212 protein-coding genes, 2 rRNA genes and 3 pseudogenes (2 of these 217 running past the window's edge) are annotated in these 229,994 nt (G+C 59.1%); 71 read left to right on the top strand and 146 right to left on the bottom strand.

All coding sequences use genetic code 11. The features are described 5' to 3' along the window. A protein-coding gene (locus ACX3YF_RS15515) for an EscU/YscU/HrcU family type III secretion system export apparatus switch protein (protein WP_130203770.1) crosses the window boundary here: on the top strand, positions 1-136 show its 3' end. The gene continues 194 nt to the left of window position 1, outside the view; the window shows 136 of its 330 coding nt (coding positions 195-330); its start codon lies beyond the left edge, outside the window; the stop codon is at positions 134-136. Between the two features lie 179 nt (positions 137-315). Here ACX3YF_RS15515 and ACX3YF_RS15510 read toward each other — a convergent pair whose 3' ends face one another. From ACX3YF_RS15510 to flhA, 15 genes are all read right to left on the bottom strand, one after another. After that, positions 316-816 carry a hypothetical protein gene (locus ACX3YF_RS15510; RefSeq protein ID WP_448647305.1) on the bottom strand — a complete coding sequence of 167 codons (501 nt, stop codon included), beginning with the start codon at positions 814-816 and terminating at the stop codon, positions 316-318. 570 nt (positions 817-1,386) lie between these two features. Next, the gene (locus ACX3YF_RS15505; protein WP_103402497.1) at positions 1,387-1,782 is read right to left on the bottom strand and encodes a DUF2802 domain-containing protein; all 396 of its coding nucleotides are present in this window, start codon (positions 1,780-1,782) and stop codon (positions 1,387-1,389) included. Beyond that, positions 1,783-2,268, bottom strand: coding sequence for a chemotaxis protein CheW (locus tag ACX3YF_RS15500; RefSeq protein ID WP_007980742.1), 486 nt, complete (start codon positions 2,266-2,268; stop codon positions 1,783-1,785). Positions 2,269-2,309: 41 nt separating this feature from the next. Continuing rightward, positions 2,310-3,230 carry a chemotaxis protein CheW gene (locus ACX3YF_RS15495; RefSeq protein WP_448647306.1) on the bottom strand — a complete coding sequence of 307 codons (921 nt, stop codon included), beginning with the start codon at positions 3,228-3,230 and terminating at the stop codon, positions 2,310-2,312. A 126-nt stretch (positions 3,231-3,356) separates the two neighbouring features. Then, a complete protein-coding gene (locus tag ACX3YF_RS15490; protein WP_130203773.1) occupies positions 3,357-4,145 on the bottom strand; it encodes a ParA family protein in 789 nt (262 codons plus the stop codon). A 43-nt stretch (positions 4,146-4,188) separates the two neighbouring features. Then, positions 4,189-5,079, bottom strand: a complete 891-nt coding sequence (gene motD / locus ACX3YF_RS15485) for a flagellar motor protein MotD (protein WP_130203774.1) — start codon at positions 5,077-5,079, stop codon at positions 4,189-4,191. A 15-nt stretch (positions 5,080-5,094) separates the two neighbouring features. Further along, the gene (locus tag ACX3YF_RS15480; RefSeq protein WP_130203775.1) at positions 5,095-5,835 is read right to left on the bottom strand and encodes a flagellar motor protein; all 741 of its coding nucleotides are present in this window, start codon (positions 5,833-5,835) and stop codon (positions 5,095-5,097) included. Beyond that, positions 5,835-6,959 (bottom strand): protein-glutamate methylesterase/protein-glutamine glutaminase, encoded by a 1,125-nt coding sequence (locus ACX3YF_RS15475; RefSeq protein ID WP_448647307.1) that lies wholly within the window; start codon positions 6,957-6,959, stop codon positions 5,835-5,837. The genes ACX3YF_RS15480 and ACX3YF_RS15475 overlap by 1 nt, the downstream gene beginning before the upstream one ends. Before the next feature lie 49 nt (positions 6,960-7,008). Then, complete coding sequence (locus ACX3YF_RS15470) at positions 7,009-9,273, bottom strand: chemotaxis protein CheA (RefSeq protein ID WP_448647308.1); 2,265 nt, start codon at positions 9,271-9,273, stop codon at positions 7,009-7,011. A 54-nt stretch (positions 9,274-9,327) separates the two neighbouring features. After that, positions 9,328-10,116 (bottom strand): protein phosphatase CheZ, encoded by a 789-nt coding sequence (locus ACX3YF_RS15465; protein ID WP_047531959.1) that lies wholly within the window; start codon positions 10,114-10,116, stop codon positions 9,328-9,330. A gap of 19 nt (positions 10,117-10,135) precedes the next feature. Then, positions 10,136-10,507, bottom strand: a complete 372-nt coding sequence (locus tag ACX3YF_RS15460) for a chemotaxis response regulator CheY (protein ID WP_003183998.1) — start codon at positions 10,505-10,507, stop codon at positions 10,136-10,138. 165 nt (positions 10,508-10,672) lie between these two features. After that, positions 10,673-11,413 carry an RNA polymerase sigma factor FliA gene (fliA, locus tag ACX3YF_RS15455; RefSeq protein ID WP_047531963.1) on the bottom strand — a complete coding sequence of 247 codons (741 nt, stop codon included), beginning with the start codon at positions 11,411-11,413 and terminating at the stop codon, positions 10,673-10,675. Then, positions 11,410-12,240, bottom strand: a complete 831-nt coding sequence (gene fleN / locus ACX3YF_RS15450; RefSeq protein WP_008001746.1) for a flagellar synthesis regulator FleN — start codon at positions 12,238-12,240, stop codon at positions 11,410-11,412. Before fleN ends, fliA begins: the two co-directional genes overlap by 4 nt. 116 nt (positions 12,241-12,356) lie before the next feature. Then, positions 12,357-13,685: a flagellar biosynthesis protein FlhF gene (gene flhF / locus ACX3YF_RS15445; RefSeq protein WP_130203778.1), complete on the bottom strand. Its 1,329-nt coding sequence runs from the start codon at positions 13,683-13,685 to the stop codon at positions 12,357-12,359. An 11-nt stretch (positions 13,686-13,696) separates the two neighbouring features. Beyond that, positions 13,697-15,826, bottom strand: a complete 2,130-nt coding sequence (gene flhA / locus ACX3YF_RS15440; RefSeq protein WP_198132644.1) for a flagellar biosynthesis protein FlhA — start codon at positions 15,824-15,826, stop codon at positions 13,697-13,699. A gap of 241 nt (positions 15,827-16,067) precedes the next feature. On the opposite strand from flhA, the gene ACX3YF_RS15435 reads away from it, so the two are divergent. Beyond that, a complete protein-coding gene (locus ACX3YF_RS15435; RefSeq protein WP_448647309.1) occupies positions 16,068-17,102 on the top strand; it encodes an RHS repeat-associated core domain-containing protein in 1,035 nt (344 codons plus the stop codon). A 165-nt stretch (positions 17,103-17,267) separates the two neighbouring features. Here ACX3YF_RS15435 and flhB read toward each other — a convergent pair whose 3' ends face one another. The 52 genes from flhB to ACX3YF_RS15175 form a co-directional block, all read right to left on the bottom strand. Continuing rightward, the gene (gene flhB, locus ACX3YF_RS15430; RefSeq protein WP_130203781.1) at positions 17,268-18,407 is read right to left on the bottom strand and encodes a flagellar biosynthesis protein FlhB; all 1,140 of its coding nucleotides are present in this window, start codon (positions 18,405-18,407) and stop codon (positions 17,268-17,270) included. 3 nt (positions 18,408-18,410) lie between these two features. Further along, positions 18,411-19,193, bottom strand: coding sequence for a flagellar biosynthetic protein FliR (gene fliR / locus ACX3YF_RS15425; RefSeq protein WP_458973900.1), 783 nt, complete (start codon positions 19,191-19,193; stop codon positions 18,411-18,413). 3 nt (positions 19,194-19,196) lie between these two features. Continuing rightward, complete coding sequence (fliQ, locus tag ACX3YF_RS15420) at positions 19,197-19,466, bottom strand: flagellar biosynthesis protein FliQ (RefSeq protein ID WP_103402486.1); 270 nt, start codon at positions 19,464-19,466, stop codon at positions 19,197-19,199. Next, positions 19,463-20,221 carry a flagellar type III secretion system pore protein FliP gene (gene fliP / locus ACX3YF_RS15415; RefSeq protein ID WP_090324267.1) on the bottom strand — a complete coding sequence of 253 codons (759 nt, stop codon included), beginning with the start codon at positions 20,219-20,221 and terminating at the stop codon, positions 19,463-19,465. The genes fliQ and fliP overlap by 4 nt, the downstream gene beginning before the upstream one ends. Next, complete coding sequence (gene fliO / locus ACX3YF_RS15410; RefSeq protein WP_448647310.1) at positions 20,221-20,667, bottom strand: flagellar biosynthetic protein FliO; 447 nt, start codon at positions 20,665-20,667, stop codon at positions 20,221-20,223. Before fliO ends, fliP begins: the two co-directional genes overlap by 1 nt. After that, on the bottom strand, positions 20,668-21,126 hold the full coding sequence (gene fliN / locus ACX3YF_RS15405) for a flagellar motor switch protein FliN (RefSeq protein ID WP_103402483.1): 459 nt from the start codon (positions 21,124-21,126) through the stop codon (positions 20,668-20,670). It abuts the gene before it with no gap. 69 nt (positions 21,127-21,195) lie between these two features. After that, positions 21,196-22,164 (bottom strand): flagellar motor switch protein FliM, encoded by a 969-nt coding sequence (fliM, locus tag ACX3YF_RS15400; protein WP_047531984.1) that lies wholly within the window; start codon positions 22,162-22,164, stop codon positions 21,196-21,198. Positions 22,165-22,173: 9 nt separating this feature from the next. Beyond that, on the bottom strand, positions 22,174-22,674 hold the full coding sequence (fliL, locus tag ACX3YF_RS15395; protein WP_103402482.1) for a flagellar basal body-associated protein FliL: 501 nt from the start codon (positions 22,672-22,674) through the stop codon (positions 22,174-22,176). Positions 22,675-22,909: 235 nt separating this feature from the next. Then, positions 22,910-24,277, bottom strand: a complete 1,368-nt coding sequence (locus ACX3YF_RS15390) for a flagellar hook-length control protein FliK (protein ID WP_448647311.1) — start codon at positions 24,275-24,277, stop codon at positions 22,910-22,912. A gap of 89 nt (positions 24,278-24,366) precedes the next feature. After that, positions 24,367-24,732, bottom strand: coding sequence for an Hpt domain-containing protein (locus tag ACX3YF_RS15385; RefSeq protein WP_130203785.1), 366 nt, complete (start codon positions 24,730-24,732; stop codon positions 24,367-24,369). Positions 24,733-24,762: 30 nt separating this feature from the next. After that, a complete protein-coding gene (locus tag ACX3YF_RS15380; RefSeq protein ID WP_448647312.1) occupies positions 24,763-26,469 on the bottom strand; it encodes an ATP-binding SpoIIE family protein phosphatase in 1,707 nt (568 codons plus the stop codon). Between the two features lie 5 nt (positions 26,470-26,474). Continuing rightward, a complete protein-coding gene (locus ACX3YF_RS15375; protein ID WP_448647313.1) occupies positions 26,475-26,783 on the bottom strand; it encodes an STAS domain-containing protein in 309 nt (102 codons plus the stop codon). A gap of 116 nt (positions 26,784-26,899) precedes the next feature. After that, on the bottom strand, positions 26,900-27,349 hold the full coding sequence (gene fliJ / locus ACX3YF_RS15370; RefSeq protein WP_103402478.1) for a flagellar export protein FliJ: 450 nt from the start codon (positions 27,347-27,349) through the stop codon (positions 26,900-26,902). Positions 27,350-27,355: 6 nt separating this feature from the next. Beyond that, positions 27,356-28,714, bottom strand: coding sequence for a flagellar protein export ATPase FliI (gene fliI, locus ACX3YF_RS15365; RefSeq protein WP_448647314.1), 1,359 nt, complete (start codon positions 28,712-28,714; stop codon positions 27,356-27,358). Beyond that, complete coding sequence (fliH, locus tag ACX3YF_RS15360) at positions 28,704-29,501, bottom strand: flagellar assembly protein FliH (RefSeq protein WP_448647315.1); 798 nt, start codon at positions 29,499-29,501, stop codon at positions 28,704-28,706. The genes fliI and fliH overlap by 11 nt, the downstream gene beginning before the upstream one ends. 4 nt (positions 29,502-29,505) lie before the next feature. Continuing rightward, positions 29,506-30,525, bottom strand: coding sequence for a flagellar motor switch protein FliG (fliG, locus tag ACX3YF_RS15355; protein WP_103402475.1), 1,020 nt, complete (start codon positions 30,523-30,525; stop codon positions 29,506-29,508). Beyond that, the gene (gene fliF, locus ACX3YF_RS15350) at positions 30,518-32,305 is read right to left on the bottom strand and encodes a flagellar basal-body MS-ring/collar protein FliF (RefSeq protein WP_047532002.1); all 1,788 of its coding nucleotides are present in this window, start codon (positions 32,303-32,305) and stop codon (positions 30,518-30,520) included. Before fliF ends, fliG begins: the two co-directional genes overlap by 8 nt. A gap of 15 nt (positions 32,306-32,320) precedes the next feature. Next, positions 32,321-32,650: a flagellar hook-basal body complex protein FliE gene (gene fliE / locus ACX3YF_RS15345; RefSeq protein ID WP_130203792.1), complete on the bottom strand. Its 330-nt coding sequence runs from the start codon at positions 32,648-32,650 to the stop codon at positions 32,321-32,323. Between the two features lie 260 nt (positions 32,651-32,910). Further along, the gene (gene fleR / locus ACX3YF_RS15340) at positions 32,911-34,302 is read right to left on the bottom strand and encodes a sigma-54-dependent response regulator transcription factor FleR (protein WP_448647316.1); all 1,392 of its coding nucleotides are present in this window, start codon (positions 34,300-34,302) and stop codon (positions 32,911-32,913) included. A 5-nt stretch (positions 34,303-34,307) separates the two neighbouring features. Then, entirely contained in the window at positions 34,308-35,525 is a 1,218-nt protein-coding gene (locus ACX3YF_RS15335; protein ID WP_448647317.1) for a sensor histidine kinase, read from the bottom strand. Between the two features lie 128 nt (positions 35,526-35,653). Further along, positions 35,654-37,129, bottom strand: a complete 1,476-nt coding sequence (locus ACX3YF_RS15330) for a sigma-54 dependent transcriptional regulator (RefSeq protein WP_103402470.1) — start codon at positions 37,127-37,129, stop codon at positions 35,654-35,656. A 172-nt stretch (positions 37,130-37,301) separates the two neighbouring features. Then, on the bottom strand, positions 37,302-37,598 hold the full coding sequence (locus ACX3YF_RS15325) for a flagellar protein FliT (protein WP_103402469.1): 297 nt from the start codon (positions 37,596-37,598) through the stop codon (positions 37,302-37,304). Positions 37,599-37,608: 10 nt separating this feature from the next. Beyond that, entirely contained in the window at positions 37,609-38,004 is a 396-nt protein-coding gene (gene fliS / locus ACX3YF_RS15320; RefSeq protein ID WP_103402468.1) for a flagellar export chaperone FliS, read from the bottom strand. 133 nt (positions 38,005-38,137) lie between these two features. After that, a complete protein-coding gene (gene fliD / locus ACX3YF_RS15315; RefSeq protein ID WP_103402467.1) occupies positions 38,138-39,580 on the bottom strand; it encodes a flagellar filament capping protein FliD in 1,443 nt (480 codons plus the stop codon). Between the two features lie 83 nt (positions 39,581-39,663). Beyond that, entirely contained in the window at positions 39,664-40,014 is a 351-nt protein-coding gene (locus ACX3YF_RS15310; protein WP_103402466.1) for a flagellar protein FlaG, read from the bottom strand. A gap of 73 nt (positions 40,015-40,087) precedes the next feature. Then, entirely contained in the window at positions 40,088-40,939 is an 852-nt protein-coding gene (locus ACX3YF_RS15305; protein WP_130203795.1) for a flagellin domain-containing protein, read from the bottom strand. Between the two features lie 258 nt (positions 40,940-41,197). Beyond that, entirely contained in the window at positions 41,198-41,470 is a 273-nt protein-coding gene (locus ACX3YF_RS15300; RefSeq protein WP_103402464.1) for a hypothetical protein, read from the bottom strand. Further along, complete coding sequence (locus tag ACX3YF_RS15295) at positions 41,467-42,759, bottom strand: motility associated factor glycosyltransferase family protein (RefSeq protein ID WP_103402463.1); 1,293 nt, start codon at positions 42,757-42,759, stop codon at positions 41,467-41,469. The genes ACX3YF_RS15300 and ACX3YF_RS15295 overlap by 4 nt, the downstream gene beginning before the upstream one ends. Before the next feature lie 78 nt (positions 42,760-42,837). Continuing rightward, positions 42,838-43,764 (bottom strand): ketoacyl-ACP synthase III, encoded by a 927-nt coding sequence (locus ACX3YF_RS15290; protein WP_103402462.1) that lies wholly within the window; start codon positions 43,762-43,764, stop codon positions 42,838-42,840. A gap of 229 nt (positions 43,765-43,993) precedes the next feature. Next, positions 43,994-45,046, bottom strand: coding sequence for a pseudaminic acid synthase (gene pseI, locus ACX3YF_RS15285; RefSeq protein ID WP_103402461.1), 1,053 nt, complete (start codon positions 45,044-45,046; stop codon positions 43,994-43,996). Continuing rightward, entirely contained in the window at positions 45,039-46,544 is a 1,506-nt protein-coding gene (gene pseG, locus ACX3YF_RS15280) for a UDP-2,4-diacetamido-2,4,6-trideoxy-beta-L-altropyranose hydrolase (RefSeq protein WP_130203797.1), read from the bottom strand. Before pseG ends, pseI begins: the two co-directional genes overlap by 8 nt. After that, on the bottom strand, positions 46,541-47,248 hold the full coding sequence (gene pseF, locus ACX3YF_RS15275) for a pseudaminic acid cytidylyltransferase (RefSeq protein ID WP_130203798.1): 708 nt from the start codon (positions 47,246-47,248) through the stop codon (positions 46,541-46,543). Before pseF ends, pseG begins: the two co-directional genes overlap by 4 nt. After that, positions 47,245-47,868 (bottom strand): pseudaminic acid biosynthesis-associated methylase, encoded by a 624-nt coding sequence (locus tag ACX3YF_RS15270; RefSeq protein WP_130203799.1) that lies wholly within the window; start codon positions 47,866-47,868, stop codon positions 47,245-47,247. The genes pseF and ACX3YF_RS15270 overlap by 4 nt, the downstream gene beginning before the upstream one ends. A gap of 32 nt (positions 47,869-47,900) precedes the next feature. Beyond that, a complete protein-coding gene (pseC, locus tag ACX3YF_RS15265) occupies positions 47,901-49,058 on the bottom strand; it encodes a UDP-4-amino-4,6-dideoxy-N-acetyl-beta-L-altrosamine transaminase (RefSeq protein ID WP_103402457.1) in 1,158 nt (385 codons plus the stop codon). Beyond that, a complete protein-coding gene (pseB, locus tag ACX3YF_RS15260) occupies positions 49,055-50,056 on the bottom strand; it encodes a UDP-N-acetylglucosamine 4,6-dehydratase (inverting) (protein ID WP_103402456.1) in 1,002 nt (333 codons plus the stop codon). Before pseB ends, pseC begins: the two co-directional genes overlap by 4 nt. A gap of 30 nt (positions 50,057-50,086) precedes the next feature. Then, positions 50,087-53,017 (bottom strand): TIGR00180 family glycosyltransferase, encoded by a 2,931-nt coding sequence (locus ACX3YF_RS15255; RefSeq protein ID WP_103402455.1) that lies wholly within the window; start codon positions 53,015-53,017, stop codon positions 50,087-50,089. Positions 53,018-53,072: 55 nt separating this feature from the next. Beyond that, positions 53,073-53,801 (bottom strand): cephalosporin hydroxylase family protein, encoded by a 729-nt coding sequence (locus ACX3YF_RS15250; protein WP_103402454.1) that lies wholly within the window; start codon positions 53,799-53,801, stop codon positions 53,073-53,075. 25 nt (positions 53,802-53,826) lie between these two features. Continuing rightward, positions 53,827-54,492: an acetyltransferase gene (locus tag ACX3YF_RS15245; RefSeq protein ID WP_103402453.1), complete on the bottom strand. Its 666-nt coding sequence runs from the start codon at positions 54,490-54,492 to the stop codon at positions 53,827-53,829. Beyond that, positions 54,489-55,610, bottom strand: a complete 1,122-nt coding sequence (locus ACX3YF_RS15240; protein ID WP_103402452.1) for a DegT/DnrJ/EryC1/StrS family aminotransferase — start codon at positions 55,608-55,610, stop codon at positions 54,489-54,491. The genes ACX3YF_RS15245 and ACX3YF_RS15240 overlap by 4 nt, the downstream gene beginning before the upstream one ends. Further along, positions 55,607-56,833 carry a class I SAM-dependent methyltransferase gene (locus tag ACX3YF_RS15235; RefSeq protein WP_130203803.1) on the bottom strand — a complete coding sequence of 409 codons (1,227 nt, stop codon included), beginning with the start codon at positions 56,831-56,833 and terminating at the stop codon, positions 55,607-55,609. The genes ACX3YF_RS15240 and ACX3YF_RS15235 overlap by 4 nt, the downstream gene beginning before the upstream one ends. Beyond that, a complete protein-coding gene (locus ACX3YF_RS15230) occupies positions 56,830-57,390 on the bottom strand; it encodes a dTDP-4-dehydrorhamnose 3,5-epimerase family protein (protein WP_130203804.1) in 561 nt (186 codons plus the stop codon). The genes ACX3YF_RS15235 and ACX3YF_RS15230 overlap by 4 nt, the downstream gene beginning before the upstream one ends. Continuing rightward, positions 57,387-58,469 carry a CDP-glucose 4,6-dehydratase gene (gene rfbG / locus ACX3YF_RS15225; RefSeq protein WP_103402449.1) on the bottom strand — a complete coding sequence of 361 codons (1,083 nt, stop codon included), beginning with the start codon at positions 58,467-58,469 and terminating at the stop codon, positions 57,387-57,389. The genes ACX3YF_RS15230 and rfbG overlap by 4 nt, the downstream gene beginning before the upstream one ends. After that, the gene (gene rfbF, locus ACX3YF_RS15220; protein WP_103402448.1) at positions 58,451-59,224 is read right to left on the bottom strand and encodes a glucose-1-phosphate cytidylyltransferase; all 774 of its coding nucleotides are present in this window, start codon (positions 59,222-59,224) and stop codon (positions 58,451-58,453) included. The genes rfbG and rfbF overlap by 19 nt, the downstream gene beginning before the upstream one ends. A gap of 215 nt (positions 59,225-59,439) precedes the next feature. After that, positions 59,440-63,036 carry a glycosyltransferase gene (locus ACX3YF_RS15215; protein WP_130203805.1) on the bottom strand — a complete coding sequence of 1,199 codons (3,597 nt, stop codon included), beginning with the start codon at positions 63,034-63,036 and terminating at the stop codon, positions 59,440-59,442. Between the two features lie 113 nt (positions 63,037-63,149). Then, the gene (locus ACX3YF_RS15210; protein ID WP_130203806.1) at positions 63,150-64,730 is read right to left on the bottom strand and encodes a flagellar hook-associated protein 3; all 1,581 of its coding nucleotides are present in this window, start codon (positions 64,728-64,730) and stop codon (positions 63,150-63,152) included. Between the two features lie 13 nt (positions 64,731-64,743). Further along, positions 64,744-66,801, bottom strand: coding sequence for a flagellar hook-associated protein FlgK (gene flgK, locus ACX3YF_RS15205; RefSeq protein WP_448647319.1), 2,058 nt, complete (start codon positions 66,799-66,801; stop codon positions 64,744-64,746). Positions 66,802-66,811: 10 nt separating this feature from the next. Next, positions 66,812-68,101: a flagellar assembly peptidoglycan hydrolase FlgJ gene (gene flgJ / locus ACX3YF_RS15200; protein ID WP_103402444.1), complete on the bottom strand. Its 1,290-nt coding sequence runs from the start codon at positions 68,099-68,101 to the stop codon at positions 66,812-66,814. A 10-nt stretch (positions 68,102-68,111) separates the two neighbouring features. Next, positions 68,112-69,182 (bottom strand): flagellar basal body P-ring protein FlgI, encoded by a 1,071-nt coding sequence (locus tag ACX3YF_RS15195; protein WP_239142529.1) that lies wholly within the window; start codon positions 69,180-69,182, stop codon positions 68,112-68,114. 57 nt (positions 69,183-69,239) lie between these two features. Further along, on the bottom strand, positions 69,240-69,935 hold the full coding sequence (flgH, locus tag ACX3YF_RS15190; RefSeq protein ID WP_130203808.1) for a flagellar basal body L-ring protein FlgH: 696 nt from the start codon (positions 69,933-69,935) through the stop codon (positions 69,240-69,242). A gap of 52 nt (positions 69,936-69,987) precedes the next feature. Then, positions 69,988-70,773, bottom strand: a complete 786-nt coding sequence (gene flgG, locus ACX3YF_RS15185; protein ID WP_047532060.1) for a flagellar basal-body rod protein FlgG — start codon at positions 70,771-70,773, stop codon at positions 69,988-69,990. A gap of 45 nt (positions 70,774-70,818) precedes the next feature. Then, entirely contained in the window at positions 70,819-71,559 is a 741-nt protein-coding gene (locus ACX3YF_RS15180) for a flagellar basal body rod protein FlgF (protein WP_448647320.1), read from the bottom strand. Between the two features lie 228 nt (positions 71,560-71,787). Then, a complete protein-coding gene (locus tag ACX3YF_RS15175) occupies positions 71,788-73,347 on the bottom strand; it encodes a sigma-54-dependent transcriptional regulator (RefSeq protein WP_103406390.1) in 1,560 nt (519 codons plus the stop codon). Between the two features lie 384 nt (positions 73,348-73,731). On the opposite strand from ACX3YF_RS15175, the gene phhA reads away from it, so the two are divergent. The 6 genes from phhA (at position 73,732) to ACX3YF_RS15145 (ending at position 78,148) form a co-directional block, all read left to right on the top strand. Beyond that, a complete protein-coding gene (gene phhA / locus ACX3YF_RS15170; RefSeq protein ID WP_448647321.1) occupies positions 73,732-74,523 on the top strand; it encodes a phenylalanine 4-monooxygenase in 792 nt (263 codons plus the stop codon). A gap of 103 nt (positions 74,524-74,626) precedes the next feature. Beyond that, positions 74,627-74,983: a 4a-hydroxytetrahydrobiopterin dehydratase gene (locus tag ACX3YF_RS15165; protein WP_017337151.1), complete on the top strand. Its 357-nt coding sequence runs from the start codon at positions 74,627-74,629 to the stop codon at positions 74,981-74,983. Continuing rightward, positions 74,983-76,176: an amino acid aminotransferase gene (locus tag ACX3YF_RS15160; protein ID WP_130203812.1), complete on the top strand. Its 1,194-nt coding sequence runs from the start codon at positions 74,983-74,985 to the stop codon at positions 76,174-76,176. The genes ACX3YF_RS15165 and ACX3YF_RS15160 overlap by 1 nt, the downstream gene beginning before the upstream one ends. A 264-nt stretch (positions 76,177-76,440) precedes the next feature. After that, positions 76,441-76,572: a hypothetical protein gene (locus ACX3YF_RS15155; RefSeq protein WP_256590390.1), complete on the top strand. Its 132-nt coding sequence runs from the start codon at positions 76,441-76,443 to the stop codon at positions 76,570-76,572. A 36-nt stretch (positions 76,573-76,608) separates the two neighbouring features. Further along, complete coding sequence (locus ACX3YF_RS15150) at positions 76,609-76,845, top strand: hypothetical protein (RefSeq protein ID WP_189340168.1); 237 nt, start codon at positions 76,609-76,611, stop codon at positions 76,843-76,845. 103 nt (positions 76,846-76,948) lie between these two features. Next, positions 76,949-78,148, top strand: a complete 1,200-nt coding sequence (locus ACX3YF_RS15145) for an MFS transporter (RefSeq protein WP_448647322.1) — start codon at positions 76,949-76,951, stop codon at positions 78,146-78,148. On the opposite strand, the gene arfB is transcribed toward ACX3YF_RS15145, so the two are convergent. The 9 genes from arfB to ACX3YF_RS15100 form a co-directional block, all read right to left on the bottom strand. Further along, complete coding sequence (gene arfB, locus ACX3YF_RS15140; RefSeq protein ID WP_090464219.1) at positions 78,145-78,558, bottom strand: alternative ribosome rescue aminoacyl-tRNA hydrolase ArfB; 414 nt, start codon at positions 78,556-78,558, stop codon at positions 78,145-78,147. The two genes, ACX3YF_RS15145 and arfB, sit on opposite strands and share 4 nt — an antisense overlap. Before the next feature lie 734 nt (positions 78,559-79,292). Beyond that, on the bottom strand, positions 79,293-79,961 hold the full coding sequence (locus ACX3YF_RS15135; protein WP_448647323.1) for a DUF4225 domain-containing protein: 669 nt from the start codon (positions 79,959-79,961) through the stop codon (positions 79,293-79,295). After that, positions 79,954-80,454, bottom strand: coding sequence for an Hcp family type VI secretion system effector (locus ACX3YF_RS15130; protein WP_448647324.1), 501 nt, complete (start codon positions 80,452-80,454; stop codon positions 79,954-79,956). Before ACX3YF_RS15130 ends, ACX3YF_RS15135 begins: the two co-directional genes overlap by 8 nt. Before the next feature lie 224 nt (positions 80,455-80,678). Next, positions 80,679-82,094, bottom strand: coding sequence for an amino acid permease (locus ACX3YF_RS15125; RefSeq protein WP_448647325.1), 1,416 nt, complete (start codon positions 82,092-82,094; stop codon positions 80,679-80,681). Between the two features lie 863 nt (positions 82,095-82,957). Continuing rightward, entirely contained in the window at positions 82,958-84,187 is a 1,230-nt protein-coding gene (gene rluB / locus ACX3YF_RS15120; protein ID WP_047532076.1) for a 23S rRNA pseudouridine(2605) synthase RluB, read from the bottom strand. A 313-nt stretch (positions 84,188-84,500) separates the two neighbouring features. Then, a complete protein-coding gene (scpB, locus tag ACX3YF_RS15115; RefSeq protein ID WP_448647326.1) occupies positions 84,501-85,490 on the bottom strand; it encodes an SMC-Scp complex subunit ScpB in 990 nt (329 codons plus the stop codon). A gap of 11 nt (positions 85,491-85,501) precedes the next feature. After that, complete coding sequence (locus ACX3YF_RS15110) at positions 85,502-86,260, bottom strand: segregation and condensation protein A (protein WP_174552501.1); 759 nt, start codon at positions 86,258-86,260, stop codon at positions 85,502-85,504. 60 nt (positions 86,261-86,320) lie between these two features. Then, positions 86,321-86,950, bottom strand: a complete 630-nt coding sequence (locus tag ACX3YF_RS15105) for an L-threonylcarbamoyladenylate synthase (protein ID WP_130203818.1) — start codon at positions 86,948-86,950, stop codon at positions 86,321-86,323. 13 nt (positions 86,951-86,963) lie between these two features. Further along, a complete protein-coding gene (locus ACX3YF_RS15100; protein WP_103406381.1) occupies positions 86,964-87,827 on the bottom strand; it encodes a PHP domain-containing protein in 864 nt (287 codons plus the stop codon). Positions 87,828-87,914: 87 nt separating this feature from the next. Here ACX3YF_RS15100 and ACX3YF_RS15095 point away from each other — a divergent pair, with 87 nt between their 5' ends. The 6 genes from ACX3YF_RS15095 (at position 87,915) to ACX3YF_RS15070 (ending at position 92,199) form a co-directional block, all read left to right on the top strand. Beyond that, positions 87,915-88,511 carry a septation protein A gene (locus ACX3YF_RS15095; RefSeq protein ID WP_103406380.1) on the top strand — a complete coding sequence of 199 codons (597 nt, stop codon included), beginning with the start codon at positions 87,915-87,917 and terminating at the stop codon, positions 88,509-88,511. A 1-nt stretch (position 88,512) separates the two neighbouring features. Then, positions 88,513-88,812 (top strand): YciI family protein, encoded by a 300-nt coding sequence (locus tag ACX3YF_RS15090; RefSeq protein WP_008156126.1) that lies wholly within the window; start codon positions 88,513-88,515, stop codon positions 88,810-88,812. Between the two features lie 110 nt (positions 88,813-88,922). Continuing rightward, positions 88,923-89,336 (top strand): translation initiation factor 2, encoded by a 414-nt coding sequence (locus ACX3YF_RS15085; protein ID WP_130203821.1) that lies wholly within the window; start codon positions 88,923-88,925, stop codon positions 89,334-89,336. 7 nt (positions 89,337-89,343) lie between these two features. Continuing rightward, positions 89,344-90,021, top strand: a complete 678-nt coding sequence (locus ACX3YF_RS15080; RefSeq protein ID WP_027922300.1) for a response regulator transcription factor — start codon at positions 89,344-89,346, stop codon at positions 90,019-90,021. 202 nt (positions 90,022-90,223) lie between these two features. Then, the gene (locus tag ACX3YF_RS15075) at positions 90,224-90,673 is read left to right on the top strand and encodes a Spy/CpxP family protein refolding chaperone (RefSeq protein WP_130203823.1); all 450 of its coding nucleotides are present in this window, start codon (positions 90,224-90,226) and stop codon (positions 90,671-90,673) included. A 182-nt stretch (positions 90,674-90,855) separates the two neighbouring features. Further along, positions 90,856-92,199, top strand: coding sequence for a sensor histidine kinase (locus ACX3YF_RS15070; RefSeq protein ID WP_130203824.1), 1,344 nt, complete (start codon positions 90,856-90,858; stop codon positions 92,197-92,199). Between the two features lie 108 nt (positions 92,200-92,307). On the opposite strand, the gene ACX3YF_RS15065 is transcribed toward ACX3YF_RS15070, so the two are convergent. Continuing rightward, the gene (locus tag ACX3YF_RS15065; RefSeq protein ID WP_448647328.1) at positions 92,308-92,874 is read right to left on the bottom strand and encodes an NAD(P)H nitroreductase; all 567 of its coding nucleotides are present in this window, start codon (positions 92,872-92,874) and stop codon (positions 92,308-92,310) included. Positions 92,875-92,995: 121 nt separating this feature from the next. Between ACX3YF_RS15065 and ACX3YF_RS15060 the strand changes: the two genes are divergently transcribed. Beyond that, on the top strand, positions 92,996-94,450 hold the full coding sequence (locus tag ACX3YF_RS15060; protein ID WP_130203825.1) for a TrkH family potassium uptake protein: 1,455 nt from the start codon (positions 92,996-92,998) through the stop codon (positions 94,448-94,450). Here ACX3YF_RS15060 and ACX3YF_RS15055 read toward each other — a convergent pair. After that, positions 94,407-95,468 carry an AraC family transcriptional regulator gene (locus ACX3YF_RS15055; RefSeq protein ID WP_458973899.1) on the bottom strand — a complete coding sequence of 354 codons (1,062 nt, stop codon included), beginning with the start codon at positions 95,466-95,468 and terminating at the stop codon, positions 94,407-94,409. The two genes, ACX3YF_RS15060 and ACX3YF_RS15055, sit on opposite strands and share 44 nt — an antisense overlap. 161 nt (positions 95,469-95,629) lie before the next feature. Here ACX3YF_RS15055 and ACX3YF_RS15050 point away from each other — a divergent pair, with 161 nt between their 5' ends. Beyond that, positions 95,630-95,941 carry an Mpo1-like protein gene (locus tag ACX3YF_RS15050; protein ID WP_198132676.1) on the top strand — a complete coding sequence of 104 codons (312 nt, stop codon included), beginning with the start codon at positions 95,630-95,632 and terminating at the stop codon, positions 95,939-95,941. Between the two features lie 18 nt (positions 95,942-95,959). Then, positions 95,960-96,550, top strand: coding sequence for an HD domain-containing protein (locus tag ACX3YF_RS15045; protein ID WP_198132677.1), 591 nt, complete (start codon positions 95,960-95,962; stop codon positions 96,548-96,550). A gap of 92 nt (positions 96,551-96,642) precedes the next feature. On the opposite strand, the gene ACX3YF_RS15040 is transcribed toward ACX3YF_RS15045, so the two are convergent. Then, positions 96,643-97,458 carry a UDP-2,3-diacylglucosamine diphosphatase gene (locus ACX3YF_RS15040; RefSeq protein WP_458973898.1) on the bottom strand — a complete coding sequence of 272 codons (816 nt, stop codon included), beginning with the start codon at positions 97,456-97,458 and terminating at the stop codon, positions 96,643-96,645. A 135-nt stretch (positions 97,459-97,593) separates the two neighbouring features. Between ACX3YF_RS15040 and ACX3YF_RS15035 the strand changes: the two genes are divergently transcribed. Together ACX3YF_RS15035 and ACX3YF_RS15030 are read left to right on the top strand one after the other, a co-directional pair. Continuing rightward, positions 97,594-98,355 carry a helix-turn-helix transcriptional regulator gene (locus ACX3YF_RS15035; RefSeq protein ID WP_090464246.1) on the top strand — a complete coding sequence of 254 codons (762 nt, stop codon included), beginning with the start codon at positions 97,594-97,596 and terminating at the stop codon, positions 98,353-98,355. Between the two features lie 73 nt (positions 98,356-98,428). Next, the gene (locus ACX3YF_RS15030; RefSeq protein WP_458973897.1) at positions 98,429-99,322 is read left to right on the top strand and encodes a DMT family transporter; all 894 of its coding nucleotides are present in this window, start codon (positions 98,429-98,431) and stop codon (positions 99,320-99,322) included. Here the strand turns inward: ACX3YF_RS15030 and ACX3YF_RS15025 are convergent. From ACX3YF_RS15025 to recQ, 4 genes are all read right to left on the bottom strand, one after another. Then, on the bottom strand, positions 99,316-99,603 hold the full coding sequence (locus ACX3YF_RS15025; protein ID WP_130203830.1) for an Rdx family protein: 288 nt from the start codon (positions 99,601-99,603) through the stop codon (positions 99,316-99,318). The two genes, ACX3YF_RS15030 and ACX3YF_RS15025, sit on opposite strands and share 7 nt — an antisense overlap. Before the next feature lie 136 nt (positions 99,604-99,739). Then, positions 99,740-101,053: a type IV pilus assembly protein FimV gene (locus tag ACX3YF_RS15020; protein WP_458973896.1), complete on the bottom strand. Its 1,314-nt coding sequence runs from the start codon at positions 101,051-101,053 to the stop codon at positions 99,740-99,742. A 126-nt stretch (positions 101,054-101,179) separates the two neighbouring features. Continuing rightward, complete coding sequence (locus ACX3YF_RS15015; RefSeq protein ID WP_198132679.1) at positions 101,180-101,614, bottom strand: MarR family transcriptional regulator; 435 nt, start codon at positions 101,612-101,614, stop codon at positions 101,180-101,182. Positions 101,615-101,733: 119 nt separating this feature from the next. Continuing rightward, entirely contained in the window at positions 101,734-103,860 is a 2,127-nt protein-coding gene (gene recQ / locus ACX3YF_RS15010) for a DNA helicase RecQ (RefSeq protein WP_458973895.1), read from the bottom strand. Between the two features lie 389 nt (positions 103,861-104,249). Here recQ and ACX3YF_RS15005 point away from each other — a divergent pair, with 389 nt between their 5' ends. The 4 genes from ACX3YF_RS15005 to lapD all read left to right on the top strand — a co-directional run bounded on the left by ACX3YF_RS15005 (position 104,250) and on the right by lapD (position 108,032). Beyond that, positions 104,250-104,837: a UPF0149 family protein gene (locus ACX3YF_RS15005; protein ID WP_034146211.1), complete on the top strand. Its 588-nt coding sequence runs from the start codon at positions 104,250-104,252 to the stop codon at positions 104,835-104,837. A gap of 10 nt (positions 104,838-104,847) precedes the next feature. Further along, positions 104,848-105,243, top strand: coding sequence for a YbaN family protein (locus ACX3YF_RS15000; protein ID WP_047532112.1), 396 nt, complete (start codon positions 104,848-104,850; stop codon positions 105,241-105,243). A 118-nt stretch (positions 105,244-105,361) separates the two neighbouring features. Beyond that, positions 105,362-106,069, top strand: a complete 708-nt coding sequence (lapG, locus tag ACX3YF_RS14995; RefSeq protein ID WP_196587097.1) for a cysteine protease LapG — start codon at positions 105,362-105,364, stop codon at positions 106,067-106,069. A gap of 22 nt (positions 106,070-106,091) precedes the next feature. Further along, complete coding sequence (lapD, locus tag ACX3YF_RS14990) at positions 106,092-108,032, top strand: cyclic di-GMP receptor LapD (RefSeq protein ID WP_448647329.1); 1,941 nt, start codon at positions 106,092-106,094, stop codon at positions 108,030-108,032. 95 nt (positions 108,033-108,127) lie between these two features. Here the strand turns inward: lapD and ACX3YF_RS14985 are convergent, their stop codons facing one another. Next, the gene (locus ACX3YF_RS14985) at positions 108,128-115,288 is read right to left on the bottom strand and encodes a retention module-containing protein (RefSeq protein WP_458973894.1); all 7,161 of its coding nucleotides are present in this window, start codon (positions 115,286-115,288) and stop codon (positions 108,128-108,130) included. A 597-nt stretch (positions 115,289-115,885) separates the two neighbouring features. On the opposite strand from ACX3YF_RS14985, the gene ACX3YF_RS14980 reads away from it, so the two are divergent. From ACX3YF_RS14980 to ACX3YF_RS14970, 3 genes are read left to right on the top strand one after another with little or no spacing between them, the layout of a single operon-like run. Beyond that, complete coding sequence (locus tag ACX3YF_RS14980; protein WP_130211285.1) at positions 115,886-117,244, top strand: TolC family outer membrane protein; 1,359 nt, start codon at positions 115,886-115,888, stop codon at positions 117,242-117,244. A 17-nt stretch (positions 117,245-117,261) separates the two neighbouring features. Next, positions 117,262-119,421 carry a type I secretion system permease/ATPase gene (locus ACX3YF_RS14975; RefSeq protein WP_130211286.1) on the top strand — a complete coding sequence of 720 codons (2,160 nt, stop codon included), beginning with the start codon at positions 117,262-117,264 and terminating at the stop codon, positions 119,419-119,421. A gap of 9 nt (positions 119,422-119,430) precedes the next feature. Continuing rightward, a complete protein-coding gene (locus tag ACX3YF_RS14970; RefSeq protein WP_130211287.1) occupies positions 119,431-120,810 on the top strand; it encodes an HlyD family type I secretion periplasmic adaptor subunit in 1,380 nt (459 codons plus the stop codon). A gap of 131 nt (positions 120,811-120,941) precedes the next feature. Here the strand turns inward: ACX3YF_RS14970 and ACX3YF_RS14965 are convergent, their stop codons facing one another. After that, the gene (locus tag ACX3YF_RS14965) at positions 120,942-121,538 is read right to left on the bottom strand and encodes a tRNA-uridine aminocarboxypropyltransferase (RefSeq protein WP_458973893.1); all 597 of its coding nucleotides are present in this window, start codon (positions 121,536-121,538) and stop codon (positions 120,942-120,944) included. A 12-nt stretch (positions 121,539-121,550) separates the two neighbouring features. Then, the gene (locus tag ACX3YF_RS14960; protein WP_047532131.1) at positions 121,551-122,447 is read right to left on the bottom strand and encodes a LysR family transcriptional regulator; all 897 of its coding nucleotides are present in this window, start codon (positions 122,445-122,447) and stop codon (positions 121,551-121,553) included. 343 nt (positions 122,448-122,790) lie between these two features. Between ACX3YF_RS14960 and speB the strand changes: the two genes are divergently transcribed. From speB to ACX3YF_RS14930, 6 genes are all read left to right on the top strand, one after another. Then, on the top strand, positions 122,791-123,741 hold the full coding sequence (speB, locus tag ACX3YF_RS14955; RefSeq protein WP_047532133.1) for an agmatinase: 951 nt from the start codon (positions 122,791-122,793) through the stop codon (positions 123,739-123,741). Positions 123,742-123,750: 9 nt separating this feature from the next. Then, positions 123,751-124,173, top strand: a complete 423-nt coding sequence (locus ACX3YF_RS14950) for a YybH family protein (RefSeq protein ID WP_196586800.1) — start codon at positions 123,751-123,753, stop codon at positions 124,171-124,173. Between the two features lie 52 nt (positions 124,174-124,225). Continuing rightward, positions 124,226-125,737, top strand: coding sequence for a purine-cytosine permease family protein (locus ACX3YF_RS14945; RefSeq protein WP_458973892.1), 1,512 nt, complete (start codon positions 124,226-124,228; stop codon positions 125,735-125,737). A gap of 103 nt (positions 125,738-125,840) precedes the next feature. Continuing rightward, positions 125,841-127,220, top strand: coding sequence for a sodium:solute symporter family protein (locus ACX3YF_RS14940; protein WP_458973891.1), 1,380 nt, complete (start codon positions 125,841-125,843; stop codon positions 127,218-127,220). A gap of 84 nt (positions 127,221-127,304) precedes the next feature. After that, entirely contained in the window at positions 127,305-128,030 is a 726-nt protein-coding gene (locus ACX3YF_RS14935; protein ID WP_458973890.1) for an MBL fold metallo-hydrolase, read from the top strand. Positions 128,031-128,099: 69 nt separating this feature from the next. Continuing rightward, a complete protein-coding gene (locus ACX3YF_RS14930) occupies positions 128,100-128,351 on the top strand; it encodes a phosphopantetheine-binding protein (RefSeq protein WP_130211295.1) in 252 nt (83 codons plus the stop codon). Positions 128,352-128,492: 141 nt separating this feature from the next. On the opposite strand, the gene ACX3YF_RS14925 is transcribed toward ACX3YF_RS14930, so the two are convergent. Together ACX3YF_RS14925 and ptrR are read right to left on the bottom strand one after the other, a co-directional pair. Next, positions 128,493-128,621 carry a PA1414 family protein gene (locus ACX3YF_RS14925; protein ID WP_003184145.1) on the bottom strand — a complete coding sequence of 43 codons (129 nt, stop codon included), beginning with the start codon at positions 128,619-128,621 and terminating at the stop codon, positions 128,493-128,495. 139 nt (positions 128,622-128,760) lie between these two features. Continuing rightward, positions 128,761-129,654, bottom strand: coding sequence for a putrescine utilization regulator PtrR (ptrR, locus tag ACX3YF_RS14920; RefSeq protein WP_047532146.1), 894 nt, complete (start codon positions 129,652-129,654; stop codon positions 128,761-128,763). 103 nt (positions 129,655-129,757) lie between these two features. On the opposite strand from ptrR, the gene ACX3YF_RS14915 reads away from it, so the two are divergent. Next, a complete protein-coding gene (locus ACX3YF_RS14915; RefSeq protein ID WP_458973889.1) occupies positions 129,758-130,939 on the top strand; it encodes an MFS transporter in 1,182 nt (393 codons plus the stop codon). Here ACX3YF_RS14915 and ACX3YF_RS14910 read toward each other — a convergent pair. The 4 genes from ACX3YF_RS14910 to ACX3YF_RS14895 form a co-directional block, all read right to left on the bottom strand. Next, complete coding sequence (locus ACX3YF_RS14910; protein WP_130211298.1) at positions 130,884-131,816, bottom strand: DMT family transporter; 933 nt, start codon at positions 131,814-131,816, stop codon at positions 130,884-130,886. The genes ACX3YF_RS14915 and ACX3YF_RS14910 overlap by 56 nt on opposite strands. 168 nt (positions 131,817-131,984) lie before the next feature. After that, positions 131,985-133,430, bottom strand: a complete 1,446-nt coding sequence (locus ACX3YF_RS14905) for an NCS1 family nucleobase:cation symporter-1 (protein ID WP_130211299.1) — start codon at positions 133,428-133,430, stop codon at positions 131,985-131,987. Positions 133,431-133,786: 356 nt separating this feature from the next. Next, positions 133,787-134,191: a DUF2177 family protein gene (locus ACX3YF_RS14900; RefSeq protein ID WP_458973888.1), complete on the bottom strand. Its 405-nt coding sequence runs from the start codon at positions 134,189-134,191 to the stop codon at positions 133,787-133,789. A gap of 62 nt (positions 134,192-134,253) precedes the next feature. Then, positions 134,254-135,090: a CvfB family protein gene (locus tag ACX3YF_RS14895; RefSeq protein WP_130211301.1), complete on the bottom strand. Its 837-nt coding sequence runs from the start codon at positions 135,088-135,090 to the stop codon at positions 134,254-134,256. 350 nt (positions 135,091-135,440) lie between these two features. On the opposite strand from ACX3YF_RS14895, the gene ACX3YF_RS14890 reads away from it, so the two are divergent. The 3 genes from ACX3YF_RS14890 (at position 135,441) to ACX3YF_RS14880 (ending at position 137,489) form a co-directional block, all read left to right on the top strand. After that, the gene (locus ACX3YF_RS14890) at positions 135,441-135,629 is read left to right on the top strand and encodes a hypothetical protein (protein ID WP_017337097.1); all 189 of its coding nucleotides are present in this window, start codon (positions 135,441-135,443) and stop codon (positions 135,627-135,629) included. A gap of 203 nt (positions 135,630-135,832) precedes the next feature. Further along, positions 135,833-136,549, top strand: coding sequence for a TorF family putative porin (locus tag ACX3YF_RS14885; protein ID WP_130211302.1), 717 nt, complete (start codon positions 135,833-135,835; stop codon positions 136,547-136,549). Between the two features lie 70 nt (positions 136,550-136,619). Further along, positions 136,620-137,489 (top strand): DUF6279 family lipoprotein, encoded by an 870-nt coding sequence (locus ACX3YF_RS14880; RefSeq protein ID WP_458973887.1) that lies wholly within the window; start codon positions 136,620-136,622, stop codon positions 137,487-137,489. Positions 137,490-137,538: 49 nt separating this feature from the next. Here ACX3YF_RS14880 and ACX3YF_RS14875 read toward each other — a convergent pair whose 3' ends face one another. Beyond that, positions 137,539-137,928 carry a transcriptional regulator gene (locus tag ACX3YF_RS14875; RefSeq protein WP_103404943.1) on the bottom strand — a complete coding sequence of 130 codons (390 nt, stop codon included), beginning with the start codon at positions 137,926-137,928 and terminating at the stop codon, positions 137,539-137,541. A gap of 178 nt (positions 137,929-138,106) precedes the next feature. Between ACX3YF_RS14875 and ACX3YF_RS14870 the strand changes: the two genes are divergently transcribed. Beyond that, positions 138,107-138,841, top strand: a complete 735-nt coding sequence (locus ACX3YF_RS14870) for a DUF899 domain-containing protein (RefSeq protein WP_458973886.1) — start codon at positions 138,107-138,109, stop codon at positions 138,839-138,841. A 102-nt stretch (positions 138,842-138,943) separates the two neighbouring features. Further along, the gene (locus ACX3YF_RS14865; RefSeq protein ID WP_130211305.1) at positions 138,944-139,219 is read left to right on the top strand and encodes a hypothetical protein; all 276 of its coding nucleotides are present in this window, start codon (positions 138,944-138,946) and stop codon (positions 139,217-139,219) included. Positions 139,220-139,332: 113 nt separating this feature from the next. On the opposite strand, the gene ACX3YF_RS14860 is transcribed toward ACX3YF_RS14865, so the two are convergent. Then, positions 139,333-140,673, bottom strand: a complete 1,341-nt coding sequence (locus tag ACX3YF_RS14860; protein WP_103404941.1) for a DEAD/DEAH box helicase — start codon at positions 140,671-140,673, stop codon at positions 139,333-139,335. Positions 140,674-141,042: 369 nt separating this feature from the next. On the opposite strand from ACX3YF_RS14860, the gene ACX3YF_RS14855 reads away from it, so the two are divergent. From ACX3YF_RS14855 to tcuC, 5 genes are all read left to right on the top strand, one after another. Next, positions 141,043-143,166 carry a TonB-dependent siderophore receptor gene (locus tag ACX3YF_RS14855; RefSeq protein ID WP_458973885.1) on the top strand — a complete coding sequence of 708 codons (2,124 nt, stop codon included), beginning with the start codon at positions 141,043-141,045 and terminating at the stop codon, positions 143,164-143,166. 220 nt (positions 143,167-143,386) lie between these two features. Further along, positions 143,387-144,322, top strand: coding sequence for a LysR family transcriptional regulator (locus ACX3YF_RS14850; RefSeq protein WP_196586234.1), 936 nt, complete (start codon positions 143,387-143,389; stop codon positions 144,320-144,322). Positions 144,323-144,492: 170 nt separating this feature from the next. Further along, positions 144,493-145,944: an FAD-dependent tricarballylate dehydrogenase TcuA gene (tcuA, locus tag ACX3YF_RS14845; RefSeq protein WP_458973884.1), complete on the top strand. Its 1,452-nt coding sequence runs from the start codon at positions 144,493-144,495 to the stop codon at positions 145,942-145,944. Then, positions 145,931-147,088, top strand: a complete 1,158-nt coding sequence (gene tcuB / locus ACX3YF_RS14840) for a tricarballylate utilization 4Fe-4S protein TcuB (protein WP_458973883.1) — start codon at positions 145,931-145,933, stop codon at positions 147,086-147,088. Before tcuA ends, tcuB begins: the two co-directional genes overlap by 14 nt. 50 nt (positions 147,089-147,138) lie before the next feature. Then, entirely contained in the window at positions 147,139-148,434 is a 1,296-nt protein-coding gene (gene tcuC / locus ACX3YF_RS14835; RefSeq protein ID WP_196586235.1) for an MFS transporter, read from the top strand. Positions 148,435-148,733: 299 nt separating this feature from the next. On the opposite strand, the gene ACX3YF_RS14830 is transcribed toward tcuC, so the two are convergent. The 3 genes from ACX3YF_RS14830 to ACX3YF_RS14820 all read right to left on the bottom strand — a co-directional run bounded on the left by ACX3YF_RS14830 (position 148,734) and on the right by ACX3YF_RS14820 (position 150,958). After that, positions 148,734-149,600 (bottom strand): carboxylate/amino acid/amine transporter, encoded by an 867-nt coding sequence (locus ACX3YF_RS14830; RefSeq protein WP_449106092.1) that lies wholly within the window; start codon positions 149,598-149,600, stop codon positions 148,734-148,736. A 228-nt stretch (positions 149,601-149,828) separates the two neighbouring features. Next, positions 149,829-150,428, bottom strand: coding sequence for an FMN-dependent NADH-azoreductase (locus tag ACX3YF_RS14825; protein ID WP_047532183.1), 600 nt, complete (start codon positions 150,426-150,428; stop codon positions 149,829-149,831). Between the two features lie 215 nt (positions 150,429-150,643). After that, positions 150,644-150,958, bottom strand: coding sequence for a 3-phosphoglycerate kinase (locus ACX3YF_RS14820; RefSeq protein WP_130209528.1), 315 nt, complete (start codon positions 150,956-150,958; stop codon positions 150,644-150,646). Between the two features lie 49 nt (positions 150,959-151,007). On the opposite strand from ACX3YF_RS14820, the gene ACX3YF_RS14815 reads away from it, so the two are divergent. The 4 genes and pseudogenes from ACX3YF_RS14815 (at position 151,008) to ACX3YF_RS14800 (ending at position 155,238) form a co-directional block, all read left to right on the top strand. Further along, positions 151,008-151,931, top strand: coding sequence for a LysR family transcriptional regulator (locus tag ACX3YF_RS14815; RefSeq protein WP_130209526.1), 924 nt, complete (start codon positions 151,008-151,010; stop codon positions 151,929-151,931). 14 nt (positions 151,932-151,945) lie between these two features. After that, positions 151,946-152,751 (top strand): annotated as a pseudogene (locus tag ACX3YF_RS14810) (alpha/beta fold hydrolase). 3 nt (positions 152,752-152,754) lie between these two features. Then, positions 152,755-153,312, top strand: coding sequence for a peptidylprolyl isomerase (locus ACX3YF_RS14805; protein WP_090464300.1), 558 nt, complete (start codon positions 152,755-152,757; stop codon positions 153,310-153,312). 93 nt (positions 153,313-153,405) lie between these two features. Then, positions 153,406-155,238 carry an ABC transporter ATP-binding protein gene (locus ACX3YF_RS14800; protein ID WP_130209524.1) on the top strand — a complete coding sequence of 611 codons (1,833 nt, stop codon included), beginning with the start codon at positions 153,406-153,408 and terminating at the stop codon, positions 155,236-155,238. A 56-nt stretch (positions 155,239-155,294) separates the two neighbouring features. Here the strand turns inward: ACX3YF_RS14800 and ACX3YF_RS14795 are convergent, their stop codons facing one another. After that, positions 155,295-156,419 (bottom strand): GNAT family N-acetyltransferase, encoded by a 1,125-nt coding sequence (locus ACX3YF_RS14795; RefSeq protein WP_458973882.1) that lies wholly within the window; start codon positions 156,417-156,419, stop codon positions 155,295-155,297. Positions 156,420-156,702: 283 nt separating this feature from the next. Here ACX3YF_RS14795 and ACX3YF_RS14790 point away from each other — a divergent pair, with 283 nt between their 5' ends. Further along, positions 156,703-158,034, top strand: coding sequence for a putative porin (locus tag ACX3YF_RS14790; protein ID WP_130209520.1), 1,332 nt, complete (start codon positions 156,703-156,705; stop codon positions 158,032-158,034). A 131-nt stretch (positions 158,035-158,165) separates the two neighbouring features. On the opposite strand, the gene ACX3YF_RS14785 is transcribed toward ACX3YF_RS14790, so the two are convergent. The 10 genes and pseudogenes from ACX3YF_RS14785 to ACX3YF_RS14740 form a co-directional block, all read right to left on the bottom strand. Beyond that, on the bottom strand, positions 158,166-159,218 hold the full coding sequence (locus tag ACX3YF_RS14785) for an AI-2E family transporter (RefSeq protein ID WP_130209518.1): 1,053 nt from the start codon (positions 159,216-159,218) through the stop codon (positions 158,166-158,168). 68 nt (positions 159,219-159,286) lie between these two features. Then, on the bottom strand, positions 159,287-160,093 hold the full coding sequence (locus ACX3YF_RS14780; RefSeq protein ID WP_130209516.1) for a DUF4892 domain-containing protein: 807 nt from the start codon (positions 160,091-160,093) through the stop codon (positions 159,287-159,289). 53 nt (positions 160,094-160,146) lie between these two features. Further along, positions 160,147-160,299: pseudogene (locus tag ACX3YF_RS14775) on the bottom strand (thioredoxin domain-containing protein); the annotation flags it as partial. Between the two features lie 50 nt (positions 160,300-160,349). Further along, complete coding sequence (locus ACX3YF_RS14770) at positions 160,350-161,204, bottom strand: alpha/beta hydrolase (protein ID WP_130209514.1); 855 nt, start codon at positions 161,202-161,204, stop codon at positions 160,350-160,352. Then, complete coding sequence (locus ACX3YF_RS14765) at positions 161,201-162,007, bottom strand: alpha/beta fold hydrolase (RefSeq protein ID WP_458973881.1); 807 nt, start codon at positions 162,005-162,007, stop codon at positions 161,201-161,203. Before ACX3YF_RS14765 ends, ACX3YF_RS14770 begins: the two co-directional genes overlap by 4 nt. A gap of 225 nt (positions 162,008-162,232) precedes the next feature. Beyond that, positions 162,233-162,676 carry a hotdog fold thioesterase gene (locus ACX3YF_RS14760; RefSeq protein WP_047532207.1) on the bottom strand — a complete coding sequence of 148 codons (444 nt, stop codon included), beginning with the start codon at positions 162,674-162,676 and terminating at the stop codon, positions 162,233-162,235. A 32-nt stretch (positions 162,677-162,708) separates the two neighbouring features. Then, complete coding sequence (locus ACX3YF_RS14755) at positions 162,709-164,376, bottom strand: AMP-binding protein (protein WP_458973880.1); 1,668 nt, start codon at positions 164,374-164,376, stop codon at positions 162,709-162,711. 126 nt (positions 164,377-164,502) lie between these two features. Continuing rightward, positions 164,503-164,958: a phosphohistidine phosphatase SixA gene (gene sixA, locus ACX3YF_RS14750; protein ID WP_130209506.1), complete on the bottom strand. Its 456-nt coding sequence runs from the start codon at positions 164,956-164,958 to the stop codon at positions 164,503-164,505. After that, a complete protein-coding gene (locus tag ACX3YF_RS14745; RefSeq protein WP_458973879.1) occupies positions 164,955-165,302 on the bottom strand; it encodes a DUF4389 domain-containing protein in 348 nt (115 codons plus the stop codon). Before ACX3YF_RS14745 ends, sixA begins: the two co-directional genes overlap by 4 nt. A 30-nt stretch (positions 165,303-165,332) precedes the next feature. After that, on the bottom strand, positions 165,333-166,358 hold the full coding sequence (locus ACX3YF_RS14740; protein WP_458973878.1) for an NAD(P)H-dependent glycerol-3-phosphate dehydrogenase: 1,026 nt from the start codon (positions 166,356-166,358) through the stop codon (positions 165,333-165,335). A gap of 243 nt (positions 166,359-166,601) precedes the next feature. Between ACX3YF_RS14740 and ACX3YF_RS14735 the strand changes: the two are divergent. The 6 genes and pseudogenes from ACX3YF_RS14735 to ACX3YF_RS14710 all read left to right on the top strand — a co-directional run. After that, positions 166,602-166,822, top strand: a pseudogene (locus ACX3YF_RS14735) (TonB-dependent receptor); the annotation flags it as partial. A 42-nt stretch (positions 166,823-166,864) separates the two neighbouring features. Beyond that, positions 166,865-167,797, top strand: coding sequence for an ABC transporter substrate-binding protein (locus ACX3YF_RS14730; protein WP_130209502.1), 933 nt, complete (start codon positions 166,865-166,867; stop codon positions 167,795-167,797). Beyond that, positions 167,794-169,695 carry an ATP-binding protein gene (locus ACX3YF_RS14725; protein WP_458973877.1) on the top strand — a complete coding sequence of 634 codons (1,902 nt, stop codon included), beginning with the start codon at positions 167,794-167,796 and terminating at the stop codon, positions 169,693-169,695. The genes ACX3YF_RS14730 and ACX3YF_RS14725 overlap by 4 nt, the downstream gene beginning before the upstream one ends. Before the next feature lie 247 nt (positions 169,696-169,942). Further along, positions 169,943-170,458, top strand: a complete 516-nt coding sequence (fabA, locus tag ACX3YF_RS14720) for a 3-hydroxyacyl-[acyl-carrier-protein] dehydratase FabA (RefSeq protein ID WP_047532222.1) — start codon at positions 169,943-169,945, stop codon at positions 170,456-170,458. Positions 170,459-170,469: 11 nt separating this feature from the next. Continuing rightward, complete coding sequence (gene fabB, locus ACX3YF_RS14715) at positions 170,470-171,690, top strand: beta-ketoacyl-ACP synthase I (protein WP_047532224.1); 1,221 nt, start codon at positions 170,470-170,472, stop codon at positions 171,688-171,690. Between the two features lie 398 nt (positions 171,691-172,088). After that, complete coding sequence (locus ACX3YF_RS14710) at positions 172,089-172,277, top strand: hypothetical protein (protein ID WP_130209498.1); 189 nt, start codon at positions 172,089-172,091, stop codon at positions 172,275-172,277. Positions 172,278-172,339: 62 nt separating this feature from the next. Here the strand turns inward: ACX3YF_RS14710 and ACX3YF_RS14705 are convergent, their stop codons facing one another. The 9 genes from ACX3YF_RS14705 to ACX3YF_RS14665 all read right to left on the bottom strand — a co-directional run bounded on the left by ACX3YF_RS14705 (position 172,340) and on the right by ACX3YF_RS14665 (position 183,217). Continuing rightward, positions 172,340-173,287 (bottom strand): hypothetical protein, encoded by a 948-nt coding sequence (locus ACX3YF_RS14705; RefSeq protein WP_448647331.1) that lies wholly within the window; start codon positions 173,285-173,287, stop codon positions 172,340-172,342. Positions 173,288-173,523: 236 nt separating this feature from the next. Continuing rightward, the gene (locus ACX3YF_RS14700; protein WP_007988773.1) at positions 173,524-174,066 is read right to left on the bottom strand and encodes a DUF2058 domain-containing protein; all 543 of its coding nucleotides are present in this window, start codon (positions 174,064-174,066) and stop codon (positions 173,524-173,526) included. A gap of 28 nt (positions 174,067-174,094) precedes the next feature. Further along, positions 174,095-174,928 carry a nucleoside triphosphate pyrophosphohydrolase gene (gene mazG, locus ACX3YF_RS14695; protein WP_448647332.1) on the bottom strand — a complete coding sequence of 278 codons (834 nt, stop codon included), beginning with the start codon at positions 174,926-174,928 and terminating at the stop codon, positions 174,095-174,097. 138 nt (positions 174,929-175,066) lie between these two features. Beyond that, a complete protein-coding gene (gene relA / locus ACX3YF_RS14690; protein WP_130209495.1) occupies positions 175,067-177,310 on the bottom strand; it encodes a GTP diphosphokinase in 2,244 nt (747 codons plus the stop codon). Between the two features lie 122 nt (positions 177,311-177,432). Next, a complete protein-coding gene (gene rlmD / locus ACX3YF_RS14685; protein WP_130209493.1) occupies positions 177,433-178,785 on the bottom strand; it encodes a 23S rRNA (uracil(1939)-C(5))-methyltransferase RlmD in 1,353 nt (450 codons plus the stop codon). Continuing rightward, positions 178,785-179,687, bottom strand: a complete 903-nt coding sequence (cysM, locus tag ACX3YF_RS14680; protein ID WP_448647333.1) for a cysteine synthase CysM — start codon at positions 179,685-179,687, stop codon at positions 178,785-178,787. The genes rlmD and cysM overlap by 1 nt, the downstream gene beginning before the upstream one ends. 773 nt (positions 179,688-180,460) lie before the next feature. Continuing rightward, on the bottom strand, positions 180,461-180,982 hold the full coding sequence (locus ACX3YF_RS14675; RefSeq protein WP_196586378.1) for a hypothetical protein: 522 nt from the start codon (positions 180,980-180,982) through the stop codon (positions 180,461-180,463). A 167-nt stretch (positions 180,983-181,149) separates the two neighbouring features. Next, positions 181,150-182,508: a histidine kinase sensor domain-containing protein gene (locus tag ACX3YF_RS14670; protein ID WP_448647334.1), complete on the bottom strand. Its 1,359-nt coding sequence runs from the start codon at positions 182,506-182,508 to the stop codon at positions 181,150-181,152. After that, on the bottom strand, positions 182,498-183,217 hold the full coding sequence (locus tag ACX3YF_RS14665) for a response regulator transcription factor (protein ID WP_130209487.1): 720 nt from the start codon (positions 183,215-183,217) through the stop codon (positions 182,498-182,500). Before ACX3YF_RS14665 ends, ACX3YF_RS14670 begins: the two co-directional genes overlap by 11 nt. Before the next feature lie 215 nt (positions 183,218-183,432). Between ACX3YF_RS14665 and ACX3YF_RS14660 the strand changes: the two genes are divergently transcribed. The 4 genes from ACX3YF_RS14660 (at position 183,433) to ACX3YF_RS14645 (ending at position 188,116) form a co-directional block, all read left to right on the top strand. Next, entirely contained in the window at positions 183,433-186,186 is a 2,754-nt protein-coding gene (locus ACX3YF_RS14660; RefSeq protein ID WP_288099435.1) for a response regulator, read from the top strand. A gap of 21 nt (positions 186,187-186,207) precedes the next feature. Next, on the top strand, positions 186,208-187,200 hold the full coding sequence (locus tag ACX3YF_RS14655) for a 2-hydroxyacid dehydrogenase (protein WP_130209483.1): 993 nt from the start codon (positions 186,208-186,210) through the stop codon (positions 187,198-187,200). A 77-nt stretch (positions 187,201-187,277) separates the two neighbouring features. Then, positions 187,278-187,712 carry a hypothetical protein gene (locus ACX3YF_RS14650; protein ID WP_047532249.1) on the top strand — a complete coding sequence of 145 codons (435 nt, stop codon included), beginning with the start codon at positions 187,278-187,280 and terminating at the stop codon, positions 187,710-187,712. Beyond that, positions 187,712-188,116, top strand: a complete 405-nt coding sequence (locus tag ACX3YF_RS14645) for an META domain-containing protein (RefSeq protein WP_047532250.1) — start codon at positions 187,712-187,714, stop codon at positions 188,114-188,116. The genes ACX3YF_RS14650 and ACX3YF_RS14645 overlap by 1 nt, the downstream gene beginning before the upstream one ends. Positions 188,117-188,180: 64 nt before the next feature. Here the strand turns inward: ACX3YF_RS14645 and ACX3YF_RS14640 are convergent, their stop codons facing one another. Then, the gene (locus ACX3YF_RS14640; RefSeq protein ID WP_130209481.1) at positions 188,181-188,648 is read right to left on the bottom strand and encodes a TlpA family protein disulfide reductase; all 468 of its coding nucleotides are present in this window, start codon (positions 188,646-188,648) and stop codon (positions 188,181-188,183) included. A gap of 114 nt (positions 188,649-188,762) precedes the next feature. Here ACX3YF_RS14640 and arsC point away from each other — a divergent pair, with 114 nt between their 5' ends. From arsC to ACX3YF_RS14625, 3 genes are read left to right on the top strand one after another with little or no spacing between them, the layout of a single operon-like run. After that, entirely contained in the window at positions 188,763-189,116 is a 354-nt protein-coding gene (arsC, locus tag ACX3YF_RS14635) for an arsenate reductase (glutaredoxin) (protein WP_130209479.1), read from the top strand. Beyond that, entirely contained in the window at positions 189,113-189,709 is a 597-nt protein-coding gene (gene wrbA / locus ACX3YF_RS14630) for an NAD(P)H:quinone oxidoreductase (protein WP_130209477.1), read from the top strand. The genes arsC and wrbA overlap by 4 nt, the downstream gene beginning before the upstream one ends. A gap of 1 nt (position 189,710) precedes the next feature. Beyond that, positions 189,711-190,115, top strand: a complete 405-nt coding sequence (locus tag ACX3YF_RS14625; protein WP_458973876.1) for a DUF2069 domain-containing protein — start codon at positions 189,711-189,713, stop codon at positions 190,113-190,115. Between the two features lie 553 nt (positions 190,116-190,668). Here the strand turns inward: ACX3YF_RS14625 and ACX3YF_RS14620 are convergent. From ACX3YF_RS14620 to ttcA, 9 genes are all read right to left on the bottom strand, one after another. Beyond that, positions 190,669-191,109, bottom strand: a complete 441-nt coding sequence (locus ACX3YF_RS14620) for a hypothetical protein (RefSeq protein WP_458973875.1) — start codon at positions 191,107-191,109, stop codon at positions 190,669-190,671. A 296-nt stretch (positions 191,110-191,405) separates the two neighbouring features. Continuing rightward, positions 191,406-192,170 (bottom strand): TIGR04255 family protein, encoded by a 765-nt coding sequence (locus tag ACX3YF_RS14615; RefSeq protein ID WP_458973874.1) that lies wholly within the window; start codon positions 192,168-192,170, stop codon positions 191,406-191,408. A 146-nt stretch (positions 192,171-192,316) separates the two neighbouring features. Further along, the gene (locus ACX3YF_RS14610; RefSeq protein WP_458973873.1) at positions 192,317-192,625 is read right to left on the bottom strand and encodes a hypothetical protein; all 309 of its coding nucleotides are present in this window, start codon (positions 192,623-192,625) and stop codon (positions 192,317-192,319) included. Next, positions 192,622-193,371, bottom strand: coding sequence for a hypothetical protein (locus tag ACX3YF_RS14605; protein ID WP_458973872.1), 750 nt, complete (start codon positions 193,369-193,371; stop codon positions 192,622-192,624). The genes ACX3YF_RS14610 and ACX3YF_RS14605 overlap by 4 nt, the downstream gene beginning before the upstream one ends. Positions 193,372-194,050: 679 nt before the next feature. Beyond that, positions 194,051-194,581 carry a hypothetical protein gene (locus ACX3YF_RS14600; RefSeq protein ID WP_458973871.1) on the bottom strand — a complete coding sequence of 177 codons (531 nt, stop codon included), beginning with the start codon at positions 194,579-194,581 and terminating at the stop codon, positions 194,051-194,053. Positions 194,582-194,752: 171 nt separating this feature from the next. Further along, complete coding sequence (locus tag ACX3YF_RS14595) at positions 194,753-194,977, bottom strand: hypothetical protein (protein ID WP_458973870.1); 225 nt, start codon at positions 194,975-194,977, stop codon at positions 194,753-194,755. Positions 194,978-195,048: 71 nt separating this feature from the next. Further along, a complete protein-coding gene (locus ACX3YF_RS14590; RefSeq protein WP_458973869.1) occupies positions 195,049-196,320 on the bottom strand; it encodes a tyrosine-type recombinase/integrase in 1,272 nt (423 codons plus the stop codon). A 300-nt stretch (positions 196,321-196,620) separates the two neighbouring features. Beyond that, a complete protein-coding gene (locus tag ACX3YF_RS14585) occupies positions 196,621-197,295 on the bottom strand; it encodes a DNA-3-methyladenine glycosylase I (RefSeq protein ID WP_130209473.1) in 675 nt (224 codons plus the stop codon). A 132-nt stretch (positions 197,296-197,427) separates the two neighbouring features. Continuing rightward, positions 197,428-198,252: a tRNA 2-thiocytidine(32) synthetase TtcA gene (ttcA, locus tag ACX3YF_RS14580; protein WP_103404903.1), complete on the bottom strand. Its 825-nt coding sequence runs from the start codon at positions 198,250-198,252 to the stop codon at positions 197,428-197,430. 314 nt (positions 198,253-198,566) lie between these two features. Between ttcA and ACX3YF_RS14575 the strand changes: the two genes are divergently transcribed. Together ACX3YF_RS14575 and ACX3YF_RS14570 are read left to right on the top strand one after the other, a co-directional pair. Further along, positions 198,567-199,169: a Yip1 family protein gene (locus ACX3YF_RS14575; RefSeq protein WP_130209471.1), complete on the top strand. Its 603-nt coding sequence runs from the start codon at positions 198,567-198,569 to the stop codon at positions 199,167-199,169. 161 nt (positions 199,170-199,330) lie between these two features. Then, positions 199,331-199,825, top strand: a complete 495-nt coding sequence (locus ACX3YF_RS14570; RefSeq protein WP_130209469.1) for a SprT family zinc-dependent metalloprotease — start codon at positions 199,331-199,333, stop codon at positions 199,823-199,825. Positions 199,826-199,831: 6 nt separating this feature from the next. On the opposite strand, the gene ACX3YF_RS14565 is transcribed toward ACX3YF_RS14570, so the two are convergent. Continuing rightward, positions 199,832-201,013: a CaiB/BaiF CoA transferase family protein gene (locus tag ACX3YF_RS14565; protein ID WP_458973868.1), complete on the bottom strand. Its 1,182-nt coding sequence runs from the start codon at positions 201,011-201,013 to the stop codon at positions 199,832-199,834. Between the two features lie 144 nt (positions 201,014-201,157). Continuing rightward, the gene (locus ACX3YF_RS14560; protein WP_047532270.1) at positions 201,158-202,492 is read right to left on the bottom strand and encodes a dicarboxylate/amino acid:cation symporter; all 1,335 of its coding nucleotides are present in this window, start codon (positions 202,490-202,492) and stop codon (positions 201,158-201,160) included. 339 nt (positions 202,493-202,831) lie between these two features. Between ACX3YF_RS14560 and ACX3YF_RS14555 the strand changes: the two genes are divergently transcribed. Continuing rightward, positions 202,832-203,833 carry an AraC family transcriptional regulator gene (locus ACX3YF_RS14555; RefSeq protein WP_458973867.1) on the top strand — a complete coding sequence of 334 codons (1,002 nt, stop codon included), beginning with the start codon at positions 202,832-202,834 and terminating at the stop codon, positions 203,831-203,833. A gap of 25 nt (positions 203,834-203,858) precedes the next feature. On the opposite strand, the gene ACX3YF_RS14550 is transcribed toward ACX3YF_RS14555, so the two are convergent. From ACX3YF_RS14550 to ACX3YF_RS14540, 3 genes are all read right to left on the bottom strand, one after another. Beyond that, a complete protein-coding gene (locus tag ACX3YF_RS14550) occupies positions 203,859-205,205 on the bottom strand; it encodes an ATP-binding protein (RefSeq protein WP_288099421.1) in 1,347 nt (448 codons plus the stop codon). After that, positions 205,202-205,879, bottom strand: a complete 678-nt coding sequence (locus tag ACX3YF_RS14545; protein WP_034146140.1) for a response regulator — start codon at positions 205,877-205,879, stop codon at positions 205,202-205,204. Before ACX3YF_RS14545 ends, ACX3YF_RS14550 begins: the two co-directional genes overlap by 4 nt. Positions 205,880-205,998: 119 nt before the next feature. Beyond that, entirely contained in the window at positions 205,999-206,601 is a 603-nt protein-coding gene (locus tag ACX3YF_RS14540; protein WP_458973866.1) for a hypothetical protein, read from the bottom strand. A gap of 145 nt (positions 206,602-206,746) precedes the next feature. Here ACX3YF_RS14540 and ACX3YF_RS14535 point away from each other — a divergent pair, with 145 nt between their 5' ends. Together ACX3YF_RS14535 and ACX3YF_RS14530 are read left to right on the top strand one after the other, a co-directional pair. Next, on the top strand, positions 206,747-207,538 hold the full coding sequence (locus ACX3YF_RS14535; RefSeq protein WP_458973865.1) for a dienelactone hydrolase family protein: 792 nt from the start codon (positions 206,747-206,749) through the stop codon (positions 207,536-207,538). A 109-nt stretch (positions 207,539-207,647) separates the two neighbouring features. Beyond that, complete coding sequence (locus ACX3YF_RS14530) at positions 207,648-208,373, top strand: 4'-phosphopantetheinyl transferase family protein (protein WP_196587105.1); 726 nt, start codon at positions 207,648-207,650, stop codon at positions 208,371-208,373. A 58-nt stretch (positions 208,374-208,431) separates the two neighbouring features. Here the strand turns inward: ACX3YF_RS14530 and ACX3YF_RS14525 are convergent, their stop codons facing one another. Continuing rightward, entirely contained in the window at positions 208,432-210,042 is a 1,611-nt protein-coding gene (locus tag ACX3YF_RS14525; protein ID WP_458944448.1) for an ATP-binding protein, read from the bottom strand. Then, the gene (locus ACX3YF_RS14520; protein ID WP_196587107.1) at positions 210,039-210,761 is read right to left on the bottom strand and encodes a response regulator; all 723 of its coding nucleotides are present in this window, start codon (positions 210,759-210,761) and stop codon (positions 210,039-210,041) included. The genes ACX3YF_RS14525 and ACX3YF_RS14520 overlap by 4 nt, the downstream gene beginning before the upstream one ends. Before the next feature lie 733 nt (positions 210,762-211,494). Between ACX3YF_RS14520 and ACX3YF_RS14515 the strand changes: the two genes are divergently transcribed. Next, on the top strand, positions 211,495-214,389 hold the full coding sequence (locus tag ACX3YF_RS14515; RefSeq protein WP_090324544.1) for a ribonucleoside-diphosphate reductase subunit alpha: 2,895 nt from the start codon (positions 211,495-211,497) through the stop codon (positions 214,387-214,389). A 250-nt stretch (positions 214,390-214,639) separates the two neighbouring features. On the opposite strand, the gene flgE is transcribed toward ACX3YF_RS14515, so the two are convergent. From flgE to ACX3YF_RS14485, 6 genes are all read right to left on the bottom strand, one after another. After that, on the bottom strand, positions 214,640-215,953 hold the full coding sequence (flgE, locus tag ACX3YF_RS14510; protein WP_130209451.1) for a flagellar hook protein FlgE: 1,314 nt from the start codon (positions 215,951-215,953) through the stop codon (positions 214,640-214,642). Positions 215,954-215,984: 31 nt separating this feature from the next. Continuing rightward, the gene (gene flgD, locus ACX3YF_RS14505) at positions 215,985-216,707 is read right to left on the bottom strand and encodes a flagellar hook assembly protein FlgD (RefSeq protein WP_130209449.1); all 723 of its coding nucleotides are present in this window, start codon (positions 216,705-216,707) and stop codon (positions 215,985-215,987) included. Between the two features lie 15 nt (positions 216,708-216,722). Continuing rightward, positions 216,723-217,166: a flagellar basal body rod protein FlgC gene (gene flgC / locus ACX3YF_RS14500; RefSeq protein WP_034146132.1), complete on the bottom strand. Its 444-nt coding sequence runs from the start codon at positions 217,164-217,166 to the stop codon at positions 216,723-216,725. A gap of 3 nt (positions 217,167-217,169) precedes the next feature. Continuing rightward, positions 217,170-217,577 carry a flagellar basal body rod protein FlgB gene (gene flgB, locus ACX3YF_RS14495; RefSeq protein ID WP_047532287.1) on the bottom strand — a complete coding sequence of 136 codons (408 nt, stop codon included), beginning with the start codon at positions 217,575-217,577 and terminating at the stop codon, positions 217,170-217,172. A gap of 277 nt (positions 217,578-217,854) precedes the next feature. Continuing rightward, positions 217,855-218,682 carry a protein-glutamate O-methyltransferase CheR gene (cheR, locus tag ACX3YF_RS14490; RefSeq protein ID WP_130209447.1) on the bottom strand — a complete coding sequence of 276 codons (828 nt, stop codon included), beginning with the start codon at positions 218,680-218,682 and terminating at the stop codon, positions 217,855-217,857. A gap of 46 nt (positions 218,683-218,728) precedes the next feature. After that, positions 218,729-219,661: a chemotaxis protein CheV gene (locus ACX3YF_RS14485; protein ID WP_090324552.1), complete on the bottom strand. Its 933-nt coding sequence runs from the start codon at positions 219,659-219,661 to the stop codon at positions 218,729-218,731. A gap of 83 nt (positions 219,662-219,744) precedes the next feature. Here ACX3YF_RS14485 and flgA point away from each other — a divergent pair, with 83 nt between their 5' ends. The 4 genes from flgA (at position 219,745) to ACX3YF_RS14465 (ending at position 222,369) form a co-directional block, all read left to right on the top strand. Then, complete coding sequence (flgA, locus tag ACX3YF_RS14480; protein ID WP_288099400.1) at positions 219,745-220,506, top strand: flagellar basal body P-ring formation chaperone FlgA; 762 nt, start codon at positions 219,745-219,747, stop codon at positions 220,504-220,506. Positions 220,507-220,686: 180 nt separating this feature from the next. Beyond that, positions 220,687-221,013 (top strand): flagellar biosynthesis anti-sigma factor FlgM, encoded by a 327-nt coding sequence (flgM, locus tag ACX3YF_RS14475; protein WP_130209441.1) that lies wholly within the window; start codon positions 220,687-220,689, stop codon positions 221,011-221,013. A 49-nt stretch (positions 221,014-221,062) separates the two neighbouring features. Beyond that, positions 221,063-221,530: a flagella synthesis protein FlgN gene (locus tag ACX3YF_RS14470; RefSeq protein WP_458973864.1), complete on the top strand. Its 468-nt coding sequence runs from the start codon at positions 221,063-221,065 to the stop codon at positions 221,528-221,530. Positions 221,531-221,622: 92 nt separating this feature from the next. After that, a complete protein-coding gene (locus tag ACX3YF_RS14465) occupies positions 221,623-222,369 on the top strand; it encodes a flagellar brake protein (RefSeq protein ID WP_103406856.1) in 747 nt (248 codons plus the stop codon). Between the two features lie 63 nt (positions 222,370-222,432). On the opposite strand, the gene ACX3YF_RS14460 is transcribed toward ACX3YF_RS14465, so the two are convergent. From ACX3YF_RS14460 to ACX3YF_RS14435, 6 genes are all read right to left on the bottom strand, one after another. Beyond that, positions 222,433-223,797, bottom strand: coding sequence for an MFS transporter (locus tag ACX3YF_RS14460; protein ID WP_130209439.1), 1,365 nt, complete (start codon positions 223,795-223,797; stop codon positions 222,433-222,435). A 69-nt stretch (positions 223,798-223,866) separates the two neighbouring features. Then, on the bottom strand, positions 223,867-225,108 hold the full coding sequence (locus tag ACX3YF_RS14455; RefSeq protein WP_458974840.1) for a glutamine synthetase family protein: 1,242 nt from the start codon (positions 225,106-225,108) through the stop codon (positions 223,867-223,869). A gap of 215 nt (positions 225,109-225,323) precedes the next feature. Next, positions 225,324-226,016, bottom strand: coding sequence for a sensor histidine kinase (locus ACX3YF_RS14450; RefSeq protein WP_130209435.1), 693 nt, complete (start codon positions 226,014-226,016; stop codon positions 225,324-225,326). Continuing rightward, on the bottom strand, positions 226,013-227,617 hold the full coding sequence (locus ACX3YF_RS14445) for a response regulator (protein ID WP_458944447.1): 1,605 nt from the start codon (positions 227,615-227,617) through the stop codon (positions 226,013-226,015). Before ACX3YF_RS14445 ends, ACX3YF_RS14450 begins: the two co-directional genes overlap by 4 nt. A 377-nt stretch (positions 227,618-227,994) precedes the next feature. Continuing rightward, a 5S ribosomal RNA gene (gene rrf, locus ACX3YF_RS14440) occupies positions 227,995-228,110 on the bottom strand. A gap of 151 nt (positions 228,111-228,261) precedes the next feature. Further along, positions 228,262-229,994, bottom strand: a 23S ribosomal RNA gene (locus tag ACX3YF_RS14435) (it continues 1,159 nt past the right edge of the window).

Genomic DNA, 229,994 nt, shown 5'->3' with positions numbered 1-229,994 from the left:
TCCGCAGGAGCTCTATCTGACGATTGCCGAGATCATTGCGTTTGCGTGGAATCTGAAGGGCAAGTTCCCGGCCGGACACATTCCGGACGCGCCCATGGTCGAGAAGGATGTCACTGAACGCGGGGATGATTATTGAGGCTTCGAGGACGCCATCGCGAGCAGGCTCGCTCCTACATTTGATTTTCGGTGAACACCGATTTTGTGACCGGCCTGAAACCACTGCGGGAGCGAGCCTGCTCGCGATGGACTCAAGTGCAACGCGTTGATTCAGAAAGCACGCGTCATCGTTAACGTCCTTCGCGAGCAGGCTCGCTCCTACAACGGCACCCTTGCATCGGTATCGGCCTTGAAAAAACGCAAAAGCCTGAGACTGCGACCAACGATCAGACCGTTGATGATGCCTGACGCCAGTGCGGACGTTGCTACCGCCGACACGCCATCAACGAGTTCCGGGTACATGGCCTCTTGATATCCGCTGTAGTAACGCCAGGCAAAGAACCCCCAATACACAAGTAGCACCTTGGCGGTGCCATTCAGCACTAGACGTTCTCCATCGCGTACTACGCCTTTGTACGAATAAAAGCGCAGTGCCAGAACGAAGCCTGCCAGCATCCCCAGCACATATATCGAGAGCGGGATTGCAGCGTCTTGGGAGAAATTCAACGAAACCAGGGAAATGGCGACAAATACCGCCGGAGTGAACTGCAACGACCTCTTCGATTCATGACTTTTGAAACAGGCGCGAACTCCGTAATAAGTCAGGATAAAAAAGACCGCGTAAACCCACAGCGGTGTACCACGCAAAATGTCGTACATATGCCTCCCTGGCATTGCAATTCACTCAACCAAGCGTCGTTGAAAAACGGCGATGGACTCAAGTGCAACGCGTTGATTCAGAAAGCTCGAGTCATCGTTAACGTCCATCGCGAGCAGGCTCGCTCCTACATTTGATTTTCGGTGAACACCGATTTTTTGCCCAACCTGAAACCACTGTGGGAGCGAGCCTGCTCGCGATGGACTCAAGTGCAACGCGTTGATTCAGAAAGCACGCGTCATCGTTAACGTCCTTCGCGAGCAGGCTCGCTCCTACATTTGATGTTCGGTGAACACCGATTTTTTGTCCGGCCTGAAACCACTGTAGGAGCGAGCCTGCTCGCGATGGACTCAAGTGCAACGCGTTGATTCAGACAGCCCGCGTCACCGTTAACGCCCATCGCGAGCAGGCTCGCTCCTACATTTGATTTTCGGTGAACACCGATTTTGTGACCGGCCTGAAACCACTGTGGGAGCGAGCCTGCTCGCGATGGACTCAGGCACGACGCGTTGATTCAGACAGCCCGCGTCATCGTTAACGTCCATCGCGAGCGGGCTCGCTCCTACAGGTTACTAGCTGCTCTTGTGCAACTTGCTCATCAACTCCGCCTCAGCCTGGGTCAAGCCGCAGGACTGGGTCAGTTCGTCGACACTGGCGCCCATTCCAACCAGTCGTGCCGCCTGGGCGAACGACAGGCTGGAAGGGTCGCGCTGTTCCAGCTGGGCCAGTTTGTCCGGCAAAGGCGCGACGATCGCGCGCAGTTCGTGCAGGTCTTCGCCCATGCGCACGCTGCCGTTCTGGTAATTATCGACGCGCTTGGCCAGCTCCTTGATGCGCTGATCGCGCAGCGCATCACTCTGGGCCTGTTGCGCGGCAATCAGCCGCTGACCGCGAATGTACGCCAGAAACATTGCCAGCGTGCCTGCCCAAAACAGGAACAGGACAATGACCGCCACCTCAAGAATCAATCAGATACTCTCCAGTTCCGACCATTCTTCTTCGCTCATCATCTTGTCGAGTTCGACCAGGATCAGCAGTTCGTTGTTCTTGTTGCACACGCCTTGAATGAACTTGGCGGACTCTTCGTTACCCACGTTCGGCGCGGTTTCGATTTCCGACTGACGCAGGTAAACCACTTCGGCCACGCTGTCGACCATGATCCCGACCACTTGCTTGTCGGCTTCGATGATGACGATACGGGTGTTGTCGCTGATTTCGGCGTTCATCAGGCCGAAGCGCTGACGGGTGTCGATCACGGTGACCACGTTACCGCGCAGGTTGATGATGCCCAGCACGTAGCTCGGTGCACCCGGAACCGGAGCGATTTCGGTGTAGCGCAGGACTTCCTGAACGCGCATCACGTTGATGCCGTAGGTTTCGTTGTCCAGTTTGAAGGTTACCCATTGCAGGATCGGATCTTCGGAACCCTTTGCCGCCGTCGCCTTATCATTCATACCCTGACCCCTCAAGAAACCGCCCTAGCGGTGTTGTTCTGTTATGTAGGTTTGTGAGCCGGCTTGCTGCCGCCCATGTGCCTGGCCCCACCGCTGGCGATCAACTCGGCCAGCGCGGAAACGTCGAGCAATGCACACATGTGTTCAATCACGGTGCCCGCCAGCCATGGCCGTTGACCACGATGACTGCGCCATTTGATTTCGTTCGGGTCCAGGCGCAACGAGTGGCTGACCTGATGCACCGCCAACCCCCACTCGTAGCCCTGGACCGAAATGACGTATTGCAGGCCCTGGCGGAAGTCATCGCGATAACGGTCGGGCATGACCCAACGCGCGGTGTCCAATACCTTCAGATTGCCCGCCTGGCTCGGCAGGATGCCGAGGAACCATTCCGGCTGGCCGAACAACGGCGTCAGTTCATGCCCCGCCAGCGGGTAGATCGACCCCAGGCACACCAGCGGCACCGCCAGGGTCAAACCGGCGACATCGAACAGCAGGCATTCGAACGGTTCGGCGGCCCAGGACGGACGACCATCGGTTTCCACCGGTGGCGGCGTGTTGGCCGGCGGCAGATGCACTTCGACGACCGGCGGCACCAAGGCTTGGTGCATTTCATCGGGTGGCGGGACCAGTGCCTGCAGCAACGGCGCGATGGTCGATACCGGCGCCAGAACGGGGGCCGGTGCTTCGAGCACGGCGACTGCAGGCTTCAGCACTGAAGGTGTCAGTTCCGGGGCAGCAGCGACGGCGGCTTTTTGTGCATCACGGGCCTGTTCTTCGAGCACGGCCGCCTGGAACTCATCCAGCGCAGCTTCGACTTCAATCGCTTCGACAACTTCGACGACTTCAGCAAGCGCTTGAACTTCAACCGGCAGTTCTTCGGTCGCCTCCATCAGCAAGCTGTCCAGATAAGACTGGAGCGCCAGTTGCGGACGCGAGGTGGTCTTCACTGGCCGATTCATGGCTGCCCCCTTGCAGGAGCGAGCTTGCTCGCGATGAAGGTATGAGCGCCGCGCATCCCCAGGAAGCCCGCGTTATCGTTGTCGTCCATCGCGAGCAAGCTCGCTCCTGCCGGGACTGGATTCATCTCACGCCACCTGCGGAACGAGTTGCGCCGCCAGCAAATGCTTGAGCAACGAACGGTAGGCCAGAACGCCCCGGCTTTTCCCGTCGAATTGCGAAGGCGTCAGCCCTGCCCGGCTGGCATCGCGCAATCGCGTGTCCACCGGAATGTAGCCTTGCCAGATGTCGTCAGGGAATTTGTCGCGCAGGACACGCAGCGTGCCCATAGACGCTTGCGTGCGGCGATCGAACAAGGTCGGCACGATGGTGAACGGCAGCGCCTGTTTGCGTGACCGGTTGATCATCGCCAGGGTGTTGACCATACGCTCCAGGCCTTTGACCGCCAGGTGTTCGGTCTGCACCGGGATCACCAACTGCTGGCTCGCCGCCAAGGCATTGACCATCAGCACGCCCAGCAATGGCGGGCTGTCGATCACCGCGTAGTCGAAGTCTTGCCACAACTGCGCCAGGCTCTTGGCAATCACCAGGCCCAGGCCACTCTGGCCCGGTGACTGACGCTCAAGGGTCGCCAGCGCCGTACTCGATGGCAGCAGGGAAATGCGTTCGTCGCTGGTGGACAGCAACAACTGGCCGGGCAAGCCCTCAGGCACGCTGCCCTTGTGCAGGAACAGGTCGTAGTTGCTGTGTTCCAGAGTGTCGGGGTCGTAACCGAAATAGCTGGTCATGGAGCCGTGGGGGTCGAGATCGACCACGACCACGCGCTTGCCCGCCTCGGCCAGTAATCCGGCTAAAGCGATAGAGGAAGTGGTTTTACCGACACCACCCTTTTGATTGGCGACTGCCCAGACTCTCATTCGGATTGTTCCTCCCGGCCGATTGGATCGACCGAGAAATAGCTCAACGTGTTAATGCGGGTGACGGAGAATTGACGGCTCCCTCTCGTCCCGGCGACTTGACCGGGGTCGGTGCAGTTTGTGTGCCAGCACGCTTCAACGCCGCATCCGGTTGTGCATGAGCGGTCCCCGTGCCGGTCAGGCTGCGTCGCACATCGAGATTGCGCGACACCACCAGCACCACCCGACGATTGCGCGCCCGGCCTTCTGCCGTGGCGTTATTGGCCACTGGCTGGAATTCGCCGTACCCCACCGACGCCAGGCGACCCGGGTTTACCCCCTGCATCGCGAGCATGCGCACGATACTGGCCGAACGGGCCGAAGACAGTTCCCAGTTGGTCGGGTACTGCGCCGTGCGAATCGGTTGATCGTCGGTGAAACCCTCGACATGAATCGGGTTGTCGAACGGCTTCAGAATCGCGGCGACCTTGTCGATGATGTTGAACGCGATGTCGCTGGGCATGGCGTCGCCACTGCCGAACAACAGGCTGGAATTGAGTTCGATCTCGACCCACAACTCGTTGCCGCGCACAGTCATCTGATTGGAGCTGATCAAGTCGCCGAACGCCGCACTGATGTCGTCGGCGATGCTTTTGAGTGGATCGCTGGTGCCAGCGACACCGGCATCGACCTGATCACTGTCCTGGACCAGTGGCTTGGCCGGAGTCACGGTCTTCGGTCGTTCTTCGCCGATCGGGATCGGTTTCAAGGAGCGATCGGCGTCGGTGAAGACACCGATCAGCGCTTGGGAAATAACCTTGTACTTGCCTTCGTTGATCGAAGAGATCGAGTACATCACCACGAAGAAGGCAAAGAGCAAGGTGATGAAGTCGGCGTAGGAAACCAGCCAACGTTCATGGTTTACATGCTCTTCATGCTGGCGACGGCGTGCCATCGTTCATTACCCCCATCAATCCATGAAGCCCTGAAGCTTCAACTCAATGGAGCGAGGGTTTTCACCTTCGGCGATCGACAGGATGCCTTCCAGCAGCATTTCGCGATAACGCGATTGACGCAGCGCGATGGACTTAAGTTTCGCGGCAATCGGCAACAGCACCAGGTTGGCACTGGCCACGCCATAGATGGTGGCGACGAAGGCCACGGCGATGCCGCTGCCCAGTTGCGACGGATCACCCAGGTTGCCCATGACGTGAATCAGGCCCATCACCGCACCGATGATGCCGATGGTGGGTGCGTAACCGCCCATGCTTTCGAAGACCTTGGCGGCTTCGATGTCACGGCTTTCCTGGGTATAGAAATCGACTTCCAGAATGCTGCGGATCGCTTCGGGTTCGGCACCGTCGACCAACAGTTGCAGGCCTTTGCGCGAGTAGTTGTCGGGTTCGGTGTCAGCCATGCCTTCCAGCCCGAGCAAGCCTTCCTTGCGCGCGGTGAGGCTCCAGTTAACGACACGGTCGACGCCACCGGCCAGATCGATGCGCGGCGGAAACAGAATCCACGCCAGAATCTGTATGGCGCGCTTGAAGGCACTCATCGGGGATTGCAGCAACGCCGCGCCGAGGGTCCCGCCGAGTACGATCAACGCCGCCGGGCCGTTGGCCAATGCACCGAGGTGACCGCCTTCGAGGAAGTTGCCACCAATGATGGCAACGAACGCCAGAATGATCCCGATCAGGCTGAGAACGTCCATCAGACACACGCCTCGACCAGGTGCCGGCCAATGTCGTCGAGGCTATACACAGCGTCAGCGAGCTCGGCCTTGACGATGGCCATCGGCATGCCGTAGATCACGCAGCTGGCTTCGTCCTGGGCCCAGATCGAACTGCCGCCCTGCTTGAGCAGGCGCGCACCTTCACGGCCGTCGGCCCCCATCCCGGTCAACACGACCGCCAGAACTTTGTCACCGTAGGACTTGGCTGCGGAACCGAAGGTGATGTCGACACAGGGTTTGTAGTTCAGACGCTCGTCGCCCGGCAGGATTTTCACCGCGCCACGGCCGTCGATCATCATTTGCTTGCCACCCGGCGCCAGCAGCGCCAGGCCCGGACGCAAGATGTCGCCGTCCTCGGCTTCCTTGACACTGATGCGGCAGAGCTTGTCCAGACGCTCGGCGAATGCCTTGGTGAAGGCGGCGGGCATGTGCTGGATCAGCACGATCGGTGCAGGGAAATTGGCCGGCAACTGGGTCAACACCCGTTGCAGGGCAACCGGACCGCCGGTGGAGGTGCCGATGGCGACCAGTTTGTAGGCCTTGCGTTTTGGCGCAGGCGACGAAGGCGCGTGCGCAGGTGCACGAGCCGGAATCGGAGCCGGACGCGCAGGCACGTTGCCGCTGTAACTGCCAACGCTCGAAGGCGCGGGTGTCGGGGCGGGGGCCGCTACCGGTGGCGGTGCGGCGTAAGTGCTGATGCGTCGGTTACTGCGCGAGATGCTGAGAATCTTCTCGCACAGCAGTTGCTTGACCTTCTCGGGGTTGCGCGAGATGTCTTCGAAATTCTTCGGCAGGAAATCCACCGCGCCGGCGTCCAGCGCATCCAGGGTGACCCGGGCGCCTTCGTGGGTCAGCGAAGAAAACATCAAGACCGGAGTCGGGCAGCGCTGCATGATGTGCCGCACTGCCGTGATGCCATCCATCATCGGCATCTCGTAGTCCATGGTGATCACGTCCGGCTTGAGGGCCAGCGCCTGATCGATCGCCTCTTTTCCGTTGGTCGCCGTACCGACGACCTGGATATTCGAATCCGCTGCAAGAATTTCCGAGACGCGGCGGCGGAAAAACCCCGAATCATCCACCACCAGGACTTTGACTGCCATAAACACTCCGTTAGACAGAGCGAGGCTCAGTCGCCCCGCTCCATCAGAATCAAATACGCCGCGTGGCGTAACGCTTGAGCATGCTCGGAACATCGAGAATCAGCGCGATGCGACCGTCACCGGTAATGGTGGCGCCCGACATGCCTGGGGTTCCCTGGAGCATTTTGCCCAATGGCTTGATGACCACTTCTTCCTGGCCCACCAGTTGATCGACGACGAAGCCGATCCGCTGAGTGCCCACCGAAAGGATCACCACATGGCCCTCGCGCTGCTCTTCGTGAGCGGCGGAGCTGACCAGCCAGCGTTTGAGATAGAACAACGGCAGCGCCTTGTCCCGCACGATCACTACTTCCTGGCCGTCCACGACATTGGTGGTCGACAGGTCGAGGTGGAAAATCTCGTTGACGTTCACCAGCGGGAACGCGAACGCCTGGTTGCCGAGCATGACCATCAGCGTCGGCATGATCGCCAGGGTCAATGGCACCTTGATGACGATCTTCGAACCCTGGCCCTTGGCCGAGTAGATGTTGATCGAGCCGTTGAGCTGGGAAATCTTGGTTTTCACCACGTCCATGCCCACGCCACGACCCGACACGTCGGAGATCTCGGTCTTGGTCGAGAAGCCCGGGGCGAAGATCAGGTTGTAGCACTCGGTGTCGCTCAGGCGATCGGCCGCGTCCTTGTCCATCACGCCGCGTTTGACCGCGATGGAACGCAGGACGTTCGGGTCCATGCCCTTGCCGTCATCGGAGATCGACAGCAGGATGTGGTCGCCTTCCTGTTCCGCGGCCAGGATCACCTTGCCACCGCGGGCCTTGCCCGAGGCTTCGCGTTCTTCCGGCGACTCGATACCGTGGTCGACTGCGTTGCGTACCAAGTGGACCAACGGGTCCGCCAGGGCCTCGACGAGGTTCTTGTCGAGGTCGGTTTCTTCGCCGACCAGCTCCAGGTTGATCTCTTTCTTGAGCTGGCGAGCCAGGTCGCGAACCAGACGCGGGAAGCGCCCGAAGACTTTCTTGATCGGTTGCATCCGGGTCTTCATGACCGCGGTCTGCAGATCGGCGGTGACCACATCGAGGTTCGACACAGCCTTGGACATGGCCTCATCGGCGCTGTTGGCACCCAGGCGAACCAGGCGGTTACGCACCAACACCAATTCGCCGACCATGTTCATGATTTCGTCGAGACGTGCGGTGTCGACCCGCACGGTTGTCTCTGCTTCACTGGCCGGCTTTTCGTGCGCCGGGGCCGGGGTCGCGGCACGGGCCGGAGCCGGTGCAGCAGCGGGTGCCGGTGCTTCGGCCTTGGGCTCGCTAGCCTTCGCCACCGGTTTCGGCGCCGCGGCCTTGGCCACCGGCGTCGCCACCGAAGCACTGGTGCCGGCAGCACTGGCACCGGTAGCAGTACCGACTTCAGTGAACTTGCCTTTGCCGTGCAATTCGTCGAGCAGCGATTCGAACTCGTGATCGGTGATCAGATCGCTGCCCGCTGCGGCGGCGTTTGGCGCTGCTGGCGTCGGTACCGAAGCGATGGCCGACTCCAGCGCATCGACAGCAAAGTTGCCCTTGCCGTGCAACTGATCGAGCAAGGCTTCGAATTCGTCGTCGGTGATATCGGAGCTGTCGCCCGCCTCTTTCGGGGCTTGCGGTTCCGCAGGCGCCGCCACCGCATCAACGGCGAACTGACCTTTACCGTGCAGTTGATCGAGCAACGACTCGAACTCGGCATCGGTGATTTCGTCACTGGCGGCGGCAGCGCCGTCCGGTGCTGGAGCAGCTGCTGGCGCTTCCGCCTGGGCCTTGACGGCATTCAGCGAGTCCAGCAGTTGTTCGAATTCATTGTCGGTGATGTCGCCCGCGCCGCTTTCGGCAACGGGCTCTTCCATCACTTCGGCGACAGGCGCGGGAGCAGCCTCGTCAGCCGATTGCGGCTCGGCCAGACGGGCCAGCGCCGCAAGCAATTCGGGTGTGGCCGCCGTGATCGGGCTGCGTTCACGGACTTCGCCGAACATGCCGTTCACCGCGTCCAGTGCTTCGAGAACCACGTCCATCAATTCCGAGTCAACGCGACGCTCGCCCTTGCGCAGGATGTCGAACACGTTCTCGGCGATGTGACAGCACTCCACCAGCTCATTGAGCTGAAGGAAGCCGGCGCCCCCTTTTACAGTGTGAAAACCGCGAAAAATTGCATTGAGCAAGTCCGCATCATCCGGCCGGCTTTCCAGCTCGACCAGTTGCTCGGACAGTTGCTCTAGAATCTCGCCGGCCTCAACCAGGAAATCCTGAAGGATCTCTTCATCGGCGCCGAAGCTCATTAAGGGGGTGCTCCTACAGGTCTAAAAACCCAAAAAACCTAAAATTCTAAAACGCTAAAATCCCAGGCTGGATAACAAATCGTCCACATCGTCCTGACCGGACACAACGTCTTCTCTTTTATCGGCATGAATCTGCGGACCTTCACCCTGAGAGAGATGTTTTTGTGGATCTTTTTCTGCAAGCATCGCTTCACGGTCATGTTCGATGCCCGCGAAGCGGTCCACCTGACTGGCCATGAGCACGAGCTTGAGCAGGTTGCTTTCGACTTCGGTGACCAGAAGGGTCACACGCTTGATCACCTGACCGGTGAGGTCCTGGTAATCCTGGGCAAGCAGGATGTCGTTCAGGTTGCTCGACACCGCGCGGTTGTCTGCGCTGCTGCGCGACAGGAAACCATCGACTCGCCGGGCCAGTTCGCGGAACTCTTCAGCCCCGACTTCGCGACGCATGAACCGCCCCCAGTCCGTGCTCAAGGCCTGGGCTTCATCAGCCAGGCTGTTGACCAGCGGCGTGGCGGTTTCCACCAGGTCCATGGTGCGGTTGGCCGCGGCCTCGGTCAGCTTGACCACATAACCCAGACGCTCGGTGGCATCAGTGATCTGTGACACCTCCTCGGCTTGCGGCATGTGCGGGTCAATCTGGAAATTGACAATCGCACTATGCAGCTCGCGGGTGAGCTTGCCCACTTCCTGGTACAGGCCGCGGTCACGGGTCTGGTTGAGCTCATGGATCAATTGCACAGCATCGCCGAACCTGCCTTTTTCAAGGCTCGCGACCAGTTCGACGGCGTGTTTTTTCAGGGTCGATTCAAAATCGCCCTGCGATGATTCGTTATGTCCCATAGCTCCCCCGTGGCGCAGTTCAACCGATGCGTTCGAAAATCTTCTCGATTTTTTCTTTCAACGCCTGGGCCGTGAAGGGTTTGACCACATAGCCGTTAACGCCCGCCTGGGCCGCTTCGATGATCTGCTCGCGCTTGGCTTCAGCGGTCACCATCAACACGGGCAGATGCTTGAGCTTTTCATCGGCACGCACGTGGCGCAGCAGATCGATACCGGTCATGCCAGGCATGTTCCAGTCCGTCACCAGAAAGTCGATGCTCCCGCTGTTGAGAACCGGAATGGCAGTAGTGCCATCGTCGGCCTCGACCGTGTTGGTGAACCCAAGGTCACGCAACAGGTTTTTTATGATCCGCCGCATCGTTGAGAAGTCATCAACGATGAGGATTTTCATGTTCTTGTCCAATTCGACCTCCAAGCAGACTAAAACGCGCCCAGCACCTGGACGCGCCATTTCAATCAATCTGGCAAAGCACTCAATGACAGTCTGGAGTACAACGGATCGAGACCGGCGCGGCTAATACCCCACCAGTCACGTCGCAGTGCCCCCACACTGCCTTCAGCGCGCTCGCCACTCTCCCAAACGCCCCCGCAAGCGGGCCGCGCACTGGCTGTGTAACTGGCTGACCCGAGATTCGCTAACCCCCAGGACCTCACCGATTTCCTTGAGATTCAACTCTTCGTCGTAGTACAGCGCCAACACCAGTCGCTCGCGCTCCGGCAAATTGGCAATCGCATCCGCCAGCGCCGCCTGGAAGCGTTCATCTTCCAGATCGCGTGACGGCTCGAGATGAGCACTCGCGCCATCCTCGTGCAGCCCTTCGTGTTCGCCGTCCTGCAACAGATCGTCGAAGCTGAACAACCGGCTGCCCAGGGTGTCGTTCAAAATCCCGTAATAATCGTCGAGACTCAATTGGAGTTCGGCCGCAACTTCGTGATCTTTAGCGTCACGGCCGGTTTTAGCTTCAATCGAGCGAATTGCGTCGCTGACCATGCGCGTGTTGCGGTGAACCGAACGAGGCGCCCAGTCCCCCTTGCGCACTTCATCGAGCATGGCGCCGCGGATTCGTATGCCCGCGTACGTTTCGAAACTCGCGCCTTTGCTGGCGTCGTATTTGGCCGACACTTCCAGCAGGCCGATCATCCCGGCCTGGATCAGGTCTTCGACCTGGACACTGGCCGGCAGGCGCGCCAACAAATGGTAGGCAATGCGTTTAACCAGTGGCGCGTAACGCTCGATCAACTCGTACTGCGCGTCACGTGCCGACTTCTTGTACAGGTTGTAACCGCTGGCGGTCATAGCACGGGTCCTGCCGTTTGTTGCACGAGGCGCTCAACGAAAAACTCCAGGTGTCCGCGCGGGTTGGCAGGCAGCGGCCAGGTGTCGACTTTCTGGGCGATGGCCTTGAACGCCAGCGAGCACTTGGAGCGCGGGAACGCTTCGTAGACGGCACGTTGCTTCTGCACGGCCTTGCGTACGCTTTCGTCGTAAGGCACGGCACCGACATATTGCAGGGCGACGTCGAGAAAGCGATCCGTGACCTTGGTCAGTTTGGCGAACAGATTGCGGCCTTCCTGCGGGCTCTGCGCCATGTTGGCCAGGACCCGGAAACGGTTCATGCCGTAATCGCGGTTGAGCAATTTGATCAAGGCGTAGGCGTCGGTGATCGAAGTCGGCTCGTCGCAGACCACCAGCAAGACTTCCTGCGCCGCGCGGACAAAACTGACTACCGAGTCACCAATGCCCGCAGCGGTGTCGATCACCAGTACGTCGAGGTTGTCGCCGATGTCGCTGAAAGCCTGGATCAGGCCGGCGTGTTGCGCCGGACTCAGATGAACCATGCTCTGGGTGCCGGACGCGGCCGGAACGATGCGGATGCCGCCCGGCCCCTGCAGCAGGACGTCGCGCAATTCGCACCGGCCTTCGATCACGTCGGCCAGGGTACGTTTGGGTGTCAGGCCCAGGAGAACGTCGACGTTCGCCAGCCCCAGGTCGGCGTCCAGCAGCATGACGCGACGGCCAAGCTCAGCTAAAGCCAGGGACAAGTTCACTGACACGTTAGTCTTCCCGACGCCACCTTTGCCGCCGGTCACCGCGATCACCTGTACGGGATGCATGCTGCCCATGTTATTTCTTTACCTTGTCTTGCATAGACGGAGGCCACATTACTGGCTGCGCGTTCTCAACCGGAACAATGCATGGCAGACCATCGATGTAGGTACAAAAACTATTCATTTTTACCTCAGCCAACCTGCTTGGTCGGACTGTGGTAGATGTCAGCGAACATGTCAGCCATGGCTTCTTCGCTGGGTTCTTCCTGCATTTGCACGCTAACGGCGCGACTGACCAACTGATGACGACGCGGCAGATGCAAATCATCCGGAATCCGCGGGCCATCGGTCAGGTACGCCACCGGCAGTTCATGACTGATGGCCAGGCTCAACACCTCGCCCAGGCTGGCCGTTTCATCCAGTTTAGTCAGGATGCAGCCCGCGAGCCCGCAGCGCTTGTAACTGTGATAAGCGGCGGTTAGAACCTGTTTCTGGCTGGTGGTTGCCAGAACCAGATAATTTTTCGATTTGATGCCCCGACCGGCCAGGCTTTCGAGCTGCATGCGCAGGGCCGGATCACTGGCCTGCAGGCCGGCGGTATCGATCAGCACCACGCGCTTGCGCAGCAATGGATCCAGCGCCTGCACCAGGGATTGCCCCGGATCGACATGGGTCACCGACACATTGAGAATCCGACCAAGGGTTTTGAGCTGCTCCTGGGCACCGATGCGGAAGCTGTCCATGCTCACCAGCGCGATGTTCTGCGGGCCGTACTTGAGCACGTAACGAGCGGCCAGCTTGGCCAGGGTGGTGGTCTTGCCCATGCCGGCGGGGCCGACCATGGCAATCACACCGCCCTCTTCCAGCGGCTCCATTTCCGGCGTAGCGATCATCCGCGCCAGGTGCGCCAGCAGCATGCGCCAGGCCTGACGGGGTTCGTCGATATCGGTGATCAGCGCCAGCAGATCCCGCGACAACGGGCCGGACAGGCCGATGCGCTGCAAACGGCGCCACAGGTTCGCCTGATCCGGACGGCTGCCTTGCAGCTGATTCCAGGCCAGGGAGCCGAGCTGTACTTCCATCAGTTCACGCAGGCTGTTGAGTTCGAAACGCATGGAGTCCAACGCCCGCGGGTCCACACCACTCGACGCTGGCGCAGCGGCGGGTGCAGGACGACGGGGTTCGGCATACGTCGGTTCGATCAACGGCTCGGCGGCGGTCAACGGCAGGCCGGCGAACAATTGACGATTGATGCCAATGTCGCTCTCGCCATCGCCTCGCAGGCTCAATTCAGCCTGGGCGGTGACGATCCGCGATTGCGTCTTGCGCAGCTCGTCCTCGAGTTCCATGTTCGGCACACGCGGGGCCAGCGCCGACAGCTTGTAATCCAGGGCAGCCGTGAGTTCGACACCACCGGCGATACGGCGGTTGCCAATGATGGCGGCGTCGGCGCCCAGCTCATCACGAACCAGCTTCATGGCCTGACGCATATCGGCGGCGAAAAAACGCTTAACTTGCATAAACCACTACCTCAGCCGTTGGGCCCTACTGTCGCAACGATGGTCACTTGCTTGTTGTCAGGGATTTCCTGGTAAGCCAACACGTGCAAACCCGGGACTGCCAGCCGGCCAAATCGCGAAAGCATCGCGCGAACCGGTCCAGCGACCAGCAGAATCACCGGTTGACCTTGCATCTCTTGACGCTGCGCCGCATCGATCAACGAGCGCTGCAGCTTCTCAGCCATGCTTGGCTCCAGCAGAACGCCCTCTTCAGAGCCTTGTCCTGCCTTCTGCAGACTATTGAGCAATATTTGTTCCAACCTTGGCTCCAGAGTGATAACCGGTAGCTCCGACTCAGTGCCTACAATGCTTTGGACGATTGCGCGGGATACGCCGACGCGCACGGCGGCCACCAAGGCGGCAGTATCTTGACTCTTGGCGGCATTGTTCGCGATGGCTTCGGCGATGCTGCGGATGTCCCGCACCGGCACCTGCTCGGCCAACAGCGCCTGCAGCACCTTGAGCAACTGCGACAGCGAAACCACGCCCGGCACCAGCTCTTCCGCCAGCTTTGGCGAGCTTTTGGCCAGCAACTGCATGAGTTGCTGCACTTCCTCGTGGCCGATCAGCTCGCTCGAATGCTTGTACAAAATCTGGTTCAAGTGGGTTGCCACTACTGTACTGGCATCGACCACGGTATAGCCGAGGGATTGCGCCTGTGCACGCTGGCTGATTTCGATCCAGACCGCCTCCAGGCCAAAAGCCGGATCTTTGGCGGTGATGCCATTGAGCGTCCCGTAGACCTGCCCCGGGTTAATCGCCAACTCGCGCTCCGGGTAAATTTCCGCCTCGGCCAGGATCACCCCCATGAGGGTCAAGCGATAGGCACTGGGTGCCAGGTCGAGGTTGTCACGTATATGCACGGTGGGCATCAGGAACCCGAGGTCCTGAGAAAGCTTCTTGCGCACGCCCTTGATTCGCGCGAGCAACTGGCCACCCTGGTTTCGGTCCACCAGCGGGATCAGGCGGTAGCCCACTTCCAGGCCGATCATGTCGATAGGCGTCACATCGTCCCAACCCAGCTCCTTGGTTTCCTGGGCGCGAGCCGGCGAAGGCAACAGTTCTTGCTGACGCTTGACCTCTTGCAGCGCCTGGACCTTGGCCACGCTCTGCTTCTTCCAGAACAGGTAGGCGCCGCCTGCCGCCAGGGCCGCCATGCTCAGGAACGAGAAATGCGGCATGCCGGGCACCAGGCCCATGACCGCCATCAAGCCAGCGGCCACCGCCAGTGCCTTGGGCGAAGCGAACATCTGGCGATTGATCTGCTTGCCCATGTCTTCCGAACCGGAAGCACGGGTCACCATGATCGCGGCAGCGGTCGACAACAACAGTGATGGCAATTGCGCCACCAAACCGTCACCGATGGTCAACAGCGCGTACACCTTGCCGGCATCGGCAAAGTTCATGTTGTGCTGGAAGATCCCGACCGCCATGCCGCCGATCAGGTTGATGAACAGAATCAGCAGGCCGGCAATGGCGTCACCGCGAACAAACTTGCTGGCACCGTCCATGGAACCGTAGAACTCGGCTTCCTGGGCCACTTCCATCCGGCGCAGCTTGGCTTGGTTCTGATCGATCAGGCCGGCGTTGAGGTCGGCGTCGATGGCCATTTGTTTACCGGGCATCGCATCCAGGGTGAAACGCGCGCTGACCTCGGAGATGCGTCCGGCACCCTTGGTCACCACGACGAAGTTGATGATCATCAGAATCGCGAACACCACGATACCGACCACGTAGTTACCGCCGATCACCACCTCACCGAAAGCCTGGATCACCTTGCCGGCAGCGGCGTGGCCGTCCTGGCCATGGAGCATCACCACCCGCGTGGAGGCCACGTTCAACGCCAACCGCAACAACGTCGCCACCAGCAGAATGGTCGGGAACACCGCGAAATCCAGCGGCCGCAAGGCGTACACGCACACCAGCAGCACCACGATCGACAGGGCAATGTTGAAAGTGAAGAACACGTCGAGCAGGAACGGCGGCACCGGCAACATCATCATCGCCAGCATGACCAGCAGCAACAGCGGCACACCCAGGTTGCCTCGACTGAGGTCAGCGATATTGCTGCGGGCACTGTTGATTAACTGAGAGCGATCCACCGGTTTTCCCCGTTCCTTTAAAGCAAACTTTTGACGCCTGAAGCGGGCGCAGGGCGGCTACTGCAAGAAGCCTTCCAACTTTTGCGAAGGGAGAAACAGATGGTTTTTTTCACGGGGCTATGGGTGGCCTGGACGGACGTGAACAGGGGCGACGCTCACGGACTATCAGTTCTGCTAGTACCCGACCTCGGCACCTGCGCAGATACTCAAGCTCTCCATTTTTTATCTGCGGAGTAAGCCAATGACCACCCCATCCACAACCCCGCTTTGCCAATATCGCTACGACCCACTGGATCGACTCATCCACCAGACACAGCCTGATACGCCGGTACATCTGCGTTTTTACTGCAAGAGCCGCCTGGCGACCGAAATTCAAGGTGCGACGAAGCATTCGATCATTCAGCACGACGACCTTCTGCTGGCTCAGCAGCAACGCGAGGGCGATGAACTCGATACCACGCTGCTGGCCACTGACCTGCAACGTTCGGTGCTGCACACCCTCAAGAAAGGCTCTCAGCCGCGCCCCATCGCCTATTCCCCCTACGGCCATCGCCCGGCATCCAGCGGCTTGCTCAGCCTGCTGGGCTTCAACGGCGAACGGCCGGACCCGGTGACCGGGTGTTATTTATTGGGGAATGGGTATCGGGCGTTTAATCCGGTGTTGATGCGGTTCAATAGTCCGGATAGTTGGAGTCCGTTCGAACGGGGCGGTTTTAATTCGTATACGTATTGTGGCGGAGATCCCTTGAATCGGACAGATACAACAGGGCATAGCTGGTTTAATGTTTTTTTGAAAAAAGTCATACAAACAATGCCTTACACCGCTGACGACCATGACATCCACCACATCATAAATAAGTTAACCACCACCGCAACAAAAAAAAACATCAACATACTAGAAACATTGCCCCCGGAGCTTGCCCATGTCGCCGAAGAAAGGTTAATTGGATTTGCAACTCTCCACGAGAGCAATAAAATCAATAGAGCGCACAGTAAAATCAATCATTTATTGGAAGCGCCAGAGTTCGTTGGAAAATCTGAGCGCCTGGAAAAGCTGACAGCGAAGGTTGACAAAAGAATCAAGATACTTGAGTACCTCAAAAAACACACAGACATGACGAGAAGCGACGACCTAACGAGAATCAGCATTGAAAACCGAGCTTTGGAACACTCAAACTTGAAAAAACGTCTATACGAATCGCGTCCCCCTTCATACGGCAGCCTTTTTCCAAACACTCAGCATCCGACCTCATCCATACGAGACATTCGCAGCTGACGAATAATAAATATGAAGCTTTATTCTAAATAACTGTCGCGATTACCGCAGGCACTTCATGAAGACAGCAAAACGAAAAAATCATTGAATGAATGGCATAACGACGCGAGACTAAGCGGGCCGCTATTGACGCATCAACTGCGAATCACGACGAAGGTGAAGCACTCATACATCCCGCCGCAAATCCGGCGGAATCGGCAAATCATCCTTAAGCGGCTCCGGCCGCTTTCCTTTGCCTGCGCGGTATTGGCGAATCTGATAAACGTAAGCCAGCACCTGCGCCACCGCCAGATACAACCCTCCCGGAATTTCCTGCTCAAGCTCCGTCGAGTAGTAGATCGATCGCGCCAACGCCGGCGACTCCAGCAACAGGATCTCGTTGGCCGCCGCGATTTCGCGGATTTTCAGGGCCAGGAAGTCGCTGCCCTTGGCGATCAGCATCGGCGCTCCGCCCTTGTCCGGATCGTATTTGAGCGCCACGGCGTAGTGGGTCGGGTTGGTGATGACCACGTCTGCCTGGGGAATTGCCGCCATCATCCGCCGCTGGGACATATCGCGCTGCAGCTGGCGAATCCGCTGCTTGACCTCTGGCCGGCCTTCCTGATCCTTGTGTTCGTCGCGGATTTCCTGCTTGGTCATCAGCAGTTTCTTGTGGCTTTCCCAAAGCTGCACCGGGACATCCACGGCGGCGATGATGATCAGCCCGCAAGCCATCCACAAGGTGCTCCAGCCCACCACTTGCAGACTGTGGATGATCGCCATTTCCAGCGGTTCATGGGCGATGCGCAACAAGTCGTCGATGTCGGAGGACAACACCGCCAGGGCCACGAACAGGACGATGATGAACTTGGCCAGGGCCTTGAGCAGTTCCACCAGCGCCTTGGCGGAAAACATGCGCTTGAGGCCCGGACCGGGGTTCAGGCGACTGAATTTGGGCGCCATGGACCCTGCGGCAAACAACCAGCCACCGAGGGAAATCGGTCCGATAATCGCCGCCAGCACCATCGCAATCATGAATGGCTGAATCGACCACAGCGCGATTTTCCCTGAATGCATGAGGTAGGTGGCCATGGATCGTTGATCCAGAATCACCTCCCGCGGCAGCGAGAAATTCAGGCGCATCAGCTCCATCATGTCTTGCGCCATGACCCCGCCGAAAATCAGCAGCGCACTGGCACCAACAAGCATGATGGCCAGGGTGTTCAGCTCCTTGGAGCGGGCAATCTCGCCCTTCTCCCGGGCGTCCCTTTTCTTTTTCTCCGTGGGGTCTTCTGTTTTGTCCTGACCGCTTTCGCTCTCTGCCATGACTCAGCGCGCCTGTGCCAGTTCGCGTAAAAACTGCAAGGCCTCGGAGGCCATCGGTTGATACTGGTTGAGAATGTCCGCCAGCCCGACCCAGACGATAAACAGCCCGAGCACCAGCGTCAGCGGAAAACCAATGGAGAAAATGTTCAATTGCGGCGCCGCCCGGGTCATCACGCCAAAGGCGATGTTGATCATCAGCAACGCCGTGATCGCCGGCAACACCAGCAGTAGCGCCGCACCAAGCACCCAGCCGAGCTTGCCGGCCAGCTCCCAGTAATGATTGACGGTCAAGCCGCTACCGACCGGCAGCGTGGTGAAGCTTTCGGTCAACACTTCGAACACCACCAGATGGCCGTTCATCGCCAGGAACATCAGGGTCACCAGCATGGTGAAGAATTGCCCGATCACCGCCACCGACACACCATTGGTGGGGTCGACCATGGAGGCGAAGCCCATGCCCATCTGAATGGCGACGATTTGCCCCGCCACGACGAAGGCCTGGAAGAACAACTGCAACGAGAAGCCCATTACGGCGCCGATGAGGATCTGCTCGGCGATCAGCAGCAACCCGCTCAAGTCCAGCGCATGCACCGGCGGCATGGGGGGCAGGCCCGGCGCGATGACCACGGTGATCGCCACGGCGAAATACAGGCGTATCCGCCGGGGCACCAGGGTCGTGCCGAAAACCGGCATGACCATCAGCAGCGACCCCACGCGAAACAGTGGCAACATGAATGCCGCCACCCAGGTGCTGATCTGGGTGTCGGTCAATGCGAGCAGCGACATGGTTTAACCAATGACCTGCGGAATACTGCCGTACAACTGCTGGATGTACTCCATGAAGGTCTGCACCAACCACGGACCGGCGACGATCAGCGTCACCAGCATCACCAACAGTCGCGGCAAAAAGCTCAGGGTCTGTTCGTTGATCTGGGTGGCGGCCTGGAACATCGCCACCAACAGACCCACCAGCAAACTCGGGATGACCAGCACGGCCACCATCATGGTGGTCAACCATAGCGCTTCGCGGAAGATATCGACGGCGACTTCAGGCGTCATGGCGACACACCGCCAAAACTGCTGGCCAGGGTGCCGATGATCAACGCCCAGCCATCCACCAGTACAAACAGCATGATTTTGAACGGCAGGGAAATGATCAGGGGCGACAGCATCATCATACCCATGGCCATCAGCACACTGGCCACGACCAGGTCGATGATCAGGAACGGAATGAAGATCATGAAGCCGATCTGAAACGCGGTTTTGAGCTCCGACGTCACGAATGCCGGCACCAGGATGGTCAGTGGCGCCTGATCAGGCGTGGCAATGTCGGTGCGCTTGGACAGGCGCATGAACAGCTCCAGATCGCTGGTGCGGGTCTGGGCGAGCATGAAGTCCTTGATCGGCACCTGGGCCTTGGCCACGGCATCCTGGGCGGTGAGTTTTTCCGCCAGGTATGGCTGCAAGGCATCCTGGTTAACGCGATCGAACACCGGCGCCATGATGAACAGCGTCAGGAACAGCGCCATGCCCGTGAGAATCTGGTTCGACGGCGTCTGCTGCAGGCCAAGGGCCTGACGCAGGATCGAAAAGACGATGATGATCCGGGTGAAACTGGTCATCAGCATGACGAACGCCGGGATGAAACTCAGCGCAGTCATGATCAGCAGGATCTGCAGGCTGACCGAGTACTCCTGCGCGCCCTGGGCATTGGTGCCCAGGGTAATCGCCGGGATCGATAACGGATCGGCGGCGAACGCCAGCGGCGCGGCCAGCATCAGCGCCAGCGTCAAGACGATGCGTAACGCACCCATTACTTCTTATCCTTCTGATCCTTGCCCAACAGCTCCATCAGGCGCTGGGCAAACTCGGGGGTCGTCGACTCGGTACTGGGCACTTGCACCGGCTCCTTGAGCACATGCAACGCCGTGATGGTGCCAGGGCTCAGACCCAGGAGAATCTGCTCGTTGCCGACTTGCACCAGCATCAAACGGTCACGCGGGCCCAGGGCACGGGAACCGATCAGTTCGATCACCTGCCCCTTGCCGGCCGGTCCGGCCTGCTGGACCCGACGCAACAGCCAGGCGAGGAAAAAAATCAGCCCCAGCACCAGCAGCAAGCCGAATACCAGTTGCGTCAATTGCCCGGCCACGCCGCTGCCGACCGCAGGTACGGCAGCAGCGTTCGCAACCGTCGCCACCGGTTCGGCCGCCAGCACGCTGAGCGGCAACGCCAGCACAAACCCCAGAAGCCCTTTCACTCAGCGCAGCTTCTTGATGCGTTCACTTGGGCTGATCACGTCGGTCAGGCGGATGCCGAACTTCTCGTTGACCACCACCACTTCGCCGTGGGCAATCAGTGTGCCGTTGACCAACACGTCCAGAGGCTCACCGGCCAGACGATCGAGCTCGATCACCGAACCCTGGTTGAGCTGCAACAGGTTGCGGATGTTGATGTCGGTGCTGCCGACTTCCATGGAGATCGACACCGGAATGTCGAGGATCACGTCCAGGTTCGGCCCCTCGAGGCTGACCGGCTCGTTGCTTTTCGGCGAGCTGCCGAACTCTTCCATGGGCAAGCGATTGGATGACGAACTGGCCGCATCGGCGGCCAGCAAGGCATCGATGTCGTCCTGCCCGGCATCACCGGTTTCTTCCAGGGCCGCAGCCCATTCGTCCGCCAGCGCCTGGTCGTCCTGGGTATTCATGTCGTTTGCCATCTCGTGTTCCTCGGCAGGCAACCATTCGATTGGAAGCCGTCAGTTAAAAGCGAATGTTTAGGGCGCCTGTCAGCGGCGTTCGATCGGCTCGATCACCTGCAACGCGAGGTTGCCTTTGTGCGAGCCCATCTTGACCTTGAAGGCCGGCACACCGTTGGCGCGCATGATCATCTCTTCCGGCATTTCCACCGGGATCACGTCCCCCGGCTGCATGTGCAGGATGTCGCGCAGGCGCAGCTGGCGACGGGCAACCGTGGCGCCGATTGGCACGTCGACATCCATTACGTCCTGGCGCAATGCATTGACCCAACGCTCGTCCTGATCGTCGAGGTCCGACTGGAAACCGGCGTCGAGCATTTCGCGCACCGGCTCGATCATCGAGTACGGCATGGTCACGTGCAGGTCACCGCCACCGCCATCGAGTTCGATGTGGAAGGTCGAGACCACAATGGCTTCGCTCGGACCGACGATGTTGGCCATGGCCGGGTTCACTTCCGAGTTGATGTACTCGAAGTTCACTTCCATGATCGCCTGCCAGGCCTCCTTCAGATCGACGAAGGCCTGTTCCAGCACCATGCGCACGACACGCAGCTCGGTCGGGGTGAATTCACGACCTTCGATCTTCGCGTGACGGCCGTCCCCACCAAAGAAGTTGTCCACCAGCTTGAACACCAGTTTGGCGTCGAGGATGAACAGCGCAGTACCGCGCAGCGGCTTGATCTTGACCAGGTTGAGACTGGTCGGCACGTACAGCGAGTGCACGTATTCGCCGAATTTCATCACCTGCACGCCACCGACCGCCACGTCTGCCGAGCGGCGCAGCATGTTGAACATGCTGATGCGTGTGTAGCGGGCGAAACGCTCGTTGATCATTTCCAGGGTCGGCATGCGTCCACGGACGATGCGATCCTGGCTGGTCAGGTCATAGCTTTTGACGCTGCCGGGCTCGGCAACGGTATCGGTCTGTACCAGACCATCGTCGACGCCATGCAACAGCGCGTCGATCTCATCCTGGGACAGCAGGTCCTGCACGGCCATGTCGTGTTCCTACTGCAGTACGAAATTAGTGAAAAGCAACTGTTCGACGACCACTTTGCCAAGTTCTTTCTGCGCCACTTCCTGGACGCTGGCCGTGGCCTTCTGGCGCAACATTTCCTGGCCGACCGGCGACGCGAGCGTGGCGAAGTCTTGCCCGGAGAACAGCATGACCAGGTTATTGCGGATCACTGGCATGTGCACCTTGAGTGCATCCAGATCAGCCTGGTTGCGGGCGAGCATGGTGATGCTCACTTGCATGTAGCGTTGACGACCGTTCTGGTTGAAGTTGGCCACGAACGCCGGCGCCATGGATTCGAAAATCGCGGGCTGCTTGCCGACCGGGGCGGTTTCAGCCACGGCAACAGGCTTGCTCTGGTTACTGTGCATGAAGTACCAGGTCGCCCCCACGGACAAGCCGATCGCCAGCAGCAGGGCCACCACGATCAAGATAATCAGCTTGAGTTTGCCTTTGGTTGCGGGGTCTTTTACTGCTGCGTCGCTCTTCGCCATGCCAATAATCCGTCACTATTCGGGTTTTCACAGTCGCACGGCAAGGCAAGAGCAAGTGTTATGCCAGAAGTATCGGAATGGAGATGGGTAGGGATGCATACGATCTGAAGCACGCCGCAACACCCTGTGGGAGCGGGCTTGCCCGCGATGGCGGTGTAACAATCAACGAACATGCTGAATGTTATGACCTCATCGCGGGCAAGCCCGCTCCCACAGGGTTATGTATATGGCGGGATCAGGCGTAGTAGTCGACGGCACTGGAGCCGATCACGCTGGTCGTTGTCGCAGCCACTTCAGCCACGCTCGAGGCGATATCGTCATCCACGGAGTCGAGGCGGCCACCACTGGCACTGGTACGCCCACTCTGCCCTTGATGGGCCTGATCCTGTCCTTGCTGCGATCCACGGGACTGATCGGACACGTTGACATCGACCTGCCCCATGCCCTGCTGCGCGAACATGTCGCGTAACCGATGCATCTGCCCGTCGAGCGCTTCGCGAACAGCCGGATGAGCGCTCATGAACGTCACCTGGGTCTGTTGATCCGGCACCATGTTGACCCGAATGTCGAGGCGCCCCAGTTCCGCCGGCTGCAGCTGAATGTCAGCCGCCTTCAGATTGGCACTCGACAGGTACATGACACGATTGACCACTTCGTCGGTCCAGCCACTCTGATGCATCGCGATCGGCTGGTTCACGGGCAATGCGTTGGCCGTTTTCGGCGTGGCGGCCTGAGTCAACGCCGCCAGACGGTTGGCGAAATCATCAACCCGAGTGTCGCTGCTGGCGGATTTGAGATCCTTCAGACCGTCATCGATCAGACCACTGAACGCCTTGTCCCCACCCTGGCTGGTGCTGTCCTTGTCGGCTTGCACTTCAAGCATGCTCGCCATACCGGCGGCAAAACTCTGTGCCGAGGTCGGCTCTCCATCAGCCTGCGCCTGTGCGGAGGTCGATGCCGCTTTCGGCTGCGCCTGACTGGATGCGGAAACGTGGCCGCTCTGCTCCATCGCCATGCGAACAGCCGGTAACGCGTCAAGGGGATCGGCTTCGGGATCGAAATCAGGGGTCGTGGTCGCGGCGGCCGCCGTTGTTGTCGCAGGCGCTGCCACCGTTGCGGCGACTGGCGCTTCAGCCGATGGCTGTACAGTTTCAGCCACTGGCGGCGTTGTCGGCACAGGTGCGGTCACCTCCGGCTGCACGGCCTGCATCATGGCCGGATCGAGCGCCGGGTCAACTGGCACTGTATCGGCAGCCAGGGTCTGCGTGGCATCCGAAGCATTATCGCTGGCGACCTTGTCATCGCCCTGCGCCGGTTTATCGGCGGGCAAGGTTTTGCCGCTATCGGCAACCGTCGGTTCCGGGGCGGCAGATTTATCGCCGGCGATGTCTTTTTTTCCGGCTTTGTCGGGCGTTGTTTCGCGTGCCGGCTTGGCCGGTCCGCCTGCCGCGGCAGCCGGTTTGTTCTCGGCTTGCCTGGCGTAGACCTGCGCGAAGCTGGAGGCCTTGTCCCCGGGCTCAGCGGTTGGCGCCGTGGAATTGGCGGCAGCTTGAGTCTTGGCCTGCGCGGCGGCCTGAAGAAGTGAATTGGGGGTAACGGGCATGAAACGGTCTCCGCTGCACTGGGATCGTAGGTACAGTTGGGGGAGATTACTGCAAGGGTCGCGCCAGTTTTGTTCAAGCGGCGCCTTTATTAGCGCCGAATGATCAAACTGGCGGAGAGCGAACGCCGTCGCTCCTCCTCATAGAGCGGTCGAACGAACGCGAATTCGCGATCGATTTCCGCGACAAGCGCCTCGGCGCCTGAAAGATTTTGCCCTTGGGCCTTCAGCTCCAGCTCATGACACAGGTCAGCCAGGCGAATCGCGCCCATGTTGCTGCTGCTGCCCTTGAAGCTGTGAGCGGTTTCAAGGAACTGTGTAGCGTTGGCGGCCTGTTTCAGCAGTTGCAAGCGCTGTTCGGAATCAGCGAGAAAGGTATCCACCAGGATCGGATACTCGCCCTCCATGACCTCTTGCAACGCGCTAAGCACGTCCGGGTCGAGATGTTTATCTGCCACTTGCTCACTCCTTGATCAAGAATGCGCGGATTATGCCAGAGCCTCCCAGTAAAACTCCACGCGGGCACTACGACCCTCGTCGGACCAGCTGGCATTGCGCCCCAACTGGCGGATCAGACTGATTCCGCGTCCCGACAGACGGACAGGATCCAGAGGGCGTTCCAGCACCCGCTCGATATCGAATCCCTTGCCGCTGTCTTCGACGCAAATCGCCAGGCAACCACCCTCGCCCTCTGGCGTGACCTGCAAATGCACCCGGACAAAACCGTCCTGCAACTCATCCAGGCGCACATTCCGCTGTTGGTAGTAGCGGGTAAAACCCGAAGCATCGCGCTTGAGGCCTGAATCCAGGCCCAGCACACCATGCTCCAGCGCATTGGAATACAACTCGGCCAGCACGCTGTAGAGCGCCCCGCTTTGCGCACGCAGACCGTGAACCTCCAGCAGCAATTGCAGCAAATAGGGCAACGGATTGAAGCGCTTGAGGGTGGCGGCACGAAATTCGAAACTCACCGACCAGTCCAGCGGGCAGGATTGACCGCTGTCGGAGTAGACCACGGCGGGCGGATTCAGCCGTGCGGGCTCCAACAGGCTGATTTCGACCATGCTCACGTCGTCGCGCGCTTCGCCGCCAAAGTCCCGCAGCGCCCGCTCGATCTCTTCGAACAGTGCATCCGGCTGACGATTGAGCGCAAACACCTCTTGCAGTCGCTGCACGCCAAACAGCTGTTCGTTAGCATCGCAGGTGTCGATCACTCCGTCGGAGAGCAGGAATACCCGATCCCCGAGCGCCATCGGAAACACTTCAGTGCGATCATCAAAGGCTTGCGGACTCAGCACGCCGAGGGGCAAATGGCGGGCAGTCAGGGGCGTTCGTTCGCCAGTGGCCATGCTGTGCAGGTAGCCGTCCGGCATGCCGCCATTCCAGACCTCCACCGAACGTCGCTGAACACTCAGGCACAGCAGCGTTGCGCAGCAGAACATGTCCACCGGCAGGATGCGTTTGAGCTTGGCATTCATCTCGCGCAAGGTTTCCGCCAGGCCATAGCCCTTGGCGGTCATGCCGTAAAAGACTTCAGCCAGGGGCATCGCACCGACGGCAGCCGGCAAACCGTGGCCGGTGAAATCACCGAGCAACACATGCATGTCACCCGCCGGGGTGAATGCGGCCAATAACAGATCGCCGTTGAACAGTGCGTAGGGCGATTGCAGGTAACGGATATTAGGGGCGTTGAGGCAGCCAGAATGGGCCACCTTGTCGAACACGGCCTTCGCCACCCGCTGCTCGTTGAGCAAATACTCGTGGTGCCGGGCGATCTGATCGCGCTGCTGCAGCACGGTGGCCTGTAATCGCCGCAATCGGTCCATCGCCTTGATCTTGGCCGAGAGAATCACCTGGTTGTAAGGCTTTGCCAGAAAGTCGTCGCCGCCCACTTCCAGGCAACGGGCCAGGGCTTCGCTTTCGGACAATGACGTGAGAAAGATGATCGGCACCAGGGTTTCCCCGGCCAGCGCCTTGATCTGCCGGGCGGCTTCGAAGCCATCCATCACCGGCATCATCGCGTCCATCAACACCAGTTGCGGACATTGCAGGCGAAAGACTTCGACCGCTTCGGCACCGTTGGCCGCGGTCAGCACCTGATGCCCCTGGCGACGAACGATGCTCGACAACAGCATGCGATCTGCCGCGCTGTCTTCGGCAATCAGAATTGTCAGCGATTCGAGTGCAGGCTGCACGGCGATCAACTGATGTCGAACAGTTTGTCGAAATTGGAAATCGCGAGGATTTTCTTCACATCGGAACTGCTGTTGACAACGCGAATATTGGAGTTTTCGCCACCGGCATGATCCCTAAGCAGCAACAACATCCCCAACGCCGAACTATCGAGATAAGTCGCCTCTTTCAGGTCGACTACAACGGAACTCGGCATGGCGCCATCGGGCAGTTCATAGGAATTGCGAAATTCTCGGTGCTTGGCGAAATCGAATCGTCCCTTGACCGATATCGTCAGCTTTTGTCCATCCGCAGAGATTTCTGTAACAACTGACATGTCATGGCTTCCTTGTCATTGGGGAACCGGCTTGTACAAGGTTTAGCATTTGGTAACAGTTGGGGCAAGGCCGGAAAAAGGTGCCGTCCATCAGATCGCCATCGCGGCTCATCTTTTCAATACGCATCCTGGCGCGGCAAGCGCTGGGACAACTCATCCAGCAGCTTTTGTTCGCGCTTGTCTTCGAGCACCCGCGCTTCATCCGCGTAGCGTTGCACCAGTTTGCGCAAACCTTCGACCCGGGCAAATGCCTGCTGCCAGGTTTCCCGTGCCTTGTTCAGGTTGTTCTGGTGCCAGGCCAGGCTTTGTCGCTGCTGATCGATGGCCGTGCCCAGTTGCGCCAGAAAGCCCTGATAGCCCAGCAGCCATTGGCCCGACACGCCGCCACTGCCGCGCACGATCCATTGTTCTTGATAATCGAGACGAAAGGCTTCGAGGTCGGCGAGTTTGCTTTCCGCCAGACGCACCTGCCCCTGAAAGTGCCCCAGACGCTGGGCTGCGGTTTTCTCGGCCTTTTCGGCCATTCCCACCACGGGGGCCAGGCGCCCTGCCCGGGTCTGGGCCATGACCGGTTAACCGCCCGCCGCAGGCGCGAAGATCGAGGCCAGATAGGCCTCGCTTTCGCCCAGGCTGACGTTGTCGTTGAGGCCCTGGCGCAGGTATGTGACCAACCGTGGCTGCAGGGAAATCGCCAGATCGGTCTCGCGATCACCACCGGCAACATAGGCACCGACGCTGATCAAATCGCGACTCTGTTGATAGCGCGACCACAACTGTTTGAAATACTGCGCACGGGCCATGTGCTCCGGCGACACCACCGCCGGCATGACCCGACTGATGGACGCCTCGATGTCGATCGCCGGGTAATGCCCCTCTTCGGCCAGGCGCCGGGAAAGCACAATGTGACCATCGAGCACGCCTCGCGCCGAGTCGGCAATCGGGTCCTGCTGATCGTCGCCTTCGGACAGTACGGTGTAGAACGCGGTGATCGAACCGCCGCCCTTCTCGGCGTTACCGGCCCGTTCCACCAGTTTCGGCAACTTGGCGAACACCGAGGGCGGATAACCCTTGGTCGCCGGCGGTTCGCCGATGGCCAGGGCAATTTCCCGCTGGGCCTGGGCGAAACGGGTCAGCGAATCCATCAGCAACAGGACGTTCTTGCCCTTGTCACGGAAATATTCGGCAATTCGAGTGCAATACATGGCTGCGCGCAGACGCATCAGTGGCGCATCGTCCGCTGGCGACGCCACCACCACCGAACGCTTGAGCCCTTCCTCACCGAGGATGTGCTCGATGAACTCCTTGACTTCACGACCCCGCTCACCGATCAGCCCGACGACGATAATGTCGGCCTCGGTGAAGCGGGTCATCATGCCCAGCAAAACGGATTTACCGACGCCGGTACCGGCGAACAGCCCGAGCCGCTGACCGCGACCGACCGTCAACATACCGTTGATGCAGCGAATGCCGACATCCAGCGGCTCGCTGATCGGTTCGCGCTTGAGCGGGTTGATGGTCGGGCCGTCCATCGGCACCCAGTCCTCGGCTTTCATCCCGCCCTTGCCGTCCAGCGCACGCCCGGCACCATCGAGTACTCGCCCGAGCATGCTCATGCCCATCGGCAGGCGACCGGCATCCGCCAGGGGAACGACCCGGGCGCCGGGTGCAATGCCGGCGACGCTGCCGACCGGCATCAGAAAGACTTTGCTGCCGGAGAAGCCCATGACTTCGGCTTCGACCTGCACCGGGTGATAGCTGTCGTCGTTGATGACCATGCAACGGCTGCCCATGGCCGCGCGCAAGCCTTCGGCCTCAAGGGTCAAACCGACCATGCGCAGCAAGCGCCCTTCGAGGATCGGCGCGCCGGCCAGTTCCGTGGCCTCGGCATAACTGCCCAGGCGCTTGGCGAAACTGGTGCGTTCAAGGCGCATCGGGAACGTCCGGCGCTGGCGCAATGGCCGGTTTGGCTTCAACCGGCAGTTCCAGGCTCAGGTCGGGGGCGGCAGGGTGCAGGGCCTGTTCGTGCAGTTGGTCGAACAGCTTGTCCATCACCCGCGTAACGCGGGTTTCGATCGTGGCATCGATACGGCTGTGTTCCGTCTCGACCCGGCAACCGCCCGGCAGCAACGCTTCGTCTTCAACGATGCGCCAGGTTTCCTCATGACGCTCGCGCAGGGCTTTGACCTGCTCGAAATCCTGCGGATTGATGTACAACCGCACATTGCCGACGCCCAGCGGCAGGAGTTTGAGGGCCTCGCGCATGACGTGTTCAATCTGCGTCGAATCGATGGCCAGTTCGCGCTGAATCACTTGTTTGGTGATGTGCTGGACGAGGTCGACCAAAGACTTTTCGATCTGTGTGTCCTGCTCGGCAATAGGCTCGAACAGATGCGCCATCAGTTGTTCCAGACCGGCAATCTTCGCCGCCAGCGCCACTTCGGCTTCCTGACGAACCCGGAGCGTGGTGCTGTGGAATCCCTCTCGCTCACCGGTGGCGAAGCCTTCGTTGTAGGCTTCCTGGCGAATGCTTTCGAGCTCTTCGAGGGTCAGTGGCTGGACTTCTTCCAGCGGCACTTCTTCCATTTCCGGCGGTTCGGGTTCGGGTTCCGGCTCAGGCTCGGGTGCAGGCGGGTCGAAGCTGGGCAGCGCCCAGGTATCGAAACCACTGACATCCCTGGCCCGGATCAGGTCAGTGGGCGACTCATCATGCTTGGCCATGGTGTTAGATCATTTCCTCGCCGCCCTTGCCGCCGAGAACGATTTCCCCGGCTTCGGCCATACGGCGGGCGATGGTGAGGATTTCTTTCTGCGCGGTTTCCACGTCGCTGACGCGCACCGGGCCCTTGGCCTCTAGGTCGTCGCGCAACAGTTCGGCCGCACGCTTGGACATGTTCTTGAAGATCTTTTCCTTGACCCCTTCGTCCGAGCCCTTGAGGGCCAGCACCAGGACGTCGGAGGACACTTCGCGCAGCAACGCCTGGATACCACGGTCGTCGACATCGGTCAGGTTGTTGAACACGAACATCAAGTCTTCGATCTGACCGGACAGGTCTTCGTCGACTTCACGGATCGAATCCATCAACTGACCTTCGATCGAGCTGTCGAGGAAGTTCATGATGTCGGCGGCGCGCTTGATACCGCCCAGGGTGGTACGCGAAGCATTCGAGTTGCCGGAGAACTGCTTCTCGAGAATCTGGTTGAGTTCTTTCAGGGCTGCCGGTTGCACGGTGTTCAGCGAGGAAACCCGCAGAATGATGTCCAGTCGCACCTTGTGGTCGAAGTTGCCAAGCACTTCACCAGCCTGGTCCGGATCGAGATAGGCCACCACGATTGCCTGGATCTGCGGGTGTTCGTAGCGGATCACGTCGGCGACGGCGCGCGGCTCCATCCACTTCAGGCTGTCGAGGCCACTGGTGTTGCCGCCCAGCAGGATCCGGTCGATCAGGCCGTTGGCCTTGTCTTCGCCCAGGGCCTGGGTGAGCATTTTGCGCACGTAATCGTCGGAGCCAACGCCCAGGCTGGTCTGGTCGCCGACGATGTCGACGAACTCGCTCATCACCTGCTCGACCTGCTCGCGGTGCACGTTACCCATCTGCGCCATGGCCACACCTACACGCTGGACCTCCTTGGGCCCCATGTGGCGCAGTACCTGAGCGGCATCGGTCGAGCCCAGAGACAGCAGCAGGATCGCGGCTTTGTCGACTTTGGACAGTTTGGCGGCAACGGCTCGGTTATCACTCATCTGCGTTAATCCACTCTTTCACGACCTGGGCCACACGACCCGGATCTTCTGCCACCAGACTCTTGATTGCGTTCAACTGTGCGTCATAGCCTTCGCTCGGGCTCGGCAGCAGGATGCTGGTCGGGCCACCGAGGCTGACGCGGTCGTTGGCCAGTTCGCCGTCCAGGCCGCCCATGCCGCCCAACTCGACGTCGCTGCCGATGCCGGCCAGCTGCTTGCCTTTGCCGCCACCGGTGATGTTGTTGAGCACCGGACGCAGTACACCGAACACCAGCACCAGGATGAACAAGACACCCAGCACTTGCTTGACGATGTCCCAGAACCACGGCTGGGAGTAGAATGGAATATCGGCAATCACTTCACCGCGCTCGGCAGAGAACGGCATGTTGATCACGCTGACACTGTCGCCACGGCTGGCATCGAAACCGACAGCGTCCTGCACCAGACGAGTGAAGCGCGCCAATTCATCGGCGCTCCACGGCGCACGGGTGGTTTCACCGTTGGCCGGGTTGATCTTGACCTGATCATCCACCACCACCGACACCGACAGGCGATTCAAACGACCCTGCTGCTGCTTGGTGTGGCTGATGGAACGGTCGAGTTCGAAGTTCTTGGTGGATTGTTGACGCTTGTCCGCCGGGTACGGAGCCAGCATCGGCTGACCGGTGGCCGGGTCCATGATTTGCTGGCCGTTGGCATCAAGCAATGGCTGGCCTGGCTGTACCATGCCGGCCGACGCCGTGGCGCCACCGGTGGTTTGCGGTGCCGAGGCCGGCGACGGCGGCTGGTTGCTCAGGGCACCCGGTACGCCTTGCGGGCCATTGCTTGCGGTACGCTGTTCGTTGACCGACTGCTCACTGCGCAACGCCGGCTGGTCGGGATTGAACTGCTCGGAAGTCGATTCGACGGCACTGAAATCCACATCGGCCGAGACTTCGGCTTTGTAGCGGTCATTGCCCAACACCGGCTGCAGGATGTTATGCACGCGCTGGGTGAGCATGCTTTCCATGCGACGGCTGTAATCGAACTGCTTGCCGGCCATGGTCAGTTCGGAGTTTTCCGCCTGATCAGACAGCAGGTTGCCTTTCTGGTCGACGACGGTGATCTGCGACTTGCTCAGTTCGGGAACGCTGGTCGCCACCAGGTTGATGATGGCCACGACTTGGCCAGGCTCCAAAGAGCGGCCGGAATAGAGTTCAACCAGGACCGAAGCGCTTGGCTTGCGCTCGTCACGCACGAACACGGAGCTCTTCGGAATCGCCAGGTGCACGCGGGCACCCTTGACGTTGTTCAGGCTGGAGATGGTGCGCGCCAGTTCACCTTCAAGACCGCGACGGTAGCGGGTCGCCTCCATGAACTGGCTGGTGCCCAGACCCTGCTCTTTGTCGAGGATTTCAAACCCGATGTTACCGTCGCTGGGAGTGACACCAGCAGCCGCGAGTTTGAGCCGCGCGCGGGACAGGTCATCAGCCTTGACCAGCAAGGCACCGGAATTGGGTTCAACGGTGTAGGGAATATCGGCGGAGGCCAGGGTATCCATGACCTGCTTGGCGTCCATACCGGCAAGGCTGCCGTACAGCGGCCGATAGTCCGGTTGCTGGGACCACAACACCACGGCAAAACCAATCGCCACGCTCGCGGCCAGGCCGACCAACAGGCCTACCTGACGCAGCATGGTCATCTCGGAAAGATTTTCCAGGAAGGACAGGCCGAACAGCGGCGGTTTGCCGTCTATCGGTGTGGCCTTGGCCGGAACATTATCGGCGACTGCTTCTGCCATGACTCAATCTCGTCCTTAAACCGGCATCTGCATGATGTCTTGGTAAGCCTGAACCAGCTTGTTACGCACTTGGGTCAACGCTTGAAAAGACACGCTGGCCTTTTGCGAGGAAATCATCACGTCGGTAAGGTCGACGCCGCTCTTGCCAATCTCGAAGGCGTTGGCCAATTGAGTGGAAGCCTGCTGGGTGTCGTTCACTTTATTGACAGCCTGACCGAGCATGTCGGAAAAGCTGGTGCCACTCAGTTCAGGGACTGCGGCAGACGACTTCGGCGCAGACATGGCATCCATTTGCATGGCGCGCATATCCAGCATCAATCGGTTGAACTCAATACCTTGGCTCATGACTTCTCTCTTTGACGAACTACGTCGTTGGCGTCCCGCAATTTTTTTGACACTCACTCGGCGGGTAATGAGGTGTTAGCAACAAGGGTGCCAGCTCCGTGGCTGCGCCCAACAAAAGCCAACCCCGGCCCTAAGCCGAACCTCGTCCTGCAGGAGCGAGCCTGCTCGCGATGATCTCAAGAGCACCGCGCTTATCCTGAAACCCCGAGTAATCGTTAACGACCATCGCGAGCAGGCTCGCCCCCTACAAAAGCAAGCGTTCAGGTGGCGAACAAACAGGCTTCCACGTCCATTCCCGCATCGCGCATTTGCGCCAATTTGTAGCGCAAGGTACGCGGGCTGATGCCCAGCCGCTCAGCAGCCTCCTTGCGCCTGCCACGCTCGGTACGCAGCGTGTCGATAATCATCTGGAACTCACGGCGACGCAGGTCATCCCCCAGCGCTCCGCCCGTTTCGGCTTCGACCTCCACCGCCCGCGCGGGCACGGGCACCGACGCCAGGGCCGGCAGGGGCGCACAGGCGACCGGGCCGCTCAGACAGAAATCCTGAGGCTGAATCAAGCCTCCTTGCTGCAGGATCAGCGCACGCTGGATCGCGTTGTCCAGCTCACGCACGTTACCCGGCCACGGATAACCGACCAGGCAAGCCTGCGCCTCGGGGGAGAGTCGCGCCACGGCATGCTTCATTTTATTGACGTGCTTGGCCAGAAGACGCTCGGCCAGCGGCAGGATGTCGGCGGGGCGCTCGCGTAACGGACGCCAGGCCAGCGGAAACACCGACAGGCGATAATAAAGGTCTTCACGGAAACGCCCCGCCGCCACTTCCCCGGCCAGATCACGGTTAGTGGTGGCGACGACACGAATGTCCAGGGTGATCGGCTTGCGTGCACCGACTCGCTCAACCTCGCGCTCTTGCAGCACACGCAGCAATTTCGCCTGAAGCCCCAGGGGAATCTCGGAAATTTCGTCGAGCAGGATAGTCCCGCCATCGGCCTGCTCGAACTTGCCGGCCTGCGCCGCTATGGCACCGGTGAACGAACCTTTTTCGTGACCGAAAAGCGTGGCCTCCAGCATGTTGTCGGGGATCGCCGCACAGTTGATCGCAATGAACGGCTGGCTGGCGCGATGAGAATGTTGATGAATGTAGCGCGCCAGCACTTCTTTGCCCGTCCCCGATTCGCCGGAAATCAGCACCGTGGAGTCGCTGCGCGCGACCCGCGCAGCCAGTTCGAGCAACTGCGCACTGGCCGGTTCGAACGCGACAGGCCCTTCGCTCTCCGGCGCGCCCAGACTGCCCAAGGCATGACGGGCCACCAGATCGAGCAAGGCCTTGGGCTCGAACGGCTTGACCAGATAATCCGCAGCGCCCTGGCGCATCGCGTCGACTGCCCGCTCCACGGCACCGTGCGCGGTCATCAGCAACACCGGCAGTTGCGGCTGACGCGCGCGCAGCAAGCCGAGCAACTGATGGCCATCCATTCCCGGCATATTGACGTCGCTGATCACCAGACTGAACGCCTCGCCCCCCACGGCCGCCAATGCTTCTTCCGCCGAACCGACGGCTTTGTAATCGTGCCCGGCGAGCAACAGCGTGTCAGCCAGTGCTTCGCGTAGCGCGCGGTCATCCTCGACCAGTAGAACCTTGATACCCATGACCTTTACTCGGCTCTCTGAGCGCTGGTTTTTTCACCGAAAAACAGCGGCAGGCTCACCTGCGCGCAAGTGCCGCGCCCCAGCCGCGAGCGCAACTGCAACTCGCCCTGATGGGCACGCGCAACCGCCTTGACCACCGTCAGGCCCAGGCCGGTCCCGGTGGATTTCGTGGTGAAAAACGGCTCGCCCAAACGCGCCAGCACGGCGTCGTCGATACCGCTGCCGCTATCGCTGACACACAGGCGCAGGGTGTTTTCGCGGGTGTACAGATGAACCTTCAGACGGACATGACCGCCGCTGGCCTGAATGGCGTTTTCGATGAGGTTGAGAATGGCCCCGACCAGGGTGTCGCGACTGCACAGCAACTCGCCGACATGGCTGTCACACTGCCAGCGGATTGGCAGGTCCTGCACATGGGTCAATGCTGCCGCTTGCAGCGACTGCATCAGTTGCCTGGGGGTTACACGATCGGTCAAGGGCAGCTCGCCGCGAGCAAACACCAGCATATCGCGCACCTGGTGCTCCAGCTCATGCAGGCGCTCCTTGAGTCGCCCGGCGAAACGCTGTTGGGTCTCGACCGGCAACGCCTGCTCGGTCAAATGGCTGGCATACAGCAACGCGGCAGACAATGGCGTACGAATCTGATGAGCCAGCGACGCGACCATTCGCCCCAGGGACGACAGGCGTTCGTGGCGGGCCAGTTGATCTTGCAAATGACGGGTTTCAGTCAGGTCGTTGAGCAACACCAACTGACCGGGTTCTGCATCCAGCGAGCGCGTGGCAATCGACAATCGCCGACCGTCCTTGAGGGACACTTCATGGCCGTCGTCTTCACGGGGCGCAAAGCAACGGGCAATGACATGCCGCCACAGCTCACCCTCAAGAGGCAGCCCAAGCAGTTCGCAAGCCGCCGGATTGGCCTCGCGCACGATGCCCAGGGCATCAATGACGATGACGCCGCCGGGTAACAGATCGAGGAGGTTTTGCAGACGGTTGGCCAGGCGTTCTTTTTCCGCCAGCTCCTGCATGCGCTGGGCGCTGACCACCGCCAGCTCGCCCTTGAGCTCGGTGACCCGGGCCTCGAGCATGCTGTAGGAGTCGGTCAACTGGCTCGACATCTGGCTGAACAGGGCAAAAGCCTGTTCAAGACCCTGCCGGCTTGCCTGCTCTACCGACGACGGTTGCCCCAGGGCATTCCCAAAAGCATCTGAGACAGGAGACATCTGGGCGGCTTGGGGCATCGTGCTCTCTCGCTTGGCTGACCGTCAGTGAAACGGAACGTTGCGAGGGATGTAGCAATACCCGTGCCGAAAAAAAACCGCCTATAAATGAAGGAGTTGAAAAACAGGCGTCAATCATCCGCCTGTTCATCACCGTCACGACGACTCATACCGTACTTGCGCATCTTCTCCACCAGGGTGGTCCGACGGATTCGCAGGCGTTCGGCAGCTCGCGCGACAATGCCGTTGGCATCGTCCAGAGCCTGCTGAATCAAGCCTTGCTCCAGACCACCGAGGTAATCCTTCAGGTCCAGGCCTTCCGGCGGCAGCATGGCATTGGCACTGAAGTCGGGAGTGTGACCGTTGATGGCCACCCGCTCTTCCAGGTCGGTGCGCAGGCTGTCGACCAACTGCTCGTCTTCGTCGTCGACGTAGCGGAATTTTTTCGGCAATTCGACCACGCCGATCACGCCGTACGGATGCATGATCGCCATGCGCTCCACCAGGTTCGCCAGCTCGCGGACGTTACCCGGCCAGCCATGACGGCACAGCGACATGATTGCCGCCGAGTTGAAACGGATCGAACCCCGCTTTTCGTGCTCCATGCGCGAGATCAACTCGTTCATCAGCAGCGGAATGTCCTCGACGCGCTCGCGCAACGGCGCCATCTCGATCGGGAACACATTCAGGCGGTAGTACAGGTCTTCGCGGAAGGTGCCGATCTCGATCATGCTTTCGAGATTCTTGTGAGTCGCCGCGATGATGCGCACATCGACGCTCTGGGTCTTGTTGCTGCCCACGCGCTCGAAGGTGCGCTCCTGCAACACACGCAGCAATTTGACCTGCATCGGCAACGGCATGTCGCCGATTTCGTCGAGGAACAGGGTGCCGCCGTTGGCCAGTTCGAAACGCCCGGCACGGCTGGTTATCGCACCGGTAAAGGCGCCCTTCTCATGGCCGAACAATTCGCTTTCCAGCAGCTCCGCGGGGATCGCCCCGCAGTTGACCGGCACGAACGGCGCCTCACGGCGCTTGGAGTGGTAATGCAGGTTACGCGCAACCACTTCCTTGCCAGTCCCCGACTCACCGAGGATCAGCACGCTGGCATCGGTATCGGCGACTTGCTGCATCATCTGGCGGACGTGTTGAATCGCCCGGCTGGTGCCGACAAGGCTACGGAAAAGATTGGGTTCGCGGTGACGACCGCGCTCACGGGCCTGGTCGTACATCTCGCGATAGACCTGGGCACGGTGCAGGGAGTCGAGCAACTTGCTGTAGCTGGGAGGCATTTCCAGGGTCGAAAGCACTCGGCGACGCTGGTCTTCCGGCAGGTCAATTGAAGAATTATCGCCCATCAACAAAACCGGAAGGAACTCATCCCAGGTGGAGAGTGTCTTTAACAGACTCAGAAGCGCACCTGGAGCATTGACCGTCCCGATGAGGACACAGATTACTTCACGACTGGATGCCAACGAACCGACAGCCTGCTGCCAGTCATGGCTACCGCAGGGTAAATTTTCTTCACCGAGAAAATTCAGAATCACCGCCAAATCGCGGCGGCGGACGCTATCGTCATCAATCAGCAGAATTTTGGTTTCACGCCACATGCAATAGCAACTTCCCTAGTCAACTCAATGCCCGAAATAAGGGGCAAGCGAGACGCTTGCAGGACACCATGTGCCTGTAGACGCCTGAAATCTGAAAACAGCCACTAGTTAAGTCAAAAAAACGTGCACAGTCAAATTTATGGCGCACATGCCTGGATTAACCGAGGATTAATTATCCAAACAGATGGTAAACCTTTGCCGCGTTCTGTGCTTGATGGATCTGCGTCATCTCATCGACTATCGCCTGCCTTTCTCCCGTTGCCGCCTCAAGAAGCTGCTTGTACACCCCCAGCAACTCCTCAAGGTTATCGCGCAACGCGGCCTCGTCCAGGATCGCCTCACTCATAACGTCTTCCATGCAGGAACGGCAATCCAGGTCCAATGCACCAATGACTTCCCAGTTGCGCTCAGCCAATGCCCCGACCAACGCTTCGCGGGTCTGTTCGATTCGCTGCAATACAAGACTCATGGTGATCTCCTTAAAACTGCGGGCTTGGCTCGGCGATGGCGTCCCACCCTTCTTTGACGGTGCGAAGCAAACCCGCGACTTCGTCGAGAATCTTTGGGTCGGTCTTGATGTTGGCTTCAGCCAGACGCTTCATCATGTAGACATAGAGGTTATCAAGCTGCCCCACTTCTTCAGCCCTGCTCTCAAGATCCAGGCCCTCACGCAAGCCGCCAATGATACCGATGGCCTTGCTGATCAATACACCTTTACCCGGAATATCCTTGCGCTCCATGGCACCTTTTGCCTGGGCAATACGATCCAGCCCACCCTCCATCAGCATCTGCACCAAACGGTGCGGACTGGCTTCGGAGACCTGGGCTTGCGCTCCAACTTTTTGATATTGCCGAAGGGCTAACATCGGATTCATGTTTCTACCTCATCACAATTCATGGGCTCGCTTGACCAATATATCGGCTACGAGCCAAAAAACTTTAAATCAAAAAACAAAAACCCGGCGCGTTAAAACACAGCCGGGTTTTTTTCTGTCACATCATCGCTACTTAGCCGCGTTGTTGCGCATCCAGGCTATTGAAGAACGAGGTGATGTTGCTTCCCGTCGCCTTCATCTGCCCAACCAACAGGTCCATGGCGTTGTACTTGGCGGTCAGCGTCGCCGTCAGCGTGGTGACACGCAGATCCAACGCCACTTGCTGAGAACTCAAGTCGTTTTTCTGCTTGTTCAGGCTGGTGGTGCGCTGATCCAACATGCCACCGGTCTGCGAGTAAGGGCTGATCGCCTTGCTCATTCTGGCCAGTAGGCCGTTGCTGCTGTTGGTACCGGTAAACAGGGTTTGAATCTGACTGCCCAACGCCTTGGTGGTCATTGCAGTATTGAACTTTGCGGTATCAAAATTCAGCGTACCGGCCTTCTGGTCCGTCGTGATACCCAATTGCGCCAGCACCGACAGCTGCCCACCCGGACCCGGCGTGACCAGCTCCTTGCGAACATCAGCCAGCAGCGAACGAGGCAAGGAGTCACCGGTCATTGGAGCAGAGACCGTCAGCTTGCCACTGCTATCGGCGGTGGCCTGGGTCAGTGAGGTGACCGTTTTCACCAAGGTGTTATAGGAGTCGACGAAGGACTGCAACGCAGTCTGCAACCCGGTCGTGTTGGTCGACACAGTTACTGTCGAGGTACCCAGTGCCACCAGCGTCATGCTCAATCCGCTCACCGCACCATTGATGGTGTTGGTTTTGCTGGTCACTGCCAGACCATCAATCGTCAGACTCGCATCAGTAGCCAGCGCACCAATCGTTCCTGCACCGTTTGGATCAGGAATGGTCTGGCCCGGGTTACTCGGATCAGGGATGGTGCCCAGGACTTGAGTGCCGTCGATTGCCAGACCGGGAATACCGCTGACCTTCAGGTCTGACCCCTTGCCGGTCGTAGTCGACCCGATAACAAGGCGTGAGCCCGAGCTGTCAGTCACGATGTTGGCCGATATGCCTTGACCACTCAGAGTGGAGTTGATCGCGTCACGAGCGGATTGCAAAGTTGCACTCGTCGGGATAGTAACGTTGTAGTCAGTGCCATTTTGACTGATGGTCAAATTACCACTCGGAATGGTACTGGTAGCACCGCCTGCAAAAGAAGCGCTAGCCACTTTCGAACCGGTAGCCAGGTTGTTGACCTTGATGTTGTACGTACCGTTGACGGCCGTGTTGTCAGAGGTCGCCGTCAAGGTCGTCGCAGTCGACGAAGTTGCCGCAAAACCCGCAAACGCAGGGGCTGTGCTGCTATTGAGCTTATCCATGGCGGCCTGATAGGCGGCCAGCGCACTTTTGAGCGAGCCCACACCCGATATCTTCGACGTATTGAGCGTCGTCTGGGTGGTGATCTGGTTCTGCTTGGCCGACTTGTCACTGTTGACCAGCGCTGTAACGATCGAATTGATATCCAGACCGGAACCGAGGCCTGTACCCGGCGTGATTGGACTTGCCATGTGCATCTCCCTTTCTGTCTGTCGCCGGTCTTTTGACCGGATGCGCCGTCAACTCAACGTACAGACACGATTCATGCCATTTCTCAGGCTTTCGCGTCGAACAGCACGTTGCTGGCCGTATTCAAACTTTCCGCCAGTTTCAGGACTTCTTCGGAAGGGATCTGCCGCACCACCAAACCCGATTCACTGGCAATCACTTTCACAACCACTTTGCCGGAAGCCTCGTCGATGGAGAACTCCAGATTGCGTTTGACCGACTGTACGAATTTTTCGATCTCTTGCACGGCCTGCTTCAACTTGCCCGGATCCGAGCTTTTGCTTTCAGCCACAGGTTGAACGGTATCGTTGTCGCTGCGAGACACAGTAGCCGGTTTATCGGCAGCGGTACCAGGGGCGGCCGGGTAAGACAAATTCAGCTTAACGCTCATGTCCATATCCATCACCTTCTAAAGCAAAAAAGCGAGAGAGCACGACAAGCGCACCCCCCCGCCAAAACTCATTCCGAAATTACTGAAGCAGTTTCAGTACAGCGGAAGGCAGCTGGTTGGCTTGAGCCAGAACAGCGGTGGAAGCTTGTTGCAGGGTTTGTTGCTTGGTCAGCTCCGAAGTCTCTGCTGCGAAGTCGGTGTCTTGTACGCGACCCATTGCAGCGGTGGCGTTCTCGTTGACGTTTTGCAGGTTGGCGATGGTGCTAGTCAGGCGGTTTTGCGAAGCACCGAGGTTTGCACGGTTGGCAGTTACGATGGCGATAGCGGCGTCGATTGCGGTGATTGCACCGTCGATAGCCGAACCGGCGGCAGCACTGGTTGCACCGGTCAGAACAACAGTACCGGAACCTACGGACAGGCTGGCGGCGTCGAACTTGCTGCTCAGGGTCAAGGTGATCTGGTTGGAAGTACCGGTGTTGGCACCTACTTGAATAGTCATGGCGCCAGCAGTACCGTCCAGCAGGTATTTGCCGTTCAGGTTGGTGCTGCTCGCGATACGAGTCAGTTCGTCCGACATCTGGGTGAATTCAGAGTTGGTCGCGGTGCGGTCAGCAGTACCGTTGGTGCCGTTACGTGCTTGTACAGCCAGTTCACGCATACGCTGCAGAATGTTGGTGGTTTCTTGCAGAGCGCCTTCAGCGGTCTGAGCCATCGAGATACCGTCGTTGGCGTTTTTGATCGCTACGGTCTGACCGCGAATCTGGCTGCTCATGCGGGTAGCAATCTGCAGGCCGGCAGCGTCGTCTTTTGCGCTGTTGATTTTCAGGCCGGAAGACAGGCGAGTCATGGAAGTAGACAGGGCGTCCGATGCACGGCCCAGGTTCTTCTGGACGTTCAGGGAAGTAACGTTAGTGTTTACGCCTAAAGACATGATGAGTTCCTCGTTGGTTGGGTGCTGCGGCTTCCGGCCCTGGCAACCGCCGGGTATGGCCTAGAGAACCTTCGTAGTAGTTATCGTCGCGATTGCAGGTTGCTTGAGGGCTTTTTTGAAAAAAATTGCCATCACACTGCCACCCCTCCGAAAACAAAGGCCTGCACGAGACCCACGAGAGAAACTTGACGTCAAAAAACGCCTATAAAAGCGAAGCGAAAAAACGACAGGATTACGCTGACCCAGTAAAAATATCGATTAGAGATAAACGTGGCCTGCTTCCAGCAAGTCGATCAATTCATATTCCATTGAGTCAGCCAACCCCAGCCAGTCCTGCGCTTCCTGTGCAGCGAACATCGACATCAGCAATTGCGCCCACTGCTGCTGGATCGCTGGAGGTGTTCGGCTAAACAGAGTTTGCGACTTCTCAAAGACGTCGACCATGGTCAGCGCCGCCTCGACATCACGCCCGAGACGAAACAGCCCGGCGCACTGACGGCAATCACTGATGCATTGTGCAAAACCACTCACTGCACGAACTCCTGATTGAACGTCGTACCGACAATCATCGCGCCTGCCCGACTGCTGTTAAAAAAGCGCACCTGCGGATGCCCGGCGATGTAGCGCTCCAACTCACACAGGTAACTGCGAAAATTCAACTGCGTGCGCACGCGCTGCCCATGCCCGTCGAGCACCCAGTGCTTGGCCTGACTCACCGCAGGACCCAGCTCGCCATCATTCCAGCCGGCATGGGTTTTGTTCATGGGGAACGCGAAATCGGCGCCGAACAGCGTAATGCGGTCCGCGCCCATCTTCACGGCCAGATCCACCGCTGGATGGATCACACTGCCGCCGACATACAACTCAGCCTTGCTGATCTGCTGGCGGATAGCGGCATAGACCGGACTGGCGGAATACCCGACGTAACGAGCCCCTTGCCACGCCGTCAAGACCTGAGGGTCGCTCAGCGGCAGATAGACCAGAGGGATGTCGCCCGTGTCTTCGGGCGGCAAATGCCTGAAGCTGATGCGTTGGTCGATAGTGACCACCAGGTCCGGCTTGATGCCGTGTTCGCGCAGGGGGCGGTAGGCGGTATCGACGCTGATGAACAAGGGCCGCTGTGCCTGCGCGCGTACCGCTCGAAGCTGCTCGAAATGCTGTTCCAGGCTCGGCCCCGTGGCAATCACATACACTTCCCGACCCTGGCATGTCGCAAACAACTCGGCGACATCGGCATCCTGGCTGACGAGCTCAACACTCTCTTCCAGTCGCTGGACAATCTCCGGGGACTGCGGGTCGAACTCGCGATTATTGAAGGCAAGGTGCACTTCGCTGATCAGCCGATCACGAATCTTGGCGTTAAAATCGTCTGCCAGCAGCATCTCGGAGGGCAACGCAAAAAACGGCAGGTGGATGTCCGGCGAATCACCGGCATACCGCAACTCGATCCGTGGATCGCTGAGCCACTGCCGCTGATCGAGCAACTGCAGCGTCAACAGGAAAATCGCACCGTTGAGGATATGCACGTACAAACGCTGAAGATCGGTGCTCTCAAGCAAGACGGACGGCAAGTCACCCAACCCCGTGCCGTAGACATGCACCACCGGGCTGGCCGGGGGTAGGCTGGCGGCCTGCAGTCGTGCTTCACGCGTACGGTCATGGCGACTGGTGAGCTGAATGCCGGCAATGCTCAGGGTCGAGCCTAAACCTTCTACCAGCGCAGCCTGATCTTCCATACTCGCTTCGGTGATCAACCGTGCAAACAGCGCCGGCCAGCGTCGCTCTATCACCGGAGCATTGTGGTCAAAGCTGTCGCTCATATCGCCTCGCTCGCCATCCAAAAAAAATAGCGTTCAAGGTTACACCCTGAACGCTATTTTTTATGCCCCAAAGTCAGCTCAAGGACGATAAATGATCGCCGAACCCCAGGACAATCCAACACCAAAACCGCTCAACGCGACGCGCTTCCAGCTGGAACCCAGAACGTGTTTTTCCAGCAGCAACGGAATGCTCGACGACACGGTATTACCGGTCTCGACCATGTCCTTGATGAACTTTTCCGGCTCACCTTCGAAGCGTCGCGCCACTGCATCGACAATCGCCGCACTGCCCTGGTGAATGCAGAAGGCATCGACATCGTCAGCCGTCAGTTGCGCTTCAGCCAACAGCTCATGCAAATGCGCCGGAACCTTGAGCAGCGCGAAGTTGAAGACCTGACGGCCGTTCATGAAGAACACGCCATCGGTTACCTTCAGGTGCGGTGCGCCGGAACCGTCGGTGCCGAACTTGGCCTTGCCCAGCTGCCATGGCGCGTCTTCGCCCATCCAGGTAGCGGTGGCAGCGTCGCCGAAGAGCATGGTGGTGTTGCGATCTTCCGGGTCGACGATCTTCGAGTACGGGTCAGCCGTCACCAGCAGACCATTTTTCAGCCCCGTGGCTTCCATGAAACCTTTGATCGCATAGATGCCGTAAACGTAGCCAGAACAGCCCAGGGAGATATCGAACGCAGCGACGGTGGTCGGCAGGCCCAGTTTGTCCTGAACGATCGCTGCAGTATGGGGCAGGCCTTCTTCGTCGCCGTTCTGCGTGACGACGATCAGCACGTCGATAGCTTCACGTTTCAAACCGGGATTGTTGGCAAACAGCGCGTTGACTGCTTCGACACACAGGTCCGATGTTTCCTGCCCGGCGTCTTTGCGCGGCAGGAAAGCCGAACCGATCTTGCCCAGGATGAACTCTTCATCCTTTTCGAATTTTGCACCTTGTGCGTAATTGTCCACGCCGGCTACAGGAACGTAGCTCGCAATGCTTTTTATGCCAATCATTACGACTTCCCAATAATAAACAGCCCAAAACCACCGCTCGCAAGGAATTGAGGGGCGCCGACTAACGGAGAAAAACGTCACCTCGAAGAGGCGACAGCAAGAAGAATAAAAGGCTATCACTGGCCAAAAACAGAGACCAGGCGCCACCTTCCCTATTTATACAATACAGTGAAGATGCGCGTTCTGACTCGCAGGTCACTCTATTTTGCCGAATCAGGGCGATAAGGCGTTATTCGACCAATGACCAGTCCAGTGGCGTCCCACGCTTGATAGCGTGGCGCGCACGGCGCCCCAGAAGGATTTGCGCGTGTTTCGGTGCCAGCCCGAGGCCTGGACGAATGGCACGCAAATTGTCGACGGTGAAGGGTTCACCGGCCGTCATATCCTCGGTGACGTAGAGCGAACGGCGGTACACCAGCGACTTTCGCTCGGCCTCGGACACACCGTAATGCACTTGCCCCATGGCTTGCCAGGCACGTTCGGTTTCGATCACCAGGCTGGCGAGCTCAGCCGGTTCGAGCGAAAAACTGGCGTCCACGCCCCCGGCAGCACGGTCGAGGGTGAAGTGTTTTTCCACCACCGTCGCCCCCAGCGCGACGGCTGCCACCGACACGCCGACGCCCATGGAGTGATCGGACAGGCCCACTTCACAACCAAACAATTCGCGCAGATGAGGAATCGTCCGCACATTGCTATTGGCTGGCGTCGCCGGATAGGTGCTGGTGCACTTGAGTAATACCAGGTCCTGGCAACCGGCCTCGCGGGCAGCACGTACGGTTTCGTCGAGTTCCGCGATACTGGCCATGCCCGTGGAAATGATCAATGGCTTGCCGGTAGCAGCGACCCGCCGAATCAGCGGCAGATCGGTGTTCTCGAAACTGGCGATCTTGTACGCCGGCACGTCGAGGCTTTCCAGGAAGTCCACCGCGCTGTTATCAAACGGCGTGGAGAACGCCAGCATGCCCAGCTCCCTGGCACGGGCGAAAATCGGTGCATGCCACTCCCAGGGTGTATGGGCCTTCTCATACAGCGCGTACAGCGAAGTACCTGCCCACAGGCTGTTCGGGTCCTTGATGAAGAACTCGTCTTCGGACAGGTCCAGGGTCATGGTGTCGGCGGTGTAGGTTTGCAGCTTCAAGGCATGAGCGCCGGCCCTGGAGGCGGCTTCGACGATCTGCAGCGCCACTTCCAGGGACTGGTTATGGTTGCCACTCATCTCGGCAATGATGAACGGCGGCGCATCAGCACCGATGCTACGGTGGCCAATCTTGAAACTAGTCATTGTGGTGATCCTTCAATAGGCGCGTGAAGGCGCAAGCACTCTGGGTGAAACCGGCTTCGCGAAACACCTTCAGCGACGGCTTATTCGCCGGCAAAACCTGCGCGGTAATGGTTTGCAGTTGCGGCCAATGCTGCGTCACGAAAGCTTCGCCTCGCGCCAGCAACGCCCTGCCCCAACCCAGGCCAAATCGCCCTTCGAACAGGTAAATCGAGACTTCGGCTGCGAAGCCGCGCAAGTCATAACGCAGCACCCCGACCGGGCCGTCATCCGCTTCGGCGATCAACAGCAAGCGTTGATCGTTGCTCAGACTGGCAGTCAGCCAGTTTTGATGCGGCTGCCATTCAATCACCCCGGTTTCCAGCGACCAGCGACGCACCGCCTCGGCATTGCGTCCTTCGAACAACAACTGTGCATCGCCTGCTGTCGCCGGGCGCACCTGCAACACCGCACCGGCCAGCGCCGCCGCGACACGCTGCGCACCCCGACCATCGACCAGTTGCCGTGAACGTCCAGCCAGGCTTTGCCGTAATCCCTGATTGCCGACGACAAAACCGATGGCCTGACGCAACTGCTCGACACTGACCTGCTCGCGGGTGCCCAGATACACATGAGCCCCCGACGTCGCCATCACTTCGCCGTTGGCTTGCTGATTATTCGAGACCGCAATACAGATCGTCGGCAGCCCCATGGCCGCCCTCTCCCAACTGGTCCCGCCGCCGGCACCGACAAACAGGTCGGCTTCGGTCATCAATCGGTAAAAGTCGTCGACAAAACGGTGCAAGCGCCAGTTCGGATGATGTGCCGCCAGAACCCGCATTTCCTCCCACGCCGGGTTATCGCCACCGGCAACAAAATCGACTTCAAGCTGATGAAAATCCGCCAGCGCCAGCATCGCGTGGTGAGTCTGCATCGCGGCATCGAAGCCGCCGAAGTTCACCAGTACGCGCTTCGCCTGGCGCTTGATCTTGATCGCCGGGCAGCAGAACTCATCCCGCAGCATGGCGAAGCGTGGTCCGATCAAAGTCCGACAATCGGGTGCAAGCAGTCCGGCATAAGCCTCAGGGGTACCCGACAGATTCTGGTTCAGCAGCAAATCGACGCTGTAGGTGCGCGTCGCCAGATCATCCACCGCCGCAATCCGGGGTGCCCAGCGACGAGCCGCCGTCTGCCAGTGATGATCGAGGCTGTAGTGGTCGACGATGATCCAGTCGAAGGCCTGATGGTGTTCCAGCGCTTGCCCCAGCGCGGCAATGTCCGCCTGCCACGGCAACATGGCTTCGATGGCTTGCTGCGGGTCTTCGTCGGGATAGCGATCCGGCAACGCAAAGGTTTCAAAACCTTCGGCGGCAACGCTGTCGAGTCGATGGCCCTGCAATTGACGACAGGCAAATGCCACGTGCCCGCCCTGCTGGCGCAACACCCTGGCCAGGGTCAGGCAGCGGGCAATGTGACCGCTGCCAATGGTCGGCGAAGCGTCGGCACGGATCAGTACTCTCATTGCAGCTCCCCACCGGCCTTCAGCGCCGCGTAAAGGTATTCGGCGCGCTTCCAGTCCTCGAGGGTATCGATGTCCTGCACCAGATAGCGCGGCAGGATCACCGGCAGGCTTTGCGGTGAATACAACACCTCGCCCTGCAGCCAGGCACTGCTGCGGCCCCAGTAAAACTGCCCGGCGTCTTGATAGGCCGGCGGCAGGTCCTGGGAGCGAGTCTCGCGAAACTGCGGGTACAACGCCATCAAGGCACCCTGCTCATCGAGGGTCAGGGCACGCTGCACCGGAAAGCCGAAATCGCAGACCGAGAAGGCGAAGGACTTGTCCGGATGCTGCTCCAGCAGCTTTAAACCCTGCTGCAAAAATCGCGCTTGCAGCCATGGCGCCGTGGCATAGATGCAACAGGCGCAATCAAAATCCTGGCCTTGTCGAGACAACTCCGCCAAGGCATGCACAATCACCGCCGCCGTGCCGGTGAAATCATCAGCCAATGCCGCGGGCCGCATAAACGGCACTTGCGCACCGCAGGCCCGAGCCAGCGCGGCGATTTCTTCATCGTCGGTGCTGACCACCACCTGGGCGAACAGTCCCGAATCGAGGGCGGTTTGAATCGAACGGGCAATCATCGGCACGTCGTCGAACGGCTTGAGGTTCTTGCGCGGTATGCGTTTACTGCCACCGCGAGCCGGGATGATTGCGACGTTGTTCAAGAGCGTTTTTCCAGCAGGAACCACGTGATGTCGTCTACCGGGAACTGCGGGTCGCGGTGATAACCAAAACCGTAATCCAGCAGTTGCAGGTCAGCGTAACGATCAAGCATTTCACCGGCAAAATCGCGTTTGAACAACTTGCCGCTGTTCCCGCGATAGGACACTTCGACCGGCACCGGGTTGTAGTACTCGGCGATCAGGATATAACGCTGGCTCAACGCATACAGATGGTCATAGGCTGCGGCCAGCAGTTCCGGCGCCAGATGAATCAGCACGCCTTTGCTCAGGGTCAAGTCAAAGCTGCGCTCGCGGGGAAAATCGAACAGCGAGCCGTGCCATATTTGCGCGATGTCCAGCGCCTGGGCCTGGGCACAGGCGCTGGCATTGATCTCCACGCCGAACAGTTCACACCGGGGCAACAGCTGGCGCAGCGCCTGCAAGTTATTGCCGGCATTGGTGCCCACCAGCTCAACCAGGCTGTCAATCCGCCCGGCACGTGTCAGTGCCTTGGCAAACAACGCCAGGTTGGCCGCCACCAGGGGCTGGCCGACGTTGCGGTCGACGTACTGGTTACCGAAGTCGCCTTGCCAGAATCTTTCCTGCTCGCTCAATTCGCGCATCGCACATTCCCATCCGCCGCCTGTGGCGGTATTTATTCGGTCAGCCGGCGCAGTTGCTCGACCACGAAATCCTGTTGCTCATCACTGAGCAACGGAAACAGCGGCAGGCTGATGGCCTCGGCGTAGTAACGTTCGGCTTGCGGAAAGTCGCCCTCGGCGAAACCCAGGTCGCGATAGTACGGCTGCAAGTGCACCGGAATGTAGTGCAGATTCACACCGACGCCGGCAGCTCGCAACCCTTCGAACACCTGTCGATGGCTGAGTTTGATGCGATCAAGTTGCAAGCGCACCACATACAGATGCCACGCCGACTCGGCTTCAGGCTGAGGGCTGGGCAAGGTCAACGGCAAAGACGCCAGCAACCGGTCATAACGCGCCGCCAGTTCACGCCGGCGCTCGATGAAGCCATCCAGTTTGTTCAGTTGCGACAGCCCGAGGGCGGCTTGCAGGTCGGTGATTCGGTAATTGAAGCCCAGTTCCACTTGCTGGTAATACCAGGGGCCATGGCTGGCCTCGGTCATGTGCTGCGGATCGCGAGTCATGCCGTGGCTGCGTAGACGTTGCAAGCGCTCGGCCAGTTCCGGGCGATTAGTCAGCACCATGCCACCTTCGGCGCTGGTGATGATTTTCACCGGATGAAAACTGAACACCGTCATTGCCGCGAAATCACCACAGCCCACCGGTCGCCCGGCATAGGACGCGCCGACCGCATGGGAGGCGTCCTCAATGACCGTGAAAGCATAACGCTCGGCCAGCTCGGCGATCAGCCGCATGTCGCAACTCTGGCCGGAGAACGCCACCGCCACCAGCACCTTAGGCAACGTACCGTTGTCCTCCGCCGCTTCCAGCCTGGCTTTCAGGGCATCAGCATCGAGGTTCCAGGTCAGCGGATCGATGTCGACGAAGTCCACCTCGGCACCGCAATAACGACCGCAATTGGCCGACGCCAGAAAGGTGTTGGGCGTGGTCCACAAACGATCACCCGGCCCGAGCCCGGCCGCCAGGCAAGCGATGTGCAACGCCGCCGTGGCGTTACACACTGCCACCGCAAAATCGGCCTGGCAACGGTCGGCCATGGCCTGTTCGAATCGCTCGATGGTCGGCCCTTGAGTCAGCCAGTCGGACTGCAACACGGCGACCACCGCGTCGATGTCCGCCTGATCGAGACTCTGCCGACCGTAAGGAATCATGCCGACAGCTCCGCGTGCAGATCAGCAATCTGCCCCACCGTCAGGAATTGCGGGTTGGTGTCGGAGCGATACTCGAAGTCTTCGCTCACCGGCTGGCCCTGCTCGCCCAGTTTGTCCACGGAAAAATCCACGTCGACGCTGGTGAAGCGGATCGACGGCTGGATCGTGTAGTGATCGTCGAACTCCAGGGTCATGCGCGCATCGTCCAGCGGCACCATCAGCTCATGGAGTTTTTCGCCCGGACGAATGCCCACGTTCTTGTGCGGCAAGTGCCCGGCCATACCCACCGCCAGATCGACGATGCGGATCGACGGAATCTTCGGCACAAACACTTCACCGCCATGCATGCGGGCAAAGCTGTCGAGCACAAACTGCACGCCGTGATCAAGGGTGATCCAAAAGCGCGTCATGCGCTCATCGGTGATCGGCAGCTCTGTCGCGCCCTCGGCAATCAGCTTGCTGAAGAACGGCACGACCGAACCCCGGGAGCCGGCCACGTTACCGTAACGGACCACCGAGAAGCGTGTGTTCTGGTCCCCGGCAATATTGTTCGCGGCGACGAACAATTTGTCCGACAGCAGCTTGGTTGCGCCGTACAGGTTGATCGGGCTGGCGGCTTTGTCGGTGGACAGCGCGACGACTTTTTTCACGCCGTTATCTATGGCCGCGGCAATGATGTTTTCCGCGCCGTTGACGTTGGTACGAATGCATTCGGTGGGGTTGTACTCGGCCGCCGGCACTTGCTTCAGGGCGGCGGCATGCACCACGTAGTCAATGCCGCGCATGGCCTGGCGCAAACGCTCGGCGTCGCGCACATCGCCCAGGAAGTAACGCATGCACGGCGCGTTGAACGTCTGCTGCATCTCGTACTGCTTGAGCTCATCACGCGAAAACACCACCACCCGCTTGGGCTGATATTGCTCCAGCAGGCGACGGATGAAGTTGCGACCGAACGAACCGGTGCCGCCGGAGATGAAAATCGATTTACCGTTGAACATGCCGCGAATCCTTCTACCTGTGCACCAGACTTAAACCAGCAACCGCGCCCAATCCACACTGGTCGCGCTGCCAAGGGTAAAACCCTTGCCGGTCAAGGCGAGGTTCTTGTTGTACGCCAGATCATGCTGGAACGGCCCCGCCCACTTTTCACGCAAGGCCTGAAGAGTCTGCGGCGCATCGGGCAAGGTGCCTGGGTGAATGACCTGTACTTGCGGCGTCCACACCACCAGATAACCCGCCTGACCAACCTTCAGGCACAGATCGACATCGGCGAAAGCATCGGTGAAGGCGCCTTCGTCCAGTCCGCCAACCTCGTCGAACAACGCTTTGGGGATCATCAGGCACACGGCCGAGACGGCCGAATAGTTTTGTTCCAGCACCAGACGATTCAGGTAGCCCTTGGCATCCTTCGGCTCACCGACAAAGGCCGAACCGACGCCGTCGTTCATGCCCAGAATCAGCCCGGCCTGGGTAACGTTGCCGTCGCGGTTCTGCAACTTGGCACCGACCACGCCCACTTCCGGACGCTGGGCCTGGTTGAGCAGGGATTCGAGCCAGTTGGGGTTGACCACTTCACTGTCCGCTGCCAGCAGCACCAGGTATTCACCCTGGGCCTGCTGACTGGCTTCGTTGTACAAGGCCGACGTGCTGAGACGCTCTTGCGCGCGCAAGACACGGACCCGGTCGCCCGGCTGTCCGAGACCGTCCAGCCATTGCAGAAGGTCGGGGGACTGACTCGCGTTATCGGCAATCAGCACTTCGTAACGGGTGTAGCGGGTACGTTGCACGATGCCGGTGAGGCAACGTTGAAGTTGCTCCAGATCGTCCTGGCTCGCCACAATGATTGTCACCAGCGGACGTTCAGTGTGACGGTAGTCGATACGGTAAGTGCCAGGTTCGTCCGAGCTGACTTGCGCCTTGTAGCCACGGGTCGCGAGGTGACGGATCAACGCCTGACGCTCGTGGGCGTTTTCCTCCAGTACCGGTGCACGGGCGATCAGCAGCGGCTCGTCCAGATGTGCCAGCCAGGCCAGGCCGCCCTGTTCGATGATGCGCAGCAGCAGGTCGAATTCCAGCGCCTTGCTGAAGTCGGCCTGGTAACCGCCCGCGTCCAGCAACACATCCTTGCGAATCAGCCAGTGTCGCGCCATCAGCGCTGGGAGGCTTTGCAGCAGGTCGAGGTTAAAGCCTGGACGGAACACATCCACCAGCGCACCATTGGCATCGCGGTGAATTTCGTCGGATGCCACCGCTCGGCATTCAGGCGCGGCACGCAGTTCCAGTCCGGCGCGCAGCAGACCACCCGCAGTGAACTCGTCACCCGCCTCGGTCAGCAGCAACCAGTCGCACGTCGATTGACGCGCGATCTGATTGAGCTTGTCGACATAGTTGACCGGGGTTACACGAACAAAGTGCAGCGTGTTGCGCTCTGTGGTGGCCGTCAACAATTCGCCCGTGGTGAACACCACGATCTTGAAGGCGTGGTTGTGACCTTCCAGCAAACTGTCGAGGGTGATTTGCAGTTTGGCCGCGTCGTTTTCGAGGTCCAGCACCAAAATGCCAAATTGTGGACCACCGTTGTGGTCCGCCAGGAAACGCGAAGTCGCGGCGACTTCGTCAGCCTCAGGGGCGCGCGCCGCCAGCCACTTGAGCAGGCGACCGGAGCGCATGGCACCGAACGCCTCGTCATTGCCTTGCGTCGATACAGCGTCCAGGCGCTCGGCCCAGGCGAACATGTCCCGCGCCTCGTCGGCGTCGCCTAGCAGTTCCAACTGCTGCGCCAGGCGCTTGACCACTTGACGGTTGAACGGGCTGCGGTCATACGCATGCCAGAGTCGCTCGACAACACTTTCAGTCGTGTCGTTGTTGCGAGGACGCATCATGTCTTCCTGGTGCGCCCAAATACCTTCGAGCCCCTGGAGCTGAACACGGCCGGCCGGCATGCCGTGCAGCATCATCTCGAATCGGCTCAACAGATCGAAAAACGGCTGATTGTAGAAAGGCATTTCTACGTATTGCAAAAGCCCGAAGCGACGGCTTGGCCCCTTCTGCACATCAGTCCAGCGCGACTCGAAAATAGGTTCGGCGGTCAGCGCCCGACGGTTACGCAGGCTGTCGGCCAGAGCCTCGAAACTGTCCAGTGCCAACTGCTTGCCCTGCGCGGGATCGAGCCCCGTCTGGGCACTTGGCAACGTCGACAGTAATTGAGCGTAAGTCTCACGATCCGCCACCGATTTTGCATCGGCTAGGGTCAGGGTGCTGTAGATCTCGGTGTTGTGCTCCGACTCCAGGTAATTGACCTCGCGCACCACATAAGGGATCGGCAGAATTCGCGCCTTGGCCCTCGCCAACATGTAGTACGCATGACCGATTTCCTGCCATTCAAAGATGGTGTCTTGCGGCATGAGCGCGTACCAGTCACGCAACATCGCGGTACGGTGAACGGCATAGAACGGGGGAATGTACTGATGCATGAAGTCAATCACGCGATCCTGAGCGCGATCGGACGAATAGTCTTCACAAACCTTCTTGTCCCGGCGGTAATAGCTCACGCTATCGGCCAGCGCCAGATACATCAGGCAGTAACCATGGCACATGCCGTAGTCCGGGTTCGCTTCCAGGAACGAGACCGAAGCGTCGAGGGCGTCATGCACGATGAAGTCATCGTCGGCAGCGAACACCATGTAGGGCGTAGTGACTTGTTGCACACCGTAATCGAGCTTGGCCCGAATGCCCCAATAGCCGTACTGCGGCAAATGCCGGTAGTCGATGCCAGGGTAAGCACCGTCGATGCCATCGGTGACCTTAGCTGAAGAATCCAGCACCAGAATCCTGCAAGGCAAGGCGCTGTAAAACTTCACTGCCCGACGCGCAAATGCCGGGCGATTGTGGGTAATCACTACCACCGTCACCAACTCGTTCAGTGGTAATCCGCTTTCAGAAACGTACTTGCCTTGCATATTCTTTCCCCACAACCGGCGTATCGCCCGATGAACTCAACAATGATGTCGTTGCTTAACGAACCCGACGCAGATAACCGTCCGGTGCCACGGTGATCAGCAGTTTGCTGTGAATCCGGGCATCGATTTCAAAATCGCGATTCTCTTCCAGATAGGCCCATACGGCAGTTTTCGGGTTGTCACCCTTGCCCCAAGGACGATCCGGGAAGGCGTCTTCGGGCATGTCTTCGACCACGGTGTCCATCACCACGCAATAACTGCCGACCGAAACCAGCGGTGCATACAGACGCAACTCTTCAAGCACATGCTCATGGGTATGGTTGGAGTCCAGAACCACCAGCACTTTCTTGCCGGCAACCCGCGCACGGACCTCGTCAACTATGGCCGTATCGATACTCGACCCCTGGATCATGCTGATCCGTCGAGCCATCGGATGGGCTTCAATGGCTTCGCGGTTGTGTTGACGAATATCGATGTCCACACCCAGCACTTCGCCGTGACCGATCAGTTCCATCATCGAGGCGTAAAACACCAGGGAGCCGCCGTGGGCGATGCCCGTTTCGACAATCACATCCGGGCGCAGGTCCCAGATGATTTCCTGCATGGCGACCATGTCCTGAGGAAACTGAATGATTGGCCGGCCCATCCAGCTGAAGTTGTAGGTGTACTTGTGTTTGGCCGTGACACCGACCCAGTCCAGCGACTCGGACCGAAGTTTTTTGTCCTGCTGCAAACCTTCGATGTTCTGGCTTACTTCTTTGCGAAACTGCTCATGAGGATTCATGCAAACACTCCGTTACGGGGTTTTGTCAGTTGAAAACCCGGCCGTCCTGATAAGGAACAGCCTGAGTCTTGATAATTCGAGCTGGATTGCCCACAACGACTGCGTAGTCGGGGACGTCCCGGGTGACCACGGCTCCGGCGCCGACTGTCGCCCAGCGACCGATGCGCAACCGTGGCAGGATGGTGGCGTTGACGCCGATGAAAGCACCGTCACCCACTTCGACGCAGCCGGCGATAGCAACACCGGGCGCCATGAACACGGAATGCCCGATCCGGCCTTCGTGCCCGATCACGCTGCCGTAGCTGATGCTGCTGTTATCGCCCAGGGACACTTCAGCCTGGATGATCACGCCTTCCTGGAGATAGTTACCGGTGCCCATGCGCGTCATGCTCAGATCGATGCCCGGGTGCAGGAAGTTGCCCAGCGTCCCCCCGGCCTCGATGATCTGTCGTGTGGTCTCGTAACGGGTCTTGGTGTCGCGGGTGATCAGGTTCACAAACTGCGTATCCGGGCCTTTCAAATCGGCCACACGCTCCACTCCACCGATCACCGGCACGCCGTAAAACAAGGTGCCGTGCTTGGCTGCATCGTTGTCGAGAAACGCAAACTCCACGGCCGGATCGGCCCGTTTGACGGAGCCTATCATGCGCACTGCTTCAGGGTTCGCCGCCCCCAACAGGTAGACGATCACAGTACATTCCTTTGCTGGCAGACCGCGCGAATGACCTCAATCACCCGCTGCTGATCGGCGTCGGTCATGTCGTGATAGCTCGGCAGATTGATGGCCCGCTCCGACAGCGAAAACGCCATCGGCGTGTGCACCGGTTTATCGGCGAACATCGGCAGTGCCGACAATGGCCAGAAAAACACCCGCGCATCGATATCGGCGGCCTGAAAGGCTTCGATCAATAGCTCCCGGGTAATCCCAGTGTTTTCATGGAACACCACCGTGGGCATCCAGTACCCATTCCTGGAGTGATGCGGCTGCGGGTTCATGGACAGCAACGGGATATCCAGCAGCCCTTGGGCATAACGATCGAAGATCGCGCGTTTACGGGCGATCAGCTCATCGACACGTTCGATCTGGGCGCAACCGATCGCGGCCTGCAGATTACTCATCTTGTACTTGAAACCGATGAAGTCCGGCCAAAATTGACGTTTGCTGCCGTTGACCCGACCGTGATTGGAGAGCGTAAGCACTCGCTCATACAGCGCCTTGTCCGAGGTCACGAAAATCCCGCCTTCTCCGGTGGTCATGGTCTTGGTGCCATGAAAGGAGAATGCGCCAAAAGCCCCCAACGAGCCGGCGGCTTTACCACGCCATTGCGAGCCGATGGCTTCGGCGGCGTCTTCGATGACAGCAATACCGTGCTCACGGCCGATCTCCAGCAACGCGTCCAAATCACACAGATTGCCGTACAAATGCACTGCCACGATGGCCTTGGTTCGCGGAGTAATGGCTTTGCGCACCTGTTCCGGATCCAGGCACCAACTGTCCGCCAACACGTCGACGAAAACCGGGGTAGCCCCCAGGTAATCGATGGGCGCCGCCGAAGCGATCCAGTTGGTATTCGCCAGAATCACTTCATCGCCCGGACCGATGTCAAGTGCCGCCATTCCCATGTGCAAAGCGCCGGTGCAACTGGACGTCGCGATGGCATACGGTACGTCCATGTGCTGTGCGAAGGATTTTTCGAAACGTGTGATGTATTCGTAGCAGCGCTCACCCCAGCCATGCTGCACAGCGTCCAGCACGTACTTGGCCTCCAGTTCACCCACACTGGGCTTGGTATAGTGAATTCGGCTCATCTGAAGCTCAACTCCGGAATGGCAACGACAAAACGTGCGCCCCAACTGCGGACAACCGCGAATTGCTGGGTAATCTCGTACAGCAGGTTCCATGGCAGTACCAGAACGTAATCCGGCTTTTCGATTTCAATCCGCTCGGGAGAAACCACCGGAATGCGGCTGCCCGGCAAGTACTTGCCTTGCTTGTGCGGACTGGCATCTGCCACCCAGGCCAACAGATCCGGCTTGACCCCGGCGTAGTTGAGCAATGTGTTGCCCTTGGCGGCGGCGCCGTAACCGACCACGATCTTGCCATCAGCCTTGGCCTGCAACAGGAAACGCAGCAGTTCGTGTTTGATACGTTCGGCATTAGGCGCGAGGGTCGAGTAGTACCCGGCGGTTTTTACCCCGGCGTCGAGCTCGGCCTTCAGTTGCAGTTGAACAGCCGGCTGTACGTCGCGGCGAACGCCATCGGCGCGCTGGACGAAGACCCGAAGCGATCCGCCATGGGTGGTCAGCTGACTGACGTCGAATACTTCCAGGCCGTTGCGCTCGCACAGCGTCTGCACGGCAGTCAACGACAGGTAGGAATAGTGCTCGTGGTACAGCGTGTCGAACTGCTGGCCAGCCATCAGTGTGAGCAACTGCGGAAACTCGAACGTCGCCACGCCGGTTGGCTTGAGCAGGGTCGCGAAACCGCCAAGGAAATCGTTGATGTCCGGCACGTGGGCCAACACGTTGTTGGCGGCCATCAGGTCGGCGGCCCAGCCTTCAGTGTTCAACTGTGATGCGGTGTCGCGACCGAAGAACAGTTCGCGGATCTCCAGGCCTTTTTCCCGCGCCGCTTGCGCGGTGCTTCGGGTCGGCTCAACGCCCAGGCAAGGAATGCCGCGCTTGGCCACGTACTGCAACAGGTAACCGTCGTTCGCGGCGATTTCCACCACGCGGCTATCGGTCGTCAGGTCGAAACGCTCAACCATCTCGGCCACATAGCGCTCGGCGTGGGCCAGCCAGGTGCTGGAGAACGAACTGAAATAGGCGTACTCGGCGTCGAACAGGCTGTCGGCGCGGGTGTAGTCCTCGGTCTGCACCAGCCAGCAGTGCTGACACACCGCCACTTTCAGCGGCACCCATTGCTCGGCGTGCTCAAGCTGATCGGCGCACACATAGGCGTTGGACGGCGGCGAAGTGCCGAGATCGATCAGCGGCAAAGCCAAAGAAGTCCCGCAACCACGGCAGTTCATACACGCACTCCAGCGAAGTACTGATCGAGCAAGGGATGGCTGGAGTCCCGGGCCGACAGATTATTGACAGGCAACGGCCAGGCAATCGCCAGCCTTGGATCGTTGACACTCAAACCGCCCTCGTGCGCAGGCGCGTAGTCCGCGCTGTGCAGGTAGAGCAACTCGGCGTCGTCGGTGAGGGTCTGGAAACCGTGGGCGAACCCGGCCGGGATCAGCAGGCTGCGGCCGTCGCCGGCCCGCAGGTGTTCGGCGTGCCAATGCAGGAACGTCTCGGAGTCAGGGCGCAAGTCCACTGCCACATCCCAGACTTCACCGCGCAGGCAGCTGATCAACTTGGCTTCCGGCGCGCTGGCGTTCTGATAATGCAGACCGCGCACACTGCCGCATTCACGGGTGCGGGAATGGTTGATCTGACGGATATGAAACGGCTGGCCGAACGCGCTCAGGCTGCCTTCGCAAAACAGGCGCGCGAAATGCCCGCGCTCATCCTCGAAGCGTTTGTGTTGCACGCTGAACAGGCCGGCCAGCGGCAACGGTTTCAACAGAAACTCGCTCACAGCGCGCCTCGGTACAGGTTCAATTGACCCAGGGTGATGGCGCGCATGTCATCGCCGTTCTGCCAGGCCAGGTGCCAATCAAGGGTTTGGGTCAGGCACTGCTGCAACGACCAGCGCGGCTGCCAGGCCAACAATTGGCGAGCACGGCTGCTGTCCAGGCGCAACAGACCCGCTTCATGCAAATCACTCGGTTCGATGCGCAAGCCACGCGCTTGTGGCCAGCGGTTGGCGAGCAACTTGACCACTTCGCCAACGCTGCACATGTCCGCTTCGCTCGGACCGAAGTTCCACGCGCCGGTAAACTCCGGGCCGTGCTCGTAGAGGCCGACGGCCAGTTGCAGGTAACCGGCCAGCGGTTCCAGCGCGTGCTGCCACGGGCGCACGGCGTGTGGGTAGCGCAGGGTCACGGGTTCGTCGGCGGACCACGCCTTCAAGACGTCGGGAATCAATCGTTCCGGAGCAAAATCCCCCCCACCCAGCACGTTGCCGGCACGCGCCGTGGCGAGTGCCAGGCCATGCTCGGCATATTTTTCGGCCGGGAAAAATGACGCGACATACGACTGCGCGAGCAACTCGCAACAGGCCTTGCTGCTGCTGTAAGGATCATGCCCGCCGAGGGCTTCGTTTTCACGGTAGGGCCACACCCATTCCTGATTGGCGTAAACCTTGTCGGTGGTCACCAGCACGCACGCGCGAACGCCGCCGACCTGACGGATCGCCTCGAGCAGATTGAGCGTGCCCATGACGTTGCTGGAGTAAGTCCCCAGCGGATCGCGATAGCCTTCGCGCACCAGCGGTTGGGCTGCCAGGTGCAGGACAATTTCCGGTTGGGTTTCGGCGATCAATTCCAGCAAGGCACCCAGGTCACGCAGGTCACCGCGTTGATCGTTGATGCCTTCGTGAACACGCGCCAGTTCGAACAGGCTTGGCTCGGTGGACGGATCAAGGGAAAACCCGCTGACCTCGGCGCCGAGGCTTTGCAGCCACAACGTCAGCCAACTGCCTTTGAAACCGGTGTGGCCAGTCAGCAGAACCCGCTTGCCGCGCCAGAACTCCGGGCTCAGTCCCATTGTTTCCATGGGGCCTCCCCGCTCTGCCACAAATGCTCCAGATGGTTCTTGTCACGCAGGGTGTCCATCGGATGCCAGAAGCCATCGTGCTGGAATGCGTTCAGTTGCCCTTCGGCAGCCAGGGTCGTCAACGGCTGCGACTCCCAGACTGTTTCGTCGGCAGTGATCAGCGACAGCACTTTGGGTGACAAGACGAAGAAGCCACCGTTGATCCAGCCCCCATCGCCGCGAGGTTTTTCGATGAAACCACGCACCAGATCGCCGTCACGCTCCAGCGCGCCGTAACGTCCGGGTGGCTGCACCGCCGTGACCGTCGCCAACTTACCGCTGCTTAAGTGAAAATCCACCAAAGCGCCAATGTTTAGATCCGAGACGCCGTCGCCGTAGGTGAAACAGAACGCCTGTTCGCCTTCAACGTAACGGGCGGCGCGACGCAGGCGGCCACCGGTCATGGTGTCTTCGCCGGTGTCGATCAGGGTCACGCGCCACGGCTCGCTGTAGTTCTGGTGAACGTCCATGCGATTGTTGGACATGTCGAAGGTGACGTCAGAGGTGTGCAGGAAGTAGTTGGCGAAGAAGTCCTTGATCGCATAGCCCTTGTAGCCCAGGCAAATCACGAAGTCGTGAATTCCATGAGCGGAATACTGCTTCATGATGTGCCAGAGAATTGGCTTGCCACCGATCTCGATCATTGGCTTGGGCTTGAGGTGCGACTCCTCGCTGATGCGCGTGCCCAGACCACCCGCCAGAATAACTGCCTTCATCATTTCCCCTTTTGTTCGTCACAGGGCCTGCCCAAGCCTGACAAGGCTTTGCGGCCATCTGGATAAATCGCATGAGGCGGCACCCATCGGCTTCTGGCTGCGTCGCACATGCTAGATTTATGGCGATTTTCAGGGGACTTGCAGGAAACGCGCCAGCTCGAACGGCGGCGCTGTGTAGCCGCTACCGTTGGGCAGCGACTACATCAGAGGGTGTATCAATCGGCCAGCCAGCCATTCTCCCAGTACCGCACGTTATCGCCGCGCAGCATGTAATCGCGCAGTACCGCTTCGCGCAGTTCATCGCCCATGCGGTAGCTCGCTTCCGGGTCCGCCAGGTGCATGCGGATGGCTTGCAGCCACTCATCGGTAGAGTTGCTGACCACCCGCGTGCAAGGCAGGTAACCACGATACGCCTCGGTATCGGTGCAGACCACCGGGTAGCCGCACGCGCCATACTCCAGCAGACGCAAGTTGCTCTTGCAGTCGTTGAAGATATGAAACTCCAGCGGTGCCAGCGCCAGATCCAGGTTCAGACTGGCCAGCTTCGCCGGGTAGACGCTCAGGTCGATCACCCCGTGGAACTCATGCATGTAAGGTTTCAACTCTTCGGGACACATGCCGAAGAACACCCAATCGACCTCGTTGGCCAGTTCACGGACCACGTCGGCAATGATCGCCAGGTCACCGGAGTGGCTGGTGCCGCCGCCCCAGCCAACCCGTGGTTTTTTCGACGTGCGACGCTGACTGCGCAGATCACTCCACAGGTGAGTGGCGAGCATATTCGGCACTACCCGAATGTCGTGGTGCATGGACGACAACGCATCGGCCAGCGACTGCGTCGAAACCACCACGCGATCGCACAAGCCGATGCCGCGACGGACCAGACGCTCCATCTCGACATTGTCCGGCATATTGCGAATGTGCGCGTTCTTCTTCGGCGCCTTGATGACATAGTCATCCAGCTCGAAAATCAGACGGGCATTGGTGTAGGGCTTGAACGCGGCGATCTCGTTGATCGGTCCTTCGCTGTAGCGCCCCTGCAAAATGATCACGTCAGGTGACTCGCGCTCGATCTCGAAAATCGACGGCAAATCGTAGTAGACCCGTCCGGTTGCCCGGCCAGCCTTCTCCAGCTCGATCAGCGGCTGGATCGCCCGATAGTGTCCGACCGCCGAGGAGTTGACCGGCAGCGCCATGACCTTCGGTAACTGGCGAACGGAGAACGGACTCCACCCTGTGCGCAAGCCTGGCTCTAAACTGTAGCTGGAGCCGCCCCACGTATTGAGCATCAGGTTGGGATTGTAGGCCGGGTCGCGAGCGACAATCGGTAGCCAACGGCGGTAGAACGTATCCTGCTCTTGAAGGCGAAGCGCAATCTCGGCCTCTCCCACCGTGGCCGCGGGCGGTGTGCCGAGGGCCAGTTGGGCATACGGCGTCCACACCACCAGGTAACCGTTTTGGCGAATCCGTAGACACAGATCCACCTCGTTAAGGGTCAAGGTAAAGTCCTGCGCCTGAAAACCACCCACGCTTTCGAACAGCGATCTTCGCACCATCAGGCAATCGGCACCGACAGCACTCATGTCCTGCACCACTTGCAAACGGTGCATGTAACCGGCTGCATTAACGGGGTCGCCGAAAAACGGTGAGGTTGCCGGCCCTTGCAGCCCGAGAATCAGTCCTGCATGCAGAACCCGGCCATCTGAATTGAACAGCTTGGCTCCCACGACACCGACTTCCGGGCGCTGGGCATGATTGAGCAGCTCATTCAGCCAGTCCTCACACGTGACCACCGCATATGGATCGAGCATCAGCACATACTCGCCACGGGCCTGCTGAACGGCGAAATTGCGCGTTGCCGCGACATTACCTTGCTGCGCAAACGCCTTCACCCGGAATCGGTCGCTGCCCAGTTGCGCCATGGCGCTCAACCACTCATGCATCGGCGGCGATTCACTGCCATTGTCGATCAACAGCAACTCGTACTCGCTGTACGCCGTTTTCTCCAGGAGCGTTTCGACACAACGCTGCACGGCTGCCAACTGGTCTTTGCAGACAATGATGATCGACACCAGCGGTCGGACCGCATGCAGGTAATCGACACGATTGAGCAAGGTAAAGCTGCCCTGGCGAATGTCATGGGCAACGCCCAATCGTTGAAGATGTGCCTCCAGCACCTGCGGGTTGAGTTCAATGACGCCCGGCAGTGCCAGCCATTGCGCCAGGCCGAGCGTCGACTCCAGCATCACCTCGGCAATATGCTCGATGACCTTGATGCCGTCCCTCTCGACCATGCGCCACAGCACATCGTGAGGCGCCAGTTCGCCATAGTTCGAATTGAAGCCACCCAACGCCAGGAACTGCTCGCGCTGAAATGCCAGGGCACGCCCGACGTAGGGATAACTGCGCATCAGGTCCAGGTTGAAGTCTGGCTTCAGGATCGGGTCCACCGACTCACCATCACGCAAACGACCTTCATCGCTATAAACACACAACGCCTCTGGCGACGCGCTGATCTTATCGGCCAGCAGCAACAAGGCCGGCTCAACCAGACGATCACCGGCTCGCAGCACATAAAACCAGTCAACGCCGTCGAGCTGTGGCAGCAAGCCGGTGATCTGCTCATAGCCGTCATCCTGCAACGGCAGGTTGAACACTTTGCCGTCGAGTTGCGCTTCGGTGCAGGCGCTGGACAACACCAGGATCAGTTCCGATGCATAGATCTGCCCGGCAAGGCTGTCGAGGGTGAGATCCAGACTGGCGCGACTGCCCAGATCATCAATAATGATCGGCAGAATTTTGGGTTGCCGCGACCAGCCAGCCAATGTGTCCGGCAGGAGACTGCGCTGGGTTTCGCTGAGCGTGCGACACGCCAGCCATTGCGCGTAAACCTCGGAAAAACTCTCGCTGGCAATACCGACACGATATCCCTGGTTGGCCTGGCGGGCCCCCAAAGTTCGGCTCAGGGGCAGCTCGTCCCAGACACGTGGCGCCTCGTCGCTGCGACTCAAGGGCAGGTAACGAACCCAACCGGCCGCCGGTGCGCCCTCGCCACCGCGAACCTTGAGCATCTGCACCAACCACTGTCTTTCCTGCTCCGCCGCATCTTTCATCGACTGCTGACGGCTCAAACGCTCCGGATACAGGCGCTCGACACTCAATACATAGTTGAGCACCGCCAGGTTGCCCCGACGTAGCAGGCAGATGTACAAGGCCAGATCTAGTGACGCGACAAAACAATGGCCGGGCTGAGTCAATGCGGGCATTAGTTCCTCTAGATCCTTGCGGCGGAATAATGCGCCACTGAAACCACCGAGGAAGTTGACCGGAAAGCTCTCGAAAATCGCCAGCAGGTCATCGCCCTTGAAGATTCCGCACACAGGCGACAGCGTGCTGTTCTCCAGACGAGACGGCAACGGATGATCGTCAGCATCCCACAAGGCCCGCTGGGCCAGCACCAGATTGATGTCCGCCTGCTGATCCAGCACGTGTGCCTGGCGCTCGATACAGGCCGGCGACAACTGATCGTCATCACACAGAAATTTGATGTACTCGCCTTTGGCTTCGTCTAGGCACGCCAGCAGATTGCCGACAAAACCCAATGTCCCAGGGTTTCGTACGTAACGCACTCGCTGCTCGGCATCACCCGTCAGCGACTCGACAACCTGGCGGATTTCATCGCCACGACTGTCGTCGCACACGATGATTTCAAGGTTGGCGTATTGCTGGATAAGGGCGGTGTGCAGGGACCCGGCAAAAAAGCGCGGATTGAAGGCGGGGATGACAAGGCTGACAAGCGAAACTGGATTCACGGCGGAGCTCTCAAGTGGTGGCCGCCCACCCGGCCGGATGAGCGCCTCAAACCGCTGAAAAAAGACGATGGGTATTCGGCGGTTTACGGCCGTGCGCTGACGCGCAGGCCCCGTTAGATTTTGTTGAACAGACCCAGTTGAGTGATTTTGCTGAACGCCAGTTGCGAAGCCTGCAACATCGTCTGTTGCAAGGTCAGACGCGTCATCACCTCAGCAGGATCGGAATCGCGAATCGACGCCTGGGTCTGGGTGTTGGCCAGCGACAGAGCCTGGTTGGTTGCGTTTTGGGTATCGAGGGCAGCACCGCGTGCACCCACCGAACTCAGGGCACCGGATAGCTGGTCAGTGCCACTTGCCAGGTTGGCGATGCCCGAGTCCACTGCCGCTTGCAGCTTTTGCATCGCGATCGCATTGCCATTGGTTGGTGTGCTCAGTGCGGTTTTCAACTGGCTCACGGTATCCAGAATGCTCTGGGTTTCATGAGAGTCGACGGCAACGTTGAACTGATCGCCAGCACTCGGACCTGGCGTCGGCGCAGGACCACTCGCCACGGTGAAGGTCACACCGGATGCGGTGCCAACGCCAGCCACTACCGTACCGCTGGACACAGGCTTGCTGTTGGCGGTCAGAGGCGCCGCATACAGATCAAAGTTAGTGGCATCCTTGAACTTGACGATGGCCGAACCGCTCGGAAAACTGGCGTGATAATCGGTAGCGTTGGTGATGCTGCTGCCCGTTATTTGTGCCGAGCTCGGGTTGCCAGGGCTGCGGGTCGTGGTGAATGTATCAGCCTTGGATTCCAGCGTAAAAACGTTAGGCAGCGTGGCCGCAGGACTGTCCGTAGCGCTCAGATTGATGTTCAGACTCAGCTCGACACCGCGAAAACTGACCGCTTGGCCAGCCGCGGTGGTTGGATCGAACATTCCACCCTTACTAGCTTCAGCCGTCACGTCGTTACCGGCCGAGTCAGTGATTTTCAGCTGGGTACCACTGGCGAACTCCACCGTGTATGGCTCACCGCTGCGGAACTTGCTGTTGTAGGTGATGTTCGACGAAACCTGGCCATTGGAAAGCGTTACCTTCCCGTTATCTGGCGACGGAGCCGTCATGATGACCTGACTACGACTGGTGTTGATCGCCTGCTCAAACGCTTCCCAACCGGTGCTGTTAGTGGCCATCGACATAGTGTCGCCAACGGCAAGATCAAGCGTCGTCTGATCGCCATTGTAGCTGTAGGTGCCGTCACTGTTACGCGAGAACGGAGCGGTATCGCCCTTGGAGCCGGCGAAAATGTACTTGCCGTTTTCATCCTTGGTGTTCATCAGGCTTAGTAGCTGATCTTCAATCTGGCCGAGTTCAGACGCATTCGCCTGACGGTCAGCGTCGCTATAACCGGTGTTACCGACACCAATTGCCAGCTCCTTGGCGCGTTGCAGCACGCTGGTGATGCTGGTCATGACCGACTCGGCCTGACCCAGTGTCGCCTTGATCGTGTTGGAGTTGGCCGTGTACTGATCAAGCATCGAAGCCTGTTGACCCAATTGCAGCAGTCGCGAAGCCCCCACCGGATCATCGGCCGCGGTATTGACGCGAACCAGACTGCTCGCCTCTTGACTGGTCTTGACAGCGTTGGCGAAGTTCTTTTGATAGTTCGCCGCAGTGGACTCGTAAAACTGGCCGGTGGAAATGCGCATGGGCTACGACTCCTTAAAGACTGTTGATCAGTGTGCTGAAGATTTCTTGCGCAGCCTTGATGATCTGCGAAGAGGCCGTGTAGTACTGCTGATACTTGACCAGATTGCCGGTTTCCTCGTCGAGGTCGACACCGGAAAGCGAGTCACGTGCGCCCTTGGCGTTCGCCAGAATGGCGGTGGTCGCGGCGCTGTCGAGCTTGCCTTGAGCCGCCTTGGCACCGACACCTTCGACCAGTTTTCCGTAAGCATCAGTCAGAGAAATGCCTTTGCTGGCAGACCCTGTATCCACGGTTTGCTGGGTCTGCAAGCCCGCCAGCGCCGTGCCGTTACGATTGTCCAGCGTACCTGGCTGGCTGAGCGTGACATTGATTGCGGTGCCTTTGCCCGGGGAGCCGGCGACGGTCATATCAAAGCTTGCGGTGTACTGTGTGGCGGGCGCAGGTGGGATCGGCGCTCCCGAGGCATCCTGGAGTGGCACCGTCAGGCTCAGGGTGTTGTTTTCACCGGGCTTGATGGTGCCGCTGCTGATGACACCACCTTTGGCATCCAGGAACTGGTAGGTCTGACTGGTGCCGTCGGCGGAAACATCGCCAAATACGACCTTGGTCGGCGTCGAGTTTTTCAGGCCGTTCTGCATGGCAGTGGCAGTAGCCGAATCGTAGATATCGAATTTCGTGGTCAGGGTCGGCTGACCGCTGGCCGGAATGGTCAGCGTTCCGCTACCACCCGGGGCGATGGCCGCGCCCAGCGGCGCCGCGATGGCCAGACGCTTGGAGTCGGTCATCTCGGTCTGGATGTTCGCCGCGGCATTACGGGTCGGGGTGATCTTGAAGCTGTCGCCCGCGGCTGCCCCGCCGTTGAGCTTCAGCGCGAAGCCCTCGATCACCGGTGGCGGGTTGGTGGTGGTGCTGTAGACGCCCACGGCGGAGCCGTCCGGCAAACGTTGCACGGTGTAGTCTGTGGCGCTGGTGAACGTCACCTTGTAATCGTTGGTGGTCAGCTTGCCGCTGTCTTCAATGCTGACATCGAAGTTGCCCGAGCCGGCGCTGTTGCCGATCGTGGCAATGCTGCGCTGAGCCATGTTCGTGGCACTGTTGATGTTGTTGAACAGATTGCCGCCGAAATTACCGTTCTTGTCGATGCCTTGGGCCTGGATGGAGTTCATCTGATCGGCGACGGTGAGCGCCACACGACCCAACTCGTTCATGGCCGGTTCGAGTACTTCGCTGCGATAACGCAGCAGGCCGCCGATTTCACCACCGGTCGTGATCGATGTGATGTCGATGGTGCTCGAACCACGATTGAGCTGCAGCGATACACGCCCCGGATCATCCTTGCTTGGCACCGTCTCCAGTTTGTTGACGGTATTGCCAATCACCAACGGCTGACCGCTGCCCAGATAGATGTCTACGTTTCCTTCACGCTCAACAAACTGCGCACCGGTAAAGGTTGAAAGCTGACGCATGGTTTCGTTGCGAGCATCCAGCAGGTCATTTGGCGCACCGCCGGAACTGGAGACTTCGCTGATCTTCTTGTTCAGCTGCGCCATAGTAGTCGCCAGCTTGTTGACCTGATCAGCCATGCTGGTCAGGTTGCCGTTGATGTCGGCGTTTTGCGAGTTCAACTGGGTGGAGATCGAGTTGAAGCGGTTGCTCAGGGCCTGCGCATCGCTGAGCAGCAACTGACGGGAAGCGTCGTCGCCGGGCTTGGCATTGACGTTCTGCACCGAAGCAAAGAACTTGGTCAGTGCGCCGTTGAGGCCGGTGCCGCTGTCGGAAAGCAACTTGTCGAGCGGCGTGACCTGGTCCAGGTAGGCAGCCGAATCACTGTTGAGCGACGTCGTGGTCTGCAACTGTGCATCGAGGTAGCTGTTGTATACCCGGCGCACATCGGCCAGCGTCGTGCCGGTGCCGATGTAGACGTTGCCGTATTGAATCGACGCCTTGGAGCCCTGCACGGTTTGCTGGCGCGAATAACCGGCGGTGTCGACATTGGAAATGTTATTGCCGGTAGTCATCAATGCAGACTGGCTAGCGGACAAACCCGACATCCCGATATTGAGCAAACTCATGGTTCAGACCTTATAAATTCGTTGAAACGCCCGCCGCAGCGTAGTTCTGGTAACTCGTCATCTGCCTGGCAATCTGCGAAATCTTGCTTGCGTAGTCAGGGTCGGTTGCGTAACCGGCCTTTTGCAACTCGCGTACAAACTGTTCTGGGTTATCGGCCGACTTCACGACATCTTGATAGCGATTATTGGTCTGCAGCAAAGTCACAAGGTCGTGGAAGCTGTCCTTGTAGGAATCGTAGGAACGGAACTGGGCCGTCTCCCTGACCATCTCGCCATTCCTGAATTCGCTGGTGATCGCCCGCGCCGAATCGCCCTTCCAACTGCTGCCGGCCTTGATGCCGAACAGGTTGTGACTACTGCTGCCATCCTGGGCGCGCATGACCGATTTGCCCCAACCGGTTTCCAGGGCGGCCTGGGCCACCAGGTAACGCGGGTCGACGCCGATGCGTGCGGCGGCTTCCTTGGCCATCGGGAGCATGGTGTTGACGAATTCGTCGGCGGAGCTGAAGGCTTTTTTCGCCGGCGCGAGCGGAATCTGCGCCATGGCACGACCGTAAATCTGCATACCGCCGCCGGCAGCCGTGTCCGTTTGCGAAGCGAGCCAGTCGCCGTTGTACAGGGGGCCGGAACCGCTGCGAGTGCTCTGCGGCAACTGGATTTTGTTCTGCACCGTGGCAGCGGTCGCAGCGGTGGTCGAGGCCGAAGGCACCAGACCCGCCAGCAAGCGGTCAGCCAGTTTCGGCGGCAAGGCCAGGCGCCGCTGATTGATCATCGCCATGTCGTTGCGGTGCGCGCCCTCGCCCGTCGGCGCATGGACCGAGCGCGAAGCCCACAACGGACGCTGGCCATTGACCCGCGAAAGCGGCCCACCGGTTGCGACCGTACCGGCGGCCACCGGTGTCTGCGCTGCTGCCTTTGCCGCTTCCTGCTTGGCCGCCGACGCGGCGGCCGCCTCACCGGGAGCCATCGGCTTGTTCTTCGACATCTGCCGCATCAGCACGTCCGCCAAACCGATACCGCCGCCTTCGCGGGACATGGATACGGCGAGTTGCTGGTCGTACATTTCCTGGTATTGCTTGGCTGCAGGGGTGTTGAGCGGATTGTCCTGGCCCAGCGCTTCGGTGGCCGAGCGCATGGACTTGAGCATTTCACCGAGGAACAGCGACTCGAATTCCTGCGCAACCTTGCGCATATTGCCGTCGCTGTTCTTGTCGCCGACCTTGAGCTGGTTCAGACGATTGAGGTCCGAGTAGGAACCCGAATCGCTGCTGCTGACCAGACCGCTCTTGCGCATATCCACGATGCCGTCCTCAGATCACGATCAGATCGGCTTGCAACGCGCCGGCCTGCTTCAGGGCTTCGAGGATCGCCATCAAGTCACCCGGGGCCGCACCGACCTGATTCACCGCCCGCACGATTTCGTCGAGGGTGGTGCCGGGGCCGAATTTGAACATCGGCTTGGCTTCCTGCTGGGCATTGACTTTCGAACGCGGCACGACCGCCGTCTGACCATTGGACAGAGGCCCCGGCTGACTGACGATCGGGTCTTCGGTGATGGTCACGGTCAGGCTGCCGTGGGTCACGGCGGCCGGTGAAACCTTGACGTTCTGACCAATCACGATGGTGCCGGTACGGGAGTTGATGATGACTTTCGCCACCGCCTGGCCCGGATCGATTTCGAGGTTTTCGATGATCGACAGGTAGTCGACCCGCTGACTCGGATCCAGCGGCGCACTGACGCGGATCGAACCGCCGTCGATGGCCTGGGCCACGCCAGGGCCGAGCATGTCGTTGATCTTGTCGACGATGCGCTTGGCGGTGGTGAAGTCGGAACGATTGAGGTTCAGCGTCAGGCTGTTGCCCTGGTTGAAACCGCTCGGCACCGCTCGCTCGACCGAGGCACCGCCCGGGATGCGACCGGCCGACGGAACGTTGACGGTGATTTTCGAACCGTCGCGACCTTCAGCATCGAAACCGCCCACCACCAGGTTGCCCTGGGCGATGGCATAGACGTTACCGTCGATCCCCTTGAGCGGCGTCAGCAGCAAGGTACCGCCACGCAGGCTCTTGGAGTTACCGATGGACGAAACGGTGACGTCGACCTGCTGCCCCGGCTTGGCGAACGCTGGCAAGTCAGCGCTGATCGACACGGCCGCGACGTTCTTCAACTGCACGTTGCCCGATCCCGCCGGCACCTTGATACCGAACTGCGAGAGCATGTTGTTGAAGGTCTGCAGGGTGAACGGGGTTTGCGTCGTCTGGTCACCGGTGCCGTTAAGCCCGACCACCAGGCCGTAACCGATCAATTGGTTGGAACGCACGCCGGAAATACTGGCGATGTCCTTCAGCCGCTCGGCTTGAGCCCCCAGCGACAAGGACATCAACAGCGCAGCTGCGATCAGGTGCTTGAAGTTCAACTTGCTCACCAAAAAAGCCACCTAGAAAGGGAACAGCGGGCTGAGGAAGAAACGGTCGAACCAGCCTGGCTGACTCGCATCGGCAAACGAACCGGTGCCCGAATAGGTGATGCGCGCATCGGCGACGCGAGTCGACGAAACAGTGTTGTCGGTCGCGATGTCATCGGCACGCACGAGCCCTGCGATCCGCACCAGCTCATCCCCGGTGTTGAGGGTCATCCACTTCTCGCCTCGCACGGCAATGATGCCGTTGGGCAACACGTCGGCGACGGTCACGGTGATCGAGCCGGTCAGGGTATTGCCCTGGGCGGCCTTGCTGTCGCCTTTGGTCGCACGGTCACCTTCGTAACTGGCGCTCAGGCTCAAGTCGCCACTGCCGAATGGGTTGTTGGTATTGGGCGAGGAGCCGAACAGCGAGGTCAGGCCGATGCCGGTCTTGCTGTTCTTGTCGATCTGCGAGTTGGCGTTCTTGCTGGCCTGGGTCTTCTCGTTCAGGGTGATGGTGATGATGTCACCGACCCGAAACGCCTTGCGGTCGCTGTAGAGGTTCTGTTCGAAACCGGCCTGGTAGATCGAGCCGTTGTTCGCGGCAGCCGGCAGCGGCGTACGCGGCAACACCGGGGCGTAGTAGGGATCATTGGGCTTGGGTGTCGACGGCACACAGCCCGCGAGCACGGTGACTCCAATCAATGCCAGAACGGAAACGAAGCGATTCATGACCCTACCTCACGGTGTTGCAGGCGGCCTCATGGCCGCCTCATAGACTTGATTACAGATTCTGCGTTACGAACGAGAGCATCTGGTCGGCGGTGGAGATCACCTTGGAGTTCATCTCGTAGGCGCGCTGAGTGGTGATCATGTTGACCATCTCTTCAACGGTGCTGACGTTGGACGTTTCCAGGGTGTTCTGCAGCGTGGTGCCGAAACCGGCCAGGCCTGGCGTGCCGACTTGCGGCGCACCACTGGCGGCGGTTTCCAGGAACAGGTTGTTACCCACGGCCTGCAGGCCGGCCGGATTGATGAAGTCGGCGGTTTGCAGGTTGCCGATCACCTGGGCAGCCGGGTTGCCGGCAACGGTGATGGACACGGTGCCGTCGCGACCGACCGTGAAGGTCTGGGCATCGTTCGGAATGACGATGGCCGGCTCCAGGGCAAACCCGCTGGCGTTGACGATCTGGCCATTGGAGTCCAGGTGGAAGGTACCGTCACGGGTGTAGGACGTTGTGCCGTCAGGCTGCAGAATCTGGAAGAAACCACGACCATCGATGGCCATGTCCAGCGGCTGCTCGGTGGTTTGCAGGCTGCCGGCGGTGAAGTTCTTCTGGGTGCCGACAATGCGCACACCGGTACCCAGTTGCAGGCCCGACGGCAGTTCGCTGTCCTGGGTCGACTGGGCGCCTGGCTGACGCTTGATCTGATAGAGCAGATCCTGGAACTCGGCGCGGTCACGTTTGAAACCCGTGGTCGACACGTTGGCCAGGTTGTTGGAGATGGTGGTCAGGTTGGTGTCCTGGGCGGACAGACCGGTTTTGGCAACCCATAGAGCCGGAAGCATTCGATTCTCCTCGTGCGCCTGTTTTACGGCGCGACGTTCTGATAGTTAGCTGATCTGCAAGACCCGAGCCATGGCCTGGTCGTCGTCTTTGGCGGTGTTCATCATCTTGATGTGCAGCTCGAATTGCTTGGACAAGGCCAGCACCGAGGTCATCTCTTCCACGGCGTTGACGTTGCTCGACTCGAGGAACCCGGACACCAGCTTGACGTTGGCATCGGCTTGCGCCGGCTTGCCGTCCTTGGTTTGGATCGAACCGTCCAGGCCCTTGGTCATGTTCTTGATGTCGGGATTGACCAGTTTGATGCGGTCGACTTCGGCCATCACGCGCGGGCCCTCACCCATCGCACGAATGCTGATGGTGCCGTCTTCACCCACTTCGATCTGCTGCTCTGGCGGCACGGCAATCGGCCCGCCATTGCCGATCACCGGCATGCCGTTGCCGGCCCGCAATACGCCCAGGGCGTCAACCACCAGACTGCCGGTGCGCACATAGCTTTCACCGCCTTCCGGGGTCTGCACGGCCAGCCAGCCGCTGCCTTGCACGGCGACATCGAGGTCGCGACCGGTTTCTACCAGGGCCCCCGGGGAGAAGTCCGTGGCCGGGCGTTCGGACATCGAAAACGCACGCGCCGGAAAGCTGTCACCGAACACCGGCATCGAACGCGCCTGCTCCAGGTCTTTCTGGAAGCCGTTGGTGGAGATGTTCGCCAGGTTGTTGGCATGAGCCTTTTGCGCCAGGGCATTCTGGCTGGCGCCGGTCATTGCCACATAAAGGTACTTGTCCACAATCTTTCCTCTGCCTGCCGGACGTTTGCCGCCCACTGCTGTACTGATGAGCCACAAGCAATTTGCAGACCAACTTATTCCTGGCACGGCAAGACCCGGCAAACAAAGGGCTTGAGGGATTGAGCTGGCGCGGAGGGTTTGTATCAGAGACGAAAAACCGGCGGTGTTATGCCGGTGGGTGGCAATGGCCGGCCTGCAAGGACCACCACCAGCTCCCTCGCCACAGGATCAGGCGTTGTCTTTGCCAACCTGATAATCACGCAACTTATTGGCAATGGTGGTGTGGGAAACCCCCAACCGCTTGCCCAACTGCCGACTGCTCGGATGCTCGGAATACAGCCGCTCCAGCACTGCCTTTTCGAAACGCCCGACAATCTCATCCAGCCCACCTTCGAGGGAAAAATCGCCAAGGGGCTGACGCACACCGTAATCAGGCAAGCGAATATGCTCGACCTTGACCGTGCCGCCCTCACACAGCGACACCGCCTGAAACAGCACGTTTTCCAACTGCCGAACGTTGCCCGGCCAATGGTAATGACTGAGTCGCTCCATGGCCGCCGGCGCGAGCTTCGGCAACGGGCAACCGATCTGTCGACTGGCTTGATCGAGGAAGTGCTCCACCAGCGGCGCCAAACCGTCGAGGCATTCGCGCAGCGGCGGGATGTGCAGCGACAACACGTTCAAGCGGTGATAGAGGTCCTGGCGAAACTCTCCGCGGGCGCACAACTCCGACAAATCGACCTGGGTCGCACAAATCACTCGCACATCGAGATAAACCTCTTCATCACTGCCTACACGACGGAAGCAACCGTCCTGCAGGAATCGCAGCAATTTCACCTGCAAACGCGGGCTCATTTCCCCGACGCCATCGAGAAACAGCGTACCGCCCGCCGTCAGCTCCAGCAGGCCGAGCTTGCCTTCGGCGCGCGCGCCTTCGAAAGCGCCGGGGCCGTAGCCGAACAACTCAGTCTCGGCCATGGACTCCGGCAAACCGGCACAGTTGAGCGCCATCAACGGTGACTGACCGCGAGGACTGGCCAGATGACAGGCCCGTGCCAGCAATTCTTTACCGGTACCGGTTTCGCCCTCTATCAATAGCGGTGCGTCCAGTGGCGCCATGCGCCGCGCCTCACGCACCACCGCCGCCATCACTTTCGAGCTTTGAAAGATGCTGTCGAAGCCGCGCAGCTCCTGTTTGCGCACGTTATAAATACGCTCGCCCACCCGGTCGGCGCGATGCAGCGTCAATACCGCACCGGCCATGGCTTCGCTGTCGTCATGTTCCGACTGCAGCGGCGCAATGTCAGCCAGAAATACATCGCCCTTGACCTTGACCCGCAGGCCATTGATCCGCGATTTGTTGGCGCGCACCAGCTCCGGCAAGTCGAAATCTTCGGCGTAACGCGACAGCGGTATCCCCGGCACTTCATCGACACGTACGCCCAGCAACTGTGCTGCTGCGCGGTTGGCCGCGACAATGGAGCCGCCCATATCGATCGACAACACCGGAAACTCCAGGGCGCCGAGCAAGGCATTGAGCTCCATGTGCCGACGCTCGCTGGGCATCAGCCCTACGCGCTTGACGCCAAAAACCCCGGCGATGGCCTCGAATTTCGGACGCAAAGCCTGGAACTGAATGTTGATCAGGTTCGGGCAATGCAGGTAGATGGCGTTGCCATGCTCACCGCCCACTTCCCCCCGAGCGACGTTGATCCCATACCCCACCAGCAAGTTGAGAATGTCGCGCAGGATGCCAATGCGGTTCTGACAGTGGACTTTGATACGCATATAAAAGGCCTGAAAAAACGGTGAATGAACCTGTGGGAGCGAGCCCGTTCGCGATGGCGGTGGGTCATGCGAATTAATGTCGACTGACGTACCTCATCGCGAGCAGGCTCGCTCCCACAGGGGGCCCTGCAGTGCCTTCAGGCATATTTTTCTGCAGATATACTCAGATAGCCGTCAAGATTATGTGACACCCGGAGCGCTTTTCAAACTGACAAATCTCAATAGCTGCGCGACGCCGGCCAATACGTAACGAAAACTTTACGATATTTGCGGATTTTTCCTACATTCGCCGCTGAACGCCTACTGCACCGCTGCAATTCATGGGTTATTTCTAGGTCCATAGCTGAACATAACAAGAACGAAGCCCCCTCGCAGGAGAGCAGCATGAAGCAGACGCAATACGTGGCTCGCGAGCCCGATGCGCAAGGTTTTATCGACTACACCGCTGAAGAACACGCGGTGTGGAACACGCTGATCACTCGCCAGTTGAAAGTGATCGAAGGGCGTGCGTGCCAGGAATACCTGGACGGCATCGAAAAGCTCGACCTGCCCCACGACCGCATTCCGCAACTGGGCGAAATCAACAGGGTGCTCGGTGAAACCACCGGTTGGCAGGTCGCCCGGGTACCGGCGCTGATCCCCTTCCAGACCTTTTTTGAATTGCTCGCCAACAAGCAGTTTCCGGTCGCCACTTTTATTCGCACCCGCGAAGAGCTGGATTACCTGCAAGAGCCGGACATTTTCCACGAAATCTTCGGCCACTGTCCGTTGCTCACCAACCCCTGGTTCGCGGAATTTACCCACACCTACGGCAAACTCGGCCTGCAGGCCTCCAAGGAAGAGCGCGTGTACCTGGCGCGCCTGTACTGGATGACCATCGAGTTCGGCCTGCTGGAAACCCCGCAAGGCCGGCGCATCTACGGCGGCGGCATCCTGTCTTCGCCGAAAGAGACCGTGTACTGCCTGTCGGACGAACCTGAACATCAGGCGTTCGATCCGCTGGAGTGCATGCGCACGCCTTACCGCATCGACATCCTGCAGCCACTGTATTTCGTCTTGCCAGATCTCAAGCGCCTGTTCGACCTCGCCCACGAAGACATCATGGGCATGGTCAAGCAAGCGATGCAGATGGGCCTGCATGCACCGAAATTTCCGCCAAAACCAAAAGCCGCGTGATCCGCAGCTTTTAGAACCAAGTGAGCCTGTCCGGAACCGACGCTTTGCTTTAGCGTGGTGACATGACGGCCGAATTCCAAACATTCGATTTCAGGAACACATCATGTCCACATTGAACCAAGCCCACTGCGAAGCCTGCCGCGCCGATGCTCCGCAAGTCAGCGACGAAGAACTGCCGGTACTGATCAAGCAGATCCCGGACTGGAACATCGAAGTACGCGACAGCATCATGCAGCTGGAAAAAGTCTTCCTGTTCAAAAACTTCAAGCACGCCCTGGCGTTCACCAACGCCGTCGGTGAAATCTCCGAGGCTGAAGGTCATCACCCGGGCCTGCTGACCGAGTGGGGCAAAGTCACCGTGACCTGGTGGAGCCACTCGATCAAAGGCCTGCACCGCAATGACTTCATCATGGCCGCGCGTACGGACGAAGTGGCCAAGGACGCCGAGGGCCGCAAATAATGCATTTCGACGCCATCGGCCGGGTGCCCGGCGACCCGATCCTCGGCCTGATGGAGGCCTATGCGCAGGACCCCAACCCGCGCAAATTCGACCTCGGCGTGGGTGTCTACAAAGACGCCCAGGGCCTGACGTCGATCCCCCAGGCCGTGAAACTCGCCGAGGCGCGCCTGGTCGATCGCCAGACCACCAAGACCTACATCGGCGGTCATGGCGAACCGGCCTTCGGCAAGCTCATCAGTGAGCTGGTGCTTGGCGTCGATTCAAAACTGATCAGCGAACAACGCGCCGGCGCCACCCAGACACCGGGCGGTACCGGAGCGTTGCGCCTGAGCGCGGACTTCATCGCCCAGTGCCTGCCGGGCCGTGGCATCTGGTTGAGCAATCCGACCTGGCCGATCCACGAAACCATTTTCGCGGCGGCCCACGTCAAGGTCAGTCATTACCCCTACGTGGGCAGCGACAATCGTCTCGACGTCGATGCCATGCTTGCCGTGCTCAATGAAGCGCCAAAGGGCGATGTGGTGTTGTTGCACGCCTGCTGCCACAACCCGACCGGTTTCGACCTGTCCCACGACGACTGGCACCGCGTGCTGGACGTCGTGCGTCGGCGTGAACTGCTGCCGCTGATCGATTTCGCCTACCAGGGCTTCGGCGATGGCCTGGAACAGGACGCCTGGTCGACCCGCTTGTTCGCCGCCGAGTTGCCGGAAGTGCTGATCACCAGCTCCTGCTCGAAGAACTTCGGCCTGTATCGCGACCGCACCGGTGCCCTGATTGTCTGCGCGAAAACCGCCGACAAGCTGGTGGATATCCGCAGCCAACTGGCCAATATCGCCCGCAACCTGTGGTCGACGCCACCGGATCACGGTGCTGCCGTGGTGGCAACCATCCTTGGCGATCCGGAGTTGAAACGCCTGTGGGCCGACGAAGTGGAAACCATGCGCTTGCGCATCGCCCAGCTGCGCAGCGGCCTGGTGGAAGCCCTTGAACCCCACGGTTTACGCGAGCGTTTTGCGCACATTGGTGTGCAGCGCGGAATGTTTTCCTACACCGGTTTGACGCCGGAACAAGTGAAAAACCTGCGCGACAACCACAGCGTGTACATGGTCAGTTCCGGCCGGGCCAACGTGGCGGGGATTGATGCGACGCGTCTGGATCTGCTGGCACAGGCGATTGCTGACGTCTGCAAGTAAGCCCCAAACACTGCCCCCCGTAGGAGCGAGCCTGCTCGCGATGGAGTATCAGTTGACACCTCAATGACTGACACACCCTCGCGAGCAGGCTCGCTCCTGCAAGTATGCCTGCGACAAAACAATAGACCTGTCTAGACAATCCCATTCGTCGAAACAAATGGATATAAAAGTCTGTTTGTCATTTCCCCTGCTGTATCCTGCCCAGGCTTTTTTAAAAGCGCGGATCTACCAGATCTATCAACAGACTTAGCGAGGAGCGCGACTATGCACGAGATTCCTAATCTCCCCTTCCCAAGCCTGCACGAACCTGAGCAGACGACCACGCAACAAGCCGGCGCCCAGCAGCCCGAGCCGAAAGAAGCCACTGGCAGCCGCAAGGCTGACAGCGAAGACTGAAACACCCGCCGTACAGACCGTGTGGAAAGCGCTAACATGCGCTTTCCACACCGCCTGAACCGTGAGTCCCGCACCATGACCGACAACGTCACTCCTCCTTTTGATGAAGCACTGCAGGCCAGCGTTCTGATCGGTACCGCCGAGAAAATGATCGAGATCTGGAGTCGTCTGTCTGCTGAAAAACAAGCCGCATTGCTGGCCCGCTTCGGCAGCGAAGAAAATGCGCTGGCCGCCCTGGTCACCACGCAACTGTTGGCGCCCGCCAAGCCCTGATTGATCCCGCTCGGCAATTAGTTTTACTTTTTCTCAACCCACGACCGCCTGCGCCGTTATCATAAGCAGCCTATCTATCTGCTATCCCGTGGACCTTTGACCCATGTCTGAAAACCAGCGCCCCCTGGCGGTCACGCTGCAAGTTGTCTCCATCGTCCTGTTTACCTTTATCGGCTACCTGAACATCGGTATTCCCCTGGCCGTATTGCCCGGCTACGTCCACAGCGACCTCGGCTTCGGCGCGGTGATCGCCGGTTTGGTGATCAGCGTGCAATACCTTGCCACCCTGCTCAGCCGTCCGTACGCCGGGAAAATCATCGATAACAAGGGCAGCAAATTGGCCGTGATGTACGGCTTGGCCGGTTGCGGGCTGAGTGGCGTGTTCATGCTGCTTTCAGCCTGGACCCAAAGCCTGCCGATGTTGAGTCTGATCAGTCTGCTGGTCGGGCGCCTGGTGCTCGGCAGCGCGGAAAGCCTGGTGGGCTCCGGTTCGATTGGCTGGGGCATCGGCCGGGTTGGCGCGGCGAACACCGCCAAGGTTATCTCCTGGAATGGCATCGCCAGTTATGGCGCACTGGCGGTCGGTGCGCCGCTGGGGGTGCTGCTGGTCAATCGAATGGGCTTATGGAGCATGGGCGTGAGTATTGTGCTGCTGGCCGCCCTGGGCCTGCTGCTGGCGTGGCCGAAAACCGCGGCACCGATTGTGGTCGGCGAGCGCTTGCCGTTCATGCATGTACTCGGGCGGGTGCTGCCCCACGGCTGCGGACTGGCCTTGGGCTCCATCGGTTTCGGTACCATCGCCACGTTTATCACCCTGTATTACGCCACCCGGCACTGGGACAACGCCGTGCTGTGCCTGAGCCTGTTTGGTGCCAGCTTCATCGGTGCACGACTGTTGTTCGGCAACCTGATCAACCGCCTCGGCGGATTCCGCGTGGCGATTGCCTGCCTGTCGGTGGAGGTCCTGGGGCTGTTGCTGCTGTGGCTGGCACCTGACGCGCACTGGGCGCTCGCGGGCGCGGCGCTCAGTGGCTTTGGTTTCTCCCTGGTGTTTCCGGCGCTGGGGGTCGAAGCGGTCAACCTCGTGCCCGCGTCCAGCCGTGGCGCGGCGGTCGGGGCCTACTCGCTGTTCATCGACCTGTCGTTGGGGATCACCGGACCACTGGCCGGCGCGATTGCGGCGGGCTTCGGTTTTGCCTCTATCTTCCTGTTCGCCGCCCTTGCCGCTTTAACCGGTTTGATGCTCAGCATCTACTTGTACCGGCAGGCGCCGAAACAGCGCGAAGCGCGAGAATCCCGCTAGAAATCGACCTTGCCGCGCCCAGCCTTGATGTTGCCGCGCTTGCTCTTGGATTCGAGCCGACGGGTCTTCGAACCGAGGGTCGGCTTGGTCGGGCGACGTTTCTTTTCGACTTTGGTGGCGCTGAGGATCAACTCGGTCAAACGCGCCAGCGCATCGGCCCGGTTCTGTTCCTGGGTCCGGTATTGCTGGGCCTTGATGATCAACACACCTTCGCTGGTGATACGACTGTCGCGCAACGCCAGCAGCCGCTCCTTGTAGAACTCGGGCAAGGACGAGGCCGCAATGTCGAAGCGCAGGTGCACGGCGCTGGAGACCTTGTTGACGTTTTGCCCTCCTGCGCCCTGGGCGCGAATGGCGGTCAACTCGATCTCGGCATCCGGTATATGCACGTTGTTGGAAATCACCAGCATGGAAAAGGGGTCCGGGGTCGGGAACGTTCAGGATACCGCGATAGCGTTTTGAATAGGGGACAATCACAGGTGCAGGCGAGATCGAAAAAGCCCTGCCAGACTTTTCCTACAGTGTTGTCGGATTTACAAAAGGGACGTTGCATTGTTTCCAGTGACCACACTAATCTAAGGCTTCACATCAAACTGATTACTTAGATAATGAATCTTGAGAATATTCGATACCATATTGCAGTTACTCTTTTGGTTTTAGGCTCCTCGGGACTTCCCACACTCGCCATCGTATTCTGCATAAATAAAGTAATTCACATAAATGAAGAACATCTAAAAATCGCATATCTTACAACCTACATAGCACTTGTTTTAATTGGACTACGAATTTATATACCTAGAATGCGAGGAATGACATAACACTCGCATAAGTCACTACAGACTACACAACCACCTCATCCAACGCACCAAAAAAAAAAGACCTTACAACCCATGAACATTGAAAACATTCGATATCATATTGCAGTCACCTTCATGGTTTTAGGCTGTTCCGGACTCCCCACCGGAATTATTGTGTTCGGCATCAGAAAAGTAATCTACATAGATGAAAGCAATCTAGACATAGCCTATCTGATAACCTACATAATTCTAGTTATTTGCGGCTTAAAGATTTACATCCCTAGAATGCGTGGAGTGATATGACCAAATTCGCTTCCTAAAATATTTCCTAGAGTTAGAGCAAAAGATCAATCTGACAGCATTGAGTCTATCGTAAAAAAATCAACTAATACTTCAAAAAACAAAGCCAACCTACCACTCTGTCGATAAGCCATCTCATAGTTAATTGGATCACGCCTGAACAACTCCACCGAACCAGGCTTTGACTCCGGCCTAAAAACCCCGATTGCGGAAAGAAACAAGTCCATTGAGTAGTAAATCATGTCACCCTTTTCATCAAACATATCCCTATAAAAATACCTAACAGGCCCAACCGTGCTCGGAGCACCCGGCCCACGATAAATATTTCCGAAGCTTTCATAGATATTATTTGCTCCATGCCCAACCATGAGGGTGCCTGGAATCACACCGAGCCCTCCCGGAGTTCCGATAATCGTAAACCCCGTCCTAACCTGCATCACCCCCGCAACAACCCCAACACCATTTTGAAGATAAAAGCGCGCCTTTGACGCCAAGTCTTCATATTCGGCCCTTATTTCCTGTACGGCCTGCCACGCACTAATAACCCCCTCATCAACCGCCTGAATCACTTCATCAACATAGGAAGCGACCATCGAACCAAATCGAAGCCGTGCAAAACCGTCAGGAATATGCGCCATGCCAATGGCGCACCCCGCTGCAACCAGATCAGAAGCAGACCTGGTTACATCATGAATATCGCAGGAAGATTCATTCATCCTCTTTCATCCAGGTGCTATAAGCACTGGTCGCCGCTGGAACATGCGCCCAGGCAATATTCCTGTATCGGATAGACACCAACTCCTGCGGCTCGGCATCATTCATGCGAATGGCATGGGGAACCTGCAGGCTGATATGCGCAATACGCGCATCGGTGAGGTGTATCGAATAATATCGCTCTTGACCTCCGGTCGAGGAGGTTCGGTATAAATTGATGATGCAGTCCAGCTCTTCACCGGTATGCAGCGCGCTCGCCAGCAGAGGCGATGACTTATCGATAGCTTTGGTAATCATGATCGGCATGTGCTTGCCGCGACCGCCTGCAACACTGCCATCATTCCCCGTGAGCATATCGTGCGAGTAAGCCAACACCATGATTTCATCCTGATGGCTGAGTTGGCATTTGTTGCCGATAGAGCTTTGGCCTGAACAACCCGCTGAAATCAAGCCTTGTCGTTTACCGGTGATACTCATGTAACTTTGACTCGCCACAATCAGCACTCCTTGTTTAACTGGAGCGCCCGAGTCTAGGGCAAACAGGAGCAGGCAGGGTGTAGGCCCGTTCTGAATCAATCCGTTTTATTAAAATTCCGAAATGACTGTAGTAAACGATTCCCGACTTTGTAGGAACCAGACTTCAGCGCAATCGTGAAATCAGAACATCAAGAACAACAAACCCGGCACATAGCCGGGTTTGTTGTTTCTGTGTTCCACGCTTACTTCGCGCTGGCAGCCTGCAGCGCATGTCGCGCACTGCGCTTGTTCTTGATGCCGTAGCAGACCCACATGAACACGATCCAGACCGGAATCGCATACACCGAGATCTGGATCCCCGGAATCAACAGCATCACGCCGAGAATGAACACCACGAACGCCAGGCAGATGTAGTTCCCGTACGGGTACCACAGGGCCTTGAACAGCGGCGTCTGGTGGGTCTTGTTCATGTGCTGGCGGAACTTGAAGTGCGAGAAGCTGATCATCGCCCAGTTGATCACCAGGGTAGCCACTACCAGCGACATCAGCAGTTCCAGCGCGTTTTGCGGGATCAGGTAGTTCAGCAGCACCGCGATCAGCGTCACGGCAGCCGAGGCCAGGATCGAACGCACCGGCACACCGCGCTTGTCGATCTTCGCCAGCGCTTTCGGCGCGTCGCCCTGCTCGGCCATGCCCAGCAACATGCGGCTGTTGCAGTAGGTGCCGCTGTTGTACACCGACAACGCCGCCGTCAGGACCACGAAGTTGAGGATGTGCGCGGCGGTGTTGCTACCCAGCATCGAGAACACCTGGACGAACGGGCTGCCGCTGTAGGAATCGCCGGAAGCGTTCAACGTGGTCAGCAGGCTGTCCCACGGGGTCAGCGACAGCAGGATAACCAGCGCACCGATGTAGAAAATCAGGATCCGGTAGATCACCTGGTTGATGGCTTTGGGGATCACGGTTTTCGGCTTGTCGGCTTCGGCTGCGGTGAAACCGAGCATTTCCAGGCCACCGAAGGAGAACATGATGATCGCCATGGCCATCACCAGACCGCTGACGCCGTTCGGGAAGAAGCCGCCGTGGGACCAAAGGTTGCTCACCGACGCTTGCGGGCCGCCGTGACCGCTGACCAGCAGGTAGCTGCCCAGGCCAATCATGCCGACGATCGCCACGACCTTGATGATCGCGAACCAGAACTCGGCCTCGCCAAAGACTTTGACGTTGGCCAGGTTGATCAGGTTGATCAGCACGAAGAAGCCAGCAGCCGTGACCCAGCTCGGGATGTGCGGCGCCCAGTAGTGAATGTATTTGCCGACGGCGGTCAGCTCCGACATGCCCACCAGGATGTACAGGATCCAGCAGTTCCAGCCCGACAGGAAGCCGGCGAAACCGCCCCAGTATTTGTGTGCGAAGTGGCTGAAAGAACCGGCCACAGGCTCTTCAACGATCATTTCGCCCAGTTGGCGCATGATCATGAAGGCAATGAAGCCACAAATGGCATAGCCGAGGATCATCGACGGGCCGGCGGATTTCAGCACCCCGGCCGAGCCGAGGAACAAACCGGTACCAATCGCGCCACCGAGGGCAATCAGTTGAATGTGGCGATTTTTCAGGCCGCGTTTCAGCTCGCCTGAATGCGAGTTTTGTCCACTCATGAAAAGGGTCTCACGCAAGGTTTGATGATGTTCAGTAGACGTTGCTGCTCAGCAAAGGCGTTAAGCGGCACCGATCAAACCCCAGCGCAGGCACCAGGAGTTCAGCGTATTTACAACGGTCATGCGTCACCTGTTTGTTTTTATCTGTGACGAAATCGAACCCGACACGCTCGTGACGCGGCGGAGTGAACAAGGCGGATAGCCTCGAGGTTTGCGCAGATGCGCAGGAGGTCACAGGTAAAACGCGGCGCATTGTACACCGCTAACCCCCTGCCGCCAGACACCGCTGAGTCAGCGTGTCGGTTGCCGGGATTGCCTGTGTCCACTCCGAATGGCTCGGGCGGCTGTAAAAAAGGGCTCAGACCTTTGCGGGTCATTGACGGGGGCGGCAGAAAAATCGCCCCACGCAGAGAGGTGAAAACGGATTGCGGCGTTCATTGCGCCTCCTTTTTGTTATGCACCTGCACGACAGGCATGGCGCGCATGACACCCTGCATGAGGCGTTGAGACAAGCGGGTTAGAGCCATCGGCCGAGACTGAAAGGGTGGTGAAGTGGAAGAATTTTCTTACAGCATCAGGGAAGTGAGGATTGCACGGGGGTAACCGGCGGAATTCGTCAGGAAATCGTTACATGGCGTAACGACGGGTTTCCACTTCCGGCATGACGGTGTTGCACCTGACGCCTTCGCGGGCAAGCCTGCTCCCACCTTGATCTTTGGCGCCGCCCATTTTATGTACGCCCGATAACCCTGTGGGAGCTGGCTTGCCAGCGAAGGGGCACCCAAAATCAACATAACACTGAAACCAGGCGCAAAAAAAAACGCCAACCCGAGGGTTGGCGTTTTTTATGAAGCGCTTACCGATCACTCCGGCTTGCGACGACCAAAACCCGGACGCTGACCCGAACCGGCCGGTGCGCCACGACGCTTGCCTGAAGGCTTGTCACCCTCGACCAGCTTGATCCCCGGACGCTTTGGCGCCGGCTTGGCCGGACGCTTGGTGTCGACTGGGCGATCAGCGACCGGCGTACCGCGACCGGCTGGGGCGCCGCGACCTTCACCGCGCTCGGTGCGGCCATTGGCCGGACGTGGCGTGCGTGGACCGCGCTCGCCATCCTGACGTGCAACAGGCTTGCGCCCCGGACGCTCGCCTTCGATCTGCGGCTCGCGGCTTTCACGTGGCGCGGCAGGTGCACCAGCCGCCGGACGCAGGGTACGCACGCGCTCGGTCTTGGCCATCGGACGCGAAGACTTGCGCTGCATGCGCTCAAGCTTGTCTTTGCTCTTGGCGTTCAGTTGCGGCATGGCCACCGGGGTCAAGCCGACTTCGGCGCTGAGAATGTCGACTTCGTACTGGCTCATTTCGCGCCAGCGGCCCATCGGCAGGTCGGAGTTGAGGAACACCGGACCGAATCGCACGCGTTTCAGACGGCTGACCACCAGCCCCTGGGACTCCCACAGACGACGGACTTCGCGGTTGCGACCTTCCATCACCACGCAGTGGTACCAGTGGTTGAACCCTTCGCCACCCGGAGCCTGCTGGATATCGGTGAAACGCGCCGGACCGTCTTCGAGGACGACGCCCGCTTTCAGGCGCTCGATCATCTCGTCATCGACTTCGCCGCGTACACGCACGGCGTATTCGCGGTCCATCTCGTAGGACGGGTGCATCAGGCGGTTGGCCAGCTCACCGTCGGTGGTGAACATCAGCAAACCCGTGGTGTTGATGTCCAGGCGACCGATGTTGATCCAGCGCCCTTCTTTCGGACGCGGCAGCTTGTCGAACACGGTCGGACGACCTTCCGGATCGACACGGGTGCAGATTTCGCCGTCGGGTTTGTTGTACATGATCACGCGGCGTACCGACTCGGCGGCTTCTTCGCGCTTGATCACCTTGCCATCGATGGTGATGGCGTCGTGCATGTCGACGCGCTGGCCAAGGGTGGCGTCTTTGCCGTTGACCTTGATGCGGCCGTGGCTGATCCAGGCTTCCACGTCACGGCGCGAGCCGACGCCGATACGGGCGAGGACTTTCTGCAGTTTTTCGCCTGCTGGGCCGATTGGCTGGTCGTCTTGCTGGTCGTTGATACTCATCTGGGCACCTCCCGGTGTGATCTGTCCAGGCGTGGCCTGGAACGTTGCAAATCTGTGTACCTGGGCGAAGGGATCGCCGAAGGGTCGCGAATCATACGCTCATCAGGGCGTTTGCGCATCAGAGACTAGTTGATCCGCCAAAGCTTATTGGCTTTTCCGCCGACCGGTGATTGGGTGATGATTTACCAAAGCCCTGTGGGAGCGTGGCTTGCCCGCGATTGCGGTGGGTCAGACAGCAACAATGTCATCTGACACGCCCTCATCGCGGGCAAGCCCGCTCCCACAGGGATATTGGGTGGTTACAGGATTGCGGTCAGTCTTCGAATTCGCGGCGTTCGGCTTCGATGGCTTCAGCCAAAGCCAATGCTTCGGCCTCTTCATCACTCAGCTCGGGTTTTGACTGTTCCAGGGCAGCAACCGCCGCCAGCAGTTTTTCCCGGGCTTCGGCGACACCGAGAATGTCGTCTTCCTGTTCCGGCTCGATGTCTGCTTCAGGCTCCGCTTCAAGGTCAGGCGCCGGCTCGATCTGCACGGTTTCGGTGTCCGGCTGAACGTCAGCGAACTCCGGATCAGTCACGGATACCTCGCCATCACGCAACAAATCATCGAAATCGGTCTTGATCCCCTCCTCCATGCTGTCCAGTTCCAGCAACAGCGTATGGAAACTGGTTTCTTCCTTGGGCTCTTCCGGCTCGGCGCTGGCGTCCGCCAATTCTTGCAGACCGGCGGGCACCGGCGCATCGTCGAAATCGAGCACCGGATCGGGCTCCAGTTCGCGCAATTCGGCCAGCGGCGGCAGGTCGTCGAGGTTTTTCAGGTTGAAGTGATCGAGAAACGCCTTGGTGGTGGCGAACATCGCCGGCTTGCCCGGCACGTCGCGGTATCCGACGATGCGAATCCACTCACGCTCCATCAGCGTTTTGACGATCTGACTGTTGACCGCCACACCCCGCACGTCCTCGATCTCGCCACGGGTGATCGGCTGGCGGTAGGCGATCAGGGCAATGGTCTCGAGCATGGCGCGGGAATAGCGCTGCGGGCGCTCCTCCCACAAACGGCCGACCCACGGCGAAAACTTTTCGCGGATTTGCAGGCGATAACCGGACGCGACCTCCTTCAGTTCAAAGGCGCGGCCATCGCAGGACTTGGCGAGTATCGTCAACGCTTTCTTGAAAACCGGTGGCTCCGGCCGCTCGCCCTCTTCGAAGAGTTCGAACAGACGCTCCAGGGATTGCGGTTTTCCCGAGGCCAACAGGAAGGCTTCGAGCAAGGGTGCCAGCTCGCGGGGTTCACTCAGGTTCATGATTCAACTCGTTATTCGGCTCGGGCTCGCACGTGGATCGCTGCGAACGGCTCATTCTGCACCAGCTCGACCAAGGATTCCTTGACCAGCTCGAGGATCGCCATAAATGTCACCACCACCCCCAGACGCCCTTCTTCGGCGGTGAACAGCTCGACGAACGGCACAAACCCGCCGCCCTTGAGCCGTTCCAGCACATCGCTCATGCGCTCGCGAGTGGACAGCGCCTCGCGGCTGACCTGGTGGCTTTCGAACATGTCGCCGCGACGCAGCACTTCGGCCATGGACAGCAGCAGTTCCGACAACCGCACGTCCGGCAGCAGCTTGCGCGCCCGGGCCTCCGGGGCGTCGAGCTTGGGCACCAGCACATCGCGACCGACGCGACTCAGACCGTCGATGCCTTCGGCGGCGGCCTTGAAGCGCTCGTACTCTTGCAAGCGGCGGATCAGCTCGGCGCGCGGGTCTTCTTCCTCGTCTTCGACGGTTTCAGCCCGTGGCAACAGCATCCGCGACTTGATCTCGGCCAGCATCGCGGCCATCACCAGGTACTCGGCAGCCAGCTCCAGGCGCACCGACTGCATCAACTCGACATACCCCATGTACTGACGGGTGATTTCCGCCACAGGGATGTCGAGGATATTGATGTTCTGTTTGCGGATCAGGTACAGCAGCAGATCGAGGGGGCCTTCGAAGGCTTCGAGAAAGACTTCGAGCGCATCCGGCGGAATGTACAAGTCCAGCGGCATTTCCATGACCGCCTGGCCATAGACCATGGCGAAGGGCAGCTCTTGCTGGGCTCCGGCCTGACTGTCGACGGGTTCTACTGCGGACATCTAGGCCTCGGCCATGAACGGCGTGGGATCGCCGCAACCGACGCGGATCACTTCCGGCTCGCCGTCGGCGAGGTTGATCACGGTGGACGCCTTGACCCCGCCGAAACCGCCGTCGATGATCAGGTCAACCTGATGCTCAAGCACCTGGCGCATTTCATAGGGATCGGTCATCGGGTCTGTTTCGCCGGGCAGGATCAGAGTCACACTCATCAGCGGCTCGCCGAGCTCTTCGAGCAGCGCCAAGGCAATCGGATGGCTCGGCACCCGCAGGCCGATGGTGCGTTTTTTCGGGTGCAACAGCAGGCGCGGCACTTCACGGGTGGCGTTGAGAATGAAGGTGTACGGGCCCGGTAGATGGGCCTTGAGCAAGCGGAAAAGGCCGGTGTCGATCTTGGCGAACAGTCCCAGTTGCGAAAGGTCGCTGCAAATCAGCGCGAAATTGTGCTTGTCATCCAGCCCGCGCAACCGGCGCACACGCTCCACGGCATTCTTGTCGCCGATCTGGCAACCAATGGCGTAGGACGAGTCCGTGGGATAAATCACCACCCCGCCGCTGCGGATGATCTCGACCGCCTGTTTGATCAGGCGCGCTTGCGGGTTTTCCGGATGAATCTGGAAAAATTGACTCACATTCTCTACCTGTTCAGACGGCGGCAATAATTGGGTCATGTTTGAATCGACACCACAGTGGTGGCAGATCCTCCGGGACCGGGCGGTACTCACCGATCTCGGACCAGCCTCCAGGGCCATGAAAATCACTGCCGGCGCTAACCAGCAGACCAAACTCCCGGGCGAGAATGGCCAGGCTGCCCACTTGCTCGGCGGGCTGATGGCCATTGACCACTTCAATCGCGTGGCCCCCTGCTTGAATATAGTCGGCAATCAGGCGGCGACGTTTGCTGCGCGTGAAATCGTAATGCCAGGGGTGCGCCAGACTGACCCAGGCGTTGGCTGCGCGCAGTGTTTCAACGGTATCTTCCAGCGTCGGCCAATGTAGCTTGACGTCGCCCAGCTTGCCGGCACCCAGCCATTTGCGGAACGCTTCGGCGCGATCCTTGACGAAACCTTCGCGCACCATCCAGTCGGCAAAGTGCGGGCGGGCCGGCGCGTTGCCGCTGTCACCCAATTCCTGCTGGATCTCCCGTGCGCCTTCCAGCGCGCCCGGCATGCCTTTGAGCGCCAGTTTTCGGCTGATTTCTTCGGATCGCAACCAGCGACCGTCATGCAATTTGGCGATTGCCTCGACCAACGGCGCGGCATTGACGTCGAAACCGTAGCCCAATACATGAATGGTCGCACCGCCCCAGGTACAGGACAATTCGACACCGTTGACCAGTTGCATCCCCAGCGCGTTCGCTGCGTTGCGGGCCTCGTCGAGGCCCTCGAGGGTATCGTGATCGGTCAAGGCCAGGACTCGCACGCCTTTCTCGAACGCACGCGCAACCAGAACCGCAGGCGCCAGGGCGCCATCGGAGGCCGTGCTATGGCAGTGCAAATCAACATTCACGGGGCTTTGTAACCTCAAATCAGCTGGCGCTATCGCGCGCCCATATGTTTGTTATTATGCCGCCACATCCTGCTTCTGGCTGCCACTGTGAAACAATTCATCGATTTCATCCCCCTCCTGCTGTTTTTCATCGTCTTCAAGATTGATCCAAGGGTCGTCGACATTGCCGGCCACGAGGTCACTGTAGGCGGCATCTACAGCGCCACCGCGATGCTCATCATCAGTTCCCTGGTGGTCTACGGCACGCTGTTCATCAAACAGCGCAAGCTGGAGAAGAGCCAGTGGCTGACCCTGATCGCCTGCCTGGTCTTCGGCAGCCTGACCCTGGCGTTCCACAGCGAGACCTTCCTGAAATGGAAGGCCCCGGTGGTCAACTGGCTGTTCGCCCTCGCGTTCATTGGCAGCCATTTCGTCGGTGAGCAGTTGCTGATCAAACGCATCATGGGCCACGCGCTGACCCTGCCTGACGCCATCTGGACCCGCCTGAACATCGCCTGGATCGTGTTCTTCCTGTTTTGCGGTGCCGCCAATCTCTTTGTCGCGTTCACCTTCCAGAGCTACTGGGTCGACTTCAAGGTCTTCGGCAGCCTGGGCATGACTTTGCTGTTCCTGGTCGGTCAAGGTATCTACCTGTCCCGCCACTTGCACGATGCCGATACCACCACGCCAAAAACCGAGGACTGACATGCTTTACGCAATCATTGCCACAGACGTCGCCAACTCCCTGGAAGCTCGCCTGGCCGCCCGGCCAGCGCACCTTGAGCGTCTGCAAGTGCTCAAGGGCGAAGGTCGCATCGTACTGGCCGGCCCGCATCCGGCGGTCGACAGCAATGATCCGGGCGCGGCGGGTTTCACCGGCAGCCTGATCGTCGCCGAATTCGACTCCCTGAGCGCTGCCCAGGCCTGGGCCGACGCCGATCCGTATATCGCCGCAGGCGTCTACGCCAACGTTTCGGTCAAACCGTTCAAGCAAGTCCTGCCGTAATTCGTCCCCCTCGCGATGAACCTTCTCGGTTCATCGCGCTCTCAATCGCTCATTATTCTCGTTTGCCTGCCGACAACTTCCCAATACTCGTATTGGAATCAGGAGTCGTGATGCGCAAGGGTCCGTTGTGTCTGATGTTGGTCACGTTGTCGATCGTGGCCCCCGTCCACGGTGAAGAAAGCGCCAGTGGCGGTAATTCGACGCCGCTGTCCCTGAACGCTGGCAGCCAGATCACCGAGTTGCAACAGCGTCTTAAGGAAAGCGAGCGGCAACGGGAAGAACTGAGCAAACAATTGCAAAATGCCGATGGCGAACGCGAAAGCCCCGTGCTGGCCCGATTGCGCCAGGAGAACCAGCGCTTGAAGCTGCAACTCAAGGAGGCCCAGGCCAGCAGCCCGCTGCCGCGCTTGCTGACCGATCAGCAACAATGGTTCGTCATCGGCGCCGGAGTTGCGCTATTGGCCTTGCTCTGCGGTATCTTCGCCAGTGGTGCAAGTCGAAAACGTCGACAATGGCTAAATTGAGTGAGTCATGAGCGAGCTGTTACTTATTGATGATGACCAGGAGCTGTGCGAGCTCCTGAGCAGTTGGCTGAGCCAGGAAGGCTTTCAAGTCCGTGCCTGTCACGATGGCCAGAGCGCCCGTCGTGCACTGGCCGAAACGTCTCCGGCAGCCGTCGTGCTGGATGTGATGTTGCCCGATGGCAGCGGCCTGGAACTGCTCAAGCAACTGCGCAGCGATCACCCGGACTTGCCGGTACTGATGCTTTCGGCCCGCGGTGAACCTTTGGACCGCATCCTCGGCCTGGAACTGGGTGCCGACGATTACCTGGCCAAACCCTGCGACCCGCGGGAACTGACCGCCCGCCTGCGAGCGGTGTTGCGCCGCAGCCACCCGGCGGCCGTTTCCAGTCAGCTGGAACTGGGCGACCTGTGTTTCAGCCCGGTGCGCGGCGTGGTCAGCATCGACGAACAGGAATTCACCCTCACCGTCTCCGAAAGCCGCTTGCTGGAAGCCTTGCTCAAGCAACCCGGCGAGCCACTGGACAAACAGGAACTGGCGCAAATAGCCCTCGGTCGCAAACTGACGCTGTACGACCGCAGCCTGGACATGCACGTCAGCAACCTTCGCAAGAAGATCGGCCCGCACCCGGATGGCCGTCCGCGCATCGTCGCGCTGCGTAGCCGTGGTTACTACTACAGCCTGTAAACCGAGAAGGAGCTGGCCGACTGCAACCTGTGGCGAGTCAGCTTGCTCCCTCGCCCCAGACCGGCGCCCCAAATGACGTTATGTCAGGTCGGCGGAAAACCATCTTTACCCAAGCTTTACGCTCCACTGACCGCCGCTGACCTTGATCTCCGTAATCTGTACTCATCCGGAACGTACCGGGAACGAGACAAGGAGATTCACCATGCGCAAGACTCTTATCGCTCTGATGTTCGCCGCCGCCCTGCCGACCGTTGCCATGGCCATGCCTGAAGGCACAGGCCCGATGGGTGGGCCAATGGACGGTTCGCGCCATGGCGGTCAGATGCACGGCATGCACGGCAAAGGCCCGTACAGCCAACTGGACCTGAGCCGCGAACAGCGCGATCAGATCCGCAAGATCATGGGCGAGCAAATGCATGAGCGTCAGCAACTGGTAGACAAGTACCTGGAAAAACTTTCGCCAGCCGACCAGAAAGCCATGAAGGACGAAATGGCCGCCAACCACAAGAAAGCCGAAGCCGACGTCCGCGCCCTGCTGAAGCCGGATCAGCAGAAGAAATTCGACGAGATCCAGAAGCAACAGGCTGAACGCCGCGCCGAATGGGCCGAATTCAAGGCCTGGAAAGCGCAACAACCGCAAAAAGCGCAATAATGCGTTAACCCCGGACCCAATGGCTGAACACCGTTGGGTCTGATGCTTTTACTGTAGGAGCGAGCCTGCTCGCGATGGACCTCAACGATAACGCGCGGCAACAGGTAGCACGTGTTGTCTATTCGTTTTTCGCGAGCAGGCTCGCTCCTACATGTGATTCCGTGATTGTTCGAGGATTTTCTGTGCGCTCATTGTTCTGGCGTATTCTGGCCAGCTTCTGGCTGGCGATCGCTTTGGTTGCAGGACTCTCCATTCTGCTGGGGCACATGCTCAATCAGGACGCGTGGATTCTCAGTCGTCATCCCGGCCTCAACACCCTGGCCGAGGAGTGGACTCAAACCTATGAGACCCAAGGCGAGGAAGCCGCCCAGGACATTCTCGAACAGCGCAAACGCCAATATCACATCGATGTTCAGGTGCTCAACGAAAGCGGCGACCCGGTGGTGCGCGGCACCTTCCCACGTCGCGCGGCGGCCTTCGAAGCACGCCAGAACAATGATGACCGGCACCTGCCATGGCGTCGTCTGACGGCGGAATACACCAGCGAAAAAACCGGCGACACCTACCTGCTGATTTACCGCATTCCACACCCGGAACTGGACGCCTGGCACCGCGAAAGCCTGCTCTGGCCGTTGAGTGCGCTGGGGATCGCCTTGGTGGTACTGACCTTGTTCAGCTTGTTCGTGACCCTTTCCATCACCCGCCCCCTCAACCGTTTGCGCGGCGCGGTGCATGATCTGGGGCAAACCACTTACCAACAGAACAGCCTGGTCAAACTGGCCAACCGCCGCGATGAATTCGGTGTGCTGGCCAACGACTTCAACCGCATGGGTGCACGCCTGCAAAGCCTGATCGGCAGCCAGCGGCAATTGCTGCGCGATGTGTCCCACGAACTGCGCTCTCCCCTCGCCCGGCTGCGCATTGCCCTGGCCTTGACCGAACGGGCGTCACCGGAAGAACGGCAAAAGCTCTGGCCGCGCCTCACGCGCGAATGTGACCGACTCGAAGCGCTGATCAGCGAAATTCTGGTGCTGGCGCGGGTCGATGCCGATAACGCCAGCGCTGAGGAGGTGGACCTCAACGCCTTGCTCACAGCGCTGCAACGGGATGCGCAAATGGCTTCACCGGAACAAAGCGTAAGACTGGAGGCTGAGGCGCAACTGAACCTGAAAGGCTGGCCGACCATGATCGAACGCGCCGTGGACAACCTGCTGCGCAATGCCCAGCGCTTCAACCCGGTGAACGGGCAACCGATCGAAATGCTGGCATTGCGTCAGGGAGACCGGATCGTGGTGAGCGTGCGCGATCATGGGCCGGGCGTTGACGCCGAACACTTGAATCAACTCGGTGAACCCTTCTACCGCGCGCCGGGGCAGACTGCGGCAGGCCACGGTTTGGGTTTGGCCATTGCACGGCGGGCAGCGGAGAGACATGGCGGCAGTCTGGTGCTGGCCAATCACCCGGAAGGCGGGTTTATTGCCAGCCTGGAATTGCCACTCGTCCCAGGCGCAGTGGTCCAACCCTGAACCCCTGTGGGAGCGAGCCTGCTCGCGAAAGCGGCAGTACATTCACAATCAAAGTGACTGAAACACCGCTATCGCGAGCAGGCTCGCTCCCACTTTTGATCGAGGTCGTCAGGCTTTAACGGGCCAGGCGCAGACAAATTCGGCCAGATCAACTTTCTCCGCAACGCGCGGTTCTTTCTGCGGCGTGCCAAGGTACAGAAACGCAATCACCTCCTCACCTTCGGCCAATCCCAAGCCCTTGGCCACATGCGGCGAATAGGCCAGATCACCCGTACGCCACACCGCGCCAATGCCCTGCGCATAGGCCGCCAGCAAAATCCCGTGGGCCGCGCAGCCAGCCGCCAGCCGTTGCTCGGACTTTGGATATTTGACGTGATCCTGCAAGCGCGCAATCACCACGACCACCAGTGGCGCCCGCAGCGGACCGTTGCGCGCCTTGTCGATGGCCGCCTCGCTGGCTTCGCCATCCTGCAGCTTTGCGGCTTCGGCCAGCAACTCGCCCATTTGCTCGCGCGCAGCACCTTCGACGGTCAAGAAACGCCACGGCTGCAAGTGACCGTGATCGGGTGCACGCATGGCGGCGGCAAACAGCGCCTCGCGCTGCTCTGGCGTGGGAGCCGGCTCGACCAGGCGTGGGACGGAAACACGGTTGAGCAATACGTCGAGAGCCTGCATCGGCCACCTCCTGAAAAATTGGTGCGGCTATTCTAGCGGTATCTACCGCCAGAGTGCCGGTTTACATGCCCTGCACCGCAGGTAGAATGGCGCCCTTCCCACATTCAGCCGAGCGGACCTCATGGCGTTGCCGACCTTACGGATCATTGGTTTCATCATCGGCATCTTCCTGATAACCCTGGCCATCGCCATGGTCGTGCCCATGGCCACGCTGGTGATCTTCGACCGCACCCATGACCTGCCGTCGTTCCTCTGGGCCAGTATGATCACCTTTGTCGCCGGCCTGGCGCTGGTCATTCCGGGACGACCCGAGCACATTCACCTGCGTCCACGGGACATGTACCTGCTGACCGTCAGCAGCTGGCTGGTGGTGTGCATCTTCGCCGCACTGCCGTTTCTGTTGACCCAGCGCATCAGCTACACCGACTCGTTTTTTGAAAGCATGTCCGGCATCACCGCCACCGGCTCGACGGTACTCAGTGGCCTGGACAGCATGTCCCCCGGCATTCTGATGTGGCGCTCGCTGTTGCACTGGATCGGCGGCATCGGCTTTATCGGCATGGCGGTGGCGATTCTGCCACTGCTGCGCATCGGTGGCATGCGGCTGTTTCAGACCGAGTCGTCGGACCGTTCCGAAAAAGTCATGCCCCGTTCGCACATGGTGGCGCGGTTGATCGTAGCGGCCTACGTCGGCATCACCATTGTCGGCAGCCTGGCGTTCTGGTGGGCCGGGATGAGCCTGTTCGATGCGATCAACCATGCGATGTCGGCGATTTCCACCGGTGGTTTCTCCACCTCCGACCAGTCCCTGGCCAAATGGACACAACCGGCGGTGCACTGGGTGGCGATCGTCATCATGATTCTCGGCAGCCTGCCGTTCACCCTGTACGTGGCGACCCTGCGCGGCAACCGCCGGGCGCTGATCAAGGATCAACAGGTCCAAGGCTTGCTTGGCATGTTGCTGGTGACCTGGCTGGTGCTCGGCACCTGGTACTGGTGGACCACCAAACTGCATTGGCTGGAAGCGCTGCGGCATGTGGCGCTGAACGTGACGTCGGTGGTGACGACCACCGGTTTCGCACTGGGGGACTACAGCCTCTGGGGCAATTTCTCGCTGATGCTGTTCTTCTATCTGGGCTTTGTCGGCGGTTGTTCCGGCTCGACGGCTGGCGGGATCAAGATTTTCCGTTTCCAGGTGGCCTACATTCTGCTCAAGGCCAACCTTAATCAGTTGATTCACCCGCGCGCGGTGATCAAGCAGAAGTACAACGGTCACCGGCTCGATGAAGAGATCGTGCGTTCGATTCTGACCTTTTCGTTTTTCTTCGCCATCACCATCTGCGTGATCGCGCTGTTGTTGTCGCTGCTCGGGGTGGACTGGATGACCGCGCTCACCGGCGCCGCCAGCACCGTGTCCGGTGTCGGTCCCGGCCTGGGTGAAACCATCGGCCCGGCCGGCAACTTCGCCTCGCTGCCCGACGCCGCCAAGTGGATTCTCTCGTTCGGCATGCTCTTGGGCCGACTGGAGATCATTACGGTGTTTGTTCTGTGCATTCCGGCGTTCTGGCGTCACTGACCGTCGGTGGCGCTTCCATCAATCGCGCCCGGTATTCGCCGGGCGTGGCATCGAACCAGCGCCGGAAGGCGCGGAAGAAGTTGCTCGGATCGGCGAACCCCAGCAGGTAGGCAATTTCCAGCAGGGTCATGGTCGGTTGCACCAGATACTGCTCGGCCAATTCGCGCCGGGTGTCGTCGAGCAACGCTTGAAAACTCGTGCCCTCTTCCTGCAAGCGTCGCTGCAAAGTACGTTGCGACAGGTGCAGCGTTTGCGCCACGGTGTCGCGCTTGGGCTCGCCCTGTGGCAGCAAGCGGCATAGCACCTGCCGCGCCTTGTGGGTCACGCGCCCCTCGGAAAACCGTGCCAGGTATTCGCCGGCAAAGCGGTCATGCAGCAGCGCCATGGCCTCGTTGGCTGTCGGCAATGGCGCTTCCATGTCCGAACGCTCGAAAATCAGCGCATCGTAAGGTGCGTTGAACACCAAGGGCGCATGGAAAGCCTGTTTATAGGGCTCGAGATTGGCCGGTTGATCGCCCTGGACCAGCACTTTGCGCGGGTGCAGCGTACGACCGGTCAGCCAGCCGCACAACGCCAGGGCGCAGGCCAGTGAGGCTTCGGCGCTTTGACGGGTGGGCGGCAAATGATCGCCGTGGACCGTCAGAATCAGCGCATACCCCTCATCCAGCAGACGGAAACTCAGGTCCGCGCTTTCAGCAATGATTCGCTGGTAACGCACCAGCCGCTTGAAACCTTCGGCCAGGGTCTGGCTGGACATCAAGGCGTAGCCGGTCACATGGAACTGCGCGGGTCGTACCACCTTGCCCATGTTCAGGCCAATCGCCGGATTGCCGGACAGCTCAACCGCGCGTTGCCAGAGTCGTGTCATGGAGTCCTGCGGAAATCGCGCATCCGGATCATCCAATGCCGCGTAGTCAAGCCCCAGCTGTTTGAACAGAACCCGGCAATCCAGGCCGTCCATTTCCAGTGCTTTGACAATCCCCATCGCCCAGCTTGCAGAAGTCGTTCGTTCGCTCATGTCGGGTTCTTACATGATGAGCCGCAATGTCACGGCCAATTTCCGAAGGATACTAAAGTGGCGCCTATTGTCACTGGCCGATGCCATTGATCACTCTAGACTCAAATAAGCTACCCGCAGAACAACTTGCAGTCAGAACAATAACCACAGAGATCGCGGTCGTGGAAAACGTCAAACGATTCAACAGCTTCGCTGAGTTTTACCCGTATTACCTCAGCGAGCACAGCAACAGCACTTGCCGACGAATGCACTTCATCGGCACGACGCTGGTCATTTTCATTCTGGCGCTGACCATTGGTCGGGGCGCCTGGATGCTGTTATGGGCTTTGCCGGTGGCCGGTTACAGCTTCGCCTGGGTCGGACATTTCTTCTTCGAAAGGAATCGCCCTGCAACGTTCCAACATCCCTTCTATAGCCTGCTCGGCGATTTCGTCATGTATCGCGACATGATTCTGGGACGCGTGCCGTTCTAGAGCACAGGAGGATTGCCGATGAATGCAAACGCCCGTTTCACCCACATGAAGGACGGCACCCAGGAAGACTGGGCGATCATTGCTGCGGACTTCAGTGCCTACGCCCGTCAACTGCCGGCACGAATCGCGGCGCACCTGAAGTTGTTGGAGGGTGATTTTGGTGGCTTTCCAGTGGACCGCCTGACCCACTCCCTGCAAACCGCCACCCGCGCCTGGCGCGACGGCCGCGATGAAGAGTACGTGGTCTGCGCCCTGCTCCATGACATCGGCGACACCCTTGGCTCCTACAACCACCCGGACATCGCGGCCGCCATCCTCAAACCGTTCGTCAGCGCCGAGAATTTGTGGATGGTGGAAAAACACGGAATTTTCCAGGGCTACTACTTCTTCCATCACCTGGGCATGGACCGGCACCTGCGCGAGCAATTCAGCGATCACCCGCAGTACCTGGCAACCATCGAATTCTGCGCCAGGTACGATGCGGCGGCGTTTGATCCGGCGTATGACACCCTGCCGCTGAGCTTCTTTGAACCGATGATGGCGCGGCTGTTTGCGCAGCCGAAGCACTCGATCTACAAGGCGGCGATGGAAGAATACTCACCCGCCTGACAGGCCACAGGGGACCGTGTTCTTTCAGGAAAAACGATCAAATTGTGGGAGCGAGCCTGCTCGCGATGAGGCCACTGCAATCAGCACAATATTCAAGCCGGCTCGGCGACTTTCAAAGCCTTCAACTGCGCCTCCCGCGCCTGGGCATCCGCCAGGCGATACAACTCGATCGTGCCATCCCAATGCTCGATCAGCGCTGTGCAAGACTCCACCCAGTCCCCGCAATTGAGGTAATCCACCTCGCCGACCTTGCGAATCTCGGCATGGTGAATGTGCCCGCACACCACGCCATGCAGCTCGCGTTTGACACACTCATGGGCGATGGCTTCTTCAAAATCGCTGATGAAGCTGACGGCGGTTTTCACCTTGTGCTTGAGGTACGCCGACAGCGACCAGTAGCCATAGCCATAACGGGCACGCCAATGGTTGAGCCAACGATTGAGGGTCAGGGTGAATTCGTAGGCCGAGTCGCCGAGAAAGGCCAGCCAGCGGTGATAGCGAGTGATCACGTCAAACTGGTCACCGTGGATCACCAACAAATGCCTGCCGTCAGCGGTCACGTGCACCGCTTCGTCCACCAACTGGATATTGCCCAGAATCAGCTTCGAATAGCGGCGCAGGAATTCGTCATGGTTGCCGGTGACGTAGATCACCTCGGTACCGCGCTTGGCCATGGTCAGCAAGCGCCGGATCACGTTGGTGTGCGCCTGCGGCCAGTACATGCCGCTGCGCAGTTTCCAGCCGTCGATGATATCGCCCACCAGATAGATCTTGTCTGCGTGGTAACCCTTGAGAAACTGCGACAGATGCTCGGCCTGGCAATCGCGCGTGCCCAAATGCACGTCGGAAATCCACAGGGTCCGCACTCGTTGTTTACGGCTGGGTTTGGCGAGCTCGGCGCTGGTCATGGGCAACCCTCAGGACTGGTTTTCGCCAGCTTGCGCCGGGTGGATTAATAGCCCATGACAGCAGCAAGTCAGTCTTGTGACAACGCGAACGAGCCGCCCCGGTGTAAACTGCCGCCCAGTCCCCGGAGCCCTGCGATGAGACCGATCCTCACCCTTCGCCAGTACAGCCACGACCTGATCATCCACAGCCACGAGCACGCACAATTGGTGTTCGGGTTGTCGGGTGCGCTGGATTTCGAGATCGACGGGCGTGGCAGCCAGGTGGTTCAGCAGAGTTTCGCGGTGGTGCCATCCGGCGCGCACCATGCGTGTGGCAGCGCCAATGGCAGCCGTTGCCTGGTACTGGACGTGCCCGGTGATCAATGGGTCTCTCAGTCCCTGGGCGATCATGCCGAATCCAGCCGACGCTTGCTCGACAACGCTGGACGGCTGTCGCTGGATGCCGGGCAAAGCCAACTGGTCGCCTGGCTGGCCAACAGTCCGGTCGAGGATCCGCTGATTGCGCAACAGGGTGCGGTGCTGTTGCTGGCCAGTCTGAACAACGCAAGACCTGACAGCGTCGGTACTCGGCGCCTGCCCTATGCTGCATTGAATGCGCACATTGACCAATACGCCGCCTACCCGCTGCAAGTCGCCGATCTGGCACGCGTGGCCGGCCTCTCCAGTGCTCGCCTGCACGCCCGGTTCGTTGCCGAATGCGGGCAGACACCGATGGATTACATCCGCAGTCGCCGCCTGCATAAGGCCGTTACCTTGTTGCGCGAATCGATGCTGCCCATAGGCGAGATTGCCTGTCGCGTCGGTTACAGCTCCCAGAGTGCATTCGCCGCCGCAGTGCTGCGCGAGTTCGGCACATCACCCGGCAAACTGCGACGCGAGGCTGGCGACAAACAGTGAGAGTCTGACGACAGACACGACGGTAGCGGGTGCGGTTAAATGGTCTGGCTCACGATGTTTATCAAGGACTGCAATGACTCCCCGTACCGCCCTTGGCGCCCTGCATATCGGCGCACTGATGTTTGGCCTGACCGGCGTATTCGGAAAACTCGCCGCGGCCTCACCGGCCATCATCGTTTTCGGCCGCGCGGCATTCGCAGTGCTGGCGCTGGCATTTTTTGCACGATTCGCCCACCAGAGCCGCTGGCAAACACTTGAAGCCGTGGACTGGCGTCGACTGTTGCTCGGCGGCCTGTTGCTGGCCGGGCACTGGGTAAGTTTCTTCACTGCGGTGAAAGTGGCTGGTGTGGCGATCGCAACGCTCGGTTTTGCCAGTTTCCCGGCCTTTACCGTCATCCTCGAAGGCCTGATTTTCCGCGAACGCATTCGCGCCAATGAGATCCTGCTGGTCGTGCTGGTCAGTATCGGGTTGGTGCTGGTGACGCCAGCGTTCGATCTGGCCAGCGGCGCTACCACCGGCCTGCTCTTGGCAGTGGCGTCAGGTCTATTGTTTGCCCTGCTGTCGCTGACCAATCGCGTCAGTTCCGGTCGCATTCCGCCGGTGCAGGCAGCGTTATGTCAGAACGTGGTGGTTGCCCTGTGCCTGTTGCCGATGGCGGCGCCACAATTGAGCGAGGTGCGTGCCATCGACTGGCTGTGGATCGGCCTGCTCGGGGTGTTCTGCACCGGCGTTGCCCACAGCCTGTTCGTCGCCAGTCTCGCCGTGATCAAGGCCCGGACCGCCGCCGTGGTCTTCGCCCTGGAGCCGGTTTACGGGATCACGGTGGCCTGGCTGTTATTCGATGAAAACCCGACCCTGCGCATGTTGCTGGGCGGTGCGCTGATCATCGTCGCGATTGTGGTGTCCAGCAGGCTTGCGGGCGGTTCGAGCAAGAAAGCCGTCGCCGCAGAGGCCGCCTCTCACTGAGTGCGGTCGTTGTGTCCGAGATCCCGGTCCGGATCGATTTGATCGCGGACCCGCTGTTTCAGAACCTTGGCCTCGGGAAACCCACCGTCAGCCTTGCGCTCCCAGATTTGCACCTCGTCGCAGAAAATGTGAAAGACCCCGCCCGTGCCGGGTACCAGGGACACTTTGCCGAGATCATCGCCGAACGTGCTGAGCAGCTCCTGGGCCAGCCAGGCAGCGCGCAACAGCCACTGACATTGGGTGCAATAAGTGATGACGATTTCCGGTTTGCTCGCGGTCATGAAAGACAGGTTCCCTGAAGCATAAAGACTGACGTTTGAATGCGCTCCAGCTTACAACACATCACATCTGTGGCGAGGGAGCTTCCCCCCTCGCCACAATAGTTCCTTACACCCAGGATTATCGGGTGCCGGCCCATTAACTGCGGGCCGTCTGTTTCGGCGGATCAAGGTCCGTCGATGGAACCGGCTCGGCGAACTCGACGAGAAAGCTGTCGTCCATCGATCGGGAAACGGGTTCGATTTCCCATTCAATTTCGGGCTCCGGCAGCGTAGACGCACTCGGTGGCGGTGCGATGGCGTCGATCAAGTCCCAACTCGCCCCCATCGACAGGTCATCCAGGTTCAACTGGTACTCGTTGCCAGACGCGGTCGCCACGGGCACTGCGGCTGGTGCGACAGGGCTCAACCCGGGATGACGTGCAGGGTTTTCCAGAAGTTCTTGTGGGGCAAACCCGGAACTGCGCAGGCTGGCCTGTTGCGCGTCATGGGCCGCGATATCACCTTGCTTGCCCAGAACATCCTGCCGTGGTTCCACCGATCGGTTCAGCACCGGCTCTTGCTTGGCCTCAGGTTCGGGGGAGGTCTGAAATGGCTGGCGGCGACGCCGAACGAACCATCCCAGCACCCCCAACACCACCAGCGCCGGTAGCCCGAATATCAGCGACAAATCCGTCCCGGGCTCAGCCGTAACGACAGGCGTCGGCGTCACCACCGCAGGCTCATCCGGCTCCGCTGCCGCCTGCTGAACTTCTGCCAAGCGGGTTTGCAACTCGGCTACCTGCTTTTTCCCAGCGGCGATCTGTTCGCCCTGTGCCAGGAGCGTCGCCTTGAGCTCGTCGACGCTTGCCTGCAATTGCTGGTTTTGCAGCACGCTGGCGGCCAATTGTTCAGAAAGCGGATCATTCACTGGCGCGGCGCCAGGCCTGGGCGGTTCCTTGCGCGCAGGAAGTGGCGCGACGGCAGGCTGGACACTCGGAAATTCGGAAGAGGGTCGGCCGATCAGCGGTTCATCCGTTGCCGGCACAATATTTGTTGATCCCGGAGGGTCGATCAGCACCGTGTACTCGCGCAGCAAGCGGCCGTTGCGCTGATTGAGCTGTACGAGGAAATTCAGGAAGGGTTCATTGACCGGTTTGTTAGATGTGACCTGGATCAGGCGACGGTTGCCCCGCAGGATGGGGGTGAACTTCAGGTTATCAAGGAAGAGCACCCGCTCGACACCGGCCCGGCTGAATTCGTCCGCTGTCGCCAGGCTGGCCGACAGTTCGCCCTCCTCCAGACCTGCGGCATCCAGAAGCGCGATGTCGGCTCGCAGCGGTTGATTCAATGCCGAGTGAACGGTCATTTCACCGAGTCCCAGCGCTGACGCCAATGCCGAGTAAGTGACAACGGCACCGACCAGCAACAATCGGGTGCAACAGCGTACAACGAAAAGCCGACTCTCAAGCATGAGCATCCCTTAGTGACCAGAACCAACCTGCACGTGTTCGCACATCCGGTACGAACACGATATCGCGCAGTAGTTCTTATAGTCTGCTCAATGCGGCCTCTCACAAGCCTGGCGCGGGGTTATGCCTCAAGATTTTTCAAGATTGCCAAGAATGTGCCCATGAACCCGCATGCACACCGCCAAATCCGCCTCATCCACGCCTTCGAACAGCTCGTGGCGCAGTTGCGTGGCAATGGTTTCAATTTGTTCGATCAGGGGGAGCGCCGGGGCGCAGAGGACGATTTTCTTGGCTCGACGATCTTCCAGCACCGCTTGACGCAGTACCAGGCCCTGGCTTTCCAGGCTATCGAGCAGGCGGGCCAGGGTGGGGCCTTCCACACCGACGCTTTGCGCCAGTTCACGTTGCGTCGGGGCTTCGTCGAAACGCGCCAGGTGCAGCAGCACCAGCCAACGCGCCTGGGACAGTCCGAGCCCGGCCAGTCGGCGGTCGAGTTCGGCACGCCAGCCGCGCGACATCTGTGCCAATTGCATGCCAAAGCGGTGTTGATCGGTTAACGGCATAAAACACTCATGATTAGACTGAAATAGAGAAAACCTAATTATTAGTCAGCTAAGCATGAGCCTTGCCCTGAGGCAAGGCTTGATCTGTAGTGAATCGTTACATCAGCACGACAGATCACTCAAATCTCGAATTCGGACTGCAATGCAGCCCGTACACAGTACAAAACACCTTCCGGCACCCGGCCTGCAAACAGCGCGGAAATCTCCGACACCGGCGGTAACTCGCCTTCGCCGTCGAGGAACGCATCCTGGACTTCGCCCATCAAGTCCTCGGGCAAATCCAGTGCCTGTTCCAGCGATAGCTGCTGCTTGCCAATGGCCTCGGCCAGCATGATGTAGACGTTCTTTTCCGAGCATTGCAGCTGACCGGCAATCTGCAGCGGCGTCATGCCGGCGCGCGCCAGGGTGATCAATTCGTGGCGCACATCGGCCACTGCCTTCGGTGCCTCGACCTGGCCGCCGAGAACTTCGAGGAAGGCCTCGCCATAACGTTCCAGCTTGCGTGCGCCGACGCCACTGACCGTGGCCATTTCCGCCAGGGACGTGGGCTGGCTGCGGAGCATTTCCAGCAAGGTGGAATCCGGGAAGATGACGTAAGGCGGCACGCCGTGTTCTTCGGCGAGTTTGCGTCGCAGGGCACGCAAGGCTTCCCACTGTTCGCGTTCTTCGCCGCGCACCAGTTGGCTCGCCTGGCTCTTGCTGCTTTTGGTCGTGGTTTGCGCCTTGAGGTCGCGGCGCAGTTCCAGAGTCACTTCACCCTTGAGCAGCGGCCGGCAGCTGTCACTCAGGCGCAAGCCGCCGTAACCTTCCAGGTCGATATCCGCCAGCCCCCGGGCAACCAGTTGTCGGAACAACGAGCGCCATTCGCCTTCGGCCATTGCTTTGCCGACACCGAAAACCGACAGGTGTTGATGACCGAAACTGCGGACCTTTTCGTTGTCCTTGCCCAGCAATACATCCACCAAATGCCCGACACCGTAGCGCTGGCCGGTGCGGTAGATCGCCGAAAGCGCCTGACGGGCGGGCTCGGTGGCGTCCCAGGTCTGCACGCCGTCGACACAGTTGTCGCAATGACCACAGGGCTCGGGCATGTCCTCGTCGAAATAGGCCAGCAGGGTCTGGCGGCGGCAGCGGGTTTCTTCGCACAGCGAGAGCATGGCGTCGAGCTTGTGCTGCTCCAGGCGCTTGTGGCGTTCGTCGCCTTCGGAGTTCTGCAGCATCTGCTTGAGCATCACCACGTCTTGCAGGCCGTAGGCCATCCAGGCGTCTGCCGGCAGGCCGTCACGCCCGCCGCGACCGGTTTCCTGGTAGTAGGCCTCAAGGGATTTTGGCAAATCGAGGTGTGCGACAAAACGTACGTTGGGTTTGTCGATACCCATGCCAAACGCCACGGTGGCGACCATGATCAGGCCTTCCTCGTTGAGGAAGCGCTTCTGGTGGTAGGCGCGCAAATCGTTGGGCAACCCGGCGTGGTAGGGCAGCGCCGGGAAGCCTTGTTCACTGAGGAATGCCGCCACCTCCTCGACCTTTTTGCGCGACAGGCAATACACAATGCCGGCATCGCTGCGCCGTTCGGCGAGAAACGCCAGCAACTGCTTGCGCGGCTGCTCCTTGGGCACGATGCGATAAAAGATGTTCGGCCGATCAAAGCTCGACAGGAAGCGCTCGGCGTTCTGCAAGTGCAGGCGAGTGACAATCTCTTCCCGGGTGCGTTTGTCGGCGGTGGCGGTCAGGGCGATGCGTGGCACATCGGGGAACATTTCCGCCAACTGGCCCAGTTGCAGGTACTCCGGGCGGAAATCATGGCCCCATTGCGACACACAGTGCGCTTCGTCAATGGCGAACAGAGCGATGTTCAACCCTTGCAGGAACGCCAGCATGCGTGGCTGGACCAGCCGTTCCGGCGCGAGATAGAGCATTTTCACTTCGCCGCGCTTGATGCGGGCCGCCAGGTCGCGCTGTTGCTCGGCACTGAGGGTGGAGTTCAACGCGGCGGCGGCCACGCCCAGCTCTTCGAGCGTCGCGACCTGATCGTCCATCAAGGCAATCAGCGGCGACACCACGACGGCCAGGCCATCGCGCAACAGCGCCGGCACCTGGAAGCACAAGGATTTGCCGCCACCGGTAGGCATCAGAACCAGGGCATCGCCGCCGCTGGCCACGCGCTCAATGATTGCACCCTGACGGCCACGGAAACTGTCGTAGCCGAAGATGTCCTTGAGGACGCGTTGAGCCTGTTCGAGCATAAAAACTCCAAAAATCACCGAAACATCCCTGCAAGGCTGGTTCAGAACCGCCAGCACCACACCGACAAATCGTAAGTGTGTGTTGCATGTCGCTTCACATTTCAGCCGGGACGCCAGCAGGGCATCACAAAACGCGCGAGTATACCCGAGCACTGTCCGACAAAGGGCGCCGCTGATAAGACGCTCCAACAACACCGTACAAATCCTGTGGGCTTGAGCTTGCTCGCGATGGCGGCGGATCAGGCAGTGACGATGTTGGATGTGACGACCTCATCGCGAGCAAGCTCGTTCCCACGGGGAATGCGGTGCAAATATGCCGCGCGGCTGGCCTGAGCGCTCAAGAAGGCCTAGAATTCCCGCATCTGTTAATTCCCCAAGGTAGTCCTTTAATGTCCTTCGCTGAGCAACTAACCCGCCTGCAAGTCTTCCTCGACGCCGATGAACTGCATGACGAGGCGCTGGACTACGTGGCCGCCCACGGCTACCTCACCGCGCTGTCGATCTGTTCCGAAGTCGTTCCGGATCGTGAGTGGATCGACGCACTCTTCGCCGAAGAGCCGCATTACGCCGACGACACCGAGCGCGAAGCGATCGAATCCACGTTGCTGGCCCTCAAGGCGCACATCGCCCGTCAACTGGCCTCTGATGAAGAGTTCGAGTTGCCCTGCGACCTGGACCTGGGCGAAGACCCGGACGATTCCGATCTGCGTGGCTGGTGCATCGGTTTCATGGAAGGCGTGTTCCTGCGCGAAGAAGCCTGGTTCGAAACCGCCGAAGATGAAGTCAGCGAAATGTTGCTGCCGATCATGGTCGGTTCGGGCCTGTTCGACGAGCAACCGGAGTTCTCCGACATCGCCGCCGACGCCAACCTGATGGACGACATGATCGTACAGATCCCGGAAGCCCTGACCGCGCTGTACCTGCTGTGCAACGCGCCAGACGAAAAACCGGCGATCCTCAAGCCACGTCACCACTAAGGTCCCGCCTATGGACGCCCCCATAGGCAACCGCCCCCTGATGTTGCGTTACGTGTTGCTGACCATCGGCTGGCTCAGCGTAGCGCTGGGGGTGATCGGGATTTTTCTGCCGGTATTGCCCACCACGCCCTTCCTGCTGCTGGCGGCCGCCTGTTTCGCCCGCAGTTCGCCGCGCTTTTATCGATGGCTGGTGGAGCATCGGCACCTTGGCCCCTGGATTCGCGACTACCTCGATGGCAATGGCATTCCGCTCAAGGGCAAGGTCTACGCCATCGGCCTGATGTGGGCGAGCATCCTGTTCTCCTGCTATCTCGTGCCCCTGCCCTGGGCTCGCGGCTTCATGCTGACCAGCGCGGTGCTGGTGACGATCTATATCCTTCGCCAGAAAACCCTGCACAAATCCTGAACGTCTGTGTCGCCTTCGCCACGCAGGCCGCCCTGCGCGACACCTTCATCCGACGACCTGCCCCTCTTCGCGGCAAACACCACCTAGACTTCAACACTCAACACACGAGCAGCCGGACATGTCCCGCAGCCAGCGAAGTCCAGGATGGCCAACGTTCCGACTTCGGATCGGCGGGCGACTGCTATTGGCCGCTTTTCTGCTGATCGGCCTGACCAGCGCCTCGGCCTATTGGGATTTTGCACAGATTCTAGAAAGCGTCGGACAGCGTTACGGCCCCCTCGGCCTTGAAGAGAGACGTATCGTGGCCTGGAGTCAAATGCTCCAGGGCGAACGCAACGCGCCTGAGGGCGAACAACTCAATGCGGTCAATCGTTTCTTCAATCAACAACTGAATTTTCAGGACGATAGCCGCGTCTGGCATCAGACCGACTACTGGGCCACGCCCGCCGAATCCTTGATCAAGGGCGCCGCGGATTGTGAGGACTACGCACTGGCGAAATATTTCAGCCTGCGGCAACTCGGCATTCCCAGCGAGAAACTGCGCATTACCTACGTCAAGGCGCTGACCCAGAACCAGGCGCATATGGTGCTGACCTTCTACAGCAGCCCTGCCGCCGACCCGCTGGTGCTGGATAACCTGATCGGTGACATCCGCCCCGCCTCCCAACGCAAAGACTTGTTGCCGGTGTATGCCTTCAATGCCGAAGGCCTCTACCTACCCGGTGCCAAGGGCGGCAATCGCAGCAGCGACTCGAAAAAACTGTCGCGCTGGCAAGACGTCCTGAAAAAGATGCAGGCCGAAGGGTTCTCCGTGGGCAACGGTTAACGGCCACAGCAAGGAGCGTTCGATGAAACTGCGCAACCAATTGTTTCTCGCCATTTGCCTGTTTCTGCTGGTGGCGTTCAGTGGCAGTTTCTTTGTCAGCCTGGAAAGCTCCCGCGAACAGATGCTCGGTCAACTGCGTTCCCATGCCCAGGACGCCGCCACTGCATTGGGCTTGTCGCTGACGGCACAGATCGATGATCCGGCCATGATGGAGCTGATGGTCAGTTCAATTTTCGACAGTGGCTACTTCAACAGCATTCGCATTATCGATGTCGCGAATCAGCAGGTGCTGGTAGAGCGCAACGTTGCCGGGCGTATCGAGGGCGTACCGGGGTGGTTCGTCAGCCTGGTGAACCTGCGTATCGAGGGGGGCGACGCGCTGATCATGCGCGGCTGGGAGCAAGCGGCACGCGTGGAAGTGTTGAGCAACCCGCAATTCGCCCTGGCCAAACTCTGGGACAGCACCCTTGGCAGCCTGATCTGGCTGCTGGTATGCGGATTGCTCAGTGCCGTCTTCGGTGGCTGGTTGCTGCGTCGGCAATTTCGCCCGCTGGACGCCTTGGTCAGACAGGCCGAAGCCATCAGCAAGCATGAGTTCCTGAGCCTGCCGAAATTGCCACGCACACCGGAATTGAAACGGGTGGTGCTGGCAATGAACCAGATGGTCAAGAAACTCAAAGCGTTATTCGCCGAAGAAGCCGAACGCAGTGAACAACTACGCCGCGAGTCCTATCAGGACAGCCTGACCGGGTTGGCCAACCGTCGCTTGCTGGATGAGCAACTGGCCGATTACTTACTGGTCGATGAGCAAAACAGCGACGGCCATTTACTGATGCTGCAGATCAACGATCTGGTGGGACTCAACCAACGTCTTGGCGGGCAACGCACCGATGCATTGATCAGCGCGATAGGCGAATTGCTCAAGCGCTTGACCCAATTGCCCGAACGGCGCGCCTGGCTGGCGGCACGCAACCGTGGTGGCGAATTCAGCCTGCTGATGCCGGGACTGAACACCGAGGGTGCCGAGCGACTGGCCGCCGAGATCAGCGCCCCCTTGGAAAACCTGCGTCAGACCGGCGCCAGCGATTGCACGCCCGTCGCCCATTTGGGCATTGTCGCCTATCACCCCGGTGAGCCGGCCAGCGACGTGCTCATGCGCCTGGACCATGCACTGACTCAAGCCCGGCAACGCTCCGACCGCCCCTGGGTGCTGCTGGGGCACCACGAGACCGTACCGAATCAGCCTCAACATGACTGGCGTGCCTGGCTCGACGACGCCCTGACCCAAGGCAAACTGCAGCTGTATTTTCAGCCGGTGGTGCAATGCGCTGACCCCCGCCAGGTGCTGCACCACAAAGTCCTCGCGCGTCTGATCGACCCACAGGGCGAAGCGATTGCCGCCGGACATTTCCTGCCGTGGATCGAGCGTCTGGGCTGGTCGGCACGCTTCGATCTGGCGATGCTCGACGCCACCCTCGAATACCTCGCCGCCAACCGCTGGCCACTGGCGCTGAGCTTGTCCGGCAGTACCCTGCGCGACCGGGCGCAGCTGCGACTGATCCTCGACATGCTCGAATCGCTGCCGGATCTTGCACCGCTGTTGACCCTGGAAATCGACGAATGCCAACTGCCGCCCGCAGACGAACTGCAACGGCTGAGTCACAGTGTGCTCAACACCGGTTACCGCATCGGCCTGCAGCATTTTGGCGGCAGCTTCAGCCAGATCGGCAACTTGACGCAACTGGGTCTGGCTTACTTGAAAATCGATGGAGCCTACATCAGGCACATTGATGAGCAGCGAGACAAACGGCTGTTCATCGAGGCGATCTTCAGGGCCACCAACAGCATTGACCTGCCGTTGATTGCAGAAATGGTCGAGACCCAGGGTGAGCTGGAGGCGATCAGAGAGTTGGGGGTATTTGGGGTAATGGGAAGATTGATCGGCCCGCCTGAACCGATGTGAGACCAGCAAGATCAACAGATCGCAGCCTTCGGCGGCTCCTACGGGATCCAGACGATCCCAGGCAGGAGCTACCGGAGGCTGCGGCCTTTTTCAGATCAAACGGTATCCACCTTCAACGAATGATCATTGAGCATCCCGTTGATGATGGTCGCCGTATCCGCCCCTGTAATCACCCCGCCCGCACCCGGCGTCACTCCGTAATGGCTCGCCAGGTTGACGCCTGCCAGATCGATGGTCTGGTTCGGCGCCGCGCCGGCCAATGCACTGACGTCGATGCTGGTCACCACTGACGCACCGCTGCCACTGACGGTGAAGTGCAGATAGTCATCCAGCGATGCCGCGGTGTTGTTTTCCCCTTGCAGCAACTGCGACAAGTCCAGTTTGTCGGTGCCCGGTGCGAAGTCGGTAACTACGTCGTGACCGCTGTTGCCCTTGAGCCACTCGAAAGTGTCGGCCCCGGCTCCGCCGGTGAGGGTGTTGTTGCCCAGGCCGCCGATCAGGAAATCATCGCCGCCCCCGCCATTGAGCACATCGTTTCCGAGGCCACCATTGATGATGTTGCTGTTGTTGTCGCCGGTCAGGGTGTCGTTGTAGTTGGAGCCCGTCAGGTTTTCGATGCCGGTCAGGGTATCGGTGCCGGCGCCAATGGTGTTCTGAGCGCCGAGCAGGCTCAGGTCGACCGTGACTCCGGCCGTGGCATGGGCGTAGCTGGCAGTGTCGTTGCCGATGCCACCGTCGAGCAGATCATTGCCCGGACCACTGTAGAGCAAGTCGTTGCCGGCGCCGCCGTGCAGCTCGTTGTCGCCGGTGCCTGCCGTGAGGATGTCATTACCGTCACCGGCATTGAGGATGTTGTCGCCGTTGCCCGCCACCAGCGTGTCATTGCCCGCCGTCCCGGTGAGGATGTGACTGTCCTGGTAGCTGATGGTCAGGTGGGCGCTGTCGCTGCCACCATGGCTGTCGCTGGCGGTGTAGGTGCCGTGGTAATCCGGGGCAATGTCATGGGCACCGGCGTAGTTGAGGGTCATGGTCAGTTGGTAGTTTTCCGCCCCGTTGGCGTTGCTGCCACTGCTATTGGTGATGTTGGTGATGTGAATCTGGTAGGTCGCATCTGACGTCGCGGTAAGGGTTTGCCCGTCCGCGAGGGTGTTCCACGCCCCACCGTTGATCGAGTACTCCATGGCCACGTGACCGGCCATCAGGTTGTGATCCAGGTTGAGGGTTTCGCCCTGTTTCAGATTGACGGTGATGCGATCCTCATCGTTGACGTTGGCGCTGGAACTGTTCACCGCACCGAGGTAACCACTGACCACCAGCACCGCTGTCATGGTGGCGGCATTGGCCGAGAACGAACTGCGCACATCGGCCAGGTTCTGGTTAGCGCTGTTGTTGGCGTTGGTTCCCTTGAAGTTGATCGCGCCGGTACCGGTGAAGTCCACTGCCTTGGAGATCCAGCCGGTGTTGTAGGTCGTCGGCGACACCGTGAGCGGATCACCATTGGCGTCAGTATCGTTAGCCAGCAGCAATTCACCCGGCACCGTCACACTGCCCGACAGTACGTTGGTGATGATGTGATCATCGACCGCCACGGGTGGCGCGTTCGGAACGACTTTGACCACCAGGTTCGAACTGGCGAGATCGCCGTCGTTGTCGCTGACGGTGAAGCCGATGTTTTCGGTGATCACCACCGACGTGGCCTTCTGCGACACGTAGTTGTATTCACCGGTGTCGAGGTTCACCACCAGGGTGCCCTTGTTATCGGTGGCGATGCTCAGGGTGTTGTCGACCGTGTTGAAAGTGCCGTGGTTGGCGCCACCGCTGAAGCCCAGGGAACCCTGGTTGAGGTTGCCTTTCGGGTCATAGGTGTAGGTGGTGCCATCAACGGTAATCGATTTGATGAAGCCACCATCGGCACCGAACGTTCCGCCTTCGCCCAACAGCGAACCGGTAACCGGTGCGCCAATCACCGTGCCCGACAGTACCGAACTCAGTTGATTGAGGTCGCTGACCACTACCGCGTTGGTGTTGTTGCCAGGCGTGGTGGTGCCGTCATACGCCAGTGGATCGAGGTTGGCATTGCCCACACCGTCACCCAGGCCAATCGCATAGTTCTTGATGTCCCTGGATTCAAGGAATGCCTTCCAGGCAGCCTCGTCCTGCGACCCGATAGCACCTTCGTTGGGTTTGCCATCAGAGAAGAAATAGCCGACGTTTTGCGCTCCTGTCAGTTTGCCACTGGTGTCGAATGCCGTTTTCGCCGCAGCCACGGCGGCGTCGTAGTTGGTGTTACCGCCCGCCGCCAGGCCGGAGATGATCGATTTTGCCGTTGCGACATCCACCCAGATCGGGGTCTTGTCGGTGGCACCGCCGCTGAAGGTGACGATCTGCACTTTGACGTCGCCGAGGTCGTCGTACTTGTCGAGCAAGGCACTGATCGCCTGCTTGGCCAGATCCAGCCGCGACAGACCTTGTACGCCAGAGGGGTCGGCCATACTGCCAGACACGTCGATCACCAGCAGCAGGTTGGAGTCGATCTCAACAGCTGTCACTGAGCGCTCCGAACCCACGGCCTTGGGCACGTCATCGACGATATTGACCACGATAGTGCTGGTGGTGGTGTTGCCCGCCGCGTCGGTGGCTTTGTAGGTAAAGCTTTCACTCAGGGTGTTGGCGCCATCGTTGGCACCTGGGGTGGTTTTCGGTGCCGAGGTCAGGGTGTAGGTGTAGGTGCCATCGGGGTTGAGCAGAATCTGCCCGTAAGTCCCGGTAGCGCTGCCGACCAGGCTGTAGCTGATCGCACCAGTGGCGCCGGTGACCGCACCGACCAGCGTGCCGCTGGCGGTCTCGCCCGCGTTATGTGGATCGCTGCCGGTGGCGTAGCCGGCCGCCAGGTCCTGGCCGTCCTTGGTGTCGTCGAGGGCTTTTTCGTAGACGGTCACGTCGTTGTCGCTGACCGCTTTGATGCAGCTGTTGTTCACGTCGATGGTGATGGTCGTGGTGCTCTGGTCGCCGTCGCCGTCACGCAGGGTGTAGGTGAAGGTGTCGGTCGCGCCGGGGCCGTTCACGCTGTTGGGGTAGCTGTGGTACTCGGCGTTGCCGTGGGCATCCAGGGTCAGGTAGCCGTAGGTGCCGTTGATCTGGCTGTTCAGGCCGCCCACGACCGGGGTCGAGGTGTCCGAGCCGGCACGCACGCCGACCACACCGCCACCGGCGGCCGGGCCATCCGCGCCGCCGACATCGTTTGCCAGCACGTTGCCGGTGACCACGCCGCCCTCGGTGACCGAGGCTGTATCGGCATTGGCCTTGGGCACGTCATCGACGATGTTGACCACGATGGTGCTGGTGACCACGTTGCCCAGGGAATCGGTGGCCTGGTAGGTGAAGGTTTCAGTGACGGTGTTGGGGCCGTCGTTCGCATGCGGCGTGGTGTTCGCCGGTGTCGTCAGGGTGTAGGTGTAGGTGCCATCGGAGTTGAGCTGGATCAGCCCGAAATGGCCCTGGGCGCTGCCGACCAGGCTGTAGCTGAGCGCACCGGTGGCGCCGGTGACCGCGCCGACCAGGGTGCCGCTGGCCGTCTCGCCCGTGTTATGGGGATCGCTGCCGGTGGCATAGCCAGCCGCCAGGTCCTGGCCCTCCTTGGTGTCGTCGAGGGCTTTTTCGTAGACGGTCACGTCGTTGTCGCTGACCGCTTTGATGCAGCTGTTGTTCACGTCGATGGTGATGGTCGTGGTGCTTTGATCGCCGTCGCCGTCACGCAGGGTGTAGGTGAAGGTGTCGGTCGCGCCCGGGCCGTTCACGCTGTTGGGGTAGCTGTGGTACTCGGCGTTGCCGTGGGCATCCAGGGTCAGGTAGCCGTAGGTGCCGTTGATCTGGCTGTTCAGGCCGCCCACGACCGGGGTCGAGGTGTCCGAGCCGGCGCGCACGCCGACCACGCCACCACCGGCGGCCGGGCCGTCAGCACCGCCGACATCGTTCGCCAGCACGTTGCCGGTGACCACGCCGCCCTCGGTGACCGAGGCTGTATCGGCATTGGCCTTGGGCACGTCATCGACGATGTTGACCACGATGGTGCTGGTGACCACGTTGCCCAGGGAATCGGTGGCCTGGTAGGTGAAGGTTTCGGTGACGGTGTTGGGGCCGTCGTTCGCATGCGGCGTGGTGTTCGCCGGTGTCGTCAGGGTGTAGGTATAGGTGCCGTCGGAGTTGAGCTGGATCAGCCCGAAATGGCCCTGGGCGCTGCCGACCAGGCTGTAGCTGATCGCGCCGGTGGCGCCAGTGACCGCGCCGACCAGGGTGCCGCTGGCCGTCTCGCCCGCGTTATGTGGATCGCTGCCGGTGGCGTAGCCGGCCGCCAGGTCCTGGCCGTCCTTGGTGTCGTCGAGGGCTTTTTCGTAGACGGTCACGTCGTTGTCGCTGACCGCTTTGATGCAGCTGTTGTTCACGTCGATGGTGATGGTCGTGGTGCTCTGGTCGCCGTCGCCGTCACGCAGGGTGTAGGTGAAAGTATCGGTCGCGCCGGGGCCGTTCACGCTGTTGGGGTAGCTGTGGTATTCGGCGTTGCCGTGGGCGTCCAGGGTCAGGTAGCCGTAGGTGCCGTTGATCTGGCTGTTGAGGCCGCCGACCACCGGGGTCGAGGTGTCCGAGCCGGCACGCACGCCGACCACACCGCCACCGGCGGCCGGGCCATCCGCGCCGCCGACATCGTTCGCCAGCACGTTGCCGGTGACCACGCCGCCCTCGGTGACCGAGGCTGTATCGGCATTGGCCTTGGGCACGTCATCGACGATGTTGACCACGATGGTGCTGGTGACCATGTTGCCCAGGGAGTCGGTGGCCTGGTAGGTGAAGGTTTCAGTGACGGTGTTGGGGCCGTCGTTCGCATGCGGCGTGGTGTTCGCCGGTGTCGTCAGGGTGTAGGTGTAGGTGCCATCGGAGTTGAGCTGGATCAGCCCGAAATGGCCCTGGGCGCTGCCGACCAGGCTGTAGCTGAGCGCACCGGTGGCGCCGGTGACCGCGCCGACCAGGGTGCCGCTGGCGGTCTCGCCCGTGTTATGTGGATCGCTGCCGGTGGCGTAGCCGGCCGCCAGGTCCTGGCCGTCCTTGGTGTCGTCGAGGGCTTTTTCGTAGACGGTCACGTCGTTGTCGCTGACCGCTTTGATGCAGCTGTTGTTCACGTCGATGGTGATGGTCGTGGTGCTCTGGTCGCCGTCGCCGTCACGCAGGGTGTAGGTGAAGGTGTCGGTCGCGCCGGGGCCGTTCACGCTGTTGGGGTAGCTGTGGTATTCGGCGTTGCCGTGGGCGTCCAGGGTCAGGTAGCCGTAGGTGCCGTTGATCTGGCTGTTCAGCCCGCCCACCACCGGGGTCGAGGTGTCCGAGCCGGCGCGCACGCCGACCACGCCACCACCGGCGGCCGGGCCATCCGCGCCGCCGACGTCGTTCGCCAGCACGTTGCCGGTGACCACACCGCCCTCGGCGACCGAGGCCTTGTCGGCGTTCGCAGTCGGCAGGTCATCGACGATGTTGACGTCGATTTGCGCGTGCGCCGTGCTGCCATCGGTATCGGTGGCGACAACTTCGAAATGCTCGGTGATGCTGTTGGCGCCATTGGCATTCGGATGAGTGTCGGTGTAATTCAGGGTGTAGCTGTAACTCACCACACCGGTCGCCGGGTTGTAACCGGTGACGGTGAAGGTCGCGCCCGTGTCAGTGCTACCCGATTGCGGGAAGCCCACCGGAACGCCGCCGCTGATTATCGAGACGCCACTCACAGTCAGGCTTTGCAAACCGTCCGGCGCATTGACCGTGAAGGTGCCGCTCTGGGTCAGCGCCGCCGCATCCGGGTTGCTGCCGTAGGTGAGGTTTTTTTCGTAAACCGTCAGCTCGCCACCTTCGACGTTCAGTCCGCCAATCGTCACCGGGTCGTCGTTGTTGTGGATCTGCAGAACCAGATTCGCCGTGCTGGTATCGCCGTCAGCATCCTTAAGCGTGTAGGTGAACGTTTCGGTCCCGTCGCCACCGCCATGCAGGGCCTTGAAATCCGCATCACTGGTATCGAGGGTGTAGGTGTACGTGCCATTGGCATTGAGCACCAACGTGCCGTAAGTCCCGATGAAAGTGCCACCCACCACGGGGCCGCTTTCCGGTCCGGTGGGGATGCGGTCGGCGCCTTGCACATCGTTGGTCAGTACGCTGCCATTCAGGGTCAGATGGGTTTCTGACGCCGTGGCCGCGTTACTGTCATCGACGGCTTTAGGGACGTCATCACTGATATTGACGTCCAGCGAACCCGTGGCGCTGTCGCCGTTGCTGTCGCCGGCAACCACTGTGAAGTGTTCACTGAGTTGGGTACCGTCCCCGGACGCGTGGTTTTCGCTGCCATTGAGGGTGTAGCTGTAACTCACCACACCGGTGGCCGGGTTATATCCGGTGATGGTCAGGGTGCTGCCCAGCGGTGTGGTGATCGACTGGGGAAAACCCGCAGCCACACCGCCGCTGACCACGTTGATTCCGCCGACGCTCAGACTGGTGAGCCCGTCGAGCGCCGTGACGGTAAACGTGCCGCTCTGGGTCAGCGCACCGGGATTGCTGGCCGAGCCATCCGCGAGATTGGCTTCGTTGACGGTCAGTTCGCCGCCCTCGATGGACAGGCCGTTGAGGGTGACCGGGTTGTTGACGGGCGGCGTGGTGTCAGGGGGGGTGACGACTGCCGTCGGCGTGCCGGCACCATTGTTGCCATTGTTGATATCGCCGTTAAACCGCTCTTCAGGAAACTCGGGAATGCCATTGAAGCCGGCGGTGGGGAAGCCAATGGTTGGATCGACCCGTCCCGCCACTTCTTCGAGCATGACAAAACTGTGGCCGCCGCCCAGCGCACCACCGGCAGGCCCGGTCGAACCTGGACCGGCCGCCGTGGCCTCGGCGGTTTGCGTCGGGTCATCACCGGCAGCGATGGCCTTTTGAAGTTGCTCGACATCGGTGAGTTGCGCCTGGCTTGGCGTCACCGACTCATTGGTGTCCACCACATGGGGCGACTGATCCGCCAGCAATTGAGGGGTCATTTGCAGGCTGCTGCCGCGCCCGAGGGTCAGCTCATGGCCATTTTGCAAATGCACCGCTACTGCGCCTTCGGCCCCGGTATTCAGTTGATCGCCGGCGAACAACCGGTCCCCCTCGACCAGGACACGACGCGTGCCGTCGCCCGCCACCGCGAACACCTGACCGATGACTTTACTGACAATACCGATGAGCGTAGCCATGTGCATTTCCTCCGCTGCCAACCGCTGTCGGCACCCTGATTTATCACGGAGAACATGCTTGATGGCTCAGGCGGGTTGCCTGGCGGATTGTCTGCGGGTCAGCGGATTTACCTGAGTAGACCACCGTCCTATGGCGACATTCTCGCCCAGCGTGAAACTCACGGACATCGTTCGCGTATCTGGACAAACCCGTTTGCAATCAATGGCATCGGGATCCAAATCCAGCCCAACCTGTCCTGCGAGCGCAGCGTAACGATCCGGAATCACACAAGTGACAAAAAACCGTCACTCCAGTCTGCTACGCATCCCTCCCCTCCAGCACTTCTCCGTCCATTGTCGATAAGTGGATTGGAACTTTCCTCAAACCCCGAAGAGCGCCCTAAAGCTCATAAATCAAGGGCTTTCGCATTGAACAATGTGCTGGATTTTGCGGAGTGCATAAGTTTTTTTTGGAATAACTATTATGAGAAATAGTTCTTAGCTCTTTCCCAGAATGTTCTTAGCTCTGATGTTAAAACAATGAAACGGTTTACCTATAAAAGTCGTCAAATAATTGGCGACTGATAAAGCACCATCAGGAATCAGGGAGATGTACCCATGCGCCTCTTAACACCCCTTTGCAGCGCGGTTCTGCTGGCCATGTCCTGCACTTCTCAAGTGCAGGCCATGTCATTGACCGAGGCGATCCAGAGCACCATCGCGACCCACCCGGAGCTGGCGTCGCGAGTAGACAGCCGTCTGTCGGCTGATGAAGACGTCAAGGTCGCCAAGGGGGGCTTTTATCCATCGGTTGACCTGAATGCCGCGTACGGGCGCGGGTACAGCGATAACACCAACACCCGGGCCCTCGGCAACCACCACACGGCAATCCTGAACTACACCCAATCGGAACTGCGCCTTCGGCAGATGCTCTTCGACGGGTTCAACACCGCCAACGAAGTCGAACGCACCAAAGGGGTGGTCAACTCCCGGGCCTATTACGCTCAGGGCACCGCCCAGGATCTGGCCCTGCGCACCATCGAGGTCTACCTCGACGTGCTCAAGCGCCGCGAACTGGTGACACTGGCCAAGAACAACCTGCAGGCGCACTTGCGGGTCAACGACCAGATCGGCCTGCGCACCCAGCGTGGTGTCGGCAGCAACGCCGACGCCGACCAGTCCAATGCTCGCCGGGCATTGGCAGAGAACAACCTCGACACCGCCGAAGTCGATCTGGCCGACGCCGAGTCGAACTTCTACAGCGTCGTGGGGCGCATGCCCGATGAGCTTGAAACGCCGCCGTCGACCCGAGGCGAAGTGCCTGCATCGCTGCAGGAAGCGCAGCAGAGCATGGTGGAGAACAACCCTTACCTGAAATCCGCCCAGGCTGACGTGCAATCCGCCGAAAGCCAGTACGAAGTGGCCAAGTCGCCGTTCTACCCGCGCTTCGATGCTGAAGCCGCCGTCGGAGCGAACAACAACATTGCGGGCGAAGAAGGCCATGACAACGAATGGCGCGTGGGCGTGGTGATGAACTACAACCTGTTCCGCGGCGGCAGCGACAAGGCTCGCATGGCCTCCGATGCGCACAAGATCAATCAGGCGATGGACATCCGGAACAATGCCCTGCGCCAGCTCAACGAAAACATCCACCTGGCCTGGAACGCCATGGTCAACGCCAAGAAACAGACCCCGACCGCCCGTGAATACGCCGAGACCAGTAAACGCGTGCGCGTGGCCTATCAGGATCAGTTCGGCCTTGGCCAACGCACCCTGCTCGACCTGCTGGACAGTGAAAACGAGCTCTACAACGCCAACCGCCGCTACACCGAAGTGCGCTACACCGAGGAGTTTTCGATGTACCGTGTACTGGCGAACATGGGCCAATTGTTGAGCAAACAGCGGGTGGTGCTGCCCGCCGATGCGATCGCCAAGGCCGAGGTAAAGAACGAAGCTCGTCTGCCTGAACTGAAGTAGTACCTGGAGCGACCAATTTGACCAGCATGGAACCCGGCAACATCGGTGTCGATCCGCGTCTGAGCTTTGATGACCCGCTTCTGGACGGTCTGTTGATCCTCTGCAAACTGCATGGCGCGACGGTCAGTCGCGCCAGCCTGAGTGCCGGGCTGCCAATGGCACACCAACGCCTGAGCCTGGACCTGCTGCCTCGTGCAGCGGCCCGGGCCGGTTTGCAGGCGCGCTTGCTGCGTCGCGAACTTAAAGACATCTCCGCGCTCAACCTGCCCGTCCTGCTGTTGCTCGACAACGGTCGTACTGCGGTTTTGCGTCGCATTGGCGATGACGGCCGGGTGCTGATCCTGCCCAGCGAAGCCGACGGCGGTGAACAATGGATCAGCCCAGAGGAACTTGAAACGCATTATTCCGGTCAGGCCTTGTTCGCCCGACCACGGCATGAACTGGAAGACTTGCGCTCCCCCCTCGTGCCTCGTGTGCAGGCCTGGTTCCGCGACACCCTGAAGCTGTCGAAATGGCTGTACAGCGATGCCATTCTGGCGAGCTTCCTGATCAACCTGCTGGGCCTGATGGTGCCGTTGTTCGTGATGCAGACCTACGACCGCGTGGTGCCCAACCAGGCCACGTCGACCCTGTGGGTGCTGTCCATCGGCTTGCTGATCGGCACCGGTTTCGAACTGGTGCTACGGGTGGTGCGCGCGCATCTGCTGGACACTGCCGGGAAGAAAACCGATGTGATCCTCTCGGCGACCCTGTTCGAACGCATCACCGGCATGTCGATGAAAGCGCGGCCGGCGACCATCGGTGGTTTTGCCCAGAGCATTCATGACTTCCAGGGCCTGCGGGAATTCCTCACCGCCGTCACCCTCACCAGCCTCATCGACCTGCCCTTCGTGGTGCTCATGCTGGTGGTGATCGGCCTGCTCGGTGGATGGCTGGTGGTGATTCCGGTGCTGGCGTTTCCGATCACGATCATTTTCGCCATGGTGATACAGGGGCGGCTGCGCGACACCGTGCAGAAGAGCCTCAGCCTCGGTGCCGAACGCCAGGCCCTGCTGATCGAAACCCTCGGCGGCCTGGAAACCCTCAAGGCCTGCAGCGCCGAAAGCGAGCGCCAGCACAAGTGGGAAAGCACCCATGGCGCCCTCACCCGCCTCGACAGCCATGCGCGTAACCTCTCGGCGCTGGCCACCAACGGCACGCTGTTCATCCAGCAGTTTTCCGGCATGGCGACCATTGTTGCCGGTGTCTACAGCATCATCGCCGGCAACCTCAGCGTCGGCGCACTGGTGGCCAGCTACATGCTCGGCAGCCGCGTGTTGGCGCCACTGGGCCAGATCGCCGGTTTGATCACCCGCTACCAGCAAGCGCAACTGACCATGAAAAGTACCGACGCGCTGATGTCGCTGCCACAGGAACGCGATGCCAAACAACGGCCGCTGGAGCGCACGCAACTGCAGGGCGCGCTGGATGTCGTCGGCGTGACCTTCCACTACAACGGCCAGAACAGTGCGGCGCTGGCCAATGTCAGTTTCAGCGTCAAGCCCGGCGAGCGGATCGGCGTCATCGGCCGCAGCGGCTCGGGCAAAAGCACCCTGGCACGACTGGTGATGGGTTTTTACGAACCGGAAGAAGGCCAGCTGTTGCTCGATGGCCTGGACTTGCGACAACTGGACGTCGCCGACCTGCGTCATCAAATCGGTTACGTCGCCCACGACCTGCCACTACTGGCCGGTAGCCTGCGCGATAACCTCACCCTCGGCGCGCGCTACATCAGCGACTCACGCATGCTCGAAGTCGCCGAACTCACCGGTGTCACCGAACTGGCCCGGCAACACCCGCAAGGCTTCGACCGCCCCGTGGGCGAGCGTGGTCAATTGCTGTCCGGTGGCCAGCGTCAGGCCGTGTTGCTGGCGAGGGCGTTGTTGCTCGACCCGCCGATCCTGCTGCTCGACGAACCCACCAGCGCCATGGACAACAGCAGCGAAGACGTTTTGCGGCAAAAACTCCACGGCTGTGTCCAGGGCAAAACCGTGTTGCTGGTCACCCACCGAACCTCGATGCTCAGCCTGGTGGATCGGCTGGTGGTGCTGGACAACGGGCGGATTGTCGCCGACGGGCCCAAAGAAGCGGTCATCGATGCACTGCGCAAGGGCCGTGTCGGCTCTTCGGCCGTCTAGGAGCGACTCATGGCTCGTTCATCATCCGACAAGTCGCCTGCCCATTCGAAGGAGCGGGGTTACTTCGGCAGCTTCGCCAAAAGCGCCGAAAGCGAATTCATGCCGGAAACCGCCGGCGCTTCGCTGCAGGACTCACCGCGCTGGTCGCGGATCACCGTATGGCTGGCGGCAGGCTTGTTGATCAGCGCGCTGGTCTGGGCCAAATTCGCGGTGCTGCAGGAAGTCACCATGGGCGAAGGTAAGGCGATTCCGTCGAGCAAGGTTCAGGTGATCCAGAACCTTGAAGGCGGCATCGTCACCGAAATTTTCGTGCGTGAAGGGCAAATGGTGAACAAGGGCGATACCTTGCTGCGCCTGGATGACACGCGCTATCTGTCGAACAAGGGTGAAAGCGAGGCTGATCGCTATGCACTGACCGCACAGGTCGAACGCCTGTCGGCGGAGGCCGAAGGTCGGCCGTTCAAGCTGTCGGACGAAGTGATCGCCAAGGCGCCCCAGGTGGCCGAAGACGAACGTTCATTGTATGAACAACGGCAACGGCGACTGGCCAGCGAACAACGCACATTGAGCGAACAACTTCGGCAAAAAACCCAGGAACTGGCGGAATTTCGCTCGAAACAGGGGCAATACAGCTCAAGCCTGGCACTGCTGCAGCAAGAGATGAACATGTCCACGCCACTGGTGGGCACGGGGGCGGTGTCACCGGTGGAGATCCTGCGCCTCAAACGCAGCGCGGTGGAGATTCGCGGCTCGCTGAACGCCACCACCCTGGCCATTCCCCGCGCCGAATCGGCGATCAACGAGATCAAGAGCAAGATCGACGAGTCCGAACAAACCTTCCGTTCGGAAGCCGCCAAGGAGCTGAATGAGAAACGCACCGACCTGTCGAAAATCACCGCGTCGAGCATCGCCATCGACGACCGCGTGACCCGCACTACGGTAGTCTCGCCGGTTCACGGGATTATCAAAACGCTGAAGGTCAACACCATCGGCGGCGTGGTCCAGCCGGGCAGCGACATGGTGGAAATCGTGCCGCTGGAAGACAACCTGCTGATCGAGGCCAGAGTGCGGCCGCAAGACGTGGCGTTCCTGCATCCAGGCCAGAAAGCCATGGTCAAGTTCAGCGCCTACGACTACACCATCTACGGCGGCCTGAGCGCGAAACTGGAATTGATCAGCGCCGACACCATCACCGATGACAAGGGCAACAGCTTCTATCTGATCCAGGTGCGTACCGACAAGAACCACCTGGGCGGGGATGCGAAACCGCTGTTGATCATTCCGGGGATGGTGGCGACGGTGGATATCATCACCGGGGAGAAAAGTGTGCTGGATTACCTGCTCAAACCGGTGCTCAAAGCGCGGACCGAGGCGATGCGCGAAAGGTAGTCCTCTTCAAATTCAGCGCTTCATCGCGAGCAAGCTCGCTCCCACACTGTTCTGCGGCGAACGCTAAATCGATGATTGCCGCGAAACCTGTGGGAGCGAGCTTGCTCGCGATGAGACTCGCCTGACAACGATTATTTCGCCCCATGATTACGCTCAAAAGTCTCCTTCCCCATCGCCGCAATCTGCCCCTCGATCAACGCTTCGAACGGCCTGAGCAACGGCTCGAACGACGTTGGTGCCTCAAGGGTTTCCAATGCCTGGACAATCGCCTCGATCGTCGACAACGCCCCCGGCCCGGGGGCCTTGCGCAGTCGGTAGCGGGACACGCCCCCCTCGGCCAGGGTCACCCTCGGCAACGCCGCCAGCAGCGGGTTGAGGTGCAATAGCTTGCGAGCCTTGCGCCAGGTGCCATCCGGGACCACCAGCAATATCGGTTCATCGGTGACGGCACAGGTTTGAATCGGCTGCGCGTCTTCGCCGGGAAACAGCAACCGCGCCTGATACCCCGGTTGATTCAACAGCACCGGCAAATCCTCGAATACCTCGCCGACCATCAGTTCGGCATTGTTCAAGCCCAACGCGGCCAGACGCGCGGTGTTCAGCGCGTGATTCACTTCACTCGGGTGTTGCAGCAACAACACACGGGTGCGGCTGTCGAGGCTCGGGACCAACGGGCACAGGCAATGGCTTTGCGGACGCAGGCAGCGGGGACATTGAATTCTGGGCATCGCAACGTTTCCTTAAGCGGCCTGGTTGAGCTGCGCTTTGAGCAGATCGCGGAAGGTCTGGATCAGCGGCTCGCGACTGCGTCCACGGCGCACGATCATCGAGAATGGTGCCTGATAACCGAAGGTCGCCGGCAGCAACACCCGCAAGTCACCCTTGTCCGCCCAGGCCTGGGCGTAATGCTCGGGCAAGTAACCGATGTAGGCGCCGGACAGCACCAGGATCAGCTGCGCCTCCATGCTCTCCACGGTGGCGGCGCTGTGCTTGAAGCCGTGCCGCGCCAGTTCGGCCTGGCTCCAGTAACCGCGACCGACCATGCGTTGCTGGGTGATGACCTGCTCGGGAATACGCCGCTCATTGAACAGCGGATGCCGGGCACTGCAATACAACCAATGCTGTTCGCGGTAGAGCGGCATGTACACCAGGCCGCTCATGCGCGTGGAGAACGCACCGATGGCCAGATCAAGACGGTTGTCCTGCACGCCGAGTTGCAATTCGTAGGGGCTCATGACCGACAAGTGCAAATGCACTGCCGGGTGTTCCTGACTGTAGGCGCCAATGGCTTCGGCGAACGGCAAGGCCTTGTCGCTGACGGTGGAGTCGATCACCCCCAGGTTCAGCGTCCCGCGCAATTCGCCCTTGAGCGCGGCGGCGTATTGTTCGAAGCCCTCCAGCTCGCCCAGTAACCGCAAGGTTTCCTGATGAAACAGCTCGCCCTTGCTGGTGAGGCTGAAACCGCCACGGCCGCGATGGCACAGCACCAGGCCCAGCGCGGCTTCGAGCTGGCTCATGTAAGTGCTGATGGCCGACGTCGAGAGATTGAGCTCTTGCTGGGCGTTGGCGAAGCCCTGATGACGCACCACGCTGACGAAAATGCGCAATAGTTTCAGATCGGGTAAAGCGTTGGCCATGGAAGACTCCGAAAACTGGGGGCGCGCAATGCTCGAATCCATAGAGAACCTGGTGGGAGCGAGCCTGTTCGCGAAGAGGGCGCTAGGCCAACAACGAAGTTGACTAGCCCCACCGCCTTCGCGAGCAGGCTCGCTCCCACAAGATTGGTTCCTGGCATCGTTTGCGCTGGCGTGAAGTCTATCGCTGCCACCTCCATTAGTTTAGAAAAATCTGAACTAAGTATTTGCGCGGAGCGATTCTTCCCCGTCACTACATTTCGCAGAATCGGCCCCCAGCGGTGCCCGTGCCTACTGTGAACGGTGTATCCGACATAAATAAAACAACGACGATGAGGCCTTACCCGTGGACAAGATTCTTCACCAACCACTGGGCGGCAACGAAATGCCGCGCTTCGGCGGCATCGCCACCATGATGCGACTCCCTCACTTGAATACCGCTGCCGGCCTGGACGCTGCCTTCGTAGGCGTGCCATTGGACATTGGCACTTCCCTGCGCCCTGGCACCCGTTTCGGGCCTCGCGAAATCCGCGCTGAATCGGTCATGATTCGCCCGTACAACATGGCCACTGGCGCAGCACCGTTCGACTCGCTGTCGGTTGCCGACATCGGCGACATCGCGATCAACACCTTCAACCTGCTGGATGCCGTACGGATCATCGAAGAATCCTACGACAACATCCTCGAACACGACGTGATCCCGCTGACCCTGGGCGGTGACCACACCATCACCCTGCCGATCCTGCGCGCCATCCATAAAAAGCACGGCAAGGTCGGCCTGGTGCACATCGACGCCCACGCCGATGTGAACGATCACATGTTCGGCGAGAAAATCGCCCACGGCACCACCTTCCGTCGCGCCGTTGAAGAAGGCCTGCTGGATCCGGACCGAGTTGTGCAGATCGGTCTGCGCGCCCAGGGCTACACCGCTGACGACTTCAACTGGAGCCGCAACCAGGGCTTCCGCGTGGTTCAGGCCGAAGAGTGCTGGCACAAATCCCTGGCGCCGCTGATGGCCGAAGTTCGCGAGAAAGTCGGCGGCGGCCCGGTGTACCTGAGCTTCGACATCGACGGCATCGACCCGGCCTGGGCGCCTGGGACCGGCACCCCGGAAATCGGTGGCCTGACGACCATTCAGGCAATCGAGATCGTGCGTGGCTGCCAAGGCCTCGACCTGGTCGGTTGCGATCTGGTAGAAGTCTCGCCCGCTTACGACACCACCGGCAACACCTCGCTGCTGGCCGCCAACCTGCTGTACGAGATGCTCTGCGTACTGCCTGGCGTGGTCCATCGCTGAGGATGGGTGATGAACGAACGTGATCAGGTATTGCAAGCCGCCGCCGATCTGGTGTCTGCCTTCGCTCGTAACGATCGCGAAGCCTACTTCGGTGCCTTCAGCTCTGACGCCAGCTTCGTCTTCTACACCCTCGAACAGCCCCTGCTGTCGCGCGATGCCTATCAGGCGTTGTGGGACAGCTGGCGTGCCGAGGATGGCTTCGAGGTGCTGTCGTGCACCTCGAGCAACGCCTTCGTCAGCCTGCAAGGTGATGTGGCGATTTTCATCCATGACGTAGCCACCGAGCTGCGCATGCAAGGGGAGCAACACTTCAGCCAGGAGCGCGAGACGATTGTTTTCAAGAAACAAGCGTCTGGCCAAGAACAACAAGGCCTATGGCTGGCCTGCCACGAACATTTGTCCGCAATGCCGGAAGGGCTGCCAACCCCTTAGAAACAGGCGACGCTCACACACGATGAGCGCGCCTTTATGATCGGAGCAGATCATGAATAACAAAAACAACGACCAAAGCCTTACGCAAATTGAAACCCACGGGGTCGAACAGATCCCGGACAACGAACGCACCGCAGGCCCGACGGACTTGTTCCGGATGATCTTCGGTGGTTCGAATACCTTTGCTACCGCCGTACTCGGCAGCTTCCCGGTGTTGTTCGGCCTGTCTTTCCAGGCAGGCGTCTGGGCGATTGTGCTGGGCGTGTTGCTGGGTTCGCTGATCCTCGCGCCAATGGGCCTGTTCGGCCCGATCAACGGTACCAACAACGCCGTGTCTTCCGGTGCGCACTTCGGCGTGCACGGGCGGATCGTCGGTTCGTTCCTGTCGCTGTTGACCGCCATCGCCTTCTTCTCGCTTTCGGTGTGGAGTTCGGGCGATGCGCTGATCGGTGGCGCCAAACGCCTGATCGGCCTTCCGGAAACCGACCTGACCCTGGGCCTGGCCTACGGTCTGTTCGCGATCCTGGTGCTGACCGTTTGCATCTATGGTTTCCGTTTTCTGCTGTGGGTCAACAAGATCGCGGTGTGGAGCGCCAGCCTGCTGTTCCTGCTGGGTGTCTTCGCCTTCGCCGGTCCTTTCGATGTGAACTACGCCGGCACCGTCAACATGGGCCAGCCAGGTTTCTGGGCGGCGTTCATCGGTGCGGCACTGGTGGCCATGAGCAACCCGATTTCCTTCGGCGCGTTCCTCGGCGACTGGTCGCGCTACATTCCGCGTGAAACCTCCAAGCGCCGGATCATGGCCGCAGTGGTGATTTCGCAGATCGCGACCTTCATCCCGTTCCTGTTCGGCCTGGCCACCGCCACCATCGTAGCGATCAAGGCCCCGGACTACATCGCGGCCAACAACTATGTCGGCGGCCTGCTGGCGGTCTCGCCGAGCTGGTTCTTCCTGCCGGTGTGCCTGATTGCAGTGATCGGCGGCATGTCCACCGGCACCACGTCGCTCTACGGCACCGGGCTGGACATGTCCAGCGTGTTCCCGCGAGTGCTGTCACGGGTCAAGGCCACGCTGCTGATCGGTGTGATGTCGATTGCCTTCATCTTCATCGGGCGCTTCGCGGCGAACCTGGTGCAGAGCGTGTCGACCTTCGCGGTGCTGATCATCACCTGCACCACCCCGTGGATGGTGATCATGATCATCGGCCTGCGGGTGCGTCGCGGCTTCTACTGCCCGGATGACCTGCAAGTGTTTACCCGCGGCGAAAAAGGTGGCCGCTACTGGTTCACCCACGGCTGGAACTGGCGTGGCCTGGGTGCCTGGATCCCGAGTGCGGCCGTCGGCCTGTGCTTCGTGAACCTGCCGGGGCAATTTGTCGGGCCGCTGGGCGAAATGGCCGGCGGAATCGACATCAGCCTGCCGGTCACCCTGGGGCTTGCCTCGCTGGTGTACCTGGCATTGCTGAGCCTGTTTCCGGAATCGGCTGCGGTGTTCGGCCCGAATGATCCACGCAGCAAAAGCACGGACCCGCTCGCAAAACCGGCGACGCGGCAAGTTGCCTGATCAAACGCATTACCTGTGGTCAACACGTTCCCACAGGAACGGGTGGTTCCACAGGGATTGATTTCAGTTCCACTATAAAAAAGACAATCGGAGACACGCCATCATGGCATTGGATTTATTCGTCGTACTCATCTACGCCGCCGCGATGCTGCTACTCGGCTACTACGGCATGCGCAAGGCCAAGACCCACGAAGACTACCTGGTCGCCGGTCGTAACCTCGGCCCGGGCCTGTACATGGGCACCATGGCCGCTACCGTCCTCGGTGGCGCGTCCACCGTAGGCACCGTGCGTCTGGGCTACGTGCACGGCATCTCCGGTTTCTGGCTCTGCGCCGCACTGGGTTGCGGGATCATCGCGTTGAACCTGTTCCTCGCCAAACCACTGCTGAAACTGAAAGTGTTTACCGTCACCCAAGTGCTGGAAAAACGCTATAACCCGATGGCCCGTACCGCCAGCGCGACCATCATGCTGGCCTACGCCCTGATGATCGGCGTGGTTTCAATTCTGGCCATCGGTACCGTACTGCAAGTGCTGTTTGACCTGCCGTTCTGGGTCTCTGTACTGGTCGGTGGCGGTATCGTCGTCATTTACTCGACCATCGGCGGCATGTGGTCATTGACCCTGACCGACATCGTCCAGTTCGGTATCCAGACCGTCGGTCTGATGTTCCTGTTGCTGCCAATCTGCCTGTACCGTGTGGGTGGCTGGGATCAATTGGTCGCGCAATTACCGGCCGCCAGCTTCAACTTCACCAGCATTGGCTGGGACACCATCATCACCTACTTCATGATCTACTTCTTCGGCATCCTGATCGGTCAGGACATCTGGCAACGGGTGTTCACCGCCAAGAGCGAAAAAGTGGCGCAGTACGCCGGCACCTCGGCGGGTATCTACTGCATCATCTATGGCCTGGTTTGCGCACTGATAGGCATGGCTGCACACGTGCTGATCCCGGACCTGGACAACGTCAACAACGCCTTCGCCGCTATCGTCAAAATCTCGCTGCCGGACGGCATCCGTGGCCTGGTGATCGCAGCTGCCCTGGCGGCCATGATGTCCACCGCCAGCGCCGGCTTGCTGGCGGCGTCCACCACCTTGACTGAAGACTTGCTGCCAAAATTGCGCGGCGGTAAAGAGTCGAACATTGCCACCAACCGCTTGTTCACCCTGCTGACCGGTATCGTCGTGCTGGGCATCGCACTGGTGGTCAATGACGTGATCAGCGCGCTGACCCTGGCCTACAACCTGCTGGTCGGCGGCATGCTGATCCCGCTGATGGGGGCGATTTTCTGGAGACGCGCCACCACGGCCGGTGCAATCGCCGCCATGGCATTGGGCTTTATTACCGCCCTGATCTTCATGTTCAAGGACGGAATGGATGCCAACTCACCGATCTACTACAGCCTCGGTGTCAGCCTGGTGAGCTTCGTGATTGTCAGCCTGATGTCCCGTCGCCCGGTGACACTGGCAAGCGCCGCCTAAGCTGAATATAACGACTTGATGCTTTCTTCGGCGGGTGTGGCGTCGGTTGCCACACCCGTTTTTTTCGTCTGAAGGAAACCGCTTATGAAAATCGTCCGCCGCGATCAGTGGTTCGAAGTCAAACAGCTCAGTGATGGCATCCGCCTGATTCACGAGCCGTTCATCCGGCCCTTCTACCGCTGCAACCTCTGGCACATTCATGGCCGAGACAAGGACCTGCTGCTGGACAGCGGCTCAGGGCTGGTCAGCCTGCGCGAGCAATTGCCGTGGATCACCGAGCGGCCGTTGGTAGCGGTGGCCAGTCATTGCCATTTCGATCATATCGCCGGGCACCATGAATTCCCCGAGCGCCTGGTGCATCCCGCCGAAGCGGACATCCTCGCCGCGCCGGACGGCGAAAACGACTTGAGCAGGGCGTTCGTCGGTGACGATATGTTCGAGGCGCATCCGGACTGCCCGCTTTGCTACGCCGAATACAGCGTCAAGGCCGCGCCGGCCACGGGTTTTGTCGAAGACGGGGATGTACTGGATCTGGGCAATCGGGTATTGCAGGTTGTGCACACGCCAGGACACTCGCCGGGCGGCATCTGCCTGTACGAAGCGGCGACCGAGACCCTGTTCAGCGGCGACATCATTTATGACGGACCGTTGATCGAAGACGCCTACCACTCCAACCTCGACGACTACGCGCGCAGCCTGCAACGCTTGCGCACCCTGCCGATCCGCACAGTGCATGGCGGCCATTTCGGCAGTTTCTCCGGGGAACATTTGCGCCACATGATTGACGAGTGGCAACGCTCACACGGCTGAAGCCTGCTGTACTCACTTTCAGGACATTCAACGCAGGGACAACAACGATAACGCCCTCGAAGAACCATCATGAAAAAGGCTGCCGTTCGTGCCGCAGTGCATCACTTCATCAGCCGTCTGCTGGAGAGTCAGGATGACTTCGACGACAACGCCAGCCTGGCGGAGTTGGGATTGGATAAAACGGATATCGAAGAGTTGATCTTCCACCTGGAAGACGAGTTCGGCTTGACGGCGTTTACCGCCGAAGAGGACCGACTGCTCAAGACGGCCAGGACGGCCAGAGACTTGAGTCGGTTTTTGCTGGAAATTGGCAGACATTAACGATCATGATCGCCGTTTGAAACAATCCGTACGCGCCCCTGCAGGAGCAAGGTTGCTCGCGAAAACTCCCAGGCGACGCGTACTTCCGGACAACCAGCGTTATCGTTAACGTCCATCGCGAGCGGGCTCGCTCCTACAGGATTACCGGCGACGCGGCTGACGCCGGCGTTGTTCGTCGTCGGTGCGAATTGGCACAGGTTGCAGAGGCGGTTCGATCAAACCGAGTGCGACACCCAGGTCATGCAGCCAGTTCTGAATTTTCTCTTTCATGATGCCCCCTTCAGGGTAGTGCCGAGAGGCCGGAATTCTGTAGCCCCTTCGCACTGATAATAGTCTGAAGTGCTGTGCAATGCTCAATCAAATTGGCAATGATCTGTTACTGAATCGATCACAATTGACCAATGTCAACTCAGGCAATCGCACGCGCCTGAATCTGCGCCGACGGATAGACCGCCTGTTGCTGCTCGATCCACGCATTCAGGTTGGCCCCGACCATGCCCTTGCGCCACATCAGCCACGTGGTCGCCGTGGCAAAAGGCTCGGCCAGCGGGTGTACCGCCACGCTTTCACGGCCCGGCAGGCTGGCGAGCATCGACTCCGACATCAGCGCCACCCCGGAACCGGCAATCACGCACGCAAGCATCCCCGGATAGGACTCGATCTCCATGGCCCGCCCCATCGCTGCGTGATCATGGGAAAACCACGACTCCAGGCGCATCCGGTAAGAGCAGCCCTGACGAAAGGTGAACACCGAACGCCCTTCCACATCCCGCGCGCTGAGCACCGGTGGGTGGTCGGCCTCGCTGACCAGTACCAGTTTCTCTTCGCACAACAGCACACCGTCCAATCCCGCCAGCTCCGGCGGCCCGTCCACCAGCGCCGCATCGAGCCGGCCGGTCAGCAAGCCTTCCAGCAATTCGCCACTGGGCCCGGACTGCACCTGAAGGTTCACCGCCGGGTAGGTTCGGTGATAACGCGCCAATAGCGCCGGAAGGTGAATCGCAGCGGTGCTGTACATGGTGCCGAGCACGAAGTCGCCGGCTGGTTGCCCCCCCTGTACGGCGGCGTGAGCTTCATCGTGCAAGGCAAACAACTTGGTGGTGTAGTCCAGCAGGACTTTTCCCGCAGGCGAGAGCTGCAAACGCTGACGCTCGCGCAGGAACAGTTCGACCCCCAATTGCTCTTCCAGCTGTTTAAGCCGGGTCGACAGGTTGGACGGCACCCGGTGCAGGCGTTCAGCAGCACGGGTGATGGACTCTTCCTCCGCCACCGCCTGGAAAATTCGCAATTGACTGAATTCCACGCCATTCTCCAAACAAGAACAAGTTACTCACTATTATTCATTTTTAAAGAATGTCAATCAGTCCTAGCCTGACGGTCATTGATCCTCTGCTGGAACTCATGCCATGTCTCCCTTGATCCGCTTGCTTGCCTGTTTTGTCGCATTAATGATGGCCATGGGCATCGGCCGTTTTGCCCTGACGCCGCAACTGCCGCATCTGCTCAGCGAAGGCCAGATCGACCTGACTGCAGCCGGACTGATTGCCGCCGCCAATTACCTGGGCTACTTCATCGGTGCCGTGGACGCGATGTTCTCTCGTCGTCCCGAGCAAGTGCGCCGTCGCCTGCTGGGCGGTCTGTGGCTGTGTGTGCTGTTGACCCTGGCGTCGTTCTGGGCCAACGGGTTCTGGTCGCATCTGTTGCTGCGCTTTGGCACCGGCGTGGCCAGCGCCTGGGTATTGGTGATGATTACCGCGCTGAGTCAGCCACTGGCGGCTGCCGCCGGGCGCCCGCGGCTCGGCGCCGTGGTATTTGCCGGACCGGGTCTGGGGATTTTCCTGACCGGGTTGCTGGCCTTGGTCGCGAACCTCTTGGGCCAGACGTCCGCCACTTTGTGGCTGGTGTATGCCGCCGTCGCCCTACTGATGTTGTTGGGGGTTCTGCGATTTCTGCCCCGGCCCACCGCGACCGCACCTGCCGCTGCCAGCGTCGCAAGCTCATCCCATCAAGGCATCGGCCGTTTAGGCGTGGTCTATGGGTTGTACGGTTTGGGCTACATCATCCCGGCCACTTTTCTGTCGCAAATGGCCAACGCGCAATTCCACGGGCATTGGCAGGCCGATCTGTTCTGGCCGTGCTTCGGCCTGGCAGCGGCGATTGGCGTGGTGTTGGTGAGTCTGCGCCAACAAGCGGCCAATACCACGCGTCAATGGCTGACCCTGACCTTATGGATGCAAGCCGCCGGGGTCTTCGCTTGCCTGCTGGGCAATGGTCCGGGACTCGCGCTGGGAGTGATCTTGTGTGGCACACCGTTCCTGGCCTGCATGCAGTTGGTGATGCAACGTTCACGGGAGCTGGCGCCCCACGCCAGCCAACGCAACGCCGGGTTGCTGACCGCCTGCTTTGCCGTGGGCCAGCTCAGCGGGCCGTTGCTGGCAGCATTGAGCAGCCATTTCAGTGGTGGCTTGCAACCTGCGCTGGTGATCGCCGGCAGTGGCTTGCTGCTGGCCGGCGGGTTGCTCCTGAGCCCGGTCAGTGCTGGCCAAGCGCTTTGCGCAAACGGCGACGCACCCACTGCTCAGCGCTGACAAACGTGATGCCCAGCAGCACCAGCACTGCCCCGATGACAAAGTTGAGGCTCAGTTTTTCGCCCAGCAGCACCACGCCGAACGTGACGCCGAACAACGGCGTCATGAACGAAAAAACCGCCAGGTTCGCCGCCAGATACCGGCGCAACAGCCAGAACCAGGTCAGATAGCTGAAGAACGACACCACCAGGCCTTGAAACAACACGCTGGCCACCGCCACGGTGGTCAGGCTGACGTGGGTGATCTGGCCGCTGAGCAGCGCGATCAACAGCAGCCCGACGAAGCCGACGATCAACTGGTAAAACAAGGTCAGGGTTACCGGTGCTTCCGACAATCGCGAAGCACGCACCACCACCGTGGTGGCCCCCCAGGCGGCACCCGCCAATACCCCCAGCGCATCGCCCATCAGCATGCGGTGATCGAGGTTGGCCCAGGACACGCCACCGGCAAACGCAATGGCGATACCGACGAAGGCGAGGAAGATTCCCAACCATTGCACCGGTCTCAAGCGCTCGCTCGGCAACAGCCAATGCACACCCAGCGCGGTAAAAATCGGCGCGGTATAGAGGAACACCGACATATGGGCCGCCGTGGTCAGTTGCAGGCCTTCGGAGATGAAGAAAAACTCCAGCCCAAACAGTGCCCCGGCCAACAGGCCGCCGCGCCAGGTAGTGCCGACTTGATCCCAGCCGCCCTTCCAGCAGATCAACAACCCGACGAGCAACGCGGACATGCCCGAACGCCCCGCTGCCTGCATGACCGGTGCGATATCAGGTGCCGCCCACTTGATCATCACCTGCTGAACGCCCCAGATCAGGCACAACCCGAGCATCACTTGCAGGGCAAATCCATCGGCGCTACGCCGGGCGACGCTCACCGCAAGACCTCAAAAACAACACACAACATGGCAGTGACTCGACAGTAAAAGCAAAGCCCCGAGCGGCTTGTCGAACAAGCGGCGTCGGGGCGAAAAATTATGCTGTCGATTATTAACCAGACGGCCAGAAATTTCCGCCTGATAGAGACCTTTAAATTCCCGCTTGCGTCATCCCGCCGTGACCAGCGGGAGAGATCGCTGCGCCTGCTCACGCTTGGCCAGCACGAAGAACAGTGCGCCCCCGAGGAAACAACCGGTGAACCAGGCAAAGTTGGCCATTGGTTGCAGGACCGGGGTGAACGTGATCGCCACGCCCATCAACGTCGCCGGAATCAGTGCCTTGACCGCCGTCCAGTTGACCCCGCCACTGTAGTAATAGCGCCCGGTCGGGCCATCGTTGAACAGTGCATCAACGTCGATCTGCTGTTTTTTGATCAGGTAGAAATCCACCAGCAGAATCCCGAACAACGGGCCAATGAACGCCGCCAGCACATCAAGGGTGTAGTGAATCACTTCGGGGTTGTTGAACAGGTTCCACGGGGTGATGAAGATCGACGCCACGGCCGCGATCATGCCGCCGGCACGCCAACTGATTTTACTCGGGGCGACGTTGGCGAAATCGAATGCAGGGGACACGAAGTTGGCGACGATGTTGATGCCGACGGTGGCGGTGACGAAGGCAAACGCGCCGAGCAACACGGCCACGCTGTTGTCGATCCGCGCCACGGTGGCAATCGGGTCGTGAAGCATTTCACCGAAGACAGGCAAGGTGCCGGAGACAATCACCACGGTCACCAGGGAGAACGCCAGAAAATTCACTGGCAGTCCCCAGAAATTTCCGCGACGTACGTCCTTCATACTCCGGCAGTAGCGACTGAAATCGCCGAAATTCAAGGTCGGCCCGGAAAAGTACGACACCACCAGGGCCATGGCCACGATCACTTGTCCGAACGCTTCCCAACCCGACAGGGACTTTTCCGCGAGGGTGAAACTGATGTTGCTCCAACCGGCCTGCCAGACAATCCACCCGGCGAGCAGGAACATCACGCCGTACACCACAGGGCCAGCCCAATCGATAAAACGGCGGATCGACTCCATGCCTGCCCAGAACACCAATGCCTGAACGAACCACAGGCTGAGGAAACCGAACCAGCCGAGGTAGGACAAACCGGCAAAATGTGGTTCTGCGTAGGCCGCCATCGAAGGAAAGAAGCGCAACACCACAATGATCAATGCGCTGGACGCCAGGTATGTCTGGATCCCGTACCAGGCCACCGCGATCAACCCGCGAATGACCGCCGGAATATTCGCCCCGAACACCCCGAACGCCAACCGGCAGATCACCGGATACGGCACGGCCGCTTGCTGACTCGGCCGGGCCACCAGGTTGGCGATCAACTGCACAATGCAAATCCCGCCCAGCAAGGCAATCAACACCTGCCAACTGGCCAGCCCCAGCGCGAACAGGCTGGCGGCGAATACATAACCGCCGACGCTGTGCACATCACTCATCCAGAAGGCGAAAATGTTGTACCAATTCCACTTCTGCGGCAGCGGTCCCAAGTCCTGGTTGTACAGGCGCGGGCTGTAGCCGTCGGGCATTTGCTCGGTCATTGCGTAGCTCCTCGAAAACACTCCCGACGTGATGCCAACATCACACTGCGTACGGGAGCTGTCATTGTTTGTATACGAGTTGCTACGCAGAATGCGTGCCATAGACGATAAATGTGTGACAAATCGCGGTTCTACGGGCGTTTTATGCAGGTAGATAAACGGCGATCTTTGCTCAGATATGCCCATGAACAGGGCACTGTCGCCTGCAAACGGTGCACATGTCATGTATACAGAGAGGGATAGCGGACTGCTGCTCAGTCAATCGTGATCGGGCCAAATCTGATTCTTGAACCGTTGCGCAGGCCAAAAGAGGGGAGCGAGCCTGCTTGCGATGACATTCGCCCGGCCAACACCGTTCATGACTTGCTCGCAGCCAGCGCATTCGCCACACGAAACCCCACAATGCAGGCAACGGCACTTGCCACCGCGCCCCACGCCATGTCCATCAATGCCAACCGCGCCGACCATCCTTGCAGGGTTGCCCAGTTGGACAAGTCATAGGTGCCGTAGGCCACCGCGCCCAACAATGCCCCCAGACGTGCGGCGTGTGGCCAGCTCCGCGCCGGCAACACCACAAACACCACACAACCGATGACATAGAGGAGATAAAACACAGCGGCCGGGGCCCACCGCGGTTCCTCGAGCATCAACGAACCGAGCAGCTCCCGATAAGTCGACGCCATAAGGACGCCCAGCCAGAGGCCATCGAGTACGAGAAACGCCGCCAGGGTGGCGACATAGGCTATGAGTGTTTTTTTCATCATCCCGCCCTTACAGGAGCCGCCGCCGGTTCGGGCCGCTCCTGCATGGGGCTGGCAAGCGCTTAGCTTAGTTCAATGCGATCGGCATGAATGACAATCTGGCCATTCTTGTACAAGGCACCAATGGCTTTCTTGAAGTTGCCTTTGCTGACACCGAACATGCTGGTGATCAGCGTGGGATCGCTCTTGTCACTGACCGCCAGGGTGCCATTGTTCTCGCGTAACTTGGCGAGGATCTTCGAGTTCAGACTGCTGGCTGCTTCCTGGCCAACCGGTTGCAGGCTCAGGCTGATCTTGCCGTCGGCCCGAACTTCCTTGATGAACCCCTTCTCTTCTTTACCGGCACGCATGAACTTGAAGATTTCGTTCTTGTGGATCAGGCCCCAGTGCTTGTTGTTGATGATCGCCTTGAACCCCATGTCGGTGGCTTCGGCGACCAGCAAATCCACTTCCTGGCCTGCGGTGTAGTTGGCCGGCGTCTTGTCCAGGTAACGGTCCAGGCGCGCCGTCGCGGTGATGCGGCGGGTGTGCTTATCCAGGTAGACATGCACCACGACGTATTCGCCCGCGGTCATCTGGCGCTTTTCTTCGGAATACGGCAGCAACAGATCCTTCGGCAGCCCCCAATCCAGGAACACACCGATACTGTTAACTTCAACAACTTTCAAACTGGCGAATTCACCCACCTGAACTTTCGGTTTTTCCGTAGTTGCAATGAGTTTGTCATCGCTGTCCAGATAAACAAAAACATTGAGCCAATCTTCATCTTCGCTGGGAATATCTTTTGGAATATAACGATTCGGCAGAAGGATTTCGCCATCCGCGCCACCGTCCAGATATAAACCGAAGTTAGTGTGTTTAACCACTTGCAAACTGTTGTAACGCCCGACTAAAGCCATGTTCAATACCCTCATTGCGTGGGCGCATTCTACCCGGTTTTACCGGGCGCGTTCGGTGCCCGGCCCGATGGCGCAGGAAAATCTCGCTCGACGCCTTGAATTCCATGGGTTCCGGCGCGTGGCGTGGCCGCTCGTCAGTCCATTCCCGCGATTTCAACCCTGGTCACTCACCGGCATAACAGCCATTTTCCCACCCTTGTTCTTAGTTAAAACAGCAGCTTAGGGGATTCTTCAAGAGAATAACTTGCGCTTGACCTCGCGCATGCCCGCAGTGCTTAAAGGGATATTTACCAAGCAAATAGCCGGCCTTTCCTGTACGATGCCTGGCCAAGTTAATTTTCTACAGGTTAATGGCCGCCATGCGCGTAAAAGCATCCAACAGCAAAGCAAAGCCAGCTCCAGCCGTCGAAACCAGCGAATCGATCAACAACCAGATTGCTGCGTTCCTCAAATCCGGCGGTGAAATCCAGCAAATTGCCAAAGGCGTCAGCGGCCAGACGTTCGGCCCGTCCAAGCAGATCACCCTGGGCAAGAAGTAATACCGGTAATACACCCGTCCTGAGGCGCTTTGAGCTTCGAAGCGCCTGGACTGGCACCCGCGCCACACCTCTTCTGTTTAATTAATCCGCAAAAATCGACGAACGGCCATCGACCCCGATGAATCGCCGGTATCCTTGCACGCGTCTAGATCAAGCGTTTCAGCAGGCCCGACGCCCTGAGCTCGCTGTTCATGGAGTGACGCATGCTCAAATCCACCTGTTTATTGCTTGCAGGCCTGCTGGCCGGCTCATCGGCGCACGCGCAAATTTTCCAGCGCGAGCTCGGCGACTTCGACCTCAAACTCGGAACCACCCCCAGCCGCAGCATGGCCCAAGGGCTGGTCAAGCCCTCGGCGGTCGGCTCCTTTCACGGCGGCCTCGACCTCAGCCACGACAGTGGCCTGTATTTCGGCCAGTACGCACCGAGCATGGGCATCTCGTCGGGCAAGAACCTCGAAATCGATTCCTACATCGGTTTTAAACAACCCTTCGACCAAACTCTCGGCTACGAGGTCGGGATGATCCACTACAGCTATCCCAAGGTGGACACCCTCGACAGCCAGGAACTGTTCGGCGGCCTGACCCTGCTCGGTAGCCGCTTCGGCGTGGCTTTCAGCAACGATCCGGACAAACAGAACAACACGCTATTCGCTGACCTTGGCGGCAATCAGCCGTTCGGCATTGGGATCAGCATGAAATACACCACCCATCAGTTGAACTCGCCGGTTTCGGTGGACGGTGGTTATGTGAGCAGTTTCACTGATTGGTCGGTGAAGTTTTCACGCCCGTTCATGGGCGTCGACCTTGACCTGATCTACAGCAACTCCAACCTCAGTGGCAGCGAGTGCTCGGCGTATTCCGGGCACAACAGCCAGTGCGATGGCCTGGTGACGCTCAAGGCCGAACGGGCATTCTATTGATTGGCTGAACTGCCCGGCTCATCCTGCGATCACATGAGAATCAGACGCCCGGCCTCGCAAGGATTCGCCCATGTCTCGCTGGTTCAAGCACATCGCCATCCTGCTGATCTTCACCCTCGCCCTCGGCGCCTGCAGCCGCGTCGGCCTGGCCTATCGCAACCTCGACGTGATCATTCCGTGGACGCTCAGCGACTACCTCGACATGAACGGCGAGCAAAAGGACTGGTTAAACGAGCGCCTCAAAAAACACCTGAACTGGCACTGCACCACACAATTGCCGGGTTACCTCGAATGGCTGGATCGCTTGCAGAGCATGGTCGAATCCAATCAGGTGACCGACTCAGCGCTGCAAGCGCGAACCACGGAAGCCAAAAAGGCTATCGCTGAAACCGCGCGCCAGATCACGCCTTCGGCCATCGAGTTGCTGCAGGGGCTGGATGACAAGCAAGTCGCCGAGATGAACGACGCCTTCGCCAAGGATCTGCGCAAACGTGAAAAGGAATACGTCAAACCGCCGCTGGCTCAACAGATTGCCGAACGCGGTGCGCGCATGGACAAGCGCCTGACCGATTGGCTCGGCCCGTTGAGCGTCAGCCAGGAACAACGGGTGATGGCCTGGTCGACCGCGCTGGGCGACCAGAACACCCAATGGATTGCCAACCGCGCGCATTGGCAGAAACAGTTCAGTGAGGCCGTGGCGCAACGTCAGAGCCCACAATTCCCACAACAAATCGAGACGCTTCTGGTCGATCGAGAAAGTGTGTGGACACCGCAATACCGCCAGGCCTTCGCCAACACCGAAGCCCAGGCGCGCTCGCTATTTGTGGATTTGATGGCAGAGAGCACACTGAAACAACGTCAGCGTTTGCTGAATAAAATCGAGGGTGTGCGCAAGGATTTCAGCGATTTGAAATGCTTGAAAGCGGCAAAACAGGGCTAGACGGATCGCAGCCTTGGGCAGAGCCAACAAAAGGCTGCGATCTTTTGTATCAGGCAATCTGCGCCTTCGCCGCCAGCGCATCAAACGTCTCCTCCGCCAGCGCATCCTCCTGTTCATCCAAGACCTGGCGTGGATGCTCATTGCCCGGAATGCTGCTGTCGATCAGGCTCAACAGGCTTGAGCCACGAGGCGTCAAAATGTAATTGGAACCGCTGCCGCCCTGCTCCTCGGGCCGAGGCTCGATGTAACCCCGCGCCAGCAGCAACTTTTCGTATTCGCCGGCCACCGCTTTCAGGTGATCCAGGTTTTCGGTCTGCTCACCTTCAGCAGCCTTCTGCGCAGCGTACTGCTCGGCATAGGGTCGAGGCGTGAAACTGCTCGCACCGTTTTGCACCTCGTGCAGCAAGCGCTCAATTAAATCCCAGTTATAAGTCGTCATCCTGATTCAACCTCCGGTGCCCGTGAGTGAGAGGGCCTTCATAGGTTGTGACCGGCGTGGACGGCAGCCGTTCAGCCGGGGTTTCGAACAGCACCGACCGGCGGTATGTCGAATTGGACAGGGATCAAACGACTAAGCTGTGTCCGTCACCTCCAAGCATCGCGCAGGAGAAAAACCCATGAACATTCAGAATCATCCCGTCGTGTCCCGGGAAGAATGGCTGGTCGCCCGCCAACACCATCTGGCCCACGAAAAAGCCTTCACCAGGGAACGGGACAAACTCAGCGCCGAGCGTCGCGCCATGCCCTGGGTGAAAATCGACAAGGACTACCGCTTCCAAGGGTCAGGCGGCGAACTGAAACTGGCTGACCTGTTCGGCGCGCGCAGTCAGCTGGTCATTTACCACTTCATGTTCGCCGAAGGCTGGGATGAAGGTTGCCCCGGTTGCTCATTTCTCAGCGATCACATCGACGGCGCCAACCAGCACCTGGCCCACCATGACATCGCGCTGGTGGCGGTTTCCCATGCACCCTTCGCCGAGTTCCAGGCATTCAAGCGACGCATGGGCTGGAAATTCGACTGGGTATCGTCGGCCGGCAGCGATTTCAATTATGACTTTGGCGTCAGTGCCCGAGCCGAAGACGTCGCCGCCGGAACGGCTACGTACAACTACGAAAAAACCGACGGTTCCGAGGAAGAACTCCCCGGACTCAGTGTTTTTTATCGCAATGAAGCCGGAGAGATTTTCCACACTTACTCCACCTATGCCCGAGGCCTGGACATGCTGGTCGGCGCCTACAACTACCTTGATCTGACGCCCAAGGGCAGGAATGAAGAGGAAATCATGGAGTGGGTGCGGCATCACGACCGCTACGAGGATGGGTCGAAGTCGAGCTGCTGCCACGGAGACTAACCCGCAGCGACAGAAGCGCGGCCATCGCCTGACACTGAACTTTTGCCATGGGGCAGCGCTCAACCGGGTATCCCGCCTTAACCGGATCTGAGGCCTGCCACCATGAAATCACAGCTCACGCTCATCCTCGCCGCCGCTCTGACCTGTGCCCTGCCCGCCTGGGCCTGCACGCCCGAGGAAGCCACCGCCAAACGCGAACAACTGGCACAGGAAGTGGCCAGGCTCACTGAGCAGAACCCGACCAAGGCCAAGGAGATCAATGCAGAGTTGCAGAAGATGGACCTTGGGACTGCGTCCAAGGATTTACCGGACAAGTGCCAGTTGATCGACAAGCGCTTGAAGGAACTGGGATCGGCGGAGAAAAAGACCGAGGGTTGAAAGCGGTAGACGCCGGCCGATGCGATGTGTCGGCGTCGACTTCGCAGGGCTGTTGTCGGGCATAAAAAAACCGGACCTGGGTCCCGGTTTTTTTATGGGCTCGCTACGGCGCTTTATTCAGCAGCCGGCGCTTCCGGCTTGCGACGCTTGAGCGGGGCCATGCCATCCTTGCTGACCAGGGAATCGCTCTTCGGCCGGTTGGCGCTCTTGCGCTTGGTCGGGGTCTTGGCGGCGGCTTTTTTCTTGTCGCCCTTGGCGTCGGTCTTTTTCTTCTTCACGCCAACAGCCTTGCCCGAAGCCTTGACCTTCTTCGGTCCGCCGTAGGTGCCTTTGACTTCCTTGATGGTGCGGCGCTCGAAGCTCTGCTTGAGGTAGCGCTCGATGCTCGACATCAGGTTCCAGTCGCCGTGGCAGATCAGCGAGATGGCCAGGCCATCGTTGCCGGCGCGACCGGTACGACCGATGCGGTGCACGTATTCGTCACCGCTGCGTGGCATGTCGAAGTTGATCACCAGGTCCAGGCCGTCCACGTCCAGGCCACGAGCGGCGACGTCGGTCGCCACGAGGATTTTCACCCCGCCCTGCTTCAGACGGTCGATCGCCAGTTTGCGATCCTTCTGGTCTTTCTCGCCGTGCAGCACGAACGCTTTGTATTCCTGAGCCACCAGGCGCCCGTAGATACGGTCGGCCATGGCCCGGGTGTTGGTGAACACGATGGCCTTCTGGTAGGTCTCGTTGGCCAGCAGCCAATTGACGATCTGTTCTTTGTGCTGGTTGTGGTCGGCGGTGATGATTTGCTGACGAGTGGTCTCGTTCAGCTGGCTGACCGCATTGAGCTGCAAGTGCTCAGGGTTGTTCAGCACCTTGGCGACCATCTCGCGCAGGCCCGAACCACCGGTAGTGGCGGAGAACAGCATGGTTTGCTGACGGTTGGTGCACTCGTCCACCAGGCGCTGGACGTCGTCGGCAAAGCCCATGTCGAGCATGCGGTCGGCTTCGTCGAGCACCAGCACTTCGACTTCTTTCAGGTCGAGGTTGCCGGCGTTCAGTTGCTCGATCATCCGGCCCGGCGTACCGATCAGGATGTCCGGCACCTTGCGCAGCATGGCGGCCTGGACCTTGAAGTCTTCACCACCAGTGATCAGGCCGGACTTGATGAAGGTGAACTGCGAGAAGCGTTCGACTTCTTTCAGGGTCTGCTGGGCCAGCTCGCGGGTCGGCAGCAGGATCAGGGTCTTGATGCTGACGCGAATCTTGGCCGGACCGATCAGGCGGTTGAGGATCGGCAAGACGAATGCAGCGGTCTTGCCGCTACCGGTTTGCGCTGTCACCCGCAGGTCACGCCCTTGGAGCGCCAGCGGAATGGCCGCTGCTTGCACAGGCGTTGGCTCGACAAATTTCAGCTCGGCCACGGCTTTGAGCAGGCGTTCGTGCAGGGCGAATTGGGAAAACACGGGTGCTACCTCGAAGAAATGCAAAAAAACAGCTGCATAGGGTAACGGTTTCGAGCGCTCAGGCCGAGTTTCTTTATGCAAACGACAGCAAACAGTGGCTTTTTTGTTGCCTGATTTGTCCCCGAGTCTAATACGAAGGCTCTAACTGGCTGGCATTCTCACTTAAATGGGTGTCCGGAATTCGTTGGCCACCTGACCTCAAGCGGTGTGATCTGAAATCATTTGGTCAGCAAACGAGTACAAGCGGAAGTGGCGTTCACGACTTACAAATGCGAATACGTATCAACGGCAAATAATTTGATATACCATGCGCCGCGAACTATTGGCACGTATGCCGTCCCCTTTGGCTATTTTCTCAAGGCTTCCCCGATGCGTCGTACGCTGGTCTCTATCTGTGTCCTTAATGTGTTTTCCGCTCCCTCTTGGGCGCAACCCACAACCGATACCCCCAGTCTAGAGTTGCAAGCGACCGAAATCGTCGGTACGGCCGAGTACGAAACGGCTCAAGGGCCAGTGAAGGGTTACCGCGCAACGCGATCTGCCAGCGCGACGCGAACCGACACGTCGATTCATGAAACTCCGCAATCCATCAGCGTGGTGACCAAAGATGTGGTGGAGGACATTGGGGCTACACGCCTTCAAGAAGCACTCGACTATGCCGGCGGGGTGGGACGCGCCAACAACTTCGGCGGCCAAGGGCTGACCACTTTCACGGTGCGTGGATTTACCACCGGCGAGTTCTATCGAAACGGCTTTCCGATCAACCGCGGTTATCCGAACATGCCCGATGCCAATACCATCGAGCGGCTCGAAGTGCTACGAGGGCCGGCGACCATGCTCTACGGTCGAGGCGACCCGGGTGGCACGTTCAACGTGGTATCCAAACAGCCTCTGGCCGTGCCCACCGTCACGCTGGGCAGCCAACTCGATGACCAGGGGATGAAGCGCGGCACACTGGACGCCTCCGGCCCGCTGGATGAAGAAGGCCGCCTGGCCTATCGCTTGAACGTGGTAGGTGAGGGCGGCGATACGTTCCGCGATCATGTCGAGAGCGAACGTTACGGCGTGACGCCGGTGCTTTCCTGGCAGGCCACCGATGACACCAAGGTGATTTTCGAGGGCGACTTCATGCGCAACAATCACCCGCTGGATCGCGGTGTGACTCGCTATCCCAACCAGATCGGCACCGCGTCGCGTGATACGTTCTTCGGTGAAAAAGACGTCGGCAAGTTGCACAACGACAACAACATGGCCCAACTGCGTTTCGAGCACTTCCTGAATGACAACTGGACATTGGGTGGCGGTTTCCAATGGCTCGATGGCACCTTGCAGGGCAATGCCATTGAAGCCAACGGCGTCGCAGCCGACGGGCGCACGCTGGGGCGCAACTTCAACTATCGCAAGCTGGAGTGGACGGACAAGGACACTCAACTGAACCTGACCGGGCATTTCTCCACCGGCGGCTTCGATCACACCTTGTTGACCGGTGTCGAATACGAAGATTACGACTACAAGTCCATCATCCAGCGTTCCAGTGGTGCAGTGAGTGCCTACCCGATTGATCTCTTCAACCCGGTGTACGGCCAGCCTCGTCCGGCCCTGACCCGCACGCCGACCCACGATAAGGAAAATCTCAAGACATACGCCGCCTTCGTCCAGGACCAGGTGGCATTGACCGAGCGCTTGAAAGTTTTGGCTGGCGCCCGTTTTGAGCGTTTCGAGCATGACTATGAAACCTTTGTGCCGGGGGCCAGGAGCTGGGAGGCGAGCGACAACGCAGTGACCCCGCGTCTCGGAGTGCTTTATGACCTTACCGATACCGTCGCGGTGTACGCCGATACCGCGCGCTCGTTCAAGCCCAATACGGGCGCGAGTCGACAGGGGGGTGGCTTCGAGCCGGAAAAGGGTAAGTCCTATGAGATGGGCATCAAATGGGAGGCGCTGGATCGCCAGTTGAGTGTTGACGCGGCGATCTACCAGATTGAAAAACGAAACGTCCTCACCACCGACCCCGTGGACTCGACGTTCAGCGTGGCGGCTGGCGAAGTCCGCAGCCGGGGCTTTGATTTGAACGTGGCAGGCAATATAACCCCGGAATGGAGAGTGATTGGCGGCTATGCCTATGTCGACGCCGAAGTCACCAAGGACAATGTGATCCAGTCGGGCACTCGGCTGTTGAACATCCCGAAGAACAGCTTCAGCCTGCTCAACGTGTATGAATTCCAGGATGGCAACCTGAAAGGGCTGGGCTTGGGTGTGGGCAGCAAGTACGTCGACGAACGTGCAGGCCAGACTGCTGACACAGCGTTTTCGATGGGCAGTTACACCGTCGTCGATTTGCTCGGCTTTTATAAGATCAACGACAAGGTCAGGCTTAATCTCGATGTGAAGAACGTGTTCGACCGGGACTATGAAGAAGGCGCCTTCGGCAATGTCTACGCTTACCCGGGTGAACCGAGAACCGTTCAAGTCGGTATTTCTTACACCCTGTAGTCGATCCGGAAGATGGGGTTAGAACTTGACGGCCCTTCCAGCGCCTTTCTTGTTGGGTGTAACGATACAAGTGTCCCCTCACCCTGAGTGGAAAGTTGACTGCCGAGGCATAACCTCTCAGGCTGGATAACTGTTGTGCCGCCCGTGCAACGCGTGGCGGCCAACATTTTTCCGTCCCGCCCATCAGGCCTTCCAGTCAATTGAAGTGGAGCAGTAACGCTTGGAATTAAGACAACTGCGCTATTTCGTAAAAATTGTCGAGCAGGGAAGCCTGGGACGCGCAGCGCTTGAGCTGGACGTCGGCGTGTCGGCTCTCAGCCAACAGATCGCGAAACTTGAAAACGAACTGGCAACCCGACTTCTGAATCGCACCACTACCGGCGTCACACCGACCAGCGCCGGGATGGCGTTCCTGCACCATGCCCAGCTGTGCTTGCGGCAATCCGAGAATGCGATCATGGCGGCTCACCGTGGGCGGATGAGTGGGTATGTCACCGTCGGCTTGCCGCCTACGACTGCCACTGTTCTTGCCCTGCCATTGATCAACGCGATGCGAGAGCGCTATCCGGATATTCAATTGCATCTGGTTGAGATGCTGTCCGGGCACTTGGCCACGCAACTCAATGCACGCCAGATAGACTTGGCCATTTTGTTTCAACTTGAAGGTGGAAAGCGCTGGAGCGTTACACCGCTGCTCGACGAGAAACTATTTGTCATCAGCTCACCTCACCTGCCCCACGCGCCACGAGGAGCCTGCGTGCAACTGGCGGATCTCGGTCAACTTCCGCTGGTGATGCCGAGTGCGCAACACGGTTTGCGTTCAACGCTGATGACTGCGTTTGAACGCGTGGGATTGGCTCCCAACATCATCATGGAAGTGGATGGTCTTGCCGTATTGATGAACGCCGTACGCGCAGGTCATGCCGCCACCATCCAGCCCGGTGCAGCAGCGGCGCTCAAAGGCGAGTCGGGACTTTCAGTGGTGGAGATTTCCGATACTCACGCAGGCAGACGAAACCTGTTGGCGACGCTGCCTGACGATGAACTGGCTCCCGCAGCCCTGGCGGCACGGCTGGTCATCACCGATGTCGCGCGACAGTTGGTGATTGATCATCAGTGGCCAGGCGCCTCGTGGATCGAAGACGTCGCGCCATGATCTCGATGTCCCCCTCCCCGGCTGTACGGTAAGCGCCAACCGGCAAAGCCTTTATAAAAACTAAACACCCCAAGCGGTAATGCGCCTTTCGACACAAAACTGTCTGCCCTAAGGTCTCCCTACTCGCGAGGAGCCCTTCGTTCATGCCTCCTTGCGATTGAGGAGTGATGATGATCGACGTATTGGTAATTGGCGGCGGCAATGCGGCCTTGTGTGCAGCCTTGATGGCTCGGGAGGCCGGCGCTAGCGTCATGTTGCTGGAGGGTGCACCAAAAGCCTGGCGCGGCGGCAACTCGCAACACACCCGAAACCTGCGCTGCATGCACGACGCGCCGCAAGATGTACTGGTCGATGCCTATCCCGAAGAAGAATATTGGCAGGATCTGCTGAAGGTCACCGGTGGGATTACCGACGAGAAGCTTGCACGTCTTGTCATCCGCGCCTCATCGAACTGCCGTGACTGGATGCGCTCCCATGGCGTGCATTTTCAGCCGTCGCTGTCCGGTGCCCTCCATGTTGCGCGCACCAATGCATTTTTCATGGGTGGCGGCAAAGCACTGGTTAACGCGTACTTCCGCAGCGCCGAGAAGCTGGGCGTCGAAATTCGCTATGACGCTCAAGTGACTGATATCGAATTGAAGGATGGAAAATTCATCGCCGCCCACATCAGTGAGCGCGATGTCGATGGACAACGTTTTCCTGCCGAGCGTATCCAGGCCAAGGCCTGCGTCTTGGCTGCCGGCGGATTCGAATCCAACCGTGAATGGCTCCGTGAGGCCTGGGGTCAAAACGAGCGCGGAGAATGGCCTTCAGACAACTTTTTGATTCGCGGGACGCGCTTCAATACCGGCGTACTGCTTCGGCGCATGCAGAATCTGGGCGCCGACTTCATTGGTGACCCGACGCAAGCACACATGGTGGCCATCGACGCCCGCGCCCCCCTGTATGACGGAGGTATCTGTACCCGTATCGATTGCGTATCGCTGGGCGTGGTGGTTAATCGCGACGGCGAACGCTTCTATGACGAGGGCGAGGACTTCTGGCCCAAGCGCTATGCGATCTGGGGTCGCCTGGTCGCGGGTCAACCCGGTCAACAGGCCTACTCGATCATCGACCAACAAGCCCTCGGCCGGTTCATGCCGCCGGTATTTCCGGGCACTAAAGCCAACTCACTGGAAGATCTGGCCCGCCAGTTGAAGCTTCCCGTTACGCAATTCGTCAAAACCATCGAGCAATACAACGCGGCCTGCCGCGTCGGCACGTTCGACCACACGGCGCTGGACGATTGCCACACCGAGGGTTTGACGCCCGCCAAAACCCATTGGGCCCGCCCACTGGTAAAGCCCCCCTTCTGCGCCTACCCGCTTAAGCCCGGCGTGACCTTCACCTATTTAGGCCTCGCTACCGACGACACCGCCGCCGTTCACTTCAACGGCAAGCCTAGCCCCAACCTGTTTGTCGCAGGAGAAATGATGGCGGGCAATGTATTGGGCAAGGGCTACACCGCCGGCATCGGCATGGCCATTGGTACTGCCTTCGGTCGGATTGCCGGTGTACAGGCAGCCGCTTCGGCAGGCTTTGTTTCTCTTTCACAAACGGAATTTAGACATGCAGCTGTTTGATCCCAAGGCACCGAGCGATTTGATTCCGGTGCTCAACCTTGATGAAAGCGAAGTTCAGCGACAAATGACCGTTTGCAATGCCTGCCGTTATTGCGAGGGCTTCTGCGCTGTATTTCCGGCCATGACACGACGCCTGGAGTTTTCCCAGGCCGATATCCATTACCTGGCGAACCTTTGCCATAACTGCGGCGCATGCCTGCATGCCTGCCAGTACGCCGCACCTCACGAATTCGAAATCAATGTGCCCAAGGCCATGGCCAAAGTCCGCCTCGACACTTACGCCGAGTACGCCTGGCCACAGGTGATGGGCACGCTATACCGGCGCAACGGACTGACTCTGGCACTGTCAGCCGGTACCGGGCTGGCATTGTTCCTGAGTCTTACGTTGATGGTGATGGGCAACTTGTTCACCGCGATGCCCGGGGGAAATTTCTACGGGATCTTCCCGCACAACACCCTGGCCGTAATGTTTGGTGCGGTTTTCGGGTTCGCGGTACTCGCGTTGACCCTTGGCGTGCGGCGCTTCTGGCGCAATGTTTCACCGGCCGACGCGCCCGCACAGGTAAAAACAGCGGCTGCACTGGAAGCCACGGCCAACGTCGCCCGGCTCAAATTCCTGGACGGTGGTCATGGCGAGGGCTGCAATAACGCTGATGATCGATTCACCCTGTGGCGGCGGCGCTTCCACCACTTCACCTTCTACGGCTTCATGCTGTGCTTCGCAGCCACTGGGGTCGCCACGCTCTACCATTTCCTGCTGGACTGGTCGGCGCCCTACCCCGTCTTGAGTTTGCCGGTGATGCTGGGCATCAGCGGTGGGCTCGGATTGCTGGTCGGCCCCGCAGGCCTGTTGTGGTTGAACCTGCGTCGCAACCCCGAACACGGCGACGAAAACCAGAAACCCATGGATCGCGGCTTTATCGCGCTGCTGTTGCTGGTCAGCGCCAGCGGCCTGGCACTCCTGGCGTTCCGTGAAACCGCAGCCCTGGGCCTGTTGCTGGCGATCCATCTCGGCCTGGTCATGGCGTTTTTCCTGACCATGCCCTACAGCAAATTCGCCCATGGCATCTTCCGCAGCGCCGCGCTGCTCAAGTACTCCATCGAAAAACGCCAACCCAATCCGATTAACGCCGGAAGCGACTGATCGTAGAACCACTCATTCCAATAACAATATTGATCAACCGGGTAACCATAATGAAAACAACAACTCAAGACAGCCGATCCAAGGGGTCGAAGCTGGGCGCCATTCTACGGGTCACCAGCGGCAACTTCCTCGAACAGTTTGACTTCTTTCTGTTCGGTTTTTACGCGACCTACATCTCCCAGACGTTCTTTCCTGCCACCAGCGAGTTCGCCTCGCTGATGATGACCTTCGCCGTATTCGGCTCGGGATTCCTGATGCGCCCACTGGGCGCTATCGTGCTGGGGGCTTACATCGACAAGGTGGGGCGGCGCAAGGGGTTGATCGTGACGCTGTCGATCATGGCCGCGGGAACGGTCTTGATTGCCCTCGTGCCAGGCTATGCCAGCATTGGTGTCGCAGCCCCCGTACTGGTATTGATAGGGCGACTGTTGCAGGGTTTCTCGGCAGGTGCGGAGATGGGTGGCGTTTCAGTGTATCTGGCTGAAATCGCCACACCGGGTCGCCGCGGTTTCTACACCAGTTGGCAGTCGGCCAGCCAGCAGGTGGCGATCGTTCTTGCAGCCGCCCTGGGCTACACGATCAACGCGTCCATGGAAGCTGCCGAAGTGGCCGCCTGGGGCTGGCGGATCCCGTTCTTTATAGGTTGCGTGATTATTCCGTTCATCTTCATCATTCGCCGCTCGCTACAGGAAACCGATGCGTTCAAGGCACGCACGCACCACCCAAGTGCCAATGAAGTGTTTCGCTCGATGCGAGACAACTGGCGCACAGTGCTGGCGGGTGGCTTGCTGGCCTCAATGACCACCACCACGTTCTATCTGATTACCGTCTACACCCCCACCTTCGGAAGGACTGTACTGAACCTGAGCACCACCGACAGTCTGGTGGTCACGCTCTTCGTCGGCCTGAGCAACTTCATTTGGCTGCCCATCGGCGGCACACTCTCCGACCGCGTCGGCCGTCGCCCCTTGTTGCTGGCGATTTCCTTGCTGTGCCTGTTCACCGCTTATCCCGCCATGCACTGGCTGGCCGCGGCGGCAAGCTTTGAACGCCTGCTCGCCGTGCTGTTGTACTTCTCTTTCTTCTTTGGAATTTACAACGGCGCGATGGTTGCGGCCTTGACTGAAGTGATGCCTCAGAACGTACGAGTCGTGGGATTTTCCCTGGCATTCAGTTTGGCGACCGCTGTTTTTGGCGGCTTCACACCCGCCATATCCACCATCCTGGTGCAGGCAACCGGTGACAAGGCGTCGCCTGCCTACTGGCTGATGTTTGCCGCTTTGTGTGGATTCACAGCGACGACGATCTTGTATCGCCGGCAAAAAGCAGTGACGGTCAATGCTTGATCAGCGAGAGGTCTCGTTGGCGTTCAGGTTTTTTCGCTGAATAAATCCCTCGCCGTTGCCTGCATTGACACGTCTTTCGTATCAATGCAGGCCTGCCACACACCTGCCCTGTCCAACACCCTGCCCCTATCGTCCTGATAAGCGCCGGGCAAGACGGCATCAAATTTTGAATTGCCCCAGATTGCCGATCATATACATCTCGTCGACTGTCTTGACCCCGAAATGGGAGCAAGGAGTTCCCTTCGACCTGCCCGGGCTTATGCCGATCAGTCAAGCCCCCGGTGAAAGCCCTGGGGGGCTTAGCGCACGGCCACCGGTTTTTGAATACCCAACCGACTGATCCACACCGCCATCAGAATCACGCTGCCACCCAGCAGCAACCGCCCCAGTTCCTCATGCTGATTCCAGATCAGCAGATTGAGCAGCAGTCCCACGGGCACATGCAGGTTGTTCATCACCGCCAGCGTCCCGCCATTCACCAGGCAGGCGCCCTTGTTCCACCAGTACAGACCCAGCGCGGTCGAAACCAGGCCGAGGAACACCAGCACGCCCCATTGCAGCGGCGCTTGCGGCCAGAAGTCCTGTTTGCCGAACAGCAGGAATGCCGGTAACGCCACCGCCAGTGCGCCAAGGTAGAAATAACCGAAGCGCCGGTAATGCGGCAGATCGCTTGGGTGACGAGCCACCAGGTGTTTGTAGAGCACCTGCCCGGCGGCGTAGGTGAAGTTGGCCAGTTGCAGCAGCAGGAACCCCATGAAGAAGTCCGGGCTGATCCGGTCATAGCGAATCACCGCAGCCCCGGCCACCGCCACCAGTGCCGCCACCAATGCCCATGGATTGAACCGCCGGTTCAGCGCATCTTCGATCAGGGTCACGTGCAGTGGCGTGAGGACCGTGAACAGCAGCACTTCCGGCACCGTCAGCACACGGAAACTCAGATACAGGCAAACGTAGGTCACGCCAAACTGCAGCGCACCAATCAGCAACATGCCGCGCATGAACGCAGGCTCTACCGAGCGCCAGCGCGTCAGCGGTATAAACACCAGCCCCGCCAGGAGCACCCGCACCAGTACCGCGAAGTAACTGTCGACATGACCGGCCAGGTATTCGCCGATCAAACTGAAGGAAAACGCCTGGATCAGCGTGACAAAAAGTAGATAGCCCATGCTCGCCTCGTTTCGAATGGCGGCGAAGATAGCGGTTTTTGCCGGTGATCGCGAACACTCAAACGATACAAAATTCCGGGCAAAAAAAAGCCCGATCTCGCTAAAGCGTTCAATCGGGCGGCAGCACTCAGGAGCAACAAGTGCAAAGGGAGGTTCGATGCGCGTACAGGCTTGAAGGGGTAGCGCCAGGTCACTAGACCATCCAGCGATTATCTGGCGATTAAAGGGTCAGGCCACTTGAGCAAGCCTGGCGTTCGCCTGGTTCAAGCCTTTTTCCTGGAAGTCACCCCCCAGGTTCATGCCTTCGGCGTGGATAAACGTGACGTCGTGGATGCCGATGAAGCCCATGACCTGACGCAGGTAGGGTTCCTGGTGATCCGCGGCGCTGCCAGCGTAGATCCCGCCACGAGCGGTCAACACATAAGCGCGCTTGCCGGTGAGCAGACCTTGAGGACCGGTTTCGGTGTACTTGAATGTCACGCCGGCACGCAGCACATGGTCAAGCCAGGCCTTGAGGGTGCTCGGGATGGCGAAGTTGTACATCGGTGCGGCCATCACCAGCACATCGGCGGCCAGCAGTTCGTCGGTCAATTGATTGGAGCGTTCCAGGGAAACCTGTTCGATGTCGCTGCGCTGATCGGCAGGCTTCATCCAGCCACCCAGCAGGTTGATGTCCAGATGCGGCACCGGGTTGACGGCCAGGTCACGAACGGTGATTTCGTCCTTCGGGTGAGCGGCTTGCCACTGTTTGATGAAGGTCTGGGTCAGTTGACGGGAAACCGAGTCTTGCTGACGTGCGCTGCTTTCGATGATCAGAACGCGGGACATGGGATGTAACCTCCATCTGAGAATGCTGTAAGTCGATGGCGTGAAGGTTAAACATTGCCATATCGATGAAAAAGCGCAAATAACTGCTATAAACTATCGATAAATTCGTTTATAAGCGAATCATGAGTTGCAGGCGCCAGCTTGCTCGCGACAGCGACGGGTGAAAAAGGCTGTCGACTGCCCCGACACTGTCGCGAGCAAGCTGGCTCCTACAGTCATTTCGGGGTGCAGGTGAGCTTGATACGCATCTTGATGATGGAACGGTTGAATTTGGCAGTCGCATTTTTGTGTTTGCCAGCAGCCACTTCGATATTGCGGGTGCGCGGCGCTTCCGGGCCGTTGTTGAAAACCACCTTACAGATCGCATCGGTGCTGCCGTAATTGTTCACCTGAAGGGTGGCGATATCGCTATCGGTGTCATACGCGTTGTAGTCAATGCTCAAGCCGTTCAGCTGCTTTTCGACATCAATCGGATAAGCAAACGCGGTCAGCGGCAGCATCGCCAGCACCACACAACAGAATTTTTTCATTCAGCAGTCTCCAATAAGGGCTGACAGCTTAGGACAAGAGGAGCTCATCATGAAAGCGCCCCGCGTGACCCTTGATCAATGGCGAACGTTGCAGGCCGTGGTCGATCACGGTGGTTTCGCCCAGGCCGCCGAGGCGCTGCACCGCTCGCAGTCATCGGTCAGCTATACCGTGGCGCGCATGCAGGACCAGCTCGGCGTGCCACTGCTGCGCATCGACGGCCGCAAAGCGGTGTTGACCGAGGCCGGTGGCGTGCTGCTGCGCCGCTCCCGGCAACTGGTGAAACAAGCCAGCCAGCTGGAAGACCTGGCCCACCACATGGAGCAAGGCTGGGAAGCCGAGGTGCGGCTGGTGGTCGACGCGGCGTACCCGAGCGCCCGCCTAGTCCGCGCCTTGACCGCGTTCATGCCGCAAAGCCGTGGCTGCCGGGTCCGCTTGCGCGAGGAAGTGTTGTCGGGGGTCGAAGAGGTGTTGCTCGAAGGCGTGGCCGACCTGGCCATTACCGGGTTCAGCATTCCCGGTTATTTGGGGACGGAATTGAGCGACGTCGAATTCGTCGCGGTCGCCCACCCCGAACACCCGTTGCATCGCCTGAATCGCGAACTGAATTTCCAGGATCTGGAAAGCCATATGCAAGTGGTGATCCGCGACTCCGGTCGGCAACAGCCCCGGGATGTCGGCTGGCTCGGTGCCGAACAGCGCTGGACCGTCGGCAGCCTGGCCACCGCCGCGACGTTTGTCAGCAGTGGCCTGGGTTTCGCCTGGTTGCCAAGGCACATGATCGAACGGGAACTCAAGGAAGGCACGCTCAAGCTGCTACCTTTGGATCAGGGTGGCAGCCGTAATCCGAATTTTTACCTGTATTCGAACAAGGACAAACCACTCGGACCCGCCACGCAGATTCTCATCGAACTGCTGCGCACCTTCGATACCGCACCACTGGACGCACCGTTCGCCGCCCCTGAACAAGCCTGACACGGAGTGCACGCATGGCCTATTTCGAACACGATGGTTGCAACCTGCACTATGAGGAATATGGCCACGGTACGCCGTTGCTGCTGGTCCACGGCCTGGGTTCGAGCACCCTGGACTGGGAAAAACAGATCCCCGCGCTGGCTACCCGTTACCGGGTGATCGTCCCGGACGTGCGCGGCCATGGTCGCTCGGACAAACCCCGCGAGCGCTACAGCATCGCCGGGTTCAGCGCCGATCTGATCGCGTTGATCGAGCATCTGAATCTCGGCCCGACTCACTATGTGGGGCTTTCGATGGGTGGCATGATCGGCTTTCAACTGGGCGTGGATCAGCCGCAATTGCTCAAGAGCCTGTGCATCGTCAACAGCGCGCCCGAGGTCAAACTGCGCAGCCGCGATGATTACTGGCAATGGTTCAAGCGCTGGAGCCTGATGCGCGTCCTCAGCCTCGGCACCATCGGCAAAGCCCTGGGCGGAAAATTGTTCCCCAAGCCCGAGCAGGCGGATCTGCGACAAAAAATGGCCGAACGCTGGGCAAAAAACGACAAACATGCTTATCTCGCCAGCTTCGATGCCATTGTGGGATGGGGCGTTCAGGAACGACTGTCGAAGGTATCCTGTCCAACCCTCATCGTCAGCGCCGACCATGACTACACGCCGGTCTCGCTGAAGGAAAACTACGTAAAACTGCTGCCCGATGCGCGGCTGGTGGTGATTGCCGATTCGCGTCACGCCACCCCGCTGGACCAGCCCGAACACTTCAACCAGACGCTGCTCGAGTTTCTTGCCGCCGTCGATACCACCACCCTCAGGATCACTGACCCATGCTGAAAAAAATCGCCCTTGTCGCTGGCTCCGTTCTGTTTGCCGCCAACCTGATGGCGGCAACGCCAACCAAGGCGCCACATGTTCTGCTGGAAACCACCAACGGCCAGATCGAAATCGAACTGGACCCGGTCAAAGCCCCGATCAGTACCAAGAACTTCCTTGATTACGTGGACAGTGGCTTCTACAACAACACGATTTTCCACCGCGTGATTCCGGGCTTCATGGTCCAGGGCGGCGGTTTCACTTCGCAAATGCAGCAGAAAGAAACCAAGGCGCCGATCAAGAACGAATCGAAGAACGGCCTGCATAATGTTCGTGGCACCCTGTCCATGGCCCGCACCTCGGTGCCGGATTCGGCCACCAGCCAGTTCTTCATCAACGTCAAGGACAACGATTTCCTCGACAGCGGTGACGGCTACGCCGTGTTCGGCAAAGTGGTCAAAGGCATGGACGTGGTGGACATCATCGTCAACTCGCAAACAACAACCAAAAGCGGCATGAAAGACGTGCCGGCCGATCCGGTGTTCATCAAGTCGGCCAAGCGCATCGACTGAGACTAAGCTGGACAAGGATGTCCGAGCCGTTGCCGGTCATGCCGGCAACGCTCAAACCGTTTAAAGGAGAGCCCGTTCGCGGGTGAAAAACCCATGCTTTATCGCCGTTTTGAAAAACTGATCGACGTCTTCCGCGACGCCCCGACGCCCGCTCCGCCAGATCGGGTACTGCCGTTTTATACCTATTACCTCAAGCAGGTCTGGCCGAGCTTCGCGGCCCTGTTGATCGTCGGCCTGGTTGGCGCGCTGATCGAAGTCGCGCTGTTCAGCTACCTGAGCCGCATCATCGACCTGGCCCAAGGCACGCCGAACGTCAATTTCTTCAAGGAACACAGCCTTGAGCTGACCTGGATGGTCGTGGTGGCGCTGGTCCTGCGCCCGGTGTTTGTCGGCCTGCATGACTTGCTGGTGCACCAGACCCTGAGCCCCAGCATGACCAGCCTGATCCGCTGGCAAAACCACAGTTATGTGCTCAAACAGAGCCTTAATTTCTTCCAGAACGACTTCGCCGGGCGCATCGCCCAACGCATCATGCAGACCGGCAACTCCCTGCGCGATTCAGCCGTGCAGGCGGTGGATGCGTTGTGGCACGTGCTGATCTACGCCATCAGCTCCCTGGTGCTGTTCGCCGAGGCCGACTGGCGCCTGATGATCCCGCTGCTGACCTGGATCGTTGCCTTCATCAGCGCCCTCTATTACTTCGTGCCACGGGTCAAGGAGCGTTCGGTCGTGTCCTCCGATGCGCGCTCCAAACTCATGGGGCGCATTGTCGATGGCTACACCAACATCACCACGTTGAAGCTGTTCGCCCATACCCATTTCGAGCAGCAATACGCCCGCGAGGCAATCAAGGAGCAGACTGAAAAAGCCCAACTGGCCGGCCGCGTGGTGACCAGCATGGACGTGGTCATCACCAGCATGAACGGCTTGCTGATCGTCGGCACCACTGGCCTGGCGCTGTGGCTGTGGACGCAATCGCTGATCACCGTGGGCGCCATTGCCCTGGCCACCGGCCTGGTGATCCGCATCGTCAACATGTCCGGCTGGATCATGTGGGTGGTCACCGGGATCTTCGAAAACATCGGCATGGTTCAGGACGGTTTGCAGAGTATTTCGCAACCCGTCTCGGTGACCGACCGCGACCAGGCCAAACCCTTGACCGTGGCCCGTGGCGAAGTGCGTTTCGAGAACGTGGACTTTCACTACGGCAAACGGAGCGGGATCATTGGCGGTCTCAACCTGAACATCAAGCCCGGCGAAAAAATCGGCCTGATCGGGCCGTCCGGTGCGGGGAAGTCGACCTTGGTCAACTTGCTGCTGCGCCTCTACGACGTGGAAGGCGGAAGGATTCTGATCGATGGGCAGAACATCGCCGAGGTCAGCCAGGAAAGCCTGCGCGAGCGCATCGGCATGATCACCCAGGACACGTCCCTGCTGCATCGCTCGATCCGCGACAATCTGCTTTACGGCAAACCCGACGCGACCGACGCCGAACTCTGGGAGGCGGTACACAAGGCGCGCGCCGACGGTTTCATTCCCACGCTCTCGGACGCCGAAGGCCGCACCGGTTTCGATGCCCATGTCGGTGAACGCGGGGTCAAACTCTCGGGCGGTCAGCGCCAGCGTATCGCCATCGCCCGCGTGCTGCTCAAGGACGCGCCGATCCTGATCATGGACGAGGCCACTTCAGCCCTGGATTCGGAGGTCGAAGCCGCAATCCAGGAAAGCCTGGAAACCCTGATGCAGGGCAAAACCGTGATCGCCATCGCGCACCGGCTCTCGACCATCGCCCGCATGGACCGGTTGGTGGTACTGGAGAATGGCAAGATTGCCGAAACCGGCAGCCATGCTGAACTGCTGGCCCTGGGCGGTTTGTATGCGCGGCTGTGGCAGCATCAGACCGGTGGGTTCGTCGGAATCGATTGACTCTCGGCGGCACTACAAAACGGTGGGAGCTTGTGTCCACCGTTTTGTGGTGAACATCAGGCCTGCCGATAAGGCAAAGCCGTCCGCGCCTCCTCGGCATACGCCAGCACACCCAGCCTCTCCTGCTGCAGGAAGTCTTTGACTGCTGCTTTCAACCCCGGATGGCGCAGATAATGCCAGGAGTGGGTGATCACCGGTTCGAACCCACGAATCAACTTGTGCTCGCCCTGGGCACCCGCGTCGAAGCGTTGAAAACCGCTGGCAATCGCATAATCCATGCCCTGATAAAAACAGGTCTCGAAATGCAGCCGATCGAATTCGGCCAGGCACCCCCAGTAACGACCATAGAAACTATCGCCCCCCACCAGGCTGAACGCCATGGCGACCGGCCGAGAGCCTTGCCTGGCAAACACCACGCGAATCGATTGCGGCATGCGCTCGGCCAGCAGACTGAAAAACTCCCGCGTCAGATAAGGCCTTTGCCTGCGCACCGCGTAAGTATTGGCGTAGCAAGCGTAGACAAAATCCCACTGCGCTTCTGTCAGTTGCCGTCCTTCAAGCCATTCGAAATCAAAGCCCTGCCCTGCCACTTGCTCGCGCTCCTTGCGCATTTGTTTGCGTTTACGTGAGCTGAGGGCTTCGAGGAAGTCCTGGAAATCCCGATAACCGCGGTTCTGCCAGTGGTACTGACAGCCGATGCGCTGCAACCAGCCTGGCTGTTCGGCCAGTGCCGCGTCGGTGAACGGATCGGTGAAATTGATATGAGCGCTGGAAAGCTGTTCGATCTCCAGATAACCCGGCAGGCTTTTGAGCAGTTCGAAGCCATCCTCCACCCTGGCCGCCAGCAAGCGCGGACCACTGACTGGACTGAACGGCACAGCGGTCAACAGCTTGGGGTAGTAATCGATACCGGCGCGTTCACAGGCATCGGCCCAGGCGTGATCGAACACATACTCACCATAGGAATGCCATTTGCGGTAGCTCGGCAAGGCGGCGATCAATTGATCACCTTCGACGTGCAGCAAATGTTCGGGTTGCCAGCCGGAATGGGGGCCGACGCTGCCACTGTCCTCCAGTGCGCTCAAGAATGCATGGCGCAAAAACGGCTGCGTCTCGGGCACCAGGGCGTCCCACGTTTGCGCAGCGATTTCGGACAGACTTTGCAGGCGTTGCAACGGCATCACCATCCTCACTCGTTCATGGCGTAAAAGGCCTGCCGAGTATCGCCGATCGCCATCCTTTGCACACGATCAAATCGACGACAGCGCTCTATCTCAATAGTTCAGGACGGTTTTGTATCGTCATCGACTTGCCATCGCATTGCCACCTCACTGTCATAAACCATCGCGATACTGGCGCCTGTTTTTAGAACGCCGGGGAATAGCCCGGCCCTGTTTTCCGTCCATCAATGGTCGGTTGTGCCCTGGATGGTTCAGCCATCCACTCTCATCTTCGGAGATTGATATGCGTGTTGCTTCCACGAAAACTGCGGCGGCCCTGTGTGGTGGCTTGCTGCTGGCCATGAGTGTTCCAGCCAGCGCCGCAGTCGACGCCAAACTGCTCGACATGCTCAAGGCTAACGGTTCGATTACCAACACGCAGTACAACGAACTGCAAGCAGAGTTGGCCAGGGATCAGAAGGAACAGCAGATCGCCCGCCAGGCTCAACAGGAAACCAACGAACAAATCGCGGCGACCGCCAAGAAAACCAACGAACTGAGCACCTTCGATCAGAAAATGGCCTGGGCTGCCAAGACTCAGTTCAAGGGTGACGTGCGCTTCCGTCAGGAAACCGTTCAAAACGACGGCGTATCGAACAACAAGGACCAGAACCGTCAACGCATTCGTGCCCGCCTGGGTGCCTACAGCGAAATCAACCCGCAAGTCGACACCGGTATTCGTATTGCCACCGGCAGCAACGATGACGCACGTTCCACCAACCAGAGTCTGGACAACTACTTCGACAAGAAGCAGATCTGGCTGGACCAGGGTTACGTCGACTACCACCCGGATGCGATCAAGAACCTGCACCTGGTCGGCGGCAAGATGCCACAGCAATGGGTAAGCATGGGCGACATCATCTGGGATAACGACATCAGCCCGGAAGGTCTGTCGCTGTCTTACAAATACCCGCTGAGCGGCAGCACCGAGTTGTTCGGCAGCGCCGGTCACTACACCCTCAAGGACAACGTCGACGGCGAGGGCGTGCAGTTCAAACACGACCTGCGTCTGTACGCCGGTCAGTTGGGCGGTCGCTTCGCTTTGACCGATAACCTGAAAATGACCTTGGGCGGCAGTATCTACGCCTACGACAACGCTGATAGCAGCGCCTGCCCTGGCACTGGCTCCGTCACTTCGCCGTGCGCGTTGGCCGTCAACGGCAACAGCCCGCGTGAAGAATTCAAACTGTACGAAGGCTTTGGTCAGTTGGACGTCAGCGGTCTGCCAGTGCCGCTGTCGGTTTACGGTCAATACGTGAACAACACCGAAGCCAGCAACAGCCAGGACACTGGCTGGTTGGCCGGCGTCAAGACCAAGGTCTACGGCTTCGCTATCGACTACAACTACCGCGACGTACAGCGTAACGCTGTGGTTGGTGCCTTCACCGACTCTGACTTCGCCAACGGCTACACCGGTTCGCGTGGCAGCAAGTTGAAAGTGAGCTACGAGTTGGACAAGAACTTCAACGTCGGCGCTACTTACTACATGGCGAACTCCGACTACACCAACGCCAGCATCAACAAGAAAGATTCGGACATCAACACCCTGCAACTGGATGCCGAAGCCAAGTTCTGATTCCCCGCCTTACGACCCGGGCAAGGAAGTCCGAGCCGCCTTTACAGCCTGGCGTTGGTTTGTCGGTCCCCATCATCCGTCCGATGGACCAACGCGAGTCTGTGTTCTCCTCCCCCGCCATCCCTATCGAATCAGCGACGATCCTCGACCCGCGAGTGGCTTTTGCTCCAGTCGGTCAGCAAGCTGTACGCCACCGCGAGCAACGTAGGGCCAATGAACAGGCCGATGAAGCCGAAGGCTATCAGCCCGCCAAACACCCCCAGCAATACAATCACCAACGGCAGATTGCCGCCTCGGCTGATCAGGTACGGCTTGAGCACGTTGTCCACGCCGCTGATGATGAATGTGCCCCAGATGCCCAGGAACACCGCCATCCCGTACTCGCCTTTCCAGGCCAGCCAGGCCGTGGCCGGAATCCACACCAGCGGCGGGCCCATGGGAATCAGGCTGAGCAGGAAGGTCACGATACCGAGCACCAGAGCCCCGGGTACGCCGGCAATCAGGAACCCGATCAGCGCCAGAACCGCCTGGGCCGCTGCCGTCCCGATCACCCCGTTCACTACCCGCTGCACCGTACCCGCCACCAGTTCGATGTAATACCCCGCCCGCTTGCCGATCAGGCGCTCCAGCAAGCCATGGACAAACGCCGCCAATCGTGGCCCATCCCGATAGAAAAAGAACACGAAGACAATGCTCAAGGTCAGCTCGAGGATGCCGCTGCCGATCTGCGCGCTACGCGCCAACAGCCAGTTTCCGACCTGCCCGAAATAAGGCTTGAGCGACACCATCATCGCCGCGCCCTGCTGATCGATACTGTTCCAGACTCCGACCAGTCGCGTGCCCACCAAGGGCACGCTGCCGAGCCAGGCGGGGGCTTCAGGCAAGCCATCGACCTGCACGTCCTTGATGAATGCCACGGCATCACGCACGTGGTCCGCCAGGTTGAACCCCAGCCACACCAACGGCACCGCCACCAGCAACATCCAGCCGACGGTCAATATGGCTGCTGCCAGGGACTCGCGGCCGTTGAGCCAGCGAGTCAGCAAACGCATCAGGGGCCAACTGGCAAATGCCAGCACCGCGCCCCAGAACAACGCCGACCAGAACGGCGCCATTACCCAGAAACTTGCGCCAAACAGCACCAGGAGCAGGATCTGCACCAACAGTCGGTCGTTATTGATCATCTGAATCTCTAAAAAGTCAGTCTGCAAAAGAATAGGCGAACGCGCAGAACACGCTCACCCGATCAAGCCTACCGCAGTAGTTCGACGTGCAGGCCAGAGCCTTCGACACTGCCGGCTTCCATCCGTGCCGCACGTACGCCCTGCTCGATCAGCGCCTGACGCCATGCTTCGGCTTTCGGCCCGGAAAGACTGATCCGCAGGGTGGTGTCCAGATTCAGGCCACGAGAGATCAAACGCAGCCAGGTCTCGTCGGGCGCGTCTGTCAGTTTGGGGAAATCAAGTTCGCCGGTGCTCTTGAGTTCGCGCAGCAAGGTGGCGGATGTCGGCAGCAAATCGCCCAGCGGCCCCGCAGCGTCAAACTGCTCGACGTGCAGATAGGCTTTGCGATTGCCCCGCGTGATGCTGTACAGCGCCACCAGGGTATTGTCCTTCGGAGCCGCCAGTCGCAGCAGCAAATACGCCTGTTCGTTATCGGAGCCATAGAGTTTGGCGTTGCCGAACACTTCGTTGGCCCACAGGCTGCTCTCGCCGCAATCACGGGCCTGGCACCAGAACAGCAACTGGGCGCCCTGCTTCTGCAAGGCTTCGCGGGCGTCGGTAAAGGCTTGTGTCGCCGAGTGTTCCGGTGGCAACTCGTAGGTCACCGACGTGGCGTTACCACGGGCGCTGACCTGACCGTCAAAACGCAACTGACCGCTGATCTTGCGTATCGAACCCAGCGGATAGACCCGCTCGAGTTCGGCTGCGGGGCGATAGTCGACGATCTGCGCATCGGTCATGCGCGGCAGAATCGGCAGGTCCTGACTGCCTGGAACATCGGCGGCAAACAACAGAGGACTGAAACAGCAAAGCGCCAGCAGGTTGAGGGAACGCATCGATAGGCTCATCGGATCAGCATGGCCTGGGCGCCCTTGACGACACTGGCGTCATGGGGATTGATCTTGAGAAAGTGTGCAGACTTATGTTCCTTCTTGTCCTTGCTGAAACTCGACGCTTGCACTGTGCGGGGCAGGTCGGGTTCCTCGAGCACGATAGAGACCTTGTGGCCATTCGGGGTCGCAGCGGTGTAGAGTTCTATCATGGTTGTCTCCCATTTCAACCCGCCCAGCCTCGACAGTTGCCCGGTGCAAGTCAAGGAACGGCGAAGAACCGATTGAAACAGTCTGCGACAAGATCGGCACCGGACTCGTCATTCAGGTGCAAATGGTGGCCGCCTGGCAGCTGTTCACGGCTAAAGGGTAGCCGCTCCAGCAGCTCAGGATGTTTGGCGAGCATGCCATCGGCGGCAACCACCAGCTTGGCGGGACAACTGACCCGCTGAACGAAGGCCATGGCCTGCTCGGTAGTGAGACGAAGCGGCGATGGCAGCGTGAGGCGGTTGTCCGTGCGCCAGGTGTAACCTCCCGGCACGGGCATGAGCCCTCGTTGCGCCAGCAGTTCGGCGGCTTCGCGGCTGACCGCTACCAGTCCCTTCATTCGCGCCTCGATGGCCCGATCGAGGGTGGCGTAAACCGGTTTGCGTTTGTCTCGCAGATCCAGTTGCGCTTGCAGGGCCATGCCCATGCGCTCGGCGGCATTTTCGCCTTTGTCTGTAGGGGGAATGACACCGTCGATCAATGCCAGATGAGTCACGCGCTCCGGCAGCGCTCCGGCGATGATCAAGGAAGCGATCGCGCCCATCGAATGCCCCAACAGCGCAAACCGGTTAAGTCCAAGCTGTTCGGCGACTTGCAGCACATCGTGGGCGTAGTCCCACATCGCATAACCGGCCCCCGCCGGTCGATGCCCGGAATGACCGTGCCCGGCCATGTCCAGCGCGATGATGCGCAAACCTTTGAGCCTGGGCGCCAGGCGCGCGAAGCTGTTGGCGTTGTCCAGCCAACCGTGCAGGGCGATTACCGGCAAGCCGTCCTCGGGACCGAACAGGTGCGCCGCCAGCTCGATGTGCGGCAGGGTCAGGCGGACTTCTTCGACGACATGGCTCATGCGCAATCCTGTTGGCGGCGACGGTCCCAGCGGCTGAACAGGTTTTTCAGCAGCATCGCGGTGTCTTGCGGACGTTCCAGAGGAAACATGTGGCCACCGGGCACGGTCAAGGATTCGCCCAATGGCATGCGCCCGACCGAGCTGGCGTGATGACGCATCACAACCCGACTGCTGCGCCCGCGAACCACCGCCAGCGGCACTTTCAATTGCCGTGTTCGGCCGGGGCTGGTGTGGGGAACGCCACGGTAGATACTGATTTCCGTGGCCGGGTCGAAGCGCAGGCGCAGCTTGTCGCCCACCTTGTGCAAACCATGTTGCAGATAGGCGTCGAAGCAGTCCGGATCGAAGCCGCGAAAAAGGGTCTTGCCGGCGAAATAGAGCCGGGCGCTTTCCAGATCGGCGAACTCTTCACGCCGTCCCAGGGTGCGACCGGCCGGGGTCAGGCGATCGATGAAACCGAAGCGCTTGGCGGCCCGGATAACCCACTGGTCGGTACGGGTCAGCACCGGCGAATCGAGCATCACCACGCCACGATAGAGATGAGGGCAGCGCAACGCCGCGTGCTGATGCAGTACGCCGCCAAAGGAGTGGCCGACGCCCCACACCGGTTCGGGCTGCTGCTCCAGATGATGGATCAATTCGTCCACCAGGTTGTACCAATTGTCATCCGCCGGGAAACGCGGGTCATGGGCGTGCTGCTCCAGATGCGTCACCTGATACTCGGGCGCCAGCGCCGCGAACAACTTGCCATAGGTCCCCGAAGGAAACCCGTTGGCGTGGGCGAAAAATATCTGCTGCGACATACCGACGATCCATCAACGAAAACAGAGCTCGATTGTCCGTAAGTCCGCGCCATGCAGCAATGACCGTAACTGACAGGAATGATGACAGTCCGGTCAAACCCATGAAGCCCTGGCTTGCTCGCGTTCGGCTGCATAGTAGCGGTCATGGGCAGATGTCCCGGGTGAATGTGGTTGGGGCCGCTTCGCGACCCGACGGGAGCACGCTCCCTCGCCACAACACATGGATCAACGCGCCGGCGGATTTTGCCCCAGCGGCACCACAGCCATGGTCAACCGCGACACACAACTGGCCTTGCCCTCATCGCTGGTCAGCCGAATGTCCCAGACATGGGTCGTACGGCCGATGTGAATCGCCTTGGCCACCGCTGTCACCCGCCCGCTGCGCAGGCCACGCAGATGGTTGGCATTGATTTCCAGGCCCACGCAGTAAAACTTGCTGGCATCGATACACAGGTAACTGGCCATGGAGCCGACCGTCTCGGCCAGCACCACCGAAGCGCCACCGTGCAAAAGACCGTAAGGCTGATGGGTGCGATGATCGATGACCATGCTCGCGGTCAGGGACTCGTCATCAAAGGCTTCGAAGCGGATATCCAGCACTTCGCCAATGGTGTTTTTCTGGATGGCGTTCAATTGCTCGATGTTGGGAGTGGTGCGCCACAAACTCATCGCTGACTTCCTTTGTTGGTTTTGTTCGTGACTCAATCCTGCCACAGCACTGCCTCGCTGCGCTCGCTCCATTCCTCGAAACGGGCGCCATAAGCTGCTTCGATCACGTTGCGCTTGATTTTCAAGGTTGGCGTGAGGAAGCCGTTTTCCACCGCCCAGCTATCCTTGACCACCACCAGACGCCGCAAGCGTTCGTGCTTGTCGAGGGCGCCATTGACCTCATCCAAAAGCTGTTCCAGGCTTGAGTGCAGGCCGGCGCGCGCCGCGCCGCCCGCATCCTGCTGCCCGACCGCCGACAGTACGCACAACCCCAGTGGCGCAATCAGGCCATCGCCGACTACACACACCTGCTCAATGCGCGAATGCACCGCCAGACGATTTTCGATGGGGGCCGGGGCCACGTATTTGCCTTTGCTGGTCTTGAAAATTTCCTTCAGGCGCCCGGTCAGGCGCAGGTTGCCTTCGGCGTCTTGCTCGCCCTTGTCGCCGGTGCGCAGGAAGCCATCCTCGGTGATGGTGTCGGCGGTTTTCTGCGGCTCCTTGAAATAGCCGAGCATGGTCGCGCCGCTACGGACCAGGACCTCGCCCGAATCGTCGATGCGCACCTCGACCTCCGGACAGGGCTTGCCGATCCAGCCCGGTTTGTTCTGACCCGGCAGGCCAATGTGCGAGTAACCGCAGCTCTCGGTCATGCCATAGACCTCGAGCACATCCAGCCCGAGCTTGCGGTACCACGACAGCAAGGCCTGAGGCACTGGCGCCGCGCCGGAGAGGGCCACGCGCAAGGCATCCAGCCCCAGGCCGGCGAGGACCTTGTGCCCGACTCGTTTGCCGACGATCGGCAGGCCGAGCAGAAAATCCAGGCGTTTTGCCGGAATCTTGCTGTAGACGCCCATCTGGAATTTGGTCCAGATTCGCGGCACGCCGAACAACGCGGTCGGCCGTGCGCGACGCAGGTCGTCGAGAAAGGTGTCGAGGCTTTCAGCGAAGAACACTGTCTGACCGGTGTAAATCGATGCCAGTTCGACGAACATCCGTTCAGCGACATGACACAACGGCAGGTAGGACAACAAGCGGTCCGACTCATTGAGGCCGAATAATTGGGTGCCCCGGGTGGTGGCAAATCCCAGGTTGGCGAAACTGTGCATCACGCCTTTGGGCATGCCGGTGGTGCCGGAGGTGTAAATGATGGTCGCGAGTTGATCGGCGGCGGGTTTGGGGTCGTCCTGGATCGGCGAACTGCGCTGCAGATCGGCCCAGCTGAAATCGAAGGTGCCCGGTGGATGCAACGGCAGGCTGATCGTCGGCAAATCTTCGCGGACCCCGCGGGACATGCCCGGCCAGTCGTCCAGTTTGCCGATAAAGGCCAGTGCCGCTTCCGAATGATCGAGCACCTGGGCCACGGACTCGGCGGTGAGGTTGGGGTACAGCGGCACGGAAACGTGGCCGGCCATCCAGATTGCCAGGTCGGCAATGATCCAGTGGGCGCAGTTTTTCGAAATAAGCGCGATGTGACTGCCCTGGGGCAGTTCCCGCGCACGCAACCAATGGGCGGCGCAGCGGGCCTGATGGCCGACGTCGGCCCACGTCAGTGTCTCGACCTGTCCGCCGCCGATGGGTTGAACCAGAAAGCGCTGTCGGGGATGACGGGCCTCACGCTCGTAGAAGACATCCAGGGGCAAACGAAAAGCAGCAGACATGCGACTCGCTCCTTATTTTTGTTCTGGAGCAAGCGTAGCTAACCAAGCAAGTGCTTGGTTAGCTATTTCATACAAAATTTTTCATGCTGGGTCGAAGCCCTGCGCCTATAAAGCAAAGCAACGCCATTACGGATGCTTGATTCCTGCGAGCTTCATCGACCCGATCAGCAACTCATCACCGCTGATTTCAGCCAGTCCGGCAGTGCCGACCTTCTCCGGCGGATACCCGGCGCCATGTTGCAGGTAGCTCAGCAAGTGACCCACCAGCGGGTTGTGGCTGACCAGCAGGACATTGCTCACCGACACCAGTTGTTCGGCCACCTTGTCCGGATCGGTTTCCGGCGTCAGCCACTCGACGGTACGGATCTCCGGTTCGAAAGCCAGTGCCTCGCGTACAAGCTGTGCGGTTTCCTGCGCTCGCAGGTAAGGGCTGGCATAGATAGCGGTGAGCGGCTGGCCGATCAACAACGCAGCGCTGCGCAGGACTTCTTCACGACCGTGAGCGGTCAGTGCCCGCTCCGAATCATGGGATTTGGAGCCGTGAGGTTCAGCCTCACCATGACGCAATACCCAGAGTTTCATAGCTTGGGTTCCTCATCTCGAGCCGGATGCGAGGCTGGCGGCACGGCGTGTGGCGCTTCACCTTCCGGCGTACGCGGTGTTGGCCAGTCAGCGAACGGCCAGGGTTTCTGATCGCTGTGAAAACTGCCGAAACGACCGATCTGCGCCAGAAACTGGCTCAGGCTGTCGCCGAAATTCATCAGGGTTGCGTTCGGGGCGCCGTAAATCAAACGATAGATCAACTGCACCAGCACCACCGCGCCAAGGATGAACTGCGCCACTTGCCAGACCAGTACGAAGACGACCATCCACAACACCCGCAACAGGATGGACTCGTATTTGGCTTGTACTTTTTGATCGCTCATGTCTCGCTCCGTTCCTGTTACATAGAGGGCTTAGTTGAAGCCACTGGTGAAAATGAAATCGACGTCCGTCTTCGGCTCGGCGCGCATCAGCAGCTCAATCACCTGCTCCAGCGTGCGCCCTTCGAACAGGATCGCATGCAGCCCGGCGACCAGCGGCATATACACGCCGACCTCCTGAGCCTTGGCCTTGAGCACTTTCAGGGTGTTGACGCCTTCAGCGACCTCGCCCAGGCGATTGACCGCCTCGTCCAGGCTCAAACCCTGGCCGAGGGCGAAGCCGACCTGATAGTTGCGGCTTTTCGGCGATGAACAGGTGACGATCAAATCGCCGACGCCCGCCAGGCCCAGGAACGTCATTGGGTTGGCACCCTGATTCACCGCGAAGCGGGTCATTTCCGCCAATGCCCGGGTGATCAGCATGCTCTTGGTGTTTTCTCCCATGCCCAGCGCCACCGCCATGCCGGCGATGATCGCGTAGACGTTTTTCAACGCCCCGCCCAGCTCCACACCGAAACGATCGGCACTGGCATATACGCGAAAGGTGCGCCCGTGCAACGCCGCCTGAACCCGCTGGCAGAGCTCTTCGTCTTCACTGGCGACCACGGTGGCGGTCAGTGCGTGTTCGGCGACTTCGCGGGCCAGGTTCGGCCCGGACAACACGCCGATGCGTGCTTGCGGAGCGATTTCCTCGAGGATCTCACTCATCAGTTTGAAAGTGTGGGCTTCGATGCCTTTGGTCAGACTGACCAGAAACTTGCCGCGCAAACGCTCGGCATGCGGGGCCAGCACCGAGCGCAATGCGCTGGACGGCAGCGCGACGAAACACAGGTCGCAGGCGTCCAGGGTGGCTTGCAGATCGGTGACCGGTGTCACACCGGGCAGAATCTTGATGCCTTTGAGGTAACGCGGGTTCTCACGATTGACCCGGATGGCCTCGGCCTGCTCGGGGTCACGCATCCACTGCAAGACCTGATGACCGTTTTCGGCCAGCAGATTAGCCACGGCGGTACCAAAACTTCCGCCTCCCAGGACCGCAATCGGGCGCTGTTCAGTCATATGCAATCCGTTAATCCATACCAGTGGCGATGTCGGCATTATACGGAGCGGCCCAGTGGCGGCCAGCCCCCGCGTCAATTAGCGGCGCACGTACAAAAAAGTCCGATAAAACCGTGGAAGACGCTGACATCGTGAGTAGAAAAGTCGTACAGCTCGGTTAACATGCGCGCCATCACTCGCTAACAAGGAAGTGTTGTGCCCCTGGGTTCCCCTTCACCTCGCTCGCCGCAGGTACTGGCGCTCGCCTTCAGCTCGCCGGACCTGTTCGAAAACCACGTCAACCGGCGCTCCCGGGTCACCCACCTGACCCGTGCGGCCTATGGCCGGTCCAGCGCCCGCTGTTTCGTCCAGACGCGCGGCCCCGGCAACCTCGATCAAGAACACATGCGCTCCCGCGAACTGGGCTATAACGGTTTTTCGCCGAATGGAGCCTGGCCATGGATATGAAGCTGTTCTACGACGACGAACGTCGAGCGATGTACTTCAGTAAGGAGCTGGCGTTTTAAATGCTGCCTGCCCGGACCCGCAAGCCGCCCACCTTCGGCCACCTGCTGGCCCTGTTGTGCCTGGTGGTCAGTGGCTGGCTGAACAGCCTGATGGTCCAGGCCGCAGACATTCTGCTGACCGGCATTGAAGACAGCCCCGGCGTGCAATCCTTCAGCCAGGCCCTGCGCGAACTGCGACCGGGCGACAACGTGCGCTTTCAACCAGTGGCCGATCTTCCGCCACCGGGCGAGCTTCACGGCGATATCCGCTTGATTCTGCTCGACCTGCCGAGCCTCGACTGGCGCCTGCAAGATACCCAAGGCCCACCGACGCTGGTGCTGCGCATCAGCCGACTGCAAGCACAGCAACGTCTGGGTGACACCCCGGCGCCCCGCCTCAGCCTGCTCTGGAGCGATCCCCCGCCGGGCCGCCAATTGCGCCTGACCCGAATCCTCCTGCCTCAGGTCAAACGGATTGGCGTGCTGTACGACAACCACAGTGAATTCCTGCTTAAAGAGTTGCGCCAGGCGGCTCTGCCACTGGGCCTTGAGGTGGTCACCGAGCGCTGGGACAACACCCACGACAGTCGTCCACTGCAAATGTTGCTGAAAAACAGCGATGTGTTGCTGGGCCTCGACGATCCCGACTTGTACAACCCGAAAACCGCGAAAAACCTGTTGCTCAGCAGCTATGCCCGGCAACTGGCGCTGATCGGCCCCAATGCCGGGTTCGTCAAGGCCGGGAGCCTGGCCAGTACCTACAGTGATCAGAGCGATTGGCTGGCGACCCTCGACAACCTGCTCGACCAGCCACCCGCCAGTTGGCCACGCTCGTACTACCCGTCGCGCTTCAAAGTTTCAAGCAACGCACAGGTGGCTCGCTCGCTAGGTATTGAACAGATCAATGAAGCGTCTGTAGCAGCGCTGTTGGCTGAAGGAGAACGCCACCCATGAGCTTCCGTCGTCGCTGGGACATCAATACCCGGACCCAGCTCATCAGCCTCGGCCCTGCCCTGCTGCTGACACTGCTGTTGATCAGCTTCTTCACGTTCGTGCGGATCCAGGACCTGCGCCAGGAGCTCAACCACACCGGCCAGTTGATCGCCAACCAACTGGCCCCGGCGACCGAATACGGAGTGATTTCCGGCAACAACGAGGTGCTCGAAAGCCTGCTCAAGGCCTCGCTGGCCACGCCCCATGTGCGCTTCCTGGAAATCCAGGACAGCGCCAACCGGATTCTGGTGTACGTCGAACAACCGTCGGAAAGCCACAATCGCCCCCATCAGGTCGAAGTGTTCCAGGCACCGGTGCGGCTGCAACGGGTGCCGCTGCACAATGATTTTTTCCAGAGTGGCAAGAGCACGGCTACGGCTCCCGCCGAAGACTATCTGGGCCGGGTCATCGTCGGTCTGTCCAGTGATGCGTTCAGTCAACGCCAGCAGGAAATCCTGCTCAAGGCCGGCATCCTGGCGCTGTTCGCGCTGTTATTTACGTTCCTGGTCGCCCGGCGTCTGGCAGGGAGCCTGTCGCAACCGATCCGCGACATCGGCGATGCGGTCAAGGCGATTCAGAACGGCGACTTCAAAACCCCCTTGCCCATCGTCGATGACACCGAGCTGGGCGCCCTGTCGCAACACATCAACAACCTCGCCAGCGGCCTTGAACTGGCCAGCCGCAAACAGCAACAGGCAATGGCGCAACTGATCCAGACCCGCGAAGAAGCGGAAAAGGCCAACAATGCCAAGTCGGACTTCCTCGCGATGATGAGCCACGAACTGCGCACGCCCATGAATGGCGTGCTGGGCATGCTGCAGTTGCTGGAAACCACTGACATGACTGAAGAGCAGGTCGAATACGCGGCACTGGCCTCGGAATCCACCGAACACCTGTTGAAAGTCATCAACGACATTCTGGATTTCTCGCGTATCGAACGCTCGGAACTGGAGCTCGAACATATTCCGTTCAACCTCGCGGACCTGATCGGTGCGTGCGCCCAGTCGTTCCAGCACAGCGCCGCGCAGCGCGGGCTCGATCTGCAGCTGCAGATCCCCGAAGACATGCGGGGGTTGCAGGTTCAGGGCGACCCGACGCGCATCCGGCAGATTCTGGTCAACCTGGTCGGCAACGCGTTGAAGTTCACCGAGCAGGGCCGGGTGACCATCGAATCCCAGTGGCAATCACTGGATCACCAATTGTTGTGGTTCACCTGCACCGTTCGCGACAGCGGGATCGGCATTTCGCCCGAAAGCCTGGAATTGATGTTCAATGCGTTCCAGCAGGCCGACAGTTCTATTTCAAGGCGTTACGGCGGCACCGGCCTGGGCTTGCCGATCGCCCGCACCCTCGCCGAACGCATGGGCGGCACCTTGCGCGCCCAAAGCGAAGAAGGTCGAGGCTCGGTGTTCACCCTGGAAATCCCGCTGGCGCTCTATCAACAGCCGCTGCCCGTGCTGTCTTCACGCGCGCCGAGTGGCAATGGCGATGGTGAAGGCCGCAATGTGTTGCTGGTCGAGGACAACCCGGTCAATCAGACTGTCATCGAAGCCATGTTGCGCAGCCTGGGCTTTACCGTCAGCGTCGCCGTCGATGGCGCGCAGGCTGTTCGCAGTGCCGAGAGCCTGATCTTCGAAGCGATTCTGATGGACTGCCGACTGCCGATCATCGACGGCTACGAGGCCACCCGACAGATCCGCCAACTGCCCGGCTGTACCGACCTGCCGATCATCGCCCTGACCGCCAATGCCTTGCAGGGCGACCGGGAAGCCTGTTTATCGGCAGGGATGAACGATTACCTGGCCAAGCCCTTCAAACGCGTTGATCTTCAGCAAATTCTGCAGCGCTGGGTGCAGTAGTACAGGCCTTTGAAGCATCTGCGACTGGCGTGAAACACGAAAGTGCGGCAGTCTTAGGCACCCGAACAGGCCCGAAAAGGGGCTTGAATAAAAATTTCAGTGCACAAGTGTACATTCATGTCCTTGGTGCTGTGACTTTCACCACAACGCAATAGTCTATGAGTAGGCTGCCGGCTCGAGGCATGAACGCTTCGATCGGCCGGGAAGATTTGCCCCACCTGCCGCATGGGACTATTGAGGAGCTCGCATGACCAAACAAAAAGCCTTTACCCGGGAAGACCTGCTGCGCTGCAGTCGCGGTGAGCTGTTCGGCCCAGGTAACGCGCAACTGCCCGCCCCCAACATGCTGATGGTTGATCGCATCACCCTGATCAGCGAAGAGGGTGGCAAGTACGGCAAAGGTGAATTGGTCGCCGAGCTGGATATCACTCCGGACCTGTGGTTTTTCGCCTGCCACTTCGAAGGTGATCCGGTGATGCCAGGCTGCCTGGGCCTCGACGCCATGTGGCAACTGGTCGGCTTTTTCCTCGGCTGGCAAGGCCTGCCGGGCCGCGGTCGCGCCCTGGGTTCGGGCGAAGTGAAATTCTTCGGCCAGGTCCTGCCGACCGCCAAGAAAGTGACCTACAACATCCATATCAAACGCGTGCTCAAGGGCAAGCTGAACCTGGCCATCGCCGATGGTTCGGTCACTGTCGACGGTCGCGAGATCTACACCGCCGAAGGCCTCCGGGTCGGCGTTTTCACCTCCACTGACAACTTCTAAGGGTTATCCGCATGCGCCGCGTCGTTATCACTGGTCTGGGCATTGTTTCGTGCCTGGGCAATGACAAAGAGACCGTCTCCGCTAACCTGCGTGCAAGCCGCCCTGGCATCCGGTTCAACCCGGAATATGCTGAAATGGGTCTGCGTAGCCAGGTTTCCGGCTCCATCGACCTTCCCCTCGAAGAGCTGATCGATCGCAAGATCTATCGCTTCGTCGGCCACGCGGCGGCTTACGCCTACCTGGCCATGAAAGATGCCATCGCTGACTCCGGCCTGACCGAAGAGCAAGTGTCCAACCCGCGTACCGGCCTGATCGCCGGTTCCGGTGGCGCCTCCACGCTGAACCAGATGGAAGCGCTGGACATCCTGCGCGAGAAAGGCGTCAAGCGCGTCGGCCCGTACCGCGTAACGCGGACCATGAGCAGCACCGTTTCCGCTTGCCTGGCCACGCCATTCAAGATCAAGGGCCTGAACTACTCCATCGCTTCCGCCTGCGCCACCAGTGCTCACTGCATCGGTACCGCCATGGAACAGATCCAGATGGGCAAGCAGGACATCGTATTCGCCGGCGGCGGTGAAGAAGAACACTGGAGCCAGTCGTTCCTGTTCGACGCCATGGGCGCACTGTCCAGCAAGCGCAACGACACCCCGGAAAAAGCCTCCCGTGCCTACGACGCCGACCGTGACGGTTTCGTGATCGCCGGTGGTGGCGGCATGGTCGTGGTTGAGGAACTGGAACACGCTCTGGCCCGTGGCGCGAAGATCTACGCGGAAATCGTTGGCTACGGCGCGACCTCCGACGGCTACGACATGGTCGCGCCAAGCGGCGAAGGCGCCATCCGCTGCATGCAGATGGCCATGTCCACCGTTGATGCTCCGATCGACTACCTGAACACCCACGGCACCTCGACTCCGGTCGGCGACGTCGCGGAAATGAAAGGTGTGCGCGCAGTCTTCGGTGACAAGGCGCCGGCCATCAGCTCCACCAAGAGCCTGTCGGGTCACTCCCTGGGCGCCGCCGGCGTTCACGAAGCGATCTACTGCATGCTGATGATGGAAGGCAACTTCATGGCGGGTTCCGCCAACATCGACGAGCTGGACCCGGAAGTGGCTGACCTGCCAGTCCTGACCAAAACTCGTGAAGACGTCGCGGTCAACACCGTGATGAGCAACAGCTTCGGTTTCGGTGGCACCAACGCCACGCTGGTACTGAAGCGCTGGCAGGGTAAGTAATACCCCGCCGCTTCGCTGCACACGAAAACGCCCCGACTGGTTCGGGGCGTTTTTTTTGCCTGGAAAACGTAAAAACCTGCAGGCGCGAGCTTGCTGGCGATGCGGTGTAGCCACGCAACAATGATGTCGACTGACACGCCCTCATCACCGGCGAGCTCGGTCCCCCAGGGGATTTTGGTCAGCGTCAAACAGCGGTTTTCTTCAAGGCGAACATGAAGCTTTTGTCATGAAACTCAAGGAGCTGCGGCTGAATGTCGCAGACTGCAAGGCCTGCGAGACTTTGTCTGATTTTGCAAAAGACTGTTACCAAATTTTGTCATTTACTTAGCAAACTAACAAAACATATAACAAAGCCCTGCACACGCCTTGCTGCAGATAACCGAGATTGGAGCTAGCAGATGACTGTCAAAGTAACTGAACGCGACGATTCACATAAATCCCACGAAGGCGTAGCCGCCGGAATCCGGATCTGGGATGTACACCAACAAGACATGCTGGTCGGGATGTTCCACTCCGAGACCGACGCACAAAACTACAGAGCCGAACTGGAATCGCTGGAGCGCAAACGCGAGCTCGCAATCGGTTGAAGTCAGACTCCAACGTCCTGCAGCCTGCCCTTCCCGGGCAGGCTGCAACCAGCTGACACGACTCATTCAATATGAAGCACCGACAGATGAAGGGAGTCGTCAATGACTACCGAAGGGACAATACTGACGATCCGACCACTCTCAAGCTTCACCACTTCGCACTCTCCGTCCCCCATGCCGTCATTGCGGATCGAGTACTGGACCGAGGACGGGTGACGCTTGTTGAAGTCGAAATCCATGCCACAGGCAATCAGAAAGTCGATTTTCACCTCTGTCAGTTCAATCTCTTTCTCGCGCTCCCCGCCTTTCAGCGCGGTGTAATCCAGGCACAGGTTAATACCGAACGGGCACCCCGGAACCAGACTGTTAATGAACTTGCCTTCATACCCGCCGAAATAACTATGCTCGGCTCGCACGCTACTGACATCTTTTACCCTGACGACAACTTCATCGAAGAGTTTAAAGAACCAATAACCGTCCCTGGACCCGACATTCTTGCCGAAATCGATACCTGACACATAACGCTTTGGCCACATTGAGATTAAAGGAACGTCAACCTCATATTCTTTATTACTGATCGCCAGCAAATAATTAATGACATCGTAGTAACCAGACTCCTCCTCACCGACCTTGATGAGGGTCGCACAACTTCCCCCCAGAAAAACGATCTTGCCGTATCGCTCAGCCGGCAGATCTTTCATTAATGACACGACGTACTCAGGGATCTTGTCCAGATAAGCCGAGTTCAACTGATGAAGTTCTGCTTCGCTGCGAACCTCGTGCCATGGCACATTCCAGAAAAATTCCGGCAACGTAAAGAAAAGCCAGTCGGCACCGGCATGATCTGCACGGGCTGCCTTGGCGGCGATCCGTATCTTGCGTCGCAGATATTCAATCCGGGCGTCCAGTTCACTGGTCAGGTAATCGTCTATGGCCTGCCCAGGCTTTCGCGCCTTGGAGAACTGCGACTTAAAAGTTGGCTGGCATAATGAAGCAATACTGACTTGCATTGATCAATCCTTGTTTATTTTAGTTCATTCCATTTGTTCCCTTCCACACAGCACGCCCACACAAATAACTGCCGCCGCGCTCCCAAACCGAGAGCCGTCGACGAACGCCATTTAACGAAGGTTATTTTTGGGCAAAAGAAAACCCGAAAGATCGTATCGATACAATCTTTCGGGCTCAATGTATTAATGACGCAAATTACCAGCAAACATTTAAAGCCAATAAAACAACGAATCGATTACCACATCAAATCATCAGGAATCTTGTACGCTGCGTACGGATCGTCTTCGACGCTGACTTCTTCGGTTTGCACGTTCAACTGCACGATGCGCTGTGGGTCGCGCTCCTGGATCTTCAGCGCCGCTTCGCGCGGAATCACTTCATAACCACCGGCATGATGAACGATGGCCAACGAACCGCTGCTGAGTTTGTTACGCATCAGGGTGTTGACCGAGATGCGCTTGACCTTCTTGTCGTCGACGAAGTTGTAGTAGTCCTCGGTCGTCAGTTTCGGCAGGCGCGAGACTTCGATCAATTGCTTGACCTGTGCGGCACGGGCCTTGGCCTCGGCCTTTTCTTGCTGCTGACGGTTGAGCTCCTGGTCGCGCTTGACTTTCTCGGCCATGGCTTCCTGCGCCGCGCGCTGCTGGGAATCGTCGAGCTCAATCTGGCCCTTGTGGGCAAGGCGCTGCTGCTTCTGCTTGTCCTTGCTGACCTGCTTGGCTTGCTTCTGGTTGACCAGCCCTGCTTTGAGCAACTGGTCGCGAAGGGAAATGCTCATGGTGCTTATTACTCACTTAGGCAACGGCTCAACCGCAGTTGGGCAAATTCTTTTCCTGGCGTTTGGCTTCACCCCACAGGGCGTCCAACTCTTCGAGGGTGCAATCTTCCATGGGACGATGGGTGTCGCGCAATGCCTGTTCGATAAAACGGAAACGTCTTTCGAACTTGCTGTTGGCGCTCCGCAGTGCGGTTTCCGGATCGACCTTGAGATGGCGCGCCAGATTCACCACTGAAAACAACAGATCGCCGACTTCATCGGCAATCGCTGCCGGGTCATTGTCAGCCATCGCCTCCAGGATTTCATCGAGCTCTTCACGGACTTTGTCCAGCACCGGCAAGGCATCCGGCCAGTCGAAACCGACCTGCCCTGCTCGCTTCTGCAATTTGGCGGAACGCGACAATGCCGGCAGTGCAGCCGGGACATCGTCGAGCAAGGACAGCTGTTCGGGCGCCAAAGATTTTTCCGCACGCTCTTCAGCCTTGATGGCCTCCCAGCGCTGTTTGACCTGCTCTTCATTCAGGCGCGGGACATCCAGTGGCGCATACAGATCACCGGTGGGGAACACGTGTGGATGCCGGCGAATCAGCTTGCGGGTAATGCTGTCGACCACACCGGCGAATTCGAAACGCCCTTCTTCCCGGGCCAGCTGGCTGTAGTAAACCACCTGGAACAGCAGATCGCCCAACTCACCCTGCAAGTGATCGAAGTCACCACGCTCGATGGCGTCGGCGACCTCGTAGGCTTCCTCAAGGGTATGTGGAACGATGGTGGCGTAGGTTTGCTTGATGTCCCACGGGCAACCGTACTGCGGGTCGCGCAGGCGGTTCATGAGGTGCAGCAGGTCTTCGAGTGAATACATCGTTCAATCTCTGTCCGCTCCCTGTTGGAACGAGCCTGCTCGCGATGGCTCAGAGGGCGGCGCGCTCATCCAGACAGCACCCGTCTTCGTTAACGTCCATCGCGAGCAGGCTCGCCCCTACAGTGAAGCGCTCCCGTTTTATGGCGTACGGTTACGCCGGGTCTCAATAATGTTCGGCAACTGGGAAATCCGCCCCAGCAACCGCCCCAGCGCATCCAGGCCCGGAATCTCGATGGTCAGGGACATCAGTGCGGTGTTGTCCTCTTTGTTCGAGCGTGTGTTGACCGCCAGCACGTTGATGCGCTCGTTGAGCAGCACCTGCGAAACGTCACGCAGCAGACCGGAGCGGTCGTAAGCGCGAATGACGATGTCCACCGGGTAAGTGAGCACCGGTACCGGCCCCCAGCTGACCTGGATGATTCGCTCTGGCTCGCGCCCGGCCAGTTGCAGCACCGAGGCGCAGTCCTGGCGGTGAATGCTCACGCCACGGCCCTGGGTGATGTAACCGACGATCGCATCGCCCGGCAACGGCTGGCAGCAACCCGCCATCTGGGTCATCAGGTTGCCGACGCCCTGGATCTGGATATCGCCGCGCTTGCCCGGTTTGTAACCGGTGGCCTTGCGCGGAATCAGTTCCAGCTGCTCGTTGCCCCGCTCCGGCTCGACCAGTTGCTGCGCCAGGTTGACCAGTTGCGCCAGGCGCAGATCGCCGGCGCCGAGCGCGGCGAACATGTCGTCGGCCGTCTTCATGTTGGCCTTGTCGGCCAGCTTGTCGAAGTCCACCTGCGGCAGGCCGAGGCGATTGAGTTCACGCTCCAGCAGGGTCTTGCCGGCGGCGACGTTCTGGTCGCGTGCCTGCAATTTGAACCAGTGAACGATCTTCGCCCGCGCCCGTGACGTGGTGACGTAACCCAGGTTCGGGTTCAGCCAGTCCCGGCTCGGAGTACCGTGCTTGCTGGTGATGATCTCGACCTGCTCACCGGTTTGCAGGCTGTAGTTGAGCGGCACGATGCGCCCGTTGATCTTGGCGCCACGGCAGTTGTGACCGATCTCGGTGTGCACGCGGTAGGCGAAGTCCAGCGGCGTCGCGCCCTTCGGCAAGTCGATGGCGTGACCGTCGGGGGTGAAGATGTAGACCCGATCGGGTTCGATATCGACCCGCAACTGCTCCGCCAGGCCGCCGATGTCGCCCAATTCTTCATGCCACTCAAGCACCTGACGCAGCCAGGAAATCTTCTCTTCGTAGTGGTTGGAGCCGGACTTGACGTCGGTGCCTTTGTAACGCCAGTGCGCGCAAACACCCAGTTCGGCTTCTTCGTGCATGGCGTGGGTGCGGATCTGTACTTCCAGCACCTTGCCTTCCGGGCCGATCACCGCCGTGTGCAGCGAGCGGTAACCATTCTCCTTGGGGTTGGCGATGTAGTCGTCGAACTCTTTCGGAATGTGCCGCCACAGGGTGTGGACGATACCCAGCGCGGTGTAGCAGTCGCGCATTTCCGGAACCAACACGCGAACGGCACGCACGTCGTAGATCTGGCTGAACTCCAGACCCTTGCGCTGCATTTTGCGCCAAATCGAATAGATGTGTTTGGCCCGACCACTGATGTCGGCCTCGACACCGGTGGCCTGCAATTCGTTTTTCAGCTGGCTCATCACGTCGCTGATGAAGCGCTCGCGATCCAGGCGCCGCTCATGGAGCAGCTTGGCGATCTGCTTGTACTGGTCAGGCTCGAGGTAACGGAAGGACAAGTCCTCCAGTTCCCATTTGATATGACCGATACCCAGGCGATGGGCGAGCGGCGCGTAGATGTCGAAGACTTCACGTGCCACGCGGTTGCGCTTCTCGTCATCGGCGGTTTTTACCGCACGGATCGCACAGGTACGTTCGGCCAGTTTGATCAGCGCGACGCGAACATCGTCGACCATGGCCACGAGCATTTTGCGCAGGTTTTCGACCTGGCCTTGAGCGCCCATCACCATGGATTTACGCGGGCTCAGGCTGTCGCTGATCGCCGCCATGCGTTGCACGCCGTCGATGAGTTTGGCCACCACCGGACCGAAGCGCTGGCTGACCGCGGGCAACTGAATCTGGCCTTCGCGTACGCCACGGTACAAGACCGCGGCGACCAGCGAATCCTGATCGAGTTTGAGGTCGGCGAGAATCTCGGCGATCTCAAGGCCGGTGCGGAAACTCGAGTTTCCTTCCGCCCACAGGTTCTTCGCCGCATTGGCTTGTTGTTCGGCCTCGCGAGCGTACTCGCAGGCTTCTTTCAAGGCTTCGCGATCCAGTGCCAGATCGACACTGACCGCATGATCGAGCCAAGCCTCGAGATTGATACTGCCGTCGGTGTTGATCGGCTGGTGTGCTCTCACCTGTACCATCTTGCTTACCTTCCCTACGACGCAGATTCAATGCGTCAAAATCGCTGACCTTCGTTGCCCGTGAGCCCACGCGGGGCTGGTGCGCGGCTGCACAGGCGGGCCAGTCGGACCAGACGAGCATCCTAGCTCGCTTCAAATAACGCCATGGCCTCGACATGCGCCGTCTGAGGAAACATATCGAGAATCCCGGCACGTTTTAACCGGTAGCCCTGCTTGATCAATTCGACCGTGTCGCGCGCCAGGGTTGCCGGGTTGCAAGACACATACACCAGCCGTTCGGCGCCCAGAGATTTGAGCTTGCGCACCACCTCGAAAGCGCCGTCACGCGGTGGGTCCAAGAGTACCGCACAAAAGCCTTCGGCGGCCCATTCGGCGTCGGTCAAAGGCTGGGATAAATCGGCCTGAAAAAACTTCGCGTTATGCAGATTATTGCTAACGGCGTTCGCGGCTGCCCGCTCGACCATCACCTGCACACCTTCCACTGCCACCACTTCACGTACGGACTGCGCCAGCGGCAAGGCAAAGTTGCCCAGGCCACAGAACAGGTCGAGAACCCGTTCATCCGCTGCCGGCTTCAACCATTCCAGCGCCTGGGCAACCATCGCCTCGTTGACTCCGGCGTTGACCTGAATGAAATCCCCCGGCCGATAGGCCAGCTCCAGATTCCACGGTTCCAGGCGATAGCCCAACGACGGGGCGGCCTCAACCGGATGCGGCTCTCCGTCACCGTGCAGCCACAACTGGGCTTCATGCAACGCGCAGAAATCCTTGAGGACGGTCATGTCGCTATCGGACAACGGCGCCATGTGCCGCAGCAACACGGCCAGCGAAGAACCGCTAAACAGCTCCACATGGCCAAGCGCCTGAGGTTTGCTCAAGCGCCTCAGCATTTCCGGCAAGCCGGTCATGATGGGCTGCAAGGGTTGTACCAGCACCGGGCATTGATCAATGGCGACAATGTCCTGGCTGCCGGCGGCGCGGAAACCCACTTCGAGTTTTTTCGCCTTCATGTCCCAGCGCACAGCCACTCGGGCGCGGCGACGATAAGCGAATTCCGGACCGCTCAAAGGAGCCGCCCATTCTTCGGGTTCGACGCCAGCGACCTTCGACAATTGCTCGGCGAGCATGCGCTGTTTCAGGGCAAGCTGTTCGTCGTGCGGCAAATGTTGCACGCTACAGCCACCGCAACGGCCAGCATGGGCGCACGGCGTCGGGCGGCGCAGTTCGCTGGCCTTGAACACCCGTTCGGTACGCGCCTCGACCACTTTGCCGTGGGCACCGAGCACGCGCGCCTCGATTTCTTCACCGGCCAACGCGCCGATGACGAACCAGGTGCGGCCTTCGAAAAACGCGATACCGCGACCGTCATTGGCCAGGCGCTCGATGGTCAGGCGCTGCTTTTTGCCGGTCGGGACTTGCGGGGCCTTGCTGCCGCCGGTGGGCTGGAAGCGCAGGCCTCTCTCATGCTTGGCCATCAGTTGGGCAAGTCGAAAATGCCGGTCGACAGGTAACGGTCGCCACGGTCGCAGATGATCGCGACGATCACCGCGTTTTCAACTTCTTTGGACAGACGCAGCATCGCCGCCACGGCACCGCCCGAGGATACGCCGCAGAAAATGCCTTCTTCGCGGGCCAGGCGACGGGTCACGTCTTCGGCTTCGCTTTGGGCCATGTCGACGATACGGTCCACACGATCAGCCTGGTAGATCTTCGGCAGATATTCCTGTGGCCAGCGACGGATGCCCGGGATCGCCGAGCCTTCCATTGGCTGCAAGCCGATGATCTGCACGCTCTCGCTCTGCTCTTTCAAATAGCGCGAGACGCCCATGATCGTGCCAGTGGTGCCCATGGAGCTGACGAAATGGGTGATCGTGCCCTGGGTCTGGCGCCAGATTTCCGGGCCAGTGGTGGTGTAGTGCGCTTCAGGGTTATCCCCGTTGGCGAACTGATCCAGCACCTTGCCACGGCCTTCGGCTTCCATGCGCTGGGCAAGGTCGCGAGCGCCTTCCATGCCTTCTTCCTGGCTGACCAGAATCAGCTCGGCACCGTAGGCGGTCATGGCCGCCTTGCGTTCGGCGCTGGAGTTGTCCGGCATGATCAGGATCATCTTGTAACCCTTGATCGCGGCGGCCATGGCCAGCGCGATTCCGGTATTACCCGAGGTCGCTTCGATCAGCGTATCGCCGGCGTGGATCTGCCCGCGCAGCTCGGCGCGGGTGATCATCGACAGCGCCGGACGGTCCTTGACCGAACCCGCCGGGTTGTTCCCTTCGAGCTTGAGCAAAAGGGTGTTGCTGGTGGTGCCGGGCAAGCGCTGCAAACGGACCAGCGGAGTGTTGCCGACGCAATCGGCGATGGTTGGGTACTGCAAGGTCATGGCGTATTCGCAATCCAGACTGCGGGGGCGCCTATCATACCGGCAAACCGGGTCAGGCCATATCACGCAAAGTGTGGTGCTTATGGCTTATGGGTATAAGGATGGTTTTGACTCCTGCGTTCTGGCTGGAACAGGCAGAGGGTGGATGTCACTAAATAGCCATCATCCGCCCTGGCTCCCTATCAACGAAAAACTCACTCCATCAGAAATTTCCTGCAACTCACGACGACATGCATGAACTACTTGGCAATGGTTTTCAGGGATAGTCTTTTGTAACGCGGAATATGCACTTCATACGATTTCGCGACACCCATCACATTGACAACTACTTTAAATGAGCACTTAGATGAAAATACTTTTTTCGCTTTCCCTCGCCAGCCTGATTCTGGCGAGCACTCAAGCCTCAGCAGCATGTATTAGCATTCTTAATACCTACAACGGATCCGTACCCGCCAACTCGTTCGTTATAGCACAAGGCCCTTTTACGATTACCAGTGCAAACGGATGTCGGCAGGCCAACATTTCCGCCACTATTACCGCCTCAGGCGCTGGCTCTGCCCCGAAGCTATACATTGATAGACAAACTGGTTCAACCTGGACTCAAGTCGCCGGCGGCCGTGGCAACACTGCTTCAGTACTTGGCCCGCTGGGGACTTACAGGGTACGCCACGAGAATACGCTTAATACACAAAGACAATATTCCGGGACCACACGCTATGCTCGATGAGCAATAGCTTGTCGGTACCCATCAATACTGTCGGGTACCGACTTACTCAAGCCTGAATGCTGATAAACAGATCATTTCCAGATGAGTTCGCAAAATAGGAGAGTGCGTTTATCGCCTGATTGGCGCCCAGCAGCATTCTCGTCACGATCTTGAATGACTCCTGATGAGCGTACATAGGCCATTCGCGGGCGTATGCCTTGTTATCACCCAGCATCTGGTTAAACATGGCAATCGCATTATACTTGACGTCCTTCTCAGTTTGATGACCATTTTTATCAGTCGCCATATTCCCCGATATAAAAACACACGCCACGTGCTCATCTATCAAATCAAGCTCACAAAGCCTTGATCCAATCCTTGCGAGCTGGTTGGTACTTATCGACGTAAAATCGCATCCCCTTATCAATTCTTTCAACGCCTCTATTTCAGACTCGCTTGTCAAATTCAATACATCAGCAGCATCAGAGGCTTTGGTTATTGTATGAGCATTTTTTGTTTCGTAAGGATTCTTGATGACATAGGCATCAGCCTGCATTGATAGGGCGGGTGTTCTTATTATGACATCCATTAGCGGTCCTCCTTGATATTGATCTGCAAGGTAGGTATCGCCCGTCACATTAAAGCCTTGAGATCGCTTTTCTCATTTCAGAACTTTCATACACCAAGTACTTCTCTGGATGTAGGATATTTCCGAGCTAGTTGTATGAGCGCAGCCCCAATCCAGCTTTTGCCCTATTAAACTGGCGTTTTATCAGCCAATAACCGCATATTAATCCGCAACCCGTGCTTGGTGTTCTGCGCCCAAAGTTTCCCTCCCTGACGTTGCACCGCATTCCTCGCAATACTCAATCCCAACCCAAAACCTCCATCCCCTGGCCGCGAGCCGTCGAGACGGATAAATGGCAGGAAGATCCGCTCCAGATCGGCTTCCGCCACGCCGCTACCCTGATCCTCCAGCCACAGATGCCAGTAATCACCGTCACGCTGCCCGGCAAGCCGGACAATGCCACTGGAAGGTGAATGGCGAATCGCATTACGCAGCGTATTTTCCAGCGCTTGAGCCAAAGTATTGAGATGTCCGCGAACCCAACAGGACGCATCCACCGTGCACTGCAGTTGATGCGCCGGCCAGCCACTTTCATAGCAGGCGTTTTCCGTGAGCATTTCCCACAGAGCCTGAATCTGGATCGCTTCATCGGGCAGTCGAGTGCGCTCGGTGTCGAGCCAGGCCAATTGCAATGTGTCTTCGACCAGGCGTTGCATACCGTCGACTTCGCGGCCTATGCGTTCGCGCAGTTGCGTCAGACTGTGTTCGCTTTCACTGGCCACGCGCAGGCGACTCAATGGCGTGCGCAATTCATGAGACAGATCGCGCAGCAATTGCTGTTGCAAGGCCACCGTGCTTTGCAGGCGTTCGGACATGTGATCGAACGCCCTGCCCAGCTCGCCCAATTCATCCGCACGATTGGTGGTGCTGCTCGACAGCCGCACATTTAATTGGTCCGCACGCCAGGCATTGGCCTGCTCACGCAGGTGATTGAGCGGCACCACCAGCAGACGGTAAAGGCCGACACACAGCAGTAATGTGAACAGCCCTGGAATCACCCCATTGGTGATCACGCGCCAAAAGACTTTGTAGCGCCCCGGCATGAACCGCTGGGGCAACTCGATGACCAGGCTGCCGGCGTACGGATCGCCGGGAAACGGCAGACGTAGCCACGGCAGGCCCTTGCGGTGAATGGGCCAATCGACACGACGCAGAAAGGTCAAGTGCTGGACTTCCTCGTCGGTCAGAGGCTGGCTGCTCAGCGACTGCAAATCTCCATCGATGACGCCAACCCAGCCCGACTCCTGCAGTTGCATATTTTTCAACCAACCATCGACGCCCGCCCGCCGTCCCTGCTGCCACGCCTGCTCGGCTTCGGTGGCATAGCGGTTCAAGGTGCTGCGAGCCTCATCTGACAGATACTGGTTTTGCTCTTCCATATAGCGCCCCCAGGACCAACTCAGCCAGATCATCAGCAAACAGAACGCCACTAACAGGCAAGCCAGTTTCCAGAACAGCGAATGCCGGCCCGGCAAGTTATAGGTCATCGCTGACACTCAAGGTGTAACCCTTGCCCCAGACCGTGCGCACTTCCCGCTCGGTGTAATCGATGGCCTTGAGCTTGCGGCGAATCTGGCTGATGTGCATGTCCAGGCTACGGTCATGGGCCGCGTAGCCGCGTTGCAGCACATGCTGATAAAGGAAGGCCTTGCTCAACACTTCGTCGCCATTGCGATTCAGGGTTTCCAGCAGCCGATATTCGCTACGGGTCAGGCCGGCAGCCTGCCCGCCATAAATGACGTCGAAGCGCTCATCATCGAAACGCAGACTGTCCACCGCAGGAGCAATCGCTTCCGGCATCGGCCGCCGGTCGAGTGCGACCCGGCGCAGGATCGCCTCGATTCGCACCCGCAACTCGACCATGCTGAAGGGTTTGGGCAAGTAATCATCGGCCCCCAGACGAAAGCCGCTGATCCGATCCGCCTCGGCGCCGAGCGCGGACATCAACAACACTGGAGTGGAATGGCTGCGACGCAGTTGCGTCAACACCGACAGCCCGTCCAGGCCTGGCAGCAAAATATCCATCAGCACCACATCGAAGGCTTGCTCGCGGGCAACCTTCAGACCTTCCTGGCCGTTCTGGCACCAGGTCACCTGAAAGCCACTACGACCCAGATGCTCATGAACATAAGCACCCAGGACGAGGTCATCTTCAATGGAAAGGATGCGGGGGTGGCCAGCTGAAATGAGCGTCATGAGTATCTGCAAATAATTCTCAGTTGATAATTATTCAAGATTGCGCCGACGACGGCAACCCAAGGCCATGTCCTCAACGGAAAAGTGTCGGGCTGAGCGACGAATGACGACATCAATTTTACGAAGATTGCCCGCCGGCAAATCGCTACACTGCGCAAGTGATACGTGCCGGATGCACGTGTAGCTCTATAAATAGCGGGATGCAGGAGAGATGCGTGCTCAAGAAACTGGGAATTAAAGGCCGCGTGCTGTTGCTGACCCTGTTGCCGACCAGCCTGATGGCCTTGGTTCTGGGCGGTTATTTTACCTGGATGCAGCAATCCGACCTGCAAACCCAACTCATGCAGCGCGGCGAAATGATCGCCGAGCAACTGGCACCGCTGGTGGCTCCGGCCATGGGGCACAAGAACAGTGAGTTGCTTGAGCGCATCGCCACGCAGTCCCTGGAACAACCTGATGTGCGTGCGGTGACCTTCCTCGCTCCGGACCGCACGCCATTGGCCCACGCAGGCCCAACCATGCTCAACCCGGCACCGCTGGGTGATGGCTCGCAAATGCTGCGCCGCAGTGGCAGCGATGCAACGCGTTATCTGCTTCCGGTATTCGGCAAGCACCGCAACCTGGCCGGCGACCTGATTCCCGATGAAGCCGACCGCCTGCTGGGCTGGGTCGAACTCGAACTGTCCCACAACGGTATGTTGCTGCGCGGTTATCGCAGCTTGTTTGCCAGCCTGCTGATGATTGCGGCCGGCCTGAGTGGCGCGGCCCTGCTGGCATTGCGCATGGGCCGCACCATCAATCGACCGCTGACTCAGATCAAGCAAGCCGTGGCTCAGCTCAAGGATGGGCATCTGGAAACCCGCCTGCCCCCCCTCGGCAGCCAGGAACTGGACGAGCTGGCGTCAGGGATCAACCGCATGGCTGGCACCCTGCAAAATGCCCAGGAAGAATTGCAGCACAGCATCGATCAGGCCACTGAAGACGTGCGCCAGAACCTCGAAACCATCGAAATCCAGAACATCGAACTCGATCTGGCGCGCAAGGAAGCGCTGGAGGCGAGCCGGATCAAATCCGAGTTCCTGGCCAACATGAGCCATGAAATTCGTACGCCGCTCAATGGCATTCTCGGTTTCACCCATCTGCTGCAAAAAAGCGAACTGACCCCGCGCCAGCTCGACTACCTGGGCACCATCGAAAAATCAGCCGACAGCCTGCTGGGGATCATCAACGAGATTCTCGACTTCTCGAAAATCGAGGCCGGCAAACTGGTGCTCGACCATATTCCGTTCAACCTGCGCGACCTGCTGCAGGACACCCTGACCATCCTCGCCCCCGCCGCCCACGCCAAGCAGCTGGAACTGGTGAGCCTGGTCTACCGCGACACACCGCTGTCGCTGGTGGGCGATCCGCTGCGGCTCAAGCAGATCCTCACCAACCTCGTGAGCAACGCGATCAAGTTCACCCGCGAAGGCACCATCGTCGCCCGGGCCATGCTCGAAGACGAACACGAAGACAGTGTGCAACTGCGCATCAGTATTCAGGACACCGGCATCGGTCTGTCTAACCAGGACGTACGCGCGCTGTTCCAGGCCTTCAGTCAGGCCGATAATTCGCTGGCGCGGCAACCGGGTGGTACCGGTCTGGGGCTGGTGATTTCCAAGCGCCTGATCGAACAGATGGGCGGAGAGATCGGCGTCGACAGCACGCCGGGAGAGGGGTCGGAATTCTGGATCAGCCTCAGCTTGCCCAAGACCCGCGACGATGCCGAAGACCTGCCCGGCCCACCACTGATGGGACGACGCGTGGCGGTACTGGAAAACCACGAACTGGCCCGCCAGGCGTTGCAGCACCAATTGGAAGATTGTGGACTAGACGTCACACCCTTCAACACCCTGGAAAGCCTGACCAACGGCGTGACCGGCGCCCACCAGACCGAACAGGCGATCGATCTGGCGGTATTGGGTGTCACCAGCAATGACATGCCGCCGGAACGCCTGAACCAGTACATCTGGGACCTCGAGCACCTGGGCTGCAAAGTGCTGGTGCTGTGCCCGACCACGGAGCAGACGCTGTTCCATCTCTCGGTACCCAACCCTCATAGTCAACTGCAGGCCAAACCGGCCTGCACCCGTAAACTGCGTCGTGCGCTGTCCGATCTGATCAACCCGCGCCAGCTGCGCAACGAACCCGAAGAACCGGTTTCCAGCCGCGCGCCGAAGGTGCTGTGCGTCGACGACAACCCGGCCAATCTGCTGCTGGTGCAAACCCTGCTCGAAGACATGGGCGCCAAGGTGCTCGCGGTGGAAAGTGGTTATGCCGCGATCAAGGCGGTGCAGAGCGAGACGTTCGATCTGGTGCTGATGGACGTGCAGATGCCCGGCATGGATGGACGCCAGAGCACCGAAGCGATCCGTCAGTGGGAAAGCGATCGTCATTGCACGCCATTGCCCATCATCGCCCTCACCGCCCACGCCATGGCCAACGAAAAACGGGCGTTGCTGCAAAGCGGGATGGACGACTACCTGACCAAACCGATCAGCGAGCGGCAACTGGCGCAAGTGGTGCTGAAATGGAGTGGCCTGGCACTGCGCAACCAGCATCCGGAGCGCTTGGGCGATAGCCATGGCAGTGCCTTTGAGTTGCAGGTGCTCGATCACGAAGAGGGTTTGCGCCTGGCGGCGGGCAAGGCCGACCTGGCGGCGGACATGCTGGCGATGCTGTTGGCCTCGCTGGAAGCCGACCGTGAAGCGATCCGTCAGGCTCAGGAAAGCCACGACCACAATGCCCTGATCGAACGGGTCCATCGTCTGCATGGCGCCACCCGCTATTGCGGCGTTCCACAACTGCGCGCCGCCTGCCAGCGCAGCGAAACCCTGCTCAAGCAACAGGACCCGCGAGCCTTTGGCGCTCTCGAAGAACTCGACCGGGCGATCAATCGCCTGGCCGCCCAGGCGCGTATCAACGCCTGATGCACTTTCCAGGAGGACAGCATGCGCACGATTCTTTTCAGCAGCCAGACCTACGACCGCGACAGCTTTCTCGCCGCAGACCTGCCCGCCGATATCGAGCTGCACTTTCAATCGGCACGCCTGAGCCTCGATACGGTGGCATTGGCCGAGCAGCACGAGGTGGTCTGCGCCTTCATCAATGATGACCTCGGCGCCCCGGTGCTTGAACGCCTTGCTGCGGGCGGCACCCGGCTGATCGCCCTGCGCTCGGCCGGTTACAACCATGTCGACCTGGCTGCGGCGAAACGCCTGGGACTGGCGATTGTGCGCGTCCCGGCCTATTCGCCGCACGCGGTGGCCGAACATGCGGTGGCACTGATATTGGCGCTCAACCGCCGCTTGCACCGCGCCTACAACCGCACCCGCGAAGGCGATTTCAGCCTGCACGGGCTGACCGGCTTCGACCTCGTGGGCAAGACTGTCGGCGTGGTCGGCACCGGGCAAATCGGCGCGACCTTCGCCAGAATCATGAACGGCTTCGGTTGCAAGCTGTTGGCCTACGACCCTTTCCCCAACCCCGAAGTCGAAGCACTGGGCGCTCGTTATCTGAGCTTGCCGCAACTGCTGGCCGAGTCGCAGATCATCAGCTTGCATTGCCCGCTCAACAAAGAGAGCAAACATTTGATCAACCGCGAATCACTGGCGCACATGCAGCCGGGCGCGATGCTGATCAACACCGGACGCGGTGGCCTGGTGGATACACCTGCGTTGATCGATGCCTTGAAGGATGGTCAATTGGGTTATCTGGGGCTGGATGTCTATGAGGAGGAGGCGCAGCTGTTCTTCGAAGACCGTTCAGACTTGCCATTGCAGGACGATGTGCTGGCGCGACTGCTGACGTTCCCCAACGTGATCGTGACCGCGCACCAGGCGTTCCTGACCCGCGAAGCATTGGGCGCGATTGCCGCGACCACCCTGCAGAACATCGCGGCATGGATGGCAGGCAAACCCGAAAATCGGGTCGAGGGCGACTGAACCTGATCGAAGGTCATATGCCCGCGCCATGCTGCGCGTATGCCCGTGCTAGCATATCGCGCATATTTGGAGGACCCATGGTCGAACACGATTTCCGCTACAACCTGATGAACCCGCAACACACCCTCACCGAATGCCGCGCCCTGGTGCCGGGGCGTTATCAAGTCACCGGCAACGGCGGCTCGATTCGTAACAACGACGTGCTGATCGTGACCCTCAAAGGCGCCAAGGACTTGTCCATGCGCCTGACCGTCGAAACGGTTCGCCACCTGATCAACCCGCCCGGCCAATGGGTCGCGGTGGCCAGTGGTCCGGTGTTCGGCGAATTGGCGATCCACACCTGGCAAGTGAACTGTGACAGCTGCGCCAAAGAATTGAGTTTCGAGTTCGCGGTCGACGCCAAACTGGGCACTAAAGCGGAAAAACCTGCGGCCACTGCACGGATTGCCGAGCTGGGCTGGAAGTCCGTTGGCGAGAAACACCTGTGCCCGAAATGCCAGGAGCCCGCGTGATGAAACGCCTCGCTCTGACCGCGATGGTCGGCGCCAGCCTGTTTGGCTGCGCCGCCGAGCCGGTGCAATTGCAACAAAATCGTAGCTACATCCTGGAGTGGATCGGCGAACGTCCCCTGATGGATTACAGCCACCTGACCATCACCCTCGCTGACGATGGTCGGGCCTACGGTAGCGGCGGCTGCAACCACTGGTTCGCGCCGTACACGCTGGAAGGCGACAAGCTCAGTTTTGGCAAAGTCGGCAGCACCCGCAAACTCTGCGCGCCGGCGCTGATGGAACAGGAAAAACGCTTCCTCCAGGCGCTGGAGAATGTACAGCGCTGGGACGTTTCGCCGATTGACCAGATGCGCTTCTGGCCGGCTGAAGGCAAGCCGCTGCGCTGGTGGCTTGAAGAGGGTTGATCAACATGGCGAGGGTGCGGCGATCCGACAAGCACCCTCGCCACAAGCGTTCACATCGTTAAAGTCAGTTTTTAGCCTGCAACGCCTCCAGCTTCGCCATCACCCCCGCCGCCGTTTGCTCGCCCATCAATTGTTCGCGCACCTTGCCCTTGTTATCGATGATGTAAGTCACCGGCAACGCCTCGCTGCGTGGTAGTTCGAACAAATCGGCTGGATCCTGCGCCAACACGGTGAACTTGATCCCGAGTTTCTCGCTGGCACCTTTCAGATCTTCGCCCTGCACATTGTCGAAATTGACCCCGAACACACCGATCTTCCTGTCCTTGAGCTGGTCGGCCAAGTGGTTCAATTCCGGGATCTCGGTACGGCACGGGCCGCACCACTCCGCCCAATAGTTGAGTACCAGCCATTTACCGTCCAGACGATCGGCGGCGACTTTCTGTCCGTTCTGGTCGATGCCGTAGTCGTTACCGCAGCCCCCCAGCATCAACGCCCCGATGATCATCAATGCCGCTGCCAGTCGCCTTGTCATGTCGTGTTCCTTGTCAAAAATTGAATGCGCCTGCGACCCATCGCCTCTCGCGGTTCAGGAATGCGCGCTGCACAGTTAGAATAGCCGCCACCTTACGCAAGATGCGACCCGCTCATGACCGATCTGACGCTTTATCACAACCCGCGCTGCTCGAAATCCCGCGGTGCGCTCGAACTGCTTGAAGCCCGTGGCCTGACGCCGTCCGTGGTGCGCTACCTCGAAACGCCACTGGACGCCGCACAAATCCAGAGCCTGCTGGGCAAACTCGGGATCAGCGCCCGACAACTGCTGCGCACTGGCGAGGACGAGTACAAGAGCCTCAACCTGGCCGACAGCAGCCTGAGCGAAGCGCAATTGATCGCCGCCATCGCCGCTCACCCTAAATTGATGGAGCGACCGATTCTCGAAGTCGGCGACAAAGCCGTCATCGGCCGTCCGCCGGAGCAGATTCTGGAGCTGCTGCCGTGACTGCGCCCTACATCCTGGTGCTGTACTACAGCCGCAGTGGCTCGACCAACGAAATGGCCCGGCAGATTGCCCGGGGCGTCGAACAGGCCGGCCTTGAGGCGCGGTTGCGCACGGTGCCGGCGATCTCCACCGAATGCGAAGCCGTGGCGCCGGATATTCCGGAGGAAGGCGCGCTCTACGCCACCCTCGATGACCTGAAGAACTGCGCCGGCCTGGCGCTGGGCAGCCCCACCCGCTTCGGCAACATGGCGGCGCCGCTCAAGTACTTTCTCGACGGCACCAGCAACCTGTGGCTGACCGGCGCCCTCGTCGGCAAACCGGCCGGGGTCTTCACGTCCACGGCGAGCCTGCACGGCGGCCAGGAAACCACCCTGCTCTCAATGATGCTGCCGCTACTGCACCACGGCATGCTGATTACCGGCCTGCCGTATAGCGAATCGGCGCTGCTGGAAACCCAGGGTGGCGGCACGCCATATGGCGCCAGCCACCATGCTGGTGCCGACGGCAAAAGCGGTCTGGATGCCCATGAAGTGACGCTGTGCCGCGCGCTGGGCTCACGCCTGGCCAAGACTGCCCAGAAACTGGAGCGCTAAAGTGGCCAAGAAGCCGAAGATCCTGCCTTCCATCGAGTGGCTCGACCCCCGGGTCCGGGCCATGCGCGTCATCAGCCTGCTGTGCTTTTTCGGGCTGGTGGGGCTGCTTTGCGTCTACTACCTGGCAGTCGCCGATCTGCACGGTGCGCGGCCGTGGGTGATCCTGCTGATCGAACTGGTGCCGCTGCTGTTGCTGGCGCCGGGAATGATCGTCGGCAACGCCCGTGGACATTCATGGATGTGCTTTGTGGTGAACCTGTATTTCATCAAGGGCGCGTTGGCTGCCTATGACCCGAACCGGCAGATTTTCGGCTTGCTGGAGATGGGCGCGAGCCTGGCAGTGTTCTGCTCGGCACTGTTGTATGTGCGCTGGCGGTATCAGTTGAACCGAAGGCAGGAGGCTTGAGGCCCCATTACGCCTGACCTACAGGGCATCGTCAAGGATCTTGTGGCAGGACTTGTGACGCCGTTGTGACAAGCGATGAGGCTTGTCTTGGAGGTTATTCAGGGGTCCTTATCGCCTGCCTGTGAGGGGTCCTTATCGCGCCTGCGAGGGTCCACGGGGGTATTCGCAGGTCAATTAATACTGAGGTGGTCTTAGAGAAATTTTCTTCATATTTCCATCAAAGGGGCCTGCGCGCGCCAAAGCTTAACTCGATGTCCAGTTACCCTGATTGACCATTCACCAGAGTTACCTTTGAGCGATCGATAACTTTGGGGAGAACGGTAAAGCGACTTTATTGGAGTCGTACCTTGGACGTTCCGAAAAGGGGTGCGATCTAAACACGCCATATTCTTATTACGAAATAGACTCACTTTAACAAATAGACAAAGCAAAATGGAGTTTTTACAGGAGCAATGTATAGCCGATCATCCCAGATACAATAACACCCACCGCGAGTGAGGCAGCTTGACGAGAGCAGCTTAGAGCAGAGAGAAGAATTCGACACGAAGCCCTATTAAGCAGGGAGTCCAATTCGAGCTAAATAGGCGGCAAACCTCTGCGATACGTCCTCTCGATACAAATCAGAAAGCCGGCACACAAAGTTTGTCTTGCGAACACCTTCCAAATAAGTCACATGCACTGAAAAGTAATGCTTAAAGTCAGCAACAGACGCAACCAATGGCACATCGACTGGAAAGTTAATGTAGTGATATCTTGGGCGCTCATTTTGAATAAGCGTTTGACCGGGAGTTTTTTTAATATTAATTCTCTCCATCGTTAGACCAAGATCAGATAGATGTTCACCGAGGAATAAATGCTCTGAATTATAGAGAGGGGCAACAAGTACTGAAAGAAGCTTCGTATTTTGTGTCGCCTTCCCTCGATTACTTGAGTCCTGCTCGAGATCACAATCCTGGGTTAGCACAATAACCAATGGAAAGATGATCTTACTCACCTCAATTACGCCTCTCTTTTCGATAGCATATTCAATGCATTCGATATCACGAAAGACGTCACCTTGTGATATACGTATCCGGCGCCGCTTATCGACCTTAACATTACTCACTTGCGATCTTACCTCTAATCAAAATACGCTTAGGCTTTCCAAGCCCATACCGTTCTGGTTCGAAACCAAATGCCCGAGCTCCTACATCACTGGTCGCCGGAAAAACTGCCGCAGACTCTTGAGAAGGCGTTGCAACAGCTGTCACGTCTGTAGGAGACGTTCCCGTAACACTGGATGATATATAATCACTCTTGAACGGGTCTGACATTCATCTTCTCCCTCAAGGCATTTGTAATGCTTCGTTCGTATACAGTCTGAATCCGGCCATGCGTCTCATCCATATATTGCATTACCTCCGTCAGATCGTGAGCTTGCGACACACTGGCATCCAGATCGAGAATAAATAATGGCCGTTTAAGTGGCGCAGGATAATCAGGGTTCGGCATTCCAAACTGGAACCGCACACCAACATCGTTATATTTAATCTCAGCGATACTTATCAGTCGCGTAATGGCATCATCCGGGCCAAAAAAATCACGACTACCCAGCAGCGTTGGGTTGATATAGTCACTCCATGCAGTCGGGTCCTCCAACGGCAATTCAATCTCATTGATATACCGCAGGCCAAACCGGGACGCTTTTGTGTCCGGGAACGCCTTCAACAACGCATTAACGACAGCTCCAAATTGTTCTTTCGTCTCTTCAAAATCCCTATAAGCTGTGTACAGGACGAATATAAATTGAGGAGTTAATGTGAGCTGCCTCCCTCGATCTTTCGAAAAATAGTTCCATTGCTTGTTCATCGTCTGCTTAGACTTAAATGCGCTACCATCAAGTGATAACTCATGCGCTATTACGTCGGCCGGCTCGATTATCGGAAAACTCTCTACGATGGAGTTCAGCAATTTACTCGGTACATTTTTTTCCAATGAATCTAAAGGCGTAGCAAAATCGACTCTGACAATAACCTGCTTAAGAAACGATTTCTGGTAACAAACTTGCTCGTACATTAGTAATCTCGCGTGCGTGTTGTTATTCAAAAGTGCGGCTATGGTACCGAAACCTGAACGATCAACGGCCCGTAAACGGTGGCTGGTGGCGAGTATAACTGGTCTTGCCAATCCTGCTATCTGAGCTTGATGCGGACGCAGATATCTTAGGCACAATGGCAATAAAATCCGAGCAACCGCCCTCGGCGAGAGGAGTTCGAAAGCACCATCAGTAGAGCGCCCAGATGGACACCAGAGGCAATAAGGTTGTGCATGAAGGCCACCAAGTAGGCTCCGTGTTTCTCCTTCAAGGAGACCTCAAGGGCCGCTTGATCGACCACACGACCACCTTCAGGGTGAATTATTGAGACGGCCTTGCGTTTGTAGCTGTCGGTCCACTGATTGCGGATGGTGATGAGCTTCATGCGTGACGCTGGGGTCGGGCATAGGCTGTTGAGCAGGTCGAGATAGCTCATCGTTGAGCCACCTGAGAGGAAACATTGGGACGCCCCACACGTTTAACTGGCGACTGCTTGGCAGCTAACTTTGCCCTGCTCTTCTGAGCCTTCGTCTCGGCTACCTTTAGGTTGATCTCTTCGGCCTTGTTACGGAGCCAATCCAGACCACGCGGTTTTACTCGCCAGCCTTCACGATTCCCAAAGTCCGAAGAGACCTTCACAAAGGCACCCACTTCGAAGCCCTGCTTACGTGGACGTGGCGAGCCCTCACGGCTACCGAAGTTATCCATGGGGTACACAAAGAAGCCCATTGAGACCAGAGCGTCCAAGGCGAGTCGAGGTTGTTGAATACCAGTCACACGGCAAGCCTCTGTCCATGTCAGACCAGCACCTCGGGCTTTCATGTCGAGGGCCGAGGCCTTGGGCATGTTGGCGTCTAAGAGAGCGTCCTTACGACGACTCTCACCAATGGCATGGTTACGCATTGCAACGAAGGCATCTACGACCATCACATAAAAATCCAGAGAGCAGGCCATGGCGTAGGCGATGGTTGCCCGTTCGGTGGCATGGGTTCCATTACCATTGGAGCTATGCAGATTTGCACAGCTATCAAAGTAATCACGATCACGGCCACGCCATTGAGCAGGTGGTTTTGTCAGCTCAGGTAATGCCTTGTTGATTTCCGTAAGGCTCCATAGGCCCTCAGCGTTTGGCTTGAAGGTATAACCCTCGATATTGATTGGTAGAAGTTCGGAAGTTTGCATATTCATGGTTTCCTTTTGATTGCTCCCTGAGTTCGCATCCACAGGCCAGCACAGAGACCCCATGACGGGTTCTGGCGAGTAGCACAGGGAGCAATCAGAAAGACTCTGTTAACGAAGTGACCATGCGAATGGCCTTAGAGGTGGACGGTGTGTCCGGTATATGTGAGGGTTTTTAACTGGCACCCAATATTGAGGACACCTGAGAACTCAGAGACCACATAACGAGTCACGGTGAGTGACCCTATGATGCCGTCGCTTGCAATCATGGTCTGAGAAGACCTGAGCCTTTGTACTTAAAGGGATCTTAAAGTCTTTTAACTTAGAGAGAGAATATAAAGATTACTATCTGATATTCCTCTTTGAGGGTCTTTAAGTAAAAGGCCCTGCAATCACACGATCAGTAATAGGAGGCCCAAACCTATTAAGGGTCCATCAAGCCATTCAGAGGCTCGACAGACAGTATCGTTGTGATGGTCCCCGTAACTGGACCCCAGAGGCCCCGAGGGGTTCTGACTTGGTGGTCTCATGTGTCTGGTGGAGTGAACCACGCTGTCACGTTGAGCCTTGCCCACTGGATCACCTTGAGGGTGACTTAGCGGTTACGGTGGGGAGACTGTGAGGGTCCCGGTATATGTGAGGGTTTTTAAATCCCTGTCGCAATAGTGAGGGGTTTTAACGGCTAAGGTCTTTCCAGCTCCCCGCCCGGCAACCCCCTACAGTAATCACGCAAGGCCACCACCGTGCTGACTACGCATTTCTGATCTGCCTTCCAGCCTTCGGGACAAATCCAATTGTAAAAATCTAAGCAATCCGAATTGTCTTTACCTGTAATCGAGAGCAATAGTTCCTCCCCTTTTTCGAGGGAAATAGGTTTTTTTGTTTCCTTATCAAATATATGAGCGGCGTATTTGTTTCTGAACTGGCAAATCTTCTTGGCTTCGATGTCTTTTGCATCTTGATAAAGCGATACAGTAACTTCACCTGGGAGACCATTGAAGAACTGTCCGTACCCCTTTCTAACCTCATGCAACTTAAAGAGGGACAGGACTATTGAATGATTACACACTCTGAGCCGCCCAATGCTTTTAATGGGCACAAGCGGATCATGAGCAAATATGATCTCACGCCCCATACCCACCGCTGATGCCAAATCAACCATTAGATCCGTCATCAACCACTTAATGTAGTTCGCATCATTATCAGACGCCATAAATATCCCTATATGTTTTAACGATTGCCGTTCAACTAAGCCACTTGGGTCGCAACGAACAACAAGTCGTGCTCAGCCTGCCCAACGAGGACATCGAGTTCGATACCCCTAAAGTCTCTCTTTTCAATCGAGGCCTACCTAAAAACGGTAGACCCCAACTTCACTGCCTATTTATGCCTTGTTCTCTTTATGGGATGTGTAGGCGCCTATGCCCGCAGAAAGAACAATCAAAATTACATTCGCCCATAACGGGATGTCCGCAAATTGATCCCCCGACTGGATTAGCGGACCTTTATGGAAATAACCGCCTACAAATATTCCAATAAATAGATAAGCCAATCCGCTGAAGACAATCCATTGGATGGGGTGGCGTCTAATTCCATTCATTATTTTCATTACACTCCTTTGCATGATGTTCACGTAGGTAATAAACCAATTTACCCATAAACATATCACTTGGCCACCAATCAAGAATCGGTAGATAGAGCTGCCTTGAGTGCTTCGGCCATTTCAACGACACTCAAAGTCCCACAGCGCCCGTAAAGGTCCCATGTGATCGACCCTGAGGAATGTCCAAGGATCGCCTGAGCGACTTCCAAGCGAGCCCCTGAGGACTTCAAAGAGGACGCCACTGAGTGCCTCAGAGAATGGAACACGAGGTCCTTATCGGCCTCCCCGTGGAAGCTTCTAAGCAGGGCATTGGCGGTATTGGCAAGGTGAGCCCTACTACCATTGAACAACTGGTCCTCATCACCTGAAAGGTTTTCTATGAGCTTCAGGAAGCCCTCAAGATCAAACCCAAGGGACGCCACAAGCGGAACCATGCGGATGCTATGAGCATTCTTGAGGCTCTTATGGGCATGGTCCTTGTTAATGCTCAGCATCAGCACGCCATTGACGGTCCTGAAGTCGCCCTTTACAAGGGTCGTCAGCTCATTCAACCGGGCACCTGTAAGGACACCCAATTGAATCAACAAGGAAGCCTCAGAGGTGTCCTCTACAGCCTTCGCCATGATTGCCTGAACCTGAGACTTGCTGAATGCCTTGCGCTGGCTATCAGTGCCCTTACGGTGCTTGAGACCCTTCGCATAGTGACGCTCAAGGAGACCATTGTTAACAGACCAGTCAAGAACCGTGACCAGAGTGCCCAGCAGCTTATTAACAGTGGTCACTGATCGTGAGGCTCCCAAGGTTGCCTTGAGGGCCTGCATGTCCGCCCTTGAGTGGCTCCTTAGGTCCAGACCTGAGAGCGCCCCATTGAGCGCCTTGAGGTTGTAGCTGAGGCTCTTTAGGGTAGCGTCCGTTACGTTGGTGTGGTGTTCCTTGATGTAGACCGTTGAGAGGCCCTCGAAAGTAAGAGCATCTAAGGACGGTATTACAGATATAGACGGAGACAGGGGAGTTGACGTGCCACACTTTGATGCATCCTCAAGGACCTCATTGAGCGCCCCCAGATCACCGCTGAGCCTCCTTTGAGCACCACTCACAGCAGCGATAGCGGCTTCGACACCACGGGCCTGCACAGGTGACATCGGGGATGTCATTGCGTGGCCTATCAGATGCCTCTTTAGGTCGTCATAGACCATTCCGTAGCTCTGCATTGGGTCATTGCTGTGGTCAGCTTGGAGAGCCTCAAGGGCGAACTCTCGGATTGCCGAACGGATGGACTCCCAGTCAGCTTGGGGATTGTCGAGGTGGAAACCAGCGAGGGCGGCTCTGAGGTCCTTCGAGTTCTGCATTGCGGTGGTCCTGTCAGTGGACCTCAAGGATACCGTGTGACTACACAAGAGGCCTACAGGCCGTAGTCTGAGGTAGTAGACACCAGCTCGACGGTAGTAATACGGGGCCGCTAAGGGCGTAGCAATTGTGACACGACTTGTGACACGAGACGCTTGGATGACGCTGTTCATGGGCTGAGGCTCCGTGTTTACGGTCCTCCTATCGGTATCAGTTGAACCGCAAGCTGGCGGGCGAAGGCGAAATCTCTGCCGTCTGATCTGAAGCCATCGCGGGCTTGCCCGCGATAGGTCGACTCGGTCTCAATGATTCACGGTGTAAGCCAGCATCATCGAAATCTGGCTCATCGGCCGTCCGCCACTTTCCTCATGCCACTGGTTGAACACACCCTGCACCAACGCCAGATCCCGCTGGCTGCTGGGCACCTTGTCAATGATGTTCTGTGCATTCAATGCCGCCACCACGTCATAGCTCGGCACAAAGGTGTCTTTGCCAACCATGCGAAGAAAACGCGGCGCCGACAGACCGCCCAACTGATGGCCACGCTTTTTCAGGAAGGTCCAGAGCCCGACGATATCGGTCACCGGCCAATCGGCGATCATCGCGCCGAAGCTGCCCTTTTCATGAGCCACATCCAGCACGAACTGCGCATTGCGCGGCACGCTCTTGAGCTTGCCCAGGTGGCGGATGATCCGCGCGTCCTGCATCAGGCGCTCCAGGTGTTCGGCGCTCATCAGCACGACTTTTTCCGGGTTGAACTTGAAGAAGACCTCTTCGAAGGCCGGCCACTTGGCGTCGACCAGGCTGTGCTTGAGCCCGGCGCGGAATACACGCAATGCCATGGTCGAGAGGTAGCGATCGTCGCTGATTTTGCGCAATTGCGCCGGGGTCTTGGGAACGGGCAGATGGGCTTCCAGTTCAGCCGCCGAACCGAAACGGTTCAAGCAGTATTCGTTCAGCCACTTGTAGTCGCGCATGCCCTCTCCTGAGGAATGAAACAAAAACCAAATGTGGGAGCGAGCTTGCTCGCGATGGCGATCTGTCAGCCGGTAGTGTTGTCGACTGACAGGACGCCATCGCGAGCAAGCTCGCTCCCACAGTAATTGTGGTTACAGGTTGACCACATTGACGAAGCGAGATGCAGCGCTTTCGTCGATACGCAGGCTAGTGAAGTCGAACAGGTTGCGGTCCGCCAGTTGCGACGGGATCACGTTCTGCAGGCTGCGGAAAATGCTCTCGGTACGACCCGGGGTCTTGCGCTCCCAGTCCTGCAGCATTTCCTTGACCACCTGACGCTGCAGGTTTTCCTGGGAGCCGCAGAGGTTGCACGGGATGATCGGAAATTGCTTGAGGTCCGAATAGGCCTGGATGTCTTTTTCGTTGCAGTAGGCCAGAGGGCGGATCACCACGTTGCGGCCATCGTCGGCGCGCAGTTTTGGCGGCATGGCCTTGAGCGACCCGTTGAAGAACATGTTCAGGAAAAACGTCTCGACAATGTCGTCACGATGGTGGCCGAGCGCCATCTTGGTCGCGCCGATTTCGTCGGCGAAGGTATAGAGCGTGCCGCGACGCAGGCGCGAGCATAGCGAGCAGGTGGTCTTGCCCTCCGGAATCAGCTCCTTGACCACCGAGTAAGTGTCTTTCTCGACAATGTGGTACTCGATGCCCAGCTCTTTGAGGTAGGCCGGCAGCACGTGCTCAGGGAAGCCCGGCTGCTTCTGATCCATGTTCACGGCCACGATCTCGAACTTGATCGGCGCCACCTTCTGCAAGTGCATCAGCACATCGAGCATGGTGTAGCTGTCCTTGCCACCGGACAGGCAGACCATGACCTTGTCACCGTCTTCAATCATGTTGAAGTCGGCAACAGCCTCACCGGCCTGGCGGCGAAGGCGCTTTTGCAGTTTGTTCTGGTTGACCGTAAGAGTGCCCATGACGCGAAATCCGTGAGGTGTGACGAAAGGCCGGCATTTTACGCAAAAACACCTCGCTGGCGAAGGCCCTCGCAGCCCATGTGGGCAGGGAGCCAGTTCCCTCCCCATAAATTCGGTCCTGCACAGACTCTACGGCGATTAAGACGCGCGTTTACAGCGCGATTTGCTCTAATACCCTTACTCCCTCAAGGGAAACTCCTTCCTATACTGCGACATAAGGTCGCATTCATATCCAGACCTGTAACTTACTTGGCCGATTTGGCCCGTAAGCGCTCCACTGGGGGGCGACGGTAAAAACAAGAGGAGTGACTGGCATGATCCATCACGTAGTGGGGCTTTTCACCCACCCTGATCAGGAATGGAAAGAAATCCGTGGCGACCAGGAGGAAAGCATCAGCCACATGTACCTGACCCACACACTGATTCTGGCGGCGATTCCCGCGGTGTCGGCGTTTATCGGCACCACGCAGGTCGGCTGGGTCATCGGCAATCGAGCGCCGGTGATGCTGACCCACGAGAGCGCGCTATGGATGACCATCATGTCGTACCTGGCCATGCTGGGCGGCGTAGCAGTCATGGGCGCGTTCATCCACTGGATGGCCCGCACCTATGATGCCAATCCAAGCCTGGCGCGTTGCGTGGCATTTGCCACCTACACCGCAACCCCGCTGTTCATTGGCGGCCTTGCGGCGCTGTACCCGCACATGTGGCTGGGAATGATCGTCGGCACCGCGGCGATCTGCTACACCGTTTACCTGTTGTATGTCGGCTTGCCGACGTTCATGAACATTCCATCCGACGAAGGCTTTCTATTTTCCAGTTCAGTACTTGCCGTAGGCCTGGTGGTGCTGGTGGCCATCATGGCGTTCACCGTGATCGTCTGGGGACTCGGCGTGGGGCCGGTCTATACCAATTAGCAACACACCCTCCAAAAACTAGATCTGCCGACACACCGGCCGCCGCAAGGCGGCCTTTTAATGCCTCCAGTACAGACAACGGCAACAACCATTCGGCGCTTCGGCGATTCGCAAGGCTCGAGGGTTGCGGCATACTCGACACCTCTGGAGATCCATCAAGCATGCCCGAGCAACTCAATATCCGCGTCGAAGACTGTTTCCAACAAGCCGAATCCTTTTTCAAACGAACTTTCAAACGCCCCGTGGTAAGTCTCAAACTGCGCGGGCAAAAAGCCGGTGTCGCGCATTTGCACGAGAACCTGCTGCGCTTCAACCCGCAACTGTATCGGGAAAACACCGAAGACTTCCTCAAGCAGACGGTAGCCCACGAAGTCGCGCACCTGATTGCCCACCAACTGTTCGGCGACCGCATCCAGCCCCATGGCGAAGAATGGCAATTGATCATGCGCGGCGTGTACGAACTGCCGCCCAACCGTTGCCACACCTATGACGTCAAACGCCGCAGCGTGACCCGTTACATCTATAGATGCCCGTGCGCAGACAGTGACTTTCCGTTTTCGGCGCAGCGCCATAGCCTGGTACGACAGGGCCGACGGTATTTGTGTCGGCGGTGTCGAAACACGTTGGTGTTCAGCGGGGAGATGCGGGTCGAGTAGTGGGCGCTAGAGAACCACCTTGGCACGCCGCAATTCAGCAATCCGCTCAGCGCTATAACCCAACTCATCCAACACCTGATCCGTATGCTGCCCCAGCGTCGCGCCAATATGTCCGGGCTGCGGCAAACCTTGCGAAAACTTCAATGGACACGCCATCTGCAGCTGGCTCGTACCATCCCCCCGTGGCACCTCGGTCACCAACTCCCGCGCCTGCATTTGTGGATGCTGCACCGCCTCGCTCAGACTCAACACCGGTTCGACACAGGCATCCAGCCCGGCAAACATTGCACACAACTCGGCAAAATCATGCTTCTCGAACTCGACCTTCAGCGCGTCCTTGAGGCGCTTTTGCTGGGCCGGTTGCGGCGATAAGCCGAGGTTGGCCAGTTCCTCCAGCCCCAAGGCCGTGCACAGCCGTTTCATGAAGTCCGGTTCCAGGCTGCCCACCGACAACCAGCGCCCGTCCCGCGAGCGGTAATAGTCGTAGAAACTGCCGCCGTTGAGCATCTGGTCTTCCCGACCCGGCTCAACGCCACAGGCCAGATACCCGGCTCCGGCCATGGCGTTCAGGCTGAACGCACAATCGGTCATGCTCACATCCAGGTACTGCCCCAGACCGGTCTGCTGCCGAGCGATCACCGCCGCCAGCAGGCCGATCACCCCGTGCAGCGAGCCACCGGCGACATCCGCCACCTGGGCGCCCAAGGGCAGCGGCCCACTGTCGGCGCGGCCGGTGTAGCTTGATAGCCCGGCCAGGGCCAGGTAGTTGATGTCATGCCCGGCGCGATCCTTGTAGGGGCCGGTCTGCCCGTAACCGGTGATCGACACATAAATCAGCTTCGGATTGATCGCTTTCAAGGCTTCATAGCCCAGGCCCAATCGTTCCATGACGCCAGGGCGAAATTGCTCCAGGACGATGTCGTAGTCCTGCAGCAGCTGTTTGATCACGTCCAGCGCCTCGGGTTGCTTGAGGTCCATCGCCAGGCTGCGCTTGTTGCGATTGAGGTAGGCATGACTGGCGGAAACGCCCCGGTCATGGGGCGGCAGCACGCGCAGCAGGTCCATGCGAGTCGGCGACTCGATGCGCAGCACCTCGGCGCCCATGTCCGCCAGCAGCAGCGAGGCGAACGGCCCGGGCAGTAGTGTCGAAAAATCCAGAACCTTGAGTGATGCCAGTGGACCAACCATGACTGTTCTCCCTAGACGATGCCCCAGACTAGGCAGCCAGACACTCAGGGGCAATCACCTAATGTGCCAGTGACGGTGACCGTTGTGCTCAGGTCGCGGGCAAAAAAAAACCCGCCGAAGCGGGTTTTTTCATCATGACAAGGTTTACTTGGCGTTAGTCGGGGTTGCCCCTTCGACGTGGCCCAGAACATCGTCCTTAGGTTCATCGGCAATGCCGCGACCGCCCGAGGCCAGCTCGGCGTGCATCACGTCAGTGTCCAGCTCCTTGACCCACTTGGCCACCACCAATGTGGCAACGGCGTTGCCCACCAGGTTGGTCAGCGCACGGGCTTCGGACATGAAGCGGTCGATACCGAGGATCAGCGCCAGACCGGCTACCGGCAGGTGACCCACGGCGGACAGGGTGGCGGCCAGTACGATGAAACCACTGCCGGTCACGCCCGCAGCGCCCTTGGAGGACAGCAGCAGTACCACCAGCAAGGTGATCTGGTGCGTGATATCCATGTGAGTATCGGTGGCCTGGGCAATGAACACGGCCGCCATGGTCAGGTAGATCGCAGTGCCGTCGAGGTTGAACGAGTAACCGGTCGGGATCACCAGACCCACCACGGATTTCTGAGCACCCAGACGCTCCATCTTGATCAGCATGCGCGGCAGTACCGATTCCGAGGACGAAGTACCCAGCACGATCAGCAGTTCTTCACGGATGTAGCGGATCACTTTCAGCACGCTGAAACCGTGAGCGCGAGCGATAGCGCCCAGCACGATCAGGATGAACAGCAGGCAAGTGATGTAGAAGCAGGCCATCAACTGACCCAGTTGCACCAGCGACCCGACACCGTAGGCACCGATGGTGAACGCCATGGCACCAAAGGCACCAATTGGCGCGAGCTTCATGATCATGTTGATGATGTTGAACATCACGTGGGCGAAGCGATCGATGAAGTCGAGGATCGGCTTGCCGTAGGCACCCAGGCGATGCAGGGCGAAACCGAAGATTACCGAGAACATCAGCACTTGCAGGATGTCGCCCGTGGCGAACGCGCCGACGATGGTGGTCGGGATCACATTGAGCAGGAAGCCGACGACACTTTGATCGGCACCGGCCGCAACATAAGTGGCGACTTTGGAGGCGTCCAGCGTGCTGACGTCAATGTGCATGCCAGCGCCTGGCTGCACGATGTTGACCACAACCAGACCTACCAGCAAGGCAATGGTCGAAACGATTTCGAAGTAGAGCAGTGCGTAACCACCGGTCTTGCCGACCGACTTCATGTCCTGCATGCCGGCGATACCACTGACGACAGTGCAGAAAATGATAGGGGCGATGATCATTTTGATCAGTTTGATGAACCCGTCACCCAGAGGCTTAACGGCCACACCGAGCTGTGGGTAGTAGTGACCGAGCAAAATACCGATGACAATTGCAACGATCACCTGGAAATACAGGGATTTGTACAGTGGCTGACGAGTCGTCATTGCAAAGTTCCTCAAGAGTGCACGGTGACAACATCCATCTGTTATCCACGGCACCTGAATTGCGAACCCTCCTGCACTGGAGGGATTTGTTTTTTCGAGCCCCGCGATGGCAGGCATCTGCTCGTTGTATCGCAAGGCCCATGCCACCTTCCGCGAAAACCCTGCAAGCCTTTTGACAGCAAGGGTTGCAAGCATTTTCTGTTTATCCGGCGGATAGATTGCAGTGGCGGATTTCCGCCCATCGACCGGATCTCATCCTGCAATTTGGCGGATATCCGCCCTGTTCATTGGCAAGTGCCGCCGCTACCATCCGTCGCTCAATAGATGGATTTGTCTGTCATGCGCGAACGCACCATCGCCAGTCATTTCGCCCGTGCCGCCCTCGGTGGCGCGCAACGGCGTGGTTATGACTATTCGGCTCTGTTGCAGCAATTGGGGATCAGCCCCGAATTGCTCGACGAGCCGCGGGCGCGTATCGCTCCGGAACAGTTCGCTCGACTGATCCAGGCACTTTGGCTGGCACTGGACGACGAGTACCTGGGTTTCGGAAAAGGCCAGAGCAAGCCGGGCAGCTTCGCAATGATGTGTCATGCCGTGATCCACTGCCGAAATCTGGATAAGGCACTCAACCGTGGCTTATTGTTTTATAGCCTATTCCCCGATGCCCCGCGCCTGACCCTGACGCGCGAAGATGAAATGATCCGCCTGAGCCTGGACGATGCGCATCTGTGGGATCCGGACCATTTCCTCACCGAAAGCCTGCTGGTGATCTGGCACCGCTTCGGCAGCTGGCTGATCGGCCAGCGCATTCGATTGGAACAAGCCACGTTCAGCTATCCGCGACCGGAGCATGGGGCCGAATACGATTTGCTATTTTCCTGTCCGCTTGAGTTTTCCACCCTGCACAGCAGCCTGCTGTTTCACAGCCGCTACTTGAACATGCCGCTGTTGCAGGACGAGCGGACGCTCAAGCTTTTTCTTGAGCGCTCTCCTGCCGATCTGCTATCGCGCCCTGACGATGGCGACAGTTTGAGCAGTCAGCTGCGGCGGCTGCTGCTCAGTCGCGACAGTTCGCGCTGGCCGGATCTGGAAGACGTGGCCGCGCACCTGCACATCAGCCCGCAAACCTTGCGCCGCCATTTACGCGAAGAAGGCAGCAGTTTCCAGGAGTTGAAGGACCAATTGCGTCGTGACATTGCGATTTATCATTTGAGCCGCGCCAACCTGTCGTTGCAACAGATTGCCGAGCAGCTGGGATTTTCCGAGCCCTCGGCGTTTCATCGGGCGTTCAAGAAGTGGACGGGGCTGACGCCGGGGGCGTACCGCGCTCGGGAGAATTGAAGGAATAACCTGTAGGAAACCAGGATCAAACCGCCGGGAAATGAATCCGGAACGCCGCTCCGCCCAAGGGTGAGTCGCCCAGGGTCAGTTTGGCGCTGTAGCTTTCAATGATGTCCTTGACCACTGCCAGGCCGATGCCCTGCCCCGGATGCTGGCGGTCAAGACGCTCACCGCGCTGCAGGATTCGCGCGCGCTGGTCGGGGGGCACTCCGGGGCCGTCGTCTTCGACACACAACTCGATACCGCTCAAGGTTTGGCGAACGCTGATTCGCACTTCACCAAGGCACAAGCGATAAGCGTTCTCCAGCAGGTTCCCCATCATCTCCAGCAAGGCGCCCTGCTCGATGGGCACATAACACTGCGGCGGCAAGTCCATGGCGACTCGCACGCGCTTGTCGCGATAAACCTTATCCAAAGTGTCACACAGACTTTGCAACACAGGCTGCAGTTGCACCTGATGGCGCACAAGACCGCTTTTGCGCAGGCTGGCGCGTTGCAATTGATAGCTGATCTGCTGACTCATGCGCTCGATCTGGGTTTGCAGGACCCGGGCTTGCTCACGATTTTCCGGGCGTTGCGCCATGTCTTCGCTGACGCCTTGCAACACCGTCAACGGGGTTTTGAGGCTGTGCGCCAGATCGTCAAGGGAGTCGCGATAACGGCTGCGCTGCTCACGCTCGCTGTGTAGCAAGCGGTTCAGGGAGCCAGTCAAGCGCAGCAGTTCGCGCGGATGTTGCTCGCTGAGACTTTCGCGGGTGCCGCCTTCGATCTCGTCCAGCTCCTGACTGAGCCGGCGCAACGCCTGCAAGCCCCAGGTCAGACCGATCCACAGTAAGGCCAGCAATACCAGCAATGCCGCACCGAAGCCCAGGTAGAGGTTTTCCCGCAGGCCTTCAAGGGTGTTTTCGTATTCGCGCACCGGCTGCAGCGCGACAATGCTGAACGCTGCGCTTTTACCACCCAGCAGCTTGACCTCGACGTCATAGACGAAGAACTCCTGGCCATTGGCTTCGTTGATTCTTGCGAACTCGTTACCGCGCCCATCGTAGCGCGGCTTGTAATTGATGTTTTCCTCCTGAGTGCCCTTCGACCGCCAGACCAGATGACCTTCACGGTCATAGATATAACCGAGCAAACGGCTGTCGGTGAGATTGAAGCGCTCGTCGGGCAATTGCGCCGGCATCTGCAGATGGTTGTTCTCCACCCGGGCGGCGGAGATCAGCGTCGTCACATCCGACGCCAGACGCTGTTCGATGGAATCCTGCAGAGCCAGGCTGAACGCACCCTGCATGGCCGGCAGCAACGCCAGCATGAACAACACCGCCAGAAGGGTGGCGGCGACCATCAAACGCAGACGAAGAGAACTGATCAAGTGCAACGCTCATTGAAAAGGTAGCCGAGGCCCCGTACGGTATCGATCGGCTTGAACCCGGCCGGCCCTTCCAGCTTGCGCCGCAGGCGGCCGACCAGCACTTCGATCACGTTCGGATCACGCTCGTCGTCATCCGGGTACAACTGTTCCATCAGGCGATCCTTGGCCACCACTTGCTGGTGATGGCGCATCAGGTATTCAAGGATACGGTACTCGTACGCCGTCAGCGCCAGCGGCTGCTCATCGAGAGTCGCCTGCTTTCGATTGAGGTCGAGCAACAACGGCCCAGCGACAATGGTCGACTGTGTGAAACCACTGGACCGACGCAGCAAAGCGTTGAGCCGGGCGTCGAGTTCTTCGAACTGGAACGGCTTGACGACATAGTCATCAGCACCGGCGGCGAGGCCTTCGACCTTGTCCTGCCAGTTGCCACGCGCCGTGAGAATGAGGATCGGAAAGGTCTTGCCCCGCGAGCGCAGTTGGCGAATCAGATCGAGCCCGCCCATGCCCGGCAGGCCGAGGTCGATCACCGCCAAGTCATGATTGAACTGTTCGGTCTGGTACAAAGCCTCTTCGGCATTGGCCACGGACTCGACTACGTGCCCGCTATCCGTCAGGCGGGTTTGCAGGTGATGGCGCAATAGCGCCTCATCTTCGACAACCAGCAGTTTCATAACACGCTCCCAGGCACATCAGTCTCCAGAGGCACGCACAGCACACCTCGATAGTTTACAGGCCGGCACCGGCTCAACCTCCTGGTTGATCCGGTGCCGGCCCGTCGCGAATGTTTTTTTCAGAAAGCGTAGTTGGCGGAAACGTAAGTCTGGGCGCTGCTGGTCAGTCTCAGCGAACCCTGTTTGCTGCCACCGTGCTCGCTCATCTCGGTGCTGGCATTGCTTCGCAGGTAACGGTACCCCAGTTCAACCGACGTATTTTGCGAAACCTGCTGTAAAACTCCCATCTGTCCGCCAATCGCGTAACCGATATTGCTGTCGCGACTGAAACCTGGCGATTCCTGAGTCATTTTGGTCAATCCCGCCGAGGCGCCGCCGAAGAGTTTGGTGCTGCCACCTACCGGGTAGAACAGATCGTAGCTGCCCAAGAGGTTTTCCTGACGCAGTTTAATGCCATTGTGCGAGCCCGACACGTTGTCGTAAGTGGCGTAGTAGCGCCCTTGACTGTTTTGCTGGCCCAGACGCACGCCCCAGGTTGTGTCCTTGCCAATCACGCCGTCAGCGTTCGGACGGTCAAGGTTGTCGTTCAGGGCGTGGGACTTTTTGATCTTGTCGCTGGTCTGCCCTAACGTCAGGCCGCCAAAAGTGTCGTTGGACGCGAACGCTGTCGTGCTTGCGCCCAAAATGGTGAATGCCAGAAGCAGTTTTTTGAATCCAGTCATGGTGAAACTCCTCGTAAGTTGCTTGTTTGTTGGCTACGGGGCAAGACTACTTACGCCGCCCTGAACTCCCCCTGAACGCGCCCTTAACCTAAGCTGAACCAACTCTTCCCGAGTGTTTCCATGAGTTTCAACAGGAGATTCGACCATGCGCATGTTCTTCGCCGTCCTCTTGCTGGCCTTGAGCGGACTCAGCCAGGCCGCCATCAAGACCCAGGAAATCCCCTACCAAACTGCCGACGGCACGAAAATGATCGGCTATTACGCCTACGACGATGCGATCAAAGGACCGCGGCCCGGTGTTGTGGTCGTGCACGAATTCTGGGGGCTCAACGACTACGCCAAACGACGTGCCCGGGATCTGGCCGGTCTGGGCTACAGCGCACTGGCCATCGATATGTATGGTGACGGCAAGAACACCGAACATCCGAAGGACGCCATGGCTTTCATGCAAGCCGTTTTGAAAGACAGCGCGGTGGCCAGCGCACGGTTCCAGGCCGGGCTCGATCTGCTGAAGAAACAGCCGCAAACCGACCCCAATAAAATGGCCGCCATTGGCTACTGCTTCGGTGGCGGCGTGGTGCTCAATGCGGCACGTCAGGGTGTGCCTTTGGCTGGTGTCGTCAGTTTCCACGGCGCACTGGCAACCAATACCCCTGCTACGCCAGGCAGCGTGAAAGCGAAAATTCTCGTCGAACACGGCGCCCGGGACAGCATGATCACTCCCGAAAATGTCGCTGCGTTCAAAGCCGAAATGGACAAGGCCGGCGCCGACTACACATTCATCAGCCTCGACGGCGCCAAGCATGGCTTCAGCAATCCTGATGCCGATCGCTTGAGCCACGGCGATCATGGCGGGCCGGACATCGGTTACAACAAGCCGGCGGATGAAAAGTCGTGGGCGGACATGCAGGCGTTTTTCAAAAAGATTTTCAGCTGACACGCCCAACGTCGGGAGCCGAGCATCCCTGGGGCGAGGGAGCTTGCTCCCTCGCCCCAAAGCCCTTGACTACTACCCAGCGCCAATCCAACCCGGCAAAATGCCAGACATGAACCCAATCCCCGCCCTGCCCGCTTTCTGCACCCCACTCGATGCCCATTGGCCGCTGCCCCATGTGCTGCCCGATACCGTGCTGTTGAGCACGCACTTCAATACCTCGCAACTGGTCAGCGACGATTTCCAGCGCAGCGCCATTGAAGCGCCAGCGACCATCCAGCGCTCCGTCGCCAAGCGTCAGGCGGAGTTTCTCGCCGGCCGTGTCTGCGCCCGTGCCGCACTGCAACAATTGGAAGGTCTGAACGTCAGCCCGGCCATCGGCGAAGACCGGGCCCCCGTCTGGCCGGCACACATTACCGGCTCGATCACTCACAGCACGGGCCGTGCCGCCGCTATCGTCGCAAAAAAAAGCCATTGGCGCGGACTGGGAATGGACCTGGAAAACCTGCTGAACGCCGAACGGGCCGAGCGCCTGGCCGCAGAGATCCTCACCCCGCAGGAACTGCAGCGCATGGCGGCCGGCCATCACGATCAACTGGCGTTATGGGTAACCCTGACCTTTTCGGTGAAAGAGAGCCTGTTCAAGGCGCTCTACCCGATCGTCCGGCAGCGTTTCTACTTTGAACACGCCGAAGTACTGGAGTGGACTGAAAGTGGAGAGGTGCGGCTGCGATTACTGACGGACCTGTCCGCCGAATGGCGCAACGGCACCGAGCTGGATGCGCAGTTCGGGGTCAAGGATGGGCAGTTGTTGAGCCTGGTCAGTCTCCAGGCCTGAAAACTCTAGCGCCTGTACGGGACTCCTCGCAGAGGCGATTGCCCAGACAACCAAGCTCTCAGCGCTTCTCCTGATTGCGCGGCCAGCTCAAACTGAAACAGGCGCCCCCCAGGCTCTTGCTCTTGCCGATCAACGCCCGCCCGTCGTGCCAATGAATGATGCGTCGCACGATGGACAACCCCAACCCATGCCCGCCCGAAGCACGGGTACGGCTGTCGTCGAGGCGCAGAAACGGAGTAAAGATTTTCTCCCAGGCGATTTCCGGCACGCCCGGCCCGTCATCCTCGACATCGACCCGACAGCGCTGCTGCCCAACCTGATAGCTGATGGTCACCCGTGATTGCGCGTGACGCATGGCGTTACTCACCAGGTTCTGCAGCGCCCGATGCAGGTAGCGCGGTTCAGCCTCGACCCAGGCGTCGTCGCAATCGGCCGCCGACAGGCACAACCCGCGCTGCACCGTGACGTCGGCACGCAAAGGCGACAGCTCCTCGATCACCTGATTGACCAGCGCATCCAGGTCGATGCGCTGGAAGTTCAGCGCCGGCGAGCCCTGCTCGAGCCGTGCGTAAGTGAGCATTTCATCGACCAGTCGGTCGAGATCCTCAATGTCGTGGTCCATGCCTTCACAGTACTTTTCCAGGGCTTGCGGCGTGGTGGCCGAACCAATCATCTCCAGGCCGAAACGCAGGCGCGCCACCGGCGTACGCAGCTCGTGGGAAACGGCGCGCACCAGTTCGCGCTGGATCGCCAGCAATTGTTGCAAGTGTTCGGCCATGCCGTTGAACGCCGACGCCAGACGCCCCACCGAGTCCGCACCGCGCGCCGGCACACGGGTTTCCAGGCTCCCCTTGGCGATGCGCGTGGCCGCTGCCTCAAGACCGCGCAAGCGGCGCTCCAGTTGGCGAACCAGCAGGTAAACGATCAAACCGATCAGGGTCAGGCCCAGTGCGGCAATCAGCACGAGCCATTCCGGCGGATAAGGATTCATCTGATACAAAGGGCCGATTTCCAGGACCCATGGGGTCCCGACCATGCCGGCGAACACGCGGATCGAATCGCCCTCCTTGCCCAGCGCCATCACCGTGTCACCTTCGGACACTCGACGACTCTGGTCCTCGTCCATGTCCGCCTCATCGACCGTGACCAGACGCAAGTCGAAGCCAAAACCCTTGTCCTGCTTCAGTTGTGCCAGGCGCTGGGGTTGCTCGGCCACCGGCACGCGCACCAGTTCATCGGTCAACAGGTAAATCGTCGCCCGCGCCAGTTGCTCACTGATCTGCTGGACTTCCCCCGTGAGTACCAGTTGTTCCTTTTCGCTGACCAGCCGGTAAACCTTCGCCGCATGCGGACCGGTCTGCTCCACCAGCGCTTGACCGTGCAGCACGCGGGTGCGCTGCGTCAGGTCAAGGTCGGTCTGGTTGAAGGTTTTCAGCGCCAGCGGAATCCCCAGCAGGCGCTCCCACACCAGCAATGCACGATGGCGCTCGGTCTCGTTCATCGGTTGCAGATTGTCGGCCATCAACGAGAACGTGCCATGGGCCAGGCGCTCGCGATACTGCTCGCTGCGTACCTGGTTGAGCATGTGTAACGCCAGCACACCGAGCACCGCCACCAGGACCAGCGCGGCGCACATGCCGCCGTAGATTCGCAGGAAGATCGAGTTCACAGCGGCGAGTCTACACAGGCCTCAGGAACGAACAGGTAGCCTTTGCTGCGCACGGTCTTGATCAGACGAGGGTGATCCGGGTCATCGCCGATTTTCGGGCGGATGCGTGAAATGCGCACGTCGATGGAGCGATCCTGGCCGTCATAGCCGATGCCACGCAGCGCCGTGAAGATTTCTTCCCGGGACAGAATGCGTCCGGCATTGGCTACCAACAGCCAGAGCAGATCGAATTCGGCGCTGGTCAGTTCGATGCCATTGTCGTTAAGCCAGGCTTCGCGCAAAGCGTTGTCCACGACCAACGGACCGAACTGCAGCCGCCGTTGTTTCTCCGGGGCGGCTTCTGGTACTTCACTACGCCGCAACAACGCCTGGATGCGTGCCAGCAGCAAGCGTGGACGCACGGGTTTGCATACGTAGTCGTCGGCACCCAGGTCGAGGCCGAGGATCTGGTCGGTATCGTCGGTACGCGCGGTGAGCATCAGGATCGGCCCGTCATAGCGGTCGCGGACTTTGCGGCAAATGCTCAAGCCGTCCTCGCCGGGCAGCATCAGGTCGAGGATTACCAGGTCCGGTTTTTCCTTGATGATGCGGGCAGCGGCAAGGGCACCATTGCCTTCGATCGACACTCGCAGGCCGTTGGCTTCCAGGTAATCGCGGGTGAGCTCGGCCAGACGCTGGTCATCCTCGACAATCAATACCTGCCAGGCTTCTTGCTCCACGGGTGACCTCTTCTCGCCAGTAAATCTAATAAGGAAGGATCCGCCCGTCTTTTTGTAATGATTGGGGAGGATAAATTGCCTGCATGCTGGCCGATTGTATAAACGTCGCTCGCGCAGAACACAAGCCGCTAAATGCGTTCGGACAAGACGGTTTTTTGTGATAGGGTTCGCGCCCTTAAAAATCCACCTGGCCGTTTTCGATCATTGAAAATTGATGAAAAAAGGTCCGGTCCAGCAGCATTGCGGCCTACACGCCGATTCGCTCTTTCACACACAATTTACGCACAGGTTTATCCACAGGTAGTACGTTGCAATCCCCCCCCAAAACGCATTATCTTGTACCTCGGCGCCAAAAAAACCCTAGATGTAGGGTTTTGCGCAAAAGACCAAACACAAACCGGACACCAATTTCAAGCGCTTTTCTTGCCACCTTCCGGTTGAACCAAACGTATTTTCGACAGCCAAAACCGCGCGTGCGGATGGTTACTGTATTTCGGCCCAAAAGGGTGAAAACGGTACGGGTGTTGCAGTCCCCAACTGTCACCTCAAAGGACCCCGGCCTCCCGCCCAAGGCGTGAGACCAAAGACTTCGGCATGGAAGCGGCGCCCAAATAGCCCCCTTCCTACTGTCCCGAAGTTGTTATGCCCGGCATTCGCCGGTTGTAGTGCTTCAGGACAGAACGGTGGGCACCGTGATGGTGCCCAAACAAACATAGAGAACGTGGAGACACCCATGCAAACCGACACAACTCGCGAGAACCCGCAGGGCACCTTGCCGCAGGCCGCTGATTCGAATTCGGATCTGTCCGCCACCGCGCCAGGCCAGCTTCGCGTGATCAAGCGTAACGGCACTGTCGTTCCTTACACCGATGACAAAATCACCGTCGCCATCACCAAAGCGTTTCTCGCAGTTGAGGGCGGCACCGCTGCCGCTTCGTCGCGAATCCACGACACCGTTGCACGCCTGACCGAACAGGTCACCGCGACCTTCAAGCGTCGCATGCCATCGGGCGGCACCATCCACATCGAAGAAATCCAGGACCAGGTAGAACTGGCCCTGATGCGCGCCGGCGAGCAGAAAGTCGCTCGCGACTACGTGATCTATCGTGATGCCCGTTCCAAGGAACGCGCCGTACGCGCCCCGGCCGAAGAAGCGGTCAACGCTCATCCTTCGATCCGCATCACCCGTGCCGACGGCAGCCTGGCGCCGCTGGACATGGGCCGCCTGAACACCATCGTCACCGAAGCCTGCGAAGGCCTGGAAGAAGTCGACGGCGACCTGATCCAGCGCGAAACCCTGAAAAACCTGTACGACGGCGTGGCCCTGACCGACGTCAACACCGCCCTGGTGATGACTGCCCGTACGCTGGTCGAGCGCGAGCCGAACTACTCGTTCGTCACCGCCCGCCTGCTGATGGACACCCTGCGTGCCGAAGGCCTGGGTTTCCTCGGCGTCGCCGAAAGCGCCACTCACCACGAAATGGTCGACCTGTACGCCAAGGCCCTGCCTGCCTACATCGCCAAGGGTATCGAATTCGAATTGCTGAACCCGGTTCTGGCCGACTTCGACCTGGAAAAACTGGGCAAGGCGATCAACCACGAGCGCGACCAGCAGTTCACCTACCTGGGCCTGCAAACCCTGTACGACCGTTACTTCATCCACAAGGATGGCGTGCGGTTCGAACTGCCGCAGATTTTCTTCATGCGCGTGGCCATGGGCCTGGCGATCGAAGAGAAGCAAAAGGAAGACCGCGCGATCGAGTTCTACAACCTGTTGTCGTCCTTCGACTACATGTCCTCGACGCCAACGCTGTTCAACGCCGGCACCCTGCGTCCGCAGCTGTCGAGCTGCTACCTGACCACCGTGCCGGATGACCTGTCGGGCATCTACCACGCGATCCACGACAACGCCATGCTGTCGAAATTCGCCGGCGGCCTGGGCAACGACTGGACGCCTGTTCGTGCCCTGGGTTCGTACATCAAGGGCACCAACGGCAAATCCCAGGGCGTCGTACCGTTCCTGAAAGTGGTGAACGACACCGCCGTCGCCGTTAACCAGGGTGGCAAGCGCAAGGGCGCTGTCTGTGCCTACCTGGAAACCTGGCACATGGACATCGAGGAGTTCATCGAGCTGCGCAAGAACACCGGTGATGACCGTCGTCGTACACACGACATGAACACCGCCAACTGGATTCCTGACCTGTTCATGAAGCGTGTCTTCGATGACGGCAAGTGGACCCTGTTCTCGCCGTCCGAAGTTCCAGACCTGCACGACCTGACCGGCAAGGCCTTCGAAGAGCGCTACGAGTACTACGAAGCCCTGACCGAGTACCCAGGCAAGGTCAAGCTGTTCAAGACCATCCAGGCCAAAGACCTGTGGCGTAAAATGCTGTCCATGCTGTTTGAAACCGGCCACCCATGGCTGACCTTCAAAGACCCGTGCAACCTGCGCAGCCCTCAGCAGCATGTCGGCGTGGTCCACAGCTCGAACCTGTGCACCGAGATCACCTTGAACACCAACAAGGACGAAATCGCCGTTTGCAACCTGGGCTCGATCAACCTGCCGAACCACATCGTCAACGGCAAGCTGGACACCGCCAAGCTGCAACGCACCGTGAACACTGCCGTGCGCATGCTCGATAACGTGATCGACATCAACTACTACTCGGTGCCGCAAGCGAAGAACTCCAACTTCAAGCACCGTCCGGTCGGCCTGGGCATCATGGGCTTCCAGGACGCGCTGTACCTGCAACACATCCCTTACGGTTCCGACGCGGCTGTCGAGTTCGCCGACAAGTCGATGGAAGCGGTCAGCTACTACGCGATCCAGGCTTCCTGCGACCTGGCTGACGAGCGCGGCGCCTACGAGACGTTCCAGGGCTCTCTGTGGTCCAAGGGCATCCTGCCGCTGGATTCGCAACAGATCCTGATCGAGCAACGTGGCCAGAAGTACATCGACGTTGACCTGAACGAAACCCTGGACTGGGCCCCTGTGCGCGCCCGTGTACAGAAAGGCATTCGTAACTCCAACATCATGGCCATCGCTCCGACCGCGACTATCGCCAACATCACTGGCGTTTCGCAGTCGATCGAACCGACCTACCAGAACCTCTATGTGAAATCGAACTTGTCGGGCGAGTTCACCGTGATCAACCCGTATCTGGTTCGCGATCTGAAAGCTCGCGGCCTGTGGGATTCGGTCATGATCAACGACCTGAAGTACTACGACGGTTCCGTGCAGCAAATCGAGCGCATCCCGCAAGAACTCAAAGAGCTCTACGCGACCGCCTTCGAAGTGGACACCAAGTGGATCGTTGACGCAGCAAGCCGTCGTCAGAAGTGGATCGACCAGGCCCAGTCCCTGAACCTGTACATCGCCGGCGCTTCGGGCAAGAAGCTGGACGTGACCTACCGCATGGCCTGGTACCGTGGTCTGAAAACCACTTACTACCTCCGTGCCCTGGCCGCGACCAGCACCGAGAAGTCGACCATCAACACCGGCAAGCTGAACGCTGTTTCCAGCGGCGGCAACCACGGTGACGACTCGGTCCTGGCTGCGCCAGCAGGTCCGGCGCCAGTGCCGAAGGCTTGCGCCATCGACGAGCCGGATTGCGAAGCTTGCCAATAAGCTGAGCTGGTCAGCGTCGCAAAGCGCTTACCTGAAACCCCCGATGAGCCACTGGCTGATCGGGGGTTTTCTTTTGCCTCTTGAAGGAGCGAGCTTGCTCGCGATGTAAGCGAAAGCAACACGGGTGATCAGCCAGAACGCGTGATCGTTAACGTCCATCGCGAGCAGGCTCGCTCCTACCGGACCGACCCAAAACTAAAAAGCCCCTCTTGCGAGGGGCTTTTTGTGCAGCGCTTTCAGCCAACCTGCATCAGGTCATCTGAATAATGGTCTGCATGATGGTGCTTTGGGTGGAGATGGTCTTGGCGTTCGCCTGGTAGTTGCTCTGCGCCTTGATCAGGTCGACCAGTTCGTTGGTCAGGTTAACGTTGGACTCTTCCAGGGAGTTGGAAACCACTGCGCCCAGGGTACCGGTTTTCGGTGCATCAACGCCGGCCACGCCCGAGGCGAAGGTTTCTTTCCAGCGGGTACCGCCGATTGGCTGCAAGCCTTGCTCGTTGGCGAAGCTGGCCACCGCTACCTGTCCGATGGCCTTGGTTTGCTGGTTGCTGAAGTTGGCGGTCATGACGCCGCTTTCGTCGATGGTCAGGCTGGAGATCTGGCCGGTGGCGTAGCCGTCCTGGTATTGGGCGGTACGGGCGGTTGGCGAGTTGTAAGAAGTGGTCAGCGCCATGTTGAACGCAATACCGCCAGTGGCAGCGACGGAACCGTTCGGGCCCCAGGTCACTGGAATCGCTGCGGCGTTTGTAATGGCGCCAGGCACCCAACCAGTCATGGTCAACGTGTTACCGGTCTTGGTCCAGCCGGCACCCGCCGTCAGCGTGTTAATGCTGCCATCGGAGTTGAAAGTGATATCAGCGGTCAACGGAGTCAGGGTGTTGTTGGCCGGATCCGATGGGGTACGGCCGTCCATGTAGGTATAGACACGCCAGGCATTGGTACCCGTTTTCACGTAGTACTGGTCCATGGTGTGCTCGTTACCCTGGCTGTCGTAGACCTTGGTGGAGATAGTCTTGTTATAGCTATTAGTATCTGTCGGGCTGAACGTGGCCACGGTAGGCATTGTTTCCGCCGAGTTCAGGTTCATCGTCTGATCAACCTTGGTAGTCGGATTCGGCTTCAGGCTCGACGTATCAATCTTCAAGTCAGTCAACACACCGTTGATGATCTTGCCATTGGAGTCGACGCCATAACCCTGCAGACGGTTGCCGTTGTTGTCGACCACGTAGTTCTGGGCGTCTGTCTTGAACGCACCGGCACGGGTGTAGCTCAGGGAGCCGTTGTCGCTGAGGATGAAGAAACCGTTGCCCTGGATACCCATGTCCAACACGTTGCCGGTGTTGTTCACGTCGCCCTGGCCAAACTGCTGGGAAACGTTGGCCAGACGCACGCCGTTGCCGACAGTCTTGCTACCGGTACCCAGGCGCGTGGCCGAGTACACGTCTTCGAATTCTGCACGGGACGATTTGAAACCGGCGGTCGCGACGTTGGCGATGTTGTTGCCGGTTACGTCCAGCTGTTTGTTGGCTGCATAGAGACCGCTGAGGCCGATATTGAAAGACATATTCCACTCCTTTGTGCCGTGTTAGTCGGCTCTATATACCAATGGTCTGTACTTTGGAGAGGGCAACACTGCCCAGGCCTGCCAGGTTCAGCATCATCTCGCCACCGGTCTGGCTGATGGTCACGCTGTTGACGGTGGCCGGCAGGTAAGTCACCAGCGAGGTCGCCTGACTGTCGTAAGTCGCGGTAGCCGCAAACTTGTAAGTGCCGGCCTTGGCCACTTCGCCCGCATCGTTTTTGCCGTCCCAGATGAAACTGGCGTTACCGGCTTGCTGGCTGCCCAGGTCGATGGTGCGAACAACTTTGCCGTCGGTATCAGTGATCTTGATCGTCACCGGATTCGTCGAGGCAGGTACGACCGCCGTACCGTTTAAACTCTTGGAGGTGTCGACCACTGCGGTGTCGGTCTGGGCAACAACAGAACGACCTACCAGCGAAGAAGCCTGCAACGCTTGAGACGAGTTGTAGTTGCTGGCAATGCCGCTGACCGTATCGTTGAGCGTGGTAATCCCTTCCAGGCTACTGAACTGTGCCAATTGAGCCACGAACGCGCTGTTGTCCTGCGGGTCCAGCGGGTTCTGGTTTTTCAGTTGCGTCACCAGCAACTGCAGGAACGCGTCCTTGCCCAGGGTCTGGTTGCCTGTGGAGCTGCTGACCGCCGATCCCAGACTGTCCTTCGTGGTGCTGGTCTTGACCGAAGAATTGGCCAAGACATCCTTGAGGCTCAAACCGCTGGTCGAATCGCTAACACTCATCTGAGTCGCCCCTTATCACTGACCGAGGGTCAGGACTTTCTGCATCATGGTTTTGGCGGTGTTCATCATTTCGGCGTTGGTCTGGAACGAACGACTCGCGGAAATCATGTCAGCCATTTCTTCCACTACGTTGACGTTCGGGTAGTAGACGTAGCCCTTGGCATCGGCAGCCGGATGGTTCGGCTCATAACGCGCCTCGAGATTGCTCTGATCTTCGACCACGCCCATGACCTGCACGCCTTGACCGGCGGCGTCCTGGTTCTGGAACAGCGAATCGCTGCCACCGCTCTGGCCGCCCTGGAACATGGTGGCGAATACCGGGTGACGCGCACGATAGGTCTGGTCGATGCTCGACGAGACGGTTTCGGCGTTGGCGATGTTCGAAGCGACGGTGTTCAAACGAGTGGTTTGCGCACTCATGCCGCTACCGGCAATGTTGAAAACACTGGACAGGGACATGACTTACTCTCCGCGCAGGGCTGACACCAGCCCCTTGAATTTGCTGTTGAGCAGCGTGAAGCTGGCCTGGAAGCCGACTGCGTTTTCCGCGTAGTTCGACTGTTCCAATTGAGCGTCCACGGTGTTCTGGTCGATCGAGGGTTGCATCGGCGTGCGATACATCAGCGACTCATCACCATTACCCAGGCCTTCGGCTTCGATATGACGACTGTTGGTCATGTTCAAGGCGAACGTGCCGTTCTTGGCTTTATCGCTCTGTGCCTCGAGCACTTTAGAGAACTCCAGATCCCGAGCCTTGTAGTTCGGGGTGTCGGCGTTGGCAATGTTGTTGGCCAGAACTTCGGCGCGCTGAGCGCGAAAGCCCAGAGCCTTTTCGTGAATACCGAGCGCTTTATCGAAGCTGATGCTCATGTCGGGAAACCTTCGGGTGACCTGATTTTTCGTACGATGAACTTAGCAAGCGTCATGCCAATTCATGAAACCCCGTAAACCGGGGCTTTGCGAGCAGTGGCAACGCGGCAATGCCAGAAAAGCGGCAACCGTTTTCCGCCGCCTGCCGCTTTTCTGCCGCTTCCCCATTGGCAAACGCATGCGTTTTTGGAAGCGGGCTCGAGGTGTTGGCAGGAATACACCGGGCATAAAAAAACGGGAGCCCTCTGAGGTCTCCCGTTTTCTGTCCAGCAACGAATCACTTCGCCTGGTAAATGATCCCCGGACTGCACTGGACCATCTGGTAATGATCCGGCAATCCATTCAGCGCTTCCGAAGCACCAAGGAACAGATAACCACCGGGCTTCAACGTACTGTGAATGCGCAACAGGATGTCCTTCTTCACTTCGGCAGAAAAGTAGATCAAGACGTTGCGGCAGAACACGATGTCGAACTTGCCCAGGCTGGCGTAACTGTCCAGCAGATTGAACGAGCGGAACTCCACCCGACTCTTGATCGGAGCCTTGATGACCCAGCGCCCCGGCCCTTTCGGGTCGAAATATCGTTGCAGTCGCTCAGGTGACAGGCCGCGACCAATGGCCAGGCTATCGTACTCGCCGGTCTTGCAGTTGGTCAGCATGGTGCCGGAAAGATCGGTGGCAACAATCTGCACCCCCATCTTCAACTGTCCCATGTTGGCCCGCTCGAACTCATCGATGGACATCGACAGCGAATACGGCTCCTGACCCGACGAGCATGCCGCCGACCAGATACGCAGACGCTGGCCGGGACTGGCCTTGATCGCTTCGGGCAGCACCTTGTTCTTCAAGACTTCAAAGGGGTAAGTATCACGAAACCAGAGGGTTTCATTGGTGGTCATGGCATCCACCACCTGCTCGCGCAAACCGCTGCGCGGCTGGGTCTGCATGCGCTGGACAAGCTCACCCAACGACTTGATACCCTGCTGCTCCATCAGTTTGTTGAGACGGCTCGAGACCAGATACTGCTTGTTTTCACCGAGCAAAATGCCACAGGCTTTTTCCAGGAATACCCGGAACTGTTCGAAATCCAAATTACCCGTTGACAATGCTACCGCCTCTTAAATCGTGTTGACTGCCAGGAGCCGAACGCCCCTAGCTGATGTCTGCTGCTTTGATCCGGTCGACCACCCGGGATGCCAGGTCATCAGGACGGAATTTGGCGAGGAAGTCATCGGCACCGACTTTCTTGACCATCGCCTGATTGAACACACCCGACAACGAAGTATGCAGGATGATATGAAGCTTTTGCATGCGAGGGTCGTTGCGGATCTCCGCCGTCAGTGTGTACCCGTCCATCTCCGGCATCTCGATGTCGGAGATCATCATCAGGAACTCTTCTTCCGGCTTCTTGCCCTCATCGACCAGTTTGCGCAGGTAGTCCAGCGCTTGCCGACCATCGTTCAATGCCACCACTTCGACGCCGACCGTTTGCAGGCAACGCGTGACCTGCTTGCGCGCCACCGACGAATCATCGACCGTCAGCACACGCAAAGAGAGCGCTTTGTGCTGGGTTTCGACGTCCACCACGCCGACCGAAATCGCTTCCGGTGTCGGAGCCACTTCCGCCAGCACCTTTTCGACATCGATGATTTCGACGAGCTGATTGTCGACCCGAGTCACCGCCGTCAGGTAGTGATCGCGACCAGTGCCCTTGGGTGGTGGATGAATCTCCTCCCAGTTCATGTTCACGATGCGCTCCACCGAGCGCACCAGGAAACCCTGGGTCTTGGTGTTGTACTCCGTGATGATCACGAAAGGATTGTTCTTGTCTTTCAAGCCCCCGGAGCCGGTCGCCATCGCCAGATCAAGGATTGGAATGGTCGCCCCCCGAATATTCGCCACGCCGCACACGACAGGACTGGACTTGGGCATCAGCGTCAATTGGGGGCATTGCAGCACCTCCCGAACCTTGAATACGTTGATCCCATACAGCTGCTGGCCGTCAAGACGGAACAACAACAGCTCAAGGCGATTCTGCCCCACCAGTTGCGTGCGCTGGTTTACCGAATCCATTACACCAGCCATGCCCAGACTCCTACACCAACGCTAAGTGTTGTTGCGACGCACATTCATCTCTAAACGGCACGGCGCTTGCTTTTTATCTCTCTATGAACACAGAACCGACATTATTTCGACGCCTGGCCACACCCTACCGCAAATTAATCGGCGTGTTGGCGGCTGCATGCCTGTTCAACGCTGGCAGCCCTGCCCTTGCTGACGCGGTTACCTTGCCTGACATGCTTATCGGCGTCACTCAGGGCTTTCTTGAGTTCACCGTAGAAGACTATCTGGCCACCAGTCAAACGGAAGGTCGCTACGAAATCCAGGTCAACCAGCTCGATCCCCGATTGCGCATGCCAATGTGCGACAAGGAATTGACAGCCTCTCTTGAGAGTCCGGCCAAGCCGTTGGGGCGGGTAACGGTCAAGGTTCGCTGCGAAGGCGCTTCGCCCTGGACTGTGTTCGTACCCGCTCAAGTACGCCTGTTTCGCGACGTCGTGACCACCACTCGACCGCTGCGCCGTGCCGGCATTGTCGAACCTGGAGACGTCACCTTGCGAGAGCGCGACATCAGCCTGATCAGCCAGGGCTATCTGACCTCGGTGGATCAGGCGATCGGGCAAAGATTGACCCGACCAACGGTCACTGACCAGGTCATTACCTTGGTGCACATCGAGCAGGCCGAAGTCATTCGCAAGGGCGATCAGGTGGTGATTACCGCACGCACGGGTACGCTCAGTGTGAGAATGCCTGGCGAGGCACTGGCCAGCGGTGGCCTGAACGAACAGATCCGGGTCAAGAACCTCAACTCCCAGCGAGTCATCAAGGCGCAGGTCACCGCGCCGGGTCAGGTGGAAGTGTCCATGTAGGGTTCTCTATTCCTGGTGCTCGCAGCTCAAGAGGATGGCGCTAACCCAGGCTGTTCCCTAAACTGTCCTCCATTCAGGGCGAGCACTGACGCGCGCAAGCTCATTGATAAACGGGCCTAAAGTTTTTCAGGGAATGGCCGAAAACATGGCAAGCGTCCAAATTCCCAGAGGTTTTTTATCATGGTCATCGATTTCAGCCGTTTGAACAGCTCCTCGTCACTTACAGGCAGTACACGTACCAGCGCAAGCCAGGCAGCGGCCGAGGCCGATAAATCCGCGTCGCTGAATACCCCGGCCGAACAGGCCAGTACCGTCAAAAGCGGGGAATCGGTACATCTCAGCAATGAGGCTCAACAGTTGCAAAAGGTCACTGATACGCTGCGCGATCAACCTGTCGTCGACAACGCCCGCGTGGCTGCGTTGAAAGCAGCGATCGCCGATGGCAGCTACAAAGTCGACAGCAACCGTGTAGCCAGCAAACTGCTCAACTTCGAAGCCCAGCGCTAGGCCCAAGGCCTGCGCCAGGCTTTTGGACGCTTAAAACCCAAGGCCAGCCATGCAAGACACTAATTTACTGCAACTGATCATCGACGATTTTGCTCCAGCGCAACAATTGCTGGAGTTACTGCAGATCGAGTCCCTCGCCTTGCATGGTCGCGACATGCCTCTGCTCGAAAACGTTCTAGCGCAGAAACAGGCATTGATCATCTTGCTCGAACAGCATGGCCGCAAGCGCAGCGAGATCCTCGCCAACCTCAACCTGCCAGCCAACCGCAGCGGCCTGGAACAATTGGCCAGCCAGTCAAGCGTTGGCGAAGCATTGCTGGCGCAAAGCGATGTGCTGACCAACCTCCTGGCCCAGTGCCACACGACCAATGCCAGCAACGGACAGTCGATTCTGATACAGCAAGCCGCTACGGCTACCCAGCTGAAAATTCTTACCGGCGGCGAACCTCCCGCGCTCTACGATGCCAGCGGATCATTCTCCAAGCTTGTGAAACCGCGCCCGCTCAGTCAGGCTTAAGCTTGTCGATGAGCACGCTCTATCAAGACGCGAAACATGCTGGCAAAATGCCAGTTAGCCGTAGTCAAAATTTGTCTGGAGATTGATTAACCGTGTCCAATGCCTTAAATGCGGATGATGCTCCGCAGCCACCCAAGGTGCTTAGCACGCCTCTGGAAATCTCCAGCAACCTGCGCCAGCTGCAAGAAAGTCATGACCCACTGATCATTACGTTCCACGAGCGCAGCCAGCGTTTCCAGAGCTATCTGGTGGACATTGATCGTGAAACCAACATGATTGCCCTGGACGAAATGATTCCCCGAGACGGCGAACGCTTCCTGTTGGCCGGCGAACCCTTCAAAGTCGAAGGCTTCCACGAAGGCGTGCGCATTGCTTGGGAAAGCAATGGTCCGCTGACTATCGACGAATCCGGCGATAGTCGTTGCTATCGCGGCACGCTGCCCGATGAAGTGGTCTACCACCAGCGCCGCAATGCGTTTCGCGCTGCGTTGAAGCTGGCACAATTGGTCGACGTCGACCTTGATGGCGAGAAAATCAAGGCACCGATCAGCGGCAAGCTGCTGGACATCTCGGCTACCGGTTGCAAGTTACGCTTTTCTGGCGACATCACTGACCGCCTGCAATTGGGTCAAGTCTATGACCGCTTCGTGGCCGCCCTGCCCTTTGGCAAGATGACAGCCCCGGTCGAGTTGCGTTACCTGCACTTTGAAGAAAAGATCTCCACCACCTTCGCCGGTGTGCGCTTCCATAACATGAGCGGACTGGTGCAACGGCAGGTCGAGCGGTTCGTCTATCAGTTGCAACGCGAAGCGCGTCGCTTCGACAAAGACGACTTCTGAGACAGTCCTTCAATAAAAACGGGCAGCCCCTTGCGGTGACTGCCCGTTTTTTTTGCCTCAATGTTATGGCCTGGCCTCGGTAAAACTTTTTTCGCTGCCCGCGTCCGGCTGCTCACGAGGTGTATCGTCCTCAGGCTCCGATTCGGACCCAGGTTCGGAAGGTATCGGGTTCTGCATCTGGTCCTGCACCACTTGCTCATTCACCCGCGGATCGAGTGCCGCCACCAGTGGCGAGCTCGACATACTATCCGGCATGGCGACGTGCTGCAGAGGCGCATCGTCCACCTGATGCAGGTTGGTTACCGCTTTCGGACGGATTCGCCACACCAGGATCAACGCGAAAAAACTGAAGAATGCATAAAGCATCTGGCTGCCGAACAACTTCATCAGCACCCCGGCCACCAGCGGTCCGATACTGGCGCCGACCCCGTAGGTCACCAACAACATCGCGGTCAGCGATACACGACGATCCCCCTCGATGTGGTCATTGGAAAATGCCACTGCCAGCGGATACAGACAGAACTGGACCAATGAGCAGAGAAAACCGGCGATGAACAATACCTCTAGAGGAACCCGCTCCATGATCGCCAACGGCAAAGCGGCCAGTGCCAGGCTGAAAGCAAAACTGCGGATCAACAGCGCCCGGTCATAGCGATCGGACAACCACCCCAGAGGCCATTGCACCAGCAGCCCGGCAAAAATGCAGCTGCCCATGAACAAACCAACCTGCTCGGTGGATAACCCTTGCTGAGAGGCATACAGCGGTGCCAAGCCATAAAACGAACCGACGATCAGCCCAGCCCCCAACACCGTACTCAACGACTGCGGCACACGCTTGATAAAGAACCTCGGCTCCATCGGTGCCGGATGCAACGGCGCCGGGTGAATGCGTCGGGTCAGGGCCACCGGCACCAGGCACAAGGCAAAGCACAGGGCGACCAACATCAGTAACTCGAGCCCCAACCCCGGGTGCATGACCAGAATCAACTGACCCAGCACCAACCCCAGATACGACGCAATCATGTAGCCGCTAAACACCACCCCGCGTTGCTTGGTGTCAGCCTGTTCATTGAGCCAGCTCTCGATGACCATGTATTGGCACATCATGCCGAGACCGACGATTACCCGCAGGAATAGCCAGGCAGGCAACCAGTTCACCAGACCATGGCCTAGCACCGCCGCGCCGACGATCCCGGCACAGGCCGAATAAGCTCGAATGTGGCCGACCCGGGCAATCAACCGGTGGCCGATTTTGCCACCCAGTACCAGGCCAAAATAGTTGGCAGCCATCAATGCACCGACCCACAGACTGTCGACATGGTCGGCAGCCAAGCGCAACGCCAGGTAAGTACTTAAAAGGCCTGAGCCGATCAACATCATCAGCGAGGCGAAATATAGCGCTCGAAAGGATTTCCAGATTTGGCGCATCGGCGTTCCGAGCGGCTCCTTGCAGTGAGAAACGGACTATCCAAACGATAGCCCGGTGTCGACATTTCGTCAGGCCTGGGCTGCTAGAACACGCCGTTCCCAGGGAGTAATTTCATCATAAAAACTGGTCAACTCCATGGTCTTCGAAGCGATGTAGCCTTCGATGAACTCTTTACCGAACAGTTCCTTTGCCAGTTGGCTACGTTTCAGACGCTCGAGAGCAGCATGCAAGGTACAGGGTAACGAAAGATTGTCCGGCACTTCAAATTCGCCCTGGATCGGATCGCTCGGTTCCAGTCGTCGTTCAATGCCATAGAGTCCCGCCGCCAGGCTAGCGGCAATTGCCAGGTAAGGGTTGGCATCAGCCCCCGGCAAGCGATTCTCGACCCGACGAGCGACCGGCGAACTGGCCGGAATACGCAAGCCTGCTGACCTGTTGTCATGGGACCAACAGGCATTATTCGGTGACGCGAAGGGATGGCACAAGCGCTGATACGAGTTCACGTTCGGCGCAAACAGCGCGGTGAAATCGGCCATGCAGGCCTGCTGTCCGGCAATGAAATGACGGAAGGTCACCGTCGGTTGGCCGTCTTCAGCACTGAATACGTTATGTCCGTTATCGATATCGACGATGCTCTGGTGGATATGCATCGAACTACCCGGCGTATGCGCCAATGGCTTGGCCATGCAGACAACGATCAGGCCATGCTTGAGCGCCACTTCTTTGAGCAAATGTTTGAACAGGAATGTCTGGTCGGCCAATAGCAGCGGATCGCCGTGCAGCAGGTTGATCTCAAACTGACTGACGCCCATTTCGTGCATGAAAGTATCGCGCGGCAAACCCAACGCCGCCATGCAGGCGTAGACCTCACTGAAGAACGGGCGCAGGCCGTTATTGGAGCTGACACTGAACGCCGAATGACCGTCCTCGCGACGTCCGTCCAGACCTGTTGGAGGCTGGAAGGGTTGAGACGGATCGGTATTAGGTGCGAAGACAAAGAACTCCAGCTCGGTTGCCACCACCGGCGCAAGGCCAAGCGCCGCGTAACGTGCGATAACAGCTTTGAGTTGACCACGAGTCGAAAGATTGGAGCTGGAACCGGTCAGCTCATCCGCGTCGCAGATGGCGAATGCCCGTGGCTGCTGGGTCCACGGCAGGCGATGGATCTGCGCGGGATCTGCAACCAGCGCGAGGTCTCCATCATCGCTTCCATAAAAGCGCGCTGGCGGATACCCACCCATGATGCATTGCAGCAGCACCCCGCGCGCCATCTGCAAACGGCGTCCGTCGAGGAAGCCCTCGGCGGTCATCACTTTGCCCCGTGGCACGCCATTCAAGTCCGGTGTGACGCATTCAATCTCATCAATACCCGTCAATCGCTGCGCGATTGAACTGTGGCCATCCGCTTTCATGACGCAATCCTTGTTGTTGTGCGAGCCGTGAACGACGACCCGTACAAAATAGACTCCGCGCGTTCAGAATATCAAGCAGCGACAATCAAAAAGGTCTGCGGCCAGGGAAAGGCTCAAGGCAGGTAAAGACTGAATACGCCTCCACCCAATGGACCGCCGTTGCTGATCCTGGTGTGCCCCCCGACGCCGTTTCGCTGATGCAAGGCAGCGATCCGCGCTGCAAAGTACAAACCCAGCCCGGTACTACCGCTGCTTTGATTGATACCCTGCACATAATCGGCCTGTCGCTCGATTATCTCGGACGGATACCCTTCACCATCATCATTGATGGTCAGCACCAGTTGCCCAGCCTCATCGCTGACGGTGATCAATAGCGCATGCCGGGCATAACGAATGGCGTTGTTGATGCAGTTGGCCAGTACCGAAGCAATCAGCTCCCGATCGAAGAAACCCAAAGGGCTCAGCGGATCGACCTCGAAAGAAGCGGCAATACCACGGCTGGCGAACACGTCCTGGTGACACGCCAATTGCGCTTCAATGAAGTCATCCAACTCATGGTAGGCCGGCTGCAGGGGCATTTGATTGACGCCCAACTTGTACAGCCCCAGCAACTGCACGAGCATGCCGTTGAGGTGAGCGAACTCGAACTCAATCACGCCCTGCTCCGCAGATTGACGGGTCGGGTCGGGCAGGTTTGCCAACCATTGGCTGTGGGCGCGCATCAGCATCGCCAATGAGTTCTTCATGTCGTGTACGGTTGAAGCAATCACCGTAGAGAAATCCAATGCTTGCTGGTTGTCGTTCATTCGCCAAACGCCTTGCTTTTAAGCTTCTGATAACGCGGATAACGAGCATCGGTGTCAGGCATCAAACCAACCATTTTCAGACAGGTTCGACATTCTTCGAGCTCGGCCGACGGCACATTGGTATCAGTGCCATGCAGCAATGCCTGCGCCATGTTCAATGCGATGCTGATGTTTTTCGGCTGTAGCGCCAGGGCCTTGCGGAACACGTCCCGGGCTTCTACCAGATTACCGGTCTTGTACACGCGTACGCCTTGCCGGTTGAGGTCAGCGGCGGCATTACCGGAGTTGAGGATGGTCGGGTCATCGGTCAACTTGGCGATACCCTTCATGACAGCGGGGTCATCACCATAGATTTCCGCACAATTTTTCAACATCGACGCGCCCGCACTGGGTTGTCCAAGCATTTGTAGTTGCTTGGCCACCAAGAGTGCCGCTTCCGCGCTCATGAACTGCTCCATGCCATCGAGGCGCATCATCGCTTGCTCGGTAAGCTTTTCGGCAGTTTCACTGTCGTTAAGCAAAAGACTGGTCGCTTTCATCAACCGGGCACGAATTTGCAGACCGGGGTCGGACGGATTCTCTTTGGCCACAGCGCTCAGCGTCGTATTGATCTCCAGCCGCGTTCGGGTATCCAGGCCCTTTTCACTCCCTTTGCTGATCAGGGCATGGGCCAGTCCGAGGTTACTTTCCGCATCCTTGAAACGTGACTGGGCGCCTTGGCTAACAGCTTGTCGGTAGGCTCTGGAGGCTGTGTCAAAATCTTCATTGGTCATCGCCAACTTGCCTAACTGCGCTTGTCGGCGCACGGCCAATGGCGATAAGCGAATTGCTTCTTCCAATACGGCCTGCGCCGCCTTGGTGTCACCTTCGGCGACCAGCACATCCGCCATACCGTCGTACAGCGCTGGCATCATCGGGAACACTTTCAGTGCTTTTTCGTAGACACCTTTAGCTTGTGCAACCTGACCCCGCTTGAACAGTAATTGCCCAAGCCCGGCAAAGGCCCAGGGCAAAGGACGATCGGCAATGATGCTGTCGTAAAGACGCTCAAGCGCCTCATTCTGGTTGAGATCACGCAGGGCATCGGCACGATAGCGCAGGCACAATGGCGAGTAGCGGATATCTTGCTTGCACAGGGCGATGCAGGCGTTTAGCACTTCAAGAGGCTTGTCCCGATCGAGCGCTTGCAGAATCGGCTTGAGCAAGGTTTTACGCTGTTCCAGGCGCTCCAGGCGCTGGGCCAGGCCGGAGCGGTTGAAGGGTTTGGTCAGGTACGCGTCGGGCTCGTGTTCCAGGGCGCTGAGTACCATGGCCTGACTGGTTTCGGCGGTGACCATGACGAATACACTTTCATGGCTGATCAGCTTTTCGATCATCAGGTCTTCGAGGACTTGTTGACCGTTCTTCTTGCCATCGCCGAGATGAAAATCCTGCAGGATGAAATCGTAGGACTTCTGCGCACACATACGCAGCGCTTGCTCACCGGAATCGGCAGTATCTACATCCTTCACACCCAGCTCCCGCAGCATGGACCTGACCGAACTGCGGAAATCCGAAAAATCATCGACGATCAGAAAACTCTTTTGGTGATACGACAGCATCGAAGATTTCCAGGCAATTTAAGAAGAAGAACCAAAAGGCCAATACGCGAAAAAGATCAGCTTCATTGCCTCTTTCGGCGCGCAGATGATAGCTAGTAGCCATTAGCTAGCAAGTGATTTTTCTCAAACCGAAACGACGGTTCGGAGGATGCGAGAAATAAAGCTCACTGTAGCCATACGGTTATCGGCCAGAGGTGGCGTTCTCTTGAAGCGGCAAAAGGGCTATCGCGCTTTTTTCGTTGCGAAAAAGGCCTCATAGGTAATCCCCCCCAAGAGCCAGAAACCATCGCTGCCGCTGCCATTTCCGGCGCGGTACTTTCCTGCGGACAAAAACAAAACCCCTACCTGCATACGCAGATAGGGGTTTCGGAATTTAATCTTGACGATGACCTACTCTCACATGGGGAAACCCCACACTACCATCGGCGATGCATCGTTTCACTGCTGAGTTCGGGATGGGATCAGGTGGTTCCAATGCTCTATGGTCGTCAAGAAATTCGGGTACCGAACCGTCTTTCGACGCTTCAGCAAATTGGGTATGCGATAGTTTGTGTGTTGTGCGAACTTTCGGTTCATTGCGTCTTCACACACCGCAATCTGGCTTTGCTCTTTATTTAGGAGCATGCAAATTGCTTGGGTGTTATATGGTCAAGCCTCACGGGCAATTAGTATTGGTTAGCTCAACGCCTCACAGCGCTTACACACCCAACCTATCAACGTCGTAGTCTTCGACGGCCCTTCAGGGAACTCAAGGTTCCAGTGAGATCTCATCTTGAGGCTAGTTTCCCGCTTAGATGCTTTCAGCGGTTATCTATTCCGAACATAGCTACCCGGCAATGCCACTGGCGTGACAACCGGAACACCAGAGGTTCGTCCACTCCGGTCCTCTCGTACTAGGAGCAGCCCCTCTCAAATCTCAAACGTCCACGGCAGATAGGGACCGAACTGTCTCACGACGTTCTAAACCCAGCTCGCGTACCACTTTAAATGGCGAACAGCCATACCCTTGGGACCGGCTTCAGCCCCAGGATGTGATGAGCCGACATCGAGGTGCCAAACACCGCCGTCGATATGAACTCTTGGGCGGTATCAGCCTGTTATCCCCGGAGTACCTTTTATCCGTTGAGCGATGGCCCTTCCATACAGAACCACCGGATCACTAAGACCTACTTTCGTACCTGCTCGACGTGTCTGTCTCGCAGTCAAGCGCGCTTTTGCCTTTATACTCTACGACCGATTTCCGACCGGTCTGAGCGCACCTTCGTACTCCTCCGTTACTCTTTAGGAGGAGACCGCCCCAGTCAAACTACCCACCATACACTGTCCTCGATCCGGATAACGGACCTGAGTTAGAACCTCAAAGTTGCCAGGGTGGTATTTCAAGGATGGCTCCACGCGAACTGGCGTCCACGCTTCAAAGCCTCCCACCTATCCTACACAAGCAAATTCAAAGTCCAGTGCAAAGCTATAGTAAAGGTTCACGGGGTCTTTCCGTCTAGCCGCGGATACACTGCATCTTCACAGCGATTTCAATTTCACTGAGTCTCGGGTGGAGACAGCGCCGCCATCGTTACGCCATTCGTGCAGGTCGGAACTTACCCGACAAGGAATTTCGCTACCTTAGGACCGTTATAGTTACGGCCGCCGTTTACCGGGGCTTCGATCAAGAGCTTCGCGTTAGCTAACCCCATCAATTAACCTTCCGGCACCGGGCAGGCGTCACACCCTATACGTCCACTTTCGTGTTTGCAGAGTGCTGTGTTTTTAATAAACAGTCGCAGCGGCCTGGTATCTTCGACCGGCGTGGGCTTACGTAGCAAGTACTTCACCCTCACCGGCGCACCTTCTCCCGAAGTTACGGTGCCATTTTGCCTAGTTCCTTCACCCGAGTTCTCTCAAGCGCCTTGGTATTCTCTACCCAACCACCTGTGTCGGTTTGGGGTACGGTTCCTGGTTACCTGAAGCTTAGAAGCTTTTCTTGGAAGCATGGCATCAACCACTTCGTGTTCTAAAAGAACACTCGTCATCAGCTCTCGGCCTTAAGATCCCGGATTTACCTAAGATCTCAGCCTACCACCTTAAACTTGGACAACCAACGCCAAGCTGGCCTAGCCTTCTCCGTCCCTCCATCGCAATAACCAGAAGTACAGGAATATTAACCTGTTTTCCATCGACTACGCTTTTCAGCCTCGCCTTAGGGACCGACTAACCCTGCGTCGATTAACGTTGCGCAGGAAACCTTGGTCTTTCGGCGTGGGTGTTTTTCACACCCATTGTCGTTACTCATGTCAGCATTCGCACTTCTGATACCTCCAGCAAGCTTCTCAACTCACCTTCACAGGCTTACAGAACGCTCCTCTACCGCATCACCTAAGTG

Source organism: Pseudomonas fluorescens group sp. PF-69, from assembly GCF_054481235.1.
Note: the sequence above shows the minus strand (reverse complement) of the source record. Positions and strands in the feature narration are given on the sequence as shown.

What these genes read in the sequence shown, in the direction of transcription:
- ACX3YF_RS15510 (WP_448647305.1), bottom strand. Translation starts at nt 816, where the DNA reads ATGTACGACATTTTGCGTGGTACACCGCTGTGGGTTTACGCGGTCTTT.
- ACX3YF_RS15500 (WP_007980742.1), bottom strand. Translation starts at nt 2,268, where the DNA reads ATGAATGATAAGGCGACGGCGGCAAAGGGTTCCGAAGATCCGATCCTG.
- ACX3YF_RS15495 (WP_448647306.1), bottom strand. Translation starts at nt 3,230, where the DNA reads ATGAATCGGCCAGTGAAGACCACCTCGCGTCCGCAACTGGCGCTCCAG.
- ACX3YF_RS15490 (WP_130203773.1), bottom strand. Translation starts at nt 4,145, where the DNA reads ATGAGAGTCTGGGCAGTCGCCAATCAAAAGGGTGGTGTCGGTAAAACC.
- motD (WP_130203774.1), bottom strand. Translation starts at nt 5,079, where the DNA reads ATGGCACGCCGTCGCCAGCATGAAGAGCATGTAAACCATGAACGTTGG.
- ACX3YF_RS15480 (WP_130203775.1), bottom strand. Translation starts at nt 5,835, where the DNA reads ATGGACGTTCTCAGCCTGATCGGGATCATTCTGGCGTTCGTTGCCATC.
- ACX3YF_RS15475 (WP_448647307.1), bottom strand. Translation starts at nt 6,959, where the DNA reads ATGGCAGTCAAAGTCCTGGTGGTGGATGATTCGGGGTTTTTCCGCCGC.
- ACX3YF_RS15470 (WP_448647308.1), bottom strand. Translation starts at nt 9,273, where the DNA reads ATGAGCTTCGGCGCCGATGAAGAGATCCTTCAGGATTTCCTGGTTGAG.
- ACX3YF_RS15465 (WP_047531959.1), bottom strand. Translation starts at nt 10,116, where the DNA reads ATGGGACATAACGAATCATCGCAGGGCGATTTTGAATCGACCCTGAAA.
- ACX3YF_RS15460 (WP_003183998.1), bottom strand. Translation starts at nt 10,507, where the DNA reads ATGAAAATCCTCATCGTTGATGACTTCTCAACGATGCGGCGGATCATA.
- fliA (WP_047531963.1), bottom strand. Translation starts at nt 11,413, where the DNA reads ATGACCGCCAGCGGTTACAACCTGTACAAGAAGTCGGCACGTGACGCG.
- fleN (WP_008001746.1), bottom strand. Translation starts at nt 12,240, where the DNA reads ATGGGCAGCATGCATCCCGTACAGGTGATCGCGGTGACCGGCGGCAAA.
- flhF (WP_130203778.1), bottom strand. Translation starts at nt 13,685, where the DNA reads ATGCAAGTTAAGCGTTTTTTCGCCGCCGATATGCGTCAGGCCATGAAG.
- ACX3YF_RS15435 (WP_448647309.1), top strand. Translation starts at nt 16,068, where the DNA reads ATGACCACCCCATCCACAACCCCGCTTTGCCAATATCGCTACGACCCA.
- flhB (WP_130203781.1), bottom strand. Translation starts at nt 18,407, where the DNA reads ATGGCAGAGAGCGAAAGCGGTCAGGACAAAACAGAAGACCCCACGGAG.
- fliR (WP_458973900.1), bottom strand. Translation starts at nt 19,193, where the DNA reads ATGTCGCTGCTCGCATTGACCGACACCCAGATCAGCACCTGGGTGGCG.
- fliQ (WP_103402486.1), bottom strand. Translation starts at nt 19,466, where the DNA reads ATGACGCCTGAAGTCGCCGTCGATATCTTCCGCGAAGCGCTATGGTTG.
- fliP (WP_090324267.1), bottom strand. Translation starts at nt 20,221, where the DNA reads ATGGGTGCGTTACGCATCGTCTTGACGCTGGCGCTGATGCTGGCCGCG.
- fliN (WP_103402483.1), bottom strand. Translation starts at nt 21,126, where the DNA reads ATGGCAAACGACATGAATACCCAGGACGACCAGGCGCTGGCGGACGAA.
- fliM (WP_047531984.1), bottom strand. Translation starts at nt 22,164, where the DNA reads ATGGCCGTGCAGGACCTGCTGTCCCAGGATGAGATCGACGCGCTGTTG.
- fliL (WP_103402482.1), bottom strand. Translation starts at nt 22,674, where the DNA reads ATGGCGAAGAGCGACGCAGCAGTAAAAGACCCCGCAACCAAAGGCAAA.
- ACX3YF_RS15390 (WP_448647311.1), bottom strand. Translation starts at nt 24,277, where the DNA reads ATGCCCGTTACCCCCAATTCACTTCTTCAGGCCGCCGCGCAGGCCAAG.
- ACX3YF_RS15375 (WP_448647313.1), bottom strand. Translation starts at nt 26,783, where the DNA reads ATGTCAGTTGTTACAGAAATCTCTGCGGATGGACAAAAGCTGACGATA.
- fliJ (WP_103402478.1), bottom strand. Translation starts at nt 27,349, where the DNA reads ATGGCCCAGACCCGGGCAGGGCGCCTGGCCCCCGTGGTGGGAATGGCC.
- fliI (WP_448647314.1), bottom strand. Translation starts at nt 28,714, where the DNA reads ATGCGCCTTGAACGCACCAGTTTCGCCAAGCGCCTGGGCAGTTATGCC.
- fliH (WP_448647315.1), bottom strand. Translation starts at nt 29,501, where the DNA reads ATGGCCAAGCATGATGAGTCGCCCACTGACCTGATCCGGGCCAGGGAT.
- fliG (WP_103402475.1), bottom strand. Translation starts at nt 30,525, where the DNA reads ATGAGTGATAACCGAGCCGTTGCCGCCAAACTGTCCAAAGTCGACAAA.
- fliF (WP_047532002.1), bottom strand. Translation starts at nt 32,305, where the DNA reads ATGGCAGAAGCAGTCGCCGATAATGTTCCGGCCAAGGCCACACCGATA.
- fliE (WP_130203792.1), bottom strand. Translation starts at nt 32,650, where the DNA reads ATGAGCCAAGGTATTGAGTTCAACCGATTGATGCTGGATATGCGCGCC.
- fleR (WP_448647316.1), bottom strand. Translation starts at nt 34,302, where the DNA reads ATGGGTATCAAGGTTCTACTGGTCGAGGATGACCGCGCGCTACGCGAA.
- ACX3YF_RS15335 (WP_448647317.1), bottom strand. Translation starts at nt 35,525, where the DNA reads ATGTCTCCTGTCTCAGATGCTTTTGGGAATGCCCTGGGGCAACCGTCG.
- ACX3YF_RS15330 (WP_103402470.1), bottom strand. Translation starts at nt 37,129, where the DNA reads ATGTGGCGTGAAACCAAAATTCTGCTGATTGATGACGATAGCGTCCGC.
- ACX3YF_RS15325 (WP_103402469.1), bottom strand. Translation starts at nt 37,598, where the DNA reads ATGAGTCTTGTATTGCAGCGAATCGAACAGACCCGCGAAGCGTTGGTC.
- fliS (WP_103402468.1), bottom strand. Translation starts at nt 38,004, where the DNA reads ATGAATCCGATGTTAGCCCTTCGGCAATATCAAAAAGTTGGAGCGCAA.
- fliD (WP_103402467.1), bottom strand. Translation starts at nt 39,580, where the DNA reads ATGGCAAGTCCAATCACGCCGGGTACAGGCCTCGGTTCCGGTCTGGAT.
- ACX3YF_RS15310 (WP_103402466.1), bottom strand. Translation starts at nt 40,014, where the DNA reads ATGGACATGAGCGTTAAGCTGAATTTGTCTTACCCGGCCGCCCCTGGT.
- ACX3YF_RS15305 (WP_130203795.1), bottom strand. Translation starts at nt 40,939, where the DNA reads ATGTCTTTAGGCGTAAACACTAACGTTACTTCCCTGAACGTCCAGAAG.
- ACX3YF_RS15295 (WP_103402463.1), bottom strand. Translation starts at nt 42,759, where the DNA reads ATGAGCGACAGCTTTGACCACAATGCTCCGGTGATAGAGCGACGCTGG.
- ACX3YF_RS15290 (WP_103402462.1), bottom strand. Translation starts at nt 43,764, where the DNA reads ATGATTGGCATAAAAAGCATTGCGAGCTACGTTCCTGTAGCCGGCGTG.
- pseI (WP_103402461.1), bottom strand. Translation starts at nt 45,046, where the DNA reads ATGACTAGTTTCAAGATTGGCCACCGTAGCATCGGTGCTGATGCGCCG.
- pseG (WP_130203797.1), bottom strand. Translation starts at nt 46,544, where the DNA reads ATGAGAGTACTGATCCGTGCCGACGCTTCGCCGACCATTGGCAGCGGT.
- ACX3YF_RS15270 (WP_130203799.1), bottom strand. Translation starts at nt 47,868, where the DNA reads ATGCGCGAATTGAGCGAGCAGGAAAGATTCTGGCAAGGCGACTTCGGT.
- pseC (WP_103402457.1), bottom strand. Translation starts at nt 49,058, where the DNA reads ATGATTCCTTACGGTCGGCAGAGTCTCGATCAGGCGGACATCGACGCG.
- pseB (WP_103402456.1), bottom strand. Translation starts at nt 50,056, where the DNA reads ATGTTCAACGGTAAATCGATTTTCATCTCCGGCGGCACCGGTTCGTTC.
- ACX3YF_RS15255 (WP_103402455.1), bottom strand. Translation starts at nt 53,017, where the DNA reads ATGCAAGGCAAGTACGTTTCTGAAAGCGGATTACCACTGAACGAGTTG.
- ACX3YF_RS15250 (WP_103402454.1), bottom strand. Translation starts at nt 53,801, where the DNA reads ATGAATCCTCATGAGCAGTTTCGCAAAGAAGTAAGCCAGAACATCGAA.
- ACX3YF_RS15240 (WP_103402452.1), bottom strand. Translation starts at nt 55,610, where the DNA reads ATGAGCCGAATTCACTATACCAAGCCCAGTGTGGGTGAACTGGAGGCC.
- ACX3YF_RS15235 (WP_130203803.1), bottom strand. Translation starts at nt 56,833, where the DNA reads ATGAACTGCCGTGGTTGCGGGACTTCTTTGGCTTTGCCGCTGATCGAT.
- rfbG (WP_103402449.1), bottom strand. Translation starts at nt 58,469, where the DNA reads ATGGAAACAATGGGACTGAGCCCGGAGTTCTGGCGCGGCAAGCGGGTT.
- rfbF (WP_103402448.1), bottom strand. Translation starts at nt 59,224, where the DNA reads ATGAAGGCAGTTATTCTGGCGGGTGGTCTGGGCACGCGCATCAGCGAG.
- ACX3YF_RS15210 (WP_130203806.1), bottom strand. Translation starts at nt 64,730, where the DNA reads ATGCGCATTTCCACCGGCCAGTTTTACGAGTCCACTGCGGCGAACTAT.
- flgK (WP_448647319.1), bottom strand. Translation starts at nt 66,801, where the DNA reads ATGAGTTTGCTCAATATCGGGATGTCGGGTTTGTCCGCTAGCCAGTCT.
- ACX3YF_RS15195 (WP_239142529.1), bottom strand. Translation starts at nt 69,182, where the DNA reads ATGTCCTTGTCGCTGGGGGCTCAAGCCGAGCGGCTGAAGGACATCGCC.
- flgH (WP_130203808.1), bottom strand. Translation starts at nt 69,935, where the DNA reads ATGAATCGCTTCGTTTCCGTTCTGGCATTGATTGGAGTCACCGTGCTC.
- flgG (WP_047532060.1), bottom strand. Translation starts at nt 70,773, where the DNA reads ATGCTTCCGGCTCTATGGGTTGCCAAAACCGGTCTGTCCGCCCAGGAC.
- ACX3YF_RS15175 (WP_103406390.1), bottom strand. Translation starts at nt 73,347, where the DNA reads ATGCGTATCAAAGTCCACTGTCAGAACCGCATTGGCATCCTGCGCGAC.
- phhA (WP_448647321.1), top strand. Translation starts at nt 73,732, where the DNA reads ATGAAGCAGACGCAATACGTGGCTCGCGAGCCCGATGCGCAAGGTTTT.
- ACX3YF_RS15165 (WP_017337151.1), top strand. Translation starts at nt 74,627, where the DNA reads ATGTCCACATTGAACCAAGCCCACTGCGAAGCCTGCCGCGCCGATGCT.
- ACX3YF_RS15160 (WP_130203812.1), top strand. Translation starts at nt 74,983, where the DNA reads ATGCATTTCGACGCCATCGGCCGGGTGCCCGGCGACCCGATCCTCGGC.
- ACX3YF_RS15155 (WP_256590390.1), top strand. Translation starts at nt 76,441, where the DNA reads ATGCACGAGATTCCTAATCTCCCCTTCCCAAGCCTGCACGAACCTGAG.
- ACX3YF_RS15150 (WP_189340168.1), top strand. Translation starts at nt 76,609, where the DNA reads ATGCGCTTTCCACACCGCCTGAACCGTGAGTCCCGCACCATGACCGAC.
- ACX3YF_RS15145 (WP_448647322.1), top strand. Translation starts at nt 76,949, where the DNA reads ATGTCTGAAAACCAGCGCCCCCTGGCGGTCACGCTGCAAGTTGTCTCC.
- arfB (WP_090464219.1), bottom strand. Translation starts at nt 78,558, where the DNA reads ATGCTGGTGATTTCCAACAACGTGCATATACCGGATGCCGAGATCGAG.
- ACX3YF_RS15135 (WP_448647323.1), bottom strand. Translation starts at nt 79,961, where the DNA reads ATGAATGAATCTTCCTGCGATATTCATGATGTAACCAGGTCTGCTTCT.
- ACX3YF_RS15125 (WP_448647325.1), bottom strand. Translation starts at nt 82,094, where the DNA reads ATGAGTGGACAAAACTCGCATTCAGGCGAGCTGAAACGCGGCCTGAAA.
- rluB (WP_047532076.1), bottom strand. Translation starts at nt 84,187, where the DNA reads ATGAGTATCAACGACCAGCAAGACGACCAGCCAATCGGCCCAGCAGGC.
- scpB (WP_448647326.1), bottom strand. Translation starts at nt 85,490, where the DNA reads ATGAACCTGAGTGAACCCCGCGAGCTGGCACCCTTGCTCGAAGCCTTC.
- ACX3YF_RS15110 (WP_174552501.1), bottom strand. Translation starts at nt 86,260, where the DNA reads ATGGTCTATGGCCAGGCGGTCATGGAAATGCCGCTGGACTTGTACATT.
- ACX3YF_RS15090 (WP_008156126.1), top strand. Translation starts at nt 88,513, where the DNA reads ATGCTTTACGCAATCATTGCCACAGACGTCGCCAACTCCCTGGAAGCT.
- ACX3YF_RS15085 (WP_130203821.1), top strand. Translation starts at nt 88,923, where the DNA reads ATGCGCAAGGGTCCGTTGTGTCTGATGTTGGTCACGTTGTCGATCGTG.
- ACX3YF_RS15080 (WP_027922300.1), top strand. Translation starts at nt 89,344, where the DNA reads ATGAGCGAGCTGTTACTTATTGATGATGACCAGGAGCTGTGCGAGCTC.
- ACX3YF_RS15075 (WP_130203823.1), top strand. Translation starts at nt 90,224, where the DNA reads ATGCGCAAGACTCTTATCGCTCTGATGTTCGCCGCCGCCCTGCCGACC.
- ACX3YF_RS15065 (WP_448647328.1), bottom strand. Translation starts at nt 92,874, where the DNA reads ATGCAGGCTCTCGACGTATTGCTCAACCGTGTTTCCGTCCCACGCCTG.
- ACX3YF_RS15060 (WP_130203825.1), top strand. Translation starts at nt 92,996, where the DNA reads ATGGCGTTGCCGACCTTACGGATCATTGGTTTCATCATCGGCATCTTC.
- ACX3YF_RS15055 (WP_458973899.1), bottom strand. Translation starts at nt 95,468, where the DNA reads ATGAGCGAACGAACGACTTCTGCAAGCTGGGCGATGGGGATTGTCAAA.
- ACX3YF_RS15045 (WP_198132677.1), top strand. Translation starts at nt 95,960, where the DNA reads ATGAATGCAAACGCCCGTTTCACCCACATGAAGGACGGCACCCAGGAA.
- ACX3YF_RS15040 (WP_458973898.1), bottom strand. Translation starts at nt 97,458, where the DNA reads ATGACCAGCGCCGAGCTCGCCAAACCCAGCCGTAAACAACGAGTGCGG.
- ACX3YF_RS15035 (WP_090464246.1), top strand. Translation starts at nt 97,594, where the DNA reads ATGAGACCGATCCTCACCCTTCGCCAGTACAGCCACGACCTGATCATC.
- ACX3YF_RS15030 (WP_458973897.1), top strand. Translation starts at nt 98,429, where the DNA reads ATGACTCCCCGTACCGCCCTTGGCGCCCTGCATATCGGCGCACTGATG.
- ACX3YF_RS15025 (WP_130203830.1), bottom strand. Translation starts at nt 99,603, where the DNA reads ATGACCGCGAGCAAACCGGAAATCGTCATCACTTATTGCACCCAATGT.
- ACX3YF_RS15020 (WP_458973896.1), bottom strand. Translation starts at nt 101,053, where the DNA reads ATGCTTGAGAGTCGGCTTTTCGTTGTACGCTGTTGCACCCGATTGTTG.
- ACX3YF_RS15015 (WP_198132679.1), bottom strand. Translation starts at nt 101,614, where the DNA reads ATGCCGTTAACCGATCAACACCGCTTTGGCATGCAATTGGCACAGATG.
- recQ (WP_458973895.1), bottom strand. Translation starts at nt 103,860, where the DNA reads ATGCTCGAACAGGCTCAACGCGTCCTCAAGGACATCTTCGGCTACGAC.
- ACX3YF_RS15005 (WP_034146211.1), top strand. Translation starts at nt 104,250, where the DNA reads ATGTCCTTCGCTGAGCAACTAACCCGCCTGCAAGTCTTCCTCGACGCC.
- ACX3YF_RS15000 (WP_047532112.1), top strand. Translation starts at nt 104,848, where the DNA reads ATGGACGCCCCCATAGGCAACCGCCCCCTGATGTTGCGTTACGTGTTG.
- lapG (WP_196587097.1), top strand. Translation starts at nt 105,362, where the DNA reads ATGTCCCGCAGCCAGCGAAGTCCAGGATGGCCAACGTTCCGACTTCGG.
- lapD (WP_448647329.1), top strand. Translation starts at nt 106,092, where the DNA reads ATGAAACTGCGCAACCAATTGTTTCTCGCCATTTGCCTGTTTCTGCTG.
- ACX3YF_RS14985 (WP_458973894.1), bottom strand. Translation starts at nt 115,288, where the DNA reads ATGGCTACGCTCATCGGTATTGTCAGTAAAGTCATCGGTCAGGTGTTC.
- ACX3YF_RS14980 (WP_130211285.1), top strand. Translation starts at nt 115,886, where the DNA reads ATGCGCCTCTTAACACCCCTTTGCAGCGCGGTTCTGCTGGCCATGTCC.
- ACX3YF_RS14970 (WP_130211287.1), top strand. Translation starts at nt 119,431, where the DNA reads ATGGCTCGTTCATCATCCGACAAGTCGCCTGCCCATTCGAAGGAGCGG.
- ACX3YF_RS14965 (WP_458973893.1), bottom strand. Translation starts at nt 121,538, where the DNA reads ATGCCCAGAATTCAATGTCCCCGCTGCCTGCGTCCGCAAAGCCATTGC.
- ACX3YF_RS14960 (WP_047532131.1), bottom strand. Translation starts at nt 122,447, where the DNA reads ATGGCCAACGCTTTACCCGATCTGAAACTATTGCGCATTTTCGTCAGC.
- ACX3YF_RS14950 (WP_196586800.1), top strand. Translation starts at nt 123,751, where the DNA reads ATGAACGAACGTGATCAGGTATTGCAAGCCGCCGCCGATCTGGTGTCT.
- ACX3YF_RS14945 (WP_458973892.1), top strand. Translation starts at nt 124,226, where the DNA reads ATGAATAACAAAAACAACGACCAAAGCCTTACGCAAATTGAAACCCAC.
- ACX3YF_RS14940 (WP_458973891.1), top strand. Translation starts at nt 125,841, where the DNA reads ATGGCATTGGATTTATTCGTCGTACTCATCTACGCCGCCGCGATGCTG.
- ACX3YF_RS14935 (WP_458973890.1), top strand. Translation starts at nt 127,305, where the DNA reads ATGAAAATCGTCCGCCGCGATCAGTGGTTCGAAGTCAAACAGCTCAGT.
- ACX3YF_RS14930 (WP_130211295.1), top strand. Translation starts at nt 128,100, where the DNA reads ATGAAAAAGGCTGCCGTTCGTGCCGCAGTGCATCACTTCATCAGCCGT.
- ACX3YF_RS14925 (WP_003184145.1), bottom strand. Translation starts at nt 128,621, where the DNA reads ATGAAAGAGAAAATTCAGAACTGGCTGCATGACCTGGGTGTCGCACTC.
- ACX3YF_RS14915 (WP_458973889.1), top strand. Translation starts at nt 129,758, where the DNA reads ATGTCTCCCTTGATCCGCTTGCTTGCCTGTTTTGTCGCATTAATGATG.
- ACX3YF_RS14905 (WP_130211299.1), bottom strand. Translation starts at nt 133,430, where the DNA reads ATGACCGAGCAAATGCCCGACGGCTACAGCCCGCGCCTGTACAACCAG.
- ACX3YF_RS14900 (WP_458973888.1), bottom strand. Translation starts at nt 134,191, where the DNA reads ATGAAAAAAACACTCATAGCCTATGTCGCCACCCTGGCGGCGTTTCTC.
- ACX3YF_RS14895 (WP_130211301.1), bottom strand. Translation starts at nt 135,090, where the DNA reads ATGGCTTTAGTCGGGCGTTACAACAGTTTGCAAGTGGTTAAACACACT.
- ACX3YF_RS14890 (WP_017337097.1), top strand. Translation starts at nt 135,441, where the DNA reads ATGGCCGCCATGCGCGTAAAAGCATCCAACAGCAAAGCAAAGCCAGCT.
- ACX3YF_RS14885 (WP_130211302.1), top strand. Translation starts at nt 135,833, where the DNA reads ATGCTCAAATCCACCTGTTTATTGCTTGCAGGCCTGCTGGCCGGCTCA.
- ACX3YF_RS14880 (WP_458973887.1), top strand. Translation starts at nt 136,620, where the DNA reads ATGTCTCGCTGGTTCAAGCACATCGCCATCCTGCTGATCTTCACCCTC.
- ACX3YF_RS14875 (WP_103404943.1), bottom strand. Translation starts at nt 137,928, where the DNA reads ATGACGACTTATAACTGGGATTTAATTGAGCGCTTGCTGCACGAGGTG.
- ACX3YF_RS14870 (WP_458973886.1), top strand. Translation starts at nt 138,107, where the DNA reads ATGAACATTCAGAATCATCCCGTCGTGTCCCGGGAAGAATGGCTGGTC.
- ACX3YF_RS14865 (WP_130211305.1), top strand. Translation starts at nt 138,944, where the DNA reads ATGAAATCACAGCTCACGCTCATCCTCGCCGCCGCTCTGACCTGTGCC.
- ACX3YF_RS14855 (WP_458973885.1), top strand. Translation starts at nt 141,043, where the DNA reads ATGCGTCGTACGCTGGTCTCTATCTGTGTCCTTAATGTGTTTTCCGCT.
- tcuA (WP_458973884.1), top strand. Translation starts at nt 144,493, where the DNA reads ATGATCGACGTATTGGTAATTGGCGGCGGCAATGCGGCCTTGTGTGCA.
- tcuB (WP_458973883.1), top strand. Translation starts at nt 145,931, where the DNA reads ATGCAGCTGTTTGATCCCAAGGCACCGAGCGATTTGATTCCGGTGCTC.
- tcuC (WP_196586235.1), top strand. Translation starts at nt 147,139, where the DNA reads ATGAAAACAACAACTCAAGACAGCCGATCCAAGGGGTCGAAGCTGGGC.
- ACX3YF_RS14830 (WP_449106092.1), bottom strand. Translation starts at nt 149,600, where the DNA reads ATGGGCTATCTACTTTTTGTCACGCTGATCCAGGCGTTTTCCTTCAGT.
- ACX3YF_RS14825 (WP_047532183.1), bottom strand. Translation starts at nt 150,428, where the DNA reads ATGTCCCGCGTTCTGATCATCGAAAGCAGCGCACGTCAGCAAGACTCG.
- ACX3YF_RS14820 (WP_130209528.1), bottom strand. Translation starts at nt 150,958, where the DNA reads ATGAAAAAATTCTGTTGTGTGGTGCTGGCGATGCTGCCGCTGACCGCG.
- ACX3YF_RS14815 (WP_130209526.1), top strand. Translation starts at nt 151,008, where the DNA reads ATGAAAGCGCCCCGCGTGACCCTTGATCAATGGCGAACGTTGCAGGCC.
- ACX3YF_RS14805 (WP_090464300.1), top strand. Translation starts at nt 152,755, where the DNA reads ATGCTGAAAAAAATCGCCCTTGTCGCTGGCTCCGTTCTGTTTGCCGCC.
- ACX3YF_RS14800 (WP_130209524.1), top strand. Translation starts at nt 153,406, where the DNA reads ATGCTTTATCGCCGTTTTGAAAAACTGATCGACGTCTTCCGCGACGCC.
- ACX3YF_RS14795 (WP_458973882.1), bottom strand. Translation starts at nt 156,419, where the DNA reads ATGCCGTTGCAACGCCTGCAAAGTCTGTCCGAAATCGCTGCGCAAACG.
- ACX3YF_RS14790 (WP_130209520.1), top strand. Translation starts at nt 156,703, where the DNA reads ATGCGTGTTGCTTCCACGAAAACTGCGGCGGCCCTGTGTGGTGGCTTG.
- ACX3YF_RS14785 (WP_130209518.1), bottom strand. Translation starts at nt 159,218, where the DNA reads ATGATCAATAACGACCGACTGTTGGTGCAGATCCTGCTCCTGGTGCTG.
- ACX3YF_RS14780 (WP_130209516.1), bottom strand. Translation starts at nt 160,093, where the DNA reads ATGCGTTCCCTCAACCTGCTGGCGCTTTGCTGTTTCAGTCCTCTGTTG.
- ACX3YF_RS14770 (WP_130209514.1), bottom strand. Translation starts at nt 161,204, where the DNA reads ATGAGCCATGTCGTCGAAGAAGTCCGCCTGACCCTGCCGCACATCGAG.
- ACX3YF_RS14765 (WP_458973881.1), bottom strand. Translation starts at nt 162,007, where the DNA reads ATGTCGCAGCAGATATTTTTCGCCCACGCCAACGGGTTTCCTTCGGGG.
- ACX3YF_RS14760 (WP_047532207.1), bottom strand. Translation starts at nt 162,676, where the DNA reads ATGAGTTTGTGGCGCACCACTCCCAACATCGAGCAATTGAACGCCATC.
- ACX3YF_RS14755 (WP_458973880.1), bottom strand. Translation starts at nt 164,376, where the DNA reads ATGTCTGCTGCTTTTCGTTTGCCCCTGGATGTCTTCTACGAGCGTGAG.
- sixA (WP_130209506.1), bottom strand. Translation starts at nt 164,958, where the DNA reads ATGAAACTCTGGGTATTGCGTCATGGTGAGGCTGAACCTCACGGCTCC.
- ACX3YF_RS14745 (WP_458973879.1), bottom strand. Translation starts at nt 165,302, where the DNA reads ATGAGCGATCAAAAAGTACAAGCCAAATACGAGTCCATCCTGTTGCGG.
- ACX3YF_RS14740 (WP_458973878.1), bottom strand. Translation starts at nt 166,358, where the DNA reads ATGACTGAACAGCGCCCGATTGCGGTCCTGGGAGGCGGAAGTTTTGGT.
- ACX3YF_RS14730 (WP_130209502.1), top strand. Translation starts at nt 166,865, where the DNA reads ATGCTGCCTGCCCGGACCCGCAAGCCGCCCACCTTCGGCCACCTGCTG.
- ACX3YF_RS14725 (WP_458973877.1), top strand. Translation starts at nt 167,794, where the DNA reads ATGAGCTTCCGTCGTCGCTGGGACATCAATACCCGGACCCAGCTCATC.
- fabA (WP_047532222.1), top strand. Translation starts at nt 169,943, where the DNA reads ATGACCAAACAAAAAGCCTTTACCCGGGAAGACCTGCTGCGCTGCAGT.
- fabB (WP_047532224.1), top strand. Translation starts at nt 170,470, where the DNA reads ATGCGCCGCGTCGTTATCACTGGTCTGGGCATTGTTTCGTGCCTGGGC.
- ACX3YF_RS14710 (WP_130209498.1), top strand. Translation starts at nt 172,089, where the DNA reads ATGACTGTCAAAGTAACTGAACGCGACGATTCACATAAATCCCACGAA.
- ACX3YF_RS14705 (WP_448647331.1), bottom strand. Translation starts at nt 173,287, where the DNA reads ATGCAAGTCAGTATTGCTTCATTATGCCAGCCAACTTTTAAGTCGCAG.
- ACX3YF_RS14700 (WP_007988773.1), bottom strand. Translation starts at nt 174,066, where the DNA reads ATGAGCATTTCCCTTCGCGACCAGTTGCTCAAAGCAGGGCTGGTCAAC.
- mazG (WP_448647332.1), bottom strand. Translation starts at nt 174,928, where the DNA reads ATGTATTCACTCGAAGACCTGCTGCACCTCATGAACCGCCTGCGCGAC.
- relA (WP_130209495.1), bottom strand. Translation starts at nt 177,310, where the DNA reads ATGGTACAGGTGAGAGCACACCAGCCGATCAACACCGACGGCAGTATC.
- rlmD (WP_130209493.1), bottom strand. Translation starts at nt 178,785, where the DNA reads ATGGCCAAGCATGAGAGAGGCCTGCGCTTCCAGCCCACCGGCGGCAGC.
- cysM (WP_448647333.1), bottom strand. Translation starts at nt 179,687, where the DNA reads ATGACCTTGCAGTACCCAACCATCGCCGATTGCGTCGGCAACACTCCG.
- ACX3YF_RS14675 (WP_196586378.1), bottom strand. Translation starts at nt 180,982, where the DNA reads ATGGATGTCATAATAAGAACACCCGCCCTATCAATGCAGGCTGATGCC.
- ACX3YF_RS14670 (WP_448647334.1), bottom strand. Translation starts at nt 182,508, where the DNA reads ATGACCTATAACTTGCCGGGCCGGCATTCGCTGTTCTGGAAACTGGCT.
- ACX3YF_RS14665 (WP_130209487.1), bottom strand. Translation starts at nt 183,217, where the DNA reads ATGACGCTCATTTCAGCTGGCCACCCCCGCATCCTTTCCATTGAAGAT.
- ACX3YF_RS14655 (WP_130209483.1), top strand. Translation starts at nt 186,208, where the DNA reads ATGCGCACGATTCTTTTCAGCAGCCAGACCTACGACCGCGACAGCTTT.
- ACX3YF_RS14650 (WP_047532249.1), top strand. Translation starts at nt 187,278, where the DNA reads ATGGTCGAACACGATTTCCGCTACAACCTGATGAACCCGCAACACACC.
- ACX3YF_RS14645 (WP_047532250.1), top strand. Translation starts at nt 187,712, where the DNA reads ATGAAACGCCTCGCTCTGACCGCGATGGTCGGCGCCAGCCTGTTTGGC.
- ACX3YF_RS14640 (WP_130209481.1), bottom strand. Translation starts at nt 188,648, where the DNA reads ATGACAAGGCGACTGGCAGCGGCATTGATGATCATCGGGGCGTTGATG.
- arsC (WP_130209479.1), top strand. Translation starts at nt 188,763, where the DNA reads ATGACCGATCTGACGCTTTATCACAACCCGCGCTGCTCGAAATCCCGC.
- ACX3YF_RS14615 (WP_458973874.1), bottom strand. Translation starts at nt 192,170, where the DNA reads ATGTACGAGCAAGTTTGTTACCAGAAATCGTTTCTTAAGCAGGTTATT.
- ACX3YF_RS14610 (WP_458973873.1), bottom strand. Translation starts at nt 192,625, where the DNA reads ATGAGCTATCTCGACCTGCTCAACAGCCTATGCCCGACCCCAGCGTCA.
- ACX3YF_RS14605 (WP_458973872.1), bottom strand. Translation starts at nt 193,371, where the DNA reads ATGCAAACTTCCGAACTTCTACCAATCAATATCGAGGGTTATACCTTC.
- ACX3YF_RS14600 (WP_458973871.1), bottom strand. Translation starts at nt 194,581, where the DNA reads ATGGCGTCTGATAATGATGCGAACTACATTAAGTGGTTGATGACGGAT.
- ACX3YF_RS14595 (WP_458973870.1), bottom strand. Translation starts at nt 194,977, where the DNA reads ATGAAAATAATGAATGGAATTAGACGCCACCCCATCCAATGGATTGTC.
- ACX3YF_RS14590 (WP_458973869.1), bottom strand. Translation starts at nt 196,320, where the DNA reads ATGCAGAACTCGAAGGACCTCAGAGCCGCCCTCGCTGGTTTCCACCTC.
- ACX3YF_RS14585 (WP_130209473.1), bottom strand. Translation starts at nt 197,295, where the DNA reads ATGCGCGACTACAAGTGGCTGAACGAATACTGCTTGAACCGTTTCGGT.
- ttcA (WP_103404903.1), bottom strand. Translation starts at nt 198,252, where the DNA reads ATGGGCACTCTTACGGTCAACCAGAACAAACTGCAAAAGCGCCTTCGC.
- ACX3YF_RS14575 (WP_130209471.1), top strand. Translation starts at nt 198,567, where the DNA reads ATGATCCATCACGTAGTGGGGCTTTTCACCCACCCTGATCAGGAATGG.
- ACX3YF_RS14570 (WP_130209469.1), top strand. Translation starts at nt 199,331, where the DNA reads ATGCCCGAGCAACTCAATATCCGCGTCGAAGACTGTTTCCAACAAGCC.
- ACX3YF_RS14565 (WP_458973868.1), bottom strand. Translation starts at nt 201,013, where the DNA reads ATGGTTGGTCCACTGGCATCACTCAAGGTTCTGGATTTTTCGACACTA.
- ACX3YF_RS14560 (WP_047532270.1), bottom strand. Translation starts at nt 202,492, where the DNA reads ATGACGACTCGTCAGCCACTGTACAAATCCCTGTATTTCCAGGTGATC.
- ACX3YF_RS14555 (WP_458973867.1), top strand. Translation starts at nt 202,832, where the DNA reads ATGCGCGAACGCACCATCGCCAGTCATTTCGCCCGTGCCGCCCTCGGT.
- ACX3YF_RS14545 (WP_034146140.1), bottom strand. Translation starts at nt 205,879, where the DNA reads ATGAAACTGCTGGTTGTCGAAGATGAGGCGCTATTGCGCCATCACCTG.
- ACX3YF_RS14540 (WP_458973866.1), bottom strand. Translation starts at nt 206,601, where the DNA reads ATGACTGGATTCAAAAAACTGCTTCTGGCATTCACCATTTTGGGCGCA.
- ACX3YF_RS14535 (WP_458973865.1), top strand. Translation starts at nt 206,747, where the DNA reads ATGCGCATGTTCTTCGCCGTCCTCTTGCTGGCCTTGAGCGGACTCAGC.
- ACX3YF_RS14530 (WP_196587105.1), top strand. Translation starts at nt 207,648, where the DNA reads ATGAACCCAATCCCCGCCCTGCCCGCTTTCTGCACCCCACTCGATGCC.
- ACX3YF_RS14515 (WP_090324544.1), top strand. Translation starts at nt 211,495, where the DNA reads ATGCAAACCGACACAACTCGCGAGAACCCGCAGGGCACCTTGCCGCAG.
- flgE (WP_130209451.1), bottom strand. Translation starts at nt 215,953, where the DNA reads ATGTCTTTCAATATCGGCCTCAGCGGTCTCTATGCAGCCAACAAACAG.
- flgD (WP_130209449.1), bottom strand. Translation starts at nt 216,707, where the DNA reads ATGAGTGTTAGCGATTCGACCAGCGGTTTGAGCCTCAAGGATGTCTTG.
- flgC (WP_034146132.1), bottom strand. Translation starts at nt 217,166, where the DNA reads ATGTCCCTGTCCAGTGTTTTCAACATTGCCGGTAGCGGCATGAGTGCG.
- flgB (WP_047532287.1), bottom strand. Translation starts at nt 217,577, where the DNA reads ATGAGCATCAGCTTCGATAAAGCGCTCGGTATTCACGAAAAGGCTCTG.
- ACX3YF_RS14485 (WP_090324552.1), bottom strand. Translation starts at nt 219,661, where the DNA reads ATGGCTGGTGTAATGGATTCGGTAAACCAGCGCACGCAACTGGTGGGG.
- flgA (WP_288099400.1), top strand. Translation starts at nt 219,745, where the DNA reads ATGAACACAGAACCGACATTATTTCGACGCCTGGCCACACCCTACCGC.
- flgM (WP_130209441.1), top strand. Translation starts at nt 220,687, where the DNA reads ATGGTCATCGATTTCAGCCGTTTGAACAGCTCCTCGTCACTTACAGGC.
- ACX3YF_RS14470 (WP_458973864.1), top strand. Translation starts at nt 221,063, where the DNA reads ATGCAAGACACTAATTTACTGCAACTGATCATCGACGATTTTGCTCCA.
- ACX3YF_RS14460 (WP_130209439.1), bottom strand. Translation starts at nt 223,797, where the DNA reads ATGCGCCAAATCTGGAAATCCTTTCGAGCGCTATATTTCGCCTCGCTG.
- ACX3YF_RS14455 (WP_458974840.1), bottom strand. Translation starts at nt 225,108, where the DNA reads ATGACCGCCGAGGGCTTCCTCGACGGACGCCGTTTGCAGATGGCGCGC.
- ACX3YF_RS14450 (WP_130209435.1), bottom strand. Translation starts at nt 226,016, where the DNA reads ATGAACGACAACCAGCAAGCATTGGATTTCTCTACGGTGATTGCTTCA.
- ACX3YF_RS14445 (WP_458944447.1), bottom strand. Translation starts at nt 227,617, where the DNA reads ATGCTGTCGTATCACCAAAAGAGTTTTCTGATCGTCGATGATTTTTCG.